General features: G+C 51.8%; 208 protein-coding genes, 3 tRNA genes, 1 other RNA gene and 2 pseudogenes (2 of these 214 cut by a window edge). 160 read left to right on the forward strand and 54 right to left on the reverse strand.

The genetic code is table 11. From position 1 onward, the window contains the following. From P9H32_RS01375 to P9H32_RS01730, 72 genes are all read left to right on the forward strand, one after another. A protein-coding gene (locus tag P9H32_RS01375) for a hypothetical protein (RefSeq protein WP_322607065.1) crosses the window boundary here: on the forward strand, positions 1-13 show its end. 320 nt of this gene lie to the left of the window's left edge; 13 of the gene's 333 nt are visible here — the last part of the coding sequence; its start codon lies beyond the left edge, outside the window; the stop codon is at positions 11-13. A 53-nt stretch (positions 14-66) separates the two neighbouring features. Then, on the forward strand, positions 67-363 hold the full coding sequence (gene fliO, locus P9H32_RS01380; RefSeq protein ID WP_322607066.1) for a flagellar biosynthetic protein FliO: 297 nt from the start codon (positions 67-69) through the stop codon (positions 361-363). Beyond that, complete coding sequence (gene fliP, locus P9H32_RS01385) at positions 350-1,114, forward strand: flagellar type III secretion system pore protein FliP (protein ID WP_322607067.1); 765 nt, start codon at positions 350-352, stop codon at positions 1,112-1,114. Before fliO ends, fliP begins: the two co-directional genes overlap by 14 nt. 4 nt (positions 1,115-1,118) lie before the next feature. Beyond that, on the forward strand, positions 1,119-1,382 hold the full coding sequence (locus tag P9H32_RS01390) for a flagellar biosynthetic protein FliQ (RefSeq protein ID WP_322607068.1): 264 nt from the start codon (positions 1,119-1,121) through the stop codon (positions 1,380-1,382). A 9-nt stretch (positions 1,383-1,391) separates the two neighbouring features. Next, a complete protein-coding gene (locus P9H32_RS01395; protein ID WP_322607069.1) occupies positions 1,392-2,174 on the forward strand; it encodes a flagellar biosynthetic protein FliR in 783 nt (260 codons plus the stop codon). A 2-nt stretch (positions 2,175-2,176) separates the two neighbouring features. Then, positions 2,177-3,277 carry an EscU/YscU/HrcU family type III secretion system export apparatus switch protein gene (locus tag P9H32_RS01400; protein ID WP_322607070.1) on the forward strand — a complete coding sequence of 367 codons (1,101 nt, stop codon included), beginning with the start codon at positions 2,177-2,179 and terminating at the stop codon, positions 3,275-3,277. A 51-nt stretch (positions 3,278-3,328) separates the two neighbouring features. Then, the gene (gene flhA, locus P9H32_RS01405) at positions 3,329-5,431 is read left to right on the forward strand and encodes a flagellar biosynthesis protein FlhA (RefSeq protein ID WP_322607071.1); all 2,103 of its coding nucleotides are present in this window, start codon (positions 3,329-3,331) and stop codon (positions 5,429-5,431) included. Positions 5,432-5,459: 28 nt separating this feature from the next. Next, entirely contained in the window at positions 5,460-6,335 is an 876-nt protein-coding gene (locus P9H32_RS01410) for a MinD/ParA family protein (RefSeq protein WP_322607072.1), read from the forward strand. Further along, positions 6,332-6,592 carry a hypothetical protein gene (locus P9H32_RS01415; protein ID WP_322607073.1) on the forward strand — a complete coding sequence of 87 codons (261 nt, stop codon included), beginning with the start codon at positions 6,332-6,334 and terminating at the stop codon, positions 6,590-6,592. The genes P9H32_RS01410 and P9H32_RS01415 overlap by 4 nt, the downstream gene beginning before the upstream one ends. Next, positions 6,589-7,374, forward strand: a complete 786-nt coding sequence (locus P9H32_RS01420) for a sigma-70 family RNA polymerase sigma factor (RefSeq protein ID WP_322607074.1) — start codon at positions 6,589-6,591, stop codon at positions 7,372-7,374. The genes P9H32_RS01415 and P9H32_RS01420 overlap by 4 nt, the downstream gene beginning before the upstream one ends. A 173-nt stretch (positions 7,375-7,547) precedes the next feature. After that, positions 7,548-9,209, forward strand: coding sequence for a response regulator (locus tag P9H32_RS01425; protein WP_322607510.1), 1,662 nt, complete (start codon positions 7,548-7,550; stop codon positions 9,207-9,209). Beyond that, the gene (locus tag P9H32_RS01430; protein WP_322607075.1) at positions 9,202-10,437 is read left to right on the forward strand and encodes a response regulator; all 1,236 of its coding nucleotides are present in this window, start codon (positions 9,202-9,204) and stop codon (positions 10,435-10,437) included. Before P9H32_RS01425 ends, P9H32_RS01430 begins: the two co-directional genes overlap by 8 nt. A gap of 50 nt (positions 10,438-10,487) precedes the next feature. Then, positions 10,488-11,624 carry a response regulator gene (locus tag P9H32_RS01435; RefSeq protein WP_322607076.1) on the forward strand — a complete coding sequence of 379 codons (1,137 nt, stop codon included), beginning with the start codon at positions 10,488-10,490 and terminating at the stop codon, positions 11,622-11,624. Between the two features lie 13 nt (positions 11,625-11,637). Then, positions 11,638-12,339 (forward strand): response regulator, encoded by a 702-nt coding sequence (locus P9H32_RS01440; protein WP_322607077.1) that lies wholly within the window; start codon positions 11,638-11,640, stop codon positions 12,337-12,339. Between the two features lie 53 nt (positions 12,340-12,392). Beyond that, positions 12,393-12,743, forward strand: a complete 351-nt coding sequence (locus tag P9H32_RS01445; protein WP_322607078.1) for a flagellar basal body rod protein FlgB — start codon at positions 12,393-12,395, stop codon at positions 12,741-12,743. 11 nt (positions 12,744-12,754) lie between these two features. After that, positions 12,755-13,183 carry a flagellar basal body rod protein FlgC gene (gene flgC, locus P9H32_RS01450; RefSeq protein WP_322607079.1) on the forward strand — a complete coding sequence of 143 codons (429 nt, stop codon included), beginning with the start codon at positions 12,755-12,757 and terminating at the stop codon, positions 13,181-13,183. 10 nt (positions 13,184-13,193) lie between these two features. Then, positions 13,194-13,502 carry a flagellar hook-basal body complex protein FliE gene (fliE, locus tag P9H32_RS01455; RefSeq protein WP_322607080.1) on the forward strand — a complete coding sequence of 103 codons (309 nt, stop codon included), beginning with the start codon at positions 13,194-13,196 and terminating at the stop codon, positions 13,500-13,502. Positions 13,503-13,535: 33 nt separating this feature from the next. Beyond that, entirely contained in the window at positions 13,536-15,071 is a 1,536-nt protein-coding gene (gene fliF / locus P9H32_RS01460) for a flagellar basal-body MS-ring/collar protein FliF (protein ID WP_322607081.1), read from the forward strand. Positions 15,072-15,116: 45 nt separating this feature from the next. After that, positions 15,117-16,097 (forward strand): flagellar motor switch protein FliG, encoded by a 981-nt coding sequence (locus P9H32_RS01465; RefSeq protein ID WP_322607082.1) that lies wholly within the window; start codon positions 15,117-15,119, stop codon positions 16,095-16,097. Continuing rightward, positions 16,090-16,707 carry a FliH/SctL family protein gene (locus P9H32_RS01470; protein WP_322607083.1) on the forward strand — a complete coding sequence of 206 codons (618 nt, stop codon included), beginning with the start codon at positions 16,090-16,092 and terminating at the stop codon, positions 16,705-16,707. Before P9H32_RS01465 ends, P9H32_RS01470 begins: the two co-directional genes overlap by 8 nt. Continuing rightward, positions 16,679-18,019 (forward strand): FliI/YscN family ATPase, encoded by a 1,341-nt coding sequence (locus P9H32_RS01475; RefSeq protein ID WP_322607084.1) that lies wholly within the window; start codon positions 16,679-16,681, stop codon positions 18,017-18,019. Before P9H32_RS01470 ends, P9H32_RS01475 begins: the two co-directional genes overlap by 29 nt. Next, positions 18,016-18,465, forward strand: coding sequence for a flagellar export protein FliJ (gene fliJ / locus P9H32_RS01480; RefSeq protein WP_322607085.1), 450 nt, complete (start codon positions 18,016-18,018; stop codon positions 18,463-18,465). The genes P9H32_RS01475 and fliJ overlap by 4 nt, the downstream gene beginning before the upstream one ends. Next, the gene (locus P9H32_RS01485) at positions 18,462-19,055 is read left to right on the forward strand and encodes a MotE family protein (protein WP_322607086.1); all 594 of its coding nucleotides are present in this window, start codon (positions 18,462-18,464) and stop codon (positions 19,053-19,055) included. The genes fliJ and P9H32_RS01485 overlap by 4 nt, the downstream gene beginning before the upstream one ends. After that, positions 19,052-20,014, forward strand: a complete 963-nt coding sequence (locus P9H32_RS01490) for a flagellar hook-length control protein FliK (protein WP_322607087.1) — start codon at positions 19,052-19,054, stop codon at positions 20,012-20,014. The genes P9H32_RS01485 and P9H32_RS01490 overlap by 4 nt, the downstream gene beginning before the upstream one ends. An 11-nt stretch (positions 20,015-20,025) precedes the next feature. Beyond that, positions 20,026-20,469: a flagellar hook capping FlgD N-terminal domain-containing protein gene (locus tag P9H32_RS01495; protein ID WP_322607088.1), complete on the forward strand. Its 444-nt coding sequence runs from the start codon at positions 20,026-20,028 to the stop codon at positions 20,467-20,469. A 19-nt stretch (positions 20,470-20,488) separates the two neighbouring features. Beyond that, positions 20,489-21,295: a flagellar hook-basal body complex protein gene (locus tag P9H32_RS01500; protein WP_322607089.1), complete on the forward strand. Its 807-nt coding sequence runs from the start codon at positions 20,489-20,491 to the stop codon at positions 21,293-21,295. A 38-nt stretch (positions 21,296-21,333) separates the two neighbouring features. Next, entirely contained in the window at positions 21,334-21,552 is a 219-nt protein-coding gene (locus tag P9H32_RS01505; RefSeq protein ID WP_322607090.1) for a flagellar FlbD family protein, read from the forward strand. Between the two features lie 6 nt (positions 21,553-21,558). Beyond that, entirely contained in the window at positions 21,559-22,323 is a 765-nt protein-coding gene (locus tag P9H32_RS01510) for a motility protein A (RefSeq protein WP_322607091.1), read from the forward strand. A 14-nt stretch (positions 22,324-22,337) separates the two neighbouring features. Beyond that, positions 22,338-23,114, forward strand: a complete 777-nt coding sequence (locus tag P9H32_RS01515) for a flagellar motor protein MotB (RefSeq protein WP_322607092.1) — start codon at positions 22,338-22,340, stop codon at positions 23,112-23,114. A gap of 10 nt (positions 23,115-23,124) precedes the next feature. Beyond that, a complete protein-coding gene (locus P9H32_RS01520; RefSeq protein WP_322607093.1) occupies positions 23,125-23,835 on the forward strand; it encodes a hypothetical protein in 711 nt (236 codons plus the stop codon). A gap of 43 nt (positions 23,836-23,878) precedes the next feature. After that, entirely contained in the window at positions 23,879-24,373 is a 495-nt protein-coding gene (locus P9H32_RS01525; protein ID WP_322607094.1) for a flagellar basal body-associated FliL family protein, read from the forward strand. A 5-nt stretch (positions 24,374-24,378) separates the two neighbouring features. Next, the gene (locus P9H32_RS01530; RefSeq protein WP_322607095.1) at positions 24,379-25,359 is read left to right on the forward strand and encodes a flagellar motor switch protein FliM; all 981 of its coding nucleotides are present in this window, start codon (positions 24,379-24,381) and stop codon (positions 25,357-25,359) included. 19 nt (positions 25,360-25,378) lie between these two features. Beyond that, positions 25,379-25,750 carry a flagellar motor switch protein FliN gene (gene fliN, locus P9H32_RS01535; RefSeq protein WP_322607096.1) on the forward strand — a complete coding sequence of 124 codons (372 nt, stop codon included), beginning with the start codon at positions 25,379-25,381 and terminating at the stop codon, positions 25,748-25,750. Between the two features lie 134 nt (positions 25,751-25,884). Beyond that, positions 25,885-26,601, forward strand: a complete 717-nt coding sequence (locus tag P9H32_RS01540; protein WP_322607097.1) for a flagellar hook-basal body protein — start codon at positions 25,885-25,887, stop codon at positions 26,599-26,601. Positions 26,602-26,619: 18 nt separating this feature from the next. After that, entirely contained in the window at positions 26,620-27,402 is a 783-nt protein-coding gene (gene flgG, locus P9H32_RS01545) for a flagellar basal-body rod protein FlgG (RefSeq protein ID WP_322607098.1), read from the forward strand. Between the two features lie 3 nt (positions 27,403-27,405). Next, positions 27,406-28,350: a flagellar basal body P-ring formation chaperone FlgA gene (gene flgA / locus P9H32_RS01550; protein WP_322607099.1), complete on the forward strand. Its 945-nt coding sequence runs from the start codon at positions 27,406-27,408 to the stop codon at positions 28,348-28,350. Between the two features lie 8 nt (positions 28,351-28,358). Next, positions 28,359-28,949 (forward strand): flagellar basal body L-ring protein FlgH, encoded by a 591-nt coding sequence (locus tag P9H32_RS01555; RefSeq protein WP_322607100.1) that lies wholly within the window; start codon positions 28,359-28,361, stop codon positions 28,947-28,949. A 12-nt stretch (positions 28,950-28,961) separates the two neighbouring features. Continuing rightward, on the forward strand, positions 28,962-30,104 hold the full coding sequence (locus tag P9H32_RS01560; protein WP_322607101.1) for a flagellar basal body P-ring protein FlgI: 1,143 nt from the start codon (positions 28,962-28,964) through the stop codon (positions 30,102-30,104). Positions 30,105-30,112: 8 nt separating this feature from the next. Next, positions 30,113-30,379 (forward strand): hypothetical protein, encoded by a 267-nt coding sequence (locus P9H32_RS01565; RefSeq protein ID WP_322607102.1) that lies wholly within the window; start codon positions 30,113-30,115, stop codon positions 30,377-30,379. Between the two features lie 18 nt (positions 30,380-30,397). Then, complete coding sequence (locus tag P9H32_RS01570) at positions 30,398-30,778, forward strand: hypothetical protein (RefSeq protein ID WP_322607103.1); 381 nt, start codon at positions 30,398-30,400, stop codon at positions 30,776-30,778. Between the two features lie 5 nt (positions 30,779-30,783). Beyond that, positions 30,784-32,172 carry a flagellar hook-associated protein FlgK gene (gene flgK / locus P9H32_RS01575; protein WP_322607104.1) on the forward strand — a complete coding sequence of 463 codons (1,389 nt, stop codon included), beginning with the start codon at positions 30,784-30,786 and terminating at the stop codon, positions 32,170-32,172. A gap of 16 nt (positions 32,173-32,188) precedes the next feature. After that, positions 32,189-32,326 carry a hypothetical protein gene (locus P9H32_RS01580; RefSeq protein ID WP_322607105.1) on the forward strand — a complete coding sequence of 46 codons (138 nt, stop codon included), beginning with the start codon at positions 32,189-32,191 and terminating at the stop codon, positions 32,324-32,326. A gap of 424 nt (positions 32,327-32,750) precedes the next feature. After that, positions 32,751-33,248 carry a GbsR/MarR family transcriptional regulator gene (locus P9H32_RS01585; protein WP_322607106.1) on the forward strand — a complete coding sequence of 166 codons (498 nt, stop codon included), beginning with the start codon at positions 32,751-32,753 and terminating at the stop codon, positions 33,246-33,248. A 3-nt stretch (positions 33,249-33,251) separates the two neighbouring features. Further along, a complete protein-coding gene (gene nusG, locus P9H32_RS01590; protein ID WP_322607107.1) occupies positions 33,252-33,794 on the forward strand; it encodes a transcription termination/antitermination protein NusG in 543 nt (180 codons plus the stop codon). 203 nt (positions 33,795-33,997) lie between these two features. After that, positions 33,998-35,836, forward strand: a complete 1,839-nt coding sequence (glmS, locus tag P9H32_RS01595) for a glutamine--fructose-6-phosphate transaminase (isomerizing) (RefSeq protein ID WP_322607108.1) — start codon at positions 33,998-34,000, stop codon at positions 35,834-35,836. A gap of 7 nt (positions 35,837-35,843) precedes the next feature. After that, positions 35,844-36,686, forward strand: a complete 843-nt coding sequence (cysQ, locus tag P9H32_RS01600; RefSeq protein WP_431311689.1) for a 3'(2'),5'-bisphosphate nucleotidase CysQ — start codon at positions 35,844-35,846, stop codon at positions 36,684-36,686. 4 nt (positions 36,687-36,690) lie between these two features. After that, positions 36,691-38,475: an SLC13 family permease gene (locus tag P9H32_RS01605; protein ID WP_322607110.1), complete on the forward strand. Its 1,785-nt coding sequence runs from the start codon at positions 36,691-36,693 to the stop codon at positions 38,473-38,475. Positions 38,476-38,612: 137 nt separating this feature from the next. Further along, on the forward strand, positions 38,613-39,515 hold the full coding sequence (cysD, locus tag P9H32_RS01610; protein ID WP_322607111.1) for a sulfate adenylyltransferase subunit CysD: 903 nt from the start codon (positions 38,613-38,615) through the stop codon (positions 39,513-39,515). Continuing rightward, positions 39,515-41,473 (forward strand): sulfate adenylyltransferase subunit CysN, encoded by a 1,959-nt coding sequence (gene cysN / locus P9H32_RS01615; RefSeq protein ID WP_322607112.1) that lies wholly within the window; start codon positions 39,515-39,517, stop codon positions 41,471-41,473. Before cysD ends, cysN begins: the two co-directional genes overlap by 1 nt. A 46-nt stretch (positions 41,474-41,519) precedes the next feature. Further along, positions 41,520-42,401: a dTDP-4-dehydrorhamnose reductase gene (gene rfbD / locus P9H32_RS01620; RefSeq protein WP_322607113.1), complete on the forward strand. Its 882-nt coding sequence runs from the start codon at positions 41,520-41,522 to the stop codon at positions 42,399-42,401. Then, positions 42,398-43,450, forward strand: a complete 1,053-nt coding sequence (gene rfbB / locus P9H32_RS01625; RefSeq protein ID WP_322607114.1) for a dTDP-glucose 4,6-dehydratase — start codon at positions 42,398-42,400, stop codon at positions 43,448-43,450. The genes rfbD and rfbB overlap by 4 nt, the downstream gene beginning before the upstream one ends. A 6-nt stretch (positions 43,451-43,456) precedes the next feature. After that, positions 43,457-44,329 (forward strand): glucose-1-phosphate thymidylyltransferase RfbA, encoded by an 873-nt coding sequence (rfbA, locus tag P9H32_RS01630; protein ID WP_322607115.1) that lies wholly within the window; start codon positions 43,457-43,459, stop codon positions 44,327-44,329. Next, complete coding sequence (gene rfbC / locus P9H32_RS01635; protein ID WP_322607116.1) at positions 44,329-44,868, forward strand: dTDP-4-dehydrorhamnose 3,5-epimerase; 540 nt, start codon at positions 44,329-44,331, stop codon at positions 44,866-44,868. The genes rfbA and rfbC overlap by 1 nt, the downstream gene beginning before the upstream one ends. A gap of 23 nt (positions 44,869-44,891) precedes the next feature. Beyond that, positions 44,892-45,944 carry a GDP-mannose 4,6-dehydratase gene (gene gmd, locus P9H32_RS01640; RefSeq protein ID WP_322607117.1) on the forward strand — a complete coding sequence of 351 codons (1,053 nt, stop codon included), beginning with the start codon at positions 44,892-44,894 and terminating at the stop codon, positions 45,942-45,944. A 48-nt stretch (positions 45,945-45,992) separates the two neighbouring features. Further along, the gene (locus tag P9H32_RS01645) at positions 45,993-46,340 is read left to right on the forward strand and encodes a four helix bundle protein (protein ID WP_322607118.1); all 348 of its coding nucleotides are present in this window, start codon (positions 45,993-45,995) and stop codon (positions 46,338-46,340) included. A 3-nt stretch (positions 46,341-46,343) separates the two neighbouring features. Then, entirely contained in the window at positions 46,344-47,354 is a 1,011-nt protein-coding gene (locus tag P9H32_RS01650; RefSeq protein ID WP_322607119.1) for a GDP-L-fucose synthase family protein, read from the forward strand. A 209-nt stretch (positions 47,355-47,563) separates the two neighbouring features. Further along, positions 47,564-48,388 (forward strand): sulfotransferase family protein, encoded by an 825-nt coding sequence (locus tag P9H32_RS01655; RefSeq protein ID WP_322607120.1) that lies wholly within the window; start codon positions 47,564-47,566, stop codon positions 48,386-48,388. Positions 48,389-48,725: 337 nt separating this feature from the next. Beyond that, positions 48,726-49,478: a hypothetical protein gene (locus P9H32_RS01660; protein WP_322607121.1), complete on the forward strand. Its 753-nt coding sequence runs from the start codon at positions 48,726-48,728 to the stop codon at positions 49,476-49,478. 66 nt (positions 49,479-49,544) lie between these two features. Then, complete coding sequence (locus P9H32_RS01665) at positions 49,545-50,822, forward strand: DNA ligase LigA-related protein (RefSeq protein ID WP_322607122.1); 1,278 nt, start codon at positions 49,545-49,547, stop codon at positions 50,820-50,822. Then, positions 50,819-51,400: a hypothetical protein gene (locus P9H32_RS01670; RefSeq protein ID WP_322607123.1), complete on the forward strand. Its 582-nt coding sequence runs from the start codon at positions 50,819-50,821 to the stop codon at positions 51,398-51,400. The genes P9H32_RS01665 and P9H32_RS01670 overlap by 4 nt, the downstream gene beginning before the upstream one ends. A gap of 162 nt (positions 51,401-51,562) precedes the next feature. Beyond that, complete coding sequence (locus P9H32_RS01675) at positions 51,563-52,957, forward strand: Coenzyme F420 hydrogenase/dehydrogenase, beta subunit C-terminal domain (protein WP_322607124.1); 1,395 nt, start codon at positions 51,563-51,565, stop codon at positions 52,955-52,957. Positions 52,958-53,012: 55 nt separating this feature from the next. Beyond that, positions 53,013-54,254 carry a polysaccharide pyruvyl transferase family protein gene (locus tag P9H32_RS01680; protein ID WP_322607125.1) on the forward strand — a complete coding sequence of 414 codons (1,242 nt, stop codon included), beginning with the start codon at positions 53,013-53,015 and terminating at the stop codon, positions 54,252-54,254. Continuing rightward, positions 54,251-55,774, forward strand: coding sequence for a lipopolysaccharide biosynthesis protein (locus P9H32_RS01685; RefSeq protein WP_322607126.1), 1,524 nt, complete (start codon positions 54,251-54,253; stop codon positions 55,772-55,774). The genes P9H32_RS01680 and P9H32_RS01685 overlap by 4 nt, the downstream gene beginning before the upstream one ends. 13 nt (positions 55,775-55,787) lie before the next feature. Further along, positions 55,788-56,720: a glycosyltransferase family 2 protein gene (locus tag P9H32_RS01690; RefSeq protein ID WP_322607127.1), complete on the forward strand. Its 933-nt coding sequence runs from the start codon at positions 55,788-55,790 to the stop codon at positions 56,718-56,720. Between the two features lie 48 nt (positions 56,721-56,768). Then, positions 56,769-58,280, forward strand: coding sequence for a hypothetical protein (locus P9H32_RS01695; protein ID WP_322607128.1), 1,512 nt, complete (start codon positions 56,769-56,771; stop codon positions 58,278-58,280). Then, on the forward strand, positions 58,281-59,450 hold the full coding sequence (locus P9H32_RS01700) for a glycosyltransferase family 4 protein (RefSeq protein ID WP_322607129.1): 1,170 nt from the start codon (positions 58,281-58,283) through the stop codon (positions 59,448-59,450). Further along, on the forward strand, positions 59,401-60,381 hold the full coding sequence (locus tag P9H32_RS01705) for a glycosyltransferase family 2 protein (protein WP_322607130.1): 981 nt from the start codon (positions 59,401-59,403) through the stop codon (positions 60,379-60,381). The genes P9H32_RS01700 and P9H32_RS01705 overlap by 50 nt, the downstream gene beginning before the upstream one ends. Positions 60,382-60,410: 29 nt before the next feature. Continuing rightward, entirely contained in the window at positions 60,411-61,232 is an 822-nt protein-coding gene (locus P9H32_RS01710) for a glycosyltransferase family 2 protein (protein ID WP_322607131.1), read from the forward strand. Continuing rightward, positions 61,229-62,362 (forward strand): glycosyltransferase family 4 protein, encoded by a 1,134-nt coding sequence (locus P9H32_RS01715; protein ID WP_322607132.1) that lies wholly within the window; start codon positions 61,229-61,231, stop codon positions 62,360-62,362. Before P9H32_RS01710 ends, P9H32_RS01715 begins: the two co-directional genes overlap by 4 nt. Continuing rightward, the gene (locus P9H32_RS01720; protein WP_322607133.1) at positions 62,359-63,123 is read left to right on the forward strand and encodes a DUF5672 family protein; all 765 of its coding nucleotides are present in this window, start codon (positions 62,359-62,361) and stop codon (positions 63,121-63,123) included. The genes P9H32_RS01715 and P9H32_RS01720 overlap by 4 nt, the downstream gene beginning before the upstream one ends. A gap of 42 nt (positions 63,124-63,165) precedes the next feature. Then, positions 63,166-64,062: a glycosyltransferase gene (locus tag P9H32_RS01725; RefSeq protein ID WP_322607134.1), complete on the forward strand. Its 897-nt coding sequence runs from the start codon at positions 63,166-63,168 to the stop codon at positions 64,060-64,062. A 67-nt stretch (positions 64,063-64,129) separates the two neighbouring features. Next, the gene (locus P9H32_RS01730) at positions 64,130-65,176 is read left to right on the forward strand and encodes a glycosyltransferase family 4 protein (RefSeq protein WP_322607135.1); all 1,047 of its coding nucleotides are present in this window, start codon (positions 64,130-64,132) and stop codon (positions 65,174-65,176) included. Between the two features lie 118 nt (positions 65,177-65,294). Here the strand turns inward: P9H32_RS01730 and P9H32_RS01735 are convergent. Continuing rightward, positions 65,295-66,050, reverse strand: a pseudogene (locus P9H32_RS01735) (IS3 family transposase); the annotation flags it as partial. A gap of 503 nt (positions 66,051-66,553) precedes the next feature. Here P9H32_RS01735 and P9H32_RS01740 point away from each other — a divergent pair. The 7 genes from P9H32_RS01740 to P9H32_RS01770 all read left to right on the forward strand — a co-directional run bounded on the left by P9H32_RS01740 (position 66,554) and on the right by P9H32_RS01770 (position 78,270). Next, positions 66,554-66,907, forward strand: a complete 354-nt coding sequence (locus tag P9H32_RS01740; protein ID WP_322607136.1) for a four helix bundle protein — start codon at positions 66,554-66,556, stop codon at positions 66,905-66,907. A gap of 47 nt (positions 66,908-66,954) precedes the next feature. Continuing rightward, positions 66,955-69,435 (forward strand): WecB/TagA/CpsF family glycosyltransferase, encoded by a 2,481-nt coding sequence (locus P9H32_RS01745; protein ID WP_322607137.1) that lies wholly within the window; start codon positions 66,955-66,957, stop codon positions 69,433-69,435. A 28-nt stretch (positions 69,436-69,463) separates the two neighbouring features. Then, on the forward strand, positions 69,464-71,803 hold the full coding sequence (locus tag P9H32_RS01750; RefSeq protein ID WP_322607138.1) for a glycoside hydrolase family 172 protein: 2,340 nt from the start codon (positions 69,464-69,466) through the stop codon (positions 71,801-71,803). A 107-nt stretch (positions 71,804-71,910) separates the two neighbouring features. Further along, positions 71,911-73,608, forward strand: coding sequence for a hypothetical protein (locus P9H32_RS01755; RefSeq protein WP_322607139.1), 1,698 nt, complete (start codon positions 71,911-71,913; stop codon positions 73,606-73,608). After that, the gene (locus P9H32_RS01760) at positions 73,601-74,575 is read left to right on the forward strand and encodes an NAD-dependent epimerase/dehydratase family protein (protein WP_322607140.1); all 975 of its coding nucleotides are present in this window, start codon (positions 73,601-73,603) and stop codon (positions 74,573-74,575) included. Before P9H32_RS01755 ends, P9H32_RS01760 begins: the two co-directional genes overlap by 8 nt. Then, positions 74,572-76,752 carry an O-antigen ligase family protein gene (locus tag P9H32_RS01765; protein ID WP_322607141.1) on the forward strand — a complete coding sequence of 727 codons (2,181 nt, stop codon included), beginning with the start codon at positions 74,572-74,574 and terminating at the stop codon, positions 76,750-76,752. The genes P9H32_RS01760 and P9H32_RS01765 overlap by 4 nt, the downstream gene beginning before the upstream one ends. Before the next feature lie 84 nt (positions 76,753-76,836). Next, on the forward strand, positions 76,837-78,270 hold the full coding sequence (locus P9H32_RS01770) for an exopolysaccharide biosynthesis polyprenyl glycosylphosphotransferase (RefSeq protein WP_322607142.1): 1,434 nt from the start codon (positions 76,837-76,839) through the stop codon (positions 78,268-78,270). Positions 78,271-78,317: 47 nt separating this feature from the next. On the opposite strand, the gene P9H32_RS01775 is transcribed toward P9H32_RS01770, so the two are convergent. After that, on the reverse strand, positions 78,318-80,240 hold the full coding sequence (locus P9H32_RS01775) for a sugar phosphate nucleotidyltransferase (RefSeq protein ID WP_322607143.1): 1,923 nt from the start codon (positions 80,238-80,240) through the stop codon (positions 78,318-78,320). 118 nt (positions 80,241-80,358) lie between these two features. Between P9H32_RS01775 and P9H32_RS01780 the strand changes: the two genes are divergently transcribed. The 3 genes from P9H32_RS01780 (at position 80,359) to P9H32_RS01790 (ending at position 84,192) form a co-directional block, all read left to right on the forward strand. Then, the gene (locus P9H32_RS01780) at positions 80,359-81,606 is read left to right on the forward strand and encodes an amidohydrolase (protein ID WP_322607144.1); all 1,248 of its coding nucleotides are present in this window, start codon (positions 80,359-80,361) and stop codon (positions 81,604-81,606) included. Between the two features lie 412 nt (positions 81,607-82,018). Continuing rightward, positions 82,019-83,710, forward strand: a complete 1,692-nt coding sequence (gene ilvD, locus P9H32_RS01785) for a dihydroxy-acid dehydratase (RefSeq protein ID WP_322607145.1) — start codon at positions 82,019-82,021, stop codon at positions 83,708-83,710. A 74-nt stretch (positions 83,711-83,784) separates the two neighbouring features. Further along, the gene (locus tag P9H32_RS01790; protein WP_322607146.1) at positions 83,785-84,192 is read left to right on the forward strand and encodes a DUF6941 family protein; all 408 of its coding nucleotides are present in this window, start codon (positions 83,785-83,787) and stop codon (positions 84,190-84,192) included. Between the two features lie 89 nt (positions 84,193-84,281). Here the strand turns inward: P9H32_RS01790 and P9H32_RS01795 are convergent, their stop codons facing one another. Then, positions 84,282-85,154, reverse strand: coding sequence for an AraC family transcriptional regulator (locus P9H32_RS01795; RefSeq protein WP_322607147.1), 873 nt, complete (start codon positions 85,152-85,154; stop codon positions 84,282-84,284). 85 nt (positions 85,155-85,239) lie between these two features. Next, complete coding sequence (locus P9H32_RS01800; protein WP_322607148.1) at positions 85,240-86,760, reverse strand: sulfatase family protein; 1,521 nt, start codon at positions 86,758-86,760, stop codon at positions 85,240-85,242. A gap of 483 nt (positions 86,761-87,243) precedes the next feature. Between P9H32_RS01800 and P9H32_RS01805 the strand changes: the two genes are divergently transcribed. The 11 genes from P9H32_RS01805 (at position 87,244) to P9H32_RS01855 (ending at position 102,676) form a co-directional block, all read left to right on the forward strand. Then, positions 87,244-88,257: an aldo/keto reductase gene (locus tag P9H32_RS01805; RefSeq protein WP_348534455.1), complete on the forward strand. Its 1,014-nt coding sequence runs from the start codon at positions 87,244-87,246 to the stop codon at positions 88,255-88,257. Positions 88,258-88,353: 96 nt separating this feature from the next. Beyond that, the gene (locus P9H32_RS01810) at positions 88,354-89,844 is read left to right on the forward strand and encodes a sugar MFS transporter (protein WP_322607150.1); all 1,491 of its coding nucleotides are present in this window, start codon (positions 88,354-88,356) and stop codon (positions 89,842-89,844) included. Positions 89,845-89,931: 87 nt separating this feature from the next. Beyond that, a complete protein-coding gene (fucU, locus tag P9H32_RS01815; protein ID WP_322607151.1) occupies positions 89,932-90,366 on the forward strand; it encodes an L-fucose mutarotase in 435 nt (144 codons plus the stop codon). A 74-nt stretch (positions 90,367-90,440) separates the two neighbouring features. Then, positions 90,441-91,058 (forward strand): histidine phosphatase family protein, encoded by a 618-nt coding sequence (locus P9H32_RS01820; protein WP_322607152.1) that lies wholly within the window; start codon positions 90,441-90,443, stop codon positions 91,056-91,058. Positions 91,059-91,098: 40 nt separating this feature from the next. Beyond that, positions 91,099-92,610, forward strand: coding sequence for a xylulokinase (locus P9H32_RS01825; protein ID WP_322607153.1), 1,512 nt, complete (start codon positions 91,099-91,101; stop codon positions 92,608-92,610). Positions 92,611-92,649: 39 nt separating this feature from the next. Next, positions 92,650-93,684 carry a galactitol-1-phosphate 5-dehydrogenase gene (locus tag P9H32_RS01830; protein ID WP_322607154.1) on the forward strand — a complete coding sequence of 345 codons (1,035 nt, stop codon included), beginning with the start codon at positions 92,650-92,652 and terminating at the stop codon, positions 93,682-93,684. A gap of 75 nt (positions 93,685-93,759) precedes the next feature. Beyond that, positions 93,760-95,073: a D-tagatose-bisphosphate aldolase, class II, non-catalytic subunit gene (locus tag P9H32_RS01835; RefSeq protein WP_322607155.1), complete on the forward strand. Its 1,314-nt coding sequence runs from the start codon at positions 93,760-93,762 to the stop codon at positions 95,071-95,073. A 309-nt stretch (positions 95,074-95,382) separates the two neighbouring features. After that, a complete protein-coding gene (gene tkt, locus P9H32_RS01840; protein WP_322607156.1) occupies positions 95,383-97,365 on the forward strand; it encodes a transketolase in 1,983 nt (660 codons plus the stop codon). Positions 97,366-97,466: 101 nt separating this feature from the next. After that, the gene (locus P9H32_RS01845; RefSeq protein WP_322607157.1) at positions 97,467-98,945 is read left to right on the forward strand and encodes a phosphohexomutase domain-containing protein; all 1,479 of its coding nucleotides are present in this window, start codon (positions 97,467-97,469) and stop codon (positions 98,943-98,945) included. An 83-nt stretch (positions 98,946-99,028) separates the two neighbouring features. After that, positions 99,029-101,488 (forward strand): glycoside hydrolase family 2 TIM barrel-domain containing protein, encoded by a 2,460-nt coding sequence (locus tag P9H32_RS01850; RefSeq protein ID WP_322607158.1) that lies wholly within the window; start codon positions 99,029-99,031, stop codon positions 101,486-101,488. 174 nt (positions 101,489-101,662) lie between these two features. Continuing rightward, positions 101,663-102,676: an aldo/keto reductase gene (locus P9H32_RS01855; RefSeq protein ID WP_322607159.1), complete on the forward strand. Its 1,014-nt coding sequence runs from the start codon at positions 101,663-101,665 to the stop codon at positions 102,674-102,676. Positions 102,677-102,681: 5 nt separating this feature from the next. Here P9H32_RS01855 and P9H32_RS01860 read toward each other — a convergent pair whose 3' ends face one another. The 11 genes from P9H32_RS01860 to P9H32_RS01910 all read right to left on the reverse strand — a co-directional run bounded on the left by P9H32_RS01860 (position 102,682) and on the right by P9H32_RS01910 (position 115,774). Continuing rightward, the gene (locus P9H32_RS01860) at positions 102,682-104,106 is read right to left on the reverse strand and encodes a sulfatase family protein (RefSeq protein ID WP_322607160.1); all 1,425 of its coding nucleotides are present in this window, start codon (positions 104,104-104,106) and stop codon (positions 102,682-102,684) included. 147 nt (positions 104,107-104,253) lie between these two features. Continuing rightward, complete coding sequence (locus P9H32_RS01865; protein WP_322607161.1) at positions 104,254-105,144, reverse strand: sialate O-acetylesterase; 891 nt, start codon at positions 105,142-105,144, stop codon at positions 104,254-104,256. Then, entirely contained in the window at positions 105,145-106,518 is a 1,374-nt protein-coding gene (locus P9H32_RS01870; RefSeq protein ID WP_322607162.1) for a sulfatase, read from the reverse strand. It abuts the gene before it with no gap. A gap of 4 nt (positions 106,519-106,522) precedes the next feature. After that, the gene (locus P9H32_RS01875; protein ID WP_322607163.1) at positions 106,523-108,019 is read right to left on the reverse strand and encodes a sulfatase family protein; all 1,497 of its coding nucleotides are present in this window, start codon (positions 108,017-108,019) and stop codon (positions 106,523-106,525) included. A 5-nt stretch (positions 108,020-108,024) separates the two neighbouring features. Continuing rightward, complete coding sequence (locus tag P9H32_RS01880) at positions 108,025-109,551, reverse strand: sulfatase family protein (RefSeq protein WP_322607164.1); 1,527 nt, start codon at positions 109,549-109,551, stop codon at positions 108,025-108,027. 249 nt (positions 109,552-109,800) lie between these two features. Next, entirely contained in the window at positions 109,801-110,343 is a 543-nt protein-coding gene (folE, locus tag P9H32_RS01885) for a GTP cyclohydrolase I FolE (protein ID WP_322607165.1), read from the reverse strand. 90 nt (positions 110,344-110,433) lie between these two features. Continuing rightward, positions 110,434-112,125, reverse strand: coding sequence for a carbon starvation CstA family protein (locus P9H32_RS01890; protein WP_322607166.1), 1,692 nt, complete (start codon positions 112,123-112,125; stop codon positions 110,434-110,436). 56 nt (positions 112,126-112,181) lie between these two features. Then, complete coding sequence (locus P9H32_RS01895) at positions 112,182-113,183, reverse strand: sensor histidine kinase (RefSeq protein ID WP_322607167.1); 1,002 nt, start codon at positions 113,181-113,183, stop codon at positions 112,182-112,184. Positions 113,184-113,190: 7 nt separating this feature from the next. Further along, entirely contained in the window at positions 113,191-114,126 is a 936-nt protein-coding gene (locus P9H32_RS01900; protein ID WP_322607168.1) for a sensor histidine kinase, read from the reverse strand. Between the two features lie 62 nt (positions 114,127-114,188). After that, positions 114,189-114,605, reverse strand: coding sequence for a hypothetical protein (locus tag P9H32_RS01905; RefSeq protein WP_322607169.1), 417 nt, complete (start codon positions 114,603-114,605; stop codon positions 114,189-114,191). Then, positions 114,602-115,774: a sensor histidine kinase gene (locus tag P9H32_RS01910; RefSeq protein WP_322607170.1), complete on the reverse strand. Its 1,173-nt coding sequence runs from the start codon at positions 115,772-115,774 to the stop codon at positions 114,602-114,604. The genes P9H32_RS01905 and P9H32_RS01910 overlap by 4 nt, the downstream gene beginning before the upstream one ends. Here P9H32_RS01910 and gcvT point away from each other — a divergent pair. The 9 genes from gcvT (at position 115,742) to P9H32_RS01955 (ending at position 123,187) form a co-directional block, all read left to right on the forward strand. Continuing rightward, the gene (gene gcvT, locus P9H32_RS01915; protein WP_322607171.1) at positions 115,742-116,827 is read left to right on the forward strand and encodes a glycine cleavage system aminomethyltransferase GcvT; all 1,086 of its coding nucleotides are present in this window, start codon (positions 115,742-115,744) and stop codon (positions 116,825-116,827) included. The two genes, P9H32_RS01910 and gcvT, sit on opposite strands and share 33 nt — an antisense overlap. After that, positions 116,824-118,173, forward strand: coding sequence for an aminomethyl-transferring glycine dehydrogenase subunit GcvPA (gene gcvPA, locus P9H32_RS01920; RefSeq protein ID WP_322607172.1), 1,350 nt, complete (start codon positions 116,824-116,826; stop codon positions 118,171-118,173). Before gcvT ends, gcvPA begins: the two co-directional genes overlap by 4 nt. Before the next feature lie 11 nt (positions 118,174-118,184). After that, the gene (gene gcvPB, locus P9H32_RS01925) at positions 118,185-119,633 is read left to right on the forward strand and encodes an aminomethyl-transferring glycine dehydrogenase subunit GcvPB (RefSeq protein WP_322607173.1); all 1,449 of its coding nucleotides are present in this window, start codon (positions 118,185-118,187) and stop codon (positions 119,631-119,633) included. Between the two features lie 177 nt (positions 119,634-119,810). Further along, positions 119,811-120,008, forward strand: coding sequence for a hypothetical protein (locus P9H32_RS01930; protein WP_322607174.1), 198 nt, complete (start codon positions 119,811-119,813; stop codon positions 120,006-120,008). A 194-nt stretch (positions 120,009-120,202) separates the two neighbouring features. Beyond that, positions 120,203-120,598 (forward strand): DUF4870 domain-containing protein, encoded by a 396-nt coding sequence (locus P9H32_RS01935; RefSeq protein WP_322607175.1) that lies wholly within the window; start codon positions 120,203-120,205, stop codon positions 120,596-120,598. 23 nt (positions 120,599-120,621) lie between these two features. Then, the gene (gene folD, locus P9H32_RS01940) at positions 120,622-121,509 is read left to right on the forward strand and encodes a bifunctional methylenetetrahydrofolate dehydrogenase/methenyltetrahydrofolate cyclohydrolase FolD (protein WP_322607176.1); all 888 of its coding nucleotides are present in this window, start codon (positions 120,622-120,624) and stop codon (positions 121,507-121,509) included. Positions 121,510-121,557: 48 nt separating this feature from the next. After that, entirely contained in the window at positions 121,558-122,067 is a 510-nt protein-coding gene (locus P9H32_RS01945; RefSeq protein WP_322607177.1) for a ferritin, read from the forward strand. An 18-nt stretch (positions 122,068-122,085) separates the two neighbouring features. Beyond that, complete coding sequence (locus P9H32_RS01950; RefSeq protein ID WP_322607178.1) at positions 122,086-122,874, forward strand: hypothetical protein; 789 nt, start codon at positions 122,086-122,088, stop codon at positions 122,872-122,874. Further along, positions 122,864-123,187, forward strand: coding sequence for a hypothetical protein (locus P9H32_RS01955; RefSeq protein ID WP_322607179.1), 324 nt, complete (start codon positions 122,864-122,866; stop codon positions 123,185-123,187). Before P9H32_RS01950 ends, P9H32_RS01955 begins: the two co-directional genes overlap by 11 nt. On the opposite strand, the gene P9H32_RS01960 is transcribed toward P9H32_RS01955, so the two are convergent. From P9H32_RS01960 to cls, 3 genes are read right to left on the reverse strand one after another with little or no spacing between them, the layout of a single operon-like run. After that, positions 123,184-124,065 (reverse strand): endonuclease/exonuclease/phosphatase family protein, encoded by an 882-nt coding sequence (locus P9H32_RS01960; protein ID WP_322607180.1) that lies wholly within the window; start codon positions 124,063-124,065, stop codon positions 123,184-123,186. The two genes, P9H32_RS01955 and P9H32_RS01960, sit on opposite strands and share 4 nt — an antisense overlap. Further along, complete coding sequence (locus tag P9H32_RS01965) at positions 124,034-125,311, reverse strand: UDP-N-acetylglucosamine--peptide N-acetylglucosaminyltransferase SPINDLY family protein (RefSeq protein WP_322607181.1); 1,278 nt, start codon at positions 125,309-125,311, stop codon at positions 124,034-124,036. The genes P9H32_RS01960 and P9H32_RS01965 overlap by 32 nt, the downstream gene beginning before the upstream one ends. A 59-nt stretch (positions 125,312-125,370) precedes the next feature. Beyond that, on the reverse strand, positions 125,371-126,867 hold the full coding sequence (gene cls / locus P9H32_RS01970; RefSeq protein ID WP_322607182.1) for a cardiolipin synthase: 1,497 nt from the start codon (positions 126,865-126,867) through the stop codon (positions 125,371-125,373). A 91-nt stretch (positions 126,868-126,958) separates the two neighbouring features. On the opposite strand from cls, the gene P9H32_RS01975 reads away from it, so the two are divergent. Further along, positions 126,959-127,699 carry an endonuclease/exonuclease/phosphatase family protein gene (locus P9H32_RS01975; protein WP_322607183.1) on the forward strand — a complete coding sequence of 247 codons (741 nt, stop codon included), beginning with the start codon at positions 126,959-126,961 and terminating at the stop codon, positions 127,697-127,699. Between the two features lie 41 nt (positions 127,700-127,740). Continuing rightward, positions 127,741-128,433, forward strand: a complete 693-nt coding sequence (locus P9H32_RS01980) for a DUF4230 domain-containing protein (protein WP_322607184.1) — start codon at positions 127,741-127,743, stop codon at positions 128,431-128,433. 29 nt (positions 128,434-128,462) lie between these two features. Here the strand turns inward: P9H32_RS01980 and deoC are convergent, their stop codons facing one another. Further along, on the reverse strand, positions 128,463-129,146 hold the full coding sequence (gene deoC, locus P9H32_RS01985; RefSeq protein ID WP_322607185.1) for a deoxyribose-phosphate aldolase: 684 nt from the start codon (positions 129,144-129,146) through the stop codon (positions 128,463-128,465). 68 nt (positions 129,147-129,214) lie between these two features. Beyond that, complete coding sequence (locus P9H32_RS01990) at positions 129,215-129,934, reverse strand: hypothetical protein (RefSeq protein ID WP_322607186.1); 720 nt, start codon at positions 129,932-129,934, stop codon at positions 129,215-129,217. A 218-nt stretch (positions 129,935-130,152) separates the two neighbouring features. Between P9H32_RS01990 and efp the strand changes: the two genes are divergently transcribed. Continuing rightward, entirely contained in the window at positions 130,153-130,719 is a 567-nt protein-coding gene (efp, locus tag P9H32_RS01995; protein ID WP_322607187.1) for an elongation factor P, read from the forward strand. Beyond that, positions 130,720-131,568, forward strand: coding sequence for an EF-P lysine aminoacylase EpmA (gene epmA, locus P9H32_RS02000; protein ID WP_322607188.1), 849 nt, complete (start codon positions 130,720-130,722; stop codon positions 131,566-131,568). Here epmA and P9H32_RS02005 read toward each other — a convergent pair. After that, positions 131,565-131,987 (reverse strand): hypothetical protein, encoded by a 423-nt coding sequence (locus tag P9H32_RS02005; protein WP_322607189.1) that lies wholly within the window; start codon positions 131,985-131,987, stop codon positions 131,565-131,567. The genes epmA and P9H32_RS02005 overlap by 4 nt on opposite strands. Positions 131,988-132,267: 280 nt before the next feature. On the opposite strand from P9H32_RS02005, the gene murG reads away from it, so the two are divergent. Continuing rightward, positions 132,268-133,362: an undecaprenyldiphospho-muramoylpentapeptide beta-N-acetylglucosaminyltransferase gene (gene murG, locus P9H32_RS02010; protein WP_322607190.1), complete on the forward strand. Its 1,095-nt coding sequence runs from the start codon at positions 132,268-132,270 to the stop codon at positions 133,360-133,362. Continuing rightward, a complete protein-coding gene (locus P9H32_RS02015) occupies positions 133,340-134,653 on the forward strand; it encodes a UDP-N-acetylmuramate--L-alanine ligase (RefSeq protein WP_322607191.1) in 1,314 nt (437 codons plus the stop codon). The genes murG and P9H32_RS02015 overlap by 23 nt, the downstream gene beginning before the upstream one ends. Positions 134,654-135,027: 374 nt before the next feature. Here the strand turns inward: P9H32_RS02015 and P9H32_RS02020 are convergent, their stop codons facing one another. From P9H32_RS02020 to P9H32_RS02050, 7 genes are all read right to left on the reverse strand, one after another. Further along, positions 135,028-138,006, reverse strand: a complete 2,979-nt coding sequence (locus P9H32_RS02020) for a type I restriction endonuclease subunit R (RefSeq protein ID WP_322607192.1) — start codon at positions 138,004-138,006, stop codon at positions 135,028-135,030. 2 nt (positions 138,007-138,008) lie between these two features. After that, positions 138,009-139,130, reverse strand: coding sequence for a restriction endonuclease subunit S (locus tag P9H32_RS02025; RefSeq protein ID WP_322607193.1), 1,122 nt, complete (start codon positions 139,128-139,130; stop codon positions 138,009-138,011). 3 nt (positions 139,131-139,133) lie between these two features. Beyond that, positions 139,134-140,597 carry a type I restriction-modification system subunit M gene (locus tag P9H32_RS02030; RefSeq protein WP_322607194.1) on the reverse strand — a complete coding sequence of 488 codons (1,464 nt, stop codon included), beginning with the start codon at positions 140,595-140,597 and terminating at the stop codon, positions 139,134-139,136. Then, a complete protein-coding gene (locus P9H32_RS02035; protein WP_322607195.1) occupies positions 140,594-141,508 on the reverse strand; it encodes a HEAT repeat domain-containing protein in 915 nt (304 codons plus the stop codon). Before P9H32_RS02035 ends, P9H32_RS02030 begins: the two co-directional genes overlap by 4 nt. A gap of 91 nt (positions 141,509-141,599) precedes the next feature. Continuing rightward, positions 141,600-143,078: a type I restriction-modification system subunit M gene (locus P9H32_RS02040; protein ID WP_322607196.1), complete on the reverse strand. Its 1,479-nt coding sequence runs from the start codon at positions 143,076-143,078 to the stop codon at positions 141,600-141,602. Positions 143,079-143,486: 408 nt separating this feature from the next. Continuing rightward, positions 143,487-143,563 (reverse strand) — tRNA-Arg (locus P9H32_RS02045). 96 nt (positions 143,564-143,659) lie between these two features. Next, a tRNA-Gly gene (locus P9H32_RS02050) sits at positions 143,660-143,734 on the reverse strand. 227 nt (positions 143,735-143,961) lie between these two features. Between P9H32_RS02050 and P9H32_RS02055 the strand changes: the two genes are divergently transcribed. From P9H32_RS02055 to gatB, 6 genes are all read left to right on the forward strand, one after another. Beyond that, positions 143,962-144,936 (forward strand): exosortase/archaeosortase family protein, encoded by a 975-nt coding sequence (locus P9H32_RS02055; RefSeq protein ID WP_322607197.1) that lies wholly within the window; start codon positions 143,962-143,964, stop codon positions 144,934-144,936. After that, on the forward strand, positions 144,906-145,700 hold the full coding sequence (locus P9H32_RS02060; RefSeq protein WP_322607198.1) for an exosortase-associated EpsI family protein: 795 nt from the start codon (positions 144,906-144,908) through the stop codon (positions 145,698-145,700). The genes P9H32_RS02055 and P9H32_RS02060 overlap by 31 nt, the downstream gene beginning before the upstream one ends. Positions 145,701-145,778: 78 nt before the next feature. Continuing rightward, positions 145,779-146,075: an Asp-tRNA(Asn)/Glu-tRNA(Gln) amidotransferase subunit GatC gene (gene gatC, locus P9H32_RS02065; protein ID WP_322607199.1), complete on the forward strand. Its 297-nt coding sequence runs from the start codon at positions 145,779-145,781 to the stop codon at positions 146,073-146,075. Positions 146,076-146,084: 9 nt separating this feature from the next. Next, positions 146,085-147,548: an Asp-tRNA(Asn)/Glu-tRNA(Gln) amidotransferase subunit GatA gene (gatA, locus tag P9H32_RS02070; protein WP_322607200.1), complete on the forward strand. Its 1,464-nt coding sequence runs from the start codon at positions 146,085-146,087 to the stop codon at positions 147,546-147,548. Between the two features lie 37 nt (positions 147,549-147,585). Next, positions 147,586-147,957: a GxxExxY protein gene (locus P9H32_RS02075; protein WP_322607201.1), complete on the forward strand. Its 372-nt coding sequence runs from the start codon at positions 147,586-147,588 to the stop codon at positions 147,955-147,957. Between the two features lie 49 nt (positions 147,958-148,006). Next, positions 148,007-149,431: an Asp-tRNA(Asn)/Glu-tRNA(Gln) amidotransferase subunit GatB gene (gatB, locus tag P9H32_RS02080; RefSeq protein WP_322607202.1), complete on the forward strand. Its 1,425-nt coding sequence runs from the start codon at positions 148,007-148,009 to the stop codon at positions 149,429-149,431. 61 nt (positions 149,432-149,492) lie between these two features. On the opposite strand, the gene P9H32_RS02085 is transcribed toward gatB, so the two are convergent. Then, the gene (locus P9H32_RS02085; protein WP_322607203.1) at positions 149,493-150,134 is read right to left on the reverse strand and encodes an endonuclease III domain-containing protein; all 642 of its coding nucleotides are present in this window, start codon (positions 150,132-150,134) and stop codon (positions 149,493-149,495) included. After that, positions 150,115-150,471, reverse strand: a complete 357-nt coding sequence (locus tag P9H32_RS02090; RefSeq protein ID WP_322607204.1) for a hypothetical protein — start codon at positions 150,469-150,471, stop codon at positions 150,115-150,117. The genes P9H32_RS02085 and P9H32_RS02090 overlap by 20 nt, the downstream gene beginning before the upstream one ends. 147 nt (positions 150,472-150,618) lie before the next feature. Between P9H32_RS02090 and P9H32_RS02095 the strand changes: the two genes are divergently transcribed. The 3 genes from P9H32_RS02095 to P9H32_RS02105 all read left to right on the forward strand — a co-directional run bounded on the left by P9H32_RS02095 (position 150,619) and on the right by P9H32_RS02105 (position 153,509). Further along, positions 150,619-152,298, forward strand: coding sequence for a response regulator (locus P9H32_RS02095; protein ID WP_322607205.1), 1,680 nt, complete (start codon positions 150,619-150,621; stop codon positions 152,296-152,298). A gap of 88 nt (positions 152,299-152,386) precedes the next feature. Then, on the forward strand, positions 152,387-152,935 hold the full coding sequence (gene yfcE, locus P9H32_RS02100; RefSeq protein WP_322607206.1) for a phosphodiesterase: 549 nt from the start codon (positions 152,387-152,389) through the stop codon (positions 152,933-152,935). A gap of 67 nt (positions 152,936-153,002) precedes the next feature. Then, positions 153,003-153,509 carry a hypothetical protein gene (locus tag P9H32_RS02105; RefSeq protein WP_322607207.1) on the forward strand — a complete coding sequence of 169 codons (507 nt, stop codon included), beginning with the start codon at positions 153,003-153,005 and terminating at the stop codon, positions 153,507-153,509. A 2-nt stretch (positions 153,510-153,511) separates the two neighbouring features. Here P9H32_RS02105 and P9H32_RS02110 read toward each other — a convergent pair whose 3' ends face one another. The 3 genes from P9H32_RS02110 to polA all read right to left on the reverse strand — a co-directional run bounded on the left by P9H32_RS02110 (position 153,512) and on the right by polA (position 157,050). Next, a complete protein-coding gene (locus P9H32_RS02110) occupies positions 153,512-153,871 on the reverse strand; it encodes a type II toxin-antitoxin system VapC family toxin (protein ID WP_322607208.1) in 360 nt (119 codons plus the stop codon). Next, positions 153,871-154,065 carry a type II toxin-antitoxin system VapB family antitoxin gene (locus P9H32_RS02115; protein ID WP_322607209.1) on the reverse strand — a complete coding sequence of 65 codons (195 nt, stop codon included), beginning with the start codon at positions 154,063-154,065 and terminating at the stop codon, positions 153,871-153,873. The genes P9H32_RS02110 and P9H32_RS02115 overlap by 1 nt, the downstream gene beginning before the upstream one ends. 195 nt (positions 154,066-154,260) lie before the next feature. After that, positions 154,261-157,050, reverse strand: coding sequence for a DNA polymerase I (gene polA, locus P9H32_RS02120; protein WP_322607210.1), 2,790 nt, complete (start codon positions 157,048-157,050; stop codon positions 154,261-154,263). A gap of 224 nt (positions 157,051-157,274) precedes the next feature. Here polA and tpiA point away from each other — a divergent pair, with 224 nt between their 5' ends. From tpiA to P9H32_RS02155, 7 genes are all read left to right on the forward strand, one after another. Continuing rightward, positions 157,275-158,030: a triose-phosphate isomerase gene (gene tpiA / locus P9H32_RS02125; RefSeq protein ID WP_322607211.1), complete on the forward strand. Its 756-nt coding sequence runs from the start codon at positions 157,275-157,277 to the stop codon at positions 158,028-158,030. Positions 158,031-158,146: 116 nt separating this feature from the next. Further along, entirely contained in the window at positions 158,147-158,536 is a 390-nt protein-coding gene (secG, locus tag P9H32_RS02130) for a preprotein translocase subunit SecG (RefSeq protein WP_322607212.1), read from the forward strand. 22 nt (positions 158,537-158,558) lie between these two features. Next, the gene (locus P9H32_RS02135; RefSeq protein ID WP_322607213.1) at positions 158,559-160,439 is read left to right on the forward strand and encodes an ABC transporter substrate-binding protein; all 1,881 of its coding nucleotides are present in this window, start codon (positions 158,559-158,561) and stop codon (positions 160,437-160,439) included. Positions 160,440-160,442: 3 nt separating this feature from the next. Beyond that, a complete protein-coding gene (locus P9H32_RS02140; protein ID WP_322607214.1) occupies positions 160,443-161,717 on the forward strand; it encodes an ABC transporter permease in 1,275 nt (424 codons plus the stop codon). 5 nt (positions 161,718-161,722) lie between these two features. Then, a complete protein-coding gene (locus P9H32_RS02145) occupies positions 161,723-162,601 on the forward strand; it encodes an ABC transporter permease (protein WP_322607215.1) in 879 nt (292 codons plus the stop codon). Then, positions 162,594-163,388: an ABC transporter ATP-binding protein gene (locus P9H32_RS02150; protein ID WP_322607216.1), complete on the forward strand. Its 795-nt coding sequence runs from the start codon at positions 162,594-162,596 to the stop codon at positions 163,386-163,388. Before P9H32_RS02145 ends, P9H32_RS02150 begins: the two co-directional genes overlap by 8 nt. 2 nt (positions 163,389-163,390) lie before the next feature. Then, positions 163,391-164,158: an ATP-binding cassette domain-containing protein gene (locus P9H32_RS02155; protein ID WP_322607217.1), complete on the forward strand. Its 768-nt coding sequence runs from the start codon at positions 163,391-163,393 to the stop codon at positions 164,156-164,158. Here P9H32_RS02155 and rnc read toward each other — a convergent pair. The 3 genes from rnc to mtaB are packed head-to-tail and all read right to left on the reverse strand — an operon-like array spanning position 164,155 to position 167,060. Further along, positions 164,155-164,868, reverse strand: a complete 714-nt coding sequence (gene rnc, locus P9H32_RS02160; protein ID WP_322607218.1) for a ribonuclease III — start codon at positions 164,866-164,868, stop codon at positions 164,155-164,157. The two genes, P9H32_RS02155 and rnc, sit on opposite strands and share 4 nt — an antisense overlap. Next, entirely contained in the window at positions 164,865-165,743 is an 879-nt protein-coding gene (locus tag P9H32_RS02165) for a class I SAM-dependent methyltransferase (RefSeq protein ID WP_322607219.1), read from the reverse strand. Before P9H32_RS02165 ends, rnc begins: the two co-directional genes overlap by 4 nt. Before the next feature lie 33 nt (positions 165,744-165,776). Further along, a complete protein-coding gene (gene mtaB, locus P9H32_RS02170) occupies positions 165,777-167,060 on the reverse strand; it encodes a tRNA (N(6)-L-threonylcarbamoyladenosine(37)-C(2))-methylthiotransferase MtaB (protein WP_322607220.1) in 1,284 nt (427 codons plus the stop codon). Positions 167,061-167,285: 225 nt separating this feature from the next. Here mtaB and nrfH point away from each other — a divergent pair, with 225 nt between their 5' ends. From nrfH to rnpB, 5 genes are all read left to right on the forward strand, one after another. Further along, positions 167,286-167,795: a cytochrome c nitrite reductase small subunit gene (nrfH, locus tag P9H32_RS02175; RefSeq protein WP_322607221.1), complete on the forward strand. Its 510-nt coding sequence runs from the start codon at positions 167,286-167,288 to the stop codon at positions 167,793-167,795. Further along, a complete protein-coding gene (locus P9H32_RS02180; protein WP_322607222.1) occupies positions 167,788-169,224 on the forward strand; it encodes an ammonia-forming cytochrome c nitrite reductase subunit c552 in 1,437 nt (478 codons plus the stop codon). Before nrfH ends, P9H32_RS02180 begins: the two co-directional genes overlap by 8 nt. A 138-nt stretch (positions 169,225-169,362) precedes the next feature. Then, a complete protein-coding gene (gene pyrE, locus P9H32_RS02185; protein ID WP_322607223.1) occupies positions 169,363-169,938 on the forward strand; it encodes an orotate phosphoribosyltransferase in 576 nt (191 codons plus the stop codon). Between the two features lie 149 nt (positions 169,939-170,087). Further along, positions 170,088-170,804 (forward strand): zinc ribbon domain-containing protein, encoded by a 717-nt coding sequence (locus P9H32_RS02190; RefSeq protein ID WP_322607224.1) that lies wholly within the window; start codon positions 170,088-170,090, stop codon positions 170,802-170,804. 76 nt (positions 170,805-170,880) lie between these two features. Then, an RNA gene (rnpB, locus tag P9H32_RS02195) (RNase P RNA component class A) lies at positions 170,881-171,224 on the forward strand. 38 nt (positions 171,225-171,262) lie between these two features. Here rnpB and P9H32_RS02200 read toward each other — a convergent pair. Both P9H32_RS02200 and P9H32_RS02205 read right to left on the reverse strand, forming a co-directional pair. Beyond that, positions 171,263-171,925, reverse strand: a complete 663-nt coding sequence (locus tag P9H32_RS02200; RefSeq protein ID WP_322607225.1) for a response regulator transcription factor — start codon at positions 171,923-171,925, stop codon at positions 171,263-171,265. Between the two features lie 107 nt (positions 171,926-172,032). Further along, positions 172,033-173,037, reverse strand: coding sequence for a permease (locus P9H32_RS02205; protein WP_322607226.1), 1,005 nt, complete (start codon positions 173,035-173,037; stop codon positions 172,033-172,035). Between the two features lie 124 nt (positions 173,038-173,161). Here P9H32_RS02205 and P9H32_RS02210 point away from each other — a divergent pair, with 124 nt between their 5' ends. Next, positions 173,162-174,634, forward strand: coding sequence for an excinuclease ABC subunit UvrC (locus P9H32_RS02210; RefSeq protein WP_322607227.1), 1,473 nt, complete (start codon positions 173,162-173,164; stop codon positions 174,632-174,634). Beyond that, on the forward strand, positions 174,631-175,818 hold the full coding sequence (locus P9H32_RS02215) for an aldo/keto reductase (protein WP_322607228.1): 1,188 nt from the start codon (positions 174,631-174,633) through the stop codon (positions 175,816-175,818). Before P9H32_RS02210 ends, P9H32_RS02215 begins: the two co-directional genes overlap by 4 nt. Here the strand turns inward: P9H32_RS02215 and P9H32_RS02220 are convergent. After that, complete coding sequence (locus P9H32_RS02220) at positions 175,815-177,608, reverse strand: c-type cytochrome (RefSeq protein WP_322607229.1); 1,794 nt, start codon at positions 177,606-177,608, stop codon at positions 175,815-175,817. The genes P9H32_RS02215 and P9H32_RS02220 overlap by 4 nt on opposite strands. Before the next feature lie 246 nt (positions 177,609-177,854). Between P9H32_RS02220 and P9H32_RS02225 the strand changes: the two genes are divergently transcribed. The 7 genes from P9H32_RS02225 (at position 177,855) to P9H32_RS02255 (ending at position 191,910) form a co-directional block, all read left to right on the forward strand. After that, complete coding sequence (locus P9H32_RS02225; protein WP_322607230.1) at positions 177,855-178,331, forward strand: hypothetical protein; 477 nt, start codon at positions 177,855-177,857, stop codon at positions 178,329-178,331. A 77-nt stretch (positions 178,332-178,408) separates the two neighbouring features. After that, the gene (locus P9H32_RS02230) at positions 178,409-178,540 is read left to right on the forward strand and encodes a hypothetical protein (RefSeq protein WP_322607231.1); all 132 of its coding nucleotides are present in this window, start codon (positions 178,409-178,411) and stop codon (positions 178,538-178,540) included. Positions 178,541-179,090: 550 nt separating this feature from the next. Then, positions 179,091-182,345 carry a hypothetical protein gene (locus P9H32_RS02235; protein WP_322607232.1) on the forward strand — a complete coding sequence of 1,085 codons (3,255 nt, stop codon included), beginning with the start codon at positions 179,091-179,093 and terminating at the stop codon, positions 182,343-182,345. An 84-nt stretch (positions 182,346-182,429) separates the two neighbouring features. Further along, positions 182,430-185,831 (forward strand): malectin domain-containing carbohydrate-binding protein, encoded by a 3,402-nt coding sequence (locus tag P9H32_RS02240; RefSeq protein ID WP_322607233.1) that lies wholly within the window; start codon positions 182,430-182,432, stop codon positions 185,829-185,831. 26 nt (positions 185,832-185,857) lie between these two features. Next, complete coding sequence (locus P9H32_RS02245; RefSeq protein ID WP_322607234.1) at positions 185,858-188,800, forward strand: family 16 glycosylhydrolase; 2,943 nt, start codon at positions 185,858-185,860, stop codon at positions 188,798-188,800. A gap of 75 nt (positions 188,801-188,875) precedes the next feature. After that, entirely contained in the window at positions 188,876-190,696 is a 1,821-nt protein-coding gene (locus P9H32_RS02250) for a sulfatase-like hydrolase/transferase (protein ID WP_322607235.1), read from the forward strand. Then, a complete protein-coding gene (locus P9H32_RS02255) occupies positions 190,693-191,910 on the forward strand; it encodes an SGNH/GDSL hydrolase family protein (protein ID WP_322607236.1) in 1,218 nt (405 codons plus the stop codon). Before P9H32_RS02250 ends, P9H32_RS02255 begins: the two co-directional genes overlap by 4 nt. A gap of 66 nt (positions 191,911-191,976) precedes the next feature. Here the strand turns inward: P9H32_RS02255 and P9H32_RS02260 are convergent, their stop codons facing one another. Continuing rightward, complete coding sequence (locus P9H32_RS02260; RefSeq protein WP_322607237.1) at positions 191,977-192,774, reverse strand: PEP-CTERM sorting domain-containing protein; 798 nt, start codon at positions 192,772-192,774, stop codon at positions 191,977-191,979. A gap of 334 nt (positions 192,775-193,108) precedes the next feature. Here P9H32_RS02260 and P9H32_RS02265 point away from each other — a divergent pair, with 334 nt between their 5' ends. Genes P9H32_RS02265 through P9H32_RS02280 form a run of 4 tightly spaced genes read left to right on the forward strand, consistent with a single transcriptional unit; the run spans position 193,109 to position 196,490 of the window. Then, positions 193,109-193,453, forward strand: coding sequence for a hypothetical protein (locus P9H32_RS02265; RefSeq protein ID WP_322607238.1), 345 nt, complete (start codon positions 193,109-193,111; stop codon positions 193,451-193,453). A gap of 16 nt (positions 193,454-193,469) precedes the next feature. Next, entirely contained in the window at positions 193,470-194,690 is a 1,221-nt protein-coding gene (locus P9H32_RS02270; RefSeq protein ID WP_322607239.1) for an aminotransferase class I/II-fold pyridoxal phosphate-dependent enzyme, read from the forward strand. A 54-nt stretch (positions 194,691-194,744) separates the two neighbouring features. Further along, positions 194,745-196,034, forward strand: a complete 1,290-nt coding sequence (locus tag P9H32_RS02275) for a 3-deoxy-D-manno-octulosonic acid transferase (RefSeq protein ID WP_322607240.1) — start codon at positions 194,745-194,747, stop codon at positions 196,032-196,034. A 60-nt stretch (positions 196,035-196,094) separates the two neighbouring features. Beyond that, positions 196,095-196,490, forward strand: coding sequence for a hypothetical protein (locus tag P9H32_RS02280; RefSeq protein ID WP_322607241.1), 396 nt, complete (start codon positions 196,095-196,097; stop codon positions 196,488-196,490). Here the strand turns inward: P9H32_RS02280 and P9H32_RS02285 are convergent. Beyond that, on the reverse strand, positions 196,476-197,249 hold the full coding sequence (locus tag P9H32_RS02285) for a site-2 protease family protein (RefSeq protein ID WP_322607242.1): 774 nt from the start codon (positions 197,247-197,249) through the stop codon (positions 196,476-196,478). The genes P9H32_RS02280 and P9H32_RS02285 overlap by 15 nt on opposite strands. A gap of 209 nt (positions 197,250-197,458) precedes the next feature. Between P9H32_RS02285 and P9H32_RS02290 the strand changes: the two genes are divergently transcribed. After that, entirely contained in the window at positions 197,459-198,382 is a 924-nt protein-coding gene (locus tag P9H32_RS02290; protein WP_322607243.1) for an ArsR/SmtB family transcription factor, read from the forward strand. A 102-nt stretch (positions 198,383-198,484) separates the two neighbouring features. Beyond that, on the forward strand, positions 198,485-199,927 hold the full coding sequence (ahcY, locus tag P9H32_RS02295) for an adenosylhomocysteinase (RefSeq protein ID WP_322607244.1): 1,443 nt from the start codon (positions 198,485-198,487) through the stop codon (positions 199,925-199,927). 51 nt (positions 199,928-199,978) lie between these two features. Here ahcY and P9H32_RS02300 read toward each other — a convergent pair whose 3' ends face one another. Beyond that, complete coding sequence (locus tag P9H32_RS02300; RefSeq protein ID WP_322607245.1) at positions 199,979-200,998, reverse strand: AraC family transcriptional regulator; 1,020 nt, start codon at positions 200,996-200,998, stop codon at positions 199,979-199,981. Positions 200,999-201,188: 190 nt separating this feature from the next. Between P9H32_RS02300 and P9H32_RS02305 the strand changes: the two genes are divergently transcribed. Both P9H32_RS02305 and P9H32_RS02310 read left to right on the forward strand, forming a co-directional pair. After that, positions 201,189-202,046: an NAD(P)H-binding protein gene (locus P9H32_RS02305; RefSeq protein ID WP_322607246.1), complete on the forward strand. Its 858-nt coding sequence runs from the start codon at positions 201,189-201,191 to the stop codon at positions 202,044-202,046. Further along, positions 202,043-202,417 (forward strand): DUF4345 domain-containing protein, encoded by a 375-nt coding sequence (locus P9H32_RS02310; RefSeq protein ID WP_322607247.1) that lies wholly within the window; start codon positions 202,043-202,045, stop codon positions 202,415-202,417. Before P9H32_RS02305 ends, P9H32_RS02310 begins: the two co-directional genes overlap by 4 nt. Positions 202,418-202,532: 115 nt before the next feature. Here the strand turns inward: P9H32_RS02310 and P9H32_RS02315 are convergent, their stop codons facing one another. Both P9H32_RS02315 and P9H32_RS02320 read right to left on the reverse strand, forming a co-directional pair. Continuing rightward, positions 202,533-203,078, reverse strand: coding sequence for a 5-formyltetrahydrofolate cyclo-ligase (locus P9H32_RS02315; protein ID WP_322607248.1), 546 nt, complete (start codon positions 203,076-203,078; stop codon positions 202,533-202,535). An 11-nt stretch (positions 203,079-203,089) separates the two neighbouring features. Further along, positions 203,090-204,139 carry a sodium:calcium antiporter gene (locus tag P9H32_RS02320; RefSeq protein WP_322607249.1) on the reverse strand — a complete coding sequence of 350 codons (1,050 nt, stop codon included), beginning with the start codon at positions 204,137-204,139 and terminating at the stop codon, positions 203,090-203,092. A 184-nt stretch (positions 204,140-204,323) separates the two neighbouring features. Here P9H32_RS02320 and clpB point away from each other — a divergent pair, with 184 nt between their 5' ends. From clpB to P9H32_RS02335, 3 genes and pseudogenes are all read left to right on the forward strand, one after another. After that, entirely contained in the window at positions 204,324-206,897 is a 2,574-nt protein-coding gene (gene clpB, locus P9H32_RS02325; RefSeq protein ID WP_322607250.1) for an ATP-dependent chaperone ClpB, read from the forward strand. An 86-nt stretch (positions 206,898-206,983) separates the two neighbouring features. After that, a pseudogene (locus P9H32_RS02330) lies at positions 206,984-207,765 on the forward strand (IS5 family transposase). A 287-nt stretch (positions 207,766-208,052) separates the two neighbouring features. After that, positions 208,053-208,340: a hypothetical protein gene (locus tag P9H32_RS02335; RefSeq protein WP_322607251.1), complete on the forward strand. Its 288-nt coding sequence runs from the start codon at positions 208,053-208,055 to the stop codon at positions 208,338-208,340. A 156-nt stretch (positions 208,341-208,496) separates the two neighbouring features. Here P9H32_RS02335 and P9H32_RS02340 read toward each other — a convergent pair whose 3' ends face one another. Continuing rightward, entirely contained in the window at positions 208,497-209,264 is a 768-nt protein-coding gene (locus P9H32_RS02340; RefSeq protein ID WP_322607252.1) for a TrmH family RNA methyltransferase, read from the reverse strand. Continuing rightward, the gene (locus P9H32_RS02345) at positions 209,261-209,893 is read right to left on the reverse strand and encodes a 3'-5' exonuclease (protein WP_322607253.1); all 633 of its coding nucleotides are present in this window, start codon (positions 209,891-209,893) and stop codon (positions 209,261-209,263) included. Before P9H32_RS02345 ends, P9H32_RS02340 begins: the two co-directional genes overlap by 4 nt. Before the next feature lie 63 nt (positions 209,894-209,956). Between P9H32_RS02345 and murB the strand changes: the two genes are divergently transcribed. Continuing rightward, the gene (murB, locus tag P9H32_RS02350) at positions 209,957-210,892 is read left to right on the forward strand and encodes a UDP-N-acetylmuramate dehydrogenase (protein WP_322607254.1); all 936 of its coding nucleotides are present in this window, start codon (positions 209,957-209,959) and stop codon (positions 210,890-210,892) included. Positions 210,893-211,050: 158 nt separating this feature from the next. Here murB and P9H32_RS02355 read toward each other — a convergent pair whose 3' ends face one another. Both P9H32_RS02355 and P9H32_RS02360 read right to left on the reverse strand, forming a co-directional pair. Next, a complete protein-coding gene (locus P9H32_RS02355; RefSeq protein WP_322607255.1) occupies positions 211,051-212,445 on the reverse strand; it encodes a sulfatase in 1,395 nt (464 codons plus the stop codon). Between the two features lie 143 nt (positions 212,446-212,588). Continuing rightward, positions 212,589-214,397 carry a right-handed parallel beta-helix repeat-containing protein gene (locus tag P9H32_RS02360; RefSeq protein ID WP_322607256.1) on the reverse strand — a complete coding sequence of 603 codons (1,809 nt, stop codon included), beginning with the start codon at positions 214,395-214,397 and terminating at the stop codon, positions 212,589-212,591. Between the two features lie 487 nt (positions 214,398-214,884). Between P9H32_RS02360 and P9H32_RS02365 the strand changes: the two genes are divergently transcribed. The 6 genes from P9H32_RS02365 to P9H32_RS02390 all read left to right on the forward strand — a co-directional run bounded on the left by P9H32_RS02365 (position 214,885) and on the right by P9H32_RS02390 (position 221,790). Continuing rightward, positions 214,885-216,519 (forward strand): sulfatase, encoded by a 1,635-nt coding sequence (locus P9H32_RS02365; RefSeq protein WP_322607257.1) that lies wholly within the window; start codon positions 214,885-214,887, stop codon positions 216,517-216,519. Between the two features lie 361 nt (positions 216,520-216,880). Then, the gene (locus P9H32_RS02370; RefSeq protein WP_322607258.1) at positions 216,881-217,717 is read left to right on the forward strand and encodes a hypothetical protein; all 837 of its coding nucleotides are present in this window, start codon (positions 216,881-216,883) and stop codon (positions 217,715-217,717) included. 254 nt (positions 217,718-217,971) lie between these two features. After that, on the forward strand, positions 217,972-219,102 hold the full coding sequence (locus P9H32_RS02375; RefSeq protein WP_322607259.1) for a cysteine desulfurase family protein: 1,131 nt from the start codon (positions 217,972-217,974) through the stop codon (positions 219,100-219,102). A 34-nt stretch (positions 219,103-219,136) separates the two neighbouring features. Then, on the forward strand, positions 219,137-220,372 hold the full coding sequence (gene thiI, locus P9H32_RS02380) for a tRNA uracil 4-sulfurtransferase ThiI (protein WP_322607260.1): 1,236 nt from the start codon (positions 219,137-219,139) through the stop codon (positions 220,370-220,372). A gap of 78 nt (positions 220,373-220,450) precedes the next feature. After that, entirely contained in the window at positions 220,451-221,320 is an 870-nt protein-coding gene (locus P9H32_RS02385) for a patatin-like phospholipase family protein (protein ID WP_322607261.1), read from the forward strand. Next, positions 221,320-221,790, forward strand: coding sequence for an NYN domain-containing protein (locus P9H32_RS02390; protein WP_322607262.1), 471 nt, complete (start codon positions 221,320-221,322; stop codon positions 221,788-221,790). Before P9H32_RS02385 ends, P9H32_RS02390 begins: the two co-directional genes overlap by 1 nt. A gap of 51 nt (positions 221,791-221,841) precedes the next feature. Here the strand turns inward: P9H32_RS02390 and P9H32_RS02395 are convergent, their stop codons facing one another. After that, a complete protein-coding gene (locus P9H32_RS02395; protein WP_322607263.1) occupies positions 221,842-222,777 on the reverse strand; it encodes a 1-phosphofructokinase family hexose kinase in 936 nt (311 codons plus the stop codon). Between the two features lie 89 nt (positions 222,778-222,866). On the opposite strand from P9H32_RS02395, the gene P9H32_RS02400 reads away from it, so the two are divergent. Then, a tRNA-Tyr gene (locus P9H32_RS02400) sits at positions 222,867-222,951 on the forward strand. A gap of 43 nt (positions 222,952-222,994) precedes the next feature. Here the strand turns inward: P9H32_RS02400 and P9H32_RS02405 are convergent. From P9H32_RS02405 to P9H32_RS02420, 4 genes are all read right to left on the reverse strand, one after another. Beyond that, the gene (locus tag P9H32_RS02405; protein WP_322607264.1) at positions 222,995-223,969 is read right to left on the reverse strand and encodes a tRNA dihydrouridine synthase; all 975 of its coding nucleotides are present in this window, start codon (positions 223,967-223,969) and stop codon (positions 222,995-222,997) included. Between the two features lie 83 nt (positions 223,970-224,052). After that, positions 224,053-224,619 (reverse strand): elongation factor P-like protein EfpL, encoded by a 567-nt coding sequence (gene efpL, locus P9H32_RS02410; RefSeq protein ID WP_322607265.1) that lies wholly within the window; start codon positions 224,617-224,619, stop codon positions 224,053-224,055. Positions 224,620-224,685: 66 nt separating this feature from the next. Continuing rightward, positions 224,686-225,432, reverse strand: coding sequence for a nickel pincer cofactor biosynthesis protein LarB (gene larB, locus P9H32_RS02415; protein ID WP_322607266.1), 747 nt, complete (start codon positions 225,430-225,432; stop codon positions 224,686-224,688). Next, a complete protein-coding gene (locus P9H32_RS02420) occupies positions 225,423-226,307 on the reverse strand; it encodes an HAD family hydrolase (protein WP_322607267.1) in 885 nt (294 codons plus the stop codon). Before P9H32_RS02420 ends, larB begins: the two co-directional genes overlap by 10 nt. 164 nt (positions 226,308-226,471) lie before the next feature. Here P9H32_RS02420 and metK point away from each other — a divergent pair, with 164 nt between their 5' ends. Further along, positions 226,472-227,659, forward strand: a complete 1,188-nt coding sequence (gene metK / locus P9H32_RS02425; protein WP_322607268.1) for a methionine adenosyltransferase — start codon at positions 226,472-226,474, stop codon at positions 227,657-227,659. Between the two features lie 58 nt (positions 227,660-227,717). Here metK and P9H32_RS02430 read toward each other — a convergent pair whose 3' ends face one another. After that, a complete protein-coding gene (locus P9H32_RS02430) occupies positions 227,718-229,028 on the reverse strand; it encodes a DNA polymerase Y family protein (RefSeq protein WP_322607269.1) in 1,311 nt (436 codons plus the stop codon). A gap of 137 nt (positions 229,029-229,165) precedes the next feature. Here P9H32_RS02430 and lpxK point away from each other — a divergent pair, with 137 nt between their 5' ends. Both lpxK and waaF read left to right on the forward strand, forming a co-directional pair. Then, on the forward strand, positions 229,166-230,347 hold the full coding sequence (gene lpxK / locus P9H32_RS02435) for a tetraacyldisaccharide 4'-kinase (RefSeq protein ID WP_322607270.1): 1,182 nt from the start codon (positions 229,166-229,168) through the stop codon (positions 230,345-230,347). Beyond that, positions 230,347-230,686: the beginning of a lipopolysaccharide heptosyltransferase II gene (gene waaF / locus P9H32_RS02440; protein WP_322607271.1), read on the forward strand. Its footprint extends 626 nt past the window's final position; 340 of the gene's 966 nt are visible here — the first part of the coding sequence; it begins with the start codon at positions 230,347-230,349; its stop codon lies beyond the right edge, outside the window. Before lpxK ends, waaF begins: the two co-directional genes overlap by 1 nt.

The following is a 230,686-nucleotide window of genomic DNA, read 5'->3' on the forward strand; positions in this document are numbered from 1 at the left end:
TCGTTCGGTATAGTCTTTTCTTTGGTCGCTTAAGTCCCGTGGCATCGGGCCTGCTTTAATGCAGGTATGGAAACGAATGGAATGGGAATGGGGGACGGCAGCCTGGAAATCATCCGCATGATGGTTTCGCTCGTTATTGTTCTGGGGATGATGTATGCGGCCTACTATTGGCTGAAACGGCGCGGCACCATGCCTGGTGCGACGCAAAAGCGTTTGCGGGTTATTGAGCGTCTGCCGATTGATACCCGGCGAAGTATCCTGCTGCTGCAAATCGATGGGGAGGAAATGCTCGTCGGGGTAGGCAGTGATAGCATCTCTCCCATCAAGAGTCTCAAACAAGAGGTCGGGAATGATGAAGCGTAAGCGCATATTGTTTCTCATGTTTCTTTGTTTCGGTGCATGCTTTGCCGCCTGGGGGCAGCAAGCCAGTTCATTGACAGCACCGGGTTTGAATATTCAGATCGGTACGCCGGGCGAAGATGCTGAAGGGCTCGGACAGGCCATCCGAATTGTGCTGTTGCTGACTGTGCTCAGTCTTGCGCCCTCGTTTGTAATCCTTACCACTTCATTCACCCGTATCTTGGTGGTGTTCGGTTTCTTGCGGCGTGCACTGGGAACCCAGTCCGCACCGCCGACACAGGTTTTGGCGGGGTTGTCGCTTTTTCTGACTATTTTCATCATGCTCCCGGTTTGGAAGCAGATTGATAAAGAAGCCATTAAGCCATATCAGGCGAAAGAACTTTCCGCTGAAAAAGCCTGGGAGGCCGGCTTCAAGCCGCTTCGTAAATTCATGGCGAGCCAAACCGGAGAAACAGAATTTGCTTTGTTTGTGGAGCTTGGCGGAACGCAGGTTCAGGAAATGGAGCAGGCCGAAATGAGTCTGCTGGTTCCGGCATTTATTCTGAGTGAGCTTAAGACCGCTTTTAAACTCGGTTTTCTGATCTATCTTCCCTTTCTGCTGATTGATCTGGTTACGGCCACGGTATTGATGTCGCTGGGGATGATGATGCTGCCGCCGATGATGGTATCGCTTCCGATCAAAATTCTGTTTTTTGTATTGGCCGACGGATGGACGGTTTTGATCCGGGGCATTTTAGCGAGTTTCATGGGATAAAACGATGACGCCTGAAGCTGCACTTGAAGTTTGTCATTTTACGCTCGTTACAGCGGCCAAGTTGTCGGCGCCCTATCTTTTGGCCACGGTGATTATCGGGGTTTTAATGAATATTCTGCAGACTGTGACGCAGCTCAAAGATCAGTCACTCTCCTTTATTCCCAAAGTCGCTGTTGTGGGCGTGGTGGGGCTGTTGGCACTTCCCTGGGAACTTACGGTGCTGATGGGTTACTTTAATTATATTATTGAACTGTTCGGTTCGGTTTAAGGCGAAGCCATGCATCTGCATCTTCCTCTCTATCCAATAACCCTTTTGCTGGTGCTGTTTCGCTTTGCGGCCCTCGTCGGTATGACCGCCATTTTCGGTCGGAAACTCATCTCGGTTCGGATTCGTATGGCCATCGCTATGGCGTTGACCTGGTTTGCCGCTTCACACCTTCCGCCGGAATGGGCGGCACACTGTCAGCGTATTACCACCATCGGGGCTTTGGTGATGGCCGTGCTGGGTGAACTCCTGCTCGGCGCAGCGATGGGGCTGGTTTGTGATATGTTTTTTGCCGTGCTGAATATGACCGGTTTAATCATCGGCCGCGAAAGTTCGCTCATGATGGCCCGTATGATGGATCCGGCCAGCGGGGAGGACGATATTATTGTCAGTACGCTGTTCGGCCTGCTGCTGTCCTTGCTGATTTTGCTGTGGGATGGCCATCTGTTTTTGATCAAGCTCGTGATGCAGAGCTTTCAGGTCTTACCGCCGGGATTCGCTTGGTTCCGGAAGGAAATATTCGAAATGTACACGCTGCTCGGGAGCGACATTTTTGCCTGGGGGGTTCGTTTTGCGCTGCCCGCGATGGTTGGTGGGTTGCTGGTTGCTGTGGCGATGGGGTTGATGGCTAAAATGGCTCCTGAATTTAATGTGTTGTTTTTATCTCTTCCTATACGCCTTGCGGTGGGTATCGGCCTGCTGACTATCTTTTTGCTCTATGGCCGTGATCCGCTGTATCACGTGTTTGAAACGATGCTGTTCCACATGAAATATGTTCTGTTGGGAGGGGTTTAGTCATGGCTTTTCTCTATCCCGAAGAAGGTGCGGACGGAAAAACGGAGCGTGGCACCGAGAAAAAGCGTAAGGATGTGCGCAAAGACGGCAAGGTGGTACTTTCGAATGAGGTGGTTACGGTGGCCGTCATTGTCTGTGCCATTCTTGTTTTTATGATTACGTTGCCGATGTTGCGACACTATTTAACCGGCTTCATACTCAACTGGACGCAGGTGGACGTTACGGGCAGTTGGAATATTGACCTTGTGCAGGGACTCGTCACACAGGGGACCTTGCTCTGTGCGCTCGGAATCATGCCCATCGGGTTGGCGGTGATGTTCGGCTCCATCGTCGCCAGTGTGGCTCAAACCAAACCGTTTTTTCAGACCGAAGCACTGAAGCTTAACTTCAAGGCCTTAAGTCCATCCGCCGGCGCGAAGGAGCTTTTCTCGAAGGACAGCATCGTTAAGCTGGTGCTGTCCATGCTGAAAGTAATTGTGATTTCACTGGTTGTGTGGGGGGTGGTACGCCAACACATCGGGGAACTGGCATTCCTGCATCGGCTGAGTATTACTGAAGCGCTTCAGTGGTTTATGATTCTGTTTTACCGCATTGTCTGGCGCGTGCTGATCCTTTTCACTTTTGTGGCTGTGCTTGACTGGATCAAAGAAAAGCGCAAGTTCGAAAAAAGCATCATGATGACCAGGCAGGAAGTGCGGGATGAGCACAAAAACCAGGAATCCAGTCCGCAAATGAAGCAGCACCTGCGTCGTAAAATGCGCGAATTATCTACGGCCCGTATGATGGCGTCTGTACCGGATGCCACGGTGGTGATCACCAACCCGACCTTTCTGGCTATTGCGATTAAATACGATTCAGCCAACGGCGGGGGCCCCGTTGTGGTGGCTAAAGGTAAACGCCTGTCTGCCAAACGTATCCGTCGACTCGCGGAAGAAAACGGGATTGCTGTAATTGAGCGAAAACCGCTCGCACGCGCTATGTACAATAAGGTCGAAGTCGGAAAGCCGGTACCTGCGGCTTACTATCAATCCATCGCGGAACTGCTGGCTTATCTCTACCGTATGGGCGATGCCCGAATCCGGACACAGCTGGCGCGTCGATGAGGTGAAATACTGGTTTTTGGCCTTTGGCATCGGGACTGCTTTACATGTGGTATGTTGAATATTCGTAAATCAGATATCGTAACTTCGCTGGTCCTTTTACTGGTTCTGGCGGTCATGTTCATCCCGATTCCCACGCCGCTGCTAGACATGCTGCTGGTTATCAATATTGCCGTCAGTATTCTGATGATGGTCTATATTATCAGCATTAAGGATCCTTTGGAATTTTCCTCCTTTCCGACGGTGCTGTTGCTGGTGACGCTGATGCGGCTTTCGGTGAATGTTTCTTCCACCCGGCAGATTCTGCTCAATGCCTTTGCCGGTGATGTGATTGAATCATTTGGCGATTTTGTTGCGGGAGGTAACTACCTGGTCGGTCTGGTTATTTTTGCCATTATTGTGGTCATCAATTTTAAGGTAATTACGAAGGGTTCCGGTCGTATTGCCGAAGTGGCGGCCCGCTTCACGCTGGATGCACTTCCGGGAAAACAGATGAGTGTTGATGCCGACCTTAATCAGGGAATCATTGACGAGAAAGAAGCGATTGCACGCCGTGAAAAACTGGTCAAGGAAACGGATTTCTACGGGGCGATGGACGGGGCCAGTAAATTTGTCAGCGGCGATGCCATGGCGGGTTTGATTATTATTGTTCTTAACATTATCGCCGGCTTCGCCATTGGAATGACGCAAAAGGGTATGGGGGCCGGCGAAGCACTCTCTCGCTATACCATCCTCACCATCGGTGACGGCCTGGTGTCGCAAATTCCGGCACTGGTTATCTCCACAGCTGCCGGTGTGCTTGTGACCCGTGCTACGAGCGACGGCGACCTGGGTATGGAAGTTAAAGGACAGCTTTTCTGTCAGCCGCGCCCGATGATGCTAACCGGCGGTATGTTGGTTGCTGCCGGGCTTGTTCCCGGACTGCCTTTTTTCCCGTTTATGCTCATTGGAGTAATTTCCGGCGGTATGGGCTACGCGTTGAATGTGAAACAAAAACGCGATGGGGGGAAACCTGCACTTGCCGACGGGAGTGTTGCCGGGCAGCTTGATTCTGCCTCTGCGGGAGTTCCGGCCGTTGCAAAGCCCGCTGCCGAGCCAACCGCTAAAGCCTATAAAGACATTTTGAATATCGCAGCTATGGAACTGAAAATCGGGTTCGGACTGGTCCATCTGGTAGACCGCCAGCAGGGCGGTAACCTGATTGACCGTATCGGTAATGTCCGCCAACAGGTGGCCGAGGCCATGGGAATTATTGTTCCGCCGGTGAATGTGCAGGATGATATGGGACTGGCCAGTAATGAATATCGCGTATTGGTTCGCGGGTTGGAGGTGGCGCGCTACACGATGGCCTCGGGTTGCCTGCTCGCCATCGATCCTTCCGGAGAGGTGGAGCTTGAGGGCTTTCAGAAAGCAAAGGATCCGTCTTTTGGGTTCAATGCTTATTGGGTACCGGAAGGGCGTCGCAGTGTGGCCGAGGCTCGCGGCCTGACGTTAGTTGATTCCGCCAGTGTGATCACCACGCATCTGTCAACCCTTGTGCGGTCCCATGCAGCCGATCTGCTGGGGCGTCAGGATGTCAGCGATCTGATTGATCAGGTCAAGGATCACCACAAAGCAGTCGTTGAGGAGCTGATTCCCAGTAAACTGGAGATCGGTTCTGTACATCGCGTGCTTCAGGAGCTGCTGAAGGAGCAGGTATCCATTCGCGATCTGCCCACCATTCTCGAAACACTGGCCGACAGCGCCGCGCAAACCAAAGACATCGGTTTGCTGACCGAGCTTAGTCGTCACGCTTTGGGGGGTACCATTGTTCAGCCTTACCTTACGCCTGACGGTATGCTTAAAGCGATTGGTCTGCATCCAGATCTGGAGCAATTGTTGAAAGAGTCAGGTACCGCCATCGGAGCGACCACCACCTTGCGAATGGATCCGGAACTTGCGCGTGGCGTGCTCGATCATATCAGCACCGCTGTCGGGGCTGCTCGGGAAGCCGGTGCTGAGCCTGTTTTAATCGCGAGCCCTGCCGTGCGGCGGCTGGCCAAGCAGCTGGCTCAGTGCGAAATAAAAACCCTGCCGGTTCTCTCGCTGGGTGAGATTCCCGAATGGGTGAACGTTGATATCATCAACATGATTCCTGCACCAGCTAAAGCCGCCTAGTGTAGAAATGATCAACATGGAACATAAAATGGAACCAAAAGAACAAACCGCTGAAGCCACGGTATCCCGTCAGTTGCGTTGTCTTGCAATTGGCAGTGGGAAAGGGGGCGTCGGAAAAACCGTCATCTCTGTCGGACTTTCCGTGGCCTTGGTTGAAATGGGGTATCGTGTATTACTGTTTGATGCGGATCTGGGCTTGGCGAATGTTGACCTGCAAATTGGAATTGATCCGGTTTTTACCTTGCAGGATGTGGTCTACGGCGAATGTCCGCTTGAACAAGCTGTGGCATCGGTTCCCGGAGGTCCTGACGTTTTAGCCGCCTCATCCGGAGCCCGCGAGATGGCGACCATGAGCGAGTCGCGTCGGGAAATGCTGGTTGATGATCTGATCAGGTTTTCCGCCGGATATGATTTTCTGATTATTGATACCGAGGCGGGCATTGGTGCCGGTGCCATTGCTTTCCTGCAAGCCATGCCGCAAGTCAATGTGGTGGTGGCCAATGAGCCGACTTCTGTGATGGATGCATATTCGCTGATCAAAATACTTTCTGCAGAACCTGTTCCGCCGGAAATCCGGTTGGTGGTTAACAGCGTGAAAACCGAAGAAGAAGGGCAGCGCCTGGCGATGCGTCTGAACGAAACCATGAAACGTTTTCTGGGGCGCACCATCGAGATCGCCGGAATCGTGTTGTACGATTCTGTCGTGGGCGATGCGATTCGGGCGCGGCGCAGTGTGGTTCATTTTGCTCCGCAGTCTGCTCCGGCGATTGGACTGCGGCATCTGGCCCATTCCATCGTGTCTTCTAATAAGGCGCGCGATTTTGGTAAGCCGATGGATCGGAGTGCATTTGGAAATATGGCAACAGTGGGGCAAAGCGGTGCCGGCTCGGAGGACGAGAAATGAGTGCTGTATTAGTTAATCTCGCGATGGCCGTTGGTTCCTTGTTCAGCATATTTACACTGGTGATCGGCTTGTTACGGGGCGTGCCGATCTGGACCGGACTGTTCCGTGCATCTATTGTGATGGCAATTGGGACCGTTGTGGTTATGGCCTTTTTTCGTTTTTTCAATGTGGTTCTCTTTCGTTTTCTTGCAGAAAAACTTAAGGAACATCGTGAGCGGGAAGCTGTCCGGGATCCTGAAGGGATACCTAAAGGATGATCGCCGGAGCACCAGTTAAGCCGCCGGTTGTGATCAAGCAGTCTCATGAGGCACTTTGGGATGCGTTTCAAAATAACGGTGCAGAGGTTATAGACGCGCTGATTGAGGCCTATATGCCGCTCGCCCACCGGGCTCTGGAGCGTATCTCGATGCGATTGCCTTCGCATATTGCTGTCGATGATCTTTTGCAGGCGGCACTCGTTGGACTCTATAAAGCGGTTCTGGACTTTGATTCAACACGCGGCGTGCCTTTCGAAGGCTATGCCTATCCCCGTATCCGAGGAGCTATTCTGGATGAATTGCGTTCCTGTGATTCGCTTTCCCGCAGTAAACGCAAGCGGGTGGATCAGGTGGAACAGGTGATTTCTGAATGGATGAAAGAGTACGGCGAGATGCCTGCTGAAGAAGAAATCGCTGCCGAACTGGGGATGAGTATTGCGGAATTCAATCAGTTAATGGATGAAGCCAAACCTCTGTGTTCGCTGGATGCCGGCGGGGTCGATATGAAACCGCTGCATGAAACTCTTGCGGATCCGAACGGAGCATCGGAAGAGGGGGCTCACCGACACGATCTTCAACGGCTGCTGCGTATCGGATTCAGTAAGCTTGATCAGCGAGAACAGAAGATTCTTTATCTCTACTATTTTGAAGAACTTCGTTTGAGTGAGATCGCCATACTTTTCGACCTGACTGAAGCGAGAATTTCACAAATCCATGCGTTGAGCGTCGTACGTCTGCGAGCCGTTTTGCTCGATCAGTTCCCCTCGGAATTTGCGGCTTAATCCAAGGAACCGCTGTTCCGGATTATCCATAAAACCGACGGCACCATTTGGAGCTTGATGGGGATTTGTTTTTTTTGGGGAGATAAAATCATAAGGCATGAATCGTGCTTTGCTAGTAAATGCGGACCCGAAATAACGTATGGCAGGGAGGGGTTACCGGATGGCGGGGTTTGATGGAGAATAACAGTCAAGAACAGGAAATGGACAAAGGGTGCATTCTGATTGTGGACGACAGTCCTGCTATGCAACACCACCTCAAGACTTTATTGGGTAAAGCCGGCTATGAGCTTCATCTCGCGGCTCTGGGGGAAGACGCGTGCGTGCTCGCAAAACGAATTCGGCCTCATTTGATTCTGCTGGATGTCATGTTGCCGGATATGTCCGGTTATGAAGTTTGTAAATCGCTCAAACAAACGGAAGAAACCCGCGATATTCCGGTGGTATTTGTGAGTAGCATTACCGAGGTCGAGGAACGGATAAAAGGACTGAAACTGGGGGCTCTTGACTTTATTGCGAAGCCGATTGAGAAGAAAATTTTACTCACTAAAACCGACACGTATGTTCGGCTCTGCCGTGATGACCGTATGCTGAAGTCGATGCATGCTGAGCTTCAGGTTTCCTATTCCAAGCACAAGCAGTTTTCTCTTGCTCTGGACAATGCCTCTGAAGCCGTGGTCTTTACCGATACGCAGGGACAGATCACCTATTTCAATTATTTATTTCAATTGCTGACCCAGTATTCCCCCGAAACCGAAGCGGATCGGATGCTGGCCAATTATTTTATCAATCCGGCAAATCTTCAGACCGAATTATATAGAGTCTCATTAAAGAGTACTCCTTCTACGGTTGAATCCCGGATGAAAAACAGTACGAGGGAATTTCCGGTCATCATTAAGTGCTCGGCAATTTTGGATGAAAGTGGATGTCCGAAGGGCTTAATGCTGGTGATTCAAGATCAGACCGAGCGGATCAAATCCGATGCAGAACGTAAAAGTCTGGAGATGGAATTGTTCCATGCTCAAAAACTCGAAGCCGTGGGCCAGTTGGCATCGGGTATTGCCCATGAAATCAATACGCCGGTTCAATTTATTGGCGATAACATACACTTTATTCAGGATTCGCTGGTTCAGTTGTTCGATCTTCAGCAGGTGCAGGCAAAGCTTTTGGAAGCGGCGAAATCGGCAGGATTGGATGCCGCTCTGACGGATGCGGTTGAACAGGCACAGGTCAATGCCGATTTGGACTATCTTCTCGAGGAATTGCCCCTTGCCATTTCGCAGTCGCTGGAAGGGGTTGACCGTGTGGCCTCAATCGTACTGGCCATGAAGGAATTTGCTCATCCCGGAACGACAGAGAAAGCGCCCGCCTGTTTGCAGGAAGCCATTGAAACGACATTAACCGTGGCACGTAACAAGTGGAAGTATGTCGCTACGGTGGAAACTGATTTCGACGATGCGCTTCCGCCGGTTCCATGCCTGATAAGTGAATTCAATCAGGTCATCCTTAATTTGGTCGTTAACGCCTGTGATGCCATCAGTGATATTGTGGAGGGCACCGGTGAGAAGGGGCATATACTGATTTCGACGCGATTGGCGGGAGCTCATGCGGAAGTGAGCGTGCGGGATAGCGGTGGTGGTATCCCTGAAAAAATACAAAGCCGGATATTCGATCCGTTTTTTACAACCAAAGATGTTGGTCGCGGATCCGGCCAGGGGCTGGCTATTGCTCGGGAAGTCATTGTGAATAAGCACGGTGGTAAATTCTTTTTTGAGACTGAAGTGGGGGAGGGTACAACATTTATAATTCAGCTTCCTTTGGAGTCAGATCATGGATGAAAACAGCACAATGGAGGCGGTAACAGCTAAAAAGAAAATTCTGTTCGTCGACGATGAACCTAATATTTTACAGGGGTTCCGGCGGCTGTTACGGAATCACCGCACTCGATGGGATATGGAATTTGTGGCATCGGGACAGGAGGCGCTGGAGAAACTGGCGACGGACGATTTCGATATTATTGTGACGGATCTGTGCATGCCGACGATGAGCGGTGTGAACTTGCTTGATCAAGTGAAGACGCTGTATCCGAATATGATCCGCTTCATTCTTTCCGGTCATGCGGATTCGGATATGATCATGCAATCGGTCGGTGTGGCCCATCAGTTTTTAGCGAAACCTTGCGATGCGGAACTTTTTCAGGAAGCCATTACACGGGCAGTTCATTTGCAAAAGCTGCTTCATCCCAAACAGGTTCAGAGCATCATTCAGGACGGGGCGTCGTTGCCCACGTTGCCGGAACTTTATCAGGAATTGACCGCGGTTTTACAATCGCGCAACAGCAATGCTGAAAAAATAAGCGCAGTTATTTCAAAGGATGTATCCATTACAGCGAAGGTGCTGCAATTGGTCAATTCCGCCTTTTTCGGCCTCACGCGAAGGGTCGACAGTATTCCTCAGGCTGTGGGACTTCTCGGAGCGGGGACGATCAGTAATATCGTTATGATCTCCCAGGTGTTCGGGGAATTTGATCCCGGCAAGGTGGAAGAGTTCGGTATTCGCGATATTTATGCGCATTCGCTTACCGTCGGTTCTTATGCTGCCCGCCTGGTCAAGGCGGTCGGGCATTCCCGTAAATCAATTGATGAAGCGATGCTGGCCGGCATGGTGCATGAGCTCGGTAAACTTGTGTTGATCAACAGTAATAATGAGACGTGGCTGGAACTCTATCGTAATCGCAAGCAGTTGACCCAACCGTTCTGTGAGGCGGAGCGCGAGGCACTGGGCACCACCTATGCCGAAGTCGGTGCCTATCTGATTGGCTTGTGGGGACTGTCTAATTATGTGGTAGAAGCTGTGGCCGATCATATTCGTCCGGCGACTGCATTGAGTTCGGGAAGTTTCGGTTCGCTGGCGGCACTTCATTTGGCCAATGGTTTTTATTCGCATCAGAATCCGGATTTTGAAGGGAAATCCCCGCTCGATATGGATTATCTTGAATCGCTGGGGATTGTTGATCGGATTGATGAATTTCAACAACTATGCGCTGTCGGCGCGGATGAAAAATGACGGTTTGAATGCCGGCGGAAGCATCGGACCAGTAAAAAAAGGTTTATATTTTGAAAAACCAGATTCTCTTTGTAGATGATGAACAGAATGTTCTCGACGGTATCCGGCGTCAATTACGCAGGCAGTTCGAGATCGACACTGCTCTTGGGCCTGATGAAGGACTCAGATACATTGAAGAGGGAAAGTCATATGCAGTGGTTGTATCGGATATGCGCATGCCGGGTATGGATGGCATCAGCTTCCTCAACCGGGTGGCACAGCTGTCGCCTTTCACCGTGCGCATGATGCTCACGGGTAATGCTGACCAAAAGACCGCCAGTGACGCCGTTAACAAGGGGAATATCTTCCGGTTTATGAACAAGCCCTGTCCGACGGAAACCATGTCCATGCATCTGAAGGATGCCCTGCTGCAGTTCGAATTGGTTCATGCTGAAAAGGAACTGTTGGAAAAAACTCTTAAAGGCAGTATCGAGGTATTGGTCGAGATTCTTGCACTGACGAATCCTGTAGCTTTCAGTCGTGCCGAACGGATCAAATACTATATGTCTCAGTGCGTGCTGGCTCTGGGCAGGCATGATCTTTGGAAGTTTGAGGTGGCCGCCATGTTTTCGCAAATGGGCTATGTGACTATCCCCACTGATATCATGGAAAAATCTTTTGCGGGAATGGAACTGACTGATACCGAGTCGGCTATGATTACTGAGCACGCAAAGGATACCCATCGAATGATTGATAAGATTCCCCGTCTTGAGGATGTGGGAAAAATGATTGAGGTTATGGATTCCGATGATTGCGGAGAATGCGAAGGGGATGTCGTTGCTCTTGGCGGCCAGCTTCTGCGGACCATCATTGAATTTGACAGGCTGATGTTGCAGGGAGCGCGGCCCTATCAGGCGCTGCATACCATGCGGCAAGGGGCAGTCCCTTTCAACGAGCGTCTGCTCAAACTTCTTGAAGAAGTTCAGCCGCCTCAAATCGAAAAAACCGTTAAGTGTATCCACGTTCAGGATTTACATATCGGTATGGTGTTGGCCGAGGACATCCGTAATACCAGTAATACTTTGATTGTGAGTAAAGGCCAGTCGGTCAATGGTTTGATGCAACGGCACTTGGGGAATTTTCTTCGGCAGAAAACCATTGGCGAAAAAATTCGCGTATATGAAGAACGGCAGGTTTTTACCGTATGATCGGGATGTCGTTATGAAAGAAATCTTTCGAATTCTGATCGTCGACGACGATGCAAGCTTCAGGAGCGCGCAAAAGCGCAACGTACGGCGTATGCACCTGCGCATGAATGTGCAAGTGGAAATTCTCGAGGCGGCGAACGGGAGCGAAGCGTTGGAAATGATTAAGTCCCAATCGCCTGGATGCGTCCTGCTTGATCATAATATGCCTGGCGGTTCCGGGTTGAGCTGTCTGAAAAACATGCTGGATTATGATCCGGGACTGGCCATCATTATGCTGACAGGGCAGGGGTCCGAACAGCTGGCAGTCGATGCCATGAAAAATGGAGCAATGGACTATCTGGTTAAAGGTTCCATCTCGCCCGATGAGCTTCGACGTGCCATCCTCAATGCCATTGAAAAAGTTGAATTAAGGCGAACTATCGAGAGCCAGCGTGAAGAGTTGCTGGATGCTGAGCGTCAGCGAGTCATGATTGAGAGTCTGGGAACCGCCTGCCACCATATCGGGCAGCCCGCTACGGTGATCAATGCCTACCTGCAAATGATGGAACAGCAGGAAACCGATGGCGAAACGAGAGAAATGATTGCGGCCTGCATGAAAGCCTCCGAGGCGATGGCCGAGATTCTTCAGAAGCTCCAGTTTGTCAGTCAATATCGTGAAACCCCCTACCTTCCGGGATCAGAGCATGTCGGCGACGCCATTATTGCATTAGACTGAAACACGAATTTTCCCTCCCGTCTCTGTGGCATTGAGACTGCTTTAAGGGAGGCATGAATGAAACAGTTGAAATTCTAGGCAAGCTGATGGATGCAACCGCGCTCCGTCAGAAAGTGCTTTCCAATAACCTGGCCAATGCCAATACCCCCGGATATATCCGAAAGGATGTCGAGTTCAGTGCGGCTTTGGCCGATGCACTGGATGACGGTGTTGATGATATTCGTAAGGTACAGCCCGAAGTGATTTCCGATACCGATGCTCCGTTGGATAGCCGGGGAAACAGCGTTTCACTTCAAAAGGAAATGGGCGAAATTGCCCAGAATGCACTGCTTTATGATTTCGCCGCGGAAATGACAGGACAAAAATTCAACCTGCTCCGCAAAGCCATTTCAGGAACTAAGTAGCGAGGATCACCATGTCTGAAATTACACTGATGCCAGGAGTCAATATTTCCGCCTCGGGGCTCGATGCCGAGAGCCGACGGATGGAAGTTATTGCGAACAACGTTGCAAATGCCCAGACCACCCGGGGGCCGGATGGAAAAGTTTTTCAACGCAAGGATGTCGTATTCGGCCAGCGGCTCGATGCCGCGCTCGGAGAAGGAGAGCTTGGCGGTGTCGATGTTCTCGACATTGTCGCAGATACCTCACCGGGTCGGCAGGTTTACCGTCCGGGGCATCCGGATGCCAATGCGGACGGAATGCTCGAAATGCCTAATGTGAACTCGGTGGCTGAAATGGTGGATATGATGAGTGCCTCACGCGCATTCGAAGCCAACTTGTCCGCCATGAAAACCTCGCGAACCATGGCGGCTAAAGCCCTTGGGATCATGAGCGGAAAGTAGAGGGATTATCGTGGATATTTCAGCGTTATCATTGAATGGCCCTTCGCAACTGGGCCCCCTGCCGGGAGCCGCCGCGCGTCCGGTTGCGCCGGCGGCCGAACAGGGCTTCGGGGACATTCTGACCAATTTGGTAGACAAAGTGGATGGAATGCAGAAAGCCGCCGATGCTTCCGTGGGCGATGTGGTTTCGGGAAAAGTGACTGATGTCCACCAGGTGGCAGTGAAGGTGCAGGAGGCCGGGGTGGCTTTCGATTTGATGCTGGGTGTGCGCAACCGGCTGATGGATGCGTACCAGGAACTGATAAAGATGCAGGCGTAGGGAGTTTACAGAGATATGCGAGAGCCTTTAAACATGCTATCAAAACAAGTCCGTGAAATCTGGCGGCAGTTCGGGGTGTCACAGCGGATGAGTGTCATCATGTCGCTTATCGTGGCCGTGACTGCCCTTGGAGCTTTGCTCTACTGGGGAACACGACCGGATTTCCGTGTACTGTACAGTAACCTTACGCTGACCGACTCCGCCCAAATGAGGGAGAAACTCGAAGAAGCGAAAATTCCCGTCAAACTCGGCCAGTCCGGTATGACCATTTCTGTACCGGCCTCGAAGCTTTACACGGCTCGTCTGATGCTGGCATCCGAGGGCCTTCCCGGCGATTCCTCCACCGGATTTGAATTGTTTGAGCAGCCCAAATTCGGGCTCACCGACTTTGCGCAGAAGGTTAATTATCAACGGGCATTGCAGGGCGAACTCGAACGTACAGTAGCCGCGATGCAGGGTATTCGTGCCGCGCGGGTTATGCTGGTGCTGCCTAAAGAACATCTCTTTTCCTCTGAGGAGGAGCGCCGCGCACAGGCGTCGGTCATGCTTACTCTCAATGGTTCAACCGCGATTAGTGATGCACAGGTTCAGAGCATTGTTCATCTGTTGGCCAGTTCGGTTCAGAATCTCGATCCGACGCAGGTCACCGTGACGGATCAGTCCGGCCATTTGCTGACGCGTTCACACAGTGCGGATAATGTGATGGAACACGGCAACGAGCAATTGGATGTGCAGGAGCGCACGGAGCAACGGCTGGTTGCAAAGGCTCAGGATATTCTCGACCGGGCACTGGGCATGGGAAATTCCATTGTCCGGGTCAATGTTGATCTGGATTTCAGCGATACAGAGCAGCGGAATGAAATGTTTGATGCCGAAAACCGTGTGGCAACGTCTGAGCGGATTATTTCCGAAGACAAATCCGCCGGTGGCGGGGATCGTGCCGGCGGCCGGGCAGGCATTGTGGCCAATGTGTCGGTCGGAAATCCCACGGATATGAAACTCGACTCCAGCAGCAATAAAGATTCGAGCGAAGAGATTTATACCGAATATGTGGTGCCTTCGAATGTGAGTATGGTTCGGCAGAAGGGCATCCGCGTTGAACAGCTTTCGGTGGCGGTTTGTCTGGCGCAGAATGGGGACACGCCTCGCACCGAGGCGGAAATCAACGCGATTTCCGAGCTGGTTTCGAATGCGTTGGGAGTGAATCCCTCACGTTCGGACACGATTCACGTTACCGAAATGCCCTTCGTTGCGCCGCCGCAACCCGAGAAGCTGGAGTGGTGGGAGCGATTGCCTGTGAGTTACGATACGGTGTTTAAAGGTATGGGCGGGCTGGTGGCGCTGTGCATTGTCTTTGGAGCAAGCCGTAAAGTGAAACGGGCCTTGTTGGTGAGTACACCATCCCTCGATACGCCGATTAATGAAGCGCGCCAGGAAGAGCAGGAGCGCATCATTAAGGAAGAGCCTCAGGATATGGAAACGTATATTGAAACTGTCGATCAACTGGCCAGAAACCATCCCCAAACGGTTGCGGCATGGATTACGAACGCAGCGGAATGGAATGGATAGGTGAGCGGGGTGAACGTGTCTGAACAAGGATTGGTTTCTCAACAAATGACACCGGAAAAACGGGTGGCGGTCGTGCTGGCCAGCCTGGATCCGGATGTGGCGGCAAAAGTGATGAGCGAGCTGGACCCGCATATCATGACCAAGGCCGCGGAAAGTATTCGCAATCTGGGAATTGTGCCCGGGAACTTATATAAAAAAGCGCTGGCCGAAAGTGTGCAGGAGCTTAAGGCCTATGGCGATGCCGTTCATGGAAACGATAGTCTGGCTGTCGGGTTGCTCAGTAAAGTCGTGGGCGAACAGCAAGCGGCTTCCATGCTTGAACTCGGCCAGATGGCCGGAAACCGATTCGGTGCACTGGTCTCCCGCAAACCGGAAGAGATTGCGAGGATGCTGGCGGCGGAATCTTCGAGTGTGATTGCTGTGGTCCTGCGTTTCCTTCCATCGCAACTGGCATCGGAAACGCTTTCCCATATTAAAGAAGAAATCCGGAATAAGGTGGTGATACAGATTGCGACCGCAGAGCTTCCGCCGGAGCGGGTTATTGACCAGATTGAACAGCATCTGGTGGCGCGATTGCCGGCTTCTGTCAAACGAAAGCAGGATGATACGGAGCGCATCGATTCGCTGGTTTCCATTATGCAGCGCTCTTCGAAAGAAGTCGCGGATGCCATGCTCGATGAACTGGGTAAGCAGGATCCTGCATTGGCCGACCTCGTTCGTGATCGGATGTTTGTATTTGAAGATATTGCCCGTCTGGATGATGCCGCAGTGCGGCGGATTATGCAGGAGCTTGAGAACGGCGTCCTTTCCACGGCACTGCGCAAAGCTTCGGATGAGGTACGCGACCGTTTCCTGAGTAATATGTCGCGTCGCGCAGCCGACGGTCTGCAGGAAGAAATGGAATACGCCGGGAAGATGCCTTTCTCTGAAGTGCTCGCCAAACAAAAACAGGTTGTGCAGGTGGCCCGGTCGTTGGCGGAACAGGGCGAAATCAAGATCGGCTCTTCGGAGGAGGAATATGTCTAACACGATTTTCATGGATTCGAACGTTTTGGCTTTTGTGCCAGCTTCGCCGGAAGAAGAGACCTGTTCTCAGTCGGACCAGGTTGATACCGCCGAGCTCGAACGCGAGTTGCGGGCTGCGCTCGAAGCTGAATATGAAGAGCGGCTGGAACGCGAAGTTGCGGCCCGGCTGGCCGGAGAGCGAGAACGTTTCGACCGCACTCTGAATCAATGTACCACTAATTTTGATCGGTGCATTGGAACGTTGCGTAAAGAGATTCAGGCCAATGTGGTCGATCTCTCGATTCGCATGGCGGAGGTTATTGTCCGGCACGAATTACCCGATCGGGACATGCTGCATAACCTGATTGTGAAAACCCTCGAGCCGGTTTCGGATCTGCAGGGCGCTCTGGTGCGCCTCAGTTCCAGTGATTGGAATTTATTCGGTGAGCAGATCAGCAACGGCGACCATTTGGGCGTGGGCAGTACCGTGCAGTTTGCAGAAGACCCGAATCTGGCAGCCGGCGATGTGATTGTGGAGAGCCGGAATGGAATTTTTGATGCCCGTTTAAATGAACGTCTAAAGCTGTTGAAGGAAACCCTGCATGAACGTAGCGGAAGAAAACACCCGTAATTTATTGGACTTCGACGATCTCTTCCAAGGGCTGGAAGCATCGACGCTGGCCCGCTCCGAAGGGCGCGTGGTGGAAGTGGCCGGGCTGACCGTGAAATCGGTTGGACCGCATGCTTCGATTGGCGATTTGGTGTGGATTGAACCGCTCTATGGTGAGGGCCATCGTCGTATTCCGTGTGAGGTGGTGGGGTTCCACGATCGCTATGTGGTTTCGATGCCGGTGGAACGCCTCGGCCGGATTCACCCCGGGGCACGGGTCATCCCGGGTGGACGCATGAAAGTGGGGGTTGGCAAGGAATTGCTGGGCCGGGTGGTGGATTTTATGGGACGTCCGATTGACGAAGGGCCAGAGCTGGAAGGATTGCAGCAGGTCGATATTGAACGTGATGCACCGCCGGCGATGAGAAGGCAATCGCTGTCCTCTGTTTTTGAAACCGGTGTGCGTGCCATTGATGGGGTGCTGACGCTGGCCAAGGGGCAGCGCGTAGGGATTTTTGCAGGAAGCGGCGTGGGCAAGAGTGTGCTGATGGGCAGTCTGGCTCGTAATGCGCGTTCGGGTGTGAATGTCATTGCGCTCATTGGAGAACGCGGCCGTGAGGTGAAAGAATTTATTGCCCGGAATCTGGGAGAAGAGGGATTGCGACGCACCGTGGTGGTGGCGGTTACTTCCGATCAGTCACCGGTCAGTCGGCTGAAAGGGGCTTCGACAGCCATGACCATTGCGGAGTATTTCCGGGATCAGGGTGAAGATGTGATGTTGATGATGGATTCGGTGACGCGCTATGCGATGGCGCAGCGCGAAATTGGTCTGGCGGTGGGGGAGCCGCCCACGACGCGCGGTTATCCGCCGAGTGTGTTCAGTCTGTTGCCGCAACTGCTCGAACGGGCGGGGGCATCGGATGTGGGAACCATTACCGCATTCTATACGGTTCTGGTTGAATCCGACGATATGAACGATCCGATTGGCGACAGCGTTCGTGGAATTCTCGACGGGCACATTGTGCTTTCGCGAAAAATTGCTTCCATGGGACATTATCCCGCAATTGATGTTCCGGTGAGTCTGAGCCGTTTAATGAACGATATTGCAACGCCCGAACACAAAGAGCTTTCATCTAAATTACGTTCATTGCTGGCCGTTTATCAAAAGGCACAGGATCTGGTGAATGTGGGCGCCTATGTGGCGGGGAGTAATCCGCAGATCGATGAATCGCTGGCCCGGATTGAGGGAATTAATTCGTTTTTACAGCAGAAGCCCGAAGAGCGCGAGGGATTCGAAGCCATGCAGCAGATGCTTAAGGCGGTGCTGGCATGAAAAAGTTTTCCTTCACATTTCAGTATTTGCTGGATGCACATCGTGCCAAAGAACAGGCCGCGGAACATGCGTTGCGGATGGCTGGGTCCGCACTTGCGGAGGCGGAACAGGCGCTTGCTGCTATGTCGGAAACCGGTGCTCGACAGACGCGGGCGCTTGAGCAAATGACGGGTGTGGTACGGCCGTTGGATTATTCAATTTATCGTGAAAGTGTCGATTTTATCCATCAGCAGATTGCGGCGTTAAAACAAGTCTGCAGCTCGAAGGCGGAGGCCGTGGAGGAATGCCGTGCAGCGCTCCGCAAGGAAGTGACCTCGCGGCGTATTCTTGAAAATCTCTGTGACCGGGAGCGAGTCGAATGGGCGGAGGCGCTTCGGGCCGAAGAGCAAAAACAGATGGATGAGTTGGCCGTGGTTCGTTGGAGCCGGCAGGAGGTTGGGGTATGAAAATATGGTGTTTGATGCTGAGTCTGGTGGTTGCTGTTTTATCCGGTCTGCTGGCTTTTACAGCGCAGTCCGGACATTTGCCGTTGCAGAAGGCCCGGGAGACCGACTCTGCCTCTGTGCAGGAAGAGCCCCGGTCTGTCACGCCGCTGATCAGTTCGCAGATGGGTCTGGTTGATGAGTTGGTGGAATCATTGCAAGCGGCGCACGAAGATTTAGATGCAGCCAAACTGCGTCTCGATAAGCGCGAAAAAAATCTTCAGGAACTTTATTCGACCTATCTCAAACTCCGGAAAGAGACCGGAATGCTGATGGATAATTTGGAAAATCAGCTCGTCAAGGTGGATGAGAAAGAGGCCCGGAATTTCAAGAAGCTTTCCGGGGTCTATTCCAAAATGGAACCTGCTTCGGCGGCACAATCGCTCAAGCATATGGAGGCGGAGCGGGTGGCTTTGATTCTCAGTCAGATGGATAGCCGTGCGATGGCTGCGATTATGGATGAAGCGGTGACGATTTCGGTGGATGGCAGTGAATATGTCGCGCAGTGGTCGGATGCCATGCGGCGGCTGGACGATGGCAAGGATGACGCATGATGAATGTTGACTCTACTGTGGTGAATGCCGCTCCCAAAAACCCAAAGGCACTGAAAAAGTCGGGAGATGAAGCTGAAGATGCATCGGGTGCTGAATTTGCGCTTTTCTTAGCCGAACCGGAAACGGCAGAAGTTCCGGGTTCCCAGGGGTTGGAAGAATCTCCGGTGGCAGAAATTCCGGTTTTCCAAGGGGGGGAAGAATCTGCGGTGGCTGAGGGAGGACTTTTCCAGGGGCTGGAAAAAAAATCGGCGAAAGCGGGTGAGGTTGTGCCGGATCCGGAAGAGGTTTTCTCCCCGAAAAGGGAACCGTTTCCGGATGGTGAAGATCCGTTTGCATCAGCTGTTTTTATGCCGATTACAGAGCTTCAGGTGTTGCGTCAGGTGGGGATGAATTCGCAGCTGGAATCGGCCGTGGAACCGGAGTCGGCGGCTTCGATAGCGGCTCTGGAAGGGAAGTCTGCTGTAATCTCCGATGCGATTACCCGAGCACCTGTTCAGCAGGAGGTTCCGGTGTTGCAACCCAGTTTAGTGAGCGAAAAAACGATCCGTCTTGAGCAATTGGCTGATCGGTTTGATCAACGGTTGCTTTCTATGGTTCAGCGTAATGAAAAGGTGATGCGGATCACAGTACACCCCGCCACGATGGGGCGTTTGACGGTTTTGTGTCGGGAGGAAAATTCAAAACTTTCGGTCGAGATTGTTGCGCAGAACAGTGGGGTCCGGGAATTAATTGCCGGGCAGGAGGGGGCGGTTCGCCGGCTGATGCAGGAGCATTCGGTCGAGCTGGGCAGTTTTGATGTTTTGATGGATCAGGGACAAAGCGGGGGGCGGAATTTTGGTTCCAGTCCGGGCTCAGGACACCGCGAGGCCCGTGGCACCGCTCCTGCTTCGAACGAAGAGGAAGAACTGCATGCGCATCGGGTGATGCATAAAAGCGGTGCAGTTTCTTTGATTGCTTAACGAGGTATACCATGGAAATAGAAAGCCTATACGAAAGAAGCAGCGCAACGACGACCGCTCTAACCGGCGTCGCCGGCGGTGAGCTTGGTAAAAATGAATTCCTGCAGATGCTGGTGACGCAGATGCAAAGCCAGGATCCAATGGAACCGATGGACAATGCTCAGATGACCGCCCAGTTGGCGCAATTCAGCGCTCTGGAACAGATGGAAAATCTAAATTCCCAGTTCGAGGGCTTTCAGCAAAGTTCAACGGCAGCAATGTCGCTGATGAATTCAGGCCAGCCTGTGGTCATGGAATTGAGTGATGGATCCAGCGTTGAAGGCGTACTGGAAAAGGTACAGTGGATGGGTGGCGAAACACAATTTGTGGTGGATGGGACGACCTACTCCAGCGGAGATGTAACCAGTTTGCAGACAGCTGAAACTCCAGCTGATCCTGCGGAAGAAACGGCATAACGTCGTAAGGAGAAATAGCATGATAAATAGTATGTGGAGTGGCGTTTCAGGTTTACGTGCGCATCAAACGAGCATGGATGTGATTGGTAATGATATTGCCAATGTTAACACGGTTGCTTTTAAGCAGAGCGATATTTCGTTTGAGGACGCGTTTTATAATTCGATGGGGTCTCCAACGGCCGACACGGCCGGTAAGCAGGTGGGAATGGGCGTGAATGTCGGTAAGATTACGCAGGATTTCACCGGGGGGCTGTTGCAGTCCACCGGAGTTCCTACCAATCTGGGCATTTCGGGCGACGGTTTTTTTGTTCTGAAGGATGCTGCGGGGTTGCAGACCACCTATTCCCGGGCCGGTGATTTTGAATTCAACTATGATTCAGGGGCCGATGCGCTTAATTTGCGGGGGCCGGATGGAAAATATTTATATGGAACGATCGGTGCAGCCTCCGGTTCAGCCAGTTCCATGATTGCGCTGCCGGGGGATATTCAGGACATGATGATTTCGAGCAGCGGCCAGATTTCGTATATCGATTCGACGGGTTCGCTGGTGGAAAATGCGTACACGGTGGATATTGCGACCTTCCCGGGAGAGACCGGCCTTGCACAGCTCGGCGGTAATCAATATGCCGAAACCGCCGCATCGGGACAGCCAGATTTTGATTCTACGGACCACACTATTGTGCAGGGTTATCTCGAAAACTCAAATGTGGACCTGGCGAAAGAGTTCACGGAAATGATTGTGGCTGAACGTGGGTTTCAAGCCAATTCCCGTACGGTGACCACTTCGGATTCGATGCTGCAGGAGCTTTTGAGTCTGAAACGCTAGGCCGAATCGTTGGGAAACAGGAAGAAGGAGAGTAGGACATGATCAAGGTAACCGACCTGCACGGGGTTGAATATTCGCTGAATGCGGAACAGATCGAGAAAGTAGAGCAGAATCCGGATACCCAGATCATGCTGCTGAACGGACATCGTTATTATGTGCGTGAATCCATTGATGAGATTATGGCGCGGGTTGTTCAGTATCGGGCGGACTGTAACGCAGCTCGATCGGTACCGGTTGCCGAAGGGCAAAAGGAGTAATAATCCATGGATATTGGAAGCATAGTTGGTGCAGTGCTGGGATGGCTGCTGGTTTTTATTGCTATTGCGATGGGCGGGGGAAGCGGTTTTTTCAACGCGCCGTCGATTCTTATTACCGTGGGTGGGGCCATTGCCGCGACTCTGATTCACTATCCGCTGCCGCAGGTGATGGCTGTGGTCAAAGTGGCGCGTAAGGCTCTGTTCGTTAAGGAACAGGATTATATGACCCTCTACGATCAGCTGACCGACTATGCGGTGCGGGCGCGCCGCGACGGCTTGCTGGCGCTGGAAGGGGATATTGAGCAGCTTACCGATCCCTTTATGAAAAAAGGTTTTCAGATGGCGGTCGATGGTAACACCATGGAGGTGCTGCGCTCTGTGCTGGAAGACGATCTGGCCGCTATGCAGGAACGTCATATTGTCGGGCAGGGCATTTTCAAGGCATTGGGTAACTATGCGCCGGCCTTTGGGATGATCGGTACTCTGGTGGGTCTGGTGGCCATGTTGCAGAATATGTCCGATCCGAAATCATTGGGTAGCGGTATGGCGGTGGCTTTGCTGACCACAATGTATGGAGCCATGGTTGCCAACCTGGTTGCGCTGCCGACGGCAGGAAAGCTTGAGCAGCGCACGATGGAAGAAGTGGCCCTGAAAACAATGGTGATCGAAGGTATTGTGGCCATTCAGGAAGGGCACAGTCCCCGCATTGTTGAGGAAAAACTTCGTGCGTTCATTCCGCCGAGTATTCGCCAGAAAACGATAAAAGACTAGGTCGGGAAGAGTCGATGCGCAAACGTAAAGAACCAGATCAGGAGGGTTGCGCCTTATGGATTGTGACCTTTGGCGACGCGATGTCGCTGCTGGTTGCATTTTTCGTGATGCTGGTGTCGTTTGCTGACTTCGAGGAGCACTCCCTGCAAAATATGATGGGGGCTCTTAAAGGCGGTTTGCGGGCCGTTCCGCTCCCCATGGCAACGACGGTCGGCCGTGTGGAGACGCTGACCGAAACGGACGCCAGTGAGACGGAGGTTTCGAAGAATGCTTCGACCGCGATGGTCGAATCGAGCCAAGAGGTGCTTCGGAATAGCCCTGCCCGGAAAATTATTAAATCCAATTCGCCGGACTATTATCTGCATTTGCTGAAAAGCGGTGTTGCATTGGTGGTCACCCGTAACTCCGCATTTAAGTCGGGAACCGCTGAGCTGTTGACGCCGGATCATGAAGCGTGGCAGGTGGCGACTGATCTGATGCATTCCGTAGAGAGCGAAATTCGTGTTGCGGTCACGCTGCCCGAAAACGTGCCGGTTCGACTGGAGGGATATACCACTTCGTGGGGGCTTGGAATCGAGCAGGCGCTGGCCATTCAGGAGCTGTTGTTTCAGAATGGCGGTGACCGTAAAAAAATAAGCACTTCTGTTCGGGTTGTCCGGACGATGCCTTCCGGCGAGGCGGCGGATGGTACGGTTGAAATCCGTTTTATCGGCGCCACTGAATCGAAGCTGAATACGATGCCCGGAAAAATCCTGCGCGGGGCATGGCGTGAGCAGGGAACCATGGAATAGGAAGCGACCAATGGGCAGAAAAATTAGAAAACCGAAGGAGGAGCTCGCGCCTTCTTATTTTGTCCAGTTCGCTGCACTGTGGTGCATCCTGCTTGGTTTTTTTGTGATGCTGCTCAGCCTGGGAAGCACACAGATGGGGCCGGGGTCCGATGGGATGGGCGAGGTGCGCGATGCGTTCGGAAGTACCGGCGGTCTGGGGCTGCTTCCTTTTGCTAAGAATGCCTTGTTCGGCCGCCATGATGGGGGGGCAAGCTCATTTCGAATTCGTAAGAGCGCCCCGAATCAGACGGCGGAGGTTGATGGATACATTCGTGGTATGCTCTGGAAAAAAGGGTTGTCCAATATCTCCATGGTTTCCGTGGTGCATACTCATGATTCTTCGACGGTGATTTTGCAGATTCCGATTGATTTTGTGGGGAATGAACATCTGGGCCGGGAATCCGTGACGCTGCTCGAAATGCTGGGAGAGGTTTTTCTCAGCTTACGTGAATATGAGATGGAGGTCATGGCGGTGTGTGATGATGCAGCGGATCCAACCGCCCGTCAGCGATTGGCTCTGTTGCGCGCAGCGGTGGTGGCCCGTTTTCTTACTGAAACAGCAGGGTTGTTGCCGGAACATGTACACGCAGTCGGATTATCCGACACGTGGATGCTCGATTTGCATGGCATCGAGCATGTTAATGGACATGTATTGATTTCAATCAAACAGGAATACCCGTAACGGGACCGAACAGATTTTTTGAACAGGAAGGCTGGAACAGTATATGGCTGAAGAAAACGACATTGATAAAAGCGGGACGGAAAACGAGGGGACCGGAAAGAAAGGTAAGGGAGTCATTCTCATTGCTGTTCTGGGCGTCGTTTTGATTGCAGGAGGCATTGGGACCGGACTTGTGCTGGGGAAAAAATCGCGGCCGGTTGTTACTGTGCCGAAGAAAAATCCCGATACACCGGTCATTGTTCAATTCAAAGATCTCTACGTCAATATTGCAGAAACCAAGGCCACCCGAGTGCTCAAGCTTACCGTGGTGCTGGAGCTCAGCGAAGAAAAACTCACCACGCCGCTGGAGGCGCATCGAGCCATCATTCGCGACCTGATATCCGAAGCGGCTTCGCGGATGACGATCGATGAACTGGAAGGGCGCAACGGCCGGAGTATTCTGAAACGTGAAATTAAAAATCGCGTTAATGATTTAGTGCGCGACCGAATGGCCGGCGCGGTGATTGATGTTTATTTTTCGGACTTTTTAATTCAGTAAATCCCATGGCTGATCAAGAACATAACCTGTCGCCCGATGAAATGGCTGCGCTGCGCGATGTTGCCGTTCCGGAAGTTGATGCAGCGGATGCCGGAGAGCGGGCTGCCCGAATCCAGGTGACCTCGTATAATTTCCGCCAACCCGGTCGGCTGAGCTCAGCTCAGTTGCGGGCATTGAAAATGGTTCATGAATTTTTTGCCAAGGGCCTTTCGGAGGTACCCCCGAGCGGGGTCAATCTTCCGTTTGAGCTCGGGCTGTTGTCGGTGGAGACCATCTCGTACAGCAATTTTATGGGATCGTTGGGAAATCCGTGTTTCATGGCACAGCTTTCGAGTCGTTTTGAGCAACCGGTATTAATGGAAATTGATCTCCGGGTAGTGCACATGCTCATTGCGCATATTCTTGGAAATAAGGATGAGGAACGTGAGGAAGAAGGTAGAAAGCTGACTTCCATTGAGCAGGGAATTGCCGGCAATTGGCTGGAAGGGCTTTTGCCGCTTTTGGGCGAATCCTGGACGCTGTCGGCCCCGGTTGATTTCGGACTCAAAAGCATTGAATGCGATCCGCGATTTGTACAGGTGATGCCGGACGACAGTCCGGTTGTGAGCCTGACTTTCCGGTTGCAGGTTGGAACCGTGAAAGGACAGCTCACACTGTGCTATCCGCTTGAGCCTCTCCAGGAAATGCTTGAAGGCATGAGTGTACGGATGAGCGGGGGCGACGAGGATGATGTTGAGCAGAGCGGCGACAGCACCTTGGTTTCTTTGAAGGGCATCCCTTTTGAATTACGTGCCGAATTGGGACACAGCCACATACGGGCCAGTCAGCTGGCAACACTCAGAAAGGGCGATGTGCTTTGTCTGGATCGGTCGATTCATGATCCGGTGGATGTGTTGCTGGGGGATAATGTGGTATTTGAAGCCGGTCTGGGGAAAAAAGGCGACAATCTGGCCTTGCAGATCCGTAAACGGCGCAAGGATCGATAACGATTTAGGAGACGGTATAATGAGTGCAGAAATGAATAATGAACAAACGACAGCAGCGGATCAGGTTGAAGTGCATCCGGTTTCGCCTGCACCGCTGACTGAACCTGTCGAAGGTGCGAGTGAGGTATCTGAAGAAGTTAATCTCAATATGATTATGGACATTCCGGTCGATGTGCACGTTGAGGTCGGACGTACCAGTTTGCCGGTGAGAGAATTTCTCCGGCTCGGTGTGGGGTCCGTGCTTCAGCTCGATCGGCTGGTCGGTGAATCTGCTGACCTGATAATTAACGGTAAACTGGTCGGCCGCGGTGACGTGGTGGTGGTTGACGAGACTTTTGGAATCCGAATTTCCGAATTGGCGGGCGAGAAGGAACTGATGTCTTCCTGGTAGGCTTTCCGTGCGGCGTATTAATGCCCGACGGCTCTGCACGGTGTGCGGGGCCGTTTTTTTTGTTTCCTGTCTTTGGAAAATTTTCCAGGGATTGGAAGCCGATCCTGTGGCATCGGCCCTGCTTAAACTGGGGCATGAACTCAGGATTTTATAATGCAGCCATACAGATGGCAACGGGCAGTGTGCAGGATATGGAAGTCCATACCGAAAATCTGGCCAACAGCACCATGCCGGGCTACAAGCGTCTGGAGTCGAGTCATACCGTTTTCGCTGATGTACTGGATTCGCAGGTTGGTGCCGCGAAAGAGCCGACGAATCCGATTTCGGTAAATCACAATCAGGGCGCTTTACGTTCTACTGAACGGTCGCTCGATTTTGCGATTGAGGGCGATGGTTTTTTTGTCGTTTCCGACGGGGGACAGGACTATTTAACGCGGAATGGAAGTTTCCGCGTTTCGGCGGATGGGACCATCGTGAATTCCCTTGGCATGGCGGTGCAGACCTCGACCGGTGATTTGCGGATTCCCCCGGGGCAGAATGCGGCGCAGCTGGTGATCGACGATAAGTTGAACCTGCGGGCGGGCAATAAGGTTATTGGAACGCTGAAGATCGAGTCGGTTGAGGATATCTCCGCGTTGGATCAGGCCGGTACAACCTTGTTTGTGAATAACGGGGTGGAAACCGTCGATCCAGAATGCAAGGTGCTGAATGGGTATCTGGAACAGAGCAATACGGCCATTTTTGAAGAAATGGTGGGAATGATGACGACCATGCGCAACTACGAAGCATGTCAGAAAATGCTGCAGACGGTAGATGATGCGGAAGAAAAGATGATGAGCAAGCTCGTTTAGCGAGCCAAGGAGAACGTTATGGAAAGAGCAATGTGGTCATCGGTTACGGGAATGAGAGCGTCGGAAATGTCGCTCGACAACATCGCTAATAATCTAGCGAATATTAACACTACGGCCTATAAGCCGGGAAAAGTGGCCTTTCAGGATATGCTGTATTCCACGCTAACCACCCCGGGAGCTACGAACGGGGATAGTGAGATCCCGGCGGGGATTCAGCTGGGGCATGGCACGAAGGTGGCGGAAATATCCAAACAATTCACCCAGGGTGCACTGAGGGAAACCGGCGGTGATCTGGATCTGGCCATCGAAGGACAGGGCTTTTTCGAGGTCGTCATGCCGGACGGCACTTCGGCGTATACCCGTGACGGTTCTTTCCGGGCGACCTCGACCGGTGATGTGGTTACCGTGGAAGGGTATCGGGTTGCCAATTTTCCGTCCATTCCCAGCGGCACCACAGAGGTTACGCTGGCACCGGACGGTTCGGTTACGATGCTGGTGAACGGCTCCTCGGTTTCCGGGCAGCAGATTTCGTTGGCGCGCTTTGCCAATCCGGAGGGGCTGCGCAGCATGGGGCACAATTTATATATGGAGACGGATGCCAGCGGAACCGCGGAAACCGGGCTGACGCCGGGCGAGAACGGGATGGGGCAGATTATGCAGCGCTATCTGGAAACATCCAGCGTGAATGCCGCCGAAGAGTTGGTGAACATGATCTTGACGCAGCGGGCCTATGAGGCCAACTCAAAGGCCATTAAAGCCAGCGATGAGATGTCGTCGATCGCAAATAATTTACAGAGATAAATCATGAAACGGTTTTTATTCATTTTGATCGTGCTGGGTGGTTTTACCGTTAGTCTCCGGGCGGAAACCATGATGTTTTTGAAGAGCTCTGTTGAGGTGAATGGCAAGGATGTTCTGCTGGGCGACCTGGTGGTGGATTCAAAACTTATTCCGAAGGATTGGGCGGCCCGTCGTGTCATGGCAGCTCCGCCGGCAGGCGAAGCGACCTATTATTCCCTTACGGCGGTGGCCCAGGGATTGGCTCGTTACGAGGATATGACGCGCGTGACGCTGAGCGGTGAGCCTGTGCTGACCATTGCCCGGCGGGATCGGGTGATGGAAAAGGATGAATTCTATAAACCGCTGTGCGATTACCTCAGCAAGAACGAGCCTTGGAAAAATAACGATTTCGATGTCAATATTCTGAATATTCCCCGCAATACGCGAATCCCCGCGGGCGAAACCACGTTTGAAATCAAGCAGTTCGACCGGAAAACGTCAAAAGGCTATAGCGTGGCCTATGTCTCGGTGATGGTGGATGGCATGGAGGAAGTCGAAGTGCCTGTGGGGATCGAAATTCAGTTTCTCAGCGAGGTGTGGGTGGTGGCGAGAAATCTCGAGCGCGGACACATTCTTACTGAATCCGACTTGCGCAGTGAAATGCACGCGATCGACTCCAACGGAAATTATTTATCGAGTCAGGAACAGGTGACCGGGTATGAAGTTTCCCGTGCACTAACTGCCGGAGACCTGCTCCGCAGCAATGCGGTAAGTAAGCCGCTGTGCGTCAAACGAGGTGACTGGGTGGCGATTAATGCGCTCAGCAAAAATTTACATGTCACCTTGCGCGGGAAGGCGATGGCGAATGGCCGTCTGGGCGACCGCATTATGTGTGTTAACGAACGTTCCCAACGTCAGGTACTGGTTGAATTAACCGGTTCGGGCAACGGGGTATTGGTCCGATTGTAGGAGGTGTTATGAAACGAATTATTGCATGTGTGCTCTGTCTGGCAACGGCGGCAATGGCTGAAGAAGGCGGGTTGGCTAAGCGGATGTATGCCGACCGTACTGCGCGTCAGGTCGGCGATCTGGTGACCGTTGCAATTGAGGAGCAATCTTCCGTTCAGAAAGATGCTTCCGACGATCGCAGCAAGTCTGCAGATGGGAATATGTCGTTCAATTTTCCGGGGATGGAAGCCAATGGAAAAGCCATGTGGGATGCGCTCAGATTGCCGGAATGGTCTGTAGGGGCCTCCAAAAATTATTCCGCTTCCGGAGGCAAAGCGAGTTCCGATGCTTTTTCTGCATCGATTACGGTGCACATCACTGAAAAGCTGCCGAACGGGAACTTAATGATTATGGGGGACCGTAAGGTGAATATCGATGGCGATATTATTCTGTTTACCCTCAGCGGAATGATTCGGCCTGACGATATTAACCGCTCGAATACCGTACTTTCTTCACGGATTGCCGGGGCAGCGATTACCTATGAAACCGTGGGTGAGTTTGGCAAAAGCCAACGCAAAGGGCTGTTTTCACGTACGCTGGATTGGATTATCCCGTTTTAGGAACTGATGAAAATGAAAACGCAAAAAAATAGTAACCGGCTGCTTTCAATATGTTGCGTAGCCTTGTTTCTGTTGGCCCTCCCGGTGAGTGCCCAGCTTGGTGCGGCGCAGGTTCGGCTCAAAGACCTGGTTCGGATTCAAGGAGTTGAACGGATTGATCTCGTTGGATATGGAGTGGTGGTTGGTCTGAATAAGACCGGGGACAAGGATATCGAACTGGCCAAGCGGACGGTATCAAACTTGATGAAAAACTTTAATATATTCATCGATTCAAGTGATATCAGCAGTAAAAACGTGGCGGTTGTCATGGTTACGGCGTCCGTCGAGCCGTTTCATCGCAGAGGCGACCGGGTGGGTATTCAGGTGGCTTCCATGGGCGATGCCACATCGTTGCAGGGGGGGATTTTGTTAATGACTCCTCTGTTGGATCCTGACGGAAAAACCTACGCCATAGCGCAAGGCGCACTGGTTGTTGGTGGTTATAGCGCCGGCGTAGGCGGTCCGGGGGGCTCCACAGAAACAAAAAATTTCCCGACGGTCGGCCGTATCCCCAATGGAGCAACCTTGAAATTTGACCACGATGTTGAATTCATCAAAGAGGGGAAACTTGAGCTTGTGCTGCGTCAGCCGGATTTCACGACGGCACAGCGTATTGCCGAAGTGGTTTCTTCGGTTTCCCACAACGGATCCGTTGCCGAGGATGCCGGAACGGTACGGATCACGATCCCGAAAGATGTTCTGGAGGTCGGACTGACCAGCCAATTTATATCAACCATTGAATCGTTGCGGGTTACCCCCGATCGCCGCGCACGGGTGGTGGTTAATGAGCGAACCGGAACGGTGGTATTGGGCGGCGAAGTTATGATCAGCACAGCGATCGTGGCACATGGTAATCTGACGGTACGCGTGGGTTCCACTCAAGGCGTGTCCCAGCCCGGCGCCTTTTCTCGAGTGGGTGAAACGGCAGTTATTGAGGATGTGCAGACCGAGGTGGTAGACGAACCGGCCAAAATTATGGTCGTGCCTCGCACCACCAGCGTGCAGGAACTCGCCGATGTGCTGAATCAACTGGGAGCGTCGCCGCGCGATTTGATCTCAATTCTTGATGCGCTGCAGAATCTCGGCGCATTACAGATGGAACTCATAACTCTTTAGGTGCAGCGATGAACGTATCCGCCATTTCAATGAACGAGACCAACGCCGCCGATTTTCAGGCGCAGCAGAAACTGAAAGAAGCGTGTGACGGCGTGGAAGGGCTGTTTCTGAAAATTCTGCTCAAAGAAGGTATGCAGGGTATGCTCGAAAGTGCCGAAGGGCATTCGGGGTCGGCCCTGAGTTATGCTTTGGAGCAAACCGCCGACGAAATTGCCCGTAACAGCGATACGGGTATTGCCGAGAACATCTATGCACAGCTTTCAGCCAACCTGTAAAAAAAGCGGAGAATTTCAATGAATGATACTTGTTTGATGGGCAGAATTAAAGCACTTGAGGCTTCAGCAAGAGAGCTGCAGGACAGTTTGCTTTCGCGCGATACGGAATGTATTTGGAGCAATCTTTCCAAACAGGAGGAATCGCTTGAAGCGCTTAACCGCGTTCAGCGGGAAGCTGGGGATGGGTTGAAGGAGGAAGTTCATAATAATCCCGAAATCCGTCATCTGCTCAAGCGAAGCCTGACCGTTGTGCAGGCCAATCGGGCGTTGACGCAGCGATTCCTGGACGTGGTTGGACAGACGCTGTCGCGTCTGAGTGGCGGTGAGCCCCCGACCTATACCGGCTATGGAACTGCCGCGGTCCGCAGAGCTCCTATACTCGTGAGTCAACAAGGATAAATCGCATGTCTGGATTGAACGATCTTCTCCAACTCAGCGGCACCGGACTGCGTGCCTATCAAAATCAAATCAACGTTTTCAGCAATAACATTGCGAATGTCAGCACGAGTGGTTACAGCCGTCGTTCGCTCGATCTTGAAACAGGTATTCCTGATGATGGATTGGGCACGGGGGTTCAGTCCGGCGAGGTGTCGCGGCTCTACAATATTATGGGCCGCAATGCGCTTTTGCAGGAGTTGCCGAACGCCGGTTATCATACTGAAATGTCGACGTATCTTTCGGATCTGGAATCGCTGATCGGCGGGGGAACCGGTGGTTTGGATCAGGCCCTTAATGATTTTGAAACGGCACTGCAGGATGCGATTGCTTCGCCGGAGGATTTAGCCGCACGCACCGTATTGCTGCAAAGTGCTTCTTCACTGGCGTCTGGATTGAATCAGCTCGATAGTGCGCTGGAGAAGGTGGACAGCCTGTGGGGTACCACGGCCGATACCGTCGATGAACTCAACGGATTGACGGCTCAGCTGCAGGATTTAAATCGAAACATCACCCGTGCCGAATCGGCGGGACGATCGGTTCCGGACCTGCTTGATCAGCGCGATCAGCTTGTGCAGGAATTGGCTGCTCAGGCCAATGTGGCCGTTTCGCCGGACTACCGCATTACGCTGGGTGGGCAGGAGCTGGTCTCTGCCGACGGACTCAATCGACAGGAGCTGACGGTGGATACCGCTAATGCTTTTTCTGTGAACGGGACAGATATAACGTCATCGGTGACCGGCGGAAAATTGGCTGCACGGGTAGCTGCGGCAGATACAGCAACGGCATTGAAAAATCAGATCAATACCCTGGCCGAAACCCTCATTTCTGAGACCAATTCCGTTTTTGATACGGCTTATAATCTGAAGGGTGAACGTCCGGCGGATCTGGGCTACACCTTTTTTACCGGGACGGATGCAAGCGATATTGCCGTGGATACAAATCTTTACGACCCCGCCAATCCCATGGGGGCTCATCCTGAACGGGTGGCCCTTGCGGCAACACGCGCAAGTGACGGTCCGCCGCCGGTTCCCAACGCAGGTGACAATACAGCGGGTCTGTCGCTTTTTGCTACATTGGACGGATCACTCAGCGCACTGAACGATCAATCATTATCGGGGTTCTTGACGCAGATTGAAACCACGCTCGGTGGCGCGGTGAACGAAGAGACGCAACTGGCGGCCGGCAGTGCAAGTGTTGTCGAAATGTTCGACAATCAGATGCTCTCCGTCTCCGGCGTCAACCTTGATGAAGAACTCTTGAATCTGATGAGTGCGCAGAAAGCCTACGAAGCCTGCGCACGTGTGATGTCAACGGCAAGCAGCCTGCTAGACACCCTTATAACTCTCGGACGTTAACCCAAGGAAAAAAGTGATGAAGAAGAAGTCTAAACAGAAAGCAAAGCGGGCCAACAAACCGGCTAAAGCTCCCGTTAAGGGCAACCTCGAAGCATTATCCGATTATTTCGATTCCTACCTTACGGCTTTAGCGGTTGTGACAGCCCGGCATTAGGCGAGGATACTACCGTAGTATTTCGTGAGCGGAAAACGGGGAACGCGGATGGAAGCGGGCGGTGCTCCGTGCTGGATATGGAGTATCTCCGGTAGGGATTGTGCGGCTGGTTCTCTGTATTTTGAGATTTTGTCTCGCATAGGTGAAAGTTCTGTTGGAAGAGCTGAAGTCCGCAACGGGGTGCTTTAATTTGCCCTTACAGCAAGGGGAGGTCATGCTCGCAAATTTAACCGTCTTTCAGTCGGTTTTTCATCCAGCTCGGTTCTGTTTAGGAAAGTAACCTTTAAAGAGGTAGATCCTGTTTTGGGCATCCGGGGTTAACGGAGCCTATGCGACTTCGCCAACAAACTTCTAGCGATGACTTGCATAAATAGAACAAGTTGTCTGTTGCAATATCCGGTTTGTTCAGTATTTTTTGAACATCATGAATGATGGGGCTGCGATAATTCCGGAATTGGATGAATTGGAGAGCGAGATTATTGCTCTTTTTGTCCGGGTGGCGGATATGCTGAATCTGCCGCGTTCGGTGGGGGAGATTTACGGTCTTCTTTTTATTTCCACGGATCCGCTCTGTCTCGATGATTGCCGGGTGCGTCTCAACATCAGTAAAGGTTCCACCAGCCAGGGACTCAAAATTCTACGTTCATTCGGGGCGATCCGGGCGGTATATATTCCGGGAGACCGGAAAGACTATTATGTGGCCGAGACCTCGTTACGGAAAATCGCGGCGGGTTTCGCGAAGGAGCAGATTCAACCGCATGTGGCGAGCGGGGAGGACCGTCTGCTCCGCATTCGCGAGCTGCTGGATGACTGTGAATCGGGCAATAAAGCTGAGCTGACGGAAAAAGTGGAATTGCTGGAAAACTGGCAGTACCGGGCCGGAAAAACACTGCCGCTGCTTCTGAAACTGATCGGGAAATAAGGCATGGTATTCAATTTTCCAGAGGGTCAGCACTGGTTCGCGGTGCGTTCCAAACCGAAAAAGGAGCGGGTTGCGGCATCGACGATTGCGGCACAGCAGAGGTTGGAGGTTTTCTGTCCGCTGATCCGTTTTCGGCGCAAAACAAAGCGCGGGGCGGTTTGGTTTCAGGAAGCAATGTTCCCGGGGTATTTTTTTGTTCGTTTTGATATGGCCGAGAAGAAGCGCGCCATTGCGTATTCGACCGGTGTGTTGACGATTCCTCTTTTCAATGAGCGCTATGTGCCGATTCCGGATGAGGTCATTCATTCGATCCGCAGAGATCTGGATGAGGACGGTTCGGTTGATGCCGCCGCTCCGCTGGAAGTGGGCGAGGAAACCACGATTCTGGACGGTTCCATGCGCGGGCTGAAAGTGACCGTGATTAAAGTGATGCCGGCGGAAGACCGGGTTGCGGTGCTGCTGGAAATGCTGGGTACCATGGTGGAAGCGGAGTTTGCGACTCATGAGCTTGAGCGGCGTAATAAACTCCGGCTGAACACGGAATAGGGGTTTGGCCGGAAAATATCCAATGTCTGGATATTTCCAAAAAACAGAAAAATAGAGAGAAGGTTTCGGTTTTATACCGAACGACCGAGGGCGGCAGCGTACAAATTTTGCACGCTTTTAAAGCGTATTTCCGGAATCTGATCCTATAGGGTTCCGGGTATTGGAAGTTTTTTTAAGAAACCGAGAAGACGAGGGAATAAAGCATGTGCGGAATTGTTGGATATTTTGGAAAACGCAAAGCCGCCGATATTCTGGTGGACGGGCTTCGTCGCCTGGAATATCGGGGATACGACTCGGCCGGAGTGGCCTGTCTCTATGACGGTCGTATTGATGTGGTAAAAAATCCGGGAAAAATCGCTGATTTGCGCACGAAGGTTTTTACGCAGCCGAGCGAGACGATCTCTTCTTCGCATTTGGGCATCGGCCACACCCGTTGGGCGACGCATGGACCGCCGAATGAAATCAATGCTCACCCGCATGTTGATGCTTCCGGGCGTTTTGCACTGGTGCACAACGGGATCATTGAAAACTACAAGGATATCCGGAAGGTGCTGGAGCAACAGGGGATTACCTGTGTGTCCGATACGGATTCCGAGGTGCTGGTTCAGCTGGTGGCTTTTCTTTATAAAGGGAATCTCGAAGATGCCGTCAGTGAAGCCTTGCAGCAGGTGAAGGGAACCTACGGGATTGTGGTGATTACCGACCATGAGCCGGATAAGCTGGTGGTGGCCCGCTGCGGCAGCCCGATTGTCATTGGTCTGGGTCGCGATGAAACGCTGGTGGCAAGCGATGCTTCAGCAATTATTCCGCACACCCGGGATGCGGTTTATCTTGAAGATTTTGATATGGCGGTGATCACCGACCAGGGCATGGAAATGTGTAATGTGCACCGGGCTCCGGTCAGCCGGGAAGTCACTGCAATGGACTGGGATGAGGGGGCGGCCGAAAAGGGCGAATTTGAGCACTTCATGCTGAAGGAAATGTTTGAACAGCCTCAGGCGATCCGTAATACCATCCGTGGCCGGCTTGATTTTGAAATGGGTACGGCGGTGCTGTCCGGTCTTGATTTTTCGGAACGGGACGCCGCGCAGATTAATCGCGTTCTCGTGGTGGGCTGCGGTACTTCGATGCATGCCGGAATGGTCGGTGAATATGCCATTGAGGAAATGGCCGGAGTGAATGCCGAAGTGGAGCAGGCTGCGGAATTCCGCTATCGAAATCCGATCATTACTCCGAATGATCTGGTGATTGCCATCAGTCAGTCGGGCGAAACGGCCGACACGTTGGCTGCTGTACGGGAAGCCCGGCAGAAGGGGGCGCTGGTGGCGGGGATTTGTAATGTGGTGGGGTCAACCATTGCCCGCGAAACCGGACGCGGCGTTTATCTGCATGCGGGGCCGGAAATCGGGGTGGCTTCGACCAAAGCCTTTACGTGTCAGGTTTCAGTGATGCTGATGATGGCGCTGAAGATTGCGCGAACACGCCGCCTGGCCGGTCATGCCGGCACACAGTTTGCGCGCTGGATTCAGCGTATGCCGGAACTGGTTGAACAGGTGCTGAAACAAAACGATGTCATCAAAGCCGTGGCCCGGAAGTATGCAAAATGCGATCACGCCTTCTTTATCGGTCGCGGTTACCTGTTCCCGGTTGCACTGGAAGGCGCGCTGAAACTCAAAGAAATCAGCTATGTTCATGCCGAAGGATATCACGCGGCCGAACTCAAGCACGGACCGATTGCCCTGCTGGAAGAGAATACGCCGGTGATTGCGCTGCTGAATAATATTCCCGGCAAAGATAAGACCATGGGCAATGCGGAAGAGTGTAAGGCGCGTAATGCGCCGGTGATCGCGGTGGTCAGCGAAGGCGACGAAGCTGTTGCCGAAGGTTTTGACGATGTGATTGTGGTGCCGGATTGTCCGCCGGCCATCTGTCCGATTCCTACGGTGGTGGCGTTGCAACTGCTTGCGTATCATATTGCTGCTGCGCGGGGTTGTGAAATTGATCAGCCGCGTAATCTGGCTAAATCTGTAACGGTGGAATAAAAAAATGATGATGGAAACAGCTGTAAAAGCCGCGCTCGAAGCGGGCGATGCCATTCTGGAAATCTATGCCCGCGACTTTGAGGTGGAGTTCAAGGCGGATGAATCTCCGCTGACAGAAGCCGATAAAAAGTCGCATGAAATTATTGTTCAGGCTTTGGAGACCACGCCCTGTCCGGTGTTGTCGGAAGAGAGTAAAGCGATAGATTATGCGGTGCGCAAAAGCTGGGGAACGTACTGGCTGGTGGATCCGATCGACGGCACCAAGGAGTTCATTAAAAAGAACGGTGAATTCACGGTAAACATTGCGCTGGTGGAAAACGGGGTCCCGGTGATGGGGGTCGTATATGTTCCGGTTGAAGGCTCGCTGTATCTGGGGAGCAAGCAGGGTGCTTTTAAAGCCGTGAAGGGCGAGCATTTCCAGAGTCTGGAAGAACTGCTTGAAAAACTTCCGGATCCTGTGAATTTCCAGACTTTGAAAGTGAGCGGTGCACCGGAAGGACCGCTGAAAGTCGTGGCCTCGAAATCGCATTGTAATGATGAAACGCTGCAGTTTATTTCCGAGCTGGAAGAGGAGTACGGCGCGGCGGAGCGTGTTTCGCGCGGCAGTTCGCTGAAACTCTGCATGGTGGCCGAAGGAGTGGCGGATATTTATCCGCGGATTGCTCCGACGTGTGAGTGGGATACGGCTGCGGCGCATGCGGTGGTTACCGCTGCGGGCGGGCGCGTTTTTGAATACCGCGATGGCCTTTCCGCTGCTGCATATAAAACCGGATCGGATTCGGTTTCCGATGTTCTGTACAATAAAGAAAACCTGCTGAACCCGTTTTTTGTGGTCAGCGGCCTGAACTGATTTTATGGGCTTTGCCGAGTTATCCTGGGAGGCGTGGTTTACGCTGGGAACGATTCTGCTGATGCTGATCGGGCTGGGAGGAACCCGGATTCCGCCGGATTTTATTTTTCTGGGGGCTCTGGGGGCGTTGCTGGTGAGCGGTGTGCTCGAAACTGCACAGGCGCTGAACGGTTTCAGTTCGAGCGGCATGATTACGGTGGGCGTCCTTTATATTGTGGTGGCCGGCCTGAAGGAAACCGGCGGGCTGAACTGGATTGGAAACGGACTGCTGGGCCGGCCGAAAAATGCAAAACGCGGACTGTTGCGGCTGATGCTTCCGGTGACGGGTTTAAGTGCATTCCTGAACAATACACCGGTGGTGGCCATGTTTATTCCGGTGGTTGGAAGTTGGTGCCGGAAGATGAAATTCAGTCCGTCGCATTTTTTGATTCCGCTGAGTTTTGCTTCGATTTTCGGCGGGCTTTGCACGCTGATCGGAACCAGCACCAACTTGGTGCTGAACGGGTTGTATCAGGACCGGTTCGGTCATGGCGGGCTTTCCTTTTTTGAAGTGAGTAAAATTGGGGTTCCCTGTGCGGTAGTCGGTTTTATTTTTGTTTTTCTGTTTGCCCGCCGGCTGCTGCCGGAACGAAAGCCGGCATCGGCCGTGTTTGAAAATCCGAGGGAATATACGCTGGAGCTTACGGTTACGGCCGGCGGTTCATTTGATGGAAAAAGCATTGAATCAGCCGGTCTGCGTAATCTGTCGAACTGCTTTCTGGCTGAGCTGGTGCGCAAAGGCGAGGTGAAGAGTGCTGTTCCGCCGGATTTTGTTCTGCAGGGGGGCGATCATCTTATTTTTGTGGGCATGATTGATTCCGTGAAAGAGCTGCGCGATCTGAACGGTCTGGAGCCGGCCGCAGAGATTCTTTTTGATTTAAAGGGTTCCGATCAGGAGCGTTGTCTGGTTGAAGTCGTGGTTTCGAATACCTGTCCTTTGCTTGGAAAAAGTATTCGGGACGGCAATTTCCGTAAGCATTACAATGCGGTGGTGATTGCGGTTGCGCGCAACGGTGAGCGGGTGCACGGAAAAATCGGGGATATTGTACTGCGTCCCGGCGACACGCTGCTGGTTGAATCGCATGCCGGCTTTATTCCGCGCCAGCGCGATTCGCATGATTTTCTGCTGGTCGGTCAGGTGGAGGATTCCCTGCCGATCCGGCACAAAAAAGGACCGTTGGCGATCGGGATTCTCGTGTTGATGGTGCTGCTGGCGAGCACTTCGGTTTTGAGCATGCTGAAGGCCTCGGTGCTGGCGGCGCTGCTGATGATTGCCTCGGGTTGCTGTTCGATGGGAGCTGCGCGCAAGAGTATTGAGTGGCAGGTGCTGCTGGTGATTGGTTCCGCATTGGGTATTGCTTCGGCCATGGCCACGACCGGTCTGGCTGAATGTCTGGCACAGGGATTGATTGCGTTGGCGCCGGGAAAACCGCTGGCTTCGCTGGCGCTGGTTTATCTCGGGACGGTGCTGTTCACGCTGCTGATTACCAATAATGCGGCGGCGGCGCTGATTTTCCCGGTGGCTATGGAGACGGCGGGGTCGCTGGGTGTCAGTTATATGCCGTTTCTGATGACCATCATGATGGCGGCTTCGGCCAGTTTTATTACCCCGATGGGCTACCAGACCAATCTGATGGTCTACGGTCCGGGGGGCTATAAATTTACCGACTACGGACGGTTGGGGATTCCTTTAACGGTTTTGATGGCCCTGATTACCATTGTGCTGACTCCGATAATATGGCCGTTTTAAAAGGGGAATGTTTAAATGCTTAATAAATGGCGCGCATATTACATAAATAAAATGAGTATTTATTATAGACATAAATGTTAAATGCCGATAGGAATACTCATCTTTAAACATTCAACGACGTAATCCTGGAGAAATAAATGAGCGATTATAATCTGTCGCACCTGAAACAGCTTGAGGCGGAAAGTATTCATATTATCCGCGAAGTAGCGGCTGAATTTGACAATCCGGTCATGCTTTATTCGATCGGAAAAGACTCTTCGGTCATGCTGCATCTGGCGCACAAAGCGTTTGCCCCGGGCAAAATTCCTTTTCCGCTGATGCATGTGGATACCCAGTGGAAGTTTCAGGAGATGTACAAATTCCGGTCTCTGATGGCCGAGAAATATCAGGTGGATATCAAAGTTTGGATCAATCCGGATGGAAAAGATCAGGTCAGCCCGTTTTCGCATGGTTCTGAAAAACACACGCAGATCATGAAAACCGACGGCCTGAAACAGGCGTTGGATCACTATAAATTTGATGCCGCATTCGGCGGGGCACGTCGCGACGAGGAAAAGAGCCGGGCGAAGGAACGGGTGTACAGTTTCCGGAACGAGTTTCACCAGTGGGATCCGAAAAACCAGCGGCCGGAACTCTGGAATCTCTACAACGCCAAAATCAATAAAGGGGAGTCGATCCGTGTTTTCCCGTTGTCGAACTGGACGGAGCTGGATATCTGGCTCTATCTGCTGCGTGAAGATATTCCGATTGTCCCGCTGTACTACGCGGCCGAACGACCGGTGGTGGAGCGCGACGGTACGTTGATTATGGTGGACGATGACCGCATGCCGCTCAAAGAAGGTGAAACGCCGATGCAGAAAAAAGTGCGTTTCCGGACGCTCGGTTGTTATCCGCTCACCGGGGCCGTGGAATCCAATGCCGAAACGGTGGAGGAAATTGTGCAGGAAATGCTGCTGACAACCACCTCTGAACGGCAGGGCCGCGTGATTGACGGCGACAACTCCTCGATGGAAGACAAGAAGAAGGACGGGTATTTTTAATGAGCGAGCCAACCTACAAAATTCAGGAAGAAGATCTGATTCGGGGCGATATTTCCGAATACCTGAACCGGCATGAAACCAAGGACCTTTTGCGTATTCTGACCTGCGGGTCGGTGGACGACGGTAAATCCACGCTGATCGGTCGGCTGCTGTATGACAGCCATATGATCTACGAGGATCAGCTGGAAAAGGTCGCGAAGGATTCCAAGGTTTACGGTACTACCGATGAGGAGTTTGATCCGGCATTGCTCACCGACGGTCTGAAAGCGGAGCGCGAGCAGGGGATCACTATCGACGTCGCCTATCGTTATTTTTCAACCGATAAACGTAAATTCATTATTTCGGATTGTCCGGGGCATGAGCAGTATACGCGTAATATGGCAACGGGGGCTTCGACCTGCAACCTGGCCACAATTCTGATCGATGCGCGTTATGGCGTGATTACGCAGACCAAACGGCACAGTTTTATCTGTTCATTGCTCGGCATTAAACACGTGGTCGTTGCGGTCAATAAGATGGACCTTGTGGATTGGTCGGAAGAAAAATACAACGAGATTGTCAAAGACTACAATGCGTTTGTTGCGCGCCTCGGTTTCTCCGACATTCACTTTATTCCGATGTCTGCCCTTAAAGGCGATAACGTGGTGGAGCACAGTGAAAACCTGTCGTGGTACGATGGGCCGACCTTTCTGCACCATTTGGAAAATGTAAATATTTCAACCGACCGCAACCTGATCGATATGCGTTTCCCGGTGCAGTATGTGCTGCGGCCGAATCTTGATTTCCGTGGATTCAGTGGAACGATGGCATCCGGTGTTGTACGTGTCGGCGACGAAGTTGCGAGCCTGCCGTCGCGGCAGACCTCGAAAATTAAAGCGATTTACGGTCCCGACGGACAGATTGATGAGGCGTTTGCCGACCAGGCCATTACAGTTACGCTGGAAGATGAAATTGATGTTTCGCGCGGCAACATGCTGGTGCCGGTGAACAATGTTCCGCACATCGGAAATGAGTTTGAAGCAATGGTGGTCTGGATGCACGAAGGTGCGGCGAAATCGGGTAAAAGTTATCTGATCAAACATACCTCTTCGATGGTTCCGGGCGTTTTGTCCAGTATCCGCTATAAAGTGGATGTGAATACGATGAAGCGCGATAAGAACGAAGAAGAGGTTACTTCGCTTGAGCTCAATGAAATCGGGCGCTGTCACATTACACTGCATCGGCCGATCGCGTTTGATCCGTACGAAAAGAACCGCACCACGGGGGCGTTCATTGTGGTGGATCGTCTTACCAATGTGACGATCGGTGCGGGCATGATTGTTGACCGTATTGTTTCTAAACCGGGACATAAAAAGGCCCCGGTCAGCCAGAATATTGTGAAAAGCGAGAGTCTGGTCAGTGCGGCGGATCGTGCGAATCTGTTGAAGCAGAAGGGATCGACGATCTGGCTTACGGGACTGAGCGGTTCCGGGAAATCGACGATTGCACAGCAGCTGGAGAAGGAACTGATTGAGCAGGGGCATCTCTGCTATATTCTCGATGGCGATAACGTGCGCCACGGTCTGAACCGGGACCTCGGTTTCTCGATGGAGGACCGTAAAGAGAATATTCGCCGTATTGCTGAAGTGGCTGCGCTGATGAACGATGCCGGTGTGATTGTGATTACATCGTTTATCTCCCCTTATATTTCTGACCGCGCCGCGGCGCGTGAGGTGATTGGTGACGACTCGTTTATTGAGGTCTTTGTGGATACGCCGCTTGAAGTCTGTGAACAGCGCGATCCGAAGGGGCTGTACAAAAAAGCCCGCTCCGGAGAAATTCAGCAGTTCACCGGTATCAGTGATCCGTATGAAGCTCCGGAATCTCCGGAAATCACCATTGCCACCGCAAGCGTCGAACCTGATGCTGCCGCGGGACTGATTATCGGTGATCTGGCGAGCCGTGGAATTCTTGGCTGATCAAAAACAGACTTTCCAAACCCTGGAAAATACGTAGCATCGCCCGATGCAAAAAATTCTTATAACCGGAGCAGGGGGGCAGCTCGGAAGCGACTGCCTCAGAACCTTCAGTAATGCCGGCGAAGTGGTCGGACTGGATCTGCCGGAGGTGGATCTTTCCGATCGCGACGCGTGTCGGGCGGCATTGGACCGGATCAAACCCGGAATTGTGGTTAACTGCGCAGCCTTTACGGCGGTTGATGTCTGTGAAACAGATCCATCCTGCTGGAAAGGAAACCGTGATCTGCCGAAAAATCTCGCCGAGTGGTGCGGTGCTAACGGCGCATTTCTGGCGCATGTTTCAACGGATTATGTGTTTCCCGGAGATAAACCGCTTTTCCAGGCTCTGGAAGAATCGGAGAGGCCGAATCCGATTTCCGAGTATGGCCGTTCGAAGCTGGCCGGTGAGCAGGCTGTTACGGAAGCGACGGATCGGTTTGCGATTCTGCGTACCGCCTGGCTCTATGGTGCAAACGGGAATAATTTCCTGAAAACCATGTTGCGGCTGACGCTGCAGCATCCTGGAAAAACGTTTAAGGTGGTGAACGATCAATATGGATCGCCGACGTGGTCCATGACGCTGGCGAAACAGATCCGTGCGGTTGTTGACGCGGAGGCAACCGGTATCTTCCACGCTTCGTCTGAAGGGTATTGCACGTGGTATGATCTGGCCTCTTCTTTTCTGGATCAATTGAACATTGAACACCATTTTGTTCCCTGCACGAGCGATGAATTTCCAACGCCCACTAAACGCCCTCAGAATTCCATTTTAGAAAACGGGCATGCCAAAGCGTTGGGGCTGAATATATTCAAGGATTGGAAAACCGAGTTGGATGAATTTGTTCGTATGCACGGAGAAACCGTAATAGAGGAGATCAGGGCTTTATGAAAAGGGTTATTGTAACCGGCGGGGCCGGATTTATCGGCTCAGCCGTATGTAGGCATCTTGTAAAAGACAAAGGCTGTCAGGTACTGAATCTGGATAAACTGACCTATGCCGGCGTTCCCGAATCACTGAAGGAAATCGAGGAGAGTTCGCTCTACAGTTTTTCCCGGATGGATGTCTGCGATAAAGAGGGAGTAGCGGCGCTGTTTGCTGATTTTGAGCCGGATGCGGTTATGCATCTTGCGGCTGAATCGCACGTTGACCGTTCGATTGACGGACCGGCGGCGTTTATGGAAACCAATATCATGGGCACCTATGCCATGCTCGAGTGTGCGCGGGAATATTGGAACGGACTTTCCAATGAACGGAAAACCGGGTTTCGATTTCATCATATTTCCACGGACGAAGTGTATGGTTCGCTCGGCGCGGAGGGCCTGTTTGAAGAGACGACGCCGTACGATCCGCGGTCACCGTATTCGGCCAGTAAAGCGTCGAGCGATCATTTGGTAAAGGCCTGGTTTCATACCTATGGTCTGCCGGTGGTGATTACCAACTGCTCCAACAACTACGGGCCGTATCATTTCCCGGAAAAGCTGATTCCGCTCATTATTCTGAATGCGCTCGACGGAAAGGAACTTCCCATCTATGGGAAAGGCGACAACATCCGTGACTGGCTTTATGTGGAAGACCACGCGCGTGCACTGGTCACTGTTGTTGAAAAGGGGACGCCGGGCGAAACCTATAATGTCGGTGGCCGGAACGAGCGCACCAACCTCGAAGTCGTTGAAACCATCTGCAGTATTCTTGATGAGTTGCGGCCGAAACCGGAAGGCGGTTACAGCGATCAGATCACCTTCGTTAAAGACCGTCCGGGACATGACGCCCGGTACGCCATTGATGCAACAAAACTGGAAAATGAGTTGGGCTGGAAGGCGCAGGAGAACTTTGAAACGGGCATTAAAAAGACGGTCCAGTGGTATCTGGACAATGACTGGTGGTGGCGGCCGATTCGTGAAGGCCGTTATTCCGGTGAACGTCTGGGGAAAGGATAAGCGGTTATGAAAGGTATTATTCTCGCCGGAGGATCCGGCACACGGCTTTACCCGCTGACCCAGGTGGTCAGTAAACAGATGCTGCCGGTGTATGATAAGCCGATGATTTATTATCCGCTTTCAACACTGATGCTGGCGGGCATCCGTGAAATTCTGATCATCAGTACACCGCACGACCTTCCCTTTTTTGAAAAACTGCTGGGCGACGGTTCGCAGATCGGAATGCAATTGTCCTATGCCGAGCAGCCGAGCCCCGACGGGCTGGCGCAGGCTTTCATTATCGGGAAAGAATTTATCGGCGATGATTCCGTGGCGCTGGTGCTCGGCGACAATATTTTTTACGGGCATGGATTTCAGAAGATGCTTGAAGGTGCCGCTTTACGAGATAACGGGGCCACCATTTTTGCGTATCAGGTGGTTGACCCGGAACGTTACGGCATTGTGGAATTCGATGCTTCAGGAAAGGCACTGTCATTGGAGGAAAAACCGGAAAAGCCAAAGTCGAATTTTGCGATTCCGGGGCTCTACTTCTATGACAACCGCGTGGTTGAAATTGCTTCAACAATGAAACCCTCGGCGCGCGGTGAACTGGAGATTACGGACGTTAACAAGACCTACCTCGAATGGGGCGAACTGAATGTGCAGAATCTGGGCCGCGGATTTGCCTGGCTGGATACGGGCACACACGATGCCATGCATGAGGCCTCGAATTATGTCGAAACCATCGAAAAACGTCAGGGCCTGAAAATTTCCTGTATTGAGGAGATTGCATACCGGCTGGGCTATATCGATGAAAAGCAGCTTGTAGCAATCGGGCAGACGATGGCGAAGAATCCGTACGGGCAGTACTTACTCCGTTTGGCTGAAGGAGAGATCTGATGGAAGTTGTGGAGCTGGCTCTTGAGGGGCTGAAGTTGGTGAAGCCCCGCCGTTTCCCGGATGCGCGCGGTTTTTTTCAGCAGACCTATCACTATGAGCAGTATGCCGCCGCGGGGATCGAATCCCGTTTTGTACAGGATAACTGGTCGCGGTCAACGGCCGGTGTGTTGCGCGGTCTTCATTATCAATACCGTAACCCGCAGGCTAAACTGGTTTCAGTCATGCGTGGAGAGGTGTTCGATGTGGCGGTTGATATGCGGAAGAATTCTCCAACCTTTGGAAAATGGGAAGGCGTGTTGCTTAACGAAGAAAACGGTCATCAGCTTTTTGTGCCCCGCGGATTCGCCCATGGATTCTATGTGCTGAGCGATACGGTCGATTTTATGTACAAATGTGATGATTTTTATGCTCCCGGCGATGAATACGGGGTTATCTGGAACGACCCGGATATTGGCATTGAATGGCCGGACGGAGCGGAAAAACTAATTTCTGATAAAGATAAAGTTCTGCCTGGCATGGCAGATGCACTAGCTTTCTGATTGTTTAAAAGGAGTTGTAACCCATGAAAAAAGCGTTGATTACCGGGATTACCGGACAGGACGGATCATATCTGACGGAACTGTTGATTGAAAAAGGATACGAAGTTCACGGGATCATCCGCCGCGCGAGTTCGTTTAATACCCACCGGATTGATCATCTTTATGAAGATCAGCTCGAAGGCAACCCCCGGATGATTCTCCACTACGGAGACCTGACCGACTCATCCAACCTCAACCGCATCATTGAAAAGGTCGAGCCGGCGGAAATCTATAACCTGGCCGCGCAGTCGCATGTGCAGGTGTCCTTCGAAGTTCCTGAATATACGGCCGAATGCGATGCCATCGGAACGCTGCGGCTGCTCGATGCGATTCGCGAAACCGGTGTTCCGGCGCGTTTTTATCAGGCCTCGACGTCTGAACTTTACGGAAAAGTGATGGAAGTTCCGCAGACGGAAACCACCCCGTTTTATCCGCGCTCGCCTTACGCCGTGGCCAAGCAGTACGGATTCTGGATTGTGAAGAACTATCGGGAATCCTACGGCCTGCATGCGAGCAATGGCATTTTGTTCAACCATGAATCACCGCGCCGCGGCGAAACTTTTGTAACCCGCAAAATTACAATGGCCGTGGCCCGCATTTCGCGTGGGTTGCAGAAGTGTCTCTATATGGGCAACATCAATGCATTTCGTGACTGGGGTTATGCACCGGATTACGTTCAGATGATGTGGATGATGCTGCAGCAGGATACGCCGGATGATTATGTGGTGGCGACCAACGAAATGCATACTGTCCGTGAATTCATTGAAAAATCATTTGCCTGCGTCGATATCGAAATCGAATGGGAAGGCGAAGGGGTCAAGGAAGTCGGAAAGAACAAAGCAACCGGCGATGTCATTGTCCGCATGGATGAACGGTACTACCGTCCGTGCGAAGTGGATCAGCTGCTCGGCAACCCGGAAAAAGCCAAGAAACAGCTGGGCTGGGAACCGACCGTGAAGTTTGAAGAGCTTGTGAAGATTATGACAGAAGGCGATCTGCGTCTGCTGGATAATCCGAACTACGAAATCGGCTTTTAGCCTGTTTCAGTTTGAAGTTAGGAGTGTGTAGTTTGAGGGAGGATCTGCGTGACAGATTATCAGGATTTAGTTGTTTGGCAGAGGTCTGTCGCTTTTGTGACGGGAGTTTATGAGCTTACAGCGGCCTTTCCTGAAGATGAAAAATTTGGGCTTACGAATCAGATGCGCCGAGCTGCAGTCAGTATTCCGTCAAACATTGCAGAAGGTAGTGCTCGTCATCATTCGAAAGATTTCATTCACTTTCTGCGTATAGCAGATGGTTCTGCTGCAGAGCTTCAAACTCAACTCTTAATTTCTCGTAACCTGGGTTTTATAGACAACACGAAAATTAACCTGAATGAACTTCATGAAATCAGAAAAATGTTGTCTGGGCTTATTAAATCGTTGAGAAATTGAATTATGAATCTTCAAACTACTGACTCCAAACTTCAAACTTCTGGGATTGCAAAAGGTTCCAGAATCTACGTTGCCGGTCATCGCGGACTGGTAGGATCGGGAATCTGGCGTGCACTGGAACGCCATGGCTATTCCAACCTGATCGGCAAAACGCATGATGAACTGGATCTGATCAGTCAGCAGGCCGTGAATGATTTCTTCGCGGCTGAAAAACCGGAATATGTCGTGCTGGTCGCCGCCAAAGTCGGCGGCATTGTGGCCAACAGTACTTATCGCGGGCAGTTCATCTATGAAAACATGATGATCGAGATGAACGTGATTCATGCGGCAAAAGAGCACGGAGTGAAAAAACTGCTGTTCCTCGGCTCCAGTTGCATCTATCCCAAAATGGCGCCGCAGCCCATGCTGGAAGAACATCTGCTGACCGGGCCGCTGGAGCCGACCAACGAGCCCTATGCCATTGCCAAGATTGCAGGCATTCGTTTGTGCGATGCCTATAACCGTCAGTACGGCACCGATTTTATTTCAGCCATGCCCACGAATATGTACGGACCCGGCGATAATTATCATCCACAGAATTCCCACGTACTGCCGGCCTTTATCCGCCGTTTTCACGAAGCGAAAGAGCAGGGAGTGGAAAAGGTCGAATGCTGGGGAAGCGGTTCTCCGTTGCGCGAATTTTTATACAGCGATGATCTCGCCGAAGCCTGCGTGTTTCTGCTGGAAAACACGAGCTATGCCGACGTGGCCTTTGAAGACGAAACCGGCACCGTACAGTCGCACGTGAATGTCGGTTCCGGAAAAGAAGTAACCATCAAAGAACTCGCTGAAACGGTTGCCGCAGTCGTGGGCTATGAAGGCATCATCGAATGGGATGCCTCCAAACCGGACGGAACGCCGCGCAAACTGATGGATTCGTCCAAACTTCGGAAACTGGGCTGGGAACCGAAAATTGAATTGCGCGAAGGTATTGTCCGTGCTTATGCGGATTTTAAAGAACGTTGCTGTACCTGATTTTTTACGGTAAGAATTCTTCTTGCCGTGAAGTGCGGCGGCCCGGCACCGCACAATAGTGTGCTACCTCGAGCCGCAAACTGACTTCCAAGGTCTGGAAGAGGGTAAAAGTTTATGAAATAGGAACCCAATGGGATATTTTTTGCGACCGGCGATGTCGGGCCGCGGCAGCTGAAAGCAGGAATTTTCCCGGAAAACGTATATTGAAGATGCCGAAGCTTATATTTGTTGTGGGCTCTCCGCGATCGGGGACCAGTTATGTTGCTCGCGCGCTGGCGCTGGCAGACAACGCGGCCTGTTTGGAAGATACCGGTCTTTTCAGTCACTTGGGTGCCCGTTCAGATATTCATCTCTTTCAGCGTCTCATGTATCCGACGGGCGTTTTTCCCTACTCGTGGATCTACTGTAAAGGAAGAGGCTTTGCGGACCGGCTGTTCCGGAACAACCGGCTGGAACATGCTCTGAAAAATATGCTGCAGGCGTGCGGTAATGTGGTGGAGACTGCTGCGGCGGAACACAACGGCGAACCCGAGCTTGATCCGGTTGCGGAGAGCAGTCTGCAGAAACTCAGCGAAACCCTTTCGGATGCCGAGCAGATATTTGGTTTCGGGAAATTGGCGGAATCCTTTTTCGAGGAATTTGCAAAGAGAAAAAACTGCTCCATGGTTATTGAGAAAACGGCGGAACATCTGCGTGTTCTTCCGGTGATTCATGCCCTGTTTCCTGAAGCCCGTGTCGTACTTGTTCGTCGTGATAAAAGGCAGTGCATTGCGTCTTACTTTAAAACTTACGGGGCAGGAACCGGCGTGTACCGTTTTATTCCACAGCGCGTTAAAGAAGCGGTGCTCTGGAATCGGCTGGTCCGTGATGAGGGACGCGAGCGCTGGGCCGTTGAACAACCCTGGGTAACCGCTGTTGAATTCAACGCGGTTATGGATCATCCGGTTGAACAGCTTACCCGGCTGTCAGCCGGTGTGGGGCTGACGCTTCCGAGAGAAAAGCTGACTCACTTCCTTGGGAAAACAGCTGCATAGGCAGCATCCCTTGGCGGGATAAAGATGCCTCGACGGAATGCCGGGTGTACATGAGGAGCAGAGAGGCAGACAGAATGGGGCCTGTGCTCATGTTCCGCGTATCCGGAGCCGAAGCTCAGTTTTTCGGGACTGGAAAAGCAGCGTTTTCAGAAAAAGCTTTGGGTTGTGAGGGGTGAGCTAATCCTGATGGGTTAAAATTGAGAGAGCGTATAGGCATAAAAGGAATAGTAAAAAATACTAACAAATACTTATTTAAAATAATGTTTAAATAATTCTTCTTATTTGGTTATGCTGAGGCACATGCAAAAACATGTGTGAGCTGAATAAGGAGAAGGAAATGAAAAGATGGAGTTGGTTGGTATTTGGTTTATTAAGTGTTTCAGTACGTGCTGGAACAATCGTGTTGCACAACGGGGGGAGCGAGGTGCACACAACCGGTGATCAAATTGACGAGGCCGATCACCATGGTCTGTCAACAAATGTTGTAGAGATCGCGGGACTGAATCTATTCATACAATCGGGGGCGACGAATCAGAATGTAAACGCGTTAGCCTCCAGTATGGGTATAGACAGCGATGGGGGGGCTGACGACACCGACCGCTTTGAATTCGGGGAGCATATGATTTTCTCTTTTGATCAGAAGGTGGAAATCACAAAGCTTGATATGGTCGGGTTTGAATCGAATTCAACGTTCATCGTTGATGTGGATGGTCAGGCACCCTTTAGCATTACATATGAGGATCTGGAGAATAAAACATCCCAGTTTTTCACGACGAATATTGTTGTTGAAGCCCACACGGACATTCTCGTCTCTGTCGGTAACACCAATAGCGTAATCGGACTGCAGAGCATTGATTTGGATGTGCTCGAGGGAAGCGGTAATCTTTTCCTTCGTCTGGAAACTTCCAATGACTGGATAAATATTGCCGCGGAATTCGATGGGCCGGTCACAACCAATTATGTGCTGCAGTCGAGCACAAACCTGGCTTCCAATGTCTGGAATGGGGTGAGCACTTCGTTCCGTTCCGATACAAACTGGAGTTTTAACACAACCCGATCCACCGAATATTTCCGAGTTATTGAACAATAGAATCGTGGATAAGAACGCCCGCCTGTATCCGGGAAACGAGTGTTGAGCAAGTAACGGATTTTCAATATGGCCCCGCTGCTGCAGTCTCTCAAAAAAATGATATGCCTTGGCCTTCTGCTGATTATTCCGCCATCCGTTGAGGCGGTGCCGGAAGAAATCAGAGTTCAGGCGGGGCATCTCAAAGCGATTCTGGCCCAGGCGGACGAAGCCTATTATAACCGGGATGAGTCGATCATGGGGGATGAGGCCTATGACGTATTGCGCGGTCGGTATGAGCAGCTGGTTGCCGACTTTCCGGAACTGGCCGATACGCCCGGTGTCGGGGCGACGGGTGAGCAGAGCAAGATCCGGCACCGAAAGCCCGTGCTCAGTCTCAAAAAGGCCTACTCCGATGATCAGGTGGCCCGGTTCATCAAAGCCGCTGGAACGGAAGCGCTTTTTTGTATTGAGCCGAAAATCGATGGTATGAGCTTAGTGCTTCATTATCAAAACGGGATTCTGGTTCGGGCATTGACACGGGGCGACGGTGAAAAAGGGTCGGATGTAACGCGGGCGGTGATGGCTGCCGGTTGTGTCCCGACCGGTCTGAAAGGAACGGTGTCGGATTTATCACTGCGAGGAGAGCTGTTTTTTACGCATGCTGCTTTTGAAAAACTGAATAGTCGGAGAGTAAAGGAAGGGCAGGCCGCGCTGAAGAGTGCCCGTAACTCAGCCTCCGGAACCATGCGGCTTTCCGACTATGCCGAAATTGCGCGGCGGGGGCTCAGTTTTAGCATTTTTGAATGGATCGCAAGTGATGAGCTCACGCCCGCGACTCACCAGGAGGCGCTGGAGCTGTTGTGGGAACTTGGTTTTTCAACCGTCGAATCGACTACAGTTTCTGCTGATCGGGTATTCGAAGAAATCACAACACTGAACGGTCGCCGTTCAATTTTACCCTATGAAACCGATGGCATCGTCATTCGAATAAACAATCGGGCTCGTTTTCAGGAAATGGGGGAAACCGCCCGCTATCCCCGAGGTGCATTAGCCCGGAAATACAAAAGCAAGCCGATGATTACCCAGCTGCTGCGCGTTGAATGGTCACAGGGTGAAACCGGAAAATGGACACCGGTTGCGCACTTTGAACCCATTGAGATGGAGGGCGCAACCATCCGGTCCGCCACACTGCACAACGAAGATTATCTGCACGCATTGGATGTGCGGATCGGCGACTGGATCCAGGTCATCCGCGCCGGCGGAACGGTCCCTGAAATTATCGGAATCTGTACCGATCGCCGCACAGGAAAAGAAACGCCGGTACCGGCAAAGCCAACAGTTAAAAAAAGCGGAAGAATAGAATGAAGAGCTCAGGAATAGTATATCTCAGTCTGATGATGGCACTTCCAATGATGGGAAAATCGGATGTCGTTTTCGACCTTTTGGGGAACAGTGCAATCTATTCTGTTCTGGATGGACAAAGTACCGCTTCGGTTACAAATGGCAGCTTGATCGCCACACTCTCTTCCTCAGAGGGGACGCTTAACCGTACGGCATCCGGGTTCGGAATGAATGGCCCGGGTAGTGACGACACAGACGCGCTCAATTTAGATCAATACATCGATATCACCTTCGACCAAACCGTACGCTTTAAAAATGTGAATGTATCGTCCTGGGGATCCGGTAGTTCCGCCGAAATCCGTTTAGGCAGCAACGATGTTTACACTGCGATGGGAACGATAAGCACCACGGGCAATGCCCCCTTCGATTTCCGAATTTCCGGAGGACAAACCGTACGCATTTATGCCACGGGAGAAACAACACCGACCAACGGATTTTCTTTTGATGGTTTTAGCGTCGAAGCCATCCCCGAACCCGCCGTTATAAGTTTTATCGCACTCATCAGTCTAGGTAGTCTCGCCATCCGAAGAATGTTTAACTGAGCCCGTATTCTTCTGGAAGCTACGCAGAAGCCATCACCGGAAACCGATTGCTTTACAAGCGGCCAGCGTGCATAACGAAAAAATAGGACTGACACCTAGACCCTAGACTGACACCTAGAGGTACCTAAATTTTTAACAACGAATACATTTCGAAAACTTATTATGCATGAATTACAAAAAGTTATAGATGGCGGCTATTGTATCGGGTGTGGTGCCTGTTCATATGCCGGTAAGAATAGTATTGAACTCGTAGAAGATGAATATCGAAGATATCAAGGTCGAATAAAGCCGGAATCACAGGATCAGGATTTGGATGCGGCATTGGCTGTTTGTCCATTTTCGAATCATGCTCTTAATGAAAGTGAAATTAGCAGGCGGGTATTCAGTCATGATGATGGATCTACTGACGAGGTTATAGGTTACAACCGTTCGCTATATGCAGGATTTGTGAGTGAAGGAGACTACAGGGAGAGGTGTAATTCCGGAGGCATGATTACATGGATGCTGATCCAGTTGCTTGAGAAGGGGATAGTAGATGCAGTAATTCATGTAAAAAAGTCGAGTCGGCATGGAACTTTATTTGAGTATGGAATTTCCAAAAACTGTGACGATGTTTTGAATTCCGCAAAATCAAGATATTATCCTGTCGAGATTTCGAGGGTTATGGAAACTGTTAGAAGTATTGATGGTAGATATGTTTTTGTTGGTCTTCCATGTTTCATTAAGTCTGTAAGGAATCTTGCAAAAATTGATTCGTTGATTAATGACAGAATCATACTGTACATAGGATTAGTTTGTGGGCATTTAAAATCGAAGACGTTTGCCAATCTGTTTGCGTGGCAGGCCGGTGTTCCTGAGGGTCAATTATCTGATATAGATTTTCGCGTAAAAATGGAAGGACGAACGGCAAATGCTTATGGTGTGAAGATTACTGATGAAAATGGTGAAGAAACTCTTCTGCAATCGAAAGACTGTTATGGCGTGAGTTGGGGGCATAATTTTTTCAAATACGAGGCATGTGACTATTGTGATGATGTGTTTGCAGAGACGGCTGATGTTGTCGTGGGAGATGCTTGGTTGCCGGGATATGTTTATGACTCTAAGGGGAACAGTATTGTGGTTATTCGAAATGAAATATTTGATAATTTAATTAACTCTGGAATGCATTCAGGACAGTTAGCCCTTGATGTGTTGACGGCGAAAGAGGTGAGGGAGTCTCAGGCAGGTGGGATTCGTCATCGTAGGGGGGGGTTGAGTTATAGACTATACCTCAAGAAGAAGAGGGGTAGTTGGGTGCCTGATAAGCGGGTTGATCCTGAGAACACAAAGTTGTCTTTTGGTCGAAAAATGATATTTCGGTACCGAATGCACTTACGTGTACTTGGATATAAGGCTTGGGATAAGGCGATAGAATCCGATGATTTCAAAGTGTTTGTTCGTAAAACAAAATTACATTTAAAGATTTATGACCGAATGGTCAGGTTAAATAAAAAGTATGAGAGTATTCTATTTAGTAAAAATCTTGCCTCTGATAAGGATGGTGTTTTGAAAGAGTGAGTTTTGTTTGATATTTTGTTAAGCGTATTGGAGCTTTATTTCTAGAGGGTATTATATGTCTCACATTGTTATCATTAATCAGCCCATAAATAATCGCGGGGATCAGGCTGCCCACAAGTCATTCGTGGAACTTTTGCGCCAGAGGGGACACCGAATCACCGTTCTATTTTTTGGTCATGCGAAGTATTATGCACATTTCTATCAGGGTGTTGAAGGAGTAGAATATCTATGCATACCCTCTCGGTTTGGGCAGTTGCGAATTCAAAAAAAGATAGAGAAAAAAACAGCGCTAAACGCAGTGTTTAACTTGGTGTCTCCGATGATGCGTCAGGGGGCTCGAATTTTGCATGATGCGGATTTCGTTGTTTGTGCGCCGGGTGGAGTTTGCATGGGAGCATATCAGAGCTGGAGGCATGTGAACTTGATGCTACTCGCACTAAGAGTTAACCCTTTTGTCTCGATTTGGGGACGATCTATCGGCCCATTTCCCGCGCAAACAAAGTGCCAGAAGAGGTTTGCTAAGATATCGTTGTCTATTCTTCGACGAGTAGATTTTATTTCACTCCGAGATAAAAAAAGTCAAGGTATCTCAACGGAACTTGATGTATCGTTCACCCCAACCATTGATACTGCGTTTGCTACCGTGCCTGAGGTGGGGCTTCCTGTGGAGCTGAAATATCTAAAAGATAAGCAATATTGGGTTTTTGTTCCGAATAAACTATATGCGTGGCATCCAGATTTTAAGGACATTGAACCTGAGCGAATGGATCAATTATATATATCTATTATGGACTATATTGATCGACTGGGTATGAAGATAGTGATGCTTCCTCAGCTATTTCATTGTGGAGATAAGGGCGATGTTCACTACTTTTATCAACTTGCTGAGCGTGTGTCTTTGAAAAATGAAATAGAGGTTATTGATGAGGTGTATGATAGTGATGTTCAGCAAGCAATCATTCGTAACGCAGATGGACTTGTTGGGGCTAGATATCATTCCATCGTATTTGCAATTAACAATCTTACTCCGTTTGTATGTTTGTCATATGAACACAAAATGCATGAAACACTGGGGCTTTTAAATTTAAAAGGGTCTTCTGTAGAACTTCGCGAAGCGCTCAATAGTGAAGAGAGTATGAGGAGTATTTTTGATTTAATGAACTCGATCCATGCCGACCAAGGAGGCTGTAAGGCACAGTTGTCTAAGAAAAGAGATGAGGCGCAGCAAATTGTAAAAAACGCATATGAACAATTTGAGATGTATATTCAATCTGAGGTGAGCGGAGATAAACATTGACTCTGAGTCGTCTTTTTTCCAACAGCTTTTTTTCGATATTGGCAAAGTTGTTCAATGCGCTCGTACAGGTCATCTGTCTTCCTGTGCTTCTTAGAGTTTTCGGGAAAGAAGATTACGGGCTAATCGTAATCGCAACAACCTTGAATACCTTTATAGCGATCATTCAGTTCGGTCTTCCAACTGGCATACCTAAATTTGTGGCTGAATGGTTGGCTAAAAAGGAATATAATGAATTGGAATCATCGGTACGAACGATTGTTAGTTTCTATATACTCTTGGGCGTGATCAATGGACTTATCCTGATTACTGTCGCCATCTTTGGAATTAGTCTCTTCAATGTATCCTCTAATCAGGTTCAGATATTACGGTTGCTGTTAATGATTACAGCCATTACGTCTTTGTTGTCCATGCCTGCAACTGTCTTAGATCAATTGTTAACAGGAGCGCATGAACTTGCGTTTGTTTCGAAGATGCAGATGGTTAAAAATTTATCGCAGGGAATTCTTGTTGCGCTCGTTTATTTCAGGTCTGAATGGTTTACAGTTCCAATGTTTTATGGGATTCAATGCGGACTGTTTTTTCTTATGTTGCCCGGAAAGGTTTGGTGTTGGAGTAAACATGCGGATCTTAAAGTATTACTGCCAGGCTTGAATGTCAGGTCAGTGTTGCCATTATTGAAATATTGCATTTCGGTGTTTGCCTTCTTTATGTTTATGATGATTGCAAAGAAACTTACACCGGTTGTTTTAGCAGTTCGTGTTAATGAAAATGTTGGCCTAGTATTAAGTGAGTTTCAAATCATTAACTATATACACATGTTTTTAATGATGATTGCAGGATCATTTACTGCAGCGTTGGTGCCCTTCATTTCCGGGGCAACGGCTTCAGGTGATTCTAAGATGTATCAAAACACAATGGTGCAGGGGACTAAATATATATGGGCTTTTGGAGCTTTGTGTGGTTTCGGGATTATAATGCTTTCCAGAGAGGTTATTGCTGTATACGTAGGTGTAGAGTATATGCATCTCTCGCTCTGGCTTACCGTGCATATTTTTGCTTCCCTATATAATCTGTATAATCCGGCTATGTCTTCTGTCGTTTTGTCATCAGGAATACTGATGCCGTTGGTGATTGTCACAGCACTAGGAGCCATCGTTTCTATACTATGCTGCTGGTGGTTAGCTCCTGTTTATGGTGTCGGCAGTGTCTCGATTGCTTTACTGGCGAATAATGTCATTTCCTTTTTAATCATGAATTTCTGGTACTATCCAAAGTATTTTCATTTAAAACCGTTTGCTCAGTTTTTTCAGGTTTTTCTCCCTCCACTCTTTGCGGGAGTGGTGATGGTTTGGCTTGGTCAATACATAATGCAAGTTATTGGAATTACAGGTGATTGGATGCGTATAGGGTTTGGCGCTGCAATCGGAGCAATAGTATACACGAGTTTAATATTAATTCTCTATATCCATCCTGCTGAGGTGAAGAATTTGATATTCAGACTAAAACCTTCAAGCGCCTAACTCTTCTGGGATCATGCATAATAAATTGATATACGTTGTTGTCGTTACGTACAATGGAGAGAAGTGGATTCGGGAAGCGTTGAACACTCTGAGTGAGAGCGCGCTACAGGTATCATCGATCATCATTGATAATGCTTCATCGGATTCGACAGTCGAGATCATATCGAGTGAGTTTCCTGAAATGAATCTTATTACACTAGATGAGAATCTTGGCTTCGGCAAGGCCAATAATGTGGGTATTCGCTATGCTTTAGATGCAGGTGCAGACTACGTTTTTCTTATGAATCAGGATGTATATATTAAGCCTGATACGATGGATGTGTTATTGAATACTTCTATGAAAAATTCTGATTATTCCATTATCAGTCCTATTCATCTTGATGGAAGAGGAGCGTCTCTGGATCATAATTTTTCTGTCCATATTACACCTCCGAAAGCTTCCGTTGACCTGATTTCCTTTCTCTATCTTAAGTCAAATGAAGAGCAGGTATATCAAGTTTCCTATGTTAATGCAGCGGCATGGTTTATGCCGAAAGAAACATTGCTTAGAATAGGGGGGTTTGATCCGCTTTTTTCCCATTATGGCGAGGATGAGCATTATGCTGCGCGTCTGAATTTTCATGACGAGAAGATGGGGGTAACTCCTCTGACGAGCATTCGGCATGATCGTATTCAGTTCGGTAATGTCACCAGATATAAGAAAGGATTATATTATCGGCAGTTACTCATGGGGATAATGGATGTTACGAAAGCGCCGAAAGAATTGTTTGCTTGGTTCTGCAAGCAAACTGCAAAAAATATTTTCCTTGTAACAGTCTATTTCTTAACGATGCGCTTTGCCAAGGCAGTGGAATTTCATTGCTCATATCTTAAAATTATAGGTAAATGGCCCGCTATTTCCAAAAGCAGGGCAATTAATAAGCGGGAGGGCCCTTCCTGGCTTTAAGAAAGCTCCAACGATGAGTTTGGGCATGGCGATTAAGAACTTATTATTATGATTATACAGGAAGCAAAATCTATCATGCTGGCACTTGCCATCATGGGCTTGGGATTGGCCGCATCGTTTTTCGTAAATCCCATAATGGTCTGGGGGGTTGTATTTGTATTGGCGGTTGGAATAAATGTTTTAGGTTCTCCGCAAACCCTTCTCAAAACCTACATCATCTGGTCGGCTGTATCTCCCCTGATATTGTTAATCATATCCGGGCCGTTTGCGTTTATCGATGAAGCTCTCGTACTCGGGTGTGTTATTGTACTGGTTGGAAATTTTACGATAAGAAGACAGTTCCCGTTTAAAAATAAAGCCATGCTGACCACGCTGGGATTGCTTTATTTTACCACGTTTGTATCCCTTGTTTTTAACCGGTCTCCGTTATTCCCGTTTGCCAATGCGATTCTGACCTATTTTTCATTTCCTGTTGTTTTTATATTTGCGTACTGGTTTAGATCTGAAAAGTTGATAAAATGGTTTCTGTTCATGGCTGGATTCTTCCTTTTTGTTCAGATTGCACTCAACGCAGGGTGGAAATTAGGTGTTAATCTGCTGCCAAATAAGCATGCATTTGTAGGCAACTTCCAGGATATGGACCACGGCAGTCTGGACAGCGCCCAATGGGTAGGTTATGCCATGATCTGGATTTTGATCCTGTTTTTGGCAATGGCAAGGCACCTCCAGAAAAAATGGAGATATTTAGCCTATTTTGGTGCTCTAATTTCGATCATTCAGTTCCGGTATACTTTTACAAACCATGCCTATCTGTATCTCATTTTATGTGTGGGTTGCTTTATCGTTGTTATTTCGCGGAACTTTGGATCAATTTTTCGCCATGCATCAGTGGTCGGTTTGGTCTTGATTGCTTTCTATACCCTCAGTGAATCATTTGATACGGCTAGTCAGGAGAACTATGGTGCTAGAACTAATTTTTCGAAAGAGAACTTGATTTTCCGTTTTAATAAGTTTGTTCATGCTCCAAAAATGCAGCTGATCCATAAGGTGTCCGTGGAATGGGTGGAAACCAATCCATCGCGTTGGATCATCGGGATGGGGGCTGGTAATGGCACGTCATCCGTCGGTATGGCTCGAGTCAGCCCTGGAGCATATGAGCTGTTGGCAGACTATTATTTAACGCAGACGGGGGTTGATGAGCGTCATGGGCAAAGTATTATGGAATCGACATATTCAGGGTTGGTTTCGCTTTGGAGTGAGGTAGGTATTGTCGGATATCTGCTGTTTCAGATTCTATGTCTGATTCCTTTTCTTCGGGTATGGAAGCTGGTGCGACGGGGAAGTTATTGGAACCGCTATCAACGAATTTTGGCCGAGTCGTTCGTTCCGGCCATGTTGCTCTATTTTATCAGCTCCTTTTTAACGGATGCCTACTATCTTGATTTCTGGATCGTGACCATGTGGACATGGGCTGGTCTGGTTTATGATCCTTTACCGAGAGAGGATGATCCGGTTTCATCGGACGGCGAGAAAATTTCAGATGTTGCTTTAGCGGTCTAGATGAAAAAAATCCTTTACTTTGAAAATACAGGAAACGGCACCGGCTCGAGCAAAAGTTTGAAAGCTATACTCAGCTTGCTTGATCGTCAGGTTTATGAAGTCGTTCTGTGGTTCGGCGATAAAGGTAATAGGGAATTATGGTCTGGGGAAAATGTTCATGAATCCAGGGTTGGATGGATCGGGAACTACGATTTTTTTCCCGCCTCTTTTTCCTGTATCTGGCTGAAGCATTTCATTGGTTTTCTCATTAAGTCGGTACGAGACAGCATCTCAGTTCCTTTGAAACTTAAAGAGTTTAGTCCTGATATCATTCATATTAATTCCGGCTCGTGTCTCATTCTCGGGATTATAGGAAAATGGATGGGGATACCGGTAGTATGGCATATCCGGGAATTGATATGTCCTAACTGGCTTGGGCGAATTCAGGACTTTATCTATGCTCGAACCGCATCGGTCATTATTACAATCTCAGATGCTGTAATGGAAAGACTGCCGTATTCCTGCGAACATGGAAATGTCGTGCGTCTATATAATGCCATAGGCAGACTGGAAGTGCCGGATGAGGAGCGGGTTTCCTCATTCCGCAATCGGTGGAATATTCCGAAGGGTCATTTGATTGTTCTGCTTCTGGGTCATGTATCAAAGGTTAAGGGATATGAATTTATGGCAGATGTTGCAGATGCATTACGGCAGGAAAATATCTATTTTATTTTAGCAGGGCGCGATGATTCTCGTTCATCTGATCGAATATTCTCCATAAAAGAGCGTTGGCAGTTGCATGTAGAAGAGGGGCGTGCATGTTTTTGCGGGCAAGTGGATCCTGCATTAGCAATTAACGTGGCAGATTTGATTATTTGTCCTAATCTTGTGCCGGAACCTTTGGGTCGAACTGTAGTGGAAGCCTATCGGTTCGATACACCGGTGATGGCGATGAACATGCCTGCCTTTACTGAAACCATACGACATGGCGAGAGCGGGTGGTTACTTAATGAAGATCCTCAGGTTTGGGCGGATCAGCTTAGGACGGTATCCGCCAATCGAGACGTCCTGAAAGCATACCGGTCAGGCATCAGGGCAATGAATGAAATATTCGACGATGAGAAATATATGAAGACACTGGATGAAATTTATTCCGGTCTTGTTGGAGGAAGCGAAAGCGATGATTGTTGAATCTGTGAAAAAAAATCCCTTAGTCAGTATAATTGTCCCAGTGCATAACCGTCCGTCTGAACTTGAACGAGCCATTAAGAGTATACTGAACCAGACCTTTTCCGATTTTGAAATTATCGTTGTTGATGACTGTTCGACCGACTCTACACCCGGCGTAATTCAAACCTTGGAGGATTTGGACGATAGGGTGTCGGGTTATCGTAACGAAAAGAACGGAGGTGGAGCATATACGCGTAACGAGGGGGCTCGCAGGGCCAGAGGGGAGCTGCTGGCATTCCTTGATTCTGATGATGAATGGGTTCCTGAAAAACTGGAACGCCAGATTGCGTATATGAAAAACTGTGATGGTCATGCGGTGTTGGCATCATATTATTTGGTAGTCGAAACAAACGGGCGTGTTCATAAACGTGGTCCGGGGATTATACCAACAGGACACATTCGGGAAAGCCTGCTCAAAGGTGTGTGCAATGCCGTTACATCTGTTGTGCTGATCAAAAAGGAACATTTTGACCGTGTTGGAGGATTTAGCGGCGACCTCCAGAGCATGCAGGATTATGACTTATGGATAAAACTGTCAGAATTCTATACGTGTGAGTGTATTCCTGAGTATTTAACCATTATGCATACAGATGCCGATGTGAGGATTTCGATTAGCCCGCAATACCGGATTGCAGGAATCAATATGTTTCTGGATAAGTGGGCAGAAACGATTTCCCGTGAGATAGGTGAAAAATACGTTGACGATATACGAAATCATCATATGGACTCCGTATACTATCACGTGGCTATCAGTGGTCTACGGATAGGTGAGCGGGAGCCGTTCTGGACCTGGATTCGGCATGTCCGATCCCATGGGGTTAGGAATAAGCGGAATCTGTTGCTTGCTATTGGATTTTACATTTTATCTTTTTTGAAATCAACCAAGGTCTGATGCTTGTATAAATTCGTTCGGGTAAGAACATGATTAATATTGCTGTATTAATGACGTGCTATAATCGTCGGGAAACCACCCTTCGATGTTTGGAACGGCTGTATGAGCAGAAGCTTCCTGATAACGTTTCCTATAATGTGTATCTGGTAGATGATGGGTGTATGGATGGGACAGGTGATGCTGTAAGGGAATACTATCCGGATATCAATGTGATTCAGGGGGATGGAACTCTGTTCTGGTGCAATGGAATGAGATTGGCTTGGTCGCATGCTGCTGAAAAAGATTATGATTTTTATCTATGGTTAAACGATGACTCGATGTTGTTAGACGGTGCTTTAAATAAACTGCTTGATACCTATGCAATGTCTGAGGATACAGCACTTATTATAGGTTCGTGTAGGGATCCTGAAACGGGGCTTCATTCTTATGGAGGTCAGGGACGCATTGGATTGCATCCTGCAAAACTTAGAAAAATCGAACCGGGTGCAGAACCAGTTCTGTGCGATACGTTTCAGGGAAATATAGTTCTGATTTCCCAAAAAGCATTTAAAAGGATTGGGATAATGCGTTCCTTTAAGCATGCCATGGGTGATACGGATTATGGATATCTGGCAGGGAAAGCGGGTTGTTCTCTTTTGATAGCTCCCGGTTACATTGGTGAATGCAACTTTAACATAACAGAAAATATGTCGCAGGGTTCTGAACTTTCATTGATGCAGAGGTGGCATTTGCTTAAGAAACGTATGCCTCCGATTGATTGGTTCCGATTATTGTGGGCGCATTCGGGACTGTTATCTTTGGTCTACTGGCCACGGCCTTATCTCAGAGTACTCTTAGGGTTGAATCGATGAAGAGTGTTGTTGTATATACCCGGGTGACGGCAGATTACCGATTGTCCTTTTATAAAGAACTGAATGAAATTCTTAAAGGAAAGGGGGTCTCACTGAAGGTTTGTTCAGGGGAGAGTAGAGCGCATGAATCACTGAGGAGTTGTGTGGAGAAACTGCCGTTTGGTATGAAGCTTCATAATCAATACATAGGGAAACTTTGCTGGACCATTGGGCTGAAGTCACACGCTAAAAATGCTGATGTTTTTATTTCGGAGCAGGCCAGTTCGTTGATTCAAACATACTTCATTTTCGCTTTTAAAAAGTTCTTCGGGGTTCGCCATACAGCTTTCTGGGGGCATGGGGAGAATCTTAACACGGAAAATCCCCAATGGTTTAGAAGTGCTTGGAAGAGGTATTGGCTAACAAAAGTTGACTGGTGGTTCGCTTACACCATGGAAACCAAACGATTACTTGTTGAATCTGGATTCCCTTCACATTCAATAACCGATGTTCAGAACTCTATCGACACATCTGAATTAAAAGATGCGCTGAGCACGGAGTCTGCAGAGAGTATTGCAGTGCGGTTCGAGGAAATTTTCGGTGCTCCTCGATTAGAAGGTCAGAGGGTAGGGATTTTCTGTGCTCGATTGGTTCCTCTGAAATGGATACCTTTTCTGTTACGAAGTATCGAAATTATGCATGAAAAAATGCCGGACTTTAGAATGCTTATTATAGGAGATGGGGTAGATCGTGATCTGGTTAAATCGTTTTGTATAACGAATTCGTGGTGTAAATGGTTGGGTGCGGTGCATGGTGTAGAAAGAGTCAAATATTTTGCAATCGCAGATATTTTTATTAACCCAGGGATGACAGGTCTGGCTGTGGTTGACGCATTTTCTGCAGGTATTCCTTATGCAACGACAAATAATAATATACACAGTCCCGAGATTTCGTATCTTGAAAATGGGATAAATGGTATTATGACTGATCCTTCTGAAGAGGCATTTGCGGAAGCTGTTTTCTCTGTATTAAACACATCGAAACTGAAGAAAATGAAAAAACATGCTAAAGAAAGTGGTAAGAATTATACCGTGGAACACATGGCGAAGCGCTATGCAGAAGGTGTAGTTGCTCTGTTGGAGAAAAAATGAACGCGGTAGTTGTTATACCCCTTTATAAGGAAGAGCCCTCGGAGGATGAAATGCTGTCGCTTAGACAATGTTTTTCTGTGCTGGGAAACCATGATATTGTTTTTTTAGCCCCTGAGGGATTATCCTTAAATAAATATATGGATATTGGTTCTCCCGCTCGGGTCGAGTCGTTCGACTCAGGCTACTTCGACTCTATTGATGATTATAACCGTTTATTGAGGTCAGAATGTTTTTATGCCGCTTTTGTTAAATACCAATATATGCTTATCTATCAGTTGGATTGCTATGTATTTCGTGACGAATTGCTTGATTGGTGTAGCTATGGGCTTTCATATGTCGGGCCTCCTTGGTTGAATTATGACTTTCTTAAAGAAAGCAATAACCCTCTCAAGTATATCCCCGGAATTGGTTCATTTCTTGCATCTGTTGGAAATGGGGGGTTCTCATTAAGAAATGTACAACTTCATAGAGATCTGGCCCGTAAGTATGCGCTACTATCAAAAGTGATGAGGGTGAATGAAGATCTATTTTGGTGCAGTATAGTCTCGAGGTTGGAAAAGAAATATCGTTTGCCGAGTGTAGAAATGGCGCTCAATTTTGCCTTTGAATTAGAGCCGCGTTGGTCTTTTAAGCAATGCAATTCACGACTCCCATTTGGATGTCATGCGTGGAAGAAATATGATGCAGGTTTCTGGGCAGCACATATTCCTGTTAATGGTGTTCTACATGCAGACGAGCAGTGTCACTTTTGCGATGTGTGACACTAATAACTCTCCTTTATTCCGATTTCGAGCCATATATCAATGCACTTTTCGGTAATAACGCCCTGTTTAAACCAAATAGAGTATTTGAAGCGGTGTATAGCTTCTATTCATGATCAGGTTGTTCCTGGAACTGTTTCTGTTCACCATCACATTCAGGACGGTGGGTCTTCAGATGGTACGATCAAGTTTCTTGAAAGTGAGATTAATAAAAATGCGGTGATGGAAGGCTATCGGCTGTCTTTTTCATCAGGAAAAGACCGCGGGATGTATGATGCTTTAAACCAAGGTATTGATTTTCTGTGTGCGGAGATGGAGGATGAATCTGGCATTTTTGCATGGCTGAACTGCGATGAACAATATCTGCCAGATACTCTTGTCGAGGTAGCTCATGCTTTCGAACAAAATTCAAGTTCTGATTTCCTCTGTGGAAATACACTCAATTTAGATGATAAATATCAGTTACTCACATTCAAAAAAAATCCTCTTTTGCGAGAAAGGTATGTGCAGGCTGACTTTTTGTATGTTCAGAGTGCTGCCTCATTTTTTCGGGATAAGATTTTCAGGAATGGTTTGCGATTTGGAGACCGATGGAAGGTCGTCGAAGACTCGGATTTTTTTCTTACGCTTTTGAGACACGGGTTCAGGCCTTCACGTTTGAATAAGTATCTCGCGATTTTGGTGATGACGGGCAATACGCTGAGTGAGAGCGAAACGGGATTGGTCGAGTTAGATGCTTGGCGCGCCACGATGCCTCTCAGTAGTCGTTTGTTTCGGATTCCTTTGAACATCTGCCGTTATCTTGAAAAATGGATGCATGGAGGATACTGCGAAAAATTCCCACTTACATATTCTGTGTATACTCAAAAAACTCTAGATACGCGTGAAGAAATCACTGCTTATAACGGAACTTTCCGGTTTACGTGGGGAGTGAAATAGCGTGTCTTCTCGTCCGCAGTTAGTTGTTGTGGGGCAAAGTCCTCCTCCTTACAACGGCCAGACCACTATGATTGATCTAATGGTGCACGGCATTGAAGATAAATATGAACTTCAATTCATCCGAATGGCATTCAGCGATTCTGTTTCGGAAGCGGGAAAATTTCGGTTGGGAAAAGTATGGCACTTATTGTCTCTCATAGTTAAAACTTGGAGGGCTTTGGGAATTCGCCGGAACAAGTATCTGTATTATCCACCGGGATCCGCGAACCTGCTTCCGATTATCCGGGACATCATTTTCCTCCTTCTGGTCCGCCCTTTCTGCAAAGGCTTGGTTTTGCAGTTTCATTCCGGCGGATTGGGAAATTATGCCGATAGGCATCCGGTTATCGGTTTTTTCATGCGTTTGGCTTACGGACGTATGAATGCTGGTATAGTGCAGGGCGAGTCATGTCCGGATGATCCATCGGCGTTTAAGGCCCGGGAACGGTTTGTTGTTCCTCACGGTATGGATATTCGTGGCGTTGGAGCAGTCGGAGTCCCAGAGGAAAAGGAACGGGAGTTAAGGATCCTGTTTGTCGGTATTCATACAACAGACAAAGGGGTGTTTACGCTGGCTGAAACGGCAAAAATCCTGAAGAAACGTAATGTCGCTTTTAAAATAGCCATGGTCGGCCGTTGGTATACCGAGTCTGAAGAATTAAAATTCCTACAGTATGTCGAGCAGTATGACTTAAATAATGAAATATCTATGAAAGGTGTTCTCGTTAATGATGAACTGTGGGCGATGTATGAATGGGCTGACATATTCTTCTTTCCTACATTTGGAGAGACATTCGGTTTGGTTCAATTAGAGGCTATGGCCCATGGTTTGCCAGTTGTTGCGTCTGAGTGTTCCGGCCCGATGGACGTTATAGCGGATGGGGAAACCGGCTTTTTATGTGGCATTGATCAGCCGACTGAGTTTGCGGATAAACTGGCATTGCTGTATCAGCAACCGAAATTAATTAGGCGTTTGGGAGCGAAGGCTAAAGAGCGTTACAATGAATATTACCGGGAAAAGCATTTCAGAGATCGCATCAACGCGGTATTTCAGCATGTATTAGCGAGAGACTGAAGGTAGAGGACGGGAGGCGGAGGACTTAGGAGAAGGTAAGGGATTTCGGGAGTGATGGAGAATGGGTGTATGTAGTGATGCAAAGTGGGTTGACCTGCCCCCAGACATTGGACAGAACCTAGTGAGAGTCCTGCCGGGTTAGGTTTTCTTTCTCTGGATGCAACGCATCCTCTTCCTCTCCCCCTAGGGGGGGGGGGGGGCTCGCCGCAAACTCTGCCGGCGCCAAATAATTTAACGAACTGTGTGGTTGAACCTGATTATAGTCAGCTCTCCATGCTTCGATGGGTTCCCGTGCTTCAGGGACATTGATGAACCAATGCTCATTCAAACATTCATCCCGAAGTTTGCCATTAAAACTTTCTACATATCCATTCTGCTGAGGTTTGCCGGGTTCAATAAAATCCAAAGGAACATCCATTTCGTATGCCCATTGGTCAAGTACATGGCCTCTGAACTCCGGGCCGTTATCCATGATCAGGCGGCCGGGCTTGCCGCGAAGATCAATCAGACTATCAAGAACACGGACAACCCGTCTCCCGTTAAGAGAAGTATCCGTCTCAATCCAAAGACATTCCCGAGTGTAGTCATCAAGAATATTAAGCATACGTATTTTTCGCCCCTGCACGGTGGCATCATGCACACAGTCCATACTCCATCGTTCATTCGCCCTGATAGGTGCCGAAGGCTTCTCCTTGCGCTTATAAGCCGTTTTACACTTTTTGCGTTTAGGAACCTGCAAGCCTTCTTCCCGATAGATCGGTTCGATTCGCTTATGGTTATCAAGCCATCTATCCCGCCGAAGCAGTACGATCAGCCGTCGGTAGCCCCAGCGTTTGCGTTCCCTGGCTTTTTCTCTCAAGGCAGCCCTGAGACGGGGATCATTCTTTGGGACCGAGAGCTTCTTGCAAGGCTAAGCAGCCCGCAGATATGCGAACGGCTGACCGAATACTTTCATGAGCATAGTCAGCCATCTCGCGCTTGGCTGGGGGCGTTACCACTTTTTTGAGTTAACGTCCTTCAGAATCTGGATGTCCAGGGCCTGCTCAGCCACAAGCCGCTTCAGTCTTGAGTTCTCTTTACGGGTTATTTACCACGGAAAATTCTCATTTAAACCTTTCCAGTTTTATGGGATCAGGTCAGGGTTTGGTGCATGTGTCTTGATGTTGCACTTGCCTTTTAAAATGAGCACATGAATGTACAAAAATACAGGTATGAGGTATCGAGAAAGACGTGTTGAGAAGACGCTTACGGAGCTTTTTCGTCATTGATGAGGCTACTTGCTTTGGCCTTTATTCGCCATATTTGGCTCAAATATGGCGGTATGGGCATGGTATTTCGTTGAATAAGTGTGTGGTTGAGGGTAGTTCTTTCTGTGCAATGACCAAAGACGGATCTATGTACAGGAGCTATGGTTTTCTGGATCAGCTTCAGCGGGCTTCTGTGTCTGTTATGAACAATATTGCAGAGGGTTTTGGACGCGTCAGCAACAAAGATTTTGTCAAGTTTCTGTTTATCTCAAGAGGATCCGTAGGAGAAGTACGGTCAATGCTTTATTTGGCATTGGATATGGCTTATATCACAAATGAACAGTTGGATGATGTTTATGTTCTGTGTGTGCGGGAATCCCAATTGTGCTGGGGATTGATTAAGCATCTACAGAAAACGAGCGGATGGAAACCCGGCATACAGATCATGCTCATCTCCTTGATTCCGCAACTGGCCCGGTTTTAACATTTAACGCTTTAACAAGCAGCTTCGCTGCGTCTATCGGAGTTCTTATGATAAATTTTCTGGTTAAATGGGCAAAGTGGTTTGTTCCGATCCTCGGAAGCATTCTGCTTTTTGGGTTCGTGCATGTGTTTCAGCAGGTCGGCGGATTCATTTTTCCGGGCTGGAGCATGGCGGTTTTCGGATTGTTTTTCGGGGTAACATTGCTGGGTTATCTGCTGCAGCTGAATGTACTGAACCGTATCGGCGGGATTGCCGTGGTGTTCCTGGCGGTCGTGATTGTGGCCGGAACCTTGTTGCCGAAGCAGACGATTCAGTCTTATCCGGAAAGAACGTCGCAGAAAGTTTCTGAAGATTTTGATGCGGCATGGAAAGCCATCTACGGAAAAAATCTGTTTGAGGAGTTCAGCCTGCATAACAATCTGATGGCGTATCTGGATAGTCTGGCTGATTTTGATGTGCATCGTGCCGGTCAGATCGGACTTTTTTTCCTCTTCGGCATCGCACTGGGCATCTGTTTTCTTTTTCCGGTTGACCCTATTCATCGGCCGGAATTTCTGGGCCGTATTCTGCTGCTGTTGCTGTGTGGCTTTCTGTGGGCCCTGCAGACGGAACTGCTTCAGTCGTTATCGCCGACGCGGGATGTTACCTTTATTGGTTTTCTGGAAAGCCTGATCGGGGTATCGGGCGGGGTGGTTCTGTTTGCGCTGTTTGATGTTGCGTATGTGAGTCGTAAAAAGGCGCTGGAAGACCGGCGGTTTAATATTCTCGGGGTCGGTATTGATGCGGTGAATATGCAGGATTGCCTAGAACTCTTTGAGGAAATTATTGGGAAGGACATAAATTTGGAGTGCGGTAGCTTGATACCGCTTTCAGATACAGCCGAAAGCAGTTTCCTCTACCCGAGTCAGGAGGAAACGGGGACATTAGAGTTGCCCGATGGGCAACAGTTTGAAGTTGGCAGTCAGGAGTCGGGTGCTAAAACTTCAAACCCCAAACCCCAAACTCCAAACTACTTGAAGTTATCATCCGGTCTGCAGACCAAACTGCCTGCCATGACGACGGCGATGGGGGTAGCGGGGATTGTGGAATCGCGGCGTCGTCAGAAATTACAACGGATTCTGAATGAATCGGTGTTGAATACGCCGGACGGCATGCCGTTGGTTTGGCTGGGTAAGCTGTATGGGCAGCGCCGGATTGAGCGGGTCTATGGTCCTGATTTGCTGCGCGATGCCTGTGCGTATGGCGAGGATAAAGGCTGGCGTCATTATTTCTGGGGGGCTGCGCCGGGGATCGTGGAAAAACTGAAAGAGGTGCTGGAGATCAAACATCCGAAGATTGAAATCGCCGGCATCTGCTGTCCGCCATTCCGCCCGCTGACAAAAGAGGAAGAGGACGCATTAGTTGAAGAGGTGAATGCTTCGAATACGGATATTTTCTGGATTGGGATCAGCACGCCGAAGCAGCTCTATTTTATGGATCATATCCGCGATCGACTGAAGTGTAAAATTATCTGCCCGGTAGGCTATGCGTTTGATGTGAATGCCGGAGTGGAAAAGGATGCGCCGGACTGGATTAAATATGCGGGACTGCAGTGGCTGCATCGGGGGATCAAGCAACCGCGTCTGTGGAAGCGGTATCTGCCGGACAATCCCATGTTTATTCTCAAGGTGTTTGCCCAGATGCTGCATCTGAAGCGGTTTCCTATGTTTATGCATGAACGACCGGTGGAGCCCTATCAGGATGCTGAGGGATATGACCGTTTTCCGGCGGGCTGTGTTTCGCTGTCGGCCATGACGATGGAGAGTGCCCGTGACCGGGTGGCCAACTGGGTGGAAACCGGGCAGAAGCATTATGTGAATATCTGTACGGCCGACACCGTGGTGCAGTGTTATGACCGGCCGGATATGGCGAAGATTGTGAAGAATGCCGGTATGGCGACGACCGATGGTATGCCGCTGGTGTGGCTGGCGCGGCATTTCGGTTTTAAGGATGCGACGCGGGTTTACGGACCGGACCTGATGCTGGAGCTGTGCAGATTGAGTGAAGAAAAAGGATACAGCCATTATTTTTACGGGGCGACGGATGAGGTGTTGGCTGAACTTAAAATCAATCTGTTGAAAAAATTTCCAAAACTGAAAATCGCGGGCATGTATTCGCCTCCGTTCCGACCGTTGGAGGAATCGGAAAAAACGGAAGTGGCCGAAAGAATTAATGCGGCAAAACCGGATATCGTTTGGTGCGGGCTGGGTACACCGAAACAGGATTATTGGGTGTCGGAATTCCGGCCAAAATTGAATTGCGCGGCAATTTTAGCTGTGGGGGCCGCGTTTAATTTTCATGCGGGCCACGTGAAGCAGGCGCCGCGCTGGATGATGAAATGCGGACTGGAGTGGCTGTTCCGGCTGGTGACTGAGCCGAAGCGCCTGTGGCGACGGTATATCATTGGCAACCCTCGGTTTGTTTTTCAGACGTTGAAGCAATGGGTTAGGGCAAAACACATCCTGAAGCGGATGGCTTTGAGTGAGTAGGTAAGGTGGTTGGCCGGAGTATAATGGGATGAGGGTGACGGACTGGATTAGGGTATTGCTGGGAGGTGTGGTGAGTAGCATCGCGGCGATATCAAATGCCGAGTATCGGGTATTGGACCGGATGACGCACTTTGAACATATTCCCATTCTTGAGTCCGATGTGCGAACGTATGAGTTCAGTTCGTTTAAACGGATTGCTGAAGCGGCGGATAAAAACAGCTGGCTTTATGAGAGAAACGGCGAGCGCGTGATGTTTCATGATGAAGGGCCGGGATGTGTTACCCGGCTCTGGGTAACAGGGGTTGATGACCAGACGTCTCGGATCAATTTCTATTTTGATGGAGAAAGTGAGGCTTCATTCTCGGTTACTCCTTATGAGTTATACGAATCGGGAATGTTTCCTTATCCCATAGTGGCCGGGCCGAATGAGTCTGCCGGAGGGCGCGTTTCGTATGTGCCGATCCCATACGAAAAGTCGTTGATGATTACCGACGTCGGGGCCGATGCTGTACGCTACTACAATATCACGTATGAAAACTATGCCGAAGGCACGGAGGTTGAAAGCTGGACAGCTGAGACTTCTTATCTGCAACTCGCGGAACAGCTGGCTGCTGTTGGGCGTGACCCTAAGCCTGTAACAGGAAACGAGTATTTAACCGGTAGCGGTGATCTTGCGAATGGTCATGCCCTGTTGCTGTTGGATACGTATGGGAGCGGAGTGGTCCAGAGTGTGGAATTTGATTTCGATGCGGTTCCTGCCGAGGTTCTGAAGTCCTGTACGATCAGTATGGAATTTGATGGGATGAAAACCGTTGATCAAATTCCTCTGGGAGAGTTTTTCGGTTCAGCAGTAGGCGAGGTCGATGTCTTGAGCCAGCCGATCGGTATGCGCACCAATGGAAATTGGTATTGTTACTTCCCGATGCCCTTCTGGGAGTCGGCCAGGATACAGATAACGAATAATTCTGATGTGGCCCTTTCAAATTTTGTTCACGAGGTTGCAGTTAATTCGGATGGACCGGCCAGAGAAACGGCCGGGTATTTTCATGCTAGATATCGTGAGGCGGCTTATTCTGCAGATGCAGATGATCTCGTGCTGTTCGATGAGTCAGGGTGTTCCGGAAAATTTGTCGGTCTGTCTCTGTATATGGAGGGTGAAGGAAACGGGTTCCGCGGCATGCTCTATCTTGAAGGGGATGCGCGGGTTTACGTTGACGGCGCAGAACATCCATTTATTCACGGAACCGGAAATGAAGACTGGTTTAACGGGGCATACTATTACAATGATTATTCTGACAAGGGTGCCAATCAGGCGGAAGAAATCTTCTGTATGCCCTATCATGGGCTTCCTGCTAAATATCACTGCCACGGTGCCGAAAGCTGGACGCAGGCGTATCGTTTCAATATCTCTGATCCGATCAACTGGACGTCCTCGTTGCTGTTCACCATTGAGCATGGTCAGTATCCGGCTTATGAGGGAGGGTATTATTCCTGTGTTACGTACAGCTACCAAAGACCCGGTGCAGCATCATTTCCGATAGCAGTAATTTCCGCAGCGAATGCGTATGATTATTTTTATACCTGTGATGGAGTTCCGGCCACGAATACCGCAAAATTTATTACTCCCCGTGCTGAAGAGAATGCGCCGGAGATCACGTTGGTCGGATACAGTAATGTGACAGCCTCTGCGTTTTCTGTTTCTATTCCTCCGGAGAATGAGGGGGTCATTCTTCAATTGGTATCGGACTTCAGCTCGTCAACGAATACAGCAACGGTCAGTATGGGCGATAGAGTTGTTGGACGATGGTGTCAGTTGGATCTGAATTATACCAATTCACCATTTGGGTGGGGAATTAACGAGGTATTTCTGCCCGTGGAAGTCACCGGAAATAAGAACCGGCTGGACTTATCCATATCTTACTCTGCACCGGCCACCGAATATCGGATTAAGGTTATACCGCTTTCCAATCCATTGGAACCCGGTGCTCTGTATCAGGAGTGGATTCAGCAATTCTCCGGATTGCGGAGTTTTACGAATTATACCGACAATCCTGATGCAGACGCATTTGATAATTTTACTGAGTATGTTTTTGGAGGGAATCCGGAGGGGCATGATCAGCATCTGGATACCATCGGTTCATTCAGGAAAACAGCTGAAGGACTGGTGGAGTTTTCCTATCCTAAGCGAATTGACGAAAATCTGGTTTATTCTGTGCAGATCTGTACCAATCTTGCTTCCGGGAGTTGGAGTATCCATAAACCGCTTTCGACTGATGAAGGTGTTGGAGAGCATGGATTCAGTATGGTGACGAATCAAATGCCGGGAGCGCATCTGGGATTTTTCCGCCTGTTGGTGGAGGAGCGATAATCCGATAAAAGACGCTGTTGTGTTTCTGAATAATGATGAGCCTTGGAATCAAATGATTCCGGGGCTTTTTTGTTTACAGGGTTATTGCATGAAATTAGCGTGTACCGGTGTTTATTAACCGTACAAAGCTGATCCTCCTGTTAAGTGCTGTTGCGCTGTTTGCGGTGTATTTTCTGACGGCGCCGCAGAACCATTCCGAGGCGGAGGATGTGTATGATTTTGCGTGCTGGGTGGAACAGGGGACGTTCGCGGATCAGGCGGGGGTGAACCGGGTGTTGGCGCTTCCAATGTTTGGATGGACATACCGTATCGCGCAACTGGCGGGATATTCGGGGCGCGCGTTTCCGTTTATGATTTTCCTGAACCGAATGCTGGCGGTCGGGTGTGTGGTGCTGTTTTGGAAAATGCTGTGGGCGGCATTTTCCGGCAAAGCGCATGGGGGGGCAGGCGTCAGAGTGGGCAAACAAGCATCGGAAGATGAAGATGTTGAAACCGTCAAACTTCCAACTCCAAACGTCAAGCTCCCAGCAGCCTTGCTGCTGGCTTTCAGTTACGGTTTCTGGCGTTATGCGAACGAGGCGGAAACCTATATTCTTGCGGCTTTCTTAGTGCTTGGGGCCTGGTGCTTTTGTTTAGGGGATAAGGTGTGGTGGTGTATTGCAGTATCGGCCTTGGGCTGCCTGGTACATCTGTTGAATGCCGTTCCGCTGTTGCTGATTATTCCGCTGTATTATCTGCTTTCCAGCGATTGGAAAAAAGCGCTGCTGCACGGTGTCGCCACGGGGCTCCTGGTTTTGGCGGGCTATTTGATCTGTTCGCCGTGGCTGGATTTTTCGGAGCTGGGTGCGCAGCATCATGCGGCGGAGGGCGGGCTGGGGCTGAAGAACGGTCTGCGGGGAATGATTGCTTTCGGGCAATGTGTGCTTTCGGCTAATTTTCTTTTCGGGTTTGAGGAGTTTAGGGAAATGCTGTCGGACTTCTTCCCGTCGCGGATGTTGGGAGAAGAATTTTATATGGCCTCAAAGATGCCGGGGTGGATTCCGGTTGCCGGAGTGGCGACGTTGTCGTTGTTTGCAGTTTGTGGTTTGTGGTTGGGGTGTGAGTGGGCCTTGGGCTTTAGGCGCTGGGCTACGGAAAAGGAGGGGGTTAATCGAGGCTCTGAGATTGAAGCTAAAAAGGGGGATAAGCCGCTACTCGCTAACTCCAAACTTTCTGCTTCAAACCTCAAACCGCTGACTTTGTCAGCGATCGTCTGGTTTTTACTTTATGGGGTGGCGGTGATCCGTACGGAGGCGGGGAGTCCGGAGCTGTGGATTATGGCGCTGATTCCATGCTGGCTTCTGTTTTCATCCCTTCTGCGTGGACGCGTGGGTTGGATTTTAGTCTTTTGTCTGTTCGCTCATAATCTGATTGCAGGGATGCTTCCTGTACGCTCTGAACGATCGGATTATCATGCACAGAAGAGTAAATGGCTGCTGGAACATACGACGCGGGAGGATCTGATCCTGACCAGTTATGAGCCGATCCTTATTTTTTACCTTAATTATTTTGCCGACGCGGAAGTGCGGGTTTCGAGCAGCGATTCCTTTGAAGAGTTGGATGAAAGACTTGGTTTGATAGAAGGCAATGCCTATGCTGTGGATACATTTTTTCAGCCGTTGGAATCGATGAAATGCCGATCACCGGAAATGTATGACCGTATGGTAAAGATCGGGAAGCGGATGCGCGCACGGTTTGAGTTGGTGAAAAAGGATGAATTCGGCGGGATCTATCAATACATGGGAGACAGGGAGAGTAATGAGTAAGATTCTGATAACCGGTGGGGCCGGTTTTGTAGGACGGCATTTTATACAGCGACTGCTGCCGGAAGGGCATGAAATTCATTGCGTTGATCTTCTGGAACCGCTGAGCGGTGCAATCGATCCGAAAGACTGGCCGCTTTTCCAGCCTTTGGAATTCGAGAATTTCCATTTCTATGCGGAGGATTGTCGGGACTGGTTCAAAAATCATCAGGATACAGATTTTGACTATGCCTATCATCTGGCCGCCATGGTGGGCGGACGGGCTATGATTGAAAATAATCCGTTGGCTGTGGCGGACGATCTGTCGATCGACGCGGAATATTGGCAGTGGGCGGCTAAAACAAACCCCGGAAAAACCATTGTTTTCAGCTCCAGTGCGGCGTATCCGGTTCATCTGCAGCGGCCGGATCATTATGTGTTGCTTAAGGAGGATATGATTTCGTTCGACGAGCATCTGGGAATGCCGGATATGACGTATGGCTGGGCGAAACTGACGCATGAATATTGTGCGCGGTTGGCTTATGAGAAGCATGATCTGAAGTCGGTGAGCTACCGCCCGTTTTCCGGGTACGGTGAGGATCAGGATGACACCTATCCGTTTCCCAGCATTTGTAAACGGGTGTTGGAAAACAGAGGGGCACCCGAAATCGGGGTTTGGGGGACGGGCCGTCAGATGCGGGATTTTATTCATATTGACGACTGTGTGACGGGAGTCCTGAAAACCATGGATCAGATCGATGACGGTTCGGCGATCAATCTTTCAACCGGGATATTTACCAGCTTTGTGGATTTTGTAAAAACAGCTTCGGATATTCTGGGTTTTAATCCTGAAGTAAAAGGCACCAGCAATACCCCTGAAGGGGTGTTTGCGCGGGGGGGCGATACGGCCCTGCAGAATAAACTGGGGTTTGAATATTCTCTGTCTTTTCGGGAAGGCATTGAGCGGGCATTGAACTGTTTTTCGAAATGAGTGCGTTGGTCTTAATTATTTTAACCGTACTGACGTTCCTGCTCTACGGCGTGATGGGGCAGGATAAGAGTCTGTTGCTGGGGCCCGTTTTTGTGGTCGGACTGTTTGCGGTGGCGGCGGCGCTGCTGCGGGGTGCCGCGGAGGCATTCCAGCGGAAGGAGGCCGGCGGAGGTGCTGTGAAACTGCCGGTTTCGTCGAGTCTGTGGATCCTTTTCTTCCTGTGGGGCGCGGCGATGGTGCCGGAGGCGCTGATGACCTTTGAGGCCAAAATACGGATGCTGTTTTTCGCAACGGTGATCGGTTCGTTTATGGTCTGGGGGCGGGAGTTTACGGCATTCAAGGACAGTCGTATCATGCTCGGCGGGCTGATTTTTATGGTCATGCTGTTGGCACTTTACGGCATGATTATTCATTTTAAATCGCCGATGTCCATACTCTGGACGGAACGGTATACGGATCATTATCTGACTTCTTCAAAACGGCTGGCTTCGACCTATATCTGTCCGAACCATTTTGCGCATTTGATGCAGATGTTGCTGCCGTTCTGTCTGGCGTTGCTGTTTATTCCCCAGAGCGGGATCTATCTTAAAATTCTGGCGGCGTACAGTTTTGTGGCGATGCTGCCGCCGCTGTTTCTGACGGAGTCGCGGGCGGGCTGGCTGGGCAGTATCGCCGGGGTCGGGGTTGTGCTTTGTCTGATGGCGCTGCGGAAAAGTAAAAAACTGTTTGCGGGTCTGGTGGTTCTGGTTCCGCTCTGTTCGGTGCTGTTGCTTGTTGGGGCATGGCGTTATTCGGAGACCTTCCAGCGGCGCATGGAGCCGGTAGTGGAATTTCTGGAGGGGCAGGCCAGCGGAGGAATCGGCAGTGATTCGCCGGATTTCCGGCCGCAGACCTGGATGGATACGCTGGATATGATCTCGGCGAATCCAATGACCGGATACGGGCCGGGATCCTATCGGTATGCCTATCCGGAATTCAGAAAGCGTTTTAAGGGCAAGAGAATACTGACGGGGCATCCGCATAATGAATATCTGGAACTGGCTTCCGAATTCGGACTTATCGGTTTTGCGTTGTTTGCATTGGCCTGGCTGTGGGGCGGTATCTGGGTACTGGTGAAATCGCTGCGGGCCGAGGAAACGCGCCATGCCTTTATGGGTTTTGCGTTTCTCGGGGCGGTGGCCGGTACGATGGTACATTCATTCTTCGATTTCCAAATGCATGTTTTCCCGAATGCGATGATATTGGCCTTGTTGGCGGCGCTGGCCATAGGGCCGATTGCGGGATCGGACCGCAGATCGAAAAAAGCGCATCGGCGCAGGAAAAAGCGGGCTGAGCACAGTGCTGCGGATGATGGGGCGGAAACCGGGATTGAAGCTTCGGAAAAAAGGCGGGTTCGGCCTGACTGGCTGTGCGGTGTTTTTCAGGGCGCGCTGGCTTTGGGATTTGTGGTATTGGCGATCGCCGCTGTGCCGGTGATGGGATCGGCTTTTTTTAATGCGTCGGGGGCGCAGAAAGTGGAGGGAAAAATTCCGCAGATGCAGTCGCCCGGACAGACTGAAGCCTATTATCAATTGGCGGTGAAATTATCCCCGGATAACTGGCGGGCCTATCGTGGACTGGGCCGCATTGTTCATGAGCGACGGCGGCATTGTCTGGTCCCTGAAGAAAAAACCGCGTTGGCGCAGCAGGAAAAAATGTGGTTTGAAAAGGCGGTGCAGTTTAATCCGAAGGATCCGGAATCGCTTGTTGCACTGGGGCGCACCTTGACATTTCTAAGCCGGTATCGCGGGGTTGGAATGCCGCATAGCAGGCCGCCGGATACCGAACTGGAGTCGAAAGGGTTGAGTTTGATTCAGGAGGCATGTAATTACCGCAAATTTAATGACGAATACTGGTGGATTCTCGGGGTTGAACTGCGGCGGGCGGGAAAATATGACGCTGCGCTCGATGCATTCCGGTATATGGAGACGGTGCGGCGGACCCGGTCGTCCCGTACAAATATCCAATGGTTGGAAAAGCGGCTGCGTAACGGGGACGAACCGGCCCCGGATCCAAGGCCCGTGGACTCGGTAAAGAAAATCGATGTGCAGTCGGTCATTGAACAGTTTTCAACCGCACCCGGTAATACTCAAAAAGATCAGTCGCTTGATGATCTTTTCGAACTGATGGAACAGTAAGTGCTAAAAAACGATCCCGACAAAGAAAGGGCTAGTATTATTTGCTAGTTTGGTGCACGGTTTTCCATATTAAAGGGAGTTCATTTGAAGAGTAGTGTTGTTAATGTCGATTCGGCGGGCGTGAAGCCGGCGAACTATTATCGGCGGGCCATATTCAATGCCATGTCCGTGGCGCTGTCTGATACGCTGGTTGTAGCGGTTTCTGTGATTATCGCGAAGTTGCTGCTGCTTTGGATCAATGGACTTCCTTTCGCACTCGGTCACAGCTATCTGATTATTCCGGTATGGCTGCTTATTGCGATGATTTCACGACTCCTGCCCGGTTGGGGCATCGGCGTGGTGGATGAACTTCGACGAATTCAATGCGCTCTTTTCCTCATGTTTGCGGTGATATTGATTGCCACGTTTTTATCCCAGAAGACATTTGTACAGAGTCGTATTGTCTTCCTGTTCACCTATCTGTTCAGTGCTGTTCTGATTCCGCTGGGACGGGCGGCCATGCGGGGTTTGGTGATTCGTTGCTCAGAGTGGGGGGTTCCGGTTTCCATTTACGGGGACCGCAGATCGGTGGCCACGGTGATTAATGCACTGCGTGCAGAGCCGGGACTGGGCTACATTCCTTCGGCCATATTTTCAGACGAGGTAGCCCAGGGGTCGGTCATCAGCGGGGTTTCGGTTCGGGGGAATTTGCATAACATCACCAGCCGGGCTCCGGTGGCTATCGTGACCACGGGGATGCAACGCTCCAGACATCAGGTCGTTAAAATTCTTGAAGGGCCGCTGGGGTATTACCGCCGGGTTATCCTGATTCCGGACCTCGAAGATGCGCCTTCGCTGTGGGTAACTCCCCGCGATTTGCAGGGAATCCTCGGTTTGGAAATTACGAAAAATCTCCTGAATCCGTTTGCCCGGTTTTTTAAACGGCTAATGGATCTGCTTCTGGTGTTTGGAACAGCGCCGTTGTGGGGGCCGCTGATGTTTGTGCTGTATATGCTGATTTGGCTGGAGGATCGGAAAAATCCGATTTTTCTGCAGGAGCGCGTCGGCCGGACAGGGGGCACATTCAGAACGGTAAAGTTCCGGACGATGGTGCCGAATGCCGAACGGGTACTCGAACGAGCCCTGAAAAAGGATGCGGCGTTGAAGGCGGAGTGGGAGCAGCATTTTAAACTGAAGAGGGATCCGCGGATTACAACGGTCGGAAATTTTCTCCGTAAAACCTCGTTGGATGAAATTCCGCAGTTGCTGAATGTGCTTCGCGGAACGATGTCGCTGGTGGGGCCGCGGCCGTTGCCCAAATACCATTTTGATGAACTGCCCGAACAGGTCCGTTTTCTTCGCGACAAAGTTCAGCCGGGTATTACCGGTCTCTGGCAGGTTTCCGGTCGCAGTGAAGCCGGTACCGCCGGCATGGAAAAATGGGACCCGTATTATGTGCGGAACTGGTCGATCTGGCTTGATGTCGTGATTATCTTCCGCACCTTCAAGGCCGTCTTTAAGCAGGAAGGCGCGTATTAACGGCGGTTAGGTGTTGTGACGGTATGGAAAAAACCGGCAACCAACGTTTAGCTGTTCTGATAATCAATCAGGGTCTGGCGGTAGTCTTCCGGATTGCCGATATCAAAACGCCGACCTTTAATCCGCAACCCCAGAAAGCCCTCTTCCTGTCGCAACCGGTCGAGACACGAAGTCAGCTGAAAAGCTCCACCCTCGCGGACATTGCGGGAAATGTGATCTTCCAGCAGCTGGAAGATGTGCGGGGTGAGAATATACTGCCCGAATATGGCCAGAAAATGGCCTTCGGGGACGCCTTGCGTGTCGAGATGTTTCCGGGCATATTCCACCGACGGTTTTTCCACAAATTCCGTGATTGAAAGCATATCGCAGTCGGATTCCCAGATGCCGGTGGCACAGCCGAAGTGTTTGATTTTTTCTTCGGGGGTTTCCCGCAGACCGACGACGCTGCGGCCGGTTTTTTCATACACTTCAATCAACTGCTGAATGCAGGGTTTGTCCGTTTCCGAAGCAAAGAGGTGGTCGCCCAGCATCAGAATAAACGGCTCATTACCCACCCATTCTCTGGCGGAGTAAACGGCGTGGCCGAAGCCTTCCTGGCCATCCTGAACGATCAACGATACTCTATTGCCAATGTCCATGATGTGCTGCATATAGCGCTGATCTTCCTGCGGCAGTTTCTGCAGGTGCTCGATCGGAAGTCGCTGGTGAAAAAAGTCTTCGAACAGTTCGCGGTCCGACTCCTGAATCACAATGCCGACCTCGTCGATTCCGGCGTTCAGTACCTGTTCCACAATCACCATAATGACCGGTTTGGCGCGGCCGTCGCGATCGATGATCGGGAACATCTCTTTTTTCAGCGTTTTGGAAGAGGGGAAAAGCTGGTCGCCGAAACCGGCTGCGGGGATGAGGGCTTTGCGAAGCTGGTTGACCGAATCAATATCCAGTTTCATACAGGGCATCTGCAGGTCGCGCTCGATAATTTCAATCACGGTGTTCTGCGCGTCGGAATCTTTCACCAGAAACTGCGCGGTGCCGTCCCCCTGAGAGCCGACGCCTTTCCCCCCGAGAATGTGTTTTTGAATGGGTTCATAGTTCAGCAGTTTGTGAAGTACGGGTGACGTCAGCTGGGAAGGACAGGCCGGTTGCAGGTGCTCATCAAATTTCGCCTGGGCTTCGGTCATCAGTTTTCCGACGGTTTCGGCATCTCCCTGCCGGATGGCTTCTGCGGCCCGGGTATTGAGGTCGGAATTAATCGGCCCGAGATATTCCTGAACTTTTTCCTGCATTTCATTTTCAGCAAACGGATAGCACTGGTTCAGTTTGGCGAGAATTTCGACCGTATCCTTGTGGGCTTTCAGGTCCACAATCACATAGTGCAGCGGGGCGGGAACATTCAGTTCTTCCACATCGAGCCGGTCGCCGTCGAACGTCATTTTAATGGGGCGGTTTCCGTAAGCGCATCCCTGGTCGAGCCGGCCGCAGCGCGATGGGGTGGTGATCTCGCCGAGATAGGCATATTCCATTTCTCCGCGCACCGTCATCTTCAGGTCATAAATCCGGTTGAACGCGCGGGCCACGAGTACTGTAATGGCGGCTGATGAGGAGAGTCCTTTCTGAACCGGAAGGTCGGTATGATAGTTGTCAATCTCCAGGCCGCGAACCCGGTAGTGCGTCAGAATCTGATACGCCACGCCGGCGGCATAGCTTGCAAAACCGCCCTTGACCGCCTCGTTCAGCAACGCTTCGCGCTCCATGGGGAGCTCTATGGTTTCCGCGCGGCGGCCGTCTTCAAAACAGGCTTTGAGGATCAGTTTGTCCGGATGCGGTTTGGCTTCGGCATAAAGCCCCTGGTTCGTGCCCACAATCAGTGCGGTGCCTTTTTCGATGTCTGCATTGACGCGGCGGTAACCGCCGGCCCAGTCGGAGTGCTCGCCGAAAAGGCAGATTCTGCCCGGAACAAAAAGTTTCATACTATTCCCCTTACTTAAAGGTGTCCATTTAAGCCATGGTTTTCCAAGGGTTGGAAGTCAAAAGGAGAATGACTATTGGCCGGGGGATGTCTAGAGTTGCGTCCGATGGGAGAAAGCGATGAGTTTGCTGATAAAAAATATTGAATTGAACGGGGTTTGCACGGATGTGCTGATTCAGGGAAACCGCTTCGCGTCTATTGCGCCGGAACTTGAGGCGGAAGGGGCAGAAATTCTGGACGCAACAGGTATGGCGATTATTCCGGGGCTGGTGAATATGCACACCCATGCTTCGATGACGCTGCTGCGGAGTTATGCCGATGACCTGCATCTGCACGACTGGCTGAATAATCATATCTGGCCGTTGGAAGCAACGATGACCGAGGAGGATATCTATCACGGGGCACGGCTGGCTTGTCTGGAAATGATCAAATCCGGAACGACCTGTTTTGCGGATATGTACTGGCACTTCCACGGGGTGGCGCGAGCGGTTGAAGAAATGGGGCTGCGAGCGGTACTGTCGTCGGTGTTTATTGATTTGAATGATGAAGCTCGGGCGGAAAAGGAACGAAAACTTGCGGAAAAACTGTACGAAGAATCAAAACGCTATTCCGACCGGATAGGCTTTTCGCTGGGACCGCATGCCATTTACACCGTGTCCGAGGCCTCGTTGAAATGGGCCAAGGCTTTTGCCCGGGAAAACGGGTTGCTGTTTCATATTCATCTTTCGGAAACTGAAAAAGAAGTGGCGGACTGTCTGGCGGAACATGGGCTGCGGCCGGTCCAATGGCTGGAAAAAAACGGGTTGCTGGATGAGCAGACGATTGCCGCGCATGTGGTGCATGTGAACGATGAAGAAATTGAGATTCTGGCCCGCCGCGGGGTGCAGGTGGTGCATAATCCGGGATCGAATATGAAACTGGCTTCCGGCAGTTTCCCCGTTCAGAAGATGTTGCAGGCCGGGGTGAAGCTTTCGTTGGGCACCGACGGGGCGTCTTCGAACAATAATCTGTGTATGCTGGAAGAAATGAAACTGGCTGCACTGCAGGCCAAAGTGGTTCATGGCGATCCCACGTTGCTTCCGGCAAAGACGGTGTTTGATATGGCGACAGGGAACGGGGCCGCGGCACTGGGGCTTGATGCGGGGGAAATTGCAGAAGGCCGACTGGCTGACTGCGTTATGGTGAATTTGGAAAATCCGCGCCTCGTGCCCGGCTACGATCTTATTTCGGATATGGTCTACAGTGCAGATTCATCGTGTATTGATACCGTGATCTGCAATGGGCGGGTGTTGATGCGGAATGGACGCGTTGATGGCGAGGAAGAGATCATCGCCGAGGCGCGAAAATATAAAAATAGGTTCCAATGACTGGATCCCGGGAGGAGGATTTTTCCAGCCATTGGAACCACGGGAGAATGTCCCTTATTTTAAAAAATCAGATTAATCAAACGCCACGATGACCATCAGACCGATCATGGCGAGTCCTGTCAAAGCCATCGAAACTTCCACTGCAACAATTGACCATGTTTTCATATCGATTTTCCCTCGTTCAATTTCAATAGGAATAAGCAAATATTGAGCCAACTTTCTGATTAGTCGTCCTGAACCCCGTTATCAGCCCGGAAAAGTGCCGGGATGCGGTTTCTGTTCGGCCGGAAAATTCCGGAAAATGCGAATTTCCAGTCCTTGGAAACGGCTTTTCGCGCCAGTGAAATGCGGTTTAATGGGTTGCATGCGCAGAATAGCCTTTTACACTGGGGCCAACCTCGGAGGGCAATGTATGAGCGCAAAAAAATTCGGGAAAGACCAGCGGCTGTATTCATCCACCATCGTCGATGGCGTTGAACGGGCTCCAAGCCGGTCGATGCTTCGGGCAGTGGGTTTTTCCGATGCCGACTTTAAAAAGCCGCAGATTGGCATTGCGTCGACCTGGAGTATGGTGACGCCGTGCAATATGCACATCAACCGGCTGGCCGATGAAGCGGAAAAGGGCGTGGCGGTTGCGGGCGGAAAAGCGGTGCAGTTTAATACGATTTCGATTTCCGATGGGATTTCCATGGGGACTGAGGGCATGAAATACTCGCTGGTTTCGCGTGAAATCATTGCCGATTCCATCGAAGCTGTCACGGCCTGTGAAGGGTTTGACGGGGTGGTGGCGTTCGGCGGGTGCGATAAAAATATGCCGGGCTGTCTGATGGCGCTGGCCCGGTTGAACCGTCCTTCGGTCTTTGTTTACGGCGGCAGCATTAAGCCGGGCAGCTATTGCGGAAAGGATATTGATATTGTCTCGGTTTTCGAGGCGGTTGGGCAGCACGCCAAAGGTGAAATCAGTTCAAAGGTGCTGACCGAAATCGAACGCTGTGCCATTCCCGGGGAGGGGTCGTGCGGCGGCATGTATACGGCCAATACCATGGCTTCAGCCATCGAGGCGCTGGGAATGGCCCTGCCGAACAGCTCGTCGCGCGTGGCGGCATCGAAGGATAAACGGGAAGAGTCGCATGCCGCCGGACGGGCGGTGATGCATCTGGTGGAAAAAAATATTAAACCGTCGGATATTCTCACGCGGACCGCATTTCTCAATGCCATTACTGTGGTGATGGCCCTGGGCGGTTCGACCAATGCGGTCCTGCATCTGCTGGCTATGGCCCGTGCGGCGAAGGTGCGGCTTAAGCTGGCCGATTTTACCGCCATCGGAAAAAAGGTGCCGGTGCTGGCTGATCTTAAACCGAGCGGAAAATATGTGATGAATGATTTGGCGCAGATCGGCGGCGTGGCCCCGCTGATGGCCCGACTGATGCGGGAGGGGCTTATTGATGGAAACTGCATGACTGTGACGGGGAAAACGCTGAAGCAGAATCTTGCGCTGGTGAAGCCCTATCCGAAAAAGCAGGATATTATCCGGCCGATGAACCGCCCGATTAAAAAGGACGGTCATCTGGTGATTCTGAAAGGGAATCTCGCGCCCGACGGTGCCGTGGCCAAAATTTCGGGCAAGGAGGGGCTTTGTTTTGAAGGCAAAGCCGTGGTGTTTAATTCCGAGGAGCAGGCCCTGAAAAAAATTCTCGGCGGTTCGGTCAAAGCCGGGCATGTGGTGGTGATTCGTTATGAAGGACCGCAGGGCGGTCCGGGTATGCGTGAAATGCTTTCGCCCACGTCGGCCATTATGGGACGGGGACTCGGCAAAGAGGTGGCGTTGATTACTGATGGGCGGTTCTCAGGCGGAAGCCACGGTTTTGTGATTGGCCATATTACGCCGGAGGCTTATGTGGGCGGTCCATTGGCGCTGGTGAAAAACGGGGATGTAATTTCCATCGATGCGTCGAGGCGTTCCATCGAGGTGAAACTGTCCGCTGCGGAGCTGGCCCGCCGTTCCAAAGCCTGGAAACCGCCGCGTCCGAAACATAAAACCGGGGTGCTGGCGAAATATGCGAAGCTTGTCGGCCCCGCATCCGAAGGGGCGGTAACCGGCTGATTTTCAATCTCCGGAACTTCCGGCTTTTTCCGGGCAGGCTCTTCGCCTACGTTTTGTTCAGGAGATCCGTTATTATGAAAGTTGAAGTTTTTGCATTGTGCGATGCCGCGACCGATAACCACGGTAAGCTGAACCTGCTCGGCACATTCGATCAGATTTATGCGGCCAAACTGCCGGTGGTGCATCCCGCCTGCGCCATTGCGCTGCGGCTCCGGTTCGATAAAATGGAAGAGGGCCGGCATTCGGTTCGGCTCCAGCTGGTGAATCCCGACGGAATTCCCGTTTTCCAGACCATGGAAGGGGAGGTGAATCCCCGCATGGGGTCGGATATCGGATCGGTTGCGGTGAATCTGATCCTTAATTTTCAGAATGTGAAATTCAACGAATTTACTGATTACCAGATTAATCTTTCCATCGATGAAGTGGCTTTGGCTTCGCTGCCGCTGCGCGTGCGGCAGATGCCGCGGGCGACGCCCGCTTAGCTGTTTTTCCAGGGATTGGAACCATGCATCGGGCCGTAATCGGAAACCTCCGAGCTGATGCCGATCTCCTTTTTTTCGGGGTGCCTTTTTTATCCCTGCCGGCGTGCGGCCACGGTGAAGGTTTCGGGGGGGATTCCGTAGACCCGTTTGAAGACGCGGGAAAAGTGGTAGGGATCGGAAAAGCCCACTTTTTCTCCGACCTGTTTAACCAGAAGGTCGCCGCTGCTGAGCAGGTCGGCGGCCTTGCTCATTTTCAGACGGGTAAGCAGCTGCAGCGGCGATTCATCGGCAAAGCGTTTGAACAGGCGGGAGAGATAGGCCTGGTCGATGAAGCAGGCCTCGGCGGCGTTTCCAATGTTTGGAAGATCGAGGTAGTTGCGCTCAATGAACTGCCGGCAGCGCATATAGGTCTGCCAGGCGGGCGAAAAGGCGGCGTCGGCATCCATTGCGGTGTCGTCGGCGGTGAGAATCAGCTGGCGCAGCAGCAGGGCGCAGAGGGCATCGCGGTTTCGGCTTTCTGTGTTTCCGGTGGTGATGAGGTTTTCAAAAATATTCCGAATACGGAACGGGCGCGAAACAAAGAGGGGGCGCCCGCTGAGAAAGGGCGTGGTTTTCAGCAGTTCTTCCAGTGCACGTCCGGTGAAATCAACAAAGTGCTTGAGCATAGGGTGCTCGGGATCGGTTTCGATCGTATGCGGGGTTCGGGGGCCATAGCAGTAGATGGCACCGGGGCGCAGCGGATACGTTTTACCGTCCATGGTAATGCTGCCGCGGCCGGAAGAGACAAATTCAATGGAGTAGAATTTGAAGCTTTTGCGTTTGATCCGGTAGGTGGGAGCGGTCTGTTCGCGGCCGCCGCATACAACGATTTCGGCGGCATCTTTTTCGGGCGTTAAGTTAAGGTAATAATATTCTCCAGAGTTGACCTGTGTTGAAATGAATGGAGCTGTTGCCTTGTCCATACTGACCGCCAATTCATGGTTTGATGAAGACCGGTGGAATCCGTTCTGAATATTTTGACGAGAGTAAACCGCCCCATGCGCTTGTTTAATGGGTGTTTTTTTTGTTTTTCTTTTTTTTCGGCGGGGATGCTTTGTTCCAGCTCCGAACGGGATCGTCATAGTCGAGCGGATCGTTCAGCCGGGTGCTTAATGTCAGCAGTTCGGCGTGGAGTTCTTCGATCTTTGCGGCATATTCGGGGTTGGCGGAAAGGTCGTTCATTTCCATGGGATCGGCCTTCATGTTATAGAGCCTGTTTTCATTGATGGTTGGGTAGTGAATGAGTTTCCAACCTTTTTTGCAGATCATGCGCTGCAGCCCTTTATAGGCCCCGTAGATTGCATCGTAGTGTTGGGTTTCGGTGCCGTTTAATAAAGGCAGCAGGCTTTTAAATTCGACATATTCGGGAGCGGGAATGCCCGCTACTTCAAGCGCTGTCGGCATGACATCCTGCAGGTAGATCGGGGTGTCGTTGCTGGCACCGGGTTTGACATCGGGGCCGACAATAAGGAAAGGCACGCGTACGCTGTGATCGTACATATTCTGTTTCCCGATAAAACCGTGGTGGCCGACGGCAAGACCGTGGTCGGCGGTGAAGACAATATAGGTGTTGTCGAGTTGGCGGGTTTCTTTCAGGGCCTGAAGGACTCTTCCAATCTGGTCGTCCATATGAGAGATCAGGGCGAAGTATTCCTGACGGTGAACCTTGACTGCAAATTCTGTGCGGGGGAAGGGGGCCAAAGCGGCATCCCTCAATGTTTTTCCGCATCCGATTTCATCTTTGAATTCATATTCAGGACGAAAATTTTCCGGAAGTTTGATGCGGTCGAGCGGATAGCGTTCGATGTATTCCCTGGGGGCCTGGCGAGGGTCGTGCGCGGCATTAAAGGCCAGATAGATAAAGAACGGTTTATCCTGTTTTGCGGCATCTTCGAGGAATTCAATGCCGTGGTCGGCAACGACTTCACTCCAGTGTTTTCCGCCTTTCCAGTATCCGCCGTTTGACTTATCCCACGGTTTCCAGCCGTTTTTGTAATCGTTTTCGTCGGCGGGGCGGAAATAGCCGTAATAGCGGGGTTTGGTTCCGTCATCCGATCCTTTGTTCCAGAAGTCCTCCGGCATACCGCCGCGCGGGTCCACAGCAACATCGAAAACTTCGTTCGGCGGGACACCCACATGCCATTTTCCGGTCATATAGGTTTTGTAGCCCGCCTTCTTCATTTGCTGCGACCACATGTGCTGTTCGTCTTTTTCGCGGGACATTTTAAAATCGCTTTCCCCGAGCCAGCAGGCATTCCAGACGGAGCGGCCGGAATTGAGCATGGCACGGCTGGCGGCGCAAACGGCTCCGTTGTAAGCGCCCATGTTATACGCATGGGTGAAGCTTGTGCCTCGCTCAACGAGTGTGTCGAGGTGGGGGGTATCGATGTCCAGCATGCCGTGAGCGCCAATGGTTTCATAGGAAAGATCATCGGCGAAGATGAAGAGGATGTTAGGTTTTTCTGTTGCAGCCTGTGCGATGACGGCGCCCAGTATCACGAGAATGGCGGAGGGTATAATTTTTTTCATCAAGGGGTCCTTCCTTGTGGGGATCTGAATGAATCTTTTCTGTATTTTTGCGGAAGCATCCTACTTCAAAAAGTCGGTTTGTGAATCCTAATATATAAGTAAAAAAATCAGGGGGAATGGATCGGGTTTGATGGCTTCTGACTTTTTCGCATTGATTTAGGCCGCTCTTTATCAGGGTCAAATATAGATAGGAGGTTCTCTGCAAAGGGAATGGTGCAGAAGTGGAATGTTTGCTGATATTTTCTACCTTTTTTCCGTGATTACTTCCCCGGGGTTAAATAGGGGCATGTTTTTCTGTTAGCTTGGTTTAAGTCAAAAAAGTCCATTACATGGTCAAGTTGGTGCATTGGCGGAATGGAACTGGAACGATACCTTATATTCTTTATGCGTACGGTGAATACACTGTGCAACAGTTTGAGTGAGTAACGTTAACCAACCCAGAAGGAGGGCGATATGTCCGAAGAACTGAAAACTACGTTTGTGATGGCCGAAGACGGTGTTGATCCGAACATTGTTCCGAAAAAGAAACTCAACAACGGAGAAGAAATGCCGGCCATTGGTATGGGCACGTTCGGGTCCGACCGTTTCAATAACGTCCAGATTGCCAATGCGGTTGTCGGTGCGGCGGAATACGGCCAGCGTGCGTTCGATTGCGCTTCCGTTTATGGCAACGAAAAAGAGATCGGTGTTGCGCTGAAGACCATTCAGGACGGCGGCGTTCCGCGTGAGGAGCTTTATATCACGTCCAAAGTCTGGAACGATGCACATGACCGTGTGGTTGAATCCTGCAAACAGTCGCTCAAAGATCTGCAGCTGGATTATCTGGACCTTTATCTGGTTCACTGGCCGTTCCCGAATTTTCATGCGAAAGGTGTTTCTGTAGATTCGCGTGATCCGAATGCCAAACCGTACATTCATGAAGATTTCATGAAAACCTGGGCACAGATGGAAGAGCTGGTTGAAATGGGCCTCGTGAAATCCATCGGGACTTCCAACATGACCCAGGCTAAGATGGAACTGTTGCTGCGCGACTGTAAAATCAAGCCGGTTGTGACAGAGATGGAATTGCACCCGCACTTCCAGCAGACGGAACTGTTCAATTATTACGTTTCCAAAGAAATTCAGCCGATCGCGTTCTGCCCGATTGGATCGCCGACGCGTCCGGACCGCGATAAAACCGAAACGGACACGGTGGATATCGAAGATCCGGTGGTGAAGAAAATTGCCGAACGTCTGGGAGTACATCCCGCTGTGGTCTGCATCAAGTGGGCGGTTCAGCGCGGCCAGATTCCGATTCCGTTCTCCGTTTTCGAGCCGGAATATCGCAGCAACCTGAAATGCGCGCTGCCGGATTATATGACCATCACGGATGAAGAGATGGCCGAACTGGCGACGATTGATAAAAACTGCCGCCTGATCAAAGGGCAGGTATTCCTTTGGGAAGGCAGCAAAGGGTGGGAAGACCTTTGGGACGAAGACGGCACGATTGCCCAGTAGTTTCAATCATTAAAAGAAAAGGAACCCGGTTGCGGCCGGGTTCCGGCCTGTTTACAGCAGAGGGGTTTGTTGCAGACATAAAGGAGAGAGTTAGAGATGAGTGAAGAAAAAAAGATACCTGTGGTTCCGAAAGAATATCTACTGCCGTTTATTCTGACGACCATTTGCTTCTCCCTGTGGGGATTTGCCAATGATTTTACGAATCCGCTGGTGAAGGTATTCGAGCAGGTTTTTATTATTACAACCGGTCAGGCGTCCTGGCTGCAGTTTGCATTTTATACCGGATATTTCTGTATGGCCCTGCCGGCCGTTCTTTTTATACGCCGTTTCTCCTACAAGTCGGCCATCATGATCGGCCTGACGCTCTATGCGGGAGGGGCTTTGATCACGATTCCGGCCAGTTTGACGGCACAGTTTGCACTTTTCTGTCTGGCTTCTTATGTCATCACATACGGCCTCGCATTTCTTGAAACGGCGTGTAATCCGTACATTCTCGCCATGGGGCCGCCGGAGACCGCAACACAGCGCCTGAATCTGGCCCAGTCCTTCAATCCGATCGGATCGCTGATTGGTATGACCGTCGCCTCCATGATTCTGGCGCCGAGTCTGCTGGTTACTGAAATTCGGGGGCAAATCAAAGAAGAGCAGCCGGAGCAGATTCAATATCTGATCACGAATGAGGCGGAACTGCCTGCCGGAGCTGTCATCAATGCGGAAGAAACCCAGGTAACTCTGGCCGATGGTTCAGTCGTTGATTTTTATAAGGAGGGCCTGCCGGACTTTAAGACCACGTCCGGTGCGTTGGACGGGGCGATGCCCAATGTTCTTAAAGCAATGCGCGCTTATGCTCCGGAGGAATTCAAGACGGTTCAGCAGGCAGACCTTGCCAATGTGCGCGGCCCTTATATGGTCATTGCCGGTATTGTATTTATTTTCCTCTGTATTTTTGCGGTCTCAAAAATGCCCGCATTCAGAAAAAAAGATCAGGAAAAAGATGCGCCGTTCTGGGAGATTTTCAGTGTGCTTTGTCACCGTGCACGGTTTGTGGAAGGCGTACTGGCACAGTTGTTCTATGTCGGAGCACAGATCATGTGCTGGACGTTCATTATTCACTACGGCATGGAGCAGGTCGGGCTGAGCCTTTCTGAAGCGCAGGGATACAACATTATCGCTATGATTATTTTTGTCAGCAGTCGTTTTATCTGCACCTTCCTGATGCGCTACATTCGCCCCAGTGCCATGCTTCTCACCTTTGCAATCGGCGGGTTCTGTTTTACTGCCGGCGCGATCTATCTTCCGGGAATGACGGGACTCTGGTCGCTGGTTATGATTTCAGCATGTATGTCATTAATGTTCCCGACGATATATGGAATCGCTCTGAACGGCCTGAAGATCGAAGAGGCTAAGCTGGGATCTGCATTCCTTATCATGTCGATTGTCGGTGGAGCCGTGCTGACCAAACTGCAGGGGGCGGTTATCACGGACTTTGGTGTTCGGACTTCCTTCTGGCTGCCGGCAGGATGTTTTGTACTCATTGCTCTCTACGGACTGCGCTGTATTCTGGCGCATGATAAGAGCCGGGTTTAATTTCCTGCTCCGTTCGATGCAGGCAGCGAATCATGAGGCGGAATAGAAACGTTTCTGTTTATTGAAAATTCACAAAGGAGAAAAATCATGCTTAAAGGAATTGATCCGATTATCAGCCCTGAACTGTTGAAAATCCTCGCTGAAATGGGGCACGGCGACGAAATTGTGCTGTCCGATGCCCACTTCCCGGGCCACACCTTCTGCCCGAAAAATGTACTGCGCGGTGATGGTCTGCAGATTCCGGATCTGCTCGAAGGCATCATTCCGCTGTTCGAACTCGACAGCTATGATGATCCGCTGATCATGATGGCCGCAGTTGAAGGCGATGAGCTCGATCCGCAGGTGGAAGCCGATTATATGGCCGCCATTAAAAAAGCCGCTCCGGATGCTCCGGCCCCCAAGCGCATCGGCCGGTTTGAATTTTACGACCGTGCTGAAAAAGCATTTGCCTGCGTCGTTACCGGGACAACCGCCAAATACGGCAACATCATTCTGAAAAAGGGTGTAACGCCGATTGGCTGATTCATGAACCACTGAATACACGGAATGCACGGAAAGTGCGGTTCGGTGTATTCAGTGTACTCCGTGGTTTTCAAATGACTGTATATTTTATCCGACACGCACAGAGCGAAGCGAACCTGAAGGATATTCTGGCGTCGCGCCGGGATTTCCCTCTGACTGAAAAGGGTCGGGCCGATGCTCAGGCCATTGCTGCGGAGTTCCGGGAGATCGCCGAACTCGACCGGGTGGTCAGCTCGCCGTTGCTGCGTGCGCAGCAGACTGCGGAGCCGATCGCCAAAGCGTTCGGGCTGAAGGTTGAAACGGATGAGCGGATTATTGAACAGGAGCTGGGCGTTTTTTCCGGAATGACGTATGCGCAGCTGGATGAACGGCCGGATTATGAGCACGAACGTTCCAAACGCTGGAACTGGGTGCCGGCGGGCGGCGGGGAGTCGTATGAAATGATCGCAGAACGGCTGGAGCCGTTTTTCCGGTCTCTGGAAAAAAAGCCGGAGGAGCGGGTGCTGTTTGTTACGCATGCCGTGACGATGCGGCTGATTAAAGCGCATCTTGAGCAGACTCTTCCGCAGTACCCGAATCCGATCGCCAAAAACGGTGAAATCTGGAAAACCGAATTTACAGGCCTGGGAAAGAAACACGAAGTGGAATCCATTTTCCTCGGCGGCAGTGCGGCCGCCGAATCACGGGCATAAGTATAAATGCACTATGCAACAGCAATCAGAGGGTTGAATTATGGCTGAATATATTCTGAGTATCGACGTAGGCACATCAAGCACGAAGACCGTGCTCTTCGATACCGACTTTAATGTGGTGGCAACGGCCCGCAAAAAATATGACACGTCTTATCCGCATGCAGGTTGGGCTGAACAGCCGGCGGAACAGTGGTGGGACGCGCTGAAAGAAAATACGACGAATATGCTGGCGGAAAGCCGGGTGAATGCCGCCGACATTATTGCGGTGGGGATTGATGCCTTTTCAACCACGGTTGTTCCGGTGGATGACAATGGGAACGCTCTCCGGCCCGGGCTGATCTGGATGGACCGCCGTGCATCTGCTGAAGCGGAATGGATTCGTGAACATCTGGGGGAAGAACTCTGGGAAATTAACGGCAATGTTTCGGATGCAGGCAACCCGGCACCGAAGATTATGTGGATAAAAAAACATGAGCCGGAAGTGTATGATAAGACTCATATGTTCCTGCATGCCAACGGCTATCTGGTGCATCAGCTGACCGGGGAATATTCGATGGATATTTCCGAGGCGGGGCTTTCACAGTTCTGCAATACGAAGACCGGCGAATATTCCGATGTGCTGCTGGAAGGCTGCGGAATTGACCGGGCGAAACTTCCGCCGGTTTTCAACTGTACTGATATCGTGGGAAAGGTGACCGCTGACGCCGCTGCGCTGACCGGACTTGCCGAAGGGACACCGGTAATTGCAGGATCAATGGATAACGTGGCCGCGGGGCTGGGCGCCGGCGTTTCCAAAGGCGGTGAAGTGTTTATTTCGGGTGGAACGGTAACCACGAACAACGTTTGCCTGGACGAACCGAAATATAACAAAAATCTGCACGTCTATCCGCACATTGTTCCGGGTACCTGGATCACCGCCGGCGGCGTCGACTTCGGCGGAGCGGTCATTCGCTGGTTTAATGAGGAAATTCTGGAGCTGGACGGCTATCAGGAACTGGATAAACTGATCGATACCTCCGTAACGGCGGAAAGTTCGGTGGTTTTTCTGCCGTATATGGTGGGGCAGCGCTGCCCGATCTGGAACGATAATACAACCGGTGTGGTGATGGGGCTCAAGCCGCATACCAGCCGCCGCGATTTCACCCGTGCTGTAATTGAAGGCACCACGTATGGCTCGCGCCATGTGCTGAGCATTGCCGAGGAAGAAGGGGTGGAAATTAAAAATGTGAAGATTACCGGCGGGGTTGCCAATTCGGCCGTCTGGGTTCAGATCTTTTCCGATGTGCTCGGGCAGTCGATTGAAATCCCGGGCGCGGTGGATCTTCCGCCGCTGGGGGTGGCAATCGCTGCGGCCTATGGCGTGGGAGCCATTAAGAGCTTTGATGAAGCCATTGAAAAAATCCCGACCCGCGCGAGTTTCTCACCGGATGCGCATAATCATGCGTATTACAGCGAGATGTATACGGTGTTTCGTAACCTCTACAGCAACCTCGTCAATGAATTCGATATGCTCGCTGAAATTGATAAGAAGTACGGAAAGAAACGCACATAATTTAGATAAGTGGAAATCAACCTCTGGAGAGATAAAATCATGAAAGCTGCACTGCGTAACGGCGTGAAAAAAGTTGACGTCATTGAAATGGAAAAACCTGAGCCGCTGGCGAATGAAGTTCTGATTGCGGTCAAATCCTGCGGAATCTGCGGGTCGGACATTGTCCGTATTCAGGAAGACAACCCGAAGTGGGATGATATTGTGCTCGGGCATGAATTTGCCGGCGAAATTGTGGCGGTCGGTGAAAATGTCGAAGGCTGGAACGTGGGCGACCGTGCCTCGGCTGCGCCGCTGATGCCGTGTATGAAATGCGATAAATGTGCACAGGGAAACTATTCACTCTGCAAGGGCTACAGTTTCATCGGTTCTCGTGTGCAGGGTGCTTTCGGCGAATTTCTCCGGGTGCCTGCGCAGAACCTCGTGGCCATCGGTAATCTGTCGTATGATCAGGCGGCTTTCATTGAGCCGATTACCGTCTGTCTGCATCCGATCCTGCGGCTTGAAAACCTGCTGGGTAAAGACGTGGTGGTGACCGGTGCGGGAACTATCGGCCTTCTGGCCATCCAGATTTTCAAGGCCATGGGTTGCCGGGATATTGTTGCTTCGGATATTTCCGACGGCAAACTGGAAATGGCGCGTGCGATGGGGGCGACCATTGTCTGCAATCCGATGAAAGAACCGCTCGAAGAGGTCTGTGAGCGCGAGCTCGAAGACGGTGCCCACGTGGTGTTCGAATCGTCCGGCGCCGGGCCGGCTAAGATTTCCGCCATCAATGTGGCAAAAGGCCGCGGAAAGATCCTTTTGGTTGGTACGTCCCATGCGCCGATCACTTTTACAGGACCTGAGTTTGAGCGGATCAGCCGTCAGGAGCTGGAGGTTATCGGTTCGTGGATGAACTATTCCGCGCCGTTCCCCGGCAAGGAGTGGACCACTGCTGCCTGGATGATGGATGCCGGGCTGATTGATGTTGCGCCGCTGCAGACCCACACCTTCCCGATTGAGCAGATTCAGGATGCCTATGATGTCATTTATAAAAATGACGAGCTGTGGGCGAAAGTGATGATCAATTTTTAATACAGAGCAACTGTTCTGAATTAGACGATTTGAAATTTGATATCCGAGATTTAAAATCTCCAAAGGAGTAAAAAAATGAACGCTGTAGAAAAATATGTACAGATTCTGGCCGATAACCGGGCCGGAAAGGGAACCGGCATCTATTCGGTCTGTTCCGCACAGGCAACCGTACTGGAGGCTTCCATGCTCCAGGCAAAAAAAGATGAATCGATCCTGCTGATCGAATCCACGTCCAACCAGGTGGACCAGTTCGGCGGATACACCGGAATGAAACCGGCGGATTTTGTGGCCTATGTTCATGGCATTGCCGATAAAGTCGGATTTAATAAAGACGATATCCTGCTCGGCGGCGACCATCTGGGACCGAATGCCTGGCAGAATGAAAACGCTGCGCCGGCCATGGAAAAAGCACTGACGCTGATCAAAGAATATGTGAAGGCCGGATATCAGAAAATCCATCTTGATGCATCGATGTTCTGTGCCGACGACGCCGGCGACCGTCATCAGCCGCTGGCCGATGAAATTGTGGCTTCCCGCGCTGCGGCCATGGCTAAAGTGGCGGAGCAGACGCATCAGGAATTTCGTGCGGACCAGCCGGCGCCGGTATACATTATCGGTACGGAAGTTCCGATTCCGGGCGGTGCTCAGGAAGAAGAGGAAACAGTTACTCCGACGACGCCGGCGGATGCCATTAAAACGATTGAAGTGACTCAGGCCGCGTTTGAAGCTGAAGGGCTTTCCGAGGCCTGGAACCGGGTTTACGGCGTGGTGGTTCAGCCGGGCGTGGAATTCGGCGATGATCAGGTTTTCCACTATGACCGCGAAGCCGCCAAGGGACTGAGCGACGAAATCATGAAGCAGGAACGTTTTGTTTATGAGGCGCATTCCACGGACTATCAGTCTGAAACCGGGCTGACCAAACTGGTGGAAGATCATTACTGCATTCTGAAAGTCGGTCCGTGGCTGACCTTCGGATACCGCGAAGCACTTTTTGCTCTGGCAATGATCGAGGAGGAGATGCTGGCACCGCGCGGTATTGAAACCTCAAAACTGCGGGAAGTGATCGATGCGGTGATGGTTGAGGAGCCGAAATACTGGAAAAAATATTATCCGGGCGATGATGTGGAGCAGGCTTATAAACGCAAGTACAGCTTCTCTGACCGTTCGCGTTATTACTGGCCGAATGAAAAGATTCAGACGGCCGTTGCGAAGCTGATTTCCAATCTGAAGGAAAATCCCATTTCGCTTTCGCTGTTGAGCCAGTATATGCCGAATCAGTACAATGCGGTTTCTGAAGGCATCATTGAAAACGATGTGGAGCAGATCATTATCAACCGCACGCAGGATGTTATCGGCATTTATGCCCGCGCCTGCAAGATGGCAAAATAGTTCCGTCGTCCGAATGTTTTGCAGAGACCGGTTCCTTCGGGAGCCGGTTTTTTTTATATGCCATCGGGATGTTTCGGCTTTCGTCGGTTTTATTGGACTATCGTCCTTATTTTTGGGAATAAGTTTGTGGCGGAACGGGGATGTTTATGTGATTCTGCGCGCTCAGGTCGGCCTGGAGCGGGCCGGAGGGGCTGATGTTGAGGTAAATGGGCGCATAATCTTCAATATATTGCGTAATTCGGGTTGTTAGCAGGCCGGGAGCGGCCTTACTATCTCCCGTTCATTTTTAGTAGAAAAAAGGAAAAAAGAATGGATCTTAAACTTACAGCAAATACGATTCGCGGACTTGCGATGGATGGCGTTCAGGCCGCGAAATCCGGGCATCCTGGCATGCCGATGGGAATGGCCGACGTAGCGGCGGTTCTCTGGGCTAAATATTTGAAATATAATCCGGTGAATCCGGACTGGCCGGATCGGGATCGGTTTATTCTCTCCGCCGGGCATGGGTCGATGCTTCATTATTCGCTTCTTCATCTTGCCGGATACGATTTGCCGATCGAAGAACTCAAGAATTTCCGCCAGTTCGGATCTAAAACCGCGGGTCACCCTGAATATGGTCATACCGTCGGCGTGGAAACCACCACGGGTCCGCTGGGACAGGGCGTGACCAACGGGGTTGGTATGGCGATTGCCGAAAAAATGCTCGAAGCCCGTTATAACAGCGCCGAACGAAAAATTGTGGATCATTTCACCTATGTGATTGCCTCTGAAGGGGAGTTCGAAGAAGGGGTATCGCACGAAGCGTTTTCGCTGGCGGGTAACCACGGTATTGGAAAACTGATTGTTTTTTACGATCAGAACTTTATTTCGATCGAAGGTGACACCCACATCACCTACACGGACGATGTTACTAAACGTATGGAGGCCTACCACTGGCAGGTGCTGGAGGTCGACGGTCACAATCACGATGAGATTGCCGCAGCCATTGAAGCGGCTCAGGCGGAAACTGAAAAGCCGACGGTCATTATCTGTAATACGAAAATCGGCTATGGCTCCCCGAACAAAGAAGGCGGCCATGAATGCCACGGTGCTCCGCTGGGTGAAGAGGAAATCCTGCTGACCAAGAAAAATCTCGGTATGCCGGAAGATAAATTCTACGTGCCGGCCGAAGTTTATGAAGGTTTTAAAGCGGTTGCTCGGAAGAACGCTGAAACTGAAGCACTCTGGAATGCGGCCTTTGCCCAGTTTGCGCAGACTGATCCGGAAAAAGCGCTGGAGTGGGATATTGCCCAGAAGGGTGAACTTCCGGATTTGAAGGAAGTTCTTCCGGAATTTGAAAAGGGCAGCTCGCTGGCGACCCGTTCGGCTTCCGGTAAAACGATTAATGCGATTGCAAAGAAAATGCCTTTCCTGGTTGGGGGATCTGCTGACCTTGCTCCGTCGAACAATACCTATATGGCCGATATGGGCGATATCGGAAAAGATGCATTTGATGGCCGCAACTTCCACTTCGGTGTGCGTGAGCTGGCCATGGGGGCCATCATGAACGGAGTGCAGCTGCATGGCGGATTCCGCATTTTCGGCGGAACCTTCCTGGTGTTTGCCGACTATGTCCGCCCGGCTGCGCGTCTGGCGGCGCTGATGGGACTTCCGGTGATTTATGTCTTCACGCATGACAGTTTCTGTGTGGGTGAAGACGGTCCGACGCACCAGCCGATTGAAACCTGCGCGAGCCTTCGCATGATTCCGAATATGACGGTGATCCGTCCGGCCGATCCGACAGAAACAGCTATGGCCTGGGTGGCGGCGCTGGAGAATAAATCGGGGCCGACAGCGCTGTTGCTGACCCGCCAGAATCTGCCGGTGATTGATCGCGATGAATATCCGGCGGCCGATAATCTGAAGAAGGGGGCCTACACGCTCTGGCAGAGCGGTGAAGGCGATCCGGATCTGCTGATGATCGCAACCGGTTCCGAAGTGGAGATTACACTTGCTGCGGCTGAAAAGCTGGGCGGCGAAGGAGCCAATGTCCGTGTGGTCAGCATGCCTTCCTGGGAATTATTTGAAAAACAGGATCAGGACTATCAGGATAGTGTACTTCCGCCGGCGTGTGTGAAACGTGTTGCGGTTGAAGCCGGCACCTCGTTCGGATGGGAGCGTTATGTTAACCGTTGCGGCGTGATGATCACTAAAGATGATTTCGGGGCATCCGGACCGTTCAAGGTGCTTCAGAAAGAATTCGGCTTTACGGCGGAGAATGTTTACGAAAAAGCCAAAGTGCTGCTGGGCTGAGCAATCCGCAGGGCTGAGCGGCTAACCACGGAATACACAAACCACACGGAATTACGTGAATTGGGTGTATTCCGTGGTTTTCAGTTAACAGGGGAAAAGAGATGGATACGTATTACAGACTGCAGAATGGAAGCGATGTGCGGGGAATTGCTCTGGAGGGCATTGAAGGCGAACCGGTAAATTTGACGCCTGAAATTGCGCGGACGATCGGTTTTGCTTTTGCAAAGTGGCTGGAGCAGAAACTGGATAAAACGGAATTGAAGGTTGCGGTAGGTAACGACTCACGCCTTTCGGCCGAAGCGATTAAAACCGGAACGTTCCAGGGATTGGAAAAAGCGGGCGTTACCTGTTTTGATAGCGGACTCTCTTCAACCCCGGCGATGTTTATGTCGACCGTTTTTGAAAATCATGGTTACGACGGATCCATCATGCTGACTGCGAGCCATCTGCCGTTCAACCGAAACGGCCTGAAATTTTTCACCCGCGAAGGCGGACTCGGCAAAGAAGATATTAAAGCGATTCTTACCATTGCCACGGAAACCGGCGCGTTCCAGCCGTTGGAAAATTCCCATGTTCGGAAAATTGATCTGATGGGCGATTATGCGGCGCATCTTGTGAACATTATCCGTGAGGGTGCCGGCCGTGAAAAGCCGTTGGACGGACTGAATATTGTGGTGGATGCCGGTAACGGCGCGGGCGGTTATTTTGTGGCGAATGTGTTGCAGCCGCTCGGGGCGGATACAACGGGAAGCCAGTTTCTTGATCCCGATGGATCTTTTCCGAACCATATTCCGAATCCGGAAGACGGCGAGGCGATGGAAGCCATTATTTCTGCTGTGGAAAACAATAGCGCGGATTTCGGGATCATTTTTGATACCGATGTGGACCGTGCGGGGGCCGTGGACAAAAACGGGAAACCGATCAATCGAAACCGTTTTATTGCATTGATGGCAACGATTGTACTCGAAGAGTATCCCGGATCGACGATTGTGACGGATTCTGTGACCTCCACCGGGCTGAAGTGGTGGATCGAAGACAACCTGGGCGGGGTTCATCACCGGTTTAAACGCGGCTATAAAAATGTAATCAATGAAGCGATTCGTCTGAACGAAGCGGGTACACCGAGTTTTCTGGCGCTGGAAACCTCGGGCCATGGCGCATTAAAGGAAAACTATTTTCTGGATGACGGCGCGTACCAGATTGCCAAAATCCTGATCAAGATCGCGAAGCTGAAGGCGGCAGGCGAGGGCACCGTGGATGAGCTGATTGCCGAACTGCCGGAACCGGCGGAAGCGATTGAGTTTCGCCCACGGATTACGGTGGATGAGTTTTCGGCCTATGCGGATGAGGTGTTGGAAGCCTTTTCCGCTTTTGTTGAAGAACAGGAGGGGTGGTCGCTGACGCCGAATAATTTTGAGGGAGTGCATGTCACCACTCCAAACGGTTGGATTCTTGTGCGCAAGTCGTTGCACGATCCGCAGATTCCGATCAACATCGAAAGTGATGTCGTTGGCGGGACGAAACCGCTGAAAGCGGCTGTACTGGAGTGTCTGTCGACTTTCGAGGGCCTGCAGATCTGACCGAAAGATCTAGTGTTCTACGCGTTACTCGCAGTTTTAAATGTGGGACGATCTCCGCTGTTTTAATGCAGTAGGAGATACAGATGAACAGACGGTATTTTGTGGGAGCAACCGCGGCATTGGCGGTTTGCAGTCGTGCGATGTCTTCGCATCAGCCATCCGGCTTGAAGATGCATCAGTCTTTCAATGAGGGGTGGACCTTTCACAAAGGTACTGCTAAGGGTGCAGAAGCTGCCGGGTTCGATGATTCCGGCTGGCGCACTCTGGATCTTCCGCACGACTGGGCGATCGAGGGCCCGTTTGACGAAAAATACAACGCCCGTTCCGGTGGACTGCCTTTTCACGGTACCGGCTGGTATCGGAAAACCTTTGATGTTCCGGCTGAAGCGGCCGGAAAACGGGTATTAATCACTTTTGACGGGGCAATGTATAATGCACATGTCTGGGTCAACGGTCATTTTGTCGGTAATCGTCCATACGGCTATATCGAATTTCAATACGACATCTCAAAGTATCTGAAATTCGGAGCCGCCAACGTGATCGCTGTGCGTCTGCAACCGGAGGATCTTTCCACCCGTTGGTATCCCGGCGCGGGGATTTACCGCAATGTGTGGCTGGATTATCGTAATCCCATTCATGTGAAGCAATGGGGCGTAACGATTGAAACGCCGGAGATCAGTGATCACATTGGAAAAGTCGCGGTTCGAACGGAACTCGCCGGCGATACGGAAGACCGGACGCTTTCGATTCTGCATGAGGTGATCAGTCCCGACGGTAAAACGGTGGCGCAGCTTGAAGTGCCGGGCGTGTCAACCGGATTTCAGACGATGTCGGTGGAAAAGCCGAAGCGCTGGGATCTCCATTCGCCGAATCTGTATACATTGGTGACCACGGTCAGAAAAGCGGGGGAAGAGATGGATCGGGTTGAAAACCGGTTTGGTTTCCGAACCTTGGAATTCACCAAAAAGGAATTCAGACTGAACGGCCGACCGGTACGGATTCAGGGGGTTTGCCTGCATCATGATAACGGGCCGTTGGGTGCCGTAGTCAACCGCCGGGCGGATGAGCGGAAACTGCAGATCATGAAGAAGATGGGGGTGAATTCCATCCGCACCAGCCATAACCCGCCGTCGAATGAGGTGTTGGATCTGTGTGATGAACTTGGCATTCTGGTACAGGATGAGGCCTTTGATGTCTGGGAGATCGCTAAAGTACCCAATGGCTACAATATGTTTTTTGCGGAATGGGGTGAGCGGGATCTGAAGGATATGGTTCGGCGCGATCGAAACCATCCGTCTGTTTTCATGTGGAGTATCGGGAATGAAATTCTGGAACAGCGCGATGCGAAAATCGGCCCGGAAATGGCGAAAAAGCTGAATGACTGGGTGAAGGAAGTCGATACCACGCGGCCGACGACCTGCGGATTCAACTGGTGGCCGGGCCCTTATGAAACCGGTATGGCGGCGCAGATTGATATTGCCGGAATGAATTATAAGCCGCTGGCTTATGGAGCTCCGGTGAATGAATATCTTCCGGATAATCCGGTGGTTGGGTCGGAAACGTCTTCATGTACCAGCAGTCGCGGAGTCTATCATCTGCCGATCGAAAAGTATAAAACGCATGAATCAAAACAGGTTTCCAGTTACGACATTATCGGTCCGCCGTGGGCTTATCCGCCGGATGTGGAGTTTCATCAACTGAAACTGAATCCGGAGGTTTACGGGGAATATGTCTGGACGGGGTTCGACTATCTGGGCGAGCCGACGCCGTACGGCGGACGGGATAACAGTACGAATGGGTACTGGAATGATGACTGGCCGTGCCGAAGTTCCTATTTCGGGGCGGTTGATCTTTGCGGTTTTCCGAAAGACCGCTTTTATCTCTATCAAAGCCAGTGGACCCGGGAGCCGATGGTACATGTGCTGCCGCACTGGAACTGGGAGGGATCCGGGCATGAATCTATTCCGGTGATGGCCTATACGAACTGCGAAGAGGTTGAACTGTTTGTGAACGGCGTTTCCAAAGGGCGGAAGGTGAAAGGTAAAGATCTCACCCGTCTGCCGGTAAAATTCAACCATTATGAAAAAGATTATTTTGATTCGCCGTACCGTCTTTCCTGGGAGGTGCCCTACGAACCCGGCGCGATCCGGGTAGTGGGGTATATCGGGGGGAAGGCCGTTGCAGAGAAAGAGATTGAAACCGCCGGGGCTCCGGCGAAAATCAAGTTGATTCCTGACCGTAGGAAATTGATGGCTGACGGCTCTGATCTCTCGTATGTGACGGTGCGAATTGAGGACAGGAAAGGCCGATTGTGCCCGTTGGCAGATAATACCGTTAAATTCCGTGTGTCCGGAGCCGGAACTATTGCCGCGGTAGGCAATGGCAATGCTGCCACCACCGCACCTTTTCAGGCGGATCATCGGGATGCCTTCAGCGGTATGTGCATGCTGATAGTGAAAGCCGGTAAAAACAACGGGAAAATCAGGGTAAAGGCGGAATCGGATGGGCTGCAGCCGGATGAGGTGAAACTGGTCTTAAGATGAGTTGTGCTGAAAAAGATGATCATCTAACTTGTCTTCATGAGCCCTTCATCTGAAACCCGCCGATCTTTTTTCCAAAAGTCCGCTTTCACCATTCCGCTCGTTGGATCTGCAGGAAACGTCGTTCATGCGGCCCCGGCGGCCGGGGAGGTGGAGTGGCGAAATAAGAACGACGCCATGAGCTATCGGGTTCTGGGGCGCACCGGTTTTATGGTTTCGGAAATTGTGCTCGGGACCTTTCCGTTTACCTCACCGGACAGTGATCCGCTGTTTGATCGGAGTCTGGAGCGCGGGATTAATTATTTTGACTGTGCTTCCGCTTACAGTCAGGGCGGAGTGGAGGAAAATCTAGGGCGCTATTTTAAACAGTCGGGGAATCGCGAACGTCTGTTTCTTTCGACCAAACTGAGTGCCTATTACGGCATGGTTGAGCAGTGTGTTCAGGAAATCCTGAAAGGACTGCCTGCTGCCCGGCAGAAAGAACTGCGGAAAAAAGCGCAGGATCTGTTGGAGCGGCGAACGGTAAAACGGCCGGGATATCACATCAACTATTTCGGCGGGCAGGAAAAGCAGTTTGACAAAGCATACCTTCGGTATGTGGTTCTCAAAGAATACGGCATGACGGATGCGTGGCGAGCGCGCATCAAGGCGAATGCGCATAAGCTGCTCGAAGAATCCTTGCAACGGTTGCAGACCGATTATGTTGATGTGCTGTTCCTGCCGCACGGTTCGGCTCTGCCGGAACTGATGGATGACATCGTGGAAGAGCTTTTTTCTGAATTTAAAAAAAAGGGGCTGATTCGGGCATCAGCAGTTTCGTTTCATAACGATGTAACCAACAATCTGTTGAATGCCTCGCAAGTCGGTTTTTATGACGTGGCGATGTGTGCCTATAACATTGCCAATCATGCAGCGCTTGATCCGGCAATGTATAAAGCCCGGCAGTCCGGCATGGGGCTGATTGCCATGAAGGTGGCCAAGCTGTTCAGTATGCAGAATCAGCCGCCGTGGCGGGCCGGAAAGCTCAATGCCACGCTGCCGGATGAAAACCTCTCTATCTTTGCCAAATCCTACCTCTGGGCACTGCAGAATCCGAACCTTTCGTGCTGCGTTTCCCAGATGGAAACTGCCGCGGAACTCAATGATAACCTGCAGGTGGTCGGTCGAAAAGTTCCGCTTAAAGCGGTCTGATCCTTTTACAGGTTAACGCCGGTTCCCTGCATATTTGATTTGTTGCCCCAAATGATCTGCCAGGGATCGTTGGTCTCAATCTGGAAGGCCTGAATCTTTTTCTTCATGGTTTCCAGTTGATTTGCGTATGCGGGATCATCGGCAAGGTTCCGGCTTTCTTCAGGATCGCTTTTGAGGTCGTAGAGCTCGAACTCGGGCCGGAAGAGATAGTCCTGCACCTTGCGGTGCCCGAAGTATTCTCCTTTATTCCGGTATACACTCTGCCAGGTGGATGCCGCCCAGAGGTCGGATGCAAACGGGTATTTCAGACCGTAGGCGATATTCCAGATCAGCTTCATGTTGTCTTCGCGAATAACGCGCATGGGATAATACATGGTTAATTCGTGGAAATTGTGTGCGGCATAAACTGTGTTCCAGGATTTGGAATTTTTCTTTCCAAGGATGGGAAGAAATGAGCGGCCGTGAAAGCGGCTCTTTTCTACCGTCACACCGGCGAAGTCGAGAATGGTCGGAGTGAGATCCACCCAGGAAATCATGCTGCGGTTTTTCAGGCCCTGGAAATCGGTGCGCGGATCTTTAACAATGCAGGGGAGTTTGATGCCGGGTTCATAAACCGTGGTTTTTGCCCCCGGGAAGGCAATGCCGTTGTCGGAAATATAGATGATAACGGTATTGTCGGTTTTTCCTGAATCATCAAGAATTTTCAGCAGTTTGCCGAGACCCTGATCAATCCGGGAAATGGACTGATAATACTGGGCCAGTTCTTCGCGGCATTCCTGAGTATCGGGAAGAAATTCGGGAACGATCACGTCTTTAGGATCATACTTCACGATGGTTTCGCCGGGATAAGGTTCGCTTTTATTACCGAATGAGTTCGGTGCATTCCAGGGATCGGGAGTGAAGGGATCGCCGCGATGGGGGTCGTCCGGGCAGAAGTAGAGAAAGAACGGTTTATCCTGCCGGATGGTCGGGGTAACGGTTTCCGCCATTTCGATTGTGGATCGGGGATCGCATTTATAGCGGACATCAAATTTATATACCGATTCCGGGGCTACGTGATATTTGCCGATCTGGGCGGTATGATAGCCCGCTTCGGAGAGCATGACAGGCAGCGATTTTACGGTGTCGAATGTGCTGAAGTGGTGATAATCGTGCACATGGCCGTAGGAGCCGGTGGCATGGCCGAATTTGCCGGTCAGGATGACGGAGCGGCTGGCGGCGCAGCTGGCGCTGGTGCAGTAGGCCCGGGTGAAACGAACGCCATCGGCGGCGAGCTGATCCATATTCGGCGTTTTAATGACGGGGTTGCCGTAGCACCCCAGCGCATCCAGTCCATGATCGTCGGAAACGAAAAGAATGATATTCGGTTTTTCGGCCATGGTCTGAATACATGTAATCAGAACAATCACCACAAGATGTAATGCTTTCATGACAATCCTTTATGTTGATTAAGCATGTCAGAATACCCGAAGAGCAGAGATCAAAATATCAGATATCACGTAAAGATTATGTTCGATAACGACGTGGGCCGGCTGTTTTTTCACGCGCCTCCGAAGAGACGCATGAATGGGGAGGGTTTATTGATCGGCTGATTCTTTTTGCTCCTGCTGGAGTGCAAGCAGCGCGTCGGCCATGGCCAGGCCAAGGCGCTTCTGACCGATAGCATTGTAGTGAACCTGATCCTCATGTTTCGGAAAATCGCTCCACGGAGGCTGGGGCACAGTTCGGATGACTTTCACCCGGGCATCATCGTTAGCAACATCGATAAACGCTTGTCGTACCATGGCAGGGCCTTCTTCAAAATCACCATAGCGGGAGTTGATTTGCCCGGCGACAAAAGGCATGTCGGGCTGGTTGAACGTGCTGCGGTAACCCGCGATCAATTTTTTCAAATTGCTCTTGTAGCTACGCGAAGAAATTTCTTTTGCCGCATCATTTTCACCCTGCATCCAGACCATGCCGATGAGGTTGTATTTCCGCCCTTGAGCCTTCAGCTGCGCCAGGTTTTCTTTGATGACACTAATATGCTGCTGATAGAGTTTCATCTGCTGTTTGCGGGTTCCGACCTCGATGGCTTTTGCTTTTTCCTCGGACCATTCCGGATTCCAGGCTCCGTAGAGTGCAGTTCCGCCCTGAGCAATTTTAATCAACAGAAAGTCCTGATCCGGATTTTTTTCAGCCAGGGTCAGACCGATAAACATTTCCGGACCAAAACAATGGATGAATCCGCGTTTTTTCAGCTCATATTCAGATTCAAGCGGAGCAAGTGGAGTTGCGGCGCCGCCGTTACGGCTGAGCATTACGCGGGGGGCAACGGCTTCGATGCGGCTCCGGTCGTTTTCAGAGAGCGCATCATAGTTTCCGTGCCCGCCCATATTGGATTGTCCGCCAAGAAAAAGCACTTGAACGGGGCCTCCTGCAAAGGTGCAGACACCGGCCATGATGAAGATTGAGGAAAGCAGTTTCATCTATTGTACGCCGGAATATTTTTCAACCTTCATCTCTTTCTCCCAGTTCACCAGTTTGCTTTTGAGTTTTTCAACTTTTTCGGGATGGGAGGAGGCGAGGTCGGTGGTTTCTCCTTCGTCATTGGCAATGTTATACAGTTTCAGCAAACCGCTGCGGTAGGCGAGAAGTTTCCAGTCACCTTCACGAACGGAGGCATAGAGATCTTCATAGGCGCGGTAGCCAATGAGGGGCTCGCTGCGTTGAAGTTCGCTGTTTTCCCGTATGGTTTTTACGAGTGACACGCCATCAAGATTTTTGAATGTTGAAGGATCACCACCGGCGATTTCAATCAGTGTCGGAAAAAGGTCGGTTGATTGAACGATACTGTTATTGACTGAACCCGGCTGGGTAACGCCCGGCCAGTTAAAGACGAACGGCACGCGTGCGCCGCCTTCATACAGTGTGTCGCTTTTTTTGCCGCCGTGGAAGGGGGGATTATCGAATGCTCCTCCTTGGTCAGAGAGCAGAATAATGATGGTATTTTCGGTCATGCCTTTCTTTTCCAGGGCGGTGCGGACACGATAGATCGATTCATCAACGGATTTTACCATGGCTGCATAATCGGCATATTTTCCCTCGAGTCCTTTTTCTTGGAAATGTTTCAGATAATCTTTTCGGCCGATCTGCGGGCCGTGGACCGAATAGTACCAAAGGGAAATCATGAGCGGCTGTTCCTGATCCCATTCTTCGATAAACTTAACCGTTTCATCAGTGAGCTTATCTGTCAGATAGGCTTCTTTCTCATCTGCCAATACATCAGAATTTTTGAAATAAGGCGGATAGTACGATTTTGGATGGCCGGCATTGGAGGTTCCAATCTGGCGATCAAATCCCTGATGGATCGGATGATAGGGTTCGTGGCCGAGGTGCCATTTTCCGACGAACAGGTTGTAGTAGCCCAGGTCCTTTAATGCTTCGGCGTAAGTCGTTTTCTCAAGGGGCAGCCAGTTGATGCCGGGAACCTGTGCAGGATCCTTATCCCAATAGCTGTATTTTTCATCGGTACGTCCATATTTATCGAAGCCGTGTTTTTCGTCATTCGGGATATGACGGACCAGTTCTAGCCGGGTCGGGTGCTGGCCTGTGAGCAATGTGCCGCGACTTGGGCTGCAGGTCGGTGTGGCAATGTAGGCTTGCCGGAAGTCAGTTCCCTGTTGCATCAGTTTATCGATATTGGGCGATTCAAACACGTCGGGCTGCCGCAACCCCATGTCGGCCCAGCCCCAGTCATCCACAAAAAAGAGGACGATGTTCGGCTGATGCCGGGGCGGTATGGACCCGGCAAAAATCTGGGCGGATAGTGCGAGAAGAGAGAGAAGGAATATTTTTTTCATAGGATTAATTTTTCTTTTTGTTTTTAACCGGTTCGCCCGTTTCATAATCAAAGGGTTTCCCAACATAGGGATAGGTGTCAAAAATGTCTCCCTTTCCGAGCGTGCGTGGATCGCCCTGGGCAGTCAATTTTTTCTCCATACGTTCACGGAGTTCTTTTTTAAGCGCATCGTATTCCGGGTTTTCGGCCAGATTATTCATGCAGTTCGGATCTTTCCGGATTTGGTAGAGTTCCTCTTCAGGACGTTTTCCGAAACTCATTTCATAGAACTTGTATTCCGGATCATCCGGCTGCAGCGCAGTGAGATAGGATTTTGTCGGCCCGTTATCTACGTTGCGCAGGCCGTATTCGGGATTTCCGGCAGGCCAGAGTTCCGGTTTGATATTGTGCACATAGAGAAAATCTTTTGTGCGGATGGCCCTCACCGGATAGGCGAGATCGGTTCCGCCTTTTCCATCGGCCCGTCCGGTGTCGTGCCGTTCCTTACCCAGCAGGACGAAATTTCGGGTAGGATCAATCTGTCCGGATTCTTTTGATTTCAGCAAATTGAGAAAACTTTTTCCGGTCATCTGCTGATGAGGCTGCAGGCCGACGGCTTCCAAAATGGTCGGAGCAACATCCGGGAAGCTGACAAAATCCTCGATGGTCCGGCCCGGTTCGACAATGCCTTTCCAGTAGGCGATGAGGGGGACATGAAAGCCTTCTTCGTAGATCTGCCCTTTGATGCGAGGGAAAGGCATACCATGGTCGGATGTGACCAGAATCAGGGTGTTATCCAGAAGTCCCCGTTTTTCCAAGGCCTGGATGGCCAGCCCGATGTGTTTATCGAAATGTTTCACTTCCAATGCGTAGTCGAGAATATCGCCGCGTATGGTTTCGTTGTCTGGATAGAAGGGCGGCACTTCGGCCTGCTCAAGCTTCATTCCCTCACGTTTCCAGGAATCTTTTTCATAGAACCGGTGGGGTTCATAGGTTCCGAGCCAGAAGCAGAATGGGGTTTCCGCAGGTTTTTCATTCAGAAAGGCTTCGAAATTTGCAGCATAGTTTACGGAGTTTATGCCTTTGTATTTCGGTTTTTCTTTAATGGTGTTATACACCGGTCCGGCCGGATTGTGCTCAGTTGGGTACGAGCCCGGGCCCCATCCTTTTCCGGTATAACCCACATGGAAACCGGCCTCCATAAGGAGGTGTGGATAAAATTTGAATTCGGAAGGAAATGCGGGCCAGTGGTTGGCTGCGGCTCCAAGTTGCCAGCTGTAGCGGCCGGTCACCAGACAGGCACGGGCCGGAGCACATTTCGGGTTGCAGTTATAGGCCTGTCTGAAGACAGCCCCATCCTCTGCAAGTCGGTCAAAAGCCGGCGTTTCAATCATGGTTCCGCCATATGCCCCGAAGGTATTCATGGAGGCATCATCGGCAATAATAAACAGAATATTCGGCGGAGTTGCTGCGTGCGCAAGGGCCGCGAGCGAGAGCAATAGGAACAGTGAGAGTTTCGTCATCGTTTTCATTTCGTTTTTGATTTCTTGTTTTTCGGTTGACGGTCATCGCGGTACTTTTTGAACTGCTGGGTTTCCATCAGCTCACCGGCTTCCAGGCGTTTCCAGAGATCGGGGGCCCGTTTTTTGACGCCGGCTTCGGTCTGTGCTGCCCACTCCATGGTCATTTCCGGCACCCGTTTGCCCAGGTCGGCGAGGCCCATGTCGTGATTGGCGGATTCCCACTGTTCTTCGTATGTACGCATATGCTGAAGGACTTCGGCATATTCCGGATTCGTGGCCAGGTTGTTCAACTGGTCCGGATCTTTTTCGAGATCGTAGAGTTCTTCGGGCGGCTTGGAATCCGCCATATAGGCGAGTTGCGCACCGCTGAGTTTTCCTTCAGCTTTGAGTTTACGCATGACATGGATTGCCGGGCGGTTGAGGTCGAGATAGGCCTGATGGGCATCCCATGGAACTTCGGGCATGAGGTTTTTGATATAGGAAAATTTCCGGGTGGTGATACTCCGGGAACATTCATCAATTTCGTCCCAGATATCGCGAGCGGAACGGGCATATTCGCGGTAGACCGGGTTTTCGACGCCGAAAATAGGATTCCCGTCGAGATAGTCCGGCATTTCGGCGCCGGCCAGTTTCAGAATCGTGGCGGTGATGTCGGTGGTCATGACGATATCTTCAATGACCTGTCCCGGTTCAATAAGCCCGGGGCCCCAGACAATCATGGGAATATGGGTTCCGGATTCGTGAAGATAGCCTTTGCCGCGCAGGTTGCAACGGCCGTTGTCAGCGATGAAGACAACAATGGTGTTCTGGTCGAGCCCCTTGGTTTTGAGGTCTTCGAGAATGATGCCGACTTCGTTGTCCATATATTCAACAGTATCGAGATACGCGGCCCAGTCATACCGGGTTTCCGGCGTGTCGGTGATCCAGGGCGGCAGAACAACATCTTCGACGGATACAGGGTGTTCTGATTCGCTTCGAATTTTATTCCACCAGTCTCCGCGGTGGGTCACTTTGTGCTGGATCTGCTGGAAAAAAGGCTGATCTTCGGGGGTGATGACGTTGAGTTTGTCGAACAGACCGAAGTTTTCGACTCCGTCGTAGGGGCCGGTGGGTTCAGTCTTGAAATTGCAGTCAATTTTCTGGCCGTAACTGTAGACATATTCACTGCCGAGAATGCAGGTATAGCCGGCATCACGCAGAAAAACAGTGAACGGTTTATAGGGTTCCGGAATCGGTTTGTCGCGGTTGGAACGGTGGTGCTGCGCATCGAACAGGGTCTGGCTGCAGCCGACCATCATGGACGAGCGGCTCGGGGAGCAAATCGGATTGGCGACGTAGGCGCGTTTGAAGAGCATGCCCTCCTCGGCCATTTTATTGAGGTTCGGTGTTTTGACGGCCGGCATGCCGTAGCATTCCAGATCAAGTCCCATATCCTCAGACATCAGCCAGATAATATTGGGCCGGTCGGCTTTGTCAGCCCGGCAGAGGCCGGCTCCGGCCAGCAACGCGGTGAAAATCAGTGCATATTTCATATCGCCAATCCTTTGTACAGTGTTTCAAAGGTTGGAAGATAGCAAACTGCGCGGCATGCCGTAATGCGCTATCCCGTAAAATGCATGCAGTTTTTTGCCATAGCCTAGGGGGTTGCGGTTATTGATCTGTATTGGCCGGGAAGGGCACTGCGCTTTTAAGCATGTTCAAATTCGATATGATATGAGGAGCCGTGCGGACCGGTGAGCCGCCCATTTGTATCGGGAGCGTGAGTGCCCACCGTCTAATCATTATTTCCCGATGAGTTTGAGAAATTCGTTTCGGGTGGATTGGTCGCGGCGGAAGCTGCCGAGCATGGCGGAAGTGACCATGCAGGAGTTTTGCTTTTCGACGCCGCGCATCATCATACAAAGGTGCTGGGCTTCGATCACGACGCCGACGCCTTCGGGGGTGACGGTGTTCATGAGGGTGGTGGCTACCTGATTGGTGAGCCGCTCCTGAATCTGAAGACGACGGGCAAAATGATCGACGATCCGGGCCAGTTTGCTGACGCCGAGGACCTTACCTTCGGGGATGTAGCCGATATGGCATTTTCCGAAGAAGGGAAGCATGTGATGTTCGCAGAGGCTGTAGAGCTCGATGTCTTTGACGATGATCATGTGGTTGTCTTCAACGGTGAAAATGGCGTCGTTGATGACATCCTCAAGTTTCTGGTGATAGCCTTTTGTGAGAAATTCCATGGCTTTTGCTGCCCGTTTTGGGGTGTCGAGCAGGCCTTCGCGGGAGGGGTCTTCGCCTACGCTGCTTAGAATCTCTTGATATAAATGCTCCATGAATTGTACTCCGTGTTGCCTTTTTTGTGTTGCGGGGTGGAAGGGCGAATGTTCCAGAGATTGGAAAAAATAGGCAATACACAATGCAGACTAATTTCGTCTGAGTTTAGCGAGTACCACCGCGCCTTCGATAATCATCCAGGTTTGCAGAACGGTAATGATGCTGCCGATAACGAAAAGAAGCCATTTTTCGTCGGCATAATAGGAGAACAAATTGAGGCTCATACCCCAGACCGTCATGGCAATCATGAAGACCATAGGCAGCGCGGTGAAAATGATGTTGATTTTTTTGCGTGCGAGCCAGACGGTAATAACCAGCAGGGCCAGACCGCCGAGCAGCTGATTGACCGCCCCGAAAAGCGGCCATAAAGCAAGGGCCCCTTTTCCGCCGCCGCTCGAAAAGGCCAGAGCGAGAGCTGTTGCAACAGCAATGAATGTGGCGGGGTGTGTTTTTCCAAGGGCTGGAACTTTCACCGTTTCAGCGATTTCTGAAATAATGTATCGCTGGAGACGTGTGGCGGTGTCGAGTGTAGTGGCCGCGAAGGAGGCGACAAATACACCCATGAGAGTCAGGACAACGCCTTTCGGCAGGCCGATACCGGAGATCATGTTGGCGGCTCCGGTCACGAAAGCTTCAATTTTTGCGCCGAGTCCGCCGGCTGCGGCCCAGCTGGAATACTGTTGGTTGAAGGCGGCGACGCCGGTATAGGTGGTGCCGTCTTTTTCCAGACCGAGTCCGATGCCGGCGGCGCAGGCGATGATGACGATGATGGCCAGCATGCCTTCGAGCAGCATGCCGCCATAGCTGATGGGCTGGGCGCTGGTTTCAGCATCGCACTGTTTGGAAGAGGTGCCGGAGGAGACCAGACAGTGGAACCCGGAAATGGCTCCACAGGCTACCGTGATGAAAAGGATGGGGAAGAGATTCGGCGCGCCTGCGGCGTCGAGGTTGGTGGCCGGAGCGATCATGGGCGGGTGGGTGACGATGATGCCCAGGAGCAGCAGGGCCATGGCGATGCAGAGCTGGAAGGCATTGATGTAGTCGCGCGGCTGAAGGAGCACGGTGACTGGAAGGGTGGAGGCGACGTAGGCGTAAATCAGCAGGGCAATCACCCAGATGCCGACGCTGCTCATGCCGAAGGCTTCGGGCATATTGACCGGAACATATGCACCGATAATGATGGTGGCATACATCAGGATGGTGGCAATGATACCATAGGTGATGTGCGATTTCCCTTTTTTATACACCATGAATCCGAGCCAGATGGCGATGGGCAGCTGCAGCCATACCGGAATGACCGATTCCGGGAAAATGGCAAAAACGGCGGCAATCACCACGCCGAAAATCGCAATCACCAGCCAAAGGGCAAAAAAGATGATGAGCATGAAAAGCGATTTTACACGTGGATTGATCACGGTTCCGGCAATGTCACCGATGGTCCGGCCCTGATGACGCAGGGAAATCATCATGGAGCCGAAGTCATGAACTGCTCCCATAAAGATGGAGCCGACCAGGATCCAGATCAGTGCAGGGGCCCATCCCCAGATGACGGCGATGGCGGGGCCGACGATGGGCCCGGTGCCGGCGATAGAGGTGAAGTGGTGTCCGAAAAGTACGGTTTTGTCGGTGGCCACAAAGTCAATGCCGTCGTGATGCGTTTCACTTGGGCATTTGGCACCGGGATCGACTTTGAAAATTTTACGACCAAGAAACCGCCCGTAAGTGTGATAGGCGATAATGTACAGTACAGCGGCAGATGCGGCAATAATCAATGAATTCATAGTGCATCCGTTTTAGCGGTATTCAACTCGGCGGGAAAAGCTTTTTTGACTGTTAACTACTTATTTGACGCGAATTTACATGTAACACAGGTGGAAAGTGTATGTGAGGGGGCGATGGAGAGTTTTGCTCCGATTTTGGAGGCGCGGAAGCGCATGAGGGGGAGTCCCATGCCCTCGCGGGTGGTGGAGGAAAAGGGTCGGCCATCATTTTCAATGAGCACGGTGGTGGTCAAGGGATCCTGCTGGATGCCGATTTTGATCCGTTTCGGCTCTGCGTGGCGCAGGGCATTTGAGACTGCTTCAAAGATGATTTCGCTCAGAAAACGGACTTTGCCGTCCTCTATTGAGGCCCAGGCTGGATGATCATCGATTTCAAATTGCACATCATACAGCTGCTCACTCTGCTTTTTCAGGCTGCTCAAACTACTTTGAAGATCTTCGCCATGAGGCATGAGGTTTAACGTATTTTCGTCCATGGTACGAAGTTGCTTAATGCATGAACTGATGACGTGTGAAATTTCTTCGGCATCGGAGATGCGGGGATGATCGAGTTCCTCGAGACGCAGTTTCAGAAGCTGGCTGGTGGCCAGCATGGATTTGAGTTCATTGTAGGGTTGTTTTAATAGACTGGCATTCAGTTCGCGGCTTTCGAGCTGCTGGGCATCAATCAGATATTGAGTCAGTTTTTCGAGGTCTTCAGTTCGTTCAAGAACGAGCTCCTCAAGTGATTCATTGAGCCGTTTGTATTCCAGTTGCAGGGAGCGCAGAAGTGCGGTTCCGTATGAGAAAATTAATTGGGAAATGATCCCGAACGGATTGAAGCTTTCCTGAATAATTTCAGGATCGTTGGAATACGTGGTCAGCAGAAGAAAGTGGACCGGGATTGTGATTGCTGTGGTAATGAGTGCGCCGCGATACAGGAAAATCCATCCGCCCAGCATGGTCAGGGGAATGGAAAACAGCATGACGGTGATGGTGAGTTGAGGAAAGGTTGCGAACGCAAATATTATATATATGGTCCATGCTGCCAGATAGGTTTTTATTCCGATTTTTTTCATTGTGGATTCAGTGTGTGGGTAGTGGAACTTTAAAGTAAATGACCGATCGACCGGAGGTATCATGGTCTGTCGTCTGGAGGGTTCCGCAGATCTTGTCGGCCCGGTAACGGATGAGGTTGTAGATCGAGCAGGTTTCATCCTCTATCTCGACTTGCCCGTTGTGTTCGATTTCGACGACATAATTGTCATTGACGATTTTGAGGGTAAGGAGGATCAGATTTGCATTGCTGTGCTCCAGAAGGAAGGTACAGCATTCCTGGCACATTCGGTAGAGCTGGAGCGCCAGAGTTTCGGTCATTCCGCGCAGGTCTGAGCATTCGATTACATGCATTGATTTTTGGTGCAGTTCGGCATAGCAGGAGATCATTTCATTCAAAGCGGAATATAGACCGACCTGAGCAATGCGGACCGGAAACAGTGTGCGGGCAATCATGCGGATATCGTTGTGAGCATTTGATGCTTTTTGGGAAAGCTTTGCGGTCAGATCGGCCGGAGTTTCCGGTTCATGTTTCAGCTGGCTTTCCAATGAGGAGCTGATCAGTTTAATTCCAGTGAGCTGTTGGCCGATGCCGTCGTGAAGTTCCTGTCCCAGTGCCACCCGTCTGTTTTCTGCGTTTTCGAGGAGTTCATTGCTCAGCCAAGTCAGTTCCTGATCGCGTTTGCGGACCAGACTGTCGAGTTCCTGATTCAGCTTGCGAATACCGTCATAGTTTTGGCGCAAATATCCGGCTACATAAGAGATGGTGATATAAAGTATGGGGCTGGTGAGTTTTGTCTGGTAGCATACGAATTGATCGCCGTAGAAGAAGCTTAATAAATAAGCATGGTATATCATATTAATCAGTGTGGCGATGAGGCCGGCTTTAGTGCCGAAAGTCCATGCTGTTACAGCAATCAGTGCAAAGCTTGGAATGGCGGCATTTACATTTAATAGGGGATACATCCTGAATGAAAACGTAATGTATACGGCCCATGCTAATGAAAGTAGAATGTGTTGTTTTCGAATCACTTGTGCATGTCTGAAGGTTTAATGGTTTGACTCAACGGTTGTTGCATTTCTAAGTAAATGGCCGAACGCATTCGGCGGACGCAGGCAATGCGGACCGGAAGCAACTTGAGGTCGATCCGATTTTTCAGGAGTGACACGGTGTAGATAATCACGAGGGCTATTCCGGTTCCGGAGGCCTTATCTTCATAGTACACGACATATTCGGCATGGATTTCATAAATGATGCTCAAAATGATTATCGTTAACAGATAAAAAAGAAGTCCGCGTTCTCTGCCAAAAAGCCAAGTGGCCATGCCGATAAACATCATGAGAGGAATCAGCACATTTGAATTCCATTGCCTGAACAGGATGAAGCTGAAGACGCATTGAGCGACAAAGAGAGTCCAGAATAACGTTATCGTCAGTTTCTTCATGCCGCTGCCCCAGAATATGCAGAGTTGAGAGGAATGGCACACTCCAGCACGCAGTCGGGGGAAGGGTCTGAGGAAAGCAGGGTGCCGTTAATACGTGCCAGCCGATAGCGAATCAGTTGCGAAATATCGGGCGGTGTCATCTCGGTATTTGGCGGATTTCTTTTGTATGCGATATGCAGCTGGACGCATTCCTGACGTTCAGTGACCCTGATGTCGATATTTGTTACGTGCAGTTTATCGATGGCGTGAAGGCTTATTTCCTGACATATGCGGTACAGTTGCAAGGCGATGTCGTCCGGAAGGGGTAAGTCGATGCTCGAGCAGCTAATGTGCAGTGTTGTATTTTTGATGCTGTTCAGCGTAGAAGAAAGTTCATTGAGCGCAGGAATCAGGCCGGTGGAACTGATTTTGACCGGAAAGAGCATGCGTGAAATCTTTCTAATCTGTATGTGTACCCCGGCTGCACGCGATAATATGCGGTCGGAGAGTGCGGCATCCCGATTGCGTTCCTCCAGCAGTTGCTCGGTCAGGGAGGCGCTCAGGAGTTGGATGCCGGTAAGCTGCTGACCGATGCTGTCGTGCAATTCCTGGCCAAACCGGGTTTTAAAACGTTCTGATTCGGAGAGTAGTTTGGTGGTCAGCTCATCCAGCTTCCGGTTTCGGAGTTTGACGAGTTGGTCCAGTTCGGCGTGTTTGCTTTTCAGGCCGGTTTGTATGGTGCGCAGATGGCCGACCAGGTAGGAAATGGCGATGATTATGATATAGCCGTTGAACGTATATTGGTAATACGTAACCTGATCCGCATAAACGATTCCCGTTAGTGCAAAATTGTGGAACAGGGATAGCAATGTCATCCAGAGACCGGCCGTTGTTCCGTAGAGCCAGGCACCGAGGCCGATCAGGGGGATCAGAGGAAGCACGCATGTAATATTCAGACGGGGAAACAGCAGAAAGGTCGCTACGATGTAGCCGAGCCAGAGTATGCCGTATGTCAGAGCCTGTTTTGATTCGCGTGCATTCATCCTTATTTGACCCACCTTAATCTGAGGCGCGCCATTACGAAAGCAAATCGTGCGACAGTCTATATAGGACCATATTTGTTTGCGGCGCTTCGGACCTTTTCGTATGGTGTTGCTATGATGAAGAAAACGCCGCTGCATACGCAGCATCAGCAATTGGGCGCCCGTATGGGGGAATTCGGCGGATGGGATATGCCGATTCAGTATGCGGGTATTCTCGATGAACACGATCATACCCGGAATCACGCTTCCGTATTTGATATCTGCCACATGGGCGAATTTGAACTTTATGGAAAAACTGCGCTCCGGGATCTGGAACATCTACTGACCTGCAACATCCGGTCTTTAAAAATCGGGCAGGTTCGCTATGGCTTCATGCTGAATGAAGCGGGAGGAGTGATGGATGATCTTACCTGCTATCGGCTGGATGAAAACCGCTACATGCTGGTCGTCAATGCCGGAACGCTCGAAAAGGATGCGGAATGGATTCAGAGTCACCTGTCCGCCGAAACGATTTTTGTCGATCTCTCGGCCGAGACCGCCAAGCTGGATGTCCAAGGTCCGGAATCGCGCGATGTGCTTGAAGAGGTATTCGGCTGCACTCTTCCGGAGCTCGAATATTTCCGGTTCAAAGAGTTCCATGCCTGCGAAGCTTCAACCATCATCAGCCGGACCGGCTATACCGGCGAACTGGGCTACGAAATCTATCTGCCGAACGATGCTGCGATCCGGTTGTGGGAAAAGCTGGTGGCGCATCCCTATTGCGAACCTGCCGGCCTCGGCGCGCGCGATACACTGCGTCTGGAAATGGGCTATGCGCTTTATGGCCATGAGTTGAATGAAGAGCGTTCCCCCTCCGAAATGACGCGCGGTCTGTTTATTGATCGAAATAAGCAATATATCGGAAAACAACGTGTCATGCAGGATCTTGGAGAACCGCAGAATCTGTTGGTCGGTCTCAGGTTTCAATCAAAACGGGCTGCTCGTGAGGGCGATAAGGTTTTTTCCGGGGACCGCGAAATCGGTGTTGTCACCAGTGGATCGCTGGCCCCGAGTCTGGGGGTAGCCGTTGCCATGGGATATGTTGAACATGCTTTTTCCAGGGTCGGGAAAGAGCTGGAAGTTGAAATCCGCGGCCGGCGTTTTCCAGCCGAAATCGTTGATCTGCCGTTTTATAAAAAAGGAACCGCAAGGGTATCATGAAAAAAACGCCATTCTGTGCAACGAGTGAGCTGGATCAGCAGGCGATGTTTGAGACGCTTGGAATTCAGGATTATGATGACCTGTTCGAGGCGATTCCGGACGAGCTGAAGCCCGGTGAGCTGGATATTCCTGAAGGACTCTCCGAAATGGAGATGATGCAGCACATCCGCAGGATTGCTTCTAAAAACTCCACTGACCTGGTGAATTTCTGCGGCGCGGGATTTTATGATCATTATATTCCGGCGGCCGTAAATGCGTTGGCGAGCCGCGGCGAGTTTTACACAGCTTATACTCCGTATCAGCCGGAAGCATCGCAGGGGACGCTGCAGGCGGCGTTTGAATATCAGACCGCGATCTGCCGTCTCACGGGGATGGAGGTGGCCAATGCCTCGCTGTTCGATGGGGGAACGGCGCTGATTGAAGGTATTATGATGGCTTTGCGACAGACGCGCCGGAATAAAGTTCTGGTTGATGAAGGCGTAAATCCCATTTACCGTGAAATGCTTCGCTGTTATACGCAGAATCTTTCGGTCGATTATGAAGAGGTGAACCTTTCGCCGACCGGTATTGCCCATCGCAAAGTTTACCGTGAAGTGCTCGACGATTCCATCGGCGCCGTGGTGCTGCAGAATCCGAACTTTTTCGGCTGTCTCGACAATCTTTCCGATCTGATTGACGAAGTTCACGCGGTTAAAGCTCTGGCGATTATGTCGGTTTATCCGATGGCGCTGTCGCATGTGGAAACACCCGGCGCAATGGGGGCGGATATTGTCACCGGGGAGGGGCAGAGTCTGGGGCTTCCGCTGAACTTCGGCGGGCCCTATCTGGGGTTTATGGCCACCCGTAAAAAACTGGTTCGCAAAATGCCGGGCCGTATTGTCGGCGAGACGGTAGACAATCAGGGCCGGCGCGGCTACGTGCTGACGCTTCAGGCGCGTGAGCAACATATCCGCCGTGAAAAGGCGACGTCGAATATCTGCTCGAATGTGCAGCTCTGCGCGCTGCGGGCAATCATTTATCTGTCGCTGATCGGTCGCGAGGGCTTCCGCGAGGTCGGCCGCGACTGCATGGATCGCGCTTCCTATGCCTGGCATAAACTGACGCAGATCAATGGCGTGGAGCCCGCGTTCAACCGCCGTTTTTTTAATGAGTTTGCAGTTCGTCTGCCGAAGGATGCCTCGTCGGTTGTGAGTGCGCTGGTCGACCAGGGCATCGCTGCCGGTTTCCCGGTCGGGCGATACTATGAAGGCATGGACAACGTCCTCCTGCTTTCTTTCACCGAAAAGCGGACGAAAGAAGAGATCGATATCATGGTGGCCAAACTCGAAAGTGCATTAAAGGCGTAAGGAAATCCAAGATGAAAACGATTTATGAAAAATCTTCGCCGGGGCGTCCCGGAATCCGGATGTCTTCATTGAAAATTTCGGCGACGGAGGAGATTCCTACGAAGTATCTGCGGAGTGAGCCGGCGGAATTGCCGGAGGTTTCCGAGGCGGAGGTGGTGCGCCATTTTACGGCGTTGTCGCGGTTGAATTTTTCGGTGGACACGCATTTTTATCCGCTGGGTTCGTGCACGATGAAATACAACCCGAAAGCGTGTGAGGCGGCGGCGAACCTGCCGGAGCTGACGGAGGTACATCCGCTCTGGCCGCAGCTGCGCGGCGGGGGCATGCTGACGCAGGGATCGCTGGCGGTGCTGTATAACACCGAACGGCTGCTGTCGGAGGCGACGGGACTCGATGAATTTACGCTGCAGCCGATGGCCGGGGCGCATGGCGAACTGACCGGTGTGATGATTATGGCGGCGTACCATAAAGACAAAGGGAATGCCGATAAGGATCATATTATCATTCCGGACTCGGCGCACGGCACCAATCCGGCCAGCGCGCAGGTGGCGGGCTATAACGTGGTGACGATTCCGTCGGATGCAAACGGCGTAATGGATTTTGACCTTTTTATGGAAGCGTTGAATGAAAAAACAGCGGGGGTGATGTTGACGAGCCCGAATACGCTGGGAGTTTTCAATCCGCGTATTAAGGAAATCTGTTCGGCGGTGCATGATGTCGACGGCCTGATGTATTACGACGGCGCAAACTTTAATGCCATTATGGGTCGTTATCGGCCGGGCGACATGGGCTTTGATATCTGCCATCTGAATCTGCATAAATCCTTTGCGACGCCGCATGGCGGCGGCGGCCCCGGGGCCGGACCGGTGGGCGTGGTGGAAAAGCTTCGTCCATATCTACCGATTTCGCGGGTTGAGAAAACCAAGGACGGCACTTTTACGCTGAATTATGATGAGCCGAAGAGCATTGGATATATTGCGCCGTTCTACGGAAACTTCGGTATTATTGCGCGGGCCTATGCCTATATTCTTTCGCTGGGGCGTGACGGTATGCTGGGTACGAGCAACCGGGCGGTGCTGAATGCAAACTATTTGCAGGAAAAGCTGCGGCCGCTTTTCGGGGAAAAATACAAAGGCCGCTGCATGCATGAGTTTGTATATTCCGGGGATGTGCTGAAGCCGTATGGGGTGCATACGCTGGATTTGGCTAAAGGAATGATTGATCGGGGAATTCATCCGCCGACCGTTTATTTCCCCCTCAATGTTTCCGAGGCGTTGATGGTGGAGCCGACGGAGAGCGAGGACCGGGATACGCTGGATCGCTTTGTTGAAGTGATGGAAGAGCTGTTTGAGTTGGCGAAGACGGAACCGGAGCAGTTGCATAAGGCACCGGTAAGCACACCGGTGGGGCGGCTGGATGAAGTGAAGGCTGCGCGCGATATGCGGCTCAGTCAGGAATGAATTTCTGGTAACCGGATCCGTATTCAATATAGAAAGTCGTAAAGAATTCTATTTTTCCGGTCCTTGGAACGGGTTGTTCGTGACATAGCTGATTATATTGATAATATTTTGAACATAATTCGACAGATAGGGTCTTACCTGTTTCAGTTGGTTAAATTAAATCAAGGAGAGTCTAACATGAAGAAAGTACTGAGTGTCGCACTGGTAGCATTGTTTGTTGCAGGAACGTCTGCATTTGCCGGCGAAAGCTGCTGCGCGAAAAAAACAGCGAAAACGGAATGCTCGAAAGAAAAATCCTGCTCCAAAGACGCTGCTAAAAAATGCAGCGCGGATAAGAAAGAATGCAGCAGCAAAAAAGAGTGCACCAAGAAATAGTTGATTCTGTTTTGCATGTTTGAAAACCCTTCCGGAACCGGGAGGGTTTTTTTATTATTCCAGTCTTTGGAAGGTTTCTGAGGTTGGTGGCTGCGAGCGGGCAGGTTTCCAATTTCCGGAAAAAAGGGAAATCGGGTTTGCGGCGCGGGTGGGGCGGCGGTATTGTTTAACGCGTCTGGAAAACGGATGGAAAAATGGATGATGAGGATTTCAGGAATAGGGATGATGCGGCCAGACCGCCGCATATTTTCAGCCCGGATGCAAGTGAGCGTAACTGGGCGATGGCCTGTCATCTTTCGGCGGTAGGCGGTTACCTGTTGCCTTATGTCCTGGCTCAGTTTGTGATTCCGCTGGTGATCTGGCTGATGAAGCGTGACAGCGGCGCGTTTATTGATGCGCAGGGCAAAGAAACGGTTAATTTTCAGCTCAGCCTGTTGCTGTATGCGGTTGTGCTTACGCTGTCGGTGATCGGTTTGCTGTTGCTTCTTCCGTTGGTCATTTTCGGGTTTGTCTGTCCGATTGTCGGTGCCGTGAAAGCGAGTGAGGGACGCGAGTTCCGGTATCCGCTGTGTATTCATTTTATTAAATAGAGCATTCAGGAGAATGGATTTAGATGTCAGCAGAACGTATTGATGGAAAACAGATTGCCGCAGATATCCGGGCAGAACTTAAAGCAGAGGTTGCCGCGTTGAAAGAGCGGGGCATTGTTCCGGGGCTGGGCGTGATCCTGGTGGGCGAAGATCCGGCGTCGAAATCCTATGTTTCCGCAAAAGAAAAAGCGTGCGAAGCAATCGGCATTTTTTCTGATGACAACCGGCTTCCGGCTGAAACCACGCAGGAGGAGCTGCTGGCGGTGGTGGAACGTATGAACCACGATCCGAAAATCAACGGTATTCTGGTGCAGCTTCCGTTGCCTGGCCATATTGATGAATCGGCCGTGCTGCTGGCGATTGATCCGGACAAAGATGTTGACGGATTTCACCCGATGAATGTGGGTAAAATGATGATTGGCGAAGAGGCGTTTCTGCCTTGTACCCCGCATGGCGTCGTGCAGATGCTGATGCGCAGCGGGGTGGAAACCGAGGGTGCGCATGTGGTTGTGGTGGGCCGCAGCAATATCGTTGGAAAGCCGGTGGCCAATATGCTGCTGCAGAAAAAAGAGGGGGCGAATGCCACGGTCACGCTGTGTCATACCCGTACGAAAGATCTCGCTTCGCATGTCAAACAGGCGGATATCATTATTGCGGCTTCGGGTCGGCCGAATACCATTACGGCGGAAATGGTGAAAGACGGCGCGGTGGTCATTGATGTCGGCGTGAATCGGGTGGAGGATGCTTCCCGGGAGCGTGGGTATCGCCTGGTGGGGGATGTGGATTTTGAGGAAGTCAGTAAGGTGGCATCGAAAATTACGCCGGTTCCGGGGGGGGTTGGGCCGATGACCATTACCATGCTTTTGTTTAATACCGTTGAGTCGGCAAAACGTGCAAACAGAATTGACTGAGTTTTACAGGGGTGTAAACAACAACTAACCAAATGAAGGAGTCATCGTATGATCTCAAAGAAAATGCAGAAGGAACTGAATCAGCAGGTGAACAGAGAATTCTATTCCGCGTATATGTATCTGGCGATGTCGGCTTACTGTAATACGATCGGCCTGCCGGGGTTTGCGCACTGGATGCGTATGCAGTATGAGGAAGAGAGCATGCATGTGACCAAGATGTATGACTATATTCTCGGCCAGGGAGGAGAGATACATCTTCTCGCTATAGAGGAACCGGTAAAAGAATACGGATCCCCGCTGGAGGTATTCGAAAAAACGTTGGAGCATGAGCAGTATGTCACCAGCCTGATTCATAAACTGATGGATCTGGCGGTGCAGGAAAAAGATTATGCAACGCAGACCTTCCTTCAGTGGTATGTAACTGAACAGGTTGAAGAGGAAGCAAACGTGAATGATATTCTGGCCCCGCTGCGTATGGTGGGCGAGGATAAAGGCGGATTGATGATGATTGATCAACAACTGGCCGGACGTGCGGCTCCGACCCCGCTTCCTGCATAATTATTACGGAGATAAACGATGAGAAAGACGGTTGTTGCAGGATTGATTGTTTTAATGGCTTCCGCTTCGGCATTTGCATCGCGTAAAGATGAAATTACGCTGGTGATGGTTCCGCGGGAGGACAACGTGGTCCGTGTGGGGCTCGATTTGGCTAACCGATATCCCACGCTGCTGGTCAGCTATAAGGTCAACGGCGGTGTCGCATCGCTGCACGGCTGGACCGGCAAGGAATGGGTGAATATTGCAGTTGATGCATTCAAAGCGGGCGATTTTTTCCGTACGGGACCGGATTCGGCGTTGATTATCGATGAGGATAATGCGCTGGCGGATTCGCTGCTTCCCGCTGAGGACTGGTGCCCGGCCGTCTATAAAATTACGACCACGGAGACCCGGCCGCTGCTGCATCTGACCGGGCAGTATTACGACTTCGGATACAAGGATTGGAAGTGGTTCTGTGAGAACTATAAAATGTCTATGGAAGCCATCAATCCGGAGGGGTTGAATGTGGCCTGGTATCACAAACGCTTCAGCGACAACCTTAAAAATAAGCCGGTGGCAGCGGATGACCTGAAATTCTGGATGGCCGTGCGCCATCCGCTGCCTGCGGTGACGGAAGCCGTGGTTGAAAACGAGCGGGCGGCGGAAACAAATTCAGTTGAATCCGCTGTGCAGCCCGAAATGGAAACGCCGGAAGATGCCATGCTCATGAATCCGCTGACGAATGAAGTTCCGGAAGCAGTCGTTGTCGGTTCGGATAAGGTTGAAGATCTGAAAAAAGACGCCGGGGAGGCGCGGGATGATAGGTAAGATTCTTTCAGGATCTCTTCTGTTGCTTTCGCTCGCATTTTCCTGGGGTTGTGCTTCCGCCCCGGAACAACCCGAACACCGTCCGAAACTGGGGATTGCCCAGAACAGCGATGGGGTAGTGACGTTTGCCATCAGTACGGAGAAAGATTATATCTATGCTCTCTACTATGAAGATCCGGAAACCCGTGCATGGAAGCTTATTCCGGGCTGTGAAAATATACGGGGAACAGGGGGGCAGGTTGAGGTGCAGAAAACGTTTAAGTCGCGTGGTCCTCTGCCTTCATTCACGGTACGGCACACACGGGTCAATTAGTCGGTTTTGAAGGTGGTCAGAACGGGACGGTGGTCGGATGCAGCATAGGTTAGCGGATGTCTGATCACCGTTGATTTTTCGGGGACGACATCATTGAGCATGACCGCGTTGGCAAAGAAATAGTCGAAACGGGTGTGCAGTTCTGCTGATGAATCATAATAGGTCCAGGCATCACCGCCCGGTTCCTGAGGCCGGAGATCAAAAAGGTTTTTACGCGATTTTCCGGTAACTTCACGTATTGCGGCCGAATTCGGGTTGTCATTCATATCGCCGGTAACGAGCAGTTTGCAATCGGGATCTTTATCCAGAATACGGCGTACCACTTTATTCAGCAACCGGGCTTCATTGCGCCGCATTTCGGTCTGACCGAGCCGGTTGTAGATCTTGGATTTCAGGTGGGCATTGAGCAGGTGGAATGAATAGGTTTCTGAGATCTGAATCTGCGTTTCGAGGAAGCCTCGAGCCACCGGCAGCCGTGCCTTTCCGATGGAATACCATTCGTTGGTATGGTGCGTACTGTCCATGATTGGATAGCGGCTCAGTACGGCCAGGTTGTTGTCGTATCGGCCGCGTTGCAGAAGTTCCACATATTCATACTGTACACCCTGTGTTTTAAGCCATGCCTGTAATGCATGAAGGTAGGTTTCGTTTCCGATTTCCTGAACGGCGAGAATATCGGGATTCGCTTCACTGATAATCCGGGCAACGGCACGGCATTCGGAGTCCGGTTTCGGATCGTCTGCTCTGCCATCTCCATCGCGGTCGAGCAAGGTGAAGTTTCTGAGGTTGTATGTCATCACCGTAAATTCCCGGGTCTGCGCCGAGGACCCGGACAAAACCAGGATGCTAAGCAGGATTTTCAATACGTTCGGCAACATCTCGATATCCAATGTCGAAGGTGTAGATCTCTTTCAGCAGAGCGGTCCCTTTTTCCGGCTCACCGGTTTGCATTCGCAGTACACCGAGTTCGTACAGCACTTCTTTTCGCGTTTCATTCATATCCGGAAGTTCAGCCAGTGCTTTTTCAAACTGTTCGGAGGCAATATCGGCCTGGCCTTTTTCATAAAAGGCTTTCCCCAGATAAATCAGGGCTCTGATTCTTCGGTGGGGGTTGTGCTGTGCAGATTGAAATTGCTGAATGGCTTCGGTGAGTTGTCCGGCCTTGTAGCAGAGCTTGCCGAGTTCGAATTTAAGTTGAAGATCGTTCGGATAGCGCTCGGTTTCGCGGCGAGCAGATTGAATTTTCAGGTGGGCAAGTTCTTGTCGCAATAAGACGGCCTCGGCTTCATTCTGGTCATCTTCTGCCGCGGCCAGCCGAATCGCGAGCTGTCTTTCACGGGCGGTTTGCAGTTTTTTTTCAGCGGCTGTATGTTCCGGGTGCAGTGTGGAGAATTCTTCCAGAATCCGGATGGCACTGTCGTATTTCCGTTCCCGGATCATTTGGTCGGCGTAGGCCATTTTCAGTGCTGGGTCGGCGGGTTCCTGCATCAGCTCATTCTCGGTTTCAGGTACAGGGGGGGATGACATTTCCGCTTTTCTTCTTCCGGTTTTTCCCATGGTAAGGCGGGCTGCCGCATCTTTAAGTGCTTTGGCTGCCTGTGCATCGCCGGGAATGAGCTGCGCGATTTTTTCCCGGCATTCAAATTCGAGGTCGATTTGGTTGGTTTGTTGATACAGTCCGGCCAGGCGGGAGAGCAGGGCAGCCTCTGCAGGTCGGTTTTCGTTGATGATTTCGAGGGTGAGAATGGCAATTTCCGGAAGATCAGCAGCTTCGGCGGCATCGGCCTGCAGCTTCGCATATTTCGGATTCAGCGGATCGGATTTGAGCAGTTTTTCCGACAGCTCAACGGTCAGTTCGGGCTGTTTTTTCAGCCGTCTTGCGGCTTTTGCATACAAGGCCAGATTTTTTGCGGCCGCCCGTCGGCCGGGCGGGTTCTGTTTTGCGAGTGTGACGGCTGCTGTACGGAGTTTCCGGCGGACTTGGAGCAGGCGGGGTTCCAGAGCAAGGACCGTTTCGAACATGTCCATGGCATAGGCATAGTTGTTCCGTTTGAGGGCCTGTAGGCCCTTTTCATAGTAGGGCAGGATATCGTCGGGTGCATTCTCTAGTTTCACTTCAGCCATTGATTTACGCCTTCTGGATTCGGGACATAGTATTCCTGCCCCGGGAAAAATCAATCCGTTTACAGCACGGGCGTCATAAGGGCGCAGAGGTTTTCACCGAGTTTTTGCAGACGCGGGCGGTTAAGCCATTCGTTAAGGTCAACTTCTGAGCTGTCAGCGATGTCCTCTTTGATCATACGTTTGATGGCCGTCACGGCATTCTGTTCTTCGAAAAGAGCCGTGGTTTCATAGTTCAGTTCCAGACTGCGGATGTCAATATTGGCGGTGCCCACGAGGGCAACCGAGGTGTCGATCACCATGGCTTTGGCATGGATGAACGGAGGATTGCGGTGAAATATGCGTACGCCGGCATCCAGGAGCTCTTCGTAGAGTGCTTTCGAGGCCATGCCGGCATAACGGTGGTTGTTCTGCTTAGGAACAACGATACGGACATCGACTCCTCGCCGGGCGGCGGAACGAACGGCCTGAATGATGTCGGAACTGGGCACAAAGTATGGCGACACGATCAGAATCTGTTCCTGAGCTTCCACGATGGCATTGAAGAAAACCTCGGCCAGCAGACCGGGGGCGGAAGAGGGGCCACTGTCGATCAGCCGTGCATTTACGTTTCCGCAGGAGATGATTTCCGGGAACAGATCGGCCTGTAGAAGATCATCGACAGATTCGCGTGTCATGAAAAACCAGTCGCTTAGAAAGGAGAGTTGCAGCTCGTGGACCATCGGGCCTTCGACTTTAAAATGGTAATCACGAATGGCCTTCCGACCGTTGGAAGTCACATTTTCCGAGGAGATATTCACGCCGCCGAAAAATGCAATGCGGCCATCAACGACCAGATTCTTCCGGTGATTACGCAGGTTGATTTGAAACTGAGCTTTCAGCGGGTTGGCCTGAGTCCAGCCGCAGATTTCGAAGTTGGGAATATTCCGGTATTTCCGAAACATACCTCCAAGATAAGCGTGGGTGGAGCCGAACCGGTCAAAAAGAAGGCGGACTTTAACACCTTCCTCGGCTTTTTTTTTCAGGGCGTCCAACAGCATACGGCCGGTTTCATCGCGGTGGATAATGAAGCTCTGCATGTGAATGTGGTGTTTTGCCGAGCGAATGGACTGAAGCATCAGTGGATAAGCGGCATCGCCGCTTGCCAGCGGAAAGACGGCATTGGATGAGAGCAGGGGATGTTCGGGAATGATGGCATCCACGGCTTGATTGAGCTTTCGGCTCATGCGGTTTTCAATCGTTTCAGACGCTGAGCAGTAGTCCAGATGCCAGGCGCGCAACGGTGTTTCTGCGGCGAGCCGGGCATCTCTTTTTTTCATCAACATCTGGTTGGTGAGCTGTCGTTCCAGGCCCTTTATTGACACGCGGTCGATGCCGAATGAAAGGTAGACGAGCGGACCGATAAGCGGGAAGGACCAGGCCAGGAAAATCCAGAGGACGGTGGAGCTTGCATGACGGCGGCGCTGCAGGGCATGCAGGGTGACGCCGATGAATGCGCATAAATGCAGCATCGTGCTGAACACAACCCAGAATGTGAGGTCGGAACTGTTTGAAATCATGGAAGGAATCCTAGGCTTGGTATAAGAAAATGAACAGGTAAAATTCATTGTGCGGGGTTGCCTTCGGAATCCAAAGGACTACAGTTAAGCCATGAGATTTTTGCTATATAATATCTGTTATGGAACACACGGTAACCAGAAAAAATTTCCGTTGCTTGGATTGCTGGGGGGAACAACGAACCATCTGGGCGAAATCATCAAATTTCTCGGCGAGAAAAATCCTGATGTTATCGGCCTGGTTGAGGTTGATAACGGGTCCTACCGGCACGGGAAAAAATGTCAGGTGGAGCATATTGCCGATCAGTTGGGTCATTTTCATTCATACCGCTCAAAATATGCGGAGAATTCCCGGTGGCAGCAGGTGCCGATCTATAACAAGCAGGGGAATGCGTTTCTGGCCAAGGATGCTATTCATAAAGAAAAATTCCATTATTTTGACAAAGGCATGAAAAAACTGGTGATGGAACTGGAGCTGAAGGAAGTGACCTTTTTTCTGGTACATCTGGCGCTCAGTTTTAAAACGCGGCAGCGGCAGATTCTGCACCTGTATGACATGATCAAAAACACGGATCGGCCTCACATTGTGGCCGGCGATTTCAATGCGTTTGCGGGGGAGGATGAAATTCGACTGTTTATGTCGGCCAGCGGGCTTAAAAATGCAGATGTGAATATGCAGCCTTCGTATCCCAGCCGCGGTCCCAAACGGCATCTGGATTTCATCCTCCACAGTCCGGAAATTACCGTCACTGATTTCGAAATGCCGCGGGTTGATCTTTCCGATCATCTGCCGCTGGTGCTCGATTTTGAGATTGGGAAGAAATCCTGTACTTAATCGGGATAAAGCCATACTCTCCTGTGGCTTGAGGTGAATACATGACAGAATTTTTTATTGGTATGGCGGTAATGCTCATTCTGGCGGCGGCGCTGTGGGTGTGGAACAAAACGCGCAAAAAGGCTCCGGCAAAAGAAGTTCGCGTTTTTTCAAGCATCGAGCAGTTGAAAGCCATTGGCCAGCTCTCCGTTTATAAAGTACTGACCAAGGAAATCGTGACAGAAACCGATCACACCTGGGGCGAGTTCGGAAACCGTTATCTCGGCTGGGTGCTCAGTGGAAAAAAGATGGCCATGATTTTCGAATTTGAAATCGATTTTCGTTACAACCTTCAAAGTCCATATTTTGAAATCAGTGAAAAGGGCGAGGGGATCTATGCGGTGAGCATGCCGCCGTGCGATTACGAAGTGAATATTCGTGATATTCGTTTTTACGATGAACAGGGGTCAAAGTTGCTGCCCTGGCTGCTGCCGGATCTTCTCAACGGGTTTCTCAGCGGCGGCTTTAAAGAGCAGGACAAAAACAATCTGGTCGATGCCGCTAAAGGGCACGCCCAGAAGCAGGCGCTGGAGCTGATCAATAATATCCAGTCCGAAGTTCAGAAGTCGGCCAAGAATACGCTGAAATCGCTCAGTCGCGCATTTGGAGCTCGGGAAATCGATTTCGCGTTCACAGCGCAGGAGGCGGAAGCCAAACAGGTTTCGGTTGAAGTTTCAGAAAAAATTGCATCGTAAACCGCTGAGATATTGCAGAAACGCTGTATTTAGTAGGTCTCTTCAGAAACTCTGCCGTTCAGCACGGTTTCTGTTGCTCCGATACCCAGCCGGGTAGCGCCCTGCTGAAGAAATCCAATCGCCTGATCCCATGTGCGGATACCGCCAGAGGCTTTCACGCCCATTGTTTCGCCAACGGTTTTCACCATGACGTCGATTATTTCCGGAGTGGCCGAAGAGGGGCCGAATCCCGTAGAGGTTTTCACAAAATCGGCACCGGCTTCTCTTGAGATTTCACAGGCTGCCGCCACTTCTTCCAGGGTCAGGAAACAGCTCTCCTGAATCACTTTCACGAGGGCATTTTCCGCATGCGCAATCTCAGTGACGGCCTGAATATCTTTTCGCACGTCGTCATAGTTTCCGGACAAAAAGCGGCCGATATTCATGACCATATCAATTTCCCGGGCACCGTCTTCGAGCGCCAGTCGCGCCTGAGTGATTTTTGCCGCCGTTGTGTCGGCTCCGTGGGGAAAGCTGAGTACCGTCGAAACCAGCACCTTCGAATCGTTTAAAAGTTCGGACGCCAGTCTCACGTCGCAAGGGCGGACGCACATACTGGCTACCCCGTATTTTAAACACATGTCAGCGTTACTGCGCACATCAGCAACAGTCTGATTGGGTTTCAGTACGGCGTGATCGATTGTTGAGGCAACCTGCTCCATCGTATAGGGCATCGCTTGGTCCTTTCATAGAAAAGCCGCCCGGCTGGGGGGCGGCTTTCATTTTTCCAGCGGTTGGAAATTTATTTTGCGGTTATACGACGGATGTATTCTTTATCTTCGTCGGAAAAAGCGCTTCCGGGAATGGTTGTTTCGCGACCGTTTTTGGAACTCTTCAGGGTAACCTGTCCCTTTTCGACTTTTACGAACAGAGCGTTGACGGTGATCGTGCGACCTTTAATGGTGATATTCCAGTCGCGATAGTCGATGACTTCGCCGGAAGCGGAAGTTTCTTTATCCGGAACTGCCGGAATACCACCACCTGCGACGATCGGACCTTCTTTTTTCTCTTCCAGTCGCGGATTTTTCACAAATTTGGTCGGGATGCCGTCAACACGAACGGTATCTGCCGGTCCCGATGCGGGAATGGGGAACGGGAAATAAGTGCTTCCATCGCCGGAATCCAGTAATACTGCACCTTCTTCATAATCGACGGGCTCAAAATCTACGAGGTAGAATCCGAGATATTCAGGAACGTTATTATATACAATGAGGTGGTATCCCCCTTTTTTCAAGGTACCTGAATAAATGTGATAGTAATCATCTTCACCATCAGCACCTTCGAATTCCAGCGAGCAGACGCTGTAAACCTTCATTCGATCCTGATAATGGGGGTCGCCGAGTTCCTCCATGAGTTTCTGAACGTCTCTTTTATCCGGATCATTTTTTTTGGCGGCCTCAGCCTGCATCAGCCCGGTGACAGCAACAGTGGCGCAAATCAACGTTGTAAGTGTTTTTCTCATCCTTGATCGTCTCCTTATCTCATGTTTGATCGGTGCATCCTAAATCTATCGTGTCCACTTTTCCTACATAAATAGAGCTTTTGCTTTGGAATCGCTATGTTTTTCTCACTTTTATTAAAGGAACGTCCGCGAAATCGTGAATTAGACACTTGGCAGGGTGGTGGGCTTTCTGCATAATGCGCGGCCTTTTTGAAGTTTACACAACCGAGGGACATATAATGTACAGTGCATCCGACCTTAAAAAAGGCCTGAAAATCGAGATCGACGGCGACCCGTGCATGATCACCAATTTTGAGTTTTCCAAACCCGGGAAAGGCCAGGCGCTTTACCGTTGCAAAATCAAAAATTTAATTACCGGAAACACCTTCGATAAAACCTATCGTTCCGTGGAAAAAATTAACAAGGCATCGCTGATGTCGCGCGATTTTACTTTTTCCTATATCGATGGGGATAACTATGTTTTTTCCGACAACGAAACATTTGAAGAAGCAATACTCAGCGACGAACTGCTGGGCGATCTGAAATATTTCATTGTGGATGACATGGAAGTGGAGATTCTGTTCCACAACGAGCGCGCCCTCGACATCACCCTCCCGAATTTTGTGGAAATGGTGATTGCCGAAACCGAGCCGGGTGCACGCGGCGATACGGCAACCAATGTCATGAAACCGGCGAAGCTGGACAACGGCTACGAAATCAATGTGCCGATCTTCATTAATGAAGGGGACATGATTCGTATTGATACACGGACCGGAACGTATGCCGATCGCGTGGCCAAAGGGTAAATGAATACCGGCCCTGTTATAGCCAGAGACGTCCTGATGCGCGGCATCCGGGCGTTTTTTTATGCACGTGATTACGCCGAGGTGGAAACGCCGATCCGGCTGAAGATTCCCTGTATGGAACTCCATATTGATGCGGAGCCTTCCGGGGATCATTTTCTGCGCACTTCACCCGAAATTTTTCATAAACAGCTGCTCGCTGCGGGACATCAGCGTATTTTTGAGATCGGCAAATGTTTTCGGCACGGCGAGCGGGGTCCGTTGCATCATCCGGAATACACCATGCTGGAATGGTATCAGACGGGTGCGGATTACATGGATATTCTGGAGGAAACCAAACAGTTGATTGCCTGCGTCTGGAAAGGGGTTTCCAGGGATTGGAAAATTCTGCCTGTTTCAGAGGCATTTCAGGAATTTGCGGGCTGGGATCCGGCGGGGAATTATGATGAAAACCGCTTTGATATCGATCTGGTGGATAAGGTCGAACCCGCCATCCGAAAAATCGGCGGGCCGGTGGTGCTCAAAGACTATCCGGTTGAAGCAGCCGCTCTTTCGCGTAAAAAAAACGGCAATCCTTTGGTGGCGGAACGGTGGGAGCTTTATATTGACGGAGTGGAAATAGCGAATGCCTATTCCGAGCTGACCGATCCCGTTGAACAGCGTATGCGGTTCGAAGAATGCGCGGCGCAGCGTCGTGCTCTCGGGAAAACGGTGTATCCCATCGATGAGGCCTTTCTTCAGGCCCTGGAACATATGCCGCCGGCCGGCGGTGTTGCACTGGGGGTGGACCGTTTGCTGATGTTGCTCCTTGGAGCGTCTACGCTGGACGCCGTACTTCCGTTCCGGAATTAGTCGGGAGCATGATCATCACTGCTGTCGTGATGATATTTTTCCACGGTTTTTTCCAGGTGACGCAATTGTTTGGCCACATCGTTCAGCCGGTATTCAATGGAATTAAGAATCCAGAACTGAAAGTGCTCCACCTTGGTTGATTTATGCATCATCCAGATAATCTTGATGGAGACCAGCAGGACCGCAATTTCGAGGGAAAAAAGCGGGGGAATCAGCGGATCCGCAACGTGCAGCAGGTGGTTTACAAAATCGTTGATGGCCAGTGCCGCAATCGCGATGATGAAAAAACGGTTAACCCAGCGGTCCTGTTTTTCGGCATCTTTCCCGCCGATCTGCCCCATAAGCTGACGTATTTTTTCTTTTTCTCGTTTAAACTGATCAAGCTCGGCTTTCAGTTTGACGGGATCGAGTTCTTCCATGTTTTAAATCTCCTGTAAAAACTGGCCGGATTATAGTCCCGCCTGAGCATGCATCAATAAAATCAGTCATCGAATCCCCCGGGCTCGGTGTGGCCGGCCGATCTTTTCTGTGAGAGAAACCAATGTTCTGCAAAGGGATGTTCAAAGAACTGTGCTGCTGTTCTTTCATTCAGGCCCTCTGCAATGGGGCCGCTCCGCTTTCGGCTTTCATCAATAAATTAGCGTGTCAATCCGGCGAAGTGCGTGCTAAAAACTGCCCTTATTTTCCACGGGAGTTTCAATGGGGCGTAAATTAAAAATCGGGGTGGCGTGCGGCGGCACGGGCGGACATATTTTTCCGGGACTGGCCACGGCCAATGAACTGGCTTCGCGGGGGCATGAGGTAACACTCTGGCTCGCCGGGAAAGACATCGAGCATGAATCGGTCAAAGGCTGGAACGGCGAGATTATCACCATTCCGGCGGAAGGCTTTCAGTTTGGCTTTTCATTTCGCAGCGTCCAGACCGTATATCGGCTGCTCAAAGCCTATCGGCTTGCGCTGTCAAAAATGAAAGCAAATCCGCCGGATGTGGTGCTGGCAATGGGCAGCTATGCCTCTTTCGGTCCCATTAAAGCGGCGGGAAAACTGAATATTCCCTATGTTTTGCACGAAGCCAATCTGTTGCCGGGCCGCGCCGTTTCCATGTTGGCCGGCAAGGCCGATACGATCGCCGTGAGCTTTGAAAAAACCAGCTATTATCTCAAACATGCCAACATTGTCCGTACCGGCATGCCGTTGCGAAAAGATATTCAGGATGCCAGCGCACGTCCGCGAATTCCCCGGGCAGAAGGCGGACCCATGCGGATCATGATCATGGGCGGCAGTCGCGGGGCCCAGGTGCTGAACGAGGTGCTGCCGCGCTCGCTGGCCTTGGTGGCCGAAACAGGGGTGCAGCTGGAAGTGATTCATATTGCCGGGCTGCAGGACACCGAATCCATTGCCGCCGTCTACGAAAAGGCATGCATCAAAGCCGAAGTTCAGCATTTTATCCAGCACATGGAAGAGGTCTATCTGAATACCGATCTTGCCATTTGCCGTTCCGGTGCCGCCACCTGCGCCGAGCTCGCGGCCTTTGGTGTTCCTGCCCTGCTGATTCCCTATCCCCACGCCGTGCGCGATCATCAAATGGGCAATGCCCGGATTCTTCAGGATTCCGGGGCCGCCGATGTGGTGGACCAGCAGGATATCAGCACAACCTGGCTGCGCGATTATCTCATCCGCGTATCGGAAAAACCCGGACGACTCGAGCGCATGGCGACGGCCATGAAAAAACGAGGGCAGTCCGATGCTGCGCAGCAGTTGGCGAATCTGATTGAAAAAGTGGGTGGTGAATAAGATGGATCCGGTGGATCAGGCGGCTGAGCTGATTCAAAAAGGCGGCCATGTTCACTTGATCGGCATCGGGGGCATCGGTATGGCCGGTATTGCCTGGCTGCTGAAAGAACGCGGCTTCTGCGTATCCGGCTGCGACCTGCAACAGAATCGGCAGACCGATTGGCTCTCGGAAAACGGGATCAACATCGCATCCGATCATACCGAGTCCCACCTCAGCGATGCCGTCGACTGGGTGGTGCGCTCAACCGCCGTTTCGGATGCGCACCCCGAAATCAGGGCCGCGCTGAAAAAAGGTCTTCCGGTTTCCCGCCGGGGCGAAGTCCTGCCGGCACTCATGCGCGATCGTACCTGCATTGCTGTCAGCGGCACACACGGTAAAACCACCACCACCGCCATGATTGCGCAGATTCTCAGTTGCGGCTTTTTTGTCGGCGGGGAAATGGCCGGGTTCGATGGTGCCGTCGCGCGCGACGGCGAAATTATGGTGGTCGAAGCCGATGAATCCGACGGCACCGTTGCCGGGTATTCACCCGACTTCGCCATCATCACCAATATCGAATACGACCATATGGAGCACCACGACTCCGAGGCCGCATTCATCGGCTGTTTTGAACAACTGATCCGCCAGACCAAAAAGACGGTATTTTATTGTTCCGCAGATCCCATCGCCGCGCGCATCTGTTCCGCACATTCCAAATGCGTGCCGTACGGGCTGATCGCGCATCTGAATCTTCCAATTCCCGGAATTCACAACCAATGGAACGCCTCTGCCGCGCATGCAGTTTCCAGAGCCTGGAAAAACGACAGCGAAATTTTCCAGGCATTGGAACGCATCCGGCCCGTTGCCCGTCGCTTTGAAACCGTCTGCAATCAGGATGGAATCCGGATCGTTTCCGACTATGCGCACCATCCGACCGAAATTGCCGCCCTCATCCAGACGGCGCAGGAACTGAAACCAAAGCGTCTGCTGGCTGTTTTTCAGCCGCACCGCTACACCCGGACCTTGGCGCTCGGAGAAGATTTTCCGCCCAGTTTCCAAGGTCTGGAAAAGCTCTGGCTCGTCCCCGTCTATGCCGCCTCCGAACATCCGCTGCCCGGCGGCACCTCCGAAGATCTTCTCAACCGCTTCCCCGAAGACTGGAAAAATCGCCTCCATTATTTCCCAGCACTGGAAGCTGCCTGGGAGGAGGCCCGAAAAGAACTTCGCGAAGGGGACCTGCTGCTGATCATTGGAGCAGGGGATGTCGAGCAAATCGCCGATTGGGCAAAAAAGACGGGTGTGGATTCTTAAACCCGGCTGATCTACATGGCATCTTCATGTTTCACCTCCATATAGTTATACCTTGTTTGATTATTTCTCGGTATAAGCACTCGCAGTGCAGAACCTTCGGAGTTTCACCACAGAGGAACACGGAGGAAGGCCTCTGTGTTCTCCGAGTCCTCTAGCGGAGCGGGTGGTAAAAAGATACCTGTATGTTTTGGCAAGTGGTATAAATCGAATCCTTCAGCCGTGACTTGGCCAGCATGCAGCAAATCATCACAAAGAAGCTCAACGGCTGATCGAAGCTTAGTCGGGCAGTTGGGTGCAAAACTCTTTAGCCGATCGATAGGGCTCCGACATGAGCGGCGAAACGGCCTGCACCAATTCATCGTCGGTCATCTTCATCAATAATATTCTTTGATGTATTCATACGCCCGCTCGAAGAGGGCCTGGTCCGTGTGGAGCTTGTATTTCAGCAGGGCTTTGCGGAGGGATTTCTGGACTTCGCGTTCGCCTTGGTTGGTGTTTTGCCACCCGGGAAAGCGGACGATGCGCACGATGGCGTCGATGTCCGTGACAATGCGCTCGACCACGGCGGGCGTCTGGTCGGTCTTGATTTCGAGAAACAGCTCGGTCAGGGCCGCTTTCGGGCTCTTGTCCTGCAGCGCGGCTTCGAGCTCTTTTTCGGCCTGCACAGTTTCCTTGGCCAGCTTGCAGAGTTCCTTCACAAATTCGATGGAAGAGATCAGCCCGCGCTCGGCCTTATCGCGCAGCTCCTCCAGCCGCTCGCTGAGCGATTTAAATTTGGGATCGCCCGCATGTTTCTTAAAGCGCTTGATGAGGGTCTTTTCGAGCTGCTTCACCTTTTTCGGGTCGGGATGGTTGAAGATGTCCTCGATCACATCGGCATCAAGCACAAATTCTTCGAGGGTATGCAGCTCGCCGACATGCAGGTTTTCGTGGATCAGCCGGGTCGTCTGCGCGCCGAGCGTCAGCCACAGCAGTTTGCCGATGTTGTCCGACGCCGGTTTAACCGATTCATAGACCTGTGCCAGCCAGCGGTAGTCTTCGTTGTAAAGATTCAGGATGTTGTCCGGCGACAGCGATTCCCAGATTTTGCTTAAAAATTTAAAGTTGCGCGCAAAGGCATCCTTCTTCTTATCGTCGCTGATGGCCTCCTGCGCGGCTTCCAGGCCCTCAAATCCTTCGAGCGTGCGGTCCACGCCCTCAAAATGGGCCAGTGTCTCTTTCATGGCTTTCGGCAGTTTGTCGCGCAGTTCGGAAAGGTTGGTGATCACCTTCCGGATACTCTCCTCGTCAAACTCCAGCGCCTTGGCGGCATCATCGAACACCCCGAAATAATCCACAATGCGCCCGAAGCTCTTTTGCGGATACAGCCGGTTTGTGCGGCAGATGGCCTGCAGCAGGGTATGATCCTTCAGCGATTTATCCAGATACATCGTCTGCAGGATCGGCGCGTCAAATCCGGTCAGCAGCTTGGCCGTCACGATAATAAACTTCAGCTCGGAGGCAGCATCGTTGAATTCATCCACGATCTTTTCCTGCTGACTCTTATCCACCGCCCACTTTTGCTTAAACTCCAGCGCATCGTTGGCCGAGGTGGAAATCACCACCCGACTCGCCTCGGTCGGGAAATGTTTATCCAGCTCCTCTTTATACTGCACGCAGGCAAAACGGTCCGGCGTCACAATCATCGCCTTCAGTCCGTGCGGCGCCACTTTTTCGGTAAAATGGACCGCAATATCCTTCACAATCCGCGTCACCCGCTCCGGCGCTTTCAAAAAGGCCGACATCTTGGCCGACTTCCGGTTCAGCGCATCCGCCTCCTCATCCGTCAGCGCCGCTTCTTCTTTAAATTCAGCAAACGCTTTATCCAGCGCCTCCGTATCCACATGCACATCTACCAGCCGCGGCTCAAAATGCAGCGGCAGGGTCGCGCCGTCGCGGATCGAATCGTGGAACGTGTAGCGGCTCATATAGCCGCCGGCATCCTCTTCCGCGCCAAAGGCCCAGAACGTATTCTTATCCGCCTTATTCACCGGGGTCCCGGTCAGCCCGAACAGAAAGGCGTTCGGCAGCGCGGCGCGCATCTGACGTCCCAGATCGCCTTCCTGCGTGCGGTGCGCCTCATCCACCAGCACAATAATGTTATCGCGCGTATTCATATTGGGCCGCGCATCGCGGAACTTATGAATCATCGAAATAATGATCTTGCGCGTATCGCGCTCCAGCATCAGCTGGAGCTCCTTAATGCTCTCGGTGCACTCCACATTGGCCACATCCGCCGCATTAAACGTCCCGCTGATCTGCGTATCCAGATCCGTGCGGTCTACCAGCACAATCACCGTCGGACTCTTCAGGCTGGCGGCACGGCGCAGCTTCTGCGCGGCGAATACCATCAGCAGCGATTTTCCCGACCCCTGGAAATGCCAGATCAACCCCTTCTTAATCCGGCCGTCGATCACCCGCTCCACAATCTGGTTCGCGCCTTCCAACTGTTGGAAACGCGGGATCACCTTGATGCGCTGCTTTTTCTTATTCGTCGTGAACAGCGAAAAATTGCGCAGGATATCGAGCAGGCGCGCCGGACTGAGCAGGTCGGTGAGTTCGGCACCCACTTCGGCCAGCCCCAGCGATTTGGCAATCGCGCATTCATCGTCCAGCCGCCACGGCGCCCAGAACTCCAGCGGACAGCGAATCGCGCCGTAAAACAGCTCCTTGCCCTCCGTCGCGAACGACAGAATGTTCGGCACAAACAACTGCGGAACCGCATTTTCATAGATGTTATGAATCTCGTGCGCGCCGTCCAGCCAGCTGACCGACGGGCGGATCGGCGTTTTGGCCTCGCCGACCACCACCGGCATCCCGTTCAGCAGCAGCACCACATCCGGAATCTTGGTTTCGCGATGATGTATCCGAAACTGATTGGTGATGACATAGGTGTTCTGCGACAGATCCTCAAAATCGACCAACCGCACCGGAACATGCCGGTTATTCTCGCCAAACGGCATCGTCTTTTCGCCGCTCAACCATTGGAAAAATTCCTCGTTGGCTTTGACGAGTCCGACCTGATTGACCGAAATCAAAATCGCGCGCAGTTTATAGATCACCTCATCGGCCAACTCCGGCCGTTCGGCAATTTCCGGATTGAGCCGAATCAACGCCGCTTTGACCTCCGACTCCACCAGCACCTCATTCACACCGCGTTGCAACTGCTCGGCCGACTGATAACGCCATTTTGCGCCATAGGCCTGCTCCGCCGCTTCCGCGCCCGACCACTCCGGCACATCGCGGTTCAAATCCATGCCCGACAACTGATGGACAATGTAATGCTCGACGCTGTTGAGTTCGGTAAAGGCCATATCTAAAACACCTGGTTGATGAGTGATTTCTGGAGAGTTTTTGATCTGATGAGTTTCGCTTTTGCTGATTTATACGCGCCCATTACCGTCTCCATTTTATCTAGAATCTCATGTTCATTAGTTGGGACCTTTATTTCATACTCCCCAATTATCTTGTGACTAACCCTTGGCATCTTAGTCCCAAACCCTTTCCCTGAAACGAAATGAACAAATTCATCGCTGTGAAGGTGGAACAAGACATACTTTTTCGTCACATCCTTTGTGTCGTATATTAATAGTTCAGTTGTCGAAACAGCATCAAACGAGGCAATGAATGCCTTGTCTAAATAGGGCCGCAACTTGCTGTAACAAAGATCCCCAGATTCAACTAAATTACATTGAGTTAACGCTTTGCCTGAAGATCCAAATTCAGTGCATTCATACTCACCCGATATAACATGCTCTAACCCAATATATTTTTCGTTTTCATGTGGCGGTTTGCTTTTTGACTTCTTGGGTATAAGCAACTCAGACAGAGGCGAAACTCTTCCTGTTGATGAGTTTATAAGATCGCTAAAAAATGACTTTCTGTAGATGTCGAGTGAATTTAATAGCTTCACCTCACTCTCAATTACCTCCTCCATCGCCCATAAAAGTTCGGCGATTTCGGCTTGTTGTTCTTTACGAGGAATCAGGAATTCATAGCTGGCGACATCGCGCCATCTGCAATGCGGATTTGTAGAACCGATTATTGATGAAGTTGTATGTGCATAGAAACCTTCGCTATGGAACAGGAATGGTATGAACTCTGGCAAAATAAACTCTTCATTAGGCTGAAGGGTCAGAGTTTTCTCCCCGCAGATGCCGTCAAAGGAGGCGAGTACCGTTCGGCGCAAATGAGGATTACGTGTAGGGAACAGCATTTGACCTTTGCGGAATATCTTAAAGAACGTTGGGTTGATCTCATCCCCTTGTTCCTGACTCGCCCAGCGTTTGATGTGCAGGGATTCCGCATCCATGTGCTCGACTTTAAGAAAACGATCAAATCTCTTATGCGCATTTTCCCGATCATTTTCTTCGATCTTGGTAACAACGTCGTCCAGTACGACCTTCTTCCAATTAGATTTATCAAATTTAAGGTCCATACGTTACGCCAGTGTTTTGAAGAGAAGGTCCATGCTATTCTGGAGCTCTTGTGAAGCGCTTTCCCAAGCGCTGTATGCTTTGTCAACCGAAGGAATATCCACATCAGACAAACGAGTGGACCTTACGTACTTTGTAACCAAAAGAGACCCGTCATTTTTCATAATCTCCTCGACATCAACTAGCCGAGCGAAGCCTTCGACATCCTTATACGCAGTGTAGGCATTGAATATTTTTTCAATGTGCTCATCGAGCAGGTAGGCGATCGTTTTCTCATCCTTCACTTCATTGAAGGCATTTATAAAAAGGATTTTCCCTTTGCGCTCAGCGCTCTTGTTTGTTCGACGGATCAGCAAGGCAGATTCCATCGATGAGTTGTAAAAAAGATTTTTCCCCAACGCGATGACGCACTCAACGGTATCCGTTTCTATCATCTTCTTACGCATTTTCTTTTCATTGTCGCGGAAAAGAATCCCGTGCGGCCAGAGCTGCACACAACGACCGTTATTTTCATCCATGCTTTTATGAATATGCTGCTCAAAGGCATAGTCGGCGCAGCCCTGCGGCGGGGTGCCCCAGAGGTTGCGGCCATAGGGATCGTTCTCGAAGCTTTTGCGGTCCCACGATTTGATGGAATACGGCGGGTTGGCGAGGATGACGTTGAACTTTTTCAGCTCGTCGTTTTCCAGCAGGCCCGGATTGGACAAGGTATCGCCGCGCACAATATCGAACTCTTCGATGCCGTGCATAAACATGTTCATGCGGGCGATGGCGGAGGTGAGCAGGTTGATCTCCTGGCCGTAGAGCTTCAGCGTGCGGTATTCCTTGCCTTCGTCTTTCAGATGCAGCGCGCAGTTCAACAGCAGTCCGCCGGAACCGCAGGTGGGGTCATAAACCGATTCGCCGGGCTGCGGGTCCATAATCAGGGTCATCAGTTTGACGACGGTGCGGTTGGTATAAAACTCGGCGGCGGTATGGCCGGAGTCGTCAGCGAACTCTTTGATCAGATATTCGTAGGCATTACCCAGCTGATCATCCGGCACATTCTTTAGGTTCAGTTTATGCTGCGAAAAGTGCTCAATCAGATTGGTGAGCATTTCGTCGGAGAGCCGATCCTTATTCGTCCAGCTGGCATCGCCGAAGATCCCGTGCAGCGTATCGGGATTCGCCTTTTCAATTTCGCGCATCGCATTCTGCAGAGCGAGGCCGACGTTCACCGTCACCTCGCGCACATCGTTCCAGTGCGCGCCCGCCGGGACGACAAAATGATGGTGCTCCGCAAAGGCGGCATACGCGGTATCGCCATCGCTCTCCGCCAGCGCGGTTTCAAACTCCTCGTCGTAGACATCCGAGATGCGTTTAAAGAAGAGCAACGGAAAGATATACTGCTTATAATCCCCGGCATCAATCGTGCCCCGCAGCGCCGTCGCCGCCCCCCATAAATATTTTTCCAGTTCTGATTGGGTCATATTGATCTATCCTGTCGGGCGGGATTCCACCCGAATTGTTTAAGTTTTTTGCCGAGCGTTCCATCGAGATCGGGTTGGTCGGCCGGGTAGAGCGAAATCAGCTTTTTACCCGTTTTCTGATAGAGATCCTGCTTGAGATACATGCCCGCTTTGTAGCGCGGCGTGTCCATTCCCCAATATTCAATATAGACATCGAATTGGGGCAGATAAAAATCGGGGCGAATCTGAAAGCCCTCCAGAATGCGCAGGCGTCCGTCGTAGCGATAGTCGAGCCCGGCTTTCGCCAGCCAGTCGGCAATCTTTTTTTCGCCGCTCGACTGAACGAGTGTGCCATCGACCGTTTTAATGTTTTTCTTTTCCTCAACACCGGTTTCCCAGTTGCGGCGTTTGACGCAGGTTTCATCAAAGCATTTGTCGCAATAGATACGCTGAAAAAGACGCATCGAGCGCTCAAACTCGTCGAAGGCCACCCGTTGGCCACACTTCAGGCAACAGCGTTCTTTTTGCTGTTCACGATGCTGAACGGCCTCGCGAATGGTTCGGGCCGCCGCGGCGGCGGCAACGGGAATATAGTCCTTTCGGTTGGGGCGCGCGGCCAGGTCGTCAAGCTCATCCAGCCAGGCTTCGGCATATGCGCCGTAGGTTTTGAGCGCCTTGAGGGCATATTGCCGGGTTTGCGGATGCGGATCGTGCAGGGCCACGGGCGCGAGCGCTTCCACCGCCATGGAGCCATCCGCGCCGAAGCCGGATAGTTTTCCGATGGCCGAGGCCGCCAGCCGCTGCACATCGGCGGAGGGGGTTTTCAGCAATTGAACCAGCTCAGGAAGTGCCGCAGGATCCTGCGACCGGCCCAACGCGACGGCCCGCTGCCGCGCCTCCTGATGCTGTTTTAAATCCATGTTGCTGTCCATTGCTTCCTCCCGGGCTTATTCACTCCGTTCATGGATGCCCTATCTCAACCCTGAAACCGGCCGTAGACGAGCGGAGCGAGATAGAGCATATTTATCCCACAAACCTCGCCAGAACTTGCTTAAATTTCTCTTCCGCCTTCAGGCTTTCACTCCAGGCGGCCTTTAAATCGTTCATCGCCTCTTCAACAGTCGGCAGATTATCTTCAATAATTTTTTCGACGTAGAGCGGAATGTTGAGGTTGTAGTCGTTTTCTTTCAGCTCGTCGGCATCGGCGACCTTGACGTAGTTTTCCACGTCGGCGTAACCGCTATACCAGTCATAGATCTGCTTCACATGACTGGGTTCCAGAAAATTCTGGGCGCGGCCCACACGGATCTGATCGGAGGCGTCAATGAAGAGGACTTTGCCCTTTTTCGCGGCGGGCTTGTTCTGCTTAAACACCATCACGCAGGCGGCCAGCTGGGTGCCGTAGAAAATGTTGGGGCCCAGGCCGATCACCGCTTCGAGCAGATCGGCTTCCAGCAGCGCCTTGCGGATTTTGCCTTCGGCCCCTTTGCGGAAAAGCGCGCCATGTGGCAGCACGACGGTCATGCGGCCGGTGCTGTTCATGGATTTAATCATGTGCTGGACCCAGGCCATATCCCCGTTGCCTTTGGGCGGAACCCCCGCGATATTGCGTCCAAATGGATCATTGGCCCAGGTTGAAGCGCCCCAGTCTTTCAGTGAAAACGGAGGGTTGGCAATGACGCAGTCAAAGGTTTTGAGCCCGTCGGCTTCAAAGAAGCCGGGGTTACGCAGGGTATCCCCGCGGATAATCTCGAAATCCTCCATCCCGTGCAGGAACATATTCATCCGGGCAATGGAGCTGGAGGTGAGGTTTTTTTCCTGACCAAACAGCTTGAGCGTACGGTAGTCTTCGTTGTTTTGCTTCAGATGGTCCACGCATTCCAGCAACATGCCACCGGTCCCGCAGGCGGGGTCATACACCGACTCGCCTTCATGAGGATCAAGGATCAGTCCGAGCAGATGCACCACCGAGCGCGGGGTGTAGAACTCCCCGGCTTTCTTGTTCGTCAAATCAGCAAAGTGCTTAATGAGGTATTCATACGCCTGCCCCAGCATATCCGGATCGACCGTTTCATTGCTCAGCTGGTATTGCGAAAAATGTTCAACCAGATTGATGAGCAGCGCATCCGAAAGCTTGTTTTTATTGCTCCACTGCGCATCGCCAAAGATGCCGTATAGAAATTCCTGGTTTGCCTGTTCAATCCCGCGCAGGGCCTGCTCGATAGTCATGCCCACATTCGTTGTGGTCTCGCGCACATCTGTCCAGTGGCACCCTTCCGGAATCTCAAAGCGGTGCATTTCGGGCAGTGACGCATATTCCGTGTCGCCATCGGACTCTTTAAGGGCGGCCTGGTATTCACCGTCATAAACATCGGAGATCCGCTTAAAGAAAAGCAGGGGGAAAATGTAGACCTTGAAGTCCGAAGCATCGACCGGCCCCTTCAGGATCCAAGCCGCTTTGGACAGGTACTGTTCAAGTTGTGAAAGTGTGAGTTTTTCCATGCCAATAACACCTTAAGTCTATGAGAGTTTTCAATAGAATCAAACTGGAAACAGTTTACTCGGTCCGATGAACAATTGGAAGAACAGACGAATATTTTGAAGTTTATCAGTGGTGTGATAAGTCAAAAAACACCGTTTTTAAGGGCATGGGAAAGAGCTGGATCGTCAGGTTCTTCCAGTCGAAACCCGTACTTTTTATACCCGTTCAATAAATTGGGATTCTGCTTTAATCCGTCGGGAACGACTGATCCCCGGATCTGCTGGTCTCCGGTTTTCCGGACTTTGGGAATCATGGTTTTCAGCAGATGGGTTTCGATGCTCAGCCGCCTGTAATTGAAATTCAGTATGCGGGCGTGGGTATAACAGAACCAGAGGAAGTGTTGGGGTGGAGGATTTGCAAAAAAATACTGGTACCCCGGAGAGGGCTCGAACCTCCTACCTACGGATTAGGAATCCGTCGCTCTGTCCAGGTGAGCTACCGGGGTGCCATAAGGGGAGATAAAATCCGGAAATCCGGTTGAATTTGCAACCTTCAAAATCAAAAAGAAAACCCGGTCCGAAGATTCAGACCGGGTTTAAATTGGAGCGAGCGATGAGATTCGAACTCACGACAGTCACCTTGGCAAGGTGGGGCTCTACCACTGAGCTACGCTCGCGTTTTCCTCGAAAGGAGCGCCTATAGTATGCATAGCTTTTTGGTTTGCAAGCCGTTTTTTTGCAAAAAATGAACGCGGGGTGCCGGGATGGAATCGAAGACGTTTTTAAGTGTGGATCTGCATCGAAACAGGGGGGGGGGAAGAAAGGCCGGGAGCAACGGTTCTTGAGTTTTCAGGGGGTGTTGTATATACCATCTGAAACGGACGAATTGCACGGGAGTCTGATTATGGAAGAAGTGAAAACCTCAACTGCGCTGATCTGGAGTGATCGCTGGCGTCTGGGGGCTTTGTCGAAGACGGAGATGCTCAATATCGGTTTTGCGTCGGTACTCATCGGTATGCTGTTTGTGCTGTTTCATCTGTTCGGCAATACGGTGGAGAATGTGGGGAGCAAGTCGGCGTTTGTCTGGATGGTTGCCCGCTGGGGGGATAAAATTTCGTTCGGTGCGGACTATTCGCACGGTTATCTGATCCCGTTTGTGAGCTTGGGTGTGGTCTGGTATAAGCGCGCAGATTTTTTTGCGGCCCAAAAAAAGAGCAGTTACTGGGGGCTTGTTGTGGTGATCGGCTCTCTTTTTATGCACTGGCTGGGCGCCAAAATGCAGCAGCCGCGTTTGTCGCTGATGGCGCTGATCGGACTGATCTGGGGGATTCCGTTTTATTTCTACGGGTGGGAAGTGGCGAAGCTGCTGATCTTTCCGTGTTCGTATTTGATTTTCTGTGTGCCGCTTAACTTTCTGGATGCCCTTTCGGGACCGTTGCAGCGGGTTGCGACGACGATGGGGTACAACCTGCTGACGGATATGGGCATTCAGGTGCAGCGGGTCGGTACACAGCTGATTTCGGATTATTTCCAGCTGAACGTGGAGGCGGCATGTTCGGGATTGCGATCATTGCTGGCCATGACGGCGCTGACGGCGGTTTATGCGTATTTCACCCAGAAAACCTTTGTGAAAAAATGGCTGTTGTTTCTTTGCTGTATTCCGATTGCGGTGGCGGGGAATATCGGGCGGATTATTTCGATTGCGCTGGTATCGATCACCACGGGGCAGGAATTCGGCGCCGGTCTGCACCATGACTGGTCGGGGTATGTTCTCTTTACGGTTGCCATCAGTCTGATGGTCGGTTTCGGAAAATTGCTGGATGTAAATTATAAGGAACTTTTTGTGTCATGGAAAAAAGCCTATTTAAGCCGTTCCTGATCGTTGTTATTCTGATGACGGTGTCGGTGTTTGCGCTCGCCTTTACGGTGGGGGTGGAACTTGACTTTGTTCCGGGGGTGAAGATGGAGCTTCCGGAAGAGGTGCAGAACTGGCATGGCAACCAGCTTAAATTCTGCCATAACCCGGAAGAGTGCGCCAAGGACTACCGCGATGCATCGTTTTATGTCAGCGAGCTTGAAATTCCGGATATCTGCCCGGTCTGCGGCTCCCGGCTGTATAATATGGCCCGGGCTGAGAAGGAACAGCTTCCTGAGGATACGGAATTTGTGAAATCGGCCTATACCAACGAGGCGGGAACCCGCCTTTTTACATCGATCGTACTTTCTGGAACGGCGCGCGATTCTATCCACCGGCCGCAGCGCTGTCTTAAAGGGCAGGGCAATACACTCGACGGGGAGTATGATCTCGAGGTGCCGATGGAGGGGCGCGATCCGCTGAAGGTGCGCGTCATTAAAACCTCCCGGACCTTCCGGACCGAAGAAGGGGAGCAGCCATACTATTCGTTTTATGCCTACTGGTTTGTGGGGCAGGACCGGGAAACACCGTCGCACTATTCCCGCATGTTCTGGCTGGCCTGGGACCGCGTGGTCCGTTCGACCGCCAACCGTTGGGCCTATATTGCCGTGCAGGGCGAACGCGAGGCGGAGGGGACCGAATATGAAGGGGAGATCATCAGTTTTGTTCAGGAGATCTATCCGCAGATTCTGACTGAGACCATGCGAAAAAAGGCGTATGGCGACTAATCTTCCACGCCTTGGAAGTTGCGCAGGCCCGCAGTTTATTTATACTGCGGGCTTTATTTTTGGAAATTGAGGAAAATTATGTCCGAAGAAAATAACGGGATAGACGTGGGCTACGTCGCCAAACTGGCCTGCATTGACCTGACCGAAGAAGAGAAAGAGCTGTTTCACGGCCAGCTGGACCAGGTGCTGCACTATGTCGAGCAGCTGAACGAGCTTGATGTGTCCGATGTTGAACCGACGGCGCATGCCATTCCGGTATTCAACGTATTTCGTAAAGACGAAGTCGGCACCAGTCTGAATCATCAGGAGGTCATTGCAAACTTCCCTTCGGCCGCCGACGGCCACGTCCGCGTTCCCAAAATTATCGACCAGTAGGAATTTCAAATGGCTGATCTACATAAACTTACAATTTCAGAACTCTCTGAAAAGCTGGCTGCGGGCGATTGCACCTCGGTCGATATTGTCAATGACGTACTCGCGTCAATCGAAGCGAACGACGGCAGCGTCGGGGCCTATCTGACGCTGAATGCCGAAGATGCGCTGGCACAGGCCGAAGCGGCCGATGAGCGGCGGGCGGCGGGAGAAAAACTTCCCATGCTCGGCATTCCGGTGGCGATCAAGGACCTGCTCAATGTCAAGGGGCAGCCCTGCACCTGCTCTTCAAAAATCCTTGAAGGCTACACCGCGCCGTATGACGCAACAGTGATTGCCAAACTGCGCGAAGCCGGTGCCATCCTGCTCGGCCGCGTGAATATGGATGAATTTGCGATGGGCTCGAGCACCGAAAATGCGGCGCTGGGCAAAACATCCAATCCCTGGAATCTCGACCATGTGCCCGGCGGTTCATCCGGCGGTTCGGCGGCCTGCGTGGCGGCGGATGAGGCGATTGCCTCGCTCGGTTCGGATACCGGCGGTTCGATCCGCCAGCCGGCGGCGTTCTGCGGCTGTGTCGGGGTGAAACCGACTTATGGCCGGGTTTCGCGCTTCGGCCTGACCGCCTTTGCGTCCTCGCTGGATCAGATCGGGCCGATCACTAAAACGGTGAAGGATTCCGCCATTCTGATGGAAGCCATCTGCGGGCATGATCCTATGGATTCCTCCTCCATTGAAATGGATGTTCCGGCCTTTGGAGAAAAACTGACGGCTGACACATCGCTGGCCGGCATGAAACTGGGTCTGCCGAAAGAATATTTTGTGGAAGGTATGGACCCGGAGGTTGAACAATCGGTGCGCGATGCCGTTGAGCACTGCAGAAACCTCGGGGCGGAAATTGTGGATGTCAGCCTGCCGAATGCAAAATATGCCATTGCTGTGTATTACATTATCGCCACAGCCGAGGCTTCGGCCAATCTGGCGCGTTTTGACGGTATTCGCTATGGCCGGCGCATCGACGGAAAAGATCCGGCGGATCTGTATGGAAAAACGCGCTCGGCGGGATTCGGTCCGGAAGTCAAACGCCGGATTATTCTGGGCACCTATGTGCTGAGCAGCGGGTATTACGATGCGTATTATAAAAAGGCGCAGAAAGTCCGCACGCTGATCCGCAATGATTTTACCGAGGCGTTCAAACAGTGCGACGCAATCCTGGCACCGGTCACGCCGACGCCGGCCTATAAAAAAGGCGATAAGACGGATGACCCGCTGAAGATGTATCTCGACGATATCCTGACGACGCCGATCAATCTGGCCGGCAACTGCGCACTGTCGCTGCCGTGCGGGTTTGCATCGAACGGCCTGCCGATCGGGCTGCAGATCATCGGCGACGCGTTTCAGGAAGACACCATTCTCAAAGTCGGGCATGCCTATGAGCAGACGACGGAGTGGCACACCCGTAAACCGGAGCTTTAATTGGGTTTACCACGGAGGGCGCGGAGGTCCACGGAGTATGGAGCACGAACAGTTAACTGAAAGAATTATAGGGGCGGCGATGAAGGTTCATTCTGCGCTGGGTCCCGGGCTGTTGGAGCGTGCTTATCACGCATGTTTGCTTCGCGAGTTGGAAAAACAGGATTTTTCGGTTTCTTCCGAGGTGATGTTGCCTTTGGAGTATGAGGGAGAAACCATTGATGCAGGATTTAGAATGGATTTGCTTGTGGAGGATTCAGTCATCGTTGAGCTGAAATCCGTCGAAAAGACACTACCCATTCATGAAGCACAGTTAATTACCTATTTAAAGTTAAGCGGGAAGAAAGTCGGACTGCTTATTAATTTTAATGTTTCACATCTAAAGGACGGGATTACACGCAGATTTAATTAAAACTCCGTGTATCTCCGCGACCTCTGTGGTGAATGAGGAAGAAATAATCATGGAATACGAAGCAACAATCGGTCTTGAAACCCACATCATGCAGAAGACAGCATCGAAGATGTTCTGCGCCTGCAAATATGAATACGGCGCGAAGCCGAACACCCACGTCTGTCCGGTCTGTCTGGGTTATCCCGGCGCGCTGCCGGTGATGAATGAAAAAGCCATTGAGCTGATCTGCAAAGCGGGGCTGCTGCTGGGTTGCGAAATCAATCCCTACAGCAAATGGGACCGTAAAAACTATTTTTATCCGGACATGGCCAAGAACTATCAGATCACCCAGGCCGACGAGCCGGTCTGTCTGGGCGGTGAAGTGACGGTTGAGGTGGAGGGCGAAATGAAAACCTTCACGCTCGAGCGGATTCATCAGGAGGAAAACGCGGCGAAAAATACGCACGTCGCCGGCGCATCGCTGGTGGATTACAACCGTGCCGGCACGGCGCTGATGGAAATTGTTTCCAATCCCTGTATGTCTTCAGCGGAAGATGCATTGGCCTATATGACGGCGGTTAAACAGATCATGCAGTACGGCGGCATTTCCAACTGCGACCAGGAAAAAGGGCAGATGCGTTCCGATGTGAATGTCTCGGTACGCCCGGTCGGCCAGAAGGAGCTGGGGGCCAAGGTTGAAATCAAAAACATGAACTCCTTCGCCTTTATCAAAGATGCCATCGAATACGAAATCGAGCGCCAGATTGCGGTGCTCGAAGCCGGTGGCAAGGTGGATCAGGAAACGCGCGGTTATAATCCGGATCGCGGCGAAACCTTTGTGCAGCGTACCAAAGAGAATGCGCACGATTACCGCTATTTCCCGGAACCGGACCTGATGCCGGTGAAAATCACGGCCGAACAGGTGGAGCAGTGGCGGTCCGAACTGCCGGAAATGCCGGCGCAGCGCCGGGCCCGCTATGTTTCCGAGCTGGGCCTGCCGGAATATGACGCCGGTGTGCTGACGGCCGATAAAGCGACGTCGGACTATTTTGAAGCCGTGATGGCGCACACCCAAAATGCCAAGGCGGTTTCGAATTTCATTATGGGCGAAATGCTGCGCCTGCTCTCGGAATCCGGTTCTTCCATCGAAGACTGCAAAGTGACGCCGGAAAAACTGGCCGAAATTATTGCACTGATCGATGCCAAGACGATCAATACCGGCGGCGGCAAACAGATCTTTGAAGTGATCTTTAATGAAGGCGGCGAGCCGAAAAAGATTATGGATGAAAAAGGTCTGGCACAGGTTTCCGATGATTCAGCGCTGGAAGGCTGGGCGGATGAGGCGATTGCGAATAACCCGAAACCGGTCGAGGAATACAAGGCCGGTAATGCGGCTTCCATCAACTTCCTGATGGGGCAGGTGATGAAGGCCAGTCGCGGCAAAGCCAACCCCGGTGCTGTGATGCAGATGCTCAAGCAGAAGCTCGACGGATAACTATCCACAGATTTCACGGATGACCTGGATTTAGAATCCTCTAATCTGGGTAATCTGTGGATTATAGAAATTTTTTGAGTGGGCAGTCTTTGCAGTTGGGTTTGCGGGCGGTGCAGTAATCTTTGCAGATCCGGACGATCAGGGCGTGGTATTCGTTAAAGAGTTGAACGTCTTCCGGCAGGTTGTCGGTGAAGAGTTTGGCAACGTCGTCGTATTTTGCTTTATCATCGATCCAACTGTGGCGTCGGCAGATTCGTTTAGTGTAGGCATCGACCACAAAGGCGGGCTGACGGGCGGCGTAGAGAATGATGCAGTCGGCGGTTTCCTTGCCAATGCCTTTCCAGGACAGCAGCTCGGTCCGAAGTGCAGCGCCTTCGAGGTTGAAAAGCTTATCGAGCGAGCCGTCGAATTTGTTCCGAAGGTTGGAAATCAGTTCCTGCAGGTAGTCCGCTTTCTGATTAAAGAAGCCGGCGGGCCGAATCCATTCCATCAGCTGTTCGCGCGGCGCATTTTCCAGCGATTGGAAATTGAGGGCCTGGTTTTTCCGAAGGTTGGAAAGGGCTTTCTCGACATTGGTCCAGGCGGTATTCTGGGTCAGAATGGCCCCGACGATCATTTCGAACCGGGATTCCGCCGGCCACCAGTGCTGTTTGCCGTAATGGGAAAACAGGGTGTTGTAGACGTCATAAATCGGCGGGGTCATGGGTCTTCAGAAATTCTTCTTCGTGCTGTTTGGTGTTGATGTGCTGCTGGGCCAGAAAGACATCGAAGAGACTGAGCAAATAGATGATGCCCACCAACAGCAACGGCTGGCCGAATGCGGAAAGCGGAACCGGCTGCGGATCCGCCATGGCTTCGTCGAAGGCCATGGAATAGAGTTCAATGATATTGTGAATGGCCAGCAGCAGAATCCAGATAAAGCCGGTCATAAAACCGGCTGAAAACAGGAGCCCGGCAAACCAGCGTTTCTGGACAAACTGGCCAAGGCCCGGAAAACCGAACGCGGAAAGCCAGATGGGTAGGCGGGGGTTTTTATTCATGAAGGCTATCTATGCTCAATCTGTGCTGTTTTGTCAAAAAGGCATTGATTGAGGTTTTTGCATTGGGGGAGGACTAGCGGTATCGCCGATCTGGCATGGCAGGTGCTACAAGTGATTTGTGAATACATCAATGGATAAGAGATAGTTATGAGTGTTGTGGTTATTGCCGGTTTGATTTTTGCGATGGTCCTGCTGTCGATATCGCTCTTGGCCAATGTCCGGTTTCGGGCAAGAGCAAAAGAGGCGGAGCAGCGTTATGCCAAAAGCAGGGACAGGGTACTTCAGCTGTTCGAGCAATCATCGGATGCGATTCTGATTGCCGAAAAAGACGGGCGGCTGAAGGCGGCCAACCGCAAAGCGGTGGAACTTCTTCAAACCAATTTGAAAACACTTACTGCCCGGCGAATTCAGGACATTGTTTCCGATAAAGATCAGGAAGAGTTCGTTGAGAAGTTATCGGAGTGGTTTTCGGGGCGGACGGTTCGCTGGGAAGCTGCGGTGAAGAGCGAAGCATTTCGAACGCTTGATGTGGAATTTGTGCCCTGTCTGCAGCAGGTGAACGGTATACGCCATCTCGAAATCCATGTTTGCGATATCCGTGCGCGAAAAGAGGCTGAAAATAAAATACATGCGGCACGGCAGATGGCGGAAGATGCCCTCGAAATGGCGCATTCAGCCCGCCGGGAGGCGGAGCAGTCGAGCCAGCGTAAGAGTGAATTTATGGCCGCCATGAGCCGCGATCTCCGGACGCCGCTGAATAATATTGTCGGTGCCGGGCAGTTGCTGAACGAAGAGCTCCCGATTGAAGATCAGAAAGAATATCTGCAGATCATTCAGGATTCCTCGCAGCGTCTTCAGCAGGTTATTGATCACGTTCTCGATATCGCAAAGATTGAAGCCGGTCAGATGGAAACTCTGTCCGGCAGTTTGGATATTCGTGACATATGCAGGGAACTGGAGGAACGGTTCCGGCGGGATTCCACACAGAAAGGACTCTATCTGGAGTGTGCTTGCAAAGAAAATGTGCCCGAGTTTCTCATCGGTGACCGGGGGATGCTCGAGCATGTGCTCGAAAATCTGCTCGCTAATGCGTTCGCATTCACGGAGTCCGGTTCGATCTGCCTGCGGGTGGAGTGCCGGTCCGTCAACGAATCCGGGGCCTCGGTCTATTTCGAGGTCAAGGATTCCGGTATTGGTATCCCATCTGAAAAACAACAGTGGATTTTTGAAAAATTTGTCTACACGAGCGAGTTTGCTAAAGCGCAACCGGATGATGCTGCCTTAGGACTGGCCATCAGTAAACGGCAGGTGGAACTGATGGGTGGAATATTGGGTGTCCACAGTGAAACGGGGCAGGGAACAACCTTTTACTTTAATCTGATGCTTCCTGTGGCGACGCCGTCCGGCCTGATGGACCGACCGAAAAGGGAGAGTCTGAACCGGGTGCGATGCGATAATATGAGCATTCTGCTTGCGGAAGACAATCGTCTGAATCGGAAGGTGGCGGAGGATCTTTTGACGAAAGCCGGGTGCCGGGTTGATAGCGTTGAAAACGGCCGCGATGCCGCGCTGCAGGTCCGCAAGGCTGAATATGATGCGGTGTTGATGGACTGCGAGATGCCAGTGATGGATGGTTTTGAAAGCACGAAAAAAATCCGCAAGATGCCGGAGCCTTACCGCAGCATTCCCATTATCGCCCTTACGGCCAACGCCATGAAGGAAGATATCGAAAAATGCACTGCCGCCGGTATGACGGCCTATCTTTCAAAACCCATCAGCCGCAAGCACCTGATTGAAGTGCTCAATCTGCATGTTCAGCAGGTTTAACCGGGGGCTGCGAGAGATGCATGCATAGAATAACTTGAACTCTTCGCGGTGAATCCGCATTTTCTTCTGCTGTTTACAGGGGAAGTTCATGAAACTCTTTTTTATTTCCGACATCCATGGATCGCTGTCGGCTCTGAATGCGGCGCTCGACTGCTTTCGGCAGGAACAGGCTGACCGGATTATCATCCTCGGCGATGCGCTCTATCACGGGCCGCGCAATCCGCTGCCCGACGGATACAACCCGGCCGAAACCGCCCGGCTGTTGAATCTGTATAAGGACCGCATCATCGCAGTGCGCGGTAATTGCGACAGCGAAGTGGATCAGATGCTGATTGAATATCCCATGATGGAAACCTACGCCATTGTTCAGCTCGAGGACCGGAAGTTTTTTCTGACGCACGGGCATATCTATCATCCCGATGAACATCCGCCGCTGTGTGCCGGTGATATCCTGGCGTTCGGCCATATTCACCTGCCGATGGCGGAAAAGCGCGGCGACCTTTTTGTGTTCAATCCGGGGTCGATCTCACTGCCGAAGGAAAACAACCCGCCGTCGTACGGGCTGTTTGACGGCGGGAAGCTGCAGGTCAAAACCTTCGCCGGCGAAGTCCTGCGGGAAGTGGCGGGTGTCGGGTAAATTCAGCGCCTTTTGGGCTCTGTCTCGATTTAAATATTTTTTTGTATACGTTTAACAAGGTTTGAAGATGAAGTTTGAAGGTGGGAATTCCGAGCTGTTGGATAGCGGAACGGCTGAAAATATATCCGGTTCATTTGATGAGGTTGCGGAGCCGCATGAAAGCGGTCGTGACGATACCCTTTCGTTTCTGAACAGTTTGCCGCTCGTTCATAAACCTAAGCCGAAACATAGTGTGCTTGATGACCATCTTTCCTTTCTTAACAGCTTGCCGAAAGCCGGTTCCTCTACCGGAGAGAGGGCGACGGAACCGAGTCCCGCTCCCGTAAAGAAAAAGAAAAAAGTAAGTCGCAAGGTAAAGAAGAAGAGTCAGGCGCAGCTGATGCGCGAAGAAAAAAACCGGCGTGAAAAAGAACGGGCGGAAGCCAAACGGTTGCAATTGGAAAAACAACGGCAGGAAGCCGAGGAACGCCGAAAAAAGCAGGCCGAAGAGGATGAACGCACCCGAAAACAGATCGAGAATCTAGAAAAGCAAAAAAAGAAAAAGTCCTTTTTCGGAAAGTTCCTCGGGGCTTGAGTCTACCTGTGTTTCAATTTCAGCTCTTCGGCGGCGGCATTCAGCCGTCTGTCTTTGGTGAAGAGTTTCACGTTACCCAGTTTGCAGGAGGCCAGTAGGTGAATATCGATCAGGCCGATGCCCAGTCCGTGTAACTTATGTTTTTCGATGAAAAACAGTACTTCATCATCTTCCGCCTTTTTTATACGGGGCAGGGCGTGGAGCAGTGAAATAATCTCCTGACGGTTTTTCAGGTTCCCGCAGGCCAGCTCTCCGATGACGAACGGATGGATTGCCGCTTCACCATCATTCAGCAAAGCGGTCAGTTTTTCATTCCCGGAATTCAGGTGATCAATCCATATGGACGTATCGACCAGAACCATCAGGCGGCACTCCGGCTGCGCGGCACCGGTTTAAGATCTTTTTCCGTTCCGCCCAGCGCGGCCAGACGGCGTGCGCTTTCCTGCGCAATCAGCGCTTCCAGCCCTTTACGAACCAACGTGGTCTTTTCCTTGATACCCGTCAAACGCGCCGCTTCCGCCATGATTTCGTCATCAATATTTAATGTCGTTTTCATATGGCGATATATGGACTAAATGGATGGGGGTGTCGAGGCGGAAGTGGGACAGGCATTCTGCCTGTCAATTCGCGCAAAGGAGCTCAATTTCGGCAGACAGGCTGGACTATCCCATCATACCGATCCTCCGAAATATTCAGTCGAGCCGGGAATATGCCAATATCCTTTAAACTTTCTGATCATTTGAGCATCCGCTTAATGCGCCTCAAGCCAGTTGTTGCCGGTTCCGGATTCGACGAGGATGGGGATTTCCATGGGGATGGCGGAGCGCATTTTTTCTTCGATGAGGGGGATGAGTTCGTCGGCCTCATCGAGGGCGAGGTCGAAGACGAGTTCGTCGTGGACCTGCAGCAGGAGTTTGGTTTGGGTCTGCTTTTCTTCGAGCATTTTCTGGATGGCGATCATGGCGATTTTGATCATGTCGGCGGCGGTGCCCTGAATGGGGGCGTTGATGGCATTGCGTTCGGCGCCGGAACGGACCATCTGGTTTTTGGCGTTGATGTCGCGGATGTAGCGGCGTCGGCCGGTGATGGTTTCGACATATTCATGCTGTTGTGCAAATTCGATGGTTTTGTCGAGGTAGTCCTGCACGCCGGGATAGTTGGCGCGATACTGCTCGATAATTTCCTGCGCTTCTTTGCGCGAAATGCCGAGGCGCTGGGAGAGGCCGAAGGCGGATATGCCGTAGATGATGCCGAAGTTGACCATCTTGGCCTTGGAGCGCATTTCGCGGGTGACGTCGTTTTTATCAACGCCGAATACGCGCGCGGCGGTGGCGGTGTGAATGTCTTCGCCGTGGATGAAGGCGTCGCGGAGACCCTGGTCGCCGGAGAGTTCGGCCATGATGCGCAGTTCGATCTGGGAATAGTCGGAGGCGAGCAGGGTAAAGCCGTCACGCGGGATAAAGGCGCGGCGGATTTCGCGGCCCTCTTCGGTGCGGATGGGAATATTCTGCAGGTTGGGATTTACGGATGAGAGCCGGCCGGTGGTGGTGATGGCCTGGCTGAAGGTGGTGTGTAATCTTCCCGTCTCTGGAAAAACCTCTTTGGGCAGGGCATCGACGTAGGTGGATTTGAGTTTGGTCAGACCGCGGTAGTCGAGCACCATGCGGGCGATCTCGTGTTCACGGGCGAGTTCAGAGAGGACTTCCTCGTTGGTTTTATACTGCCCGGTTTTGGTTTTTTTCGGTTTTTCGACGAGTTGCAGAACATCGAATAAAACTTCACCGAGCTGTTTAGGGGAGTTGAGGTTGAATTCCATGCCGGCCTTGGTGTAGATGCCGGTTTCCAGGGTCTGGATTTTTTCGCCGAGTGTGGATGTATATTTTTCCAGGTTGGACACATCGAGGTTGATGCCGTTGTATTCCATCTGCGCGAGTACGGGAAGGAGCGGGGTTTCGATTTCGTAGAAGACGCGTTCCTGTCCGCGCTCTTTGAGCATCGGTTTGAGTTTGTGCCAGAGCTGCAGAGTGATGTCGGCATCTTCGCAGGCATATTCGCAGAGCTGGTCGGGGTCGACATCGCGCATGGATTTCTGTTCCGACTTTTTCTCGCCGATGAGGGCTCCGATCGGGACGGGGGAATAGTTGAGCAGTGATTCGGCGAGGTGATCCATATTGTGCTTCTGGTCGGGATCGATGAGGTAGTGGGCGAGCATGGTGTCGAGCAGTTCTCCTTTCACTGCGATGCCGTTCCACTTCAGGACGCTGATATCATATTTGAGGTTCTGGCCGACTTTGCGTACATCGGGATTTCCAAGGATTGGAAGAAAGGGTTCGAGAGCGAGCTTCATCTGCTCGGTGTCCGGGGGCAGGGTGACGAACCAGGCCTCGCCGGGTTCGATGCAGAACGAAATGCCGATCAGTTCGGCGGTGCGAACGTCGAGGCCGGTGGTTTCGGTATCGAAACAGATTTCCAGGACCCCGGAGAGTTTTTCAGCCAGCGCGGTGCGTTCGGCGGCGGTGGTGACGAGGTGGTATTTATGTTTGACCTCCCGGATGGTTTTGAAGCCCGGTGCAGGTTCGGTCATTTCGGGCTGCTCGGCGGCGGCGAATTCAAAGAGATCGCCCTGACCGCTGGAGGCGGCCGCCACGGCGACGGAGGAGGGCGTGGGAGATTCGCCGAAGAGGCGTTTGATCAGCGATTTGAATTCAAGTTCGGTGAAAAGCAGTTTCAGGGCATCATCGTTGCGCTCACCGATGATGAGGCTGTCAGGATCTTCCTTGACTGGGACATCGCACTTAATGGTGACGAGGCGTTTGGAGAGCAGGGCCTGGTTTTTGTTGGCTTCGACTTTTTCCTTCTGCTTGCCCTTCAGCTGATCGGTGTTTTCCAGCAGATTTTCGACCGAGCCGAACTGCTTGATCAGTTTGACGGCGGTTTTGGGGCCGATGCCCGGAACGCCGGGGATGTTGTCGGCGGTATCGCCGGCGAGCCCGAGGATATCAATGACCTGTTCGATGTTGGAGATATCCCACTGTTCGAGGATTTTTTTGACGTCAAGCAACTCGGCGTCGCCGCCGCTGCGGCCGGGTTTGAGCATGAAGGTATGTTCGTCGACGAGCTGGGCATAGTCTTTATCGGGCGTGACCATGTAGGTTTCGTAACCCTCTTTTTCGGCCTGCCGGGCCAGAGTGCCGATCACATCGTCGGCTTCGAAACCGGGATATTCGAGCATCGGAATGTTGAAGGCTTTGAGCAGGGTTTTGATGCGCGGGATGGCGGTGCGGATACCTTCGGGGGTTTCGTCGCGGGTGGCCTTGTATTCCGGATATTCGTCATGCCGGAAGGTGGGGCCGGAGGCGTCGAGGGCGACGGCGATGTGGGTCGGTTCGTAGGTGTGGATGAGGTCGAGCAGGGTGTTGATAAAGCCGAATACGGCGGAGGTGTTTTCCCCTTTGGAGTTGATGCGCGGGTTGCGGATGAAGCCGAAATAGGCGCGGAAAATGATGGCCATGCCGTCGATGAGGAAGAGTTTTTTGTCCATATTAAATCCTTTTTAAACCACTGATTTGCACTAATCATCACTAATCCGGCTGTGCGGAAAAGATAATTCGTTGAGACTAGTGAAGATTTGTGGTCGCGTCCCCGCCTTTTTCATTAATTTTCACCTTTGCCTATCGGTGCGGGTTTCGCTAGATTCCCCGTTCATTTTTTGAACAAAACTGGGTGTTAACTGAATTATATTTCAAACGAAACGGAGATGTTTAGATGAGAAAGAAGATTATTGCCGGTAACTGGAAAATGAATAAAACCGTCGAAGAGGCGATCGAGCTGGCCAATGGCGTGAAGCGCGAGCTGGCCGACTGCACCGAAGTTGATGTGGTGCTCTGCCCTCCGTTCACTGCGATTAAATCGGTGAGCGATATTGTTTCCGAAACGCAGATCGCGGTCGGTTCCCAGAATATGTCTTCGGAAGACGAAGGCGCGTACACCGGCGAAATCTGCCACAGCATGCTGAAAGAGCTGTTCGTGCGCTACGTGATTCTCGGCCACAGTGAACGCCGCGAGTATTATAAAGAAACCGACGAGTGGATTAATAAGAAGGTGATTAAAGCCCTCGAAAAGAATCTCCGCCCGATCCTCTGCGTGGGTGAAACCCTCGAAGACCGTGAATCCGGCAGCACCGAAAAGGTGGTTGAAGTGCAGGTTCGTGAAGGCCTGAAAAACGTTGCGGCCGATGCGTACACGGAACTGGTAATTGCCTATGAGCCCGTCTGGGCGATCGGTACCGGTAAAGTGGCTACGGCCGAGCAGGCCCAGGAAGTTCATGCCTTTATCCGTGCAACGGTTAAAGATATGGTCGGTGAAGAAGCGGCCAATGCGGTTCGCATTCAGTACGGCGGATCCATGAAACCGGGTAATGCTCCGGAACTGCTGGCGCAGCCGGACATCGACGGCGGCTTGATCGGCGGCGCTGCGCTTGACGCAGAATCGTTCGCCGGAATCGTTAAAGCCGGAATGTAATTCGCGGCGGTGCCGCGTGGTTGAAGGTCTGAACGTCGAAGATCGAATGCTTTTCAGCTTTGATTTTCGATCTTCGGCCGGAAGACCTTAGACCAAGTAGGAATAAAGGAAAAATTATGTTAGTTCTTAAGGCGCTTTTGATTGTTGTTCTGGTTCTCAGCTGTCTGTTGCTGATCGGCCTGGTGTTGTTGCAGAAATCGAAGAGTGAAGGACTGGGACTGGCGTTCGGCGCCGGAGCCGGCGAATCGCTGTTCGGTGCGCGTGCAGGTAACGTTCTGTCCAAAGCAACGGTGGTTCTCGGCATTGTGTTCATGGGTACGACGCTCGCGCTGGGCGTTATGTTTGCCCAGAAAGACAAGACGCTGATGGACAGTGTGAAGAGTGAACCGGTGCAGCCGGCGGCTGTTCAGGCTGCTCCGATTCAGGGACTGGATACCGGTGCTGCAGAAGCGCAGCCGGCTGCGGCTGTTCCGCAGGGCGACCCTTCAGCACCCGTTGCAGAATAATACAGGTTAAGTGCCTTTCTGAATGGCATTCAGGCCTCCAGTAATTAGACTCCTCCTGGCCGTATCGACGGTTATTGCGGGGAGTTTTCTGCTTTTCGGGTGCGGTGGAAAAGAAGGCCGCTTCCCGGTAAAGCCCGGCGAGACGGTGCAGTATGGTCAGACGTCGCGTATTCGCGGATTGGATCCGGGGATCAGCGGCGAGGTTTCTTCGTCGATGGCCATTTCCAAGCTGTATGAAGGCCTGCTCGAATACGACTATCTGGCCCGGCCGTATAAAGTGATTCCCGCGTTGGCGGAGTCGGTGCCGGAGGTTTCCGAAGACGGACTGGTGTATACTTTCACCATTCGGAAGGGGATTTATTTTCATGACAATCCCTGTTTTCCGGACGGCAAAGGGCGCGAGCTCAACGCCCGGGATTTTGTCTATTCATTTAAGCGCGTGGCTGATGTGAAAAATGCATCGTCCGGGTTCTGGGTATTCAATAACCGCATTAAAGGAATTGATGCTTTTCATGATGCTTCAAAGGGCGAGGAACCAACGGATTATTCGATGGATGTGGAGGGGTTGCAGGCGCTCGATGACTATACCCTGCAAATTACGCTGCTCGAACCCTACCCGCAGCTGCTTTATATCCTGGCTATGCATTATGCTTTTGTGGTTCCGCACGAGGCGGTGGAATTTTACGGCAAAGAATTTGTGAATAATCCGGTGGGCACGGGGCCGTATGAGCTGGTGGAATGGCGGCGGAATTCCCGTATTGAATTTTACCGCAGTCCGAAATGGGCGGAGACCGGCCGCGTGGAGCGGTATCCGTCGAAAGGTACTCCGGAACAGGTGGCGGCGGGGCTGTTGAAAGATGCCGGGAAACCGATACCGTTTAATGACCGGGTGGTTCAGTTTGTTATCGATGATGCGACCACCTCCTGGATGATGTTTCTCGCCGGACAGCTCGGGGCGTCCTCGATTTCGCCCGATAACTGGGATGCGGTGGTGATGCCGGACAAAAGCCTGAGTTCATCGCTGTCGGGTCGGGGCATTGAGCTGATTTCCTCTCCGTATACTGCCGTCTATTATTTAGGATTCAACTGGGATGATCCGGTGGTGGGCGAAGTGGATGATCCGGCGCAGAATTTGCGAAACCGCAAACTGCGTCAGGCGCTCAGCTGTGCCTATGAGTTTGATGTGATGAACCAGTTTATGAATAACCGGCTCTATCCCGTGGAGGGGCCGATTCCATCACCGCTGGCCGGTGAACTGAAGGAGCCGTCGCCCTATCGGTTTAATTTGGAAAAGGCGAAACGGCTGCTGGCCGAGGCTGGCTATCCGGGCGGCATTAATCCCAAAACAGGGAAGCGGCTCGAGATTAATATTGAAATGGGCAGTGCGGATGCAAACACACGTCAATCCACGGCGCTGCTGGCGGATATGTTTGAAAAAATCGGCGTGGTGTTGAAGGCCAACTATAACACCTGGCCGGCGTTCATCGAGAAAATGAACCGCAGGCAGGCGCAGACATTCCGCCTGGCGTGGGTGGCCGATTATCCTGATGCGGAAAATTTCCTGCAGCTTTTCTACAGTAAAAATGAGTCGCCCGGACCGAATCATTCCAACTATCGGAATGCCGAAATCGACCGGCTGTACGAGAAAGTCCGTATTATGCCCGATTCTCCGGAACGCACTGCGCTTTATGAAAAGATGTCGCGCATTATCGTGGAGGATGCCCCCTGGATTTTCCAATTTCAGCCGATGAGTTTTGCGGTAAAGCACCGCTGGATTGAAAACTATATTCCGCATGATTATCCGTACGGCATGGGAAAATACCGGCGGAGCAATCCCGAAATCCGTAAGGCCTGGATGGAATCGTACGGCGATAAAAAACTCGATATGACGGGGCAGGAGTGACGGATGTTTAAGTATATCCTCAAACGTGTCCTGCAGATGATCCCGACTGTAATCGGGGTGATCCTGCTGACTTTCATTCTCTTCAATGTGGTGGGCGGCGACCTGGCCGCCATTGCACTGGGTAAAAAGGTCTCGCTGCAGACGCTGGAAAGTTTTGATGAACAGCGCGGGCTGAACAAACCGCTCTTTTTCGGGACCCGGGCGAAAACGCGCGCCTATGAAGATCAGGATTTGAGTGAAGGGGCGGGGCGATGGCGCAGCTGGTCGAATGCTGTTTATTCCGCAGAAAGCGGCATTGTGACGCTGCAGCCCGGTGCAGCCGTCGACCCGATTGCATTTGAGCTGGATGCGGATGAGGATTATGTCTGGACGATCCGCTATCGCGGGGAGGGTGTGCTGGCGGGGCGGAAGCTCGCTTCCAACGATTGGAAAAAGGAAAATGTACGTTTTTCCGGTGGCGAAGATGGCGGTTTCCAGACGTTGGAAAAGCCACTGGAGTTCCGGGTGTTGAAGCTGCGAAAGATCAACCGGAATCCGTTTGATTCGCAACTGACGTTTTATATCCGTCAGCTGTTGCGCGGCGATCTTGGATTTTCGGAAGGCTTTAAACAGCCGGTGGCAAAGCTGCTGCGCGACGGGGTGCTTCCGTCACTCTCCCTGACGATTCCCATCTTTATTATCGGCATCGTGGTATCGATCAGCCTGTCACTGGTCTGTGCTTATTTTCGCGATACGTTTATCGACCGTTTTCTGGTGATTTTCTCCGTGGCACTGATGAGTATCAACTATTTGGTGTTTATCGTGGCGGGGCAGTATTTCTTTGCCTACAAGCTGGGTTGGTTCCCGGTGTGGGGGTATGAGTCGGCCCGATATCTTTTCCTGCCGGTACTCATCGGTGTAATCAGCGGGCTGGGATCGAATATCCGTTTTTACCGGACAATTATGCTGGATGAAATGTACAAGGATTATGTCCGCACCGCGTTTGCCAAAGGGGTGTCGAAACCGCGCGTACTTTTTGTGCATGTGCTGAAAAATGCCATGATTCCGATCATCACGAATGTGGTGATTGCGATTCCGTTCCTTTATACCGGCTCGTTGCTGCTGGAAAGCTTTTTCGGAATTCCGGGGCTTGGCTATCTGAGTATCAATGCCATTCTTTCGGCGGATATTGATGTGGTCCGGGCGATCGTGCTGATCGGCGCGCTGCTGTTCGTGGTTTCGAATCTTCTGACGGACATCTGTTATGCGGCGGCTGATCCGCGCGTAAAACTGAAATAAAAACAATGGCTGAAAAATCGAACAGTTTATGGGGCGATGCCTGGCGGCGGTTGAAAAAGAACCGGATCGCCATGGTCTGTCTCGGCCTGGTGGTTGTGTTCACGGTTTTGGCGATTTACGGCGAGATCGTCTATCAGGTATATGAGTTCCGCGACGTTACGCCGGCCTATCAGAAGACGAATCTGGATGTGCAGTTCCAGCCGCCGAGCGCCGAGCATTGGATGGGAACCGACGGGTTGGGACGTGATGTGATGTCGCGGCTGATTCAGGGGGTGAGTATTGCCTATAAAGTCGGCATTATTACATCGCTCATCGCCATTCCGATCGGGGTGTTTTTTGGCTGTATTGCCGGATATTTCGGCGGAAAAGTAGACGATTTTGTGGTCTGGCTCTATTCCACCTTTGCTTCGATGCCGGGGCTGCTTTTTATTCTGGCCATTGCCATGGTGGTCGGAAAGGGATTGCTCGGAATTTATCTGGGCATCGGGCTGACGACATGGGTCGGCATCTGCCGCCTGATCCGCGGGGAGGTCATGAAGCATAAGGAACAGACGTATGTGCAGGCCGCCAAAGCGCTGGGCCTGAGTTCCGGACGGATCATGTTTAAGCATATTCTGCCGAATATTTCCCATGTGATCATTGTGACCTTTTCACTGCGTTTTCCGGCGGCGGTCGGCACCGAGGTGTTTCTCAGTTTTCTGGGGATCGGGGTGCAGGATCAGCCGTCGTGGGGGCTGATGATCAACAATGCCCGCATGCGTCTCTGGCAGGGGATGTGGTGGGAAATGACTTTTGTGACGATTGCTCTGTTTCTGCTGGTGCTGGCCTTTAACCTGTTAGGCGACGCATTGCGCGACGCTCTGGATCCGCGACTTAATGACTGATTCAAAATCCATCATAGAAGTAAGAGAGCTCAGCGTCCATTTCGGGCATGGCGATGAGCTGGTGAAGGCCGTCGACGGTGTATCGTTTTCCATTGCGCACGGAGAAACGCTGGCGCTGGTCGGTGAATCGGGCAGCGGTAAAAGTATCAGTGCACTGTCGCTGACCCGGCTGGCTCCGCGCCAGGCGGTTTATGCCGGCGGCGAGGTTTTATTCGGCGGTCAGAATATGCTGGATCTCGATGATGCTGAACTGCGGAAAATCCGGGGGCGTCAGATTTCGTATATTTTCCAGGAGCCGATGGTTTCCTTTAATCCGGTGTTTACCATCGGCTGGCAGATCGAAGAGGCGCTGAAGCTGCATCGTAAAGACGTGGACCGGAAGTCTGAAATTGCGCGCCTGCTGGAGCTGGTGCATCTTCCGGCCCGGATGGACAGGGCTTATCCGCATGAGATGAGCGGTGGTCAGCTGCAGCGCTGTATGATTGCCATGGCGCTGGCGTGTTCGCCGGAACTGCTGGTGGCCGACGAGCCGACAACGGCGCTGGATGTGACGGTCCAGCGTGAAATTCTTAATCTGTTAAAAGAGCTGAGTGACAAGGTGGGGCTCTCAACGCTGATGATTACGCATAACCTGGGTATTGTTTCCGATCTCGCGGATCGCGTCTGCGTGATGCAGAAAGGAATGATTGTTGAGGAGGGTAAAACCCGCCAGGTGCTTGACGATCCGCAGCATGACTACACCAAACAATTAATGGCCGCCGTGCCGCGCCTGCGTCCGAAGAAATAATAATGGAAAATCTGCTGACAGTCGAAAAGTTGAACGTCATCTATGGCAAAGGTGCAGAGGCGGTCCATGCCGTCAAAGAGGTGACCTTTCATATCAAACCGGGTGAAATTTTCGGTCTGGTGGGGGAAAGCGGATGCGGGAAAAGTTCGCTCGGAAAAGCGATTATCCGCATTACGGACCCGACGTCGGGAACGATCGATTTCAAAGGAATTGATGTGGCTTCTTTGAAGGGAAAAGCGCTGAAAACCTATCGCCAGGAAGTGCAGATGGTTTTTCAGGATCCCTATGGATCGCTGAATCCGCGTATGAAAGTCGGCCATGCGATTGTGGATGTGCTGAACGTTCATAAAATCGGGGCAAATACTGCTGAACGGCGCGAGCGGGTGACGGAACTGTTTGAAGCGGTGGGGCTCAATCCGGCCTGGGCATGGCGATATCCTCATGAATTTTCCGGGGGGCAGCGCCAGCGGATCTGTATTGCCCGGGCGCTGGCGCTGAATCCGGATCTGGTGGTTGCGGATGAGCCGGTTTCTGCGCTGGATGTTTCGGTGCAGGCCGAAATCCTGGAATTGCTTCAGGAACTGCGGGAGAAGCGCGGGCTGGCTTTTCTGTTTGTGAGTCATGATCTTGCGGTGGTTCGCAATGTCTGTGACCGTGTGGCTGTGATGTATGACGGTGAGATTGTGGAAATGGGCGGTGTTGAGGCGGTGATCGATCAGCCGCAGCACGAATATACGCAGAAACTGCTTTCTGCGGTTCCCGCGTTTTAGTCTTCGGCCTTTTTCTCTTCCGCCGAATTCAGTTCTTCCAGAGCCTGGAACGCGGCAAGGCGTTCGCCCTCGCGTTTACTGCTGGCTTTGGCATGCCATTTTTTTCCACAGGCCGAAACTTCGATGGTGAAAACGCGGTCATGTTCAGGGCCTTCGGCCTCGATGGTTTCATATTCCGGAATGGAATGACCATGGCTTTGGGCATATTCCTGCAGGGCGCCTTTGGGATTGGTTTTCACGGGGGCGGACTGCAGTTTTCCAAGTTCCGGAACAAAGACCTTTTTGAAAATTTTGTTGGTGGCTTTGGCGCCGCCGTCGACCCAGGCCGCTCCGATAATCGCTTCTACGGCATCGGCTAAATTGGAGGCCCGTTCCGCACCGCCGTTTTTGCGTTCGCCGACCCCCAGGCGGATGAATTCGCTGATGCCTATTTTTGCGCCGATCTGCGCGAGTTTTCGGTCCTGCGTCAGCCGGCTGCGCAGTTTGGACATATCGCCTTCGCGCGCGTCGGGGTTGTGGTCGAAAAGATATTCGGCGGCCATCAGGCTGAGCACCGCATCGCCCAGATATTCGAGTCGCTGGTTGTCATCCTCGGTTTCTGGATTTTCATAGCGGAAGGACGGATGCGTGAGGGCCAGTTCGAGTACGGCTTTCTTTTTGAAGCGATAGCCGATGGCCTGTTCCAGGGTTTTGTAGGGGGAAAGGATCAAAACGGTGCCGCCGTTCCGATTTTGGTGTTAATGGCTGCTTCGGCAATGGAGCGGCCGTCGATGAGTTTGGGCTGCAGGCGCGGACGCCAGTGACGGCGTCGACTGCGGATCAGCAACCGGTGTCCGGGAAAAAATTCAAACAGGGCGAGCAGTTTGCTGAACGGAAGAAACAGGACGGCCAGCGTGCTGAGTGTTTTGTATGATTTTTCGATGGCCGGGGAAACCTGTTCCGGAATCAGCCAGCAGGGAGCGGGCAGGACGGATTTTTGAAAAAAGGTGCCGATGGCTGATGCTGTTTCGAGCAGTGCGTTGGAATAGGTGATTGTTTCGGGGACGTCGAACCCGTCTTTCAGCCGGTCAAACAGTTCGTTGGCTTTATAGCCGTTCCGTACGGCACCGCGCGCTGTGGGGTTGAAGCCGGAAAGTTGACGCAGCAGCGCAGTCAGGCTGAACGGGGCGCGTTTGGTTTCTGCGATCACCACCCAGCCGTCGTTGCGCAGGACGCGGTGACATTCGCGGATGAAGGCATAATCATCGTCAATATATTTAAGCGCATCCACAAGCACGAGGCGGTCGAAAGACTGATCTTCGAAGGGCAGCTTTCCCTCTTGGATATAGTCTGCGTTTTCGGACCGTGTGTGTTTCAGGGCGTCGGCCGCCTGCCGGGTGGCGGCAATGGTTTTCCAGCTGCCGCCAAGGGTGCGTAAACGGCTGCTTATCGCACCATCGCCTTCGCTGATTTCCAGACATTGGAACGAGGAAACGCTGCCCAATGCACTGGTGATGCGGTTGTAGTTGAGGGTACGGCGGGCGGAACGGCTGAGGAGCCGGTCCTGCCAATCGCGTATTTTTTGGTCCAGTTGAGAGTCGGTCATAGGCAGGGAAATATAAAAATGCAGGGGAGTCTGTTAAAGACTAATCACACCCGAAATGCCGGTTGAGGTTGTTTCGGCAACCCGCACCGGAAGAACCGCGTTCTGCTGATCTTCCGAACAGGCGAATTCTGCAGGGATATAATGCCGGGTATATCCGCTTCCGATACCGTCTTTTACGCGCTCAACAAGCACCTCCGCTTCCAGTCCCTGGAACTGGCGATGATAGTTCAGGGCCATGGTTTCGCCCAGTTCACGCAGTTTTTCGCTGCGTTCCATGGCGATGGCGCCGTTGATCTGATGGCCCATTTTGGCGGCCATGGTTTTAGGGCGGGGCGAATAGGTGAAGACGTGCATCTGCGAAAATCCGACTTTTTTACAGAATGCGTAGGATTCTTCGAAGTAGGTATCGGTTTCGCCGGGGAAGCCGACGATGACGTCGGTGGTGAAGGCGGGGTTATCGAGTGCGGCACGGGCGCGGAGGACTGCGTCGTAATATTCTTCCGCCGTGTAGCCGCGACGCATGGCGTGCAGAACGGCGTCGGAACCGGACTGCAGGGAGAGGTGGAGGTGCGGCATAATATTACTGTGGGCGGACCATACCTCCAGCAGCTCGTCGGTCAGTTCGCCGGGATGCAGGCTGGAGAGCCGGATTCTTCCGATGTTCGGAAGGTTTACGAGGTTGCGCAGCATTTCGGCAAGCGAAGAGCCGCGGCCTCGGCCGTAGAGACCGACGCTGACGCCGGTGACGACAATTTCGCGGTAACCGGCCTCGGTGAGTGCGCTGGCTTCGCGTACGGCATCCGCGATGGCTTTATCGCGAGGTTCTTTACGAAGTTGGGGAATGATGCAGAAGGAACAGCCGATGTCGCAACCGTCCTGAACTTTCAGGAAGGCACGGGTGTGGTCGCCGAAACGGGAAATGGTGAAGGTGTCCGTTTCGAGGTTTTCCATTTCGTGTTTTTCGGGCATGGCCAGCTCGTTGAGCTGCTGGTCAAGGCGCTGGATCCAGTCGGCCCCGGCGGGGACGCGGAATACGGGGTCCTGACCGACGTCGGTGAGCTCGATATCGGCGGCGCAGCCGGTCACAAATACGTGAGCGAGCGGATTGTTCCGCTGCATTTTACGAATCGTCTGGCGCGATTTCTGGGCGGCTGCAGCGGTCACGCCGCAGGTGTGTACAACAATGATGTCGCCGTCGTCGGACTGTTCCGCCTTTTTCAGGCCGTATCGTTCGAGCAATTGCTCGATCTGCTGGGCATCATACTGATTGACTTTGCAGCCGAGGACGTTAACGAAATAGGTTTGTAATGTATTCATGATAATCACTGTGGCTTAAAAGGGGGACTCTCTTACGTTTTCCAGCGGTTGGAAGCAAGCGGAATTGTAAGCCGGTTATTCAGATTCAGTTTAAATATGGAAGAGGAGGATTTATTTCTTTCATAGGCTGGACGGGTCCGTCATGGTGCCGAAACTCAAAAAGGCGATGATAATGGTCGTGTTTTTGTGCGGCTGCTGTAACGGTGGTTCAGAGGGGAGAAGAGGATGTTGGACAAAAAAGCGGTGGTTCTTGCTGTGCTGGTGGGTATTCTGGTTGGAACCGGTGCGTTTACCATGAAATATGCGGAGGGGCTTTCCTATATGAGTTCCGATCCGAAAGCCTGTGTGAACTGCCATATCATGACGCCGCAGTACGATTCCTGGGTGAAATCGAGTCATCATGCGCAGGCGACCTGTGTTGATTGCCATCTTCCCCATGATTTTATCGGCAAATACATCGCAAAAGCGGAAAACGGCTGGCACCACTCAAAAGCCTTCACAACACAGAATTTTCATGAGCCCATTATGATTAAGGGCAAGAACAAGGGGATTCTGCAGCATAACTGCGTGGAGTGTCATGAGGATATGGTGCATGAGATATTCAGAAGGGATATCACGGATCCGGATGCGGTGAGCTGTATCCACTGTCACGCATCCGTGGGTCATGGGGTATTGCCCACCGGTATTGGCGGGGCGGATCGAGGTGTGGAAAAAGAAAGGGAAAGTCATGAGTGAACGAGTGAAGAAACAGGGCGCGTCCGGGATTTATATTGTCATTATAGTGGCGGTCGCCATTTTATCAGCGTTGGTGGTCGGGTTGTTGACCAACATTACCGAACGGAAAGTCGAAGCCCGGCAGCAGTATCTGCGTGTGGTGGAAGTGACAGAAGATACAACGGATCCGGCGGTATGGGGGAAAAACTGGCCGAAACAGTATGACAGCTACAAGCGTACCGCTCTTTCCACTAAAACCACATTTGGCGGTCACGGCGGCAGCGAAGCGCTGCCCGAGCAGAAGATCGATCGGCCGGAATATCACTGGCTCAAGCGGATGTTTCTTGGATATGCATTTTCCATCGATTATCGCGATCGCCGCGGTCACGCCTATATGCTTTTTGATCAGGAGCAGACTGACCGTCATAAGGCCAAGCAGTCGGGCTCCTGTCTGCACTGTCATGCTTCACTTATGCCGGTTTACCGTGAACTGGGGGACGGGGATGCGATGGCCGGTATGAAAAAAACACATGCCATGTCGTATTGGGAGCTGAACGAAATGGCCCATGATATGGGGCATGCGCATCCGGTTTCCTGTGTGGATTGTCATGATCCGGAATCGATGGCCATTCGGGTGACACGACCGGGCTTTATTGATGGTATTCAGCGTTTGGCGAATTCGGACGCGCCGGTGCCGGCTATTCCGTCGATCGATATCTGGCGGCAGGGCGAACGTGAAACACCGTATGATCCGAATGAGGATGCGTCCCGCAATGAAATGCGTTCTTTTGTCTGTGGCCAGTGCCATGTTGAATATTATTGTTCATCTGATTTTCCACTCACGTTCCCGTGGGGCAACGGCCTGAGTATGGATGGTGCGGAAAAATTCTGGGATGAAACCAAACTGACGAGCGGCGAGCGGTTCTATGATTATAAACACAAAGAAACCGGCGCACCGATTCTGAAAGCGCAGCATCCTGAATTTGAGCTGTGGAGCCAGGGTGTTCATGCCCGCAGCGGGGTTTCCTGCTCGGACTGCCATATGCCTTATATGCGCGATGGCGCCTCCAAGGTTTCCGACCACTGGGTGCGCAGTCCGCTGCTGAATGTGAACCGGTCCTGTCAAACCTGTCATCGCAAATCGGAGCAGGATATTTTGGATCTCGTGGATTCGATCCAGCAGAAAAACTACAAATTGCTGCTGCGCGGCGGCGAAGCGTTGAATGATCTGATGGATGCGGTGATGGCGGCAAAAGAATCCGGAGCGACAGAGGATGAACTCACTGCGGCACTGGAGTTTCAGCGGAAGGCGCAGTGGCGCCTCGATTACATCGCTGCCGAGAATTCCATGGGCTTTCATGCGCCGCAGGAAGCGGCGCGCATTTTGGCGGAAGCGGCCGACTATGCCCGCCAGGGCCAGGTTGAGGCGCTCAAGCTGACCCGTCAGTAAATTCTCTCTCCTCGAAACGTCCGGAAAGGGCGCCCTGATTTCATTTCGGGCGTCCTTTTCATTTAATCAGGATGGACGCCGTTGGGCGGAATATGAAAAAGTGGCGTCATTGTTGATTAACCAGTTCAGGGAGAAGTTATGACTCAGGAAGAAGTGCTTGAAATTTTTAAAAAGACGAATGCGTTGCTGGAAGGCCACTTTGAGTTGCGCTCCGGTCTCCACAGTAATCAGTTTTTTCAATGTGCACTCGTATTGCAGCACCCGCGAATTTCCGGGAAGCTCTGCGAGGCGCTGGTGGAAAAAATGAAAGCTGAACTTGAGGATCTCAATGTGGATACCGTAATTGCGCCGGCCATGGGCGGGATTACCATCGGTCATGATGTGGCCCGTGCGCTGGGCGTCCGGTTTATTTTTGTGGAGAAAGAGGATAATGCACTGAAGCTGCGACGCTTTAAAATTGAAAAGGGCGAACGGTTTGTTATTGCCGAAGATGTGGTGACGCGCGGTGGGCGGGTGCAGGAGACTGTTGATATCGTTAAGGAGAATGGCGGTGAGGTTGCCGCGATCGGTATTCTCGTGAATCGCAGTGGCGGAAAGGCGGCATTCGATGCGCCGCTTGTCAGTTTGCTCGATATCGAACCGGTGACGTATGATCCGTCCAACTGCCCGCTCTGTGAAGCGGGACTGGAACTGGTACATCCCGGAAGTAAATAAGTTAAGACAAGTCCCGCATTGATCGGGACTTTTTTATTGGTTTTTCCGGGAATCGCGGCGGTGACAAAAATAGTCAATCGCTTTGACTTGGGAAAATTGAATGGGTACTTTACGAAGCTTGTTTTTTAGAAATTTTAAGGAGGTTGCCTGTGTCGCATCCGTTGGAACCTATTTTTGCCCTTCAGAAGAAGGATCGTAAACTGATCAAACTCCTGCGGGAGATTCGCGATATTCCGAAACGGAAAAGCGATATTGAACTGCAGCTGAGCGGCTCGAAGAAGAAGCTCGAGATGGCGCTCGACAGTAAAAAACACACCGAGGCCACGCTGAAAGAGCAGGAACTTGAGGTGGAAGCACTCAAGGAACGGGTCACCAAATACAAAAACCAGCAGATGGATGCGGAGACGAACGAGCAGTATCGCGCCTTCGTTAAAGAGATCGGCGCGGTTGAGGACGAAATCAAGGTGCTCGAAGAAAAAGAGATCAAGTTGATGGAGGATCTCGAAGCCGGCAAAGCCATTGTGGCTGAATGCGAGGAAAAGCTGAGCCATGAGCGCGAAGGCATTTCCGATGAATTGGAAGAGCTGGATGAACGCCAGGCGTATCTCGAAGAAAAAGTCGGGAAAATGAAAGCCGACCGTAACCGGATGGCGGCAGAGTGCGATAAGCAGCTTCTGGCAAAATATATGCGTATTCTGCAGAACAAAAAAGATATGGCCATTGTGCTGGTTGAAGAAGGCGGACATTGTGGAGGCTGCCATATGAAACTTCCGCCGCAGGTAGTTAATGATGCGCGGAATCCGACCAAGATTGTCGGGTGCAATTTCTGTGGACGCATTGTCTACAACCCTCCGTATGGAGGATGAATTAAGTTTCAGGTGCTCAAGGATTAAGTTGTTTCTGTAACAGCTTAAGAGCTGCGCACTTGAAAAGTAACCTTTTCAGGCAGGGTGTATCGGTCGCTCCGCAGATGCGGGGAGGAAAGTCCGGACTCCGCAGGGCAGGACGTCCCGTGGTTAACGCGGGAACCCATGTGCCAGATCGCATGGGATGGAAAGTGCCGCAGAAAATATACCGCCCCGGCTTGCCGGGGTAAGGGTGAAATGGTGGGGTAAGAGCCCACCGCGCGGAAGGTGACGACCGCGGCAGGGTAAACCCCGTCCGGAGCAAGATCAAATAGGGAACTTAGGAGCGGCCCGCTCTGTTTAAGGTTCCGGGTAGATCGCATAGATAAATGATCGACGCCTTCGGGTGAACAGAATCCGGCTTACCGCCCTGCCTGTCTTTCTTAATACGCATTGCAGTTTTGCAATGCGTGTTTTTTTTAATTCGGCATCCGGCCTTGCTGAATGACTTCGTAAGCCAGGCGTTCCACGGCTTTTCCATTCGGCAGTTCGAGTTTGTTTTTGATGTTGATTCGGTGGGTATCAACGGTATTGCGGCTGATGCTGAGGCGTTCGCTGATCAGAGCGGTATCAAGGCCTTCGCCGATCAGTTGGAAGATATCCATTTCCCGGTTGGACAGTGTGTCGAGCAGGGTATGCGGAGTCTCAGAATACCCTTTTAATTTTTTCCTGATGCGATCAATCATATCCTCGGAAAAAAAGAGCTCTCCGGAACAAACTTTACGAATGGCCAGTTTAAGCGTATTTGGGGGCGAGGTTTTCATGACATATCCATGGGCACCTGCCGCAGCCGTACGTTCGGCAAAGAGCTTTTCTTCAGACATGGTGTAAACCAGAATTTTCAGATCCGGATAAAGCTTTCTGATCTGTTGGATCAGGTAGGTGCCGTCTGTTCCGCCCAGCGAAAGATCAACGATGGCGATGTCCGTGCTTTCGGAACAAAGTTTTTTCAGTGCTTCGTCAGCGGAGGAGGCGGTGCTGGAGATTTCCAGATCACTTTCGGATGCCAACAGCGTTTTTAAACCGTCATGAATGATCGGATGATCATCAATGACCATAATGCGGTGTGTCAATTTATTCATTTTATTCCAACCCCTAGAACGAATGATATAGAAACATAGTAGGGAGCAGGGGGCGGCAAACAAAGTATTTTTTCGGGAATAAAGAGGGGGTGTGCATAGAAAAGCTATTAGGTTTTACCTGACCGGGAGGGGAGCAGGCTTTTGATGAGCACGGCCAGCAGCAGAATTGTCCACACCATGTTGAGGGGAGAGTTCGATTCGTGCATATGACAAACCTGTTCTTCAATGCCCAGCGCCGGAGAAAAGAAATTGATGATGAATCCTGCCGCCAGTGCGCAGAGCGAAAGCGTGATGAGGAAGACGGTCAGTTCTTTTTTTCCGATAATCTGCCAGAGCGTTGTCAGTGTGGCCGCATTGGTTGCGGGCCCGGTGATGAGAAATACGAGGGCGGCCCCGGGAGAAAGGCCTGCTTTGATGAAGGCCAGTGCAATCGGGACAGAGGCTGAGGAGCAGACATAGAGCGGAATTCCGATGAACAGCATCAGAATCATGGCGAACGGCGAATGACCCAGCCGGTCGGCAAAGAAGTTATCGGGAATAATCCCGCTGATGACGCCGGAGATGATAATGCCGATCAGCATGGCCTGAGCGATTTTTCCCGGCAATGTGATAAAGCCGTATTTGAGCATGCGGAGGAGGATATGATTCCGCTGTTCAGCAGCTTCGGTTTTTTCCTCTTCTTCCTGTTTATCGTTTCCGGAGGCAGGAACGGCTTCGACAGCGATCCCGCAGAGAATGCCGGATAGAAAAGCGGCCAGTGCCCGGAATACGGAAAAAAACCAGCCTAGCAGGGCGTAGGTGACCAGCAGCGAATCGACACCGGTTTGGGGAGTTGAGGCAAGAAACGAGGCGGTTGCGCCCCGGCTGGCACCGTGTTTGCGCAACAGCGCTGCAAAGGGGATCACTCCGCAGGAACAGATCGGCATCGGTACGCCGACCAGTGCGGCTTTGATGGAGCCCATAAGACGGTTTCCGCCCAGATGGCGTTTTACAAAATCGCGGGAGATGAGTTGCGAAAGAATTCCCGCCATCAGAAAGCCGAACAGGAGATAGGGCGCCATCTCAACGGTGACGAGCCAGATTTCGTTAAGAATATTTTTAAGCATTTCCATACCAGATTCCTTGCGGGTCAGCTTATGGAATGTTTGTTCCGGTACAAGCCTTATCCGTCGGGGTTTATGGCCCCGGATTGAAGTTGTTTTGCGTTTAGAGGCGGCCCTGCTATATTTCCGGGCTATGGAATTTTCGAAAATCATCCGGGAAAAACTGAAAAAACTGCCCGACGAACCGGGGTGCTACCTGATGCGTGACCGCGACGGGAAAATCATCTATATCGGTAAAGCGGCTTCGTTGCGCAAGCGCGTGCAGAGCTACTTTCGTTCGCATACGCGCCGGACCGCCCAGCCGAAGATTCGCAGTCTGATCAGTTCCATCGAGGATTTTGATATTGTGGTGCTCAAGAGCGAGGCTGAGGCGATTCTCACAGAAGGCAAGCTGATCAAAGAGTACCGGCCGCATTACAACACACTTTGGAAAGACGATAAGCGCTTTCAGATGATCCGCGTTGATGTGCAGCATCCGTTTCCAACCATTGGAAAGTGCCGAATCAGAAAAAAGGACGGCGCGGAATATTTCGGGCCTTACACCTCGGGGATGGCGGCCAAAGTGGCGGTGGAATTTCTGGAACGCAAGTTCGGGTTGCGCCGCTGTCGTCCGCGCGAACCGGATGAGGAGACCTATAAGCACTGTAATGACGATATTATTGCCAACTGTTCGGCTCCCTGCATCGGAAACGTATCACCCGGGGAATACCGCCGGCGAGTGGAGGAGGTCTGCGCCTTTCTTCGGGGTGAACGGATGGAGATGCTCAAGGAGCTTCGTGCGGAAATGGAGCAGGCGGCGTCCGAACTGAAGTTTGAAGAGGCGGCGGCGCTGCGTGATGTGCTTTTGCATTTGAACAACGCTGTGCGCGAGCGGGCCAAGGTGCGTAAAACGCCGAAGATGAAACAGGATGAGGCGCGGATCGGTCTGAAGCAGCTGCAGAAACAGCTGAAGTTGTCGGCGGAGCCGCGGGTGATTGAGTGTTTTGATATTTCAAATATTTCAGGAACAAATTCGGTGGCCAGTATGGTGTGTGCTGTGGACGGGGTTCCGTATCCAAACCGATACCGCCGTTTTCGGATTAAAACGGTGGAGGGGGCGGATGACCCGCGGTCGATGGCAGAGGTGGTGCGGCGGCGTTATTCGCGACTGCAGCGCGAAAAAAAGGAGATGCCGGGACTGGTGATGGTGGACGGCGGAATTACGCAGCTGCGGGCGGCAAAGGCCGAGCTGCGTTTGCTGGGACTGGATGACTTGCCGATTGTGGGGCTGGCCAAGCGCTATGAAGAGATTGTCTGGGATTACGATGAAAACTCGGGAAATCTGGTGCTGCCGCGCAATTCGCCTGAACTGACGGTGGTAACGCGGCTGCGTGATGAGGCGCATCGTTTTGCGATTACCTATCACCGTGAACTGCGGCGGCGGCGGATTATGGAATCGCGGTTGGATGAAATTCCGGGGATTGGAAGTTCCAAGAAGGAAATGCTTTTGAAACACTTCGGATCCATTACCCGCCTGAACCGGGCTTCGGTCGAACAGATTTCAGAAGCGCCGGGTATTGGAAAAAAAACAGCGGAGCTGATCCGCGCAGAACTGGATAAAAAATGAGCGTACCGACAAGACGATTTGGAAGAACGGAAGTGCAGATGCCGGTGTTGAGCTGCGGCGGCATGCGTTACCAGCAGGGGTGGGATGATTTGGAGCCTGAGAAAATTGATCCGAAAATTCAGGACAATCTGGAAGCCACGGTACATCGGGCGTTGGAGCTGGGGATCAGCCATATCGAAACGGCGCGTGGTTACGGGCCCTCGGAAATGCAACTGGGCTGGGTGCTGCCCGAAATCGATCGGGAAAGCTATCTGCTGCAGACCAAGATCGGAGTGAAAGAGACTGCCGAAGAATTTCTTGAGGTTTTTGAAACCTCGATGAAAAACCTGCAGGTGGATTATGTAGATTTTCTTTCGATTCACGGGATCAATCTGCCGGAGCATATTGATACGTGTCTGAAGAAGGGTGGATGTGTGGAGGCGGTCCGGAAGCTGCAGCAGGAGGGCCGGGTTCGATTTTGCGGGTTTTCGACGCATGGTGGCCCGGAGGTGGTGGTGCCGGCCTGTGAAACCGGTGAGTTTGATTATGTGAATCTTCATTGGTATTTTATTTATGATCCGCTCCATTGGCCGATGGTTGAGGCGGCGGCGAAACAGGATATGGGCGTCTTTATCATCAGCCCGAATGACAAAGGCGGGATGCTGTATAAACCGACTGAAAAAATGGCGGCTTTGTGCAATCCATTGACGCCGATGCAGTGGAATGACCTGTATTGTCTGCAGCGTCCGGAAGTGCATACGCTGAGCATCGGTGCTGCAAAGCCGTCGGATTTTGAAGAGCATGTCGAGGCGGTGTCCCGTCATCTGGATGATCCGATAGTTGGTGATATTGAACAGCGTATTATCCGGTCGCTGGAAAATGATCTGGGGGCTGACTGGATGAGGCACTGGCACGAAGGCCTGCCCTTTTACCTGGATGTTCCCGGCGAAATCAATGTGCGTGAAATTTTGCGGTTGTGGACGTTTGATCGGGGGCTCGGGCTGCGCGAGTTTGCAAAAATGCGTTATAATTTATTGGGTAATGCGTCGCATTGGTTTCCGGGTCAACAGGCCGCTGAGGTCGATTCGGTGGACTGGAGCTGCCTGAAAAACAGCCGTTTTGCGGATCGTATTCCGGATCTTCTTAAAGAGGCGCATGCGCTTTACTGGGAGGATAAAGAGGCGAAACGCCTGAGCGAAAGTTAGAGCGACAGCACGTATTCGATCAGGTCATTTTTCTCTTCAGGGGTGAGTGCGGAAACGTTTCCGTATTTATCGCCGTGCCGGAATTCGTTGAACAGATCCTGGAGGGTGGCGGCCCGCCCGTCGTGCAGATAGGGTGCGGTGCGCCATGCTTCGGTCAGATGCGGGACATCGATCGGCAGTCCTTCATCGAGCCCCTTGGCGGTGCCCATATCATACATCCCATGATCCGAGTGATAGGGGCCGGAGTGGCAGTTGATACAGCCCGCGCTGGAAAAGATCTTTTTTCCGCGCTGTGCCGCGGCGCTGAGTTTTCCTTGCTCTAAATACGGGCTGGGTACAGCGGTCAGACTTTTCAAATAGGCGTCGATTGCCTGGGCGTCTTTTTCCGGCCGTACGGCAAATTGAATGTGACGCAGGCCGGCACGTACGCCGACATAGGCATCGGCCCGAACGCCGAGCCACATTGCGCGCGGATTTTCATGCGCGTGCAGCATGGATTTTACATTTTTCGGGTTTCCGATCCCGTCGTTGAGCAGGTCCCAGTTGAGGGCATCGGTCCGGGCATCGGGGTGGCAGGTGGCGCAGCTGAGCCAGTTCTGAAAGCAGAGTCCGGCATCGTTAAAATAGATTTCGCCCTGACGGACCTGCGTGACGGGTTGTTTGGCATCAAGCGCAACCGGTGTGGACGTGGTTTTCCAGTCTTTGGAAATGTGAACGATTTCGACGTCGTCCGAGAAATAGTGGGCGACATAAACGGTGCTGCCGTCAACGACGAGTGAGCGGGGGCCGTTGCCTTTCAATTTCATCCTTTTTCGGATGCCGGAGAGGAAGGAGAGGTTGTTATGTGCGTTCAAATGGGCCTGGCCGGAGTTGGCAGCGGCTTCCGCAGCCACTTTTTCTGAGAGTGCGGTAAGGTTGATCAGGCTGATTTCGTGGTTGCCGGCAGAGGAGACGACCAGCATTTTTCCATCGTTGGAAAAGCCGATTGCCCAGGGATTGGGGAATCCCTGATCCACATCATCGAGCAGGACGGTGTATTGCAAGGTCTGGCTTTCCACGTCGATGACGCTGAGAGCATCGGTGGAGACCCAGCCGCGTTCGAGCTGCGTGGTCGGTACCAGAAAACGGGCCATGAGATGCGTCGCAAAAACTTTTTTGCCGTCGGGCGACAGTTTGAGATCGCGCAGGCCTTCGGCGCCGTTGACGAGGGGAATAGTTTTTACGGTTCGAGTCTGTGTGTCGATAACTGATATTTTCGATGCAACGTAGTCGACGTCGGCTCGGCCGTCGGGAATGTGGTTGGCCACAAACAGATAACGGCCGTCAGGAGTGATGTCGGCGGCAATCGGCTCCCGGCGGACAGGAATTTGTGCCAAGGTTTTTCCGGAATGCAGATCAATGAATGAAACATTGTTATCGAACCGGTTGCAGATATAGAGGGTTTTTGCATCGGGGGAAAGGACGGGGGATGTCGGTGTGTGTCCGGTTTCCAGTGTCTGGAAAATCTCGCCGTTGCGGGCCATCCAAACCCGGCCGTTGTGTCCGCCGCCGGTGATGAGCATACGGTCACCGTCCATAACAAAACCGCTGGGTTCGGCGGGCAGTTTCAGCCAGGTGTTTACTTGAAGAGTTTCTTTGTGCAGTTGTTTGATCTGTTTTCCGGTGCGGGAGGCGATGAATAATGATTGTCCGTCGGCAGCTTGATGAATAGCGGTGGGGGATTGATAGGTCTGGGCGGCAACGCCTTGGACGAACAGAATAAGCAGTGTGGTTCGGTTGAGTAATTTCATCTTTTCTCTTTTATACAGGCGACGATACTCCGGCTGAAATAGAGACAGACGGTATTTCTTTTTGTCGGTTTGTAACCGATAGGACAAATGTCTGTGTTAGGATCATGTTAAATAATCAATGTTTTCTGGCATGTTGTATGCGTATATTGCATAGATGTAACCTCTCAAATAAAAAGGGTTGGCTTTTTGGATATGGCAATGTGCCGAAAGATTTTAATATTGACTGTAGTTTTGGCGTTTTGTGCTGTGGACGGTTTATTTGCACAGGGCAAAAGCAGTTTTGAAACCGGTGATTTTACAGGCTGGAATGTGCAGGGCAAGGGGTGGACGATTTATAGTCGCGATGCTTCCGATGGTTCTAAGTCGGCCCTGTGTACGGTGTCGAAAGGTGAGCCGGCGGGGGTGATGGCCTGTGCCAAAGTTGTGAAAGCCCAGCCCGGTTTTGTGGTCAAGGTGGATCTGGATCTGGCTGGAAAGGCGAGGCACAACAGTTCGCGGGTTAAAATTTCGGTGATCTGCGTGGATGCCGGCGGCGGTATTCTGCAGGAAGTGGAAAAAACAGTCGCCGTACCTTCATCGGATTTTCATCGGATTTCGGTGCCGGAACTGATTGTTCCTGCAAAAACAGCGGAAACATATGTCATGCTGATGGTCGAGGTTACGAAGACTGCCAAGAGTACCGAGTGGTGGCGTTTCGACAATGTGCTCATTCGTGTTGAATGATCGATCCGGTTCACTTTTCTTCAATAGATCATATTCGTGCCTTATTTAATGTTACAGAAAACATAGAAGATCTCATTATGGGGCCTTGGGCTACCGGTGAAGTAACTGTGGTTACGCTTAATGACTTTGAAATGAGCGAAATCACCGAAACGGTATTTGATTCAGGGTCCGGTAAAATCTTCGTGAAACTGCATCTCGAAAAACAGTAACCGCCTTCTGTATTGACCCAAAAAGCCCCGCCTCTCCGGTGGGGCTTTTTTTGGGGGTTCACGCATTTGCCTGGATCGGCGCATTCTGCACATTTGTTTCAGGGCCGAGTTTTTGGCACTGCATGGGATGTTATTTTTAATCGCTGTAATCGATTTTATTCGGTGCCGTGAGTGAAAGACGGGTTGGCTTGAGGCTTAAGTTGCACGTGGAGGACTTTATGACGCATCGGTTTATTAAATCAGTGAAATGTACAAAATGGATAAAATGTTAAAGAAAACATATGTGCGTCTTTATGGTCCCGTTTTTGCAGATATTTTGAATGCTTTTGATCGCCCCTGTCTATCTTTTGGATAGGTGAAGATGTCGGCATAATGGGCTGAAAAACAAGGGGAAAATAGAAATCCATAAAAAAATGACACTATTATTGTTGCGTGAGACCCTTAACATTAATACCTTTCTTACCATCACAATAAAGGCCGCTGATCTATCCAAGGGGCTAGGTCACATGTAAAATGTTCATTCCGGGCGGTTGATCTGAGGAGAAATGAGATGAAAAGATTACTGTTATTGGTGTCGTGTGCCTGGATAACGGCGCTTGCGACACAGGCTGCTGAAATATGGAGTGAGGATTTCAGCACGTGGTCTGATGGAGATATTAACGGAGTAAATGGCTGGGTGACTTCGACTAACGGCTGGACGAACAGCGTGGTTAACGGGGAACTGATGCTGGAGCCGGAGGGTGACCGAATTATGTATTCGACGAGCGGGGCTGATCTGGCCTTCGGCGAAAGTGTTCGGATTACCGTGGATTACCGTATTGGTATGTCCAGCGAACGTAAGCATAGCGGTTTATTCGGATTCGGAATTCAGACCAACACGATGGCCACAGCAGGAACTTCGGAAGAGTTGATTAATACGTACCTGTTCGTTTTCGGTCAGGAGGGGTCCATTCGTGAAGATGGTCAATTCAACCAGTTTCCCGACAGCCAGCAATGGAACGGCCCGGGGACCTATGTCTTATCAGGCGCTGATCTTGGGTTGAACCCATACGGGTATTATACCAATGAAGCTCCGTATGACAGTGCGGCCTATATTGATCCCTTTTCGGACGATCTGCAGACGGTTTACACCATCACCAAATCTCATATTCAGGACGAATTTAATGTTTCTGTTTTAACGAGTAATAAATTGTCGGGTGTTACTTCGTCCGGCGCTGATTACGGTATTGCACGTTCCAATGCCTGGAATGCGTCTGAGCTTTACCTCACGCTGTACAGTGCCGGAGGAACGCATGTGAGCAACACCAACTATATCCAAAAGGTGACTTTCGAAAAACTTGATGTTGCGATGGATGCACCTACAGGCGTTGGAGCGCTTGGTATGGATGGTCAGGTTGATCTCTCCTGGACGATCATGCCCGGAGCGACTCAATATGAAGTTTACCGTACCACTACTCCGGGATCGTATAGTGCGCCGCTGGCAACGGTTGGCAGTGAGGGATATTCAGATGCATCCGTCGTTAACGGAACGACCTATTATTATTCTGTTGTTGCCAAGTATGCCGGTGGTGACTCGGTATTTTCTGATGAAGTATCAGCCACGCCGAAAACCATCTACAGCGATGCTCCGGTGTATTCCACCGATTTCAGCGGCATTAGCGGGGACTTGGCTGCAGATGCTGATTGGGTTGCGGTTTCCGGCAGCAGCAATAATGCATTCAATGTAATTTCGGACAGCGGAACCAATTGGGCGGACACGGTTTCGGTTTCCAACTTTTTTGATGAAACTGTGGGTAATGCAGTGTATGTGGATCGCCTGATGCGCAATGAAGCAGATGATGCCGTTGAGGGTTCGTTTGATGTGGTGGTCAGTGTGACGGCTGCAGGAACAGATGATTCGGATCATAACAATCAGGGTGTGTTGAGTTTCGGTATCACCAGCTCCTCTACTGAAGCGCTGGATGCAGATAAAGCCATGATGGCCATGTTTTATCTGGGCGTGCGTTTTGAAAACAATCTCTACGTGACGTTTGGTCAGGAGGGCAATGATATTGACAGTAATCGTCTGGCCTTCCTGGGCTGGAGTGAAGCCGGATGGAATCCGAAACCGCTTCTAGCTGTAAGCAAGTCCTATCTCGGAAATTCTGAGGCTCCACGTGATCTGGTCACAGATCTTCTGAATGTCAGCTGGAAAATCCGCAAGACGCGTGAGCCGGGCGTTTATCAGGCCTGGGCATCGTTGTCCAATACAGTTTCCGGTGTTGTTAACACGAGCTCCACTCTGATTGAGTTTGAAACCGATACCATGCAGGAAATGTACGATGCAACTGCCGGTGTATTTGCCATGGGGCGTCATCCCAATGCAAAAAAGGCTGAATACAATTCGGAACTGTTTGCCGCGGTCGAAAATGTGAGTATTGCACACTCGAGCGGGAATCTTCCGGACGTGATTGCTCCGACGGTAACCACAGTTCTGCCGGCCGACCGCTCCGTTACTATTGAATGGGATCCGGTGCTGGATGCGATGGGCGGATATACGTTGACTGTGGAAACGCCGGACAGTGAAACCTATGTGGTGGCGGATGGCATCACTGAAACTTCATTCACGGATTCACCGCGATGGAATGATGTGACCAATAGCTATACCCTGACGGCAAACTTTGATTCCGATCTTGCGCCGAATACGGCCAGCACAAACTTTTCTGCTGCTCCGATCGGACTTGAAACGGTCTTTGCGATGGACGGAAGCTATGGGGCCTACAAAGTGGACTTCGTTGCAGACAATACCGTTGTAACCAATGCGGGAAATACCGTGCGGTATGTTGATTATCTGTCCTCGCCGCTGTTTGTAACGGATGAGAACGGGTATACCGGTCCCACGCTGTATGCCTTGCTGCAGCAGGATATTCATGCAAACACCGCGAATTTTTATGCGGAGGCCAATACCGCCGGAGGTGGAAAAATCGGTATGAGCACGTCGGGATGGAATGCCTTTGGTAACGGCCTGTTTTTCATGCCGGTGTCGGATATGGGATATGGCGAATCGACGCTTGATGCTGTAAATAACGCGCCGTTAAGTACGTATGTATATTTCGGCAGCTGGACCTGGGGGGCCGGCAACGGTTCCGTACGCGCCGCTGTTCGTAATGGAAGCACCTGGTATGTGAGTGATACGAAATATGCCGCCAACTATGTTTCCGGCGGTGAACCGAAACCGGTGTATGTTTCGGACGTGGCTGCGGAAACGTGGTATGAGCTCGATATTTCCGATCCATCAGCCCATCTGGCTCCTGGCGCGACAACAGACGGAAGCGGGTTCACGGACGTCAATGCCATGGGCTGGTATTTTGACAATGCCGCTAATGCCTATGTCTACGAAATGGAAGTGAAGATCTCCGGTGCGCTGGCGTCGTATGACTTCTGGGCACAGAACAGCGGACTGGTCAGTTCGAATTCGGCCGCAGGGCTTGACCCCGATGGCGATTTGATTGTGAACAGCGCTGAATATGCCTTCGGTGGCGATCCGCTGGATCCTGAAAATGTCGGGAATCTTCCGGTCATGGATACTTCCATACATTCGGCACCGGGAACAGGAGATGATTCGTTCGTGTATGTTTATCAGAAACGCAGGGATCCGGTCAGCGGTATCACTTATAATCTGGAATCTACCGAGAATCTTATGCTGGGCTGGGATCCGGCCACCTTCACATCCACAGAATCCGTTCTGGATTATGAGTGGATGACGGTAACGAACTATATTCCGCTTATTTCCAATCAGCTGTTTATTCAATTGGATGCCCAGTAAACATCGGTACGCGGAAATATAAGAAACAGGGAAAACCCCGCTGCGGCGGGGTTTTTCTCTATATAGAATGAAGAGGAATTAATAATGAGGTATCGGAAGCGGCTATTGCTGTTCGTGTTTGCGGCAGCACGGGTTTGGGGGACATCTGTACTGGAAATCGGATTTTCGGACTCGGAGGGATTTTTCGACGGCACCTCCGTGAATACGATTCAGGGGATGAGTGCCCAGCTCGGCTGGATTGCGGAAGATACCGCAGGCATTGGATATATGGTTTGCACCAGCAGTTATAACCGGGCGCAGAATTATGCCGGTTACACGCTGGAAAAAGGTGAGTCGGTGATTATTGAAACCACATTGCGGCTGCAGGGCGATCGTTCGGCGTTTTCCGCAAAAGATCTGTTCAGAATCGGGTTTGCTGAAAAGGCGCAGCATTCCGGGGCGGACACCCCCTCAATCGGGGCTGAGCTTTCTGCACGGGCCGACGGCGGCTATTCGGTGGGTCGCGACGCAGCGGTGGTGGTTATTCCTCCATCGGCTTCCAATGACTGGATTAAAATTTCGCAGGTGATCACCCGCAGCACGCTCTCCAATACATTCACCGGCATCGTCCATGCGTATAATGTAAGCCGGGATACGGATCTGGGAACCACAGCTTCTGCATGGACGCAATCGACTGATGACGGCTCGTGGGGCGGAACCATGCGTCCGGGTTTCCGGGCGTGGAATTTATCGTTTCCGGTTGAGTTGCAGGTGGACCACTGGAAGGTCTATACGCAGGCGGCTGCAGAGCCGCCGCTGGAAACCGAACCGGTTCATCTGCTGATTGATCCGGAGGTGAGTGTGGCCATTGGAGGGCACCTTGAGCTCGACCGCCGGAAATTTATTAACCTGAGCGATGCCGGCCGTAAGTTTGAAACAAGGACGAACAATGATGCTCAGGAAACCTATTATATTGAAGAGCTAGGGATGAACTTCGGCCGCGAACTGGGCGGCGCATACGGAACAACCGGATGGAGCAGCGCGGTTCGTGAGGATTCAGAGAATCCCGGACAGGTAGACATAGCCTATCTAACGAATAACCTGAGGGCTGATAATGGCGGCAGTTCCGCCTGGATGATGGATTCATTCAATCCGAATCTGGATGTGGCCACGCACGACCGATACGGAAGTGTTCCTGATTTTATGGATGCCTGGTATGCAGAAGGAGACAGTGCCAATCATTTACATGCGGTGAATATCAATGCCTATGCGGAATATGTCGCCGCGGTTCTGGAATATGGCTACACCGATTGGACGCGCCCGAAAACGTATGAAATTGTGAATGAGCCGAATTGGCGGGTCTGGCGCGATCAGCGTTTTGCCGATCTTCATACTGCCGTTAAAAATCATGTTCAATCCAATGGGCTGGATGTGGCGGTGGGCGGCCCCTGCATGTCGGTCGGCTATTTTTATAAAAACAACTATCAGAATTTCGGGCTCGATACGTTTATGGCCAATACCGGCTGCGATCTCGATTTTTATTCGTTCCATATTTATGACTACATGAGTTTCGATACGAATAAGAACGATTTTGTCGGGCGGGTTTCCACGGGGCTGCCTATTGAAGGGGTGCTGGATATGGTGGAAAACTATGCACTCAATACGCATGGAAAAACCGTGGATATGGTGCTGAGTGAGCACGGGGGATATATCTCGACCGATCAGGAAGGGGCACTGGATCTGATTGCCGATACTTATTTTCCCAGCAATTCATTTGCCGGAACGGTGTTTGAATGGGAGATGAAGCGGCGGTCGGTGAGTGAACATCTGGCGGTCAGCAGCGCCATCGCGAATACCTTGGCATTTATGAATAATCCCCATGTGGTGCGCAAAGCCGTTCCCTTTATTCTGCTGGAATCAGCGGGATGGAATCCTCGCTATTATTCAACACTGCTGGTGAAAGAAAATTTTGATAAAAACAGTGAGGTGTGGCATGAGTCGACCTATGTGAACTTTTTTAAGTTTTTCCGGAATGTGGAGGGGCGGCGCGTTCGCGTGATGCTTGAGGATCCGGATATTCAGACGCAGGCCTATGTCAGCGGAACAAAGCTGTTTATTCTGATGAATAATCTGGCGGATAGAGCGGACGCTCTTGCCCTGAATCTTCCGACGACCGGAATAGAAACGATTACATTGCGCCGCTTCGGCCGGAACACTGATTTTACGCCGTTTTTCACGGAGACACAGGTGCAGACGCTGGAAGGCCTGCAGATCGGCGCTCGTGAAGCATTGGCCATTGAGATAAACTACAGTACCGGCTTTGCTGAAAAAATGCGTCTCAATGAAGTGCCGTACTATGGAGATCTGGTTCGGCAGGAATTTGCCGGAAGCAGAACATTCAATGTGGCGGTTCCTGAATATGCGCAGGCCCGTTCGGCGATGCTTCGTATTTCCGTGGGCCGTGATTCCGGATTGGATAATGATCTCGACGTGGTTTTTAACGGAACACCACTGGATGTTCCGCTGGAAGACTGCGCCGATCGGCTGGATAACGGCAGTGAATACGGAAGTCTCAAGCTGATTCCGCTACCGGCGAATTTGCTGCAGGCTGAAAATACGATTCAGGTTTCTTTTCCGGGTTCGGGTATCGGCGGTATCGGTTCAGTAGTGATCCGGGCGGCGCTGGAGGAGCCGGATGTTCAGCAGGTCTATGCTGTAAACTGTGCCGGTCCGGAATACATCGCATCCGATGGTACGGTATATCGTGCCGACGCCTATTATTCCGGCGGTTCCGTCGGAATGGACAGCACGTCCGACTTTTCAGGAACCGAAGAAGACACCCTCTATGTTCATGAACGGTATGGTGAAGATTTTTCGTATGCTGTGCCGGTACCTGACGGAGATTATACTGTGACGCTGCATATGGCTGAAAATTGGTTCGATGTCACGAACGGCCGCATTTTCAGTGTGGACCTTGAAGGGGAAAATGTGATCAGCAATCTGGACCTGGTTGCGGAAGCCGGCCGCGCCGTGGCGTACGATCAGCCGTTCAATACCACCGTAAATGACGGGTCACTGGATATTGATTTCTATGCTGCGGTAAACCATGCCAAAATCAATGCCATTAAAGCTGTGCGGGCCGTTGCATCGGGGCCGGTGTATTCCGACTGGGTGCTGCAGCAGGGGCTCAGCCTGAGCAATGCTGTGAAAAGTGTGGATGATGACGGTGATGGATTTGATACCTATGCGGAGTTTATTGCCGATACTGATCCGCTCGATTCGTTGTCGCGTTTTCGAATTGATGAAGCAGGGGCGGAGGATTCCGGTTTCGGTATTTCTTTTCCGTCCTCCAGCAATCGCACGTATACTGTCCGGGTGGCGGGTGAACTGTCCGGAGAGTGGCAGATTTTGACCAACGGTGTTTCAGGCACTGGAAATATGCTCGATATCATCGATCCTGCTCTGAGTTCCAACCGGTTTTACCGTATTGATGTGGAGATTGAATAATCACAGGAAAAGGGAGTGATTTAACGATGAGAATCTCAGTGTTAACTGCAGTTGTTTCGTGTTTTTTTCTGACCCATTCGGCGGAGTCGGCCATCACGGTTGTTTCAGATGATTTCAGTATCTATGCCCCGGGAGTTTCCATTGCCGGGAACTGGGATCCCAAATCGGATGGGGGAAGTCAGGAAGACCTTTTTACCGGCTGGAACAGTGAGTATGCGGTGCTGGATGGAGAGGCGGAATTGAATTATCACATTCCGCACCAGACCGGATTTACAATCGGATCCGGTGGGTCAGCGGTCATCCGTTCTGATTTCCGTTATGTCTATGCCGGCGGCGGAAATATAACGAATTACTTCAACAATCATATTTTCGGTTTGATGATTTCCACTACGCCTGACTGGGAGAGCGGATCGACCGAAGGGTTTTATATTGCTCAGCGTGGCGGGGCCATCGGCAACCGGCTTAATGATGACCCGTGGATTGAAGGGTGGATATCGCACAGTACGCTGGGGGTGAACACGGACAATACCGATACCAGTATTTGGTTTTCGGTGGAGTGGACCATTCGCGATGTGGGCGGGGCGTTGCAAGCACAGGCGGTTCTGACCGATGGAGATTCCGTAAACTATACCTCAACAGAAGAGGAACTCAGCATTCCGACAGGAACCGAGATTTTTGCGGGATACTCCACAGGCTGGAACAATACCGGAATGAGTATCGAGGCATTCGGGAAAATATTGGAAGTGCATATGGACAACTTCTCGGTATGGATGGGCGATCCGGAGCCGGGGAGTGTTTATCCGTTCACTGATTCCTCTAATCTGACGGGCTGGATTGCCTATGAGCCGATGTGGGATGAATTCGACGGTTTTGTGCTGGATGCGGAAAAGTGGGAGCCGCTTTCGTGGGATGGACGAAAGCCGGTTTATCATGAATATAACAATGTGACCCTGTCCAATGGCGTTGCGGTATTGACCACCGACTGGAAAGACGGTCCGGTCGGTTCGGTATCGGAAAGTGAATATTCTATTTCATCGGGGTATTTTCAGAGTACGACGGTTCGTCGTTACGGTTACTTTGAAATCAAATGCCGCGCGCTTGATTTTCCGATTATGACCACCTGGTGGTTGACCGGCGGCAGCAGCTCATTCGGTCGCGAAATTGATATGCTGGAATGCCCGTCCGGAGTCGAAGGGCGCAAAGATTACTATTCCTGTAATTTCCATATCTGGAAAACGCCGACACCGGAGGGCGTGGATGACAACGGAGGAACGTCCATTGCCGATCCAGAGCATTATGATCTGCCGTTTGATATGGTGGATGATTTTCACGTGTACGGGTTCGAGTGGGATAAGGACTCCTGTAAAATCTATATTGACGGCGTGCTTTACCGCACCCGTGAGACCGGAAGTTTTACGGTTGGTCAACGGCTTATGGTAGGGAATGAATACAACAGTTGGCTCAACGATATCGTGGAGATCAATTCCAACCTGCATAAATTGGGGACGTCATATGAGGTAGATTATGTCCGTGCGTGGATTAAGCCGGAAACCGATACGACGTGGTATGTCGATGGAGCCAACGGGGACGACAGTTATTCCGGGCTGAACTGGACCGAGGCCAAAAAAACGATTCCGGCTGCGATTGATGAAGCCTATGACGGTGATTCCATCTGGGTTGCGGGGGGATATTATCCCGAATATCTTACTTTTTACGGTATGCATAATCTGAAGGTGTACGGTGGATTTGCAGTGGGCGATATTTCGATTGAAGATCGCGATTTTATCGAACATCCAACCCTCATTGATACGCCGCCGGATGGGTATTCCGCAGTCAGTATAAAAGGCACTCAGGGCTTCCGGTTTGATGGGTTTACGGTTACGGGAACCACCGGAAATTATGAGCACGGCATTGATATCGAAGGTCCCTGCACCAATGTGGTTATCGCCAACTGCCGGACTATTGACCATAACCCCGCCAACGGTGGCGGAAGCGGTGCCTACGTGGATGGCGTTGATGGGCTGGGACTGACGCAGGTTCGTTTTGAAAACTGCGAATTTTCCGGTAATCAGTCTTTCGGTCAATATGCCGGCGGTGCGGCATTTGGTGCCCGGAACGGTGCGGTGGTGGAGATTGCAGATTCACAGATAATCCATAACGAAACATCAGGAACCGGCGGGTTCCTGCATATGCAGTGGGATGAGGAAAATACATCGATTTTGGTGACCAACTGTCTGATTTCCGCCAACACCAATATGGTTGGGCGCGGTGTGATTCGGCATAATTGCGGTACGGTTGAACTCGTGGACTGCACGATCATCAATAATAGCGCCGACGGTGTCGAATCCGATCAATGGGGATCACCCATGATTACAATTCAACGCAGTCTTATTGCAGGAAACGGGGGTGAAGGCTTCTGGGCCAACCACTCGGATTTTTGGCTTCAGGATAACCTGTTCTTTGACCATCCGGACGGGCATGTGAATTATAACGGGGATAAAAGTACGGAATCGGCCATTAATGGTTTATCACAGGCTTCGGGGAATAGGGTGGGCGATCCAAACTCTATGTTGATCACCTATTCCGACAGCGATCTCGATGAAATGCCGGACTGGTGGGAAGTGGAAAATGAGTTGGATGTGACGGCGGATGATTATGAATCCGACACGGATAATGACGGATCATTTTCCGGGGATGAATTTATTGCCGGAACGAATCCGCAGGATGCGGGAAGTGTTTTCAAGGTAAGCAGTGTTCCGGATGCCGGATCTTTTACCATTTACTTCGATGCCGAACCGGGGCGGTTGTACAGCATCGAAACCAGTGACGATCTTTCCGAGGAATGGAATCTGCTTACCAACGGGATTGCCGGAAATGGAAGCAGAATTGAAATTGTGAATGAATTCCTCTCAAGCAACCGGTTTTACCGCGTAACAGCCGAGCTGAACCAAGGGGTCCAATCTAACTGAAAGGCGTATTTTCGATTCGGGAATTAAATGGTCTAATACTCGGTCGAATTAAATGCAACGGAATGGAATGACGGAATGAATAGAAGATGTTTTCTGGGAACTTCCCTGGCGGCCGGAATGGCCGCCGCAACGCTGGCTGGAAAAAAGCAGCAGCCGAATATTCTATGGATTATCACTGATGATCAGCGGCCGGATTCGCTGGCCTGTTATAACGAAGCAGTACGCGGAACAAAGCTGAGTCCGCTCGGTTATGTGATGTCGCCGAATATTGACCGGCTGGCACAGCAGGGGACGTTGTTCAGTCAGGCTTACTGTAATGCGCCGGCCTGTGCGCCGTCGCGCGCTTCGATGCATACCGGGCAGTATCCGTTCCGCAATGGGGTGTATGGTTTCGAGCAGAATCATCAGGCGGCCGATCCATGCAAAAAGACGATTCCGCAGGTGATGCGCTCGGCGGGCTATACCACCTGCCAGTTCGGTAAGCACGGATACTATATTTTTGACTGGGGCCCCGGACTGACCTGGAAAACAGTTGATCAGTATGACGTGGTTGTGGAAAAGAAAAACGATCTGCAGAAGAGTGGAAAAACCGACTTCTTTCCCGAGACCGTCTGGAGCAAGGAAGGTTCAAAACGCGTGGAGCGGTTCTATTATCCCGATGGCTCGACGAAGGAATATTACACCTCTCGCGGCAAAGGAAAGGATCTGCTGCCCGAAGACGAGGAAAACCGTAAGGCGATTGATCGGGAGCGCGGAATTCTGCGGGCTTATACCCGCGATCAAAGCGGTATGATTATCGGAGGGGAAAGTTCGCAGCCAACGGAAAAAACGCTGGACGGAGAAATTGCCGGTTCGTTTATCCGGTATCTGGAAAACGAGGCGGACACCGGCGAACCGCAGTTTGTGTATCTCGGTTTCCATTTTCCGCATTCGCCCGTACTGCCGGCGAAGGAATTCCGTGATCGCTTTAAAAGGAAGGAAAAAGAGATTCCTTATAAAATACCGGAATTCGATCCCGCGGAAATCGAGCTGGCTCCTGCGCAGTTGAAAAAACTGCACGAAAAAATGAATTTTTCCAATCTTCGGAAAGAGGAAAAACTGCAGGCGATTCGTGATTATTATGCGTTTTGTGCACATGGCGATTCGCAGATAGGCCGATCCATTGACGCTTTTTTGAAATATAATAAAAAAACGGGGCGCGACTGGATTATCGTCTATGTCTGCGGGGATCACAGCTGGCATTTGGGTGAGCAGGGGATTGAAGCCAAATTCGGACCGTGGGATAAATCCACGCACAATGCCGTTATCGCGGCTTCGTCCATTAAAGGTCTTTTCCCTAAAGGAAAGCATGTAGAAAATCTGGTGGAATTTGTCGATTTTGCGCCGACCTTTTATGAGGCCGCCGGGCTGAAAGCTGACGGGCGTGATTTCCAATATCTGGACGGTTCCAGTCTTTGGAAATCCGTGCAGAATGGGCAGCGTGAATATATCGTCGGCGAAATGAATCATGTGGTGGGACCGCGCGCCTACATGCGTTCGCGCGATTTTGCCTTTTCCATGAAGACCCGAAACAAGGATGGAAAGCCGGGCGATAAGTGGGGCGAGAAGCCTGGGGCGAATATCCGTTGGGCGCTCGACTGCCCGCGCGCAGACGCTCAGATGTGTCTTTACGATCTGAGGGTCGATCCGGATGAGCGCTGGAATGTGGCGAATGATCCGAAGTATGAAAAACTTGCGGACTGGTTCCGGAATAAACTCGGTACGATCGTTTTGGGCGATCGCCGGGCGGAGATTAACTGGTCGAAGGAAAATGATTATGTCATCACCGATTTTGCGCTCGGTGCGGACGATAAAAAGTTGGATATTCCGGCCGCAATCATTCCTGAGGTATCATGAATCGGCGCCATTTTATGGCCCTGACTTCAGCGGCGGTTCTGCCGGCATGGGCCGTGGCATCCAAAAAAGTCTTGTTTCTAGGCGATGAGGTTATGTTCGCTTATAAGCCGGACCTGTTAAAGTTGATCGGTGATAAAGCGCATTGCACATTTGTTCCGTTTCCAAAAGTCGGGAAGCCGGATTGGGAAACCTTCTGTAATACGTACGTCTATGGAAAAGGGTATGATGTTATTCATTTTTCCTATGGCCGCGAACTGATGTTTCATGAAAACGGTGAACCGCGGGGAAAAAATGAAGAGACGTGGGGAATTTATACCGGTCTGATTAAAGCGCTCCGGAAATCGGGGGCTTTTCTGGTGGGGTGCACCACGACACCGGTTCGCGGAGCAATGCCGGGTTATGAGGGTGCCGTTGACTGGAATTACAATGCACGGTTTAAACAGATGCTCGGGCCCAGCGGCGTGAAGATTAACGACCTGGGCGACTACACGCGTACACGTTTGTCTGAAATGGTGCAGAATGATTCGAATCTGCCGACGCCTCTCGGTGCTCAGCTGATGGCGGAGCAGGTGGCCAATGCTGTTTTTGAAGCGTTCAATGAAGGACAGGATCCTGACCGGCCGCGTATTCTGATGGTGGGCGATTCAATCGTCGGAGGTTACTACGGTGCTACACGCAACCGGTTCGCCGGCGAGGCCATCGTTTATTCCGGCGGTACCACCTATAATGATGCGCAGCCCGATTGGAAAAAAATCGTGGATGAATATATTGAAAAGGGGGGAGCGCGCGGCTGGGACGTAATTCAGTTCAATTGGGGGCTTCATGCCATGAAGCATGTGGATGCTGATCATAAGACGATCAATGCCGATCAGCCCGGCGCCCGGATTCAGTTTTCGCCGGAGGAGTATATTCAGCAGTTGGAGCTGTTCGTTACGGAATTAAAGCGGACCGGTGCACAGCTGGTTTTTGCAACCACGACCCCGATACCGAAGGATTGTTCAGGATCCATCGTCTTTCTGGATCAGTCGGCGTATAACGAGCCGGCGAAAAAGCTGATGGAACGAGCGGGGATTGCGGTGAATGATCTCTATGCCTTTGTATTGCCCCGGATGAAGGAGCTGATGATTCCTCGGAATGTTCATTTTACCGCTTACGGTTCCGAGCAGCTGGCGGAACAGAATTATTCGGTATTGTGTTCGCTGATCAGCAAGTAAAAGGCCTGAAAAAAGCCCCCGCCTGAACAAGACGGGGGCCGGGGTTTGTTTTAGACGAGGAGACGTCTAAAGCATAAAGCGGCGACGAATAAACAGTACTGCTCCGCCAAACGCAGCAACCAGTCCCAGCGTGGCCGGTTCCGGAATCGAAGAGGTCAGAGTGGCTTGATCCACTTCCAGTTTCGCGACATCGGCCGATGTCGTGAACTGGTATTCCGAGCCCATGTTCAGATACCAGGTTCCGGAGTTTGCGAGATCACCCAAATCGGTACCCGCCAGGCTGTCGGTCCAAACCACAGCGTCTGTGCCGTCGTAATAGTTGATCACCACGTCATATGCCGTTTCGGTCTTCGTAATTACGATTTCGCTGGTAAACCAGTCACTCATGGCATTCGTTGTGGAGCTGAGCCCGATTTCAGAGATGTTGTTCCAACCACCGAATTTCCAGTTTGGCGTTGCGCCCTGTACGGATACGGCGGAACCCCAGATTTGGCCGGGGACCGCATCAGCATCTCTGCGGGTCCACATAGACTTTGCCAGACCGGAGGCTCCTGTGGCATCACCGGAAATGGCAATTCGGCTTGCATACTGGTTGGCTGCACTCAGGCCTGCAGAACCGAGGGTGACTCTTTGCTTGATCTTTGCGGATACCCAGTCTCCGGAGGCTTCCGGGGCAGCGACACCGGTCTGCAGTGTCATGAACTGCGCGTCGGAAGTGGTTTCTGCAATTCCGCCGGTGGTGGTCCAGTTGGCATTTGCCGACCAGCTGCTTAAGGTGTCCATTTGGTCGGTCACTGTAACCATTTCGGCCAGACCGACCGTGGATACGGCGACTATAGACATCAATAGTGCGTATTTCTTCATTGTTATGTTCTCCTATTTGTCCGCCCATGATTTGAATCACCGATTGGTGAGTACGTAAACATCGACATCCTGTAAATCTACACAAGGTTGCTGAGTGACCATAAGTTTATTATTTTAACAATTAGCAGAAGTTGTCAGATTCACGGTTTGGCGGATTTCAATTGAGCACGCATACGGGTATTTCGGCGGGGATTGTGATATTCCGGGAGTCGAAGGTTCGGGCCGGGAAAGGCCCGAATGTATCGATTTCCCGATTAGCCTTGAACTGAGGGGATGGATTTCCAATTATCTGCGCCTTTGCAATCAGTTCCAACCATTGGAAAAGGAGGGCTCCATGCTCGGAAGCGGGGGCATCATTAAAACAGCCATGACCAAACGCGGTTTTAAGCACCGCCGAACCGAGGATCAGTTTACGATCCGGGGCGAATATGCCCGGAATCTCCAGTATGTGTATTCCAAGGAATATCAGACGCGCAGCGGCCTGGTGGTCGATCTGGTCTATTTCTGTACGGATATGCTGAGCGAAAAGCTGGTGATCGGGCTGTATCGGGAGAATCCGACCATTGAAAACGGAGTTTACGACAATCAGACGCGGTCACTGGACCTGCGAAAATTTGATTCTGCGAATCTGGAGAAAGAACTCGATCGGTTGATTTCGCCGATGAAGGACCTCATTTAATTAAGGAGATATAAACATGAACTATGAAGCACTGTTTGCCGAACGCATCGGCGGTACCCAGTTCGGTAAATCCACCGAAATTTATAAGTTTGAAAAAATCAAACGGGCCAAAGCAAAAGCACGTGAGCTGCATCCGGATCTTGAAATCCTGGATTTCGGTGTGGGCGAACCCGACCAGATTGCACCGGCGCCGATTCGCGAAGCCCTGAAGGTGGAGTGCGATAAACCGGAAAACCGCGGCTATGCCGATAACGGCGGACCTGACTTCAAACAGGCGGCTGCGGATTATATGAAAACCTTTTTCGGTGTGGAAGTGGATCCCGCGAAAGAGATTAACCACAGCATCGGCACCAAGCCGGCACTGGCTATGTTGCCGCTGGCTTTTGTGAATCCGGGCGATGTCGTTTTTCAGACGGTTCCGGGGTATCCGGTCATGGCTACGCATTCCAAATATCTCGGTGCCGAGGTGGTGGACATTCCGCTGCTTGAAGAAAATGCATTTCTTCCGGACCTTGGAAAGATTGATCCGGCTCTGGCGGAACGCTGCAAACTGTTTTACATCAACTATCCGAACAATCCGACCGGAGCCGTCGCAACTCCGGAGTTTTATGATGAGCTGATCGCCTTCGCGAAAAAGTACAATATTCTGATTGTGCAGGATGCTCCGTATTCCACGCTGGTATACGATTCTGAACGCATTTCGCTGCTGCAGCGTCCCGGGGCCAAAGACTGTGCCCTCGAACTGCACTCCATGTCGAAAGCCTATAATATGACCGGATGGCGTATTGCCTTTTTCTGTGGAGCTGAATGGGCGGTGAATGCGTTGGCCACCATCAAAGACAACTGCGACAGCGGTCAGTTTCTGGCCATTCAGAAAGCAGCCTGTGCCGGCATTGCGGACATAAGTCTGGCCGACGGTATCCGTGATCATTATGCCAAGCGCCTGCGCAAAATGGCTGAGGTGCTTAGAGAAGTTGGTTTCGATGCAAAAATGCCGGGCGGCACCTTCTTTATGTATTTGAAAGCGCCCAAGGGAGCCGGCGATGTTGTATTTGCCAACGCTGAGGAGGCTTCGCTGTTCCTGATTGAAAACTACGGTATTTCCACGGTGCCGTGGGATAACACCGGGCCGTTTGTGCGTTTCGGTGCCGTTTTTGAATCTGCCGGCGAAGACGACGACGAGCGCGTGCTGAACGAGCTGAAAGAACGTCTGCTGAAGGCAGACCTGAAATTCTGAAAATAGCGGAGGGCGGGAATGGTTTTTTCATCTTCCCGCCCTTAGTGTGTTTGCATGCTCTGGATTGTTTATAACCTGCTGTTTCCGATCGTCTTCCTCTTCATGCTGCCGAAATTTATTTCGCGCATGCTGAAGCGGGGCGGCTACGGGCAGCATTTTGAACAGCGCATCGGCCACTTTGGGCACGGCACCAAAGAAAAGCTGCGGGAACACCGGCGCATCTGGGTGCATGCGGTAAGCGTGGGCGAAATCTATGTGGCACTGCGCTTCATCAAAGCCTATCGGGAAAAACATCCGGCCGCTCATTTCGCGCTGAGCACCACCACGTCCACGGCTCACAGAATCGGATGCAAAGAGATCGATGAGCGGGACGTACTGTTCTACTTTCCCGTCGATCTGCCGATCATCATTAACAAGGTGCTGGGTATCATCAACCCGCAGCGCATTGTTCTGATGGAGGGCGAATTCTGGCCCAATCTGATCCGCCTGGCGGACAAACGGGGTATTCCGATTTCGCTGGTCAACGGCCGCATGTCGGAAAAATCGTATAAAGGCTATAAAAAACTGCGCTCGCTGACGGCGGATATTCTTCGGCGGATAGACCCGATCTGTGTGCAGGGCGAACTCGATGCAAAACGGATGCTGGGCATCGGGGCACCGGAGAATCAGGTGCATATTATGGGTACCGTGAAGTTCGATGTGGCCGAGCGCGATCCGGCCGGCGAAGAGACGGCCCGGACGCTGATGCGGAAAATCGGTGTGCCCGAAAAGGCTGCAGTGCTGCTGGGCGGTTCCACCTGGCCCGGTGAGGAGGATGCGCTGTGCAAAATATACAAAAAACTGCGCACAGCATTTCCGGAACTTTTTCTGGTGCTGGTACCGCGCCATGTTGAGCGTGCGCCGGAAGTGGTCCAGTGTTTGGAAAAGAACGGACTCAGCTTTGTGCGCCGCAGCGAAACAGACGGCTTCCGGACCTTGGAAAAACGGCCCGACGTTTTATTCATCGATACCACCGGTGAATTGCGCAATTTCTATTCGGTGGCGGACATTATTTTTGTGGGTAAAAGTCTCTGTGAAAACGGAGGGCAGAATCCGATCGAGCCGGCGATGTATGGCAAAGCCGTCGTGGTTGGCCCGAATATGGAAAATTTTCCGGCCGTGATGCCGGTCTTTCTGGGACGCCATGCCCTGCTGCAGGTGGCTGACCTGCGGACTTTGGAACAGGCTGTGGAAAACCTGCTGAACGATCCGGCGCAGCGCACGGCCCTTGGGGAGCGGGCCGCCCGGGCGGTGGAGGAAAACCGCGGGGCCATTGAACGTACGGTGGGGCTCATCGGCGAATAGGGTGGACGCACTACGGTCTTTTTGTCACTTTTTAAAAAATTTACAGGAAACGAAATTACGATGTCTGAGAGCGATATTTATAAAAAAAGAGAGCCGATTCCGATGGGAAAAAAGCCGGAGAAAAAGCGTCGCCGGCGACGTTCTGATTCCCATCGGTCATTCGATGACCATACGCGCAAACGGCGGAGTAAAAACAGCGGGCTGCGTCGTCTGCTGCATCTTTCGCGAAAAGCAGAAAATGAAAAGGTGATCTGGACGGCCTTCGGCGTTGGGCTGCTGATTGTGGTGGTGGCGATTGCCATCTGGCAGTTTTTTATTCAGGAACGGCTCGTTCGCCAGGAAGAAAATAACAAAGACTATGCCGAATATCTGCCCGTCATTTCAACAGCAAGCAGTGAGCCGCTGATGGGGGAACATACCGCGTCAGGATCGGCCGGGGACTCAGCCTCGGAATAAGTTCCGCAGTTTATCTGCAAACGTTTCTCCGGTCCCGCCACCGCGTGCATAAGGCGGCGGGCTGACTTCCACATCAATCTGGCCGTCGCGATATCCGGTGAAATGGTTCGCCTGGTGTTCCATCATAACCATGCGCAGCTCCTGCTGGCCGGCAAAATAGATGTAGCCGCCGATGAGGGCCAGAATCAGGTTCATGCTCCAAAGGCCGTAGACGACAAACAGAATGCAGAAATATTTTCCGATCGTTGCCGCCAGCCGGGTGGCTTCCACCCGGTTTTTTTTCAATGCTATCGCCGCACGAAGAACCCGCCCGCCGTCCATCGGGAAGCAGGGCAGAATATTGAAAAACAGAAGTACCAGATTAATGGCTCCGATGAAAAAAAGAACTGAAGATGACGATTGGATGCCTATGAACGTCAGCACCACGCCCAATATCAGGCTCACCGCCGGACCGGCGAGAGCAATCAGTATTTCCTGTTTGGGATGAGTGGGCATATAAGACATGCGGGCAACCCCGCCGAGAATGCCCAGTTCAATATCTTTCACATGTCCGCCCAGCCGGATTGCCGTGAGGGCATGACCGAGTTCATGGAGGGCGACGCTCGCAAAAATACCAATAACGATGACCAGTCCCAGCAGTAGGTTCTGAGAGCTGTAGCGCAGGGCCAGCAACGGCGAAAGAATGAGGAGCGTCATGCTCACCTTGATCGGTATGCCGAAGGCGCTGCCCAGCACAAGTGTGTTGTTTTCCATTTTCATCAAAAGTAGTCCTGTAATGTCAGAAGTCCGACAACCTCTCCCGCTGAAGGTTCAAAAACAAGTCGAATCCATTGCTATGTCACTTAAAGTCTATAAATTTCATACATTGCAATGTATGAAATGAGGGGTGTTGCACTTTGATTTTTTGTCTGATTCGTTGACAGGCCGGAGTAAATATCCTTTTATCCGGAAATTCGGATATATGAATAATGAGTGATATTCTTGATATTTTTAAAGCGTTGGCGGATGAAGGGCGTTTGCGGATTCTGCGTTCGATTGATCAGGCGGAGCTTTCGGTAGCGGAGCTGGTTCAGGCATTGGAAATGCCGCAATCGACGGTGAGCCGGCATTTGAAGCCGATGCGTGAGGCGGGATTGGTGGCGTCGCGGCGCGACGGCACATCGGTCTTCTATAATCGCGGAGAGCTTTTTCGGGATGATGCGTTTGCACGGATTTTGAATGAACGACTGAAGGAAATTTCGGTGGCCAACCGGGATGCGGCGGCGGTGGAACGGGTGCTGGACCTTCGGCGCAGAAAAAGCCGTGATTTTTTTGATGAAATTGCGGGGCGCTACGGAACGTTGACGGAGCCGGGCGGCGGCTGGCAGGCGTTGGCGGCCGGACTGGCGGCCGGATTTTCTGGGAAGCGTGTTGCTGATCTGGGCTGCGGCGAGGGGGCACTTGCTTTATTGCTGGCCCGTTTTGCAGCTTCGGTTACGGCCTACGATCAGTCGGAAAATATGCTGCAGTTGGTATCGGAAAAAGCAAAAGAGCAGAATATAGGGGAGCGGCTTGAGCTGAAGGTCGGTAATCTGGAGGATCTGGATCTGAGCGGTGATGCCTATGATGCGGTATTCATCAGTCAGGCCTTGCACCATACATCGAATCCGGAAGAGGTTATTGAAAAGGCTGCGGACGGACTGAGTGAAGGCGGACAGCTGATCATACTGGATCTTGATCGGCATGAGCACGAGTGGACGCGCGAGGAGTGGGCGGATCAGTGGCTCGGTTTTGAGCGTCTGGAAATCCGCGACTGGTTGACGGATGCGGGACTGGAGCCGATGGTGATTGATTCGCTGCCGGGATCGACGCCTGATCTGTCCGTTCTAATCGTCGTCGGCATTAAGAAATAAGTTTGAGTTTTCATTTCCGTGTTTGGCAACTGGGGCCTGAAGAGGTTGAGTTCCATCGATCGGAAATGTGTGATCTAACATAAAAGGAACAGGAGACTTCCAATGGCTGGAAAAAAGAAAGCTTCGAAAAAGAAAGCATCAAAGAAAAAGGTGCAGGACTATATTATTGCGGACATCGGATTGGCCGGTTTCGGTCGCAAAGAGATGGAGTTGGCGGAATATGAAATGCCGGGTCTGATGGCGCTTCGGGAAAAGTACGGCAAGGAAAAACCGCTGAAGGGTGCACGTATTACCGGATCGCTGCATATGACGATTCAGACGGCTATGCTGATTGAAACCCTGCAGGCGCTGGGTGCGAAAGTGCGTTGGGCGAGCTGTAATATTTTTTCCACGCAGGATCACGCGGCTGCGGCGGTCGCCAAAAAGGGGACGCCGGTTTTTGCGGTGAAAGGTGAAACGCTTGAGCAATATTGGGAATACACCGACCGCATCCTCGACTGGGGCAACGGTACGGGACCGAATGTGATTCTCGATGACGGCGGCGACGCCACTATGTTTGTTCAGGTGGGTTATAAAGCGGAAAAGGATCCGTCAATTCTTGATAAAAAACCGGGGTCCGAAGAAGAAGCTGTTTTTCTGGCGCAGGTGAAAAAAGCCCTGAAAAAGGATCCGAACCGTTTTTCCCGTATTGCAAAGGAAATTCGCGGGGTATCCGAGGAAACGACCACGGGCGTTCATCGTCTGTATCAGCTGGCCGAAAAAGGGGAGTTGCTTTTCCCGGCGTTCAATGTGAACGACTCGGTCACGAAATCCAAGTTCGATAATCTCTATGGATGCCGTCACTCGCTGGTCGATGCCATCATGCGTGCAACGGATGTGATGCTTTCAGGTAAGGTGGCTGTAGTGGCCGGCTATGGTGATGTCGGCAAAGGCTGCGCGCAGTCGCTGGGCGGTCAGGGTGCCCGCGTGATCGTTACTGAAATTGACCCGATCTGTGCGCTGCAGGCGGCGATGGAGGGGTATGAAGTGATGAATATGGATGACGCCTGTCTGCTGGGCGATGTCTTTGTGACCACCACGGGAAACTGCGATGTCATCACGGAGCGCCACATGAAAAAAATGAAGGATATGGCGATCGTCTGTAACATCGGCCACTTTGATTCCGAGATTCAGGTGGAAAAGATGAAGAAGTACAAGTGGACGAACATTAAACCGCAGGTCGATAAAATCACCATGCCGAAGGGGCACAGCATTATTCTGTTGGCCGAAGGTCGTCTGGTGAATCTCGGCTGTGCGACCGGACACCCGAGTTTTGTGATGTCGAACAGCTTCACGAATCAGGTGCTGGCGCAGATGGAACTGTACTGCAATCCCGGCAAATATCCGATTGGTGTGTACACACTGCCGAAGATTCTCGACGAGGAAGTGGCGCGTCTGCACCTCGAAAAGATCGGAGTCAAGCTCGATACGCTGACGCACAAGCAGGCCAAATACCTCGGTATTCCGAAAGACGGCCCGTTCAAACCGGAGCATTACCGGTACTAGGCTTTCCAAGTATTGGAAATGGAAAGGGGCGGTTGCACAACCGCCCCTTTTTTAATTGCGGGTCTGCAACCGATAAGAGCGGGGCGTTTGACCGGCCCAGCGCTTAAATGCGCGGTTGAAGGCGCTCTGTTCCGAGAACCCGGTGAGAAAGGCGATCTCGCTCAGGGAATATTCCGACTGTATCAGAAGGCGTTGTGCAAGTTCGCGGCGGGATTCATCGACCAGTTGTTTGAATGACAGGTCCTGTTCGGCGAGGCGTCGTTGCAGGGTGCGGGAGCTCATACCCAGGCGCCGGGAAATTATCTCTATGGAGGGAGCGCCTTCGCTCAGGGATTGGGAAACCTGGATGCTGACCCGCTTGTTCAGGCCGTGCCGGTCGGACCGTTCGGCAAGCTCGGTTTCAAGATGCGCATCGAAGAATGCGCAGATGGTTGCATCTCCAAGCCGGTTGGGCGTGGCCAACGTTTCTTCGGAAACTAAAACGGCATCGCAATCCGCCTCGAAATGCACCGGGCAGCCGAAGTAGGTTTCATGCTTATCCGGGCGCTCGGGAGCCGGGTGTTTGAAGAACACCGCTTCGGGGACAACGTCCTGGGTGCTTACTTCCCGGCTTATTTTTACGATGGCGGCGATGGTCTGTTCATTGGAGAGGCGCAGGCCCAGACGGCGCTCTCCTGCGCGGTGGAGCATCATGTAGATTTTATTGCCTTCAGTGTGCAGCTCATGGGCAGATACGCTGGTCAGGACTTCACCGTATCGCACGGCCCGCATGTAAGATCCGCGCAGGTCAACGGCCGACTTCCACGCCAGTCCGAAGGCTCCGTAGTCATCACATACCATCGAATCGCCGACCGCCAGGGAAAGGGATGCGCCCAGCGGGCTGGCATGTGCCGCCTGCTCGCAGAGTTGATAATAATCCGATGCGGGGATCATGCGTTTGGGATCCACCGGTGCGTCCGGATCAACGCCGATACTGCGAAGTAATTCGACGCGTTTTTCTTCGGCGCCGGCTTCGCTCTGAAACGCCGCATAGGCCACTTTATGCGCAAACAGTAAAGAAATCTGTCCCATGGCCCTACCTAAGCAATCCCGCGCCGCTCATGCAATCCCGATGCCGATACAATTGCCGGGGGAAGGGGACGGTTGGCAGTGGGGGTTAATAAATTGACGCGGGCGGTCAATACGTTTGCACAGGGTTTCTGTCAGGTTGCATGCATTAACACAGAACGTGAATCAACACGATTAACCTGAAAGGACAAAAATGATGAAACCGAATACATGCAGTTATACCCGGGAAGGTCTGATCCTGGTTCTCGGCGGCACGGGAAAAACCGGCCGTCGCGTGGCCTCGCGTCTGGAAGCGCTGGGGCGGGAAGTTCGCATCGGTTCGCGCAGCGGAGTGCCGGCGTTTGACTGGAATCATGAAGCGGGGTGGAGCACCTGTCTGGAGGGAGTCGATGCCGTATATATCAATTATGCGCCCGACCTGGCGATTGACGGTGCCACGGATTCCATTGCGCGGTTTGTGGACAAGGCCCGGGAGCTTGGGGTCCGTCAGCTGGTTCTGTTGTCCGGGCGCGGGGAGTCGGAAGCACAGGCGTGTGAGCGCATTGTTCAGGAGAGCGGATTGGACTGGACGGTGGTCCGGGCGGGCTGGTTCAACCAGAACTTTTCGGAAGGCGCCTTTAACGACATGGTGCAGGCCGGGGTGATTACACTCCCGGCCGGGAGTGTTCGTGAGCCGTTTATTGATGTGGATGACATCGCCGACGTTATTGCGGCTGCGCTCACCGAGCCCGGGCATACCGGCGAAGTTTACGAGGTCACCGGTCCGCGCCTCATGAGGCTGGCCGATGTCGCAGCGGATTTGTCTTCCGCCACCGGGCGCGACATCCGTTATGAAGCAATTCCGCACGAGGCCTTTGTGGGTGCAGTGAAGGAATCCGGAGCTCCGGACGATGTGGTCTGGCTGATGGACTATCTGTTCTCCACCGTGCTGGATGGCCGGAATGCGTATATCACCAACGGGGTAGAGCGGGCGCTCAAACGGCCTGCCCGGGATTTCCGCGATTATGCCGAAGAGGCGGCGGCCACCGGAGTCTGGGAAGAGCGGTCATGAAAAAGCGATTCATTCCGGGCTATCTCATTCTCTCCGGCGTGATGCTGTTGTTCATCGGATGTTCGATTCTGGCGGTGCCGGACTCGTTCTTTGCCGGGAACGGCATTGCGCTCGGCGAAGATCCCAGCCTGCGATCAGAAATCAGGGCGCCCGGCGCCATGCTGGCGGGTGCTGCACTGGTAATCCTTACCGGGGTGTTCCGGCCGTCTCATCGTCCGGTCGGCCTGCTGCTCTGCGTTCTTGTCTTCGGGGCTTTCGGGATCGCGAGACTGATCAGCATGATGCTTGACGGAATACCGTCGCAGGGAATCATCATCGCGGCTGCCATTGAGCTTGTGCGGTGCGTTTCCGGCCGTCCGGGGGTTCGGTAAAGGGGCCGCAGGCGTTCCTGCCTGAGCAGCATGGCGGCAGGATAATGTTAAAGGTCGAAAGTCCCTTTGGGGCTTTCGACCTTATTTAAATGAGTCGCCCGGCTCGCCGGACGGGTTATTTTTCGGTTTCGATGCAGTAGGATTCGGTGATGACAACATCCATGCGCGGTGCATCATCCGGTACCGGGAGGTCTTTCAGTCGCTGGGCATCGATGGCGAGACCGATAACGGGCGCATTGTAGAATTTCAACAGATCGTCATAGAAATCGAGATCTTCACCCAAGCGCCGGCCTTCGTTGTCGAATGCAACCCCCGGGACGAGAATCAGGTCGAGTTCATCCGCATCGACGAAAACCGGTTCAACGGGTTCGACGGTTCCGTATGTATTGCGTTTGAAGGTTTCGCCCATTGCAGCCATGCGGTAAATGCCGAGCGTCTCATCAAGGGCGGGGATGTAGAACTGCCGCTCATTCTGTGTCATGAGGTGGGTAACATCGATCTGTTCCGGCTGGGGGGCATAGGCTCCTATTTTTTCAGCGGCGACATAAGCCGGATGCGATTTAAGCCGTTTTACCGCCAGAAATCCGTTTGCTTCAACAATCGGCAGGCCCATGCTGTGCAGCTGGTTTTTTACATAAGTGCGGGTTTCTTCAGGGGTCATGTTTTTTCCTGTTAAATAAAGAGCGCCATGGAGGCGGCATAGAGCACAATCATACTGACCGCGACGGCCAGAGAGGCGGTTCGGGTTTTTGTTTTAAGCAGAAGCCAGCCGGCCAGTGTGAGCACAAAAATAAGTGCCACGCTCGTCCAATGTTTGGAAGAGGCCTTTGCCAGCATGCTGTCTCCGCGCATGGCGAGGTCGGCCACGAAAATGATCAGCAGGTTGAACATGTTGCTGCCGAGCACGTTTCCGACCGCCATATCCAGAAATCCGAGGCGGATACTGCTGAATGAGATGACCAGTTCGGGCAGGCTGGTGGAAATGGCCAGGAAAATGGTACCGATAAGACTGGCTTCGAGGCCGAACCCGCCCTGTTCCGGCGGAAGCGCCATTCGGCTTCCGAGAATGGAGAGAATAACGCCGCCGCCGATAATAAGTGCGCAGAGACCAAGCAGAATACTGTAAAAGCGCGTTGCCGGCATATGGGCAAGGGCATCTTCTTCAGGCAGATGTTCCTCCGTTTCTTCGGCGGCATTTTTAAGTTGCCGGTGTTCGCGAAACAGTACACCGAGGTAAAATACCGGCAGGGCAAGCACCAGTGCCGAGCAGTCGAGCCCGGGAATTATCCAGCTTTCGCGCGGGGCGCGGATGTAGGCGGCGGCGAAGAGGCCCAGCATGAGGAGGCCGTAGATGATGGAAGAGGTGTGCGAAGATTTCATCGCTGCGGGCTTGAAGTGTTTGGTGAAAAAAATCGCCATAAATGCAAGAATCAGCAGGTTGAAGACATTCGATCCCAGCATGTTTCCGGTGGCCAGGTCGGCTCCGTCGGCCGCTGTTGCCGCATTAAATACCGACGTCAGCGAAACGACGAGTTCCGGAAGACTGGTGACTCCCGCCAGAAAGATCAGGCCGATCAGGCCGTTGCCCAGACCCGTGCGGTCGCCCAGCGCATCGCCGTACATGCTCAGTTTAATTCCGGTAACCACCACGAGGGCCGCAGTGGCGATAAAAGCGAGTACCAGTCCGGATTGTGTGCCGATCAGTTGTTCAAAGCATTGCATGTGTCTTTTTGTACACGAGTTTGAATCTCCGGAACAACTCTTATTGACTCAGTGTGACACCGCTGCGGGTTGAAATGGCGCGGTTTTCAGCGGTTGGAAACTGCCCATCTTTGGAAAAGGGGCATTTTTTGCGTTGGCACAGTCGGTGCGTTAAAGCACATGACCTTATGAAAGGAGTCATACAATGGATTTGAATAAAACGACACAGAAGGTACAGGAGGCGTTGCAGCAGGCGCAGGTGAAAGCATTGCGGTTCGGGCATCAGGAAGTGGATGCGGAGCATGTGCTTTTTGCATTACTGGAGCAGGAGAATGGGTTGGTTCCGCGTCTGATTGAAGCGATCGGTGCTTCGGTGCCGGTGATTACGGCGCGCGTGGAGCAGGAGCTGGAGAAAAAGCCGCGGGTTTCCGGGGCGACGGAGTCGGGCAAGGTTTATATTACGCAGCGTTTGAATCAGCTGCTGGTGAAGGCCGGCGATGCCGCTAAAAAGCTGAAGGATGAATATGTTTCCGTGGAGCATCTGTTACTGGTGTTTACGGATGCATTGCCGGTGCTGAAGGAAAACGGCGTGGACAAAAATTCGGTTTTCCAGGCCTTGGAAAAGGTGCGCGGAAATCAGCGTGTGACGTCGGATAATCCGGAAGGACAGTATGAGGCGCTGGAAAAATATGGCCAGGATTTGGTGGAGATTGCCCGGTCCGGTAAGATGGATCCGGTGATCGGACGCGATTCGGAGATTCGGTCGGTCATTCGTATTCTTTCGCGAAAAACAAAAAATAATCCGGTGCTGATCGGCGAACCCGGTGTGGGGAAAACAGCTATTGTGGAAGGGCTGGCGCAGCGTATTGTGCGCGGTGATGTGCCGGAAGGACTGAAGGAAAAGTCGATTTGGGCGCTGGACATGACGGCGCTGATGGCGGGGGCGAAATATCGCGGCGAATTTGAGGAGCGTCTTAAAGCGGTGCTGCAGGAGATTAAGGCTTCCGAGGGCCGGATTATTCTGTTTATTGATGAACTGCACACGATTGTGGGGGCCGGAAAGACAGAAGGCTCTTCCGATGCCGGGAATATGCTGAAGCCGATGCTGGCGCGCGGGGAGCTGCATTGTATTGGAGCGACGACGCTGGATGAGCACCGCAAATATATTGAAAAGGATTCGGCTCTGGAGCGGCGCTTCCAACCGGTGGTGGTGGATGTGTCGAGCGTGGAGGATACGATTTCGATTTTACGCGGATTGAAAGAGCGTTTTGAGGTGCATCATGGGGTGCGCATTCAGGATGCGGCGCTGGTGGCGTCGGCGGTGCTGTCGGATCGCTATATCTCGGACCGCTTCCTGCCGGACAAGGCGATCGATCTGATGGATGAGGCGTGTGCAACCATCCGCACGGAAATTGATTCGATGCCGGCCGAGCTGGATGAAATTACCCGTAAGGTGATGCGTCTGGAAATTGAAGAAACCGCCCTGAAGAAGGAAAAGGATAAGGCGAGCAGGGAGCGGCTGGAATCGCTGCGTCAGGAATTGGCGGATCTGAAGGCGGATGCCGATGCCATGCGTGCGCAGTGGAATAATGAGAAAAGCGGCATTGAACGGGTTCGTGAACTGCGTGAAGGGCTGGAGCTTGCCCGTATGGAAGCCGAAAAGGCGGAGCGGGAATATGATCTGGAACGCGTGGCGAAGCTGCGGCACGGAACCATTCCGGATATTGCGGCCAAGCTGGCCGAGGCGCAGGGAGCAATGGAACAGAGTGATGCAACGCTGTTGCGTGAAGAGGTGACTGAGGAGGAAATTGCTGAGGTGATTTCGCGCTGGGCCGGAATTCCGCTGACGAAGCTGTTGGAAGGCGAGCGTGAAAAACTGCTGAAACTGGATGAAGTCCTGCATGAGCGGGTGATTGGTCAGGATGATGCGGTACAGGCGGTGGCCGATGCGGTGCTGCGTGCGCGGGCCGGCATCAAGAATCCGAACCGGCCGATTGGCTCATTCCTGTTTCTCGGTCCGACCGGGGTGGGGAAAACCGAGCTGGCGCGTACGCTGGCCTGGGAGCTGTTTGATTCGGAGGCGAATATGGTCCGAATCGATATGTCTGAATATATGGAAAAACATACCGTGTCGCGACTGGTCGGGGCACCTCCCGGTTATGTGGGATTCGAAGAGGGCGGCCAGCTGACGGAAGCCGTGCGGCGGAAGCCGTATTGCGTGGTGCTGCTCGACGAAATCGAAAAGGCGCATCACGATGTATTCAATGTGCTGCTTCAGATTCTTGAAGACGGGCGGCTGACCGATTCGCATGGCCGTACGGTGAATTTCAAGAATACGATCATTATCATGACCAGTAATATCGGTTCAACCCACCTGCTCGACGGTATCGATGATATGGGGCATATTTCGGAGTCTGCGCGGGATCAGGTGATGGCGGCGCTGCGGAGCCATTTTCGTCCGGAATTTTTGAACCGGGTGGATGAAACTGTGTTGTTTAAGCCGTTGAGGCTGGATGAAATTGCCGGCATTGTGAAATTGCTCGTGAAGGAATTGAAGGATCGGCTGCAGCAGCAGCGCATCGGACTGGAAATCAGCGAAGAGGCTCTGAAATACATTGCCGAAGAAGGGTTTGATCCGGTCTACGGAGCGCGGCCGTTAAAACGCTTTATCCAGCAGCATCTGGAAACGCCGATTTCCCGAAGCATCATTGCAGGAGAAAAATCAGAAGGGGATGAAATTCAGGTTATCCTTAAAGGCAAGGAGCTGGATGTGATCTGACGTATCCGGGGAGTTAAATCGACTAGGGCCTGTTAGTACTATCGCCTGAGTCTGTTGTAAAAGACTGACATAGTCTTACTGTAAAAATGAAAGCACAGTGCGGCAAGAGCGGCCACCTGTTGCCGGTCCAGCGAGGTAAGGTAACCTTTTCACACATGGAGCTTTTAAATGCTGTCCTGTATGTTGGGGAGCAAGGTTGAAAATAGCGGGGCTTCCCTCCCGTTCTGGAAGATGGCACACCATCTACACTCGGATGAACCGATGGTCCGAGAGGGGCGTACTGGCAAAGGCCTTCGACGAACTGCAAAAACAGCAGGTCGTGAAGATCAACCTTGAAGCGGTATCCATCGCCAGCACCTCGATGCAAAGTGCATCCCGATGGAACTGTCGCATTAAAAAAACGGCAGACAATCCATAGAAAAATCCCGTGGAGGTTGGATGACCAGGATTCATCTGATTGCGGCCGATGCCTGGACCGCACTGGACTTGTCATTATCACCCGGCCATACGAGCGAGGGATCGGAAGGTCGTAAGCTTCTTTCCAGCAGGGGCGAAGATCGATCAGTCGGTGTTTGTAATATTGAGATGGACACGACCTGCGAAGGGGAGGAAACTCGGCATTCGGCATTCGGCATTCGGCATTCGGTGTTCGACCTTGACCTCATCCCGGTTGCGCCGCCCAAAGTAAAACGACTTAATTTTTGGGAGTACGATAAGGAAATGTATAAGCAACACAATGAGGTAGAGCGTCTATTTCGCCGACTGAAAGAATTCCTCCGAGTTTTATCACGCTTCGAGAATCATCGATGTGATGTTTCTCGCCTTTATTCACTCTGCACTCACCGTAGATATACTTTCGGTGTGTTAAGACACCCTAGTTTATCTGTCAGTTATATTGGATTGAAAGATGGTACCGGAGAACCTATTTAATTACGCGAAAGCTTTTGTGATGCATTCGAGTGGTGTTGCTCCGGCGCACGCTCTCTGTGTTTAAAGACTGAAGCTGACTTATTATATAATGTCCATTTTTCTCCCGTCAGGTGTTGTTGATTTATTTAGATTACCCGATGAATAATGGCATTAAACTGCTGAAGAAATTTTCTTAAAATATAAATAGATATATTCTTTGAGTCATGCGGTGACCGGGTGTGGAATATGTTCAAAGGTATCAAGACGCGGCTGGTGAAGAACGGCGGAGGTTCGGGCCGTGCAGGGGGAAGTGTCGAATTTTCCGGGCGTGGTGTGCAGTATGTTTTTCTCGCCGGGCGGGCGTGCCGGGATGTGCTGCGGGCGGGATCGACGCAAATCTTCTGGGTGTTGCCGAAAGCGATTTCCAGGGATTGGATGGATGACTTTCTGAAAGGCGGGCGATATGGCGAACGGCTATCTGGAGAAAAGTGCGCTGAACGAACACCCGTTCACGCGGAACGGCTCGCTGATTGATCTGTTTGAGGGCCGGATTGATGTGGCGTAGGAAATTGTGAAGCGGATTGATCAGCTCAACGGCCGCGTGGCGATTTAGTGCTCCTGAATATCAACCGCAGCCACGGATAAATACGGAAGAAAAATAATCCGTGTTAACCTGCGCCCCTGCATACTCTACCGGCTGTTTTGCATGTGAAACATGCAGATGCTGCCGGCGATGGCGGCGTTGAGGGATTCGCATTCGGGCTGCAGGGGAATGGTGATTTTTTTTGCGGCGCGGCCGAAGAGTTCGTCGGATACGCCGTGGGCTTCGGAGCCGATCACTAAAATTGTTTTTTCGCTGAAGGTGGATTCGTAGAGGTTTTCGCCGTCGAGCCCGGTGGTAACGCAGAGCTCGAATCCGTTTTCCAGCCATTGGAAAAGTTCATTGCGGGAAATGTTCCAAAGGTTGGAAAAGGCGAAGGTGCCCATGGTGGAGCGGATGACTTTGGGATTTTCGGGTTCGACGCAGTCGCCGTAGAGCAGGATCCCATCAAAGCCGGCGCCGACGGCGGAGCGGATAAGCGTGCCGAGGTTGCCGGGATCGCGCAGATTATCCAACAGCAGGAATTTTCCGGTGGCTGGAACATCCGGCGCGTCGTTTTTCTTTGAAACCACTCCGAGAATACCCTGTGCGCTGCGGACATCGGAAATTTTTGCAAACACGTGGTCCGGCACGCTGATGATTTCGATGGTATCGGGAAGCGGAGCCTGGTTCCAGTTGTTGGAAACGACCAGCTGTTCGAGGGTATAGTATTCGCTTTCGTGTTCGAGCAGGGTTTTGATGCCGCGCCAGCCCTCGACGATAAACCGGCCGGATTCCTGTCGTGCTTTTTTGGAGGTGATCAGGGCGCGCAGGGTTTTGATGAGGGGGTTGGTGGAAGATGTAATTTCTCGGGTCATTTTTTTCGGGTTCCATCAAAGTAATAGGTTCCGTTCGCCGTGAGGGCGATGTTCTGAACGGTTATATCCGGCCGTGCTTTCAGGCTGTGATCCAGAATTTTAAGCAGTGTTTCGGAATCCGCCTCGGCCCGGTGGGTTGTCTCAACCCGAATATCGAGTGTTTCGGCCAGCAGGCCCAGCTTATGCGATCCGGCTTCGGGATACCAGCGGCGGAAAAGGGTGAGGGAATTGATGACCGGGTTCGGCATGGGGTCCAGATTGTTGCGCTCAATTTCGGCGGCCATAAAGCGGACATCGAACGACGCGTTATGGGCAATCAGCACGGCATCGCCGGCAAAGTTCCGGAATGCAGGGTAGGTGTCGGCAAATCCCGGATATCCGGTCAGTTCGTAACCGGTAATTCCATGCACGTGGCTGTTGCGGACGGGTATGCCCGGATTGATGAGCCAATGCGTGGAATCAATAATTTTTCCGTTACGGTATTTTACGGCGCCGATTTCAATAATCCGCTCCCGGGCCGGGCTGAATCCCGTCGTTTCGGTGTCAAAGGCCACGAAGGTAACGTCGCCGACGTCGGCAAACATCCGCAGGCAAAGCAGGGTTATCAGGGGTATAATCAACTTCTTCATCGTCCAATGCTTGGAAATTAGCCGAGGGGCGTTTACCTTTACGAGAATTTTGCGGAAGAAACCATGATTGATGACACCCTCCTGAAACAGCTGCCGGAAACGGCGCGTGTGATTTTTAAACCGATGATGCGGGATTATACCACTTTTAAGCTCGGCGGAATCTGTCCGGTATTGATTGATTGCCCCGATGCGGAAGCGCTGTCCGGTGCGGCTTCGCTGCTGGCTGCGCAGGATATTCCGAGACTGGTGATCGGGCAGGGATCGAATCTGCTGGTGTCGGATGCCGGCCTGGAGTGTGTGGTGCTGCGCTACTGCTCGGAAGAGCATCCGGCTGTGGAGAACGAGGGGTGCTGTATTGCTGTTTCGGGCAATACGCTGCTGGATGATCTGGCCCGAATCGCTATTGAAAAAGGGCTCGGGGATATCGCGTTTTGCAGCGGAATTCCGGGAACGGTCGGGGGGGCCATTGCCGGAAATGCGGGGGCGTTTGGTCAGCAGATCGGCGATGTGGTGGAAACGGTGCGGCTGATGAATGCCGATGGATCGGTTGAAGATGTGGACGCCGATGCGCTTGATTTTCAATATCGTTCTTCGGCGCTGAAAAAATCCGGGGCCATTGTGCTGGATGCCGTGCTGAAATTGAAACCGTGCGATGCCGAAACCATGCAGAAAGAGCGGGAGCGTATTCTGGAACTGCGCCGGACCAAGCATCCCGACTGGAAAATCAACCCCTGTGCAGGCAGTGTGTTCAGGAATATCGAACCGACGTCTGCCGCCGATCGCCGTCAGGCCGCCGGCTGGTTTCTGGAGGAAGCCGGTGCCAAGGATTTCCGGGTCGGCGGGGCCCACCTCTTTGAAAAGCACGCCAATATCATTATTGCCGATTCCGGAGCCACGGCAGCGGATGTGTATGAGCTGACCGAAAAAATGATTGCCGCCGTGCGCAAAAAATTCAATTTCGAGCTCAAGCGGGAAATCAAACTGATCGGTTCATTTTAGACCACGTACTAAAACATACGGGTATATATTTACCACCCGCTCCGCTGGAGGACTCGGAGAGCACAGAGTCCTTCCTCCGTGTTCCGCTGGGTCCTCTCCGTGGTGAAACTTCGTGCGGGATTTATACCGAGAAGTAATCAAACATGGTATTAGACCGGTTATTCTTTCATCGCGGCCATTTGCTTTTTCAGCTGTTCAACGAGGTCCGGATGCTGTGAGGCTATATTGAGAGTTTCCTTTTCCGGAGCGGTGTGGTCGTAGAGTTCAACAAACCCGTTATTGTGGACGATGATGCGGTGGGTTGCTGTTCTCAGTGTGCGGGCATTGCTTTTGTAGCTGATGGCGCCGTGGCCGGAGGCATCGGGATTTTCAAGGATGGGCAGCAGGGAGCGGCCGTTTGCAAAGTCGGGGGATTCGATACCGGTCAGATCGCAGAGGGTCGGGAAAATATCGAGCGTGGAGACTACGGCTTCGGATGAACGGCCGGGATCACCAAGCTCCGGAAAACTGATGATGAGCGGGGATCTCAGCGATTCCTCGAACAGCGAGTGTTTTCCCCAGATGGCATGTTCGCCGAGATGCCAGCCGTGATCGCCCCAGAGAACAATGACTGTGTTTTTATCGGCTCCGGTGGCTTTGAGTGCGGCCATAATATCGCCGACATGCTTGTCGGCATAGGTGACGCAGGCGGCATAGTGACGGCGTACGGCATCGGCAAAATCCGGATCCGAGTTCGGGTTCTTTTTCCAGCGGTTGTATTTCATGAATTCGCCGGATCCGTGCCAGGTGGTTTTGCCGGCGGGCTTGGCGGGATGGGGGATCGGGGGAAGGGTGATGTTTTTGTAGGGGGTCATGTATTTCGCCGGCGCGCCGAAAGGCAGGTGCGGTTTGATCAGGCCGATAGCGAGAAAAAAGGGTTTATCCGCTCCGGCCAGTGTTTCGAGTTGATGAATGCCCTCTTCGGCGATGAGGCCGTCCGGATAGATGGTGTCGGGACCTTTCGCAGACTGGAAGATATCCATCTCTTTTGCCTTTTCCCGGATTTCCCCGTGGGCAAGGCCGTGCATGGCCCCGCGCGGATGTTGCCATTCGCCGCAGGGCATAAGCCGGGCATCCCAGGCACCGGGTACTTCGATTTTTGATTCGTCGTTCCAGTCGGGTCCGCCGAGGCCGCCGGGATGGTGCGAAACTTTGCCGACGGAGACTGTGGTGTAGCCGTGCTGACGGAACCATTCGGGCATGCTGGGAGGAACCGTTTCCGGATTTTCGGCAACCTGTTCTGCGCGGCGGAAGAGTGCATCGTTTGCTGGGGCACCGTAGCGGCCGGTGAGGAGTGTACAGCGGGAGGGGCCGCAACTCGGGGCGTTGACGTAGTGGTGGTGGAAGGCGCGGCCGGCGGCGGCGAGTGCATCGATGTTGGGCGATTCAATATAATCTGCACCAAAGGAATTCAGCTCCGGCCGGAGATCGTCGATGCAGAGCAGCAGTACATTCGGTTCGCGGGCCTGAGCAGCTCCGGCAATGAGAAGGGCTGCTGCCAGAATTTTTTTCATGATCCTCTTTCCTTTCGTTTTCTACATAACGCTTCCACGATGATCCGCTGGACAAATTCGGGGGCGGCTCATCGGTTTTCCAGGGGCTGGAAACGGCACAAAAAAGGCCGCCCGCAGGCGGCCTTCAGGAACAGCGCAAAGGTTTATTTTTTTGCCGTGAATCCTTTGTTTTTTCCGATCGTCAGGTTTTCGGTATCTTCGGTTTTGATGGTGATCGGATGGTCGAAACCGGAGGCTGAGTTGCCGCTGATTTCCACATTGTTGCAGTATTCCAGTTCAATGGTTTCGCCTTCTTCGGCTTTCGGATAGTCGTCCGAATAAATCAGCTTGTTATTCAGGATTTTGAGGCCGTCAACGGAACGGGCTTCGACCAGATGTCCGTTGAAACTGCGGACGGTATTGTTTTCGAAGGTGATGTTGCGATGATAGCGTCCTTCGCCCATGCGCTGATCTTTGGTAAACAGCGGGGAGGCGAGGAGCGGGTAACGGTTGTCGCGGGCGTAACCGGGATTCACAAATTCATTATTGCGGATCATGACGTCCTGTACGGCCCCGGATTCATACCACTTGTTGTTATCTCCTTCGATCAGGATGCCGTGCATCTGCGAGGAGAGGTAGTTGTTTTCAATGATGACCTTGCCTTTAGTGGTGACGAGAATGCTGCGGGCTCGGTTTTCACGCACAATGTTGTTGCGGAATTCCAGATCCGGATTCCAGGTCAGGTTTTCCACGGACATGATTTCGGGAAGTTTTTCCGGAACGCCGGCAACGGTGAGTACAAAACGGTGCTCATTAAGGATTTTGATGTCGGTTACGGTAGTTTCCGAAACGGGGAGGACTGTGCTGCGGTCCATGAGGGCAATGCGGTCTCCGGGTTCGGCGAAGATCAATCCCCACTGCTGGAAATGGCTGATGTTGCAGAGGAACTGGTTGTTGCCGAGATATTCGACGACGGGAACGTAGGCACCGTGCACATTGATGGCATCGTCGAGCATGTGTTCAAATACGCAGTTTTCGACCTTAATCAGCCCTTTGCAACCGATGAAATGGGTGGCATCCGCCCGGGTGGAAACGACGCGTTGGCTGTTGGAAGTCACCTTCATGCCGTCGAGTTCAATGTTTTCCGTACGTTCAACGATCAGGCCCATGCCGCCGGCGTCATGAACCGTGACGTTTTCGATTTTCACATTCTTTGAATTGGTGATGTGAATGGCCGGGCAGAGACGGCTGGTCGGATGAACGCCGTAAACCACGAGTGTTGAACCGACCGGCGGCGGTTCTTTTTTGAAACATTTTTCCAGCTTGATCTTGTTTTTACCGGGTTTGGAAACCTTGTTCGGTTTCCAGCCCTGAACGGCATAGCGATCGGTGTTGTAAATCGGGGCATGGGTGTCTTTGTCCCAAACCATATTGGCCCCGATGGGGTCCCATTGTCCCATGCGATCAAACATCAGCATACCGTTGTCGATTTTGTTGGGGTAGAGCGTTTCATCGCATTCGAAGACGGCTGACTGTTTGGCGATGTCGCGTTCAATGCACTTGAGCTCAGCGTGGAACGACTGTTCCCAGTCAATGGAGAAGTTTTTCAGTGTGATGCCGCTGGCGCGTTCGAGGGTGAACGGGACGACGCGACCGTGCATGAGGAAAAGCGATCCGTTGCCTTCGATGGTGATGTCTTTATGGTCAAACAGCGGGAAAATTATGCGTTTGAGGCCGTTGTCATGATTGGAAACCGCCCGGTACACCTCGGCGGCATTGTCTTGATGAAAATCATAAGTTCCCTTGGGGAAATTAAGTGTAACGCCGGATTCGTTCCCGATGGATTCGAGCAGACGGTTAAGCGCGAAGGTGTTGTCTTTTCCCGGAGCGATGCCGTGATCGGACACATTGATGATGCGGGCCTGCGCGGCCAGCGCACCCAGAATGACAGTGCATGCTAAAAGTGATTTCATAACCCAAACCTTTCTCTTTATCTATACACGGCTAAACCCAGATACCCGTGATAAACGATATGTATACGTTAGCGCGGGGATGCGGGCTATACCCGTTTTCGTAAAAGACATGCGCTTTTTTGTCAGAGTAAGAGGCGGGAGAAACGGGGGGCCGTGTCGCCTATTCATCTGTATAGTTTGCCGTTGTCTGCGGGATGGATATCATGTTTAAACCTTAGGCCTTTTCTGCGAGTTAATGTTGGTTCTGTTGTTAACACTGGATCTCCTGAAGAGGCTGAATGCGGTGACGTGACAGGAAGCGCATGTGACCAAATCGGAATCTTTCAGTGCGGGCAGGTCCGTGATGTTTCCGGAAAGCCGGGAGCGGGCAGAGCTGTCGTGGAAAAACATTTGCCGCATGGAGGGCAGCGGCGATGGTATTGTGTCCGGAACGAGTAACGTTTATTGACCGACCGTTTAAGGGTTCGGAAATCAGTCGGAAAGGGAAATGATGAAATATGGAATTGTTGTCGGTTTGCTCTGTGCCATCGGGATCGGTGCTGCAGCTGCTCCTGATCGGCCGAATGTACTGTTTATTGCCATCGATGATCTGCGGGCCGAGTTGGGCTGTTATGGATCTGAGATTGCCATTACACCGAATATCGACAAGCTGGCCTCGCAGGGATTGCAGTTTAATCGGGCCTATTGTCAGCAGGCCATCTGTGGAGCATCGCGTGCCAGTCTCATGACGGGCGGCCGTCCCGATACCATTGGCATCACGCATAATTATGTGAAATTCCGTGATCTGAATCCTGACATTCTCACGTTGCCGCAGGCCTTTGCTGCGCAGGGATACGATACGGTCTACTGCGGTAAGGTCTATCATCACGGCGATCTGGATCCGGCTTCGTGGAACCGCCAGCCTGCGGTGGATAAACTTCCTGCCGGAACTCATCCGGTGAAAGATGGGTTTGCACTTCCTGAAAACAGAAAGCTTAAGGCTGAAACGCGCAAAAAAATGCTCGCGAAATATGGGGAAGTGGCCCGGTTGGGTCTTGCCATGGGGCCGGCATTCGAGTGCGCCGATGTGCCGGATAATACCTATCGGGATGGCTACAATACGGACCTTGCCATTGCCACGCTGAAGGAGATGGTCGCCGAGAATGATAAGCCCTTTTTCCTGGGATTCGGGATGAATAAACCGCATCTCAACTGGGTGGCTCCAAAAAAATACTGGGATCTCTATGATCCCGAAACGATTCCGCTTGCTGCAACGTCACAGGGGCCGAAAGACGGAGCTATGGTGGGCATTCATCCGTCGTTTGAACTGCGTGTTCGCGCCGGTATTCCGAAAAGCGGCGACTTTGACCCGGAACTGGCCCGCACCATGAAGCATGCCTATCTGGCCTGCGTCAGTTATGTGGATGCACAGATCGGCCGGATGATCCAGGCACTGGAGGAATCTGGTGTTCGCGATGATACGATCATTATTCTCTGGAGCGATCATGGGTATCATCTCGGCGAAATGGGAATGTGGTGTAAAGCGACCAACTATGAAATTTCCACCCGCGTTCCGATGATCATCTGGACGCCGAATATGCCCGAAGTCAGCCAGGGAAAAACCACTGACGCGCTGGTTGAGCTGGTGGACATGTATCCGACGCTGTGCGACCTGGCGGGAATCAGAAAACCGGCGCATCTGGAAGGCACCAGTTTTGCACCGCTGCTCGAAGATCCTTCCAGACCTTGGAAAACCGCTGCATTCAGTCAGTTCCCCAGTCCGGCGTTACGAGAATGGGGGGCTTATCCCATTCGGCCCGCGATGCGCGAAACCTATTTCGGTCCATTGCTGATGGAGGTGGAAGACCGGATCAAAGATCAGATGGGGGAAAAGTGGGAACGCGATCTGTTTGAAAATCATCTGATGGGCTATGCCATGCGCACCAGGCAATATCGTCTGATTGCCTGGAAGGATACGCAGCATCCCGAAGCGGAACCGGTATTTGTCGAGCTCTATGATCATAAAACCGATCCTGATGAAATGGTGAACATTGCCGGGCAATATCCGGAACTGGTAAAAGAACTGCTGGTCCGGCTTTCCAAGGGTTGGAAAGGCGCATTGCCTGTGATTGGGAATCAATAGTCAGGTACCTGCACTTTGAACTGAATAATCCGCGTGGTGTTTTGTGCTGAGCCTTCTGCTGAAGATGATCCGGTGGAAATTCAGCACAGCCGGAGGCGGAATGCGGCGGCCCCTGTTTTCGTCATCACACCCGGCCGTTGAATCCGATGTCGGTTTTTGGAACCCGGCGATTCAGAGGCAGTTAACTTTTTGGTGCGTCATGGCTGCGTGCCTTAACGGGGCGGTCTGAAGGGGCCCGGAAGCGGCGTTTTTTCGGCCGGGGGAAGGTTTTTTTGTGAAAACCGCTGTACTCAGAAGGGTTTTTCTTGGATAACTTCGCCCCTTTGACAGTACAACGAATTTAACTTAAGGACTTTACGAAATGATTTCTCTCCTCATTTCCTTTGCAATCTGGGGCATCATCAGCGGCACCTGCATGGCGGCCGGTGTAAAACACGGATCCATTGCTTACGGGATTCTTGGATTTATTCTGTCGCAGGTGGTGATCAGCCTGGTGACGCGCCGAAAATTCAAGGCCATCAATAATGAAATGCAGGAAGCTCTCGGTGCCGGGCAGAAAAAAATCCAGCATAAAATTCACCAGTTCCAGAGCAAGCCCGGCGGAAATCCGCGCTTGATCCAGAAACAGCTTGAGGCCGACCAACAGGCGCTTTTCCGGCAGGCCCTTGATTTTATTCCTAAATTCGAGGCCTATAAAAAATGGAACATTCTTATGGGTAAACAGATTTCCACGATGCGCCTGCAGTTTCTCTATCAGCTGAAGGAATTTGATCAGGTCGATGAAATCTTCAAACAGAATTTTATGTCCAGTCCGGTGCTTTCGGATCCGCTGCTGGTGGCCATGAAAATGGCGAGGCAGTATGCCGGCAAGGATATTGCGGGAGCCGAGAAAACGTTTAAACGCCATATTCGCTGGTTCCGCGATGATCGCGGCGCACTGTTGTACGGCCTGATGTCCTGGATTCTGGTGAAAGAGAAAAAGACCGACGAAGCACGCGACCTGCTCGCGAAAGCTAAAGACAAAATGTACAACGAAATCATCAACCGGAATTGGGAGATGCTTTCCAATAACCGCGCGAAGAGTTTTTCCAATGCCGGTTTCGGTGATCCTTGGTACAGCCTCTATCTTGAAAACCCGCCGGCACCGAAGCAGCAACGTGTGCGCATGAATGCCAAAGGGCAGCAACGCCCGTTCTAAACGACAAATTGCAGTAGTCATTTCAAGGCGCTCCGATCATTCGGGGCGCCTTTTTTTGTCGGACAAAACGCTCCGTCGAACCGCTTTCCGGGAATGCAGTTTCTTATGCGGTTTATAAACGGGGCAATGAAGATCCGTAGTATGATTTTTAACAGGCCGGATTTATCTGTTGAGTTAAAGTGATCATAAATGAATATCCGGGGATTGGAAAAGCCGTCGCGGTTCGCTAAGTTGCGCGCTTTTGGGGAACTGCCATGTATTTTGATTATGCCGCCACGACGCCTCCGAATGATGAGGTGCTGAAAACATTTGATACTGTAAACCGCGATTTCTGGGCGAATCCGCATGCATTGCATCGGCCGGGCCTGCGGGCGGAGCAGCTGCTGGAGCAGGCACGCGGTCAGGTGCTTGCGCTGCTGGGGGCGGAAAGCGGATTCCGCTGTATTTTCACGAGCGGAGCGACGGAATCGAATAATATGGCGATCCGCGGGACGGCGTACCGGTTTAAAAAGCGCGGAAAACATCTGATTACTTCGGCGGTGGAACATCCGTCGGTTCTGACGGTTTTCCAATCGTTGGAAAGCGAGGGGTTTGATGTGACGGTTCTTCCGGTCCTTGGAAACGGGACGGTTGATCCTGAGGAATTAAAAAATGCACTGCGTCCGGATACCACATTGGTTTCGCTGATGCATGTCAACAACGAGGTCGGCGCGATCAATGAGCTCCCCATCCTTGGAAAGGTGATCAAGGAAGGTTCCGATGCGGTTTTTCACGTTGATGCGGCGCAGTCGGCGGGCAAGCTGCCGATTGATCTGAGTAAACTTCAGGTGGATCTGCTGACATTTTCGGCGCACAAGTTTTATGGATTGAAAGGATCGGGAGCACTGCTGCTTCCGGAAAAAATGGTTTTTAAACCGCTGCTCTATGGCGGCGGTCAGGAATTCGGTCTGCGTTCGGGCACGGCCGATCCGGCGCGCGCGGCGGCAATGGCGAAGGCGCTGCGGCTTTCGCTGAAAAACTGGGAAGAGGATTTTGCCTGGGTGAGTAAGCTGAGGTTCCAGATTCAGGAAACCCTGCAGAAGATTCCGGAGGTTGAAATCAACGGGTCGTTGGATGAGGGGTCGCCGTATATCATCAACTGCTCGGTGGCGGGGATTAAGCCGGAAACAATTTTACAGGGGCTGGCGGAAAAGAAGATCTATATTTCCACGGTTTCGGCCTGCTCGGCCCGGCAGACGGCCGAGAGTTTTGTGGTGAAGGCGGTGACGGGGGATACGAAGCGCGCGCAGCACAGCATTCGTATCAGTCTGGCTTCCATTACTGCGCAGGATGAGGTTGATGGTCTCTGCGCAACGTTGCCGGAACTGATTGAAACCCTCCGCTGATGGCGGTCAAAAAAGAACAGGTAGGAATGTTAAGATGCAGTACGATGCCATATTGATTCGGTTAGGTGAGCTGTTCCTGAAAGGAAAGAACAAGCAGCGGTTTATTGACCGTCTGTTTCAGACCGCAAAAAATAAACTGGCTGCTTTTCCGGAGCTGAAGCTGGAAAAGGAGCGTGACCATTTTATGGTGCTGCTTAACGGCACCGACTTTGAAGCCGTGCTGAAGCGGCTCGATTTGGTGTTCGGTATTCACTCCTATGCTTTGGGGACCCTGTGCGATTCCAATATGGATGCGATCTGCGAAACCGCACTGCCGGCGGCAATCCGCGCATGCGGGGACGGCAAAAGTATTAAGTTTGAGTCGAAACGAAACTGGAAAAAGTTTGAGCTCAACTCCATCGAAATTTCTCAGCAGGTGGCCCGGTATGTCGGAACGCACGCGCCCGAGGGATCGATTAAATTCAACGTCAAACAGCCCGATCTGGCCATCCGCGTTTTTGTGAAAGAACATCAGACGCTGATTGTTTCCGACGTGCGGCAGGCGGCAGGCGGATTGCCGATCGGCCTGAATGGACGGGCGCTGCTGATGCTTTCGGGCGGGCTGGATTCGCCGGTCGCCGGTTATTATATGATGAAACGCGGGCTTGTGGTGGAGGGCATCCATTTTGAGTCGCCGCCGTATACCACGGCGCGGGCACGCCAGAAGGTCTATGACCTTGCCGAAAAAATGGCGCATTACCTTCCGCGCGGAAAAATGCAGGTTCATATGATCCCGTTCACGGAACTGCAGAAGGCGATTTTTGATCATGTGCCGGAGAGCTATGGCATGACGGTGATGCGGCGCATGATGTACCGGGTGACGGAAAATATTGCGAACAGCCGGACGATTCATCTGCTGGCCAATGGCGAGAGCCTGGGGCAGGTGGCATCGCAGACGCCCGACAGCATGTGGGCGATCAATGCCGTGACGAATCTGCCGGTGATCCGTCCACTGGCCTGTATGGATAAAGTTGATATTATGGAAACGGCCCGGAAGATCGATACGTACGAAATTTCGATCCGCCCGTTCGAGGACTGCTGCACCGTTTTTGTGCCGAAATATCCCAGTACCTCGCCGTCGCTCAAAAAATGCGAAAAATATGAAACATTTTTTGACTGGGCTCCGCTGGTGGAAAAATGTGCGCAGGGGGTGGAAACCGTCACGATCGAAGCCGGAAAACCGATCCGGCTCGATGCCGATACGACCGACGAAATCTGTTCGCTGCTTTAGGGCCGGGGTTGCGGAACAGGATGCGATCCCGGAAGAATAGGCTTTCAAGTCCGACGCAAAGTTCTGCATAGTTTTTCCATGAAAAAGATCGGACTGACTTTAGGGGGCGGCGGCGCAAGAGGCTTTGCGCATCTGGCGGTGCTTGAGGTGTTCGATGAGCTGGGTGTTAAACCCTCGTATATTTCGGGAACGAGTATTGGTGCCATTATAGGTGCGCTGTATGCAGCGGGTAACTCTGCCGCCGGAATTCATGAAATGGTCAGTGGTATCTTTGGTCCGCCGAAGAAAAACGGCATAAAAAAAATTCTTAAACCAACAGAAAATTTTAAGTTTATTGAGCTGTTCGATCCGCATCTGAGCCTGAAGCCGAAAGGGCTGATCAAAGGGGAAAAACTGCTGAATTTCCTTTATGAAAAAATCGGGGTATCCACGTTTGAAGAACTGGAAATTCCGCTCAAAACCGTAGCGACGGATTTCTGGAGAAATGAACAGGTGGTGTTCAGTTCGGGCGAACTGCTGCCGGCAATTCGCGCCAGTATGGCGATCCCCTATGTGTTCACACCGATTTGTATGGATGACCGGGTTTTGGTGGATGGCGGACTGGTGAATAATGTTCCGCTGGATCTACTGAGTTCCCAATGCGATATCCGCATTGCGGTCGATGTGATGGGGGAGAGCTCCAAACCCAAAACAAAAGTGCCGAATCCCATCGAGGCTGTTTTTCATACTTACGAAGTGATGATGAGCACGATTGCCGATGAAAAACTTGCGGCCAATCCTGTAGATATTTTTCTGCGTATTCCGCTGGTGGATGCCGAGCTGCTTGATTTCCATAAAACGGAACTGATTTACAATCAGGGGCTCGCTGTAAAAGGGGAATTCAAACGCCAGCTGACGAAGCTGATCGAAAATAATCATCCGATTTTTAACTGGCTGCGGAGAAGATAATGCGTTTGGAATGGTTGATTATCGACGGCTACAATCTGTTGCACAAGGTGGAGGAATTGAGCGTCCTGCTGCACCGCGATATGGAACTGGCCCGCCATAAACTGGTCCGTATGCTGGAAGCAACCGCCCATCGCATGGCTCCTCAGACCACCATTGTTTTTGACGGACGTGAGCAGGGGCAGGATGCCGCGTTGACTTCGAAACACCTCGAAATTTTCTTTTCGCCGGGAAAGCACACGGCCGATACGGTAATCGAGCGGCTTGTGGCCAAGTTTCCAACCCCTGGAAAAATTTTAGTTGTGACGTCTGACCGCGCAGAAGCCGATACGGTGCTGAGCGATGGTGCACAAGTGATGTCCTGTTCTGAATTTCTGGCGCAGTGCAACGCCGATGCGCGGAAAACAACCGGAAAACAAATCCGCCCCGGACAGAATCCGAAACTCGGTGATCTGTTCCCTGATGGAATGTAGGCTAAACCCTCTGTTTTCTGGCGGGCTGCATGGCGAAGCCGGGAGCGTTGTCTATGTTATCCTTTTTACACGGACTTTGGTTTTCAGACGTTCAATGTCTTTAGGGATAAGGTGTCCTGACAACAGGTTCAGTGCATTGGCTGCACCGCATGCTGTGCCTTGCACAAGGGCCTCTTTCAGGGAACTGCCCGAGTTTAAGGCCAGTGTAAGTCCCGCCGTTACTGCATCGCCGCTTCCTGTCGGATTCACCGCCTGAATTTCCGGAGGATCAATCTCCAGGGATCGGAGCGCATCAACATACAACGACGGCCGCCTGCCCCGGGTGATAAAAACGGCCTGGGCACCGCGCTCGATCAATTTCCGGCAACCGGCGGATATTTCATCGGTTCCTGTGGCGTCAGCCAGTTCGCGGCTGTTGATTTTAACCAGATCGGGATGGTGCTGCAGCGTATGCATCAGCGGTTCGCCCTGCGTGTCGACAATCAGTTTTCCGCCGGCTTCTTTTGCAATACGGCAGATCTCGGCATATCCGTCCGTCGGAGCTCCGGCCGGAAGTTTTCCGGAGAGGGCTGTCCAGCTCCCGGAATGTTCCAGTGTCTGGAAAAGCAACAACGCCTTTTTCCAGTCATTGGAAGTGATCGGGGGCATTTCTTCCACCAGTTCTGTCGTGTCGGGGTTGCCGGATTCCACCAGCGTCTGGCAAATCCGCGTTTCTCCATCGACTTCAATATGGCGGTAGCCGATGCCCTCGGCATTCAGAAGCTGTTCAAGCAAGCGCCCGTTTTTTCCGCCCGAAAATTCGATCAGCTCGGCCCTGCCGTTGAGCTGATGGATCATCCGAGCCACATTGGCTCCTTTGCCGCCGATGCCGATCGTTACCGATTCGGCACGGTTGACGGCTCCTTTTTTAATTTTTTTTAACGTAATGATTCGCTGGATCGCTGGCGTAAATCCGCAACAGATAATGGGTTTTGATGATGAGCTCATAAGTCGGAAACAATAACCGAACTTTTTCTTAAAATCACAGTAGACAATGCAAAAAATTCGGGTATGTTATTCGCTCCTTTCGGGGAAACGGTGGGATAGCGAAGCGGTCAAACGCAGCAGACTGTAAATCTGCCCTCTTAGAGTTCGATGGTTCGAATCCATCTCCCACCACCATCTTAAAAGGCCGGTTTTCTAAACGAAAACCGGCCTTTTTTCGTTAAGCCTGCCATTCAGCATCGGCAAGGAATTCGGCAACGATGGCTTTATAGGTACTGAGCTTCTGGGCCTTTTTGAGTTTCTTGAACATTTTTCGGCCATTGGAGAGGTGGGTGGCCTGATAGGTCCAGAATTCTTTCATTTTCCCGAGCACAGGGTGATCGCCGTGGAGGACGGCTTCGTATTGGTCCACAAGGTCATCGTGAAAAGCGCGGATGCGGGGAATCGGTTTTTCATACATTGCAATGTGTGAAATGGAGCTCTGTTTAATCTGTTCGCAAAGGAAGGGATTGGCGAGCAGTCCGCGGCCGAGCATGAAACGTTGAATTGTCGGAAAACGCTTTTCCAGGGTCTGGAAGAATGCAGGATCGTTGATGTCGCCGTTGTAGCAGACGGTGTGTTCCAGAGCCTGGAAGGCTTCGTCGAAGGCGTTGAGGTCGACGTGTCCCTCATACATCTGTTCGGCCGTTCGGGGATGAATAATGACTTCGCTGAGCGGAAATTGATTGAGTACGGGGATCAGTTTTATGAGTTCCGATTTGTCGGAAACCCCGAGCCGGACTTTTACGGATATTTTGACGGGGCTGCGTTCGCAGACTTCGTTGAGGATTTGATCGACGGTATCGGGAAACGGCAGCAGGCCGGAGCCGCGGCGTTTTTTGCGGATGGGTTTATGGGGGCAACCCAAATTCCAGTTGACCTCGGTGTAGCCGAGGTCGGCCAGAGCGATATTCATCTGCACAAAATCGTCGGCGTTGTTGCCAATGACCTGGGGGATCATGGGCAGTCCGGACTGGTTTTCGGGAAGAACGTCTTTGAGCAGTTTCGGATTGATGCGTTCGGCGCTGACCGTCGGGATGAACGGGGCCATCTCGATATCCAGTCCCTGGAAATGGCGGACAAAGGCGCGGCGGTAGTGCATGGTGGTGATGCCGCGCATGGGGGCCAGAATTAGAGTGGGGCTGGAAGAGGGCATTTTTTATCATCCACTGGCTTGAAGATACAAAGCGCACAGCGGTTTTCTCGTTATCCGCTGTGCGCTCTGTAGTGAATTATATATTAAGCACGGGAGAGGAACTTGCGTTCTTTGGTGTCGATTTTGATGACTTCGCCTGGTTCGATATATTCCGGAACCTGGATGATGAGGCCGGTCGGCATGGTGGCGGGTTTGGTGCGTGATGTGGCCGACGCGCCTTTCATGGCCGGCGGGCATTCGACAATTTCCATTTCGATGGTGTCGGGCATGCGCAGGGTCAGAATACGGCCCTCGGAAACGAGGGCGGTGATGCCTTCCATGCCTTCAATGAGGAAGGGAAGAATGTCTTCAATATCCTCTTCAGTCAGTTCGAAGGATTCATAGGTTTCCAGGTCCATGAAGGCGTAGCGGTCGCCGTTTTTATAGTCGTAGGAAACTTCCTGGGTTTCGAACGAGGTTTCCTGCAGAGCATCGTCGGCGCGGTAGGTCATGTCGACCTTGTTTTTGGTGGAGACGTTGCGGAACCGGACTTTATAAATGGTGCCGCCGCCGCGGGCGGTGGGCGACTGCTGGCTGATATTTTCGACGGTATGCGGCGCGCCGTCGATGTCGATTACGTGTTGTTTCTTGAGGTCACAGGCCTTAATCATAAATTGCTCCTTATTTTAGAAAAGGCGCAATATCTCCAAACCGGGAGCAACAATCAAGACAGATCGCTATTTCAAGGCATTCACCAGAGCGGCATTAAAGCCGGCTCCGAAACCGTTATCGATGTTGACGACGGTGATGTTGGGGGCGCAGGAATTCAGCATGGTGAAGAGCGGTGCGAGGCCATTGAGGTGCGAGCCGTAGCCGACGGAGGTGGGGACGGCAATGACCGGGCAGGGGGCGAGACCGCCGACAACGGAGGGCAGCGCGCCTTCCATGCCGGCCACGCAGACGATAGCGCGGGCCTGCTGGATTTTTTCGTTGTGGGCCAGCAGGCGGTGAATGCCGGCCACGCCGGCGTCGTAGATCCGTTCCGCGCGGGCTCCGGAAATGGAAGCGGTTTCATAGGCTTCTTCCGCCACCGGGATGTCCGCGGTTCCGGCGGAAATAATCAGTACGCTGCCGGTTTTTTCTTTTTCTGTGTTTTCCAGAACGATGGTTCGTCCGAGTTCGTTGTAACGTAGACGCGAATTGATTTTTTCCAATCGTTGGAACAATTCCGGTTCGGCACGGGTCAGCAGAATATGGTCATTTCGTTTTTCCAGAGCCTGGAAAATCTGTTCCACCTGCTCGTGGGTTTTTCCCTGGCAGAACACCACCTCCGGGTAGCCGGTGCGGAGCGCGCGGTGGTGGTCGATTTTGGCAAAACCCATATCTTCGAACGGAAGGTCTTTCAGTGCGGCGAGTGTAGCCTCCATATCGGAGTCGTCGTTTTTAAATCGGGAGAGCAGGGCTTCGAGTTTATCTATTTCCATGGCGGTGTTTCCGGGAGTTTGGCATTGAATTCGTGAATAAGCTGTTTTTGATAGTGGTCGGAAAATCCGCCGTCGAGGAAGCGGGCGTAGGCTTCGTTGATAAAGCGCTTCCAGCTTTCGATTTCCTGCCCGGGGATGATCGGATAAAAGTTGCATCCAATGTTCAGGGCGGTGGCGAGGTCGCCGGTGGCGTCGCCGATCATGAGGATGGTATGGCCGGGATAACGCTCCGTGGCGGCCATGGAAAAGCAGTCCACTTTGGATCCGATTTCGGGTCCGGCGATGACGCTGACATATCGGGCCAGGTTGTCGCGGTACCAGTCTTTGAGGAGCGCAACGGCCTGGGTCTGAGACATCACCACGGCATCGGAATTCTTCTGAATTTGTTTGAGCGCATCTTCCGCACCGGGAAAGGCCGGCGGATCAGGCATGTTGGCATCGATATCTTCGTTCAGTTCAACGCTCCAGCGGTGTGCCTGATCGAGCAGTTCACTGCCGGTGCGTTCGGCTTCTACTTTACAGGTGGCATTGCTGAGCGGGAGGCCGGAGTCGCAGTAGGCCCGCAGATCGGCGGGATCAGGAATGGCGGCTTTTTCCCGGGCCTGCGGCCAGTCGAGCAGCAGTTCGAACGTTTTACATAGACCGAGGAATCGGTTCAACCCGCGGTAGCAGGAGTAAAGATAGGTGAATTCCGCCGCAGCACGCACTTCGGTCTCGATGGCTTCAAGGCCCCAGATCCGGATAATGTGCGGGTGGAAGAAATCCTTCTGCTTGGTATCCATGGTGTCGAATACGCATCCATCGGAGTCGATTCCGACAAAGGTTTCGAACTGTGGAAGAAAATTGATGAGATCGTCTTTAGTGAATTCGCGCATAGTTTTTTCCAGTGAAGAGAAAGAGTAGGTGGGGAACAGGCGGGGATCAAGCTTTCTGCCGCAAAAGGCGATTTCCTGCAAAATTATATCGATCCGACGGCCGGGCTCCGCTAAATTGCGCAACTATATTCATAAATCCGAATAAACGAATAGAGGTTTAGAACATGAGTAAAATCCGCGTAGATCACGTTTTTACGTCCGAGTCCGTTTCCGAAGGACATCCGGATAAGGTGTGTGACCAGATTTCCGATGCCATTCTTGATGCCTGTCTTGCGCAGGATCCTAAAAGCCGCGTGGCCTGCGAAACCCTTACCACCACAAATCTGGTGGTGAATGCCGGCGAAATTACGTGTTCCGGCTGGGATCAGGTTGATCCGGAAGCCATTGCCCGCGAAGTGTGCCGCGAGATCGGCTACGACCGCGAGGAGCTTGAATTTTGCGATAAAACGTTTGAATACATCAACCGGCTGCACGGTCAGTCTCCCGATATTTCCCAGGGGGTTACGGAAGGCGAAGGCCTTTTTGCCGAACAGGGAGCGGGGGATCAGGGTATGATGTTCGGTTATGCCTGTAACGAAACAGATGAGCTGATGCCCGCACCGATTGCGTTCAGTCATCGTCTGCTCGACGAATTGCAGAAAATCCGCAAGGCCGGAACCCTTTCCTATCTGCGTCCCGATTCCAAATCGCAGGTTTCGGTTCAGTATAAAGGAGGAAAGCCGGTTTCCATTGAAACGGTGGTGATTTCGCACCAGACCGATGATGTGCCGCTGGAAACGATCCGCGAAGATTTGATCAAGGTCTGTAAAGCCGTGCTGGAGCCGACGGGCCTGCTTAAAGAAGATACGGAATATTTCATTAATCCGACCGGTAAATTTGTAATCGGCGGCCCGCACGGGGATGCCGGACTGACCGGACGTAAAATTATTGTGGATACCTATGGCGGGGTCGGCAGTCACGGCGGCGGGGCTTTCTCCGGTAAAGATCCCTCAAAAGTGGACCGTTCCGCGGCCTATTATTCCCGCTACGCCGCGAAAAATATTGTGGCGGCGGGGCTGGCTGAAAAGTGTGAAATTCAGGTGGCTTATGCCATCGGGGTTCCGGAACCGCTGAGTATCAATGTGGATACTTATGGAACCGGCAAGGTGGATGATCATAAAATTGAAGCGGTGCTCAAAAGCGGTGATATTTTTGATTTCCGCCCGAGCGCACTGATTGCAGATCTGGATCTGGTACATCCGAAGGGCTGGAGCTATCGTGAGTCGGCGGCTTATGGGCATTTCGGACGCAACCAGTTCCCCTGGGAGAAAACCGACAAGGTGGATGCGCTGAAAAAAGCGCTGAATATTTAAGCGGATTTCCAGATGCTGTACCCAACGCGTGCCCGTTTCGGGTGCGCGTTTTCTGTTGCTAAACCTTGATGTTAAGCAATGGCAGATAGAGGCGCTGGCGCGCGGTTTCGCCGGGCAGCAGGTTCATTTTCCGCCAAGGGAGCTCGGCGCGGCTGTTTTGCGGCGCGTCGTTGAGTTTTAAGGCGGTGCCGGTGTGTACCTTATGTTTTCCGAAGCGTGCGTTTATTTCATCGATGGTTTTAGTCAGCCTTTCATATCGGTCGATTTCGATCCGGTTTTCAAACAGGTCAAACTGGGTGCTGTTGGCTGATTCGAGACGGGACAGCCAGATTTGGGTGGTTCGGTATTCAAAGCCGGGACGGTAGATTTTTTCGAAAAGCTGTTTCACCACCGGCAGGATTTCCTGGGTGGAATCGGTTGCCCGGTTAAGCTGGGCGCCGAGGCCGAATTCATGAAAATTTTTCAGACGGAGGGCAATGTGTATTTCTTTGGTTCGCTGTTTGTGGCGGCGCAGCCGGATCAATGCCGATTCCACGTTACGCACGAGTTTGGCATAAATGAACGCCTGGTCAGCTGATGGAGCGGTGAAGGTTTTTCCTTTTCCGATACTTATATTGGCCGGTTTGGGGGAGGAGGTTACCGGAAGCAGGTTGACGCCGCGCAGTTCGTGCCATATTTCCAGACCGGGTTTCCCCAGCATCTTTTTGGCCCATTTTTCCGGCTGTTGTACAAAGTCGAAGGCGGTTTGCAGGCCGTATTTTCGTAGCAACTGCACGGTATTCCGGCCGAATCCCCATACCTCTTCCAGAGGAATGCGTTTGAGAAAGAGATGGATGTGCCGCCCCTGCACTACGGTAAGGCCCTTCGGTTTTTTGTAATCCGAGGCGATTTTGCAGAGTCCTTTGGATAAACTGAGGCCGACCGAAACGCCGAGGTCCAGCTCCGCCTCAATACTCTTCTGTATTTTCCGGGCGATTTCGGGGTAGGACATCCGGTGATAGCGGCGTAATCCGGTGAGATCGGCAAAGGCTTCGTCGATGGAATATTCTTCAACTTCCGGGGTAAAGCGCCGCATGATTTCAAAAATTCGTTTCGAATAGATGCTGTAGCTCTCATAGTCGCTCGGCAGCACAATGAGATCGGGACAGATTTTACGGGCTTCTCCCAGACTGATTCCTCGGCGTATGCCCAAGGCCTTGGCTTCGTAGCTGGCGCAGGCGATAATGCCGCGTTCTTTACCGGTGACAACCGGCCGGCCTTTCAGGTGGGGGTGCATAGCCTGTTCCACCGAAGTGAAAAAGGCATCGGCATCCACATGAACCAGAGCTTGTGGAAAAGAGCAGTTTAAAAGAGGATTTTCGGAGTTCATTTTTGTGTTCCAGTGCTTGGAATTTAAACTGAACATTCGTACATAAACAAGCGCTGTTGCGGTTTTTAATGTACTGCCTTGAAGTAAAAGACGGTGGGGGTATAGTGGCCGCTGATTATTAACCTGTATTTTTTTTCATGGCGCATAAGCGAAAATCTGAACAGCTCGAAACGTATCTCCTGTCGGTGATCGATGGCTCGGCCGAGGGGAAATGGCCCTCGGTTCTTCGGGTCATTATGGCGATATTTTCATGGTTGTTTACCTTAATTGTTCAAACGCGGATTCAGCTGTATAAGCACCGCATCATTCGGGGGAATACACTGGGCTGCCAAGTGATTTCTGTGGGCAATCTGACCGTGGGCGGAACCGGAAAAACGCCGGTGGTGGAGGTTTTTGCGCGCAATTTGCAACAGCAGGGTCGAAAAGTGGCGATTCTGAGCCGCGGCTATAAAAGTAAGGAAGCCTCGTTCAAGGATAAGATGATCCAGCGGATCACAACCGGAAGAATTGAAACGCCGCCGCGGGTTGTTTCCGACGGTAAGCGCCTGCTGCTCGATTCCTGGACGGCCGGGGATGAGCCGTACATGCTGGCCACCAATTTGCCGGAGGTCGCGGTGGTGGTGGATAAAGACCGTGTTAAAGCCGGAAAATATGCCATCCGCGAGCTGGGGTGCGATACGCTGATTCTTGATGATGGTTTTCAGTATCTGAAGGTCGGACATCGGCTGGATATTGCGCTGGTCGACAGCACCAATCCATTTGGCTACGGCCATCTTCTGCCGCGCGGCCTGCTCCGCGAACCCATGCGGAATATCAAACGTGCGGGTTTTATTTTCATTACCAAATGTAAAGAGGACGGGGCTCCGGAACTCAAAGAACAGTTGCGCCGGCTGAACCCTGTTGCGGAAATTTCAGAATGCCGGCATGCGGCGAAATATCTTAAAGATGTATTTGGGGATACCACCTATCCGCTGGAAAAATTGAAGGGGCTCAAAGTGGCGGCGGTTTCGGCCATTGCGGTGCCGGAGAGTTTTGAAAGCGCGCTGGAGGCCTTCGGGGCGGAAATCGTCTATGTCCGCCGTTTTGCCGACCATCACCGGTTTTCGCAGCAGGAGATTATCAATACCATCAACTGGAGTGCAAAACGGGGGGCTCAGGCGATTCTTACGACCGAGAAAGATGCCGTACGTTTTCCGTTTGTCGAGCGGCGGGATATTCCGATTCATTACATGCGTGTCGAAATCGAGATGCTTTCCGGCGAAGAGGAGTTCATGGATTGGATTATGCGTATCTGTTTTAAAACTCCGCGGGATGATTAATGGCTGAACGTATTCTTATTATGGGGCTCAACTGGATTGGTGATGCGGTCATGAGTATGCCGGCCATTCAGGCTTGCCGACATGAAAACCCCGATGCTCACATTGGTATTCTGGTGAAACCCTATCTTAAACCGTTCTGGGAAATGCATGCCGCTCCCGACCGGATATTGACTTTGGACTCTATGGGCGGGGCAATCCGGGAAATTCGCGACTACGGCTTTGAAAAGGCCTTTATTCTCCCGAATTCATTCCGGTCGGCTCTTATTCCAATGCTGGCCGGAGTTCAGCAACGGATCGGTTTCCGGGGAGATCATCGCCGGTTGATGCTGACGGATGTGG

It is taken from the genome of Pontiella agarivorans, from assembly GCF_034531395.1.
GTDB lineage: Bacteria > Verrucomicrobiota > Kiritimatiellia > Kiritimatiellales > Pontiellaceae > Pontiella > Pontiella agarivorans.

Excerpts from the sequence above, each read along its gene's own strand:
- P9H32_RS01680 (WP_322607125.1), top strand. The coding sequence starts at position 53,013 with ATGTCTCACATTGTTATCATTAATCAGCCCATAAATAATCGCGGGGAT.
- P9H32_RS01855 (WP_322607159.1), top strand. The coding sequence starts at position 101,663 with ATGAGCTATCGGGTTCTGGGGCGCACCGGTTTTATGGTTTCGGAAATT.
- P9H32_RS02020 (WP_322607192.1), bottom strand. The coding sequence starts at position 138,006 with ATGGCCTTTACCGAACTCAACAGCGTCGAGCATTACATTGTCCATCAG.
- P9H32_RS01960 (WP_322607180.1), bottom strand. The coding sequence starts at position 124,065 with ATGTTGCCGAACGTATTGAAAATCCTGCTTAGCATCCTGGTTTTGTCC.
- P9H32_RS02150 (WP_322607216.1), top strand. The coding sequence starts at position 162,594 with ATGACTGATTCAAAATCCATCATAGAAGTAAGAGAGCTCAGCGTCCAT.
- P9H32_RS01765 (WP_322607141.1), top strand. The coding sequence starts at position 74,572 with ATGAGTGCGTTGGTCTTAATTATTTTAACCGTACTGACGTTCCTGCTC.
- P9H32_RS01690 (WP_322607127.1), top strand. The coding sequence starts at position 55,788 with ATGCATAATAAATTGATATACGTTGTTGTCGTTACGTACAATGGAGAG.
- P9H32_RS01495 (WP_322607088.1), top strand. The coding sequence starts at position 20,026 with ATGGAAATAGAAAGCCTATACGAAAGAAGCAGCGCAACGACGACCGCT.
- P9H32_RS02025 (WP_322607193.1), bottom strand. The coding sequence starts at position 139,130 with ATGGACCTTAAATTTGATAAATCTAATTGGAAGAAGGTCGTACTGGAC.
- P9H32_RS02255 (WP_322607236.1), top strand. The coding sequence starts at position 190,693 with ATGAATCGGCGCCATTTTATGGCCCTGACTTCAGCGGCGGTTCTGCCG.
- P9H32_RS02260 (WP_322607237.1), bottom strand. The coding sequence starts at position 192,774 with ATGAAGAAATACGCACTATTGATGTCTATAGTCGCCGTATCCACGGTC.
- P9H32_RS01800 (WP_322607148.1), bottom strand. The coding sequence starts at position 86,760 with ATGAAAAAAATTATACCCTCCGCCATTCTCGTGATACTGGGCGCCGTC.
- P9H32_RS01525 (WP_322607094.1), top strand. The coding sequence starts at position 23,879 with ATGGCTGAAGAAAACGACATTGATAAAAGCGGGACGGAAAACGAGGGG.
- P9H32_RS01780 (WP_322607144.1), top strand. The coding sequence starts at position 80,359 with ATGAGTTTGCTGATAAAAAATATTGAATTGAACGGGGTTTGCACGGAT.
- P9H32_RS01425 (WP_322607510.1), top strand. The coding sequence starts at position 7,548 with ATGGAGAATAACAGTCAAGAACAGGAAATGGACAAAGGGTGCATTCTG.
- clpB (WP_322607250.1), top strand. The coding sequence starts at position 204,324 with ATGGATTTGAATAAAACGACACAGAAGGTACAGGAGGCGTTGCAGCAG.
- mtaB (WP_322607220.1), bottom strand. The coding sequence starts at position 167,060 with ATGAATACATTACAAACCTATTTCGTTAACGTCCTCGGCTGCAAAGTC.
- folD (WP_322607176.1), top strand. The coding sequence starts at position 120,622 with ATGTCAGCAGAACGTATTGATGGAAAACAGATTGCCGCAGATATCCGG.
- P9H32_RS02280 (WP_322607241.1), top strand. The coding sequence starts at position 196,095 with ATGTCTGAGAGCGATATTTATAAAAAAAGAGAGCCGATTCCGATGGGA.
- P9H32_RS02405 (WP_322607264.1), bottom strand. The coding sequence starts at position 223,969 with ATGCCCTCTTCCAGCCCCACTCTAATTCTGGCCCCCATGCGCGGCATC.
- P9H32_RS01470 (WP_322607083.1), top strand. The coding sequence starts at position 16,090 with ATGTCTAACACGATTTTCATGGATTCGAACGTTTTGGCTTTTGTGCCA.
- P9H32_RS01655 (WP_322607120.1), top strand. The coding sequence starts at position 47,564 with ATGCCGAAGCTTATATTTGTTGTGGGCTCTCCGCGATCGGGGACCAGT.
- P9H32_RS01935 (WP_322607175.1), top strand. The coding sequence starts at position 120,203 with ATGGATGATGAGGATTTCAGGAATAGGGATGATGCGGCCAGACCGCCG.
- P9H32_RS01795 (WP_322607147.1), bottom strand. The coding sequence starts at position 85,154 with ATGGACAAGGCAACAGCTCCATTCATTTCAACACAGGTCAACTCTGGA.
- P9H32_RS01695 (WP_322607128.1), top strand. The coding sequence starts at position 56,769 with ATGATTATACAGGAAGCAAAATCTATCATGCTGGCACTTGCCATCATG.
- P9H32_RS02075 (WP_322607201.1), top strand. The coding sequence starts at position 147,586 with ATGGAGCACGAACAGTTAACTGAAAGAATTATAGGGGCGGCGATGAAG.
- P9H32_RS02200 (WP_322607225.1), bottom strand. The coding sequence starts at position 171,925 with ATGAATAAATTGACACACCGCATTATGGTCATTGATGATCATCCGATC.
- P9H32_RS01420 (WP_322607074.1), top strand. The coding sequence starts at position 6,589 with ATGATCGCCGGAGCACCAGTTAAGCCGCCGGTTGTGATCAAGCAGTCT.
- P9H32_RS01990 (WP_322607186.1), bottom strand. The coding sequence starts at position 129,934 with ATGAGAAAAACACTTACAACGTTGATTTGCGCCACTGTTGCTGTCACC.
- P9H32_RS01505 (WP_322607090.1), top strand. The coding sequence starts at position 21,334 with ATGATCAAGGTAACCGACCTGCACGGGGTTGAATATTCGCTGAATGCG.
- efpL (WP_322607265.1), bottom strand. The coding sequence starts at position 224,619 with ATGATTAAGGCCTGTGACCTCAAGAAACAACACGTAATCGACATCGAC.
- P9H32_RS01910 (WP_322607170.1), bottom strand. The coding sequence starts at position 115,774 with ATGCTGCGTATGCAGCGGCGTTTTCTTCATCATAGCAACACCATACGA.
- gcvT (WP_322607171.1), top strand. The coding sequence starts at position 115,742 with ATGATGAAGAAAACGCCGCTGCATACGCAGCATCAGCAATTGGGCGCC.
- P9H32_RS02110 (WP_322607208.1), bottom strand. The coding sequence starts at position 153,871 with ATGGTTCTGGTCGATACGTCCATATGGATTGATCACCTGAATTCCGGG.
- thiI (WP_322607260.1), top strand. The coding sequence starts at position 219,137 with ATGCAGTACGATGCCATATTGATTCGGTTAGGTGAGCTGTTCCTGAAA.
- P9H32_RS01715 (WP_322607132.1), top strand. The coding sequence starts at position 61,229 with ATGAAGAGTGTTGTTGTATATACCCGGGTGACGGCAGATTACCGATTG.
- P9H32_RS02290 (WP_322607243.1), top strand. The coding sequence starts at position 197,459 with ATGAGTGATATTCTTGATATTTTTAAAGCGTTGGCGGATGAAGGGCGT.
- P9H32_RS02275 (WP_322607240.1), top strand. The coding sequence starts at position 194,745 with ATGCTCTGGATTGTTTATAACCTGCTGTTTCCGATCGTCTTCCTCTTC.
- P9H32_RS01950 (WP_322607178.1), top strand. The coding sequence starts at position 122,086 with ATGAGAAAGACGGTTGTTGCAGGATTGATTGTTTTAATGGCTTCCGCT.
- P9H32_RS01585 (WP_322607106.1), top strand. The coding sequence starts at position 32,751 with ATGAATGATGGGGCTGCGATAATTCCGGAATTGGATGAATTGGAGAGC.
- P9H32_RS01650 (WP_322607119.1), top strand. The coding sequence starts at position 46,344 with ATGAATCTTCAAACTACTGACTCCAAACTTCAAACTTCTGGGATTGCA.
- P9H32_RS02095 (WP_322607205.1), top strand. The coding sequence starts at position 150,619 with ATGAGTGTTGTGGTTATTGCCGGTTTGATTTTTGCGATGGTCCTGCTG.
- P9H32_RS02300 (WP_322607245.1), bottom strand. The coding sequence starts at position 200,998 with ATGGGACAGATTTCTTTACTGTTTGCGCATAAAGTGGCCTATGCGGCG.
- P9H32_RS01530 (WP_322607095.1), top strand. The coding sequence starts at position 24,379 with ATGGCTGATCAAGAACATAACCTGTCGCCCGATGAAATGGCTGCGCTG.
- P9H32_RS02210 (WP_322607227.1), top strand. The coding sequence starts at position 173,162 with ATGGAATTTTCGAAAATCATCCGGGAAAAACTGAAAAAACTGCCCGAC.
- P9H32_RS01775 (WP_322607143.1), bottom strand. The coding sequence starts at position 80,240 with ATGAAACTTTTTGTTCCGGGCAGAATCTGCCTTTTCGGCGAGCACTCC.
- P9H32_RS01965 (WP_322607181.1), bottom strand. The coding sequence starts at position 125,311 with ATGGCTGAAGTGAAACTAGAGAATGCACCCGACGATATCCTGCCCTAC.
- P9H32_RS01440 (WP_322607077.1), top strand. The coding sequence starts at position 11,638 with ATGAAAGAAATCTTTCGAATTCTGATCGTCGACGACGATGCAAGCTTC.
- metK (WP_322607268.1), top strand. The coding sequence starts at position 226,472 with ATGAGTAAAATCCGCGTAGATCACGTTTTTACGTCCGAGTCCGTTTCC.
- P9H32_RS02140 (WP_322607214.1), top strand. The coding sequence starts at position 160,443 with ATGTTTAAGTATATCCTCAAACGTGTCCTGCAGATGATCCCGACTGTA.
- P9H32_RS02230 (WP_322607231.1), top strand. The coding sequence starts at position 178,409 with ATGGGGCCTTGGGCTACCGGTGAAGTAACTGTGGTTACGCTTAATGAC.
- cls (WP_322607182.1), bottom strand. The coding sequence starts at position 126,867 with ATGATTTCAAACAGTTCCGACCTCACATTCTGGGTTGTGTTCAGCACG.
- P9H32_RS02265 (WP_322607238.1), top strand. The coding sequence starts at position 193,109 with ATGCTCGGAAGCGGGGGCATCATTAAAACAGCCATGACCAAACGCGGT.
- glmS (WP_322607108.1), top strand. The coding sequence starts at position 33,998 with ATGTGCGGAATTGTTGGATATTTTGGAAAACGCAAAGCCGCCGATATT.
- P9H32_RS02305 (WP_322607246.1), top strand. The coding sequence starts at position 201,189 with ATGATGAAACCGAATACATGCAGTTATACCCGGGAAGGTCTGATCCTG.
- P9H32_RS01730 (WP_322607135.1), top strand. The coding sequence starts at position 64,130 with ATGATTGATCTAATGGTGCACGGCATTGAAGATAAATATGAACTTCAA.
- P9H32_RS01825 (WP_322607153.1), top strand. The coding sequence starts at position 91,099 with ATGGCTGAATATATTCTGAGTATCGACGTAGGCACATCAAGCACGAAG.
- P9H32_RS01890 (WP_322607166.1), bottom strand. The coding sequence starts at position 112,125 with ATGAATTCATTGATTATTGCCGCATCTGCCGCTGTACTGTACATTATC.
- P9H32_RS02335 (WP_322607251.1), top strand. The coding sequence starts at position 208,053 with ATGTTCAAAGGTATCAAGACGCGGCTGGTGAAGAACGGCGGAGGTTCG.
- P9H32_RS02215 (WP_322607228.1), top strand. The coding sequence starts at position 174,631 with ATGAGCGTACCGACAAGACGATTTGGAAGAACGGAAGTGCAGATGCCG.
- P9H32_RS01930 (WP_322607174.1), top strand. The coding sequence starts at position 119,811 with ATGAAGAAAGTACTGAGTGTCGCACTGGTAGCATTGTTTGTTGCAGGA.
- P9H32_RS01705 (WP_322607130.1), top strand. The coding sequence starts at position 59,401 with ATGAAATTTATTCCGGTCTTGTTGGAGGAAGCGAAAGCGATGATTGTT.
- P9H32_RS01955 (WP_322607179.1), top strand. The coding sequence starts at position 122,864 with ATGATAGGTAAGATTCTTTCAGGATCTCTTCTGTTGCTTTCGCTCGCA.
- P9H32_RS01750 (WP_322607138.1), top strand. The coding sequence starts at position 69,464 with ATGAGGGTGACGGACTGGATTAGGGTATTGCTGGGAGGTGTGGTGAGT.
- rfbC (WP_322607116.1), top strand. The coding sequence starts at position 44,329 with ATGGAAGTTGTGGAGCTGGCTCTTGAGGGGCTGAAGTTGGTGAAGCCC.
- P9H32_RS01485 (WP_322607086.1), top strand. The coding sequence starts at position 18,462 with ATGAAAATATGGTGTTTGATGCTGAGTCTGGTGGTTGCTGTTTTATCC.
- gatB (WP_322607202.1), top strand. The coding sequence starts at position 148,007 with ATGGAATACGAAGCAACAATCGGTCTTGAAACCCACATCATGCAGAAG.
- P9H32_RS01860 (WP_322607160.1), bottom strand. The coding sequence starts at position 104,106 with ATGAAAGCATTACATCTTGTGGTGATTGTTCTGATTACATGTATTCAG.
- P9H32_RS02180 (WP_322607222.1), top strand. The coding sequence starts at position 167,788 with ATGAGTGAACGAGTGAAGAAACAGGGCGCGTCCGGGATTTATATTGTC.
- P9H32_RS01415 (WP_322607073.1), top strand. The coding sequence starts at position 6,332 with ATGAGTGCTGTATTAGTTAATCTCGCGATGGCCGTTGGTTCCTTGTTC.
- larB (WP_322607266.1), bottom strand. The coding sequence starts at position 225,432 with ATGGAAATAGATAAACTCGAAGCCCTGCTCTCCCGATTTAAAAACGAC.
- fliJ (WP_322607085.1), top strand. The coding sequence starts at position 18,016 with ATGAAAAAGTTTTCCTTCACATTTCAGTATTTGCTGGATGCACATCGT.
- P9H32_RS01870 (WP_322607162.1), bottom strand. The coding sequence starts at position 106,518 with ATGAAAAAAATATTCCTTCTCTCTCTTCTCGCACTATCCGCCCAGATT.
- gcvPA (WP_322607172.1), top strand. The coding sequence starts at position 116,824 with ATGAAAAAAACGCCATTCTGTGCAACGAGTGAGCTGGATCAGCAGGCG.
- flgK (WP_322607104.1), top strand. The coding sequence starts at position 30,784 with ATGTCTGGATTGAACGATCTTCTCCAACTCAGCGGCACCGGACTGCGT.
- P9H32_RS02395 (WP_322607263.1), bottom strand. The coding sequence starts at position 222,777 with ATGAGCTCATCATCAAAACCCATTATCTGTTGCGGATTTACGCCAGCG.
- P9H32_RS01555 (WP_322607100.1), top strand. The coding sequence starts at position 28,359 with ATGAAACGAATTATTGCATGTGTGCTCTGTCTGGCAACGGCGGCAATG.
- P9H32_RS02040 (WP_322607196.1), bottom strand. The coding sequence starts at position 143,078 with ATGGAAAAACTCACACTTTCACAACTTGAACAGTACCTGTCCAAAGCG.
- P9H32_RS02370 (WP_322607258.1), top strand. The coding sequence starts at position 216,881 with ATGATTTCTCTCCTCATTTCCTTTGCAATCTGGGGCATCATCAGCGGC.
- rfbD (WP_322607113.1), top strand. The coding sequence starts at position 41,520 with ATGCAAAAAATTCTTATAACCGGAGCAGGGGGGCAGCTCGGAAGCGAC.
- P9H32_RS02315 (WP_322607248.1), bottom strand. The coding sequence starts at position 203,078 with ATGACCCCTGAAGAAACCCGCACTTATGTAAAAAACCAGCTGCACAGC.
- P9H32_RS01980 (WP_322607184.1), top strand. The coding sequence starts at position 127,741 with ATGACAGAATTTTTTATTGGTATGGCGGTAATGCTCATTCTGGCGGCG.
- P9H32_RS01720 (WP_322607133.1), top strand. The coding sequence starts at position 62,359 with ATGAACGCGGTAGTTGTTATACCCCTTTATAAGGAAGAGCCCTCGGAG.
- gmd (WP_322607117.1), top strand. The coding sequence starts at position 44,892 with ATGAAAAAAGCGTTGATTACCGGGATTACCGGACAGGACGGATCATAT.
- gcvPB (WP_322607173.1), top strand. The coding sequence starts at position 118,185 with ATGAAAACGATTTATGAAAAATCTTCGCCGGGGCGTCCCGGAATCCGG.
- P9H32_RS02055 (WP_322607197.1), top strand. The coding sequence starts at position 143,962 with ATGGAAGAAGTGAAAACCTCAACTGCGCTGATCTGGAGTGATCGCTGG.
- P9H32_RS02135 (WP_322607213.1), top strand. The coding sequence starts at position 158,559 with ATGGCATTCAGGCCTCCAGTAATTAGACTCCTCCTGGCCGTATCGACG.
- P9H32_RS01410 (WP_322607072.1), top strand. The coding sequence starts at position 5,460 with ATGGAACCAAAAGAACAAACCGCTGAAGCCACGGTATCCCGTCAGTTG.
- P9H32_RS02250 (WP_322607235.1), top strand. The coding sequence starts at position 188,876 with ATGAATAGAAGATGTTTTCTGGGAACTTCCCTGGCGGCCGGAATGGCC.
- efp (WP_322607187.1), top strand. The coding sequence starts at position 130,153 with ATGTACAGTGCATCCGACCTTAAAAAAGGCCTGAAAATCGAGATCGAC.
- tkt (WP_322607156.1), top strand. The coding sequence starts at position 95,383 with ATGGATCTTAAACTTACAGCAAATACGATTCGCGGACTTGCGATGGAT.
- P9H32_RS01880 (WP_322607164.1), bottom strand. The coding sequence starts at position 109,551 with ATGAAATATGCACTGATTTTCACCGCGTTGCTGGCCGGAGCCGGCCTC.
- P9H32_RS01605 (WP_322607110.1), top strand. The coding sequence starts at position 36,691 with ATGGGCTTTGCCGAGTTATCCTGGGAGGCGTGGTTTACGCTGGGAACG.
- P9H32_RS02085 (WP_322607203.1), bottom strand. The coding sequence starts at position 150,134 with ATGACCCCGCCGATTTATGACGTCTACAACACCCTGTTTTCCCATTAC.
- ilvD (WP_322607145.1), top strand. The coding sequence starts at position 82,019 with ATGAGCGCAAAAAAATTCGGGAAAGACCAGCGGCTGTATTCATCCACC.
- P9H32_RS01710 (WP_322607131.1), top strand. The coding sequence starts at position 60,411 with ATGATTAATATTGCTGTATTAATGACGTGCTATAATCGTCGGGAAACC.
- P9H32_RS01570 (WP_322607103.1), top strand. The coding sequence starts at position 30,398 with ATGAATGATACTTGTTTGATGGGCAGAATTAAAGCACTTGAGGCTTCA.
- P9H32_RS01810 (WP_322607150.1), top strand. The coding sequence starts at position 88,354 with ATGAGTGAAGAAAAAAAGATACCTGTGGTTCCGAAAGAATATCTACTG.
- deoC (WP_322607185.1), bottom strand. The coding sequence starts at position 129,146 with ATGCCCTATACGATGGAGCAGGTTGCCTCAACAATCGATCACGCCGTA.
- P9H32_RS02145 (WP_322607215.1), top strand. The coding sequence starts at position 161,723 with ATGGCTGAAAAATCGAACAGTTTATGGGGCGATGCCTGGCGGCGGTTG.
- P9H32_RS02385 (WP_322607261.1), top strand. The coding sequence starts at position 220,451 with ATGAAAAAGATCGGACTGACTTTAGGGGGCGGCGGCGCAAGAGGCTTT.
- P9H32_RS02270 (WP_322607239.1), top strand. The coding sequence starts at position 193,470 with ATGAACTATGAAGCACTGTTTGCCGAACGCATCGGCGGTACCCAGTTC.
- P9H32_RS02235 (WP_322607232.1), top strand. The coding sequence starts at position 179,091 with ATGAAAAGATTACTGTTATTGGTGTCGTGTGCCTGGATAACGGCGCTT.
- gatA (WP_322607200.1), top strand. The coding sequence starts at position 146,085 with ATGGCTGATCTACATAAACTTACAATTTCAGAACTCTCTGAAAAGCTG.
- P9H32_RS01675 (WP_322607124.1), top strand. The coding sequence starts at position 51,563 with ATGCATGAATTACAAAAAGTTATAGATGGCGGCTATTGTATCGGGTGT.
- P9H32_RS01945 (WP_322607177.1), top strand. The coding sequence starts at position 121,558 with ATGATCTCAAAGAAAATGCAGAAGGAACTGAATCAGCAGGTGAACAGA.
- P9H32_RS01465 (WP_322607082.1), top strand. The coding sequence starts at position 15,117 with ATGACACCGGAAAAACGGGTGGCGGTCGTGCTGGCCAGCCTGGATCCG.
- P9H32_RS02030 (WP_322607194.1), bottom strand. The coding sequence starts at position 140,597 with ATGACCCAATCAGAACTGGAAAAATATTTATGGGGGGCGGCGACGGCG.
- fliP (WP_322607067.1), top strand. The coding sequence starts at position 350 with ATGATGAAGCGTAAGCGCATATTGTTTCTCATGTTTCTTTGTTTCGGT.
- P9H32_RS01900 (WP_322607168.1), bottom strand. The coding sequence starts at position 114,126 with ATGTATCCCCTATTAAATGTAAATGCCGCCATTCCAAGCTTTGCACTG.
- P9H32_RS01875 (WP_322607163.1), bottom strand. The coding sequence starts at position 108,019 with ATGACGAAACTCTCACTGTTCCTATTGCTCTCGCTCGCGGCCCTTGCG.
- P9H32_RS01740 (WP_322607136.1), top strand. The coding sequence starts at position 66,554 with ATGACCAAAGACGGATCTATGTACAGGAGCTATGGTTTTCTGGATCAG.
- flgC (WP_322607079.1), top strand. The coding sequence starts at position 12,755 with ATGTCTGAAATTACACTGATGCCAGGAGTCAATATTTCCGCCTCGGGG.
- gatC (WP_322607199.1), top strand. The coding sequence starts at position 145,779 with ATGTCCGAAGAAAATAACGGGATAGACGTGGGCTACGTCGCCAAACTG.
- P9H32_RS01845 (WP_322607157.1), top strand. The coding sequence starts at position 97,467 with ATGGATACGTATTACAGACTGCAGAATGGAAGCGATGTGCGGGGAATT.
- P9H32_RS02390 (WP_322607262.1), top strand. The coding sequence starts at position 221,320 with ATGCGTTTGGAATGGTTGATTATCGACGGCTACAATCTGTTGCACAAG.
- P9H32_RS01560 (WP_322607101.1), top strand. The coding sequence starts at position 28,962 with ATGAAAACGCAAAAAAATAGTAACCGGCTGCTTTCAATATGTTGCGTA.
- P9H32_RS01540 (WP_322607097.1), top strand. The coding sequence starts at position 25,885 with ATGAACTCAGGATTTTATAATGCAGCCATACAGATGGCAACGGGCAGT.
- P9H32_RS02320 (WP_322607249.1), bottom strand. The coding sequence starts at position 204,139 with ATGCAATGCTTTGAACAACTGATCGGCACACAATCCGGACTGGTACTC.
- P9H32_RS02105 (WP_322607207.1), top strand. The coding sequence starts at position 153,003 with ATGAAGTTTGAAGGTGGGAATTCCGAGCTGTTGGATAGCGGAACGGCT.
- P9H32_RS02220 (WP_322607229.1), bottom strand. The coding sequence starts at position 177,608 with ATGAAATTACTCAACCGAACCACACTGCTTATTCTGTTCGTCCAAGGC.
- P9H32_RS02205 (WP_322607226.1), bottom strand. The coding sequence starts at position 173,037 with ATGGAAATGCTTAAAAATATTCTTAACGAAATCTGGCTCGTCACCGTT.
- P9H32_RS01700 (WP_322607129.1), top strand. The coding sequence starts at position 58,281 with ATGAAAAAAATCCTTTACTTTGAAAATACAGGAAACGGCACCGGCTCG.
- P9H32_RS02115 (WP_322607209.1), bottom strand. The coding sequence starts at position 154,065 with ATGAAAACGACATTAAATATTGATGACGAAATCATGGCGGAAGCGGCG.
- flgG (WP_322607098.1), top strand. The coding sequence starts at position 26,620 with ATGGAAAGAGCAATGTGGTCATCGGTTACGGGAATGAGAGCGTCGGAA.
- flgA (WP_322607099.1), top strand. The coding sequence starts at position 27,406 with ATGAAACGGTTTTTATTCATTTTGATCGTGCTGGGTGGTTTTACCGTT.
- P9H32_RS01475 (WP_322607084.1), top strand. The coding sequence starts at position 16,679 with ATGAACGTAGCGGAAGAAAACACCCGTAATTTATTGGACTTCGACGAT.
- P9H32_RS01400 (WP_322607070.1), top strand. The coding sequence starts at position 2,177 with ATGGCTTTTCTCTATCCCGAAGAAGGTGCGGACGGAAAAACGGAGCGT.
- fliF (WP_322607081.1), top strand. The coding sequence starts at position 13,536 with ATGCTATCAAAACAAGTCCGTGAAATCTGGCGGCAGTTCGGGGTGTCA.
- cysD (WP_322607111.1), top strand. The coding sequence starts at position 38,613 with ATGAGCGATTATAATCTGTCGCACCTGAAACAGCTTGAGGCGGAAAGT.
- fucU (WP_322607151.1), top strand. The coding sequence starts at position 89,932 with ATGCTTAAAGGAATTGATCCGATTATCAGCCCTGAACTGTTGAAAATC.
- P9H32_RS01445 (WP_322607078.1), top strand. The coding sequence starts at position 12,393 with ATGAATGAAACAGTTGAAATTCTAGGCAAGCTGATGGATGCAACCGCG.
- P9H32_RS02430 (WP_322607269.1), bottom strand. The coding sequence starts at position 229,028 with ATGAACTCCGAAAATCCTCTTTTAAACTGCTCTTTTCCACAAGCTCTG.
- P9H32_RS01760 (WP_322607140.1), top strand. The coding sequence starts at position 73,601 with ATGAGTAAGATTCTGATAACCGGTGGGGCCGGTTTTGTAGGACGGCAT.
- rfbB (WP_322607114.1), top strand. The coding sequence starts at position 42,398 with ATGAAAAGGGTTATTGTAACCGGCGGGGCCGGATTTATCGGCTCAGCC.
- P9H32_RS02420 (WP_322607267.1), bottom strand. The coding sequence starts at position 226,307 with ATGCGCGAATTCACTAAAGACGATCTCATCAATTTTCTTCCACAGTTC.
- secG (WP_322607212.1), top strand. The coding sequence starts at position 158,147 with ATGTTAGTTCTTAAGGCGCTTTTGATTGTTGTTCTGGTTCTCAGCTGT.
- rfbA (WP_322607115.1), top strand. The coding sequence starts at position 43,457 with ATGAAAGGTATTATTCTCGCCGGAGGATCCGGCACACGGCTTTACCCG.
- P9H32_RS02240 (WP_322607233.1), top strand. The coding sequence starts at position 182,430 with ATGAGGTATCGGAAGCGGCTATTGCTGTTCGTGTTTGCGGCAGCACGG.
- P9H32_RS01975 (WP_322607183.1), top strand. The coding sequence starts at position 126,959 with ATGAGATTTTTGCTATATAATATCTGTTATGGAACACACGGTAACCAG.
- P9H32_RS02035 (WP_322607195.1), bottom strand. The coding sequence starts at position 141,508 with ATGGACAGCAACATGGATTTAAAACAGCATCAGGAGGCGCGGCAGCGG.
- P9H32_RS01395 (WP_322607069.1), top strand. The coding sequence starts at position 1,392 with ATGCATCTGCATCTTCCTCTCTATCCAATAACCCTTTTGCTGGTGCTG.
- P9H32_RS01865 (WP_322607161.1), bottom strand. The coding sequence starts at position 105,144 with ATGAAACTGCTTTCCTCAATCTTCATCATGGCCGGTGTCTGCACCTTT.
- pyrE (WP_322607223.1), top strand. The coding sequence starts at position 169,363 with ATGACTCAGGAAGAAGTGCTTGAAATTTTTAAAAAGACGAATGCGTTG.
- fliN (WP_322607096.1), top strand. The coding sequence starts at position 25,379 with ATGAGTGCAGAAATGAATAATGAACAAACGACAGCAGCGGATCAGGTT.
- P9H32_RS01745 (WP_322607137.1), top strand. The coding sequence starts at position 66,955 with ATGATAAATTTTCTGGTTAAATGGGCAAAGTGGTTTGTTCCGATCCTC.
- P9H32_RS01665 (WP_322607122.1), top strand. The coding sequence starts at position 49,545 with ATGGCCCCGCTGCTGCAGTCTCTCAAAAAAATGATATGCCTTGGCCTT.
- P9H32_RS02060 (WP_322607198.1), top strand. The coding sequence starts at position 144,906 with ATGGAAAAAAGCCTATTTAAGCCGTTCCTGATCGTTGTTATTCTGATG.
- P9H32_RS02285 (WP_322607242.1), bottom strand. The coding sequence starts at position 197,249 with ATGAAAATGGAAAACAACACACTTGTGCTGGGCAGCGCCTTCGGCATA.
- ahcY (WP_322607244.1), top strand. The coding sequence starts at position 198,485 with ATGGCTGGAAAAAAGAAAGCTTCGAAAAAGAAAGCATCAAAGAAAAAG.
- yfcE (WP_322607206.1), top strand. The coding sequence starts at position 152,387 with ATGAAACTCTTTTTTATTTCCGACATCCATGGATCGCTGTCGGCTCTG.
- P9H32_RS01660 (WP_322607121.1), top strand. The coding sequence starts at position 48,726 with ATGAAAAGATGGAGTTGGTTGGTATTTGGTTTATTAAGTGTTTCAGTA.
- P9H32_RS01820 (WP_322607152.1), top strand. The coding sequence starts at position 90,441 with ATGACTGTATATTTTATCCGACACGCACAGAGCGAAGCGAACCTGAAG.
- murB (WP_322607254.1), top strand. The coding sequence starts at position 209,957 with ATGATTGATGACACCCTCCTGAAACAGCTGCCGGAAACGGCGCGTGTG.
- P9H32_RS01565 (WP_322607102.1), top strand. The coding sequence starts at position 30,113 with ATGAACGTATCCGCCATTTCAATGAACGAGACCAACGCCGCCGATTTT.
- P9H32_RS01510 (WP_322607091.1), top strand. The coding sequence starts at position 21,559 with ATGGATATTGGAAGCATAGTTGGTGCAGTGCTGGGATGGCTGCTGGTT.
- P9H32_RS02245 (WP_322607234.1), top strand. The coding sequence starts at position 185,858 with ATGAGAATCTCAGTGTTAACTGCAGTTGTTTCGTGTTTTTTTCTGACC.
- P9H32_RS01390 (WP_322607068.1), top strand. The coding sequence starts at position 1,119 with ATGACGCCTGAAGCTGCACTTGAAGTTTGTCATTTTACGCTCGTTACA.
- cysN (WP_322607112.1), top strand. The coding sequence starts at position 39,515 with ATGAGCGAGCCAACCTACAAAATTCAGGAAGAAGATCTGATTCGGGGC.
- P9H32_RS02310 (WP_322607247.1), top strand. The coding sequence starts at position 202,043 with ATGAAAAAGCGATTCATTCCGGGCTATCTCATTCTCTCCGGCGTGATG.
- P9H32_RS01515 (WP_322607092.1), top strand. The coding sequence starts at position 22,338 with ATGCGCAAACGTAAAGAACCAGATCAGGAGGGTTGCGCCTTATGGATT.
- P9H32_RS02375 (WP_322607259.1), top strand. The coding sequence starts at position 217,972 with ATGTATTTTGATTATGCCGCCACGACGCCTCCGAATGATGAGGTGCTG.
- flhA (WP_322607071.1), top strand. The coding sequence starts at position 3,329 with ATGTTGAATATTCGTAAATCAGATATCGTAACTTCGCTGGTCCTTTTA.
- lpxK (WP_322607270.1), top strand. The coding sequence starts at position 229,166 with ATGGCGCATAAGCGAAAATCTGAACAGCTCGAAACGTATCTCCTGTCG.
- P9H32_RS01490 (WP_322607087.1), top strand. The coding sequence starts at position 19,052 with ATGATGAATGTTGACTCTACTGTGGTGAATGCCGCTCCCAAAAACCCA.
- P9H32_RS02360 (WP_322607256.1), bottom strand. The coding sequence starts at position 214,397 with ATGAAATCACTTTTAGCATGCACTGTCATTCTGGGTGCGCTGGCCGCG.
- P9H32_RS02090 (WP_322607204.1), bottom strand. The coding sequence starts at position 150,471 with ATGAATAAAAACCCCCGCCTACCCATCTGGCTTTCCGCGTTCGGTTTT.
- P9H32_RS01835 (WP_322607155.1), top strand. The coding sequence starts at position 93,760 with ATGAACGCTGTAGAAAAATATGTACAGATTCTGGCCGATAACCGGGCC.
- P9H32_RS02365 (WP_322607257.1), top strand. The coding sequence starts at position 214,885 with ATGATGAAATATGGAATTGTTGTCGGTTTGCTCTGTGCCATCGGGATC.
- P9H32_RS01895 (WP_322607167.1), bottom strand. The coding sequence starts at position 113,183 with ATGAAAAAAATCGGAATAAAAACCTATCTGGCAGCATGGACCATATAT.
- P9H32_RS01500 (WP_322607089.1), top strand. The coding sequence starts at position 20,489 with ATGATAAATAGTATGTGGAGTGGCGTTTCAGGTTTACGTGCGCATCAA.
- P9H32_RS01830 (WP_322607154.1), top strand. The coding sequence starts at position 92,650 with ATGAAAGCTGCACTGCGTAACGGCGTGAAAAAAGTTGACGTCATTGAA.
- P9H32_RS02165 (WP_322607219.1), bottom strand. The coding sequence starts at position 165,743 with ATGACCGACTCTCAACTGGACCAAAAAATACGCGATTGGCAGGACCGG.
- P9H32_RS01725 (WP_322607134.1), top strand. The coding sequence starts at position 63,166 with ATGCACTTTTCGGTAATAACGCCCTGTTTAAACCAAATAGAGTATTTG.
- tpiA (WP_322607211.1), top strand. The coding sequence starts at position 157,275 with ATGAGAAAGAAGATTATTGCCGGTAACTGGAAAATGAATAAAACCGTC.
- P9H32_RS02355 (WP_322607255.1), bottom strand. The coding sequence starts at position 212,445 with ATGAAAAAAATTCTGGCAGCAGCCCTTCTCATTGCCGGAGCTGCTCAG.
- P9H32_RS01850 (WP_322607158.1), top strand. The coding sequence starts at position 99,029 with ATGAACAGACGGTATTTTGTGGGAGCAACCGCGGCATTGGCGGTTTGC.
- fliO (WP_322607066.1), top strand. The coding sequence starts at position 67 with ATGGAAACGAATGGAATGGGAATGGGGGACGGCAGCCTGGAAATCATC.
- P9H32_RS02155 (WP_322607217.1), top strand. The coding sequence starts at position 163,391 with ATGGAAAATCTGCTGACAGTCGAAAAGTTGAACGTCATCTATGGCAAA.
- P9H32_RS02340 (WP_322607252.1), bottom strand. The coding sequence starts at position 209,264 with ATGACCCGAGAAATTACATCTTCCACCAACCCCCTCATCAAAACCCTG.
- polA (WP_322607210.1), bottom strand. The coding sequence starts at position 157,050 with ATGGACAAAAAACTCTTCCTCATCGACGGCATGGCCATCATTTTCCGC.
- cysQ (WP_431311689.1), top strand. The coding sequence starts at position 35,844 with ATGATGGAAACAGCTGTAAAAGCCGCGCTCGAAGCGGGCGATGCCATT.
- P9H32_RS02005 (WP_322607189.1), bottom strand. The coding sequence starts at position 131,987 with ATGGAAGAACTCGATCCCGTCAAACTGAAAGCCGAGCTTGATCAGTTT.
- P9H32_RS01805 (WP_348534455.1), top strand. The coding sequence starts at position 87,244 with ATGGCCGAAGACGGTGTTGATCCGAACATTGTTCCGAAAAAGAAACTC.
- P9H32_RS01905 (WP_322607169.1), bottom strand. The coding sequence starts at position 114,605 with ATGAAGAAACTGACGATAACGTTATTCTGGACTCTCTTTGTCGCTCAA.
- nusG (WP_322607107.1), top strand. The coding sequence starts at position 33,252 with ATGGTATTCAATTTTCCAGAGGGTCAGCACTGGTTCGCGGTGCGTTCC.
- P9H32_RS02345 (WP_322607253.1), bottom strand. The coding sequence starts at position 209,893 with ATGAAGAAGTTGATTATACCCCTGATAACCCTGCTTTGCCTGCGGATG.
- murG (WP_322607190.1), top strand. The coding sequence starts at position 132,268 with ATGGGGCGTAAATTAAAAATCGGGGTGGCGTGCGGCGGCACGGGCGGA.
- epmA (WP_322607188.1), top strand. The coding sequence starts at position 130,720 with ATGAATACCGGCCCTGTTATAGCCAGAGACGTCCTGATGCGCGGCATC.
- P9H32_RS01430 (WP_322607075.1), top strand. The coding sequence starts at position 9,202 with ATGGATGAAAACAGCACAATGGAGGCGGTAACAGCTAAAAAGAAAATT.
- P9H32_RS01520 (WP_322607093.1), top strand. The coding sequence starts at position 23,125 with ATGGGCAGAAAAATTAGAAAACCGAAGGAGGAGCTCGCGCCTTCTTAT.
- P9H32_RS01670 (WP_322607123.1), top strand. The coding sequence starts at position 50,819 with ATGAAGAGCTCAGGAATAGTATATCTCAGTCTGATGATGGCACTTCCA.
- P9H32_RS01580 (WP_322607105.1), top strand. The coding sequence starts at position 32,189 with ATGAAGAAGAAGTCTAAACAGAAAGCAAAGCGGGCCAACAAACCGGCT.
- nrfH (WP_322607221.1), top strand. The coding sequence starts at position 167,286 with ATGTTGGACAAAAAAGCGGTGGTTCTTGCTGTGCTGGTGGGTATTCTG.
- folE (WP_322607165.1), bottom strand. The coding sequence starts at position 110,343 with ATGGAGCATTTATATCAAGAGATTCTAAGCAGCGTAGGCGAAGACCCC.
- P9H32_RS01790 (WP_322607146.1), top strand. The coding sequence starts at position 83,785 with ATGAAAGTTGAAGTTTTTGCATTGTGCGATGCCGCGACCGATAACCAC.